Annotated in this window: 175 protein-coding genes, 1 tRNA gene, 1 pseudogene and 1 other annotated feature (2 of these 178 running past the window's edge); of the genes and pseudogenes, 38 read left to right on the forward strand and 139 right to left on the reverse strand. The window is 53.5% G+C overall.

What is annotated here, in order from left to right:
* Positions 1–606, forward strand: the 3' portion of a protein-coding gene (locus LOS79_RS15295; RefSeq protein ID WP_315421308.1) for an ArsR/SmtB family transcription factor. The gene continues 336 nt to the left of window position 1, outside the view; the window shows 606 of its 942 coding nt (coding positions 337–942); its start codon lies off the left edge, out of view; its stop codon occupies positions 604–606.
* A gap of 108 nt (positions 607–714) precedes the next feature.
* On the opposite strand, the gene LOS79_RS15300 is transcribed toward LOS79_RS15295, so the two are convergent.
* Together LOS79_RS15300 and LOS79_RS15305 are read right to left on the reverse strand one after the other, a co-directional pair.
* Positions 715–990 (reverse strand): DUF6171 family protein, encoded by a 276-nt coding sequence (locus LOS79_RS15300; RefSeq protein WP_315421310.1) that lies wholly within the window; start codon positions 988–990, stop codon positions 715–717.
* A gap of 19 nt (positions 991–1,009) precedes the next feature.
* Positions 1,010–2,506: an alpha-N-arabinofuranosidase gene (locus tag LOS79_RS15305; RefSeq protein ID WP_315421312.1), complete on the reverse strand. Its 1,497-nt coding sequence runs from the start codon at positions 2,504–2,506 to the stop codon at positions 1,010–1,012.
* Positions 2,507–2,837: 331 nt separating this feature from the next.
* Here LOS79_RS15305 and LOS79_RS15310 point away from each other — a divergent pair, with 331 nt between their 5' ends.
* Positions 2,838–3,248: a hypothetical protein gene (locus LOS79_RS15310; RefSeq protein ID WP_315421314.1), complete on the forward strand. Its 411-nt coding sequence runs from the start codon at positions 2,838–2,840 to the stop codon at positions 3,246–3,248.
* Positions 3,249–3,384: 136 nt separating this feature from the next.
* On the forward strand, positions 3,385–3,795 hold the full coding sequence (locus LOS79_RS15315) for a peptide deformylase (RefSeq protein WP_315421316.1): 411 nt from the start codon (positions 3,385–3,387) through the stop codon (positions 3,793–3,795).
* Positions 3,796–3,883: 88 nt separating this feature from the next.
* Here the strand turns inward: LOS79_RS15315 and LOS79_RS15320 are convergent, their stop codons facing one another.
* The 8 genes from LOS79_RS15320 to LOS79_RS15355 all read right to left on the reverse strand — a co-directional run bounded on the left by LOS79_RS15320 (position 3,884) and on the right by LOS79_RS15355 (position 11,725).
* Positions 3,884–4,825, reverse strand: coding sequence for a 5'-3' exonuclease (locus LOS79_RS15320; protein ID WP_315421318.1), 942 nt, complete (start codon positions 4,823–4,825; stop codon positions 3,884–3,886).
* 27 nt (positions 4,826–4,852) lie between these two features.
* Positions 4,853–5,218: an arsenate reductase family protein gene (locus tag LOS79_RS15325; protein WP_315421320.1), complete on the reverse strand. Its 366-nt coding sequence runs from the start codon at positions 5,216–5,218 to the stop codon at positions 4,853–4,855.
* An 80-nt stretch (positions 5,219–5,298) separates the two neighbouring features.
* Positions 5,299–6,267 (reverse strand): RluA family pseudouridine synthase, encoded by a 969-nt coding sequence (locus tag LOS79_RS15330; protein ID WP_315421323.1) that lies wholly within the window; start codon positions 6,265–6,267, stop codon positions 5,299–5,301.
* Entirely contained in the window at positions 6,264–6,830 is a 567-nt protein-coding gene (locus LOS79_RS15335; protein ID WP_315421324.1) for a cob(I)yrinic acid a,c-diamide adenosyltransferase, read from the reverse strand. The genes LOS79_RS15330 and LOS79_RS15335 overlap by 4 nt, the downstream gene beginning before the upstream one ends.
* A 103-nt stretch (positions 6,831–6,933) precedes the next feature.
* On the reverse strand, positions 6,934–7,698 hold the full coding sequence (locus tag LOS79_RS15340) for a class I SAM-dependent methyltransferase (protein WP_315421326.1): 765 nt from the start codon (positions 7,696–7,698) through the stop codon (positions 6,934–6,936).
* Between the two features lie 185 nt (positions 7,699–7,883).
* A complete protein-coding gene (locus LOS79_RS15345) occupies positions 7,884–9,905 on the reverse strand; it encodes a methyl-accepting chemotaxis protein (protein WP_315421329.1) in 2,022 nt (673 codons plus the stop codon).
* A gap of 259 nt (positions 9,906–10,164) precedes the next feature.
* Positions 10,165–11,061: an alpha/beta fold hydrolase gene (locus LOS79_RS15350; RefSeq protein ID WP_315421333.1), complete on the reverse strand. Its 897-nt coding sequence runs from the start codon at positions 11,059–11,061 to the stop codon at positions 10,165–10,167.
* A gap of 37 nt (positions 11,062–11,098) precedes the next feature.
* A complete protein-coding gene (locus LOS79_RS15355; RefSeq protein WP_315422251.1) occupies positions 11,099–11,725 on the reverse strand; it encodes a TetR/AcrR family transcriptional regulator in 627 nt (208 codons plus the stop codon).
* 346 nt (positions 11,726–12,071) lie between these two features.
* Here LOS79_RS15355 and LOS79_RS15360 point away from each other — a divergent pair, with 346 nt between their 5' ends.
* Positions 12,072–12,389 (forward strand): transposase, encoded by a 318-nt coding sequence (locus LOS79_RS15360; protein ID WP_315416277.1) that lies wholly within the window; start codon positions 12,072–12,074, stop codon positions 12,387–12,389.
* 11 nt (positions 12,390–12,400) lie between these two features.
* Positions 12,401–13,264 (forward strand): IS3 family transposase, encoded by an 864-nt coding sequence (locus tag LOS79_RS15365; RefSeq protein ID WP_315416278.1) that lies wholly within the window; start codon positions 12,401–12,403, stop codon positions 13,262–13,264.
* Between the two features lie 203 nt (positions 13,265–13,467).
* Here LOS79_RS15365 and LOS79_RS33065 read toward each other — a convergent pair whose 3' ends face one another.
* The 5 genes from LOS79_RS33065 to LOS79_RS15390 form a co-directional block, all read right to left on the reverse strand.
* Positions 13,468–13,722, reverse strand: a complete 255-nt coding sequence (locus LOS79_RS33065) for an aspartyl-phosphate phosphatase Spo0E family protein (RefSeq protein ID WP_397386761.1) — start codon at positions 13,720–13,722, stop codon at positions 13,468–13,470.
* A 196-nt stretch (positions 13,723–13,918) separates the two neighbouring features.
* On the reverse strand, positions 13,919–15,106 hold the full coding sequence (locus tag LOS79_RS15375; protein WP_315421336.1) for an aminotransferase class I/II-fold pyridoxal phosphate-dependent enzyme: 1,188 nt from the start codon (positions 15,104–15,106) through the stop codon (positions 13,919–13,921).
* Between the two features lie 13 nt (positions 15,107–15,119).
* On the reverse strand, positions 15,120–15,620 hold the full coding sequence (locus LOS79_RS15380) for an Lrp/AsnC family transcriptional regulator (protein WP_039308379.1): 501 nt from the start codon (positions 15,618–15,620) through the stop codon (positions 15,120–15,122).
* 212 nt (positions 15,621–15,832) lie between these two features.
* Complete coding sequence (locus LOS79_RS15385) at positions 15,833–16,240, reverse strand: spore coat protein (protein WP_315421345.1); 408 nt, start codon at positions 16,238–16,240, stop codon at positions 15,833–15,835.
* A gap of 85 nt (positions 16,241–16,325) precedes the next feature.
* Positions 16,326–16,559: a hypothetical protein gene (locus LOS79_RS15390; RefSeq protein WP_315421348.1), complete on the reverse strand. Its 234-nt coding sequence runs from the start codon at positions 16,557–16,559 to the stop codon at positions 16,326–16,328.
* 189 nt (positions 16,560–16,748) lie between these two features.
* On the opposite strand from LOS79_RS15390, the gene LOS79_RS15395 reads away from it, so the two are divergent.
* Complete coding sequence (locus LOS79_RS15395) at positions 16,749–17,987, forward strand: NAD(P)/FAD-dependent oxidoreductase (protein WP_315421350.1); 1,239 nt, start codon at positions 16,749–16,751, stop codon at positions 17,985–17,987.
* Between the two features lie 88 nt (positions 17,988–18,075).
* On the opposite strand, the gene LOS79_RS15400 is transcribed toward LOS79_RS15395, so the two are convergent.
* From LOS79_RS15400 to LOS79_RS15410, 3 genes are all read right to left on the reverse strand, one after another.
* Complete coding sequence (locus tag LOS79_RS15400) at positions 18,076–19,635, reverse strand: flavocytochrome c (RefSeq protein WP_315421353.1); 1,560 nt, start codon at positions 19,633–19,635, stop codon at positions 18,076–18,078.
* Positions 19,636–19,748: 113 nt separating this feature from the next.
* Positions 19,749–20,876 (reverse strand): DUF4367 domain-containing protein, encoded by a 1,128-nt coding sequence (locus tag LOS79_RS15405; RefSeq protein ID WP_315421354.1) that lies wholly within the window; start codon positions 20,874–20,876, stop codon positions 19,749–19,751.
* Complete coding sequence (locus LOS79_RS15410) at positions 20,858–21,415, reverse strand: RNA polymerase sigma factor (RefSeq protein ID WP_315421356.1); 558 nt, start codon at positions 21,413–21,415, stop codon at positions 20,858–20,860. The genes LOS79_RS15405 and LOS79_RS15410 overlap by 19 nt, the downstream gene beginning before the upstream one ends.
* 310 nt (positions 21,416–21,725) lie before the next feature.
* On the opposite strand from LOS79_RS15410, the gene LOS79_RS15415 reads away from it, so the two are divergent.
* The gene (locus LOS79_RS15415; RefSeq protein ID WP_315421358.1) at positions 21,726–22,184 is read left to right on the forward strand and encodes a hypothetical protein; all 459 of its coding nucleotides are present in this window, start codon (positions 21,726–21,728) and stop codon (positions 22,182–22,184) included.
* A gap of 72 nt (positions 22,185–22,256) precedes the next feature.
* Here LOS79_RS15415 and LOS79_RS15420 read toward each other — a convergent pair whose 3' ends face one another.
* The 4 genes from LOS79_RS15420 to LOS79_RS15435 all read right to left on the reverse strand — a co-directional run bounded on the left by LOS79_RS15420 (position 22,257) and on the right by LOS79_RS15435 (position 26,530).
* Entirely contained in the window at positions 22,257–23,051 is a 795-nt protein-coding gene (locus tag LOS79_RS15420; RefSeq protein WP_315421360.1) for a PHP domain-containing protein, read from the reverse strand.
* Positions 23,052–23,168: 117 nt separating this feature from the next.
* Positions 23,169–23,924: an energy-coupling factor transporter transmembrane component T family protein gene (locus LOS79_RS15425; RefSeq protein WP_315421362.1), complete on the reverse strand. Its 756-nt coding sequence runs from the start codon at positions 23,922–23,924 to the stop codon at positions 23,169–23,171.
* Positions 23,911–25,659 carry an ABC transporter ATP-binding protein gene (locus LOS79_RS15430; protein WP_315421363.1) on the reverse strand — a complete coding sequence of 583 codons (1,749 nt, stop codon included), beginning with the start codon at positions 25,657–25,659 and terminating at the stop codon, positions 23,911–23,913. Before LOS79_RS15430 ends, LOS79_RS15425 begins: the two co-directional genes overlap by 14 nt.
* Positions 25,652–26,530 (reverse strand): DUF8171 family membrane protein, encoded by an 879-nt coding sequence (locus tag LOS79_RS15435; protein WP_315421365.1) that lies wholly within the window; start codon positions 26,528–26,530, stop codon positions 25,652–25,654. Before LOS79_RS15435 ends, LOS79_RS15430 begins: the two co-directional genes overlap by 8 nt.
* Positions 26,531–26,708: 178 nt before the next feature.
* Between LOS79_RS15435 and LOS79_RS15440 the strand changes: the two genes are divergently transcribed.
* Positions 26,709–27,542 carry a MurR/RpiR family transcriptional regulator gene (locus tag LOS79_RS15440; protein WP_315421368.1) on the forward strand — a complete coding sequence of 278 codons (834 nt, stop codon included), beginning with the start codon at positions 26,709–26,711 and terminating at the stop codon, positions 27,540–27,542.
* A gap of 60 nt (positions 27,543–27,602) precedes the next feature.
* Here LOS79_RS15440 and LOS79_RS15445 read toward each other — a convergent pair whose 3' ends face one another.
* The 7 genes from LOS79_RS15445 to LOS79_RS15475 form a co-directional block, all read right to left on the reverse strand.
* Complete coding sequence (locus LOS79_RS15445; RefSeq protein WP_315421370.1) at positions 27,603–27,857, reverse strand: DUF7660 family protein; 255 nt, start codon at positions 27,855–27,857, stop codon at positions 27,603–27,605.
* A gap of 341 nt (positions 27,858–28,198) precedes the next feature.
* Positions 28,199–28,921 carry a response regulator gene (locus tag LOS79_RS15450; protein WP_315421373.1) on the reverse strand — a complete coding sequence of 241 codons (723 nt, stop codon included), beginning with the start codon at positions 28,919–28,921 and terminating at the stop codon, positions 28,199–28,201.
* A complete protein-coding gene (gene dcuS / locus LOS79_RS15455; protein WP_315421375.1) occupies positions 28,918–30,549 on the reverse strand; it encodes a DcuS/MalK family sensor histidine kinase in 1,632 nt (543 codons plus the stop codon). The genes LOS79_RS15450 and dcuS overlap by 4 nt, the downstream gene beginning before the upstream one ends.
* A 26-nt stretch (positions 30,550–30,575) precedes the next feature.
* Complete coding sequence (locus LOS79_RS15460; protein ID WP_315421376.1) at positions 30,576–31,784, reverse strand: MFS transporter; 1,209 nt, start codon at positions 31,782–31,784, stop codon at positions 30,576–30,578.
* Between the two features lie 75 nt (positions 31,785–31,859).
* On the reverse strand, positions 31,860–32,411 hold the full coding sequence (locus tag LOS79_RS15465; RefSeq protein ID WP_315421378.1) for a hypothetical protein: 552 nt from the start codon (positions 32,409–32,411) through the stop codon (positions 31,860–31,862).
* 131 nt (positions 32,412–32,542) lie between these two features.
* The gene (locus LOS79_RS15470) at positions 32,543–32,962 is read right to left on the reverse strand and encodes a DUF350 domain-containing protein (protein ID WP_315421380.1); all 420 of its coding nucleotides are present in this window, start codon (positions 32,960–32,962) and stop codon (positions 32,543–32,545) included.
* A 24-nt stretch (positions 32,963–32,986) separates the two neighbouring features.
* A complete protein-coding gene (locus tag LOS79_RS15475; RefSeq protein ID WP_315421383.1) occupies positions 32,987–35,353 on the reverse strand; it encodes an endonuclease MutS2 in 2,367 nt (788 codons plus the stop codon).
* A gap of 152 nt (positions 35,354–35,505) precedes the next feature.
* On the opposite strand from LOS79_RS15475, the gene LOS79_RS15480 reads away from it, so the two are divergent.
* On the forward strand, positions 35,506–35,853 hold the full coding sequence (locus LOS79_RS15480) for a phage holin family protein (protein ID WP_315421385.1): 348 nt from the start codon (positions 35,506–35,508) through the stop codon (positions 35,851–35,853).
* An 86-nt stretch (positions 35,854–35,939) separates the two neighbouring features.
* On the opposite strand, the gene LOS79_RS15485 is transcribed toward LOS79_RS15480, so the two are convergent.
* Complete coding sequence (locus LOS79_RS15485; protein WP_315421387.1) at positions 35,940–36,995, reverse strand: GGDEF domain-containing protein; 1,056 nt, start codon at positions 36,993–36,995, stop codon at positions 35,940–35,942.
* Between the two features lie 324 nt (positions 36,996–37,319).
* Between LOS79_RS15485 and LOS79_RS15490 the strand changes: the two genes are divergently transcribed.
* On the forward strand, positions 37,320–37,712 hold the full coding sequence (locus LOS79_RS15490; protein ID WP_315421389.1) for a cupredoxin domain-containing protein: 393 nt from the start codon (positions 37,320–37,322) through the stop codon (positions 37,710–37,712).
* Positions 37,713–38,320: 608 nt separating this feature from the next.
* Here LOS79_RS15490 and LOS79_RS15495 read toward each other — a convergent pair.
* From LOS79_RS15495 to pheS, 3 genes are all read right to left on the reverse strand, one after another.
* The gene (locus tag LOS79_RS15495; protein ID WP_315421392.1) at positions 38,321–40,441 is read right to left on the reverse strand and encodes a cell division protein ZapA; all 2,121 of its coding nucleotides are present in this window, start codon (positions 40,439–40,441) and stop codon (positions 38,321–38,323) included.
* Positions 40,442–40,636: 195 nt separating this feature from the next.
* Entirely contained in the window at positions 40,637–43,081 is a 2,445-nt protein-coding gene (gene pheT / locus LOS79_RS15500) for a phenylalanine--tRNA ligase subunit beta (RefSeq protein ID WP_315421395.1), read from the reverse strand.
* Positions 43,082–43,329: 248 nt separating this feature from the next.
* On the reverse strand, positions 43,330–44,364 hold the full coding sequence (gene pheS, locus LOS79_RS15505; protein WP_315421398.1) for a phenylalanine--tRNA ligase subunit alpha: 1,035 nt from the start codon (positions 44,362–44,364) through the stop codon (positions 43,330–43,332).
* 60 nt (positions 44,365–44,424) lie between these two features.
* Positions 44,425–44,713 (reverse strand) — a binding site (T-box leader).
* A gap of 271 nt (positions 44,714–44,984) precedes the next feature.
* On the opposite strand from pheS, the gene LOS79_RS15510 reads away from it, so the two are divergent.
* From LOS79_RS15510 to LOS79_RS15535, 6 genes are all read left to right on the forward strand, one after another.
* Entirely contained in the window at positions 44,985–47,597 is a 2,613-nt protein-coding gene (locus LOS79_RS15510) for a hypothetical protein (protein ID WP_315421401.1), read from the forward strand.
* A gap of 59 nt (positions 47,598–47,656) precedes the next feature.
* Entirely contained in the window at positions 47,657–49,108 is a 1,452-nt protein-coding gene (locus tag LOS79_RS15515; protein ID WP_315421403.1) for an efflux RND transporter periplasmic adaptor subunit, read from the forward strand.
* On the forward strand, positions 49,105–49,806 hold the full coding sequence (locus LOS79_RS15520) for an ABC transporter ATP-binding protein (protein WP_315421405.1): 702 nt from the start codon (positions 49,105–49,107) through the stop codon (positions 49,804–49,806). Before LOS79_RS15515 ends, LOS79_RS15520 begins: the two co-directional genes overlap by 4 nt.
* Positions 49,803–50,975: an ABC transporter permease gene (locus LOS79_RS15525; protein WP_315421407.1), complete on the forward strand. Its 1,173-nt coding sequence runs from the start codon at positions 49,803–49,805 to the stop codon at positions 50,973–50,975. Before LOS79_RS15520 ends, LOS79_RS15525 begins: the two co-directional genes overlap by 4 nt.
* 26 nt (positions 50,976–51,001) lie before the next feature.
* Complete coding sequence (locus tag LOS79_RS15530; protein WP_315421410.1) at positions 51,002–51,133, forward strand: hypothetical protein; 132 nt, start codon at positions 51,002–51,004, stop codon at positions 51,131–51,133.
* 333 nt (positions 51,134–51,466) lie between these two features.
* Positions 51,467–53,074, forward strand: coding sequence for a diguanylate cyclase domain-containing protein (locus LOS79_RS15535; protein WP_315421412.1), 1,608 nt, complete (start codon positions 51,467–51,469; stop codon positions 53,072–53,074).
* Positions 53,075–53,216: 142 nt separating this feature from the next.
* Here LOS79_RS15535 and pulA read toward each other — a convergent pair whose 3' ends face one another.
* The 14 genes and pseudogenes from pulA to LOS79_RS15605 all read right to left on the reverse strand — a co-directional run bounded on the left by pulA (position 53,217) and on the right by LOS79_RS15605 (position 72,808).
* Positions 53,217–55,613: a type I pullulanase gene (pulA, locus tag LOS79_RS15540; RefSeq protein ID WP_315421414.1), complete on the reverse strand. Its 2,397-nt coding sequence runs from the start codon at positions 55,611–55,613 to the stop codon at positions 53,217–53,219.
* A 276-nt stretch (positions 55,614–55,889) separates the two neighbouring features.
* The gene (locus tag LOS79_RS15545) at positions 55,890–57,131 is read right to left on the reverse strand and encodes an MFS transporter (protein ID WP_315421416.1); all 1,242 of its coding nucleotides are present in this window, start codon (positions 57,129–57,131) and stop codon (positions 55,890–55,892) included.
* 377 nt (positions 57,132–57,508) lie between these two features.
* A pseudogene (gene ptsP / locus LOS79_RS15550) lies at positions 57,509–59,221 on the reverse strand (phosphoenolpyruvate--protein phosphotransferase).
* Positions 59,214–59,489 carry an HPr family phosphocarrier protein gene (locus LOS79_RS15555; RefSeq protein ID WP_315421418.1) on the reverse strand — a complete coding sequence of 92 codons (276 nt, stop codon included), beginning with the start codon at positions 59,487–59,489 and terminating at the stop codon, positions 59,214–59,216. Before LOS79_RS15555 ends, ptsP begins: the two are co-directional and overlap by 8 nt.
* Positions 59,490–59,589: 100 nt before the next feature.
* Positions 59,590–61,644: a glucose-specific PTS transporter subunit IIBC gene (ptsG, locus tag LOS79_RS15560; protein WP_315421420.1), complete on the reverse strand. Its 2,055-nt coding sequence runs from the start codon at positions 61,642–61,644 to the stop codon at positions 59,590–59,592.
* A 238-nt stretch (positions 61,645–61,882) separates the two neighbouring features.
* Positions 61,883–62,758: a glucose PTS transporter transcription antiterminator GlcT gene (gene glcT / locus LOS79_RS15565; RefSeq protein ID WP_315421422.1), complete on the reverse strand. Its 876-nt coding sequence runs from the start codon at positions 62,756–62,758 to the stop codon at positions 61,883–61,885.
* Between the two features lie 138 nt (positions 62,759–62,896).
* Positions 62,897–64,516 (reverse strand): hypothetical protein, encoded by a 1,620-nt coding sequence (locus LOS79_RS15570; RefSeq protein WP_315421425.1) that lies wholly within the window; start codon positions 64,514–64,516, stop codon positions 62,897–62,899.
* Complete coding sequence (locus tag LOS79_RS15575) at positions 64,500–65,207, reverse strand: ABC transporter ATP-binding protein (protein ID WP_315421427.1); 708 nt, start codon at positions 65,205–65,207, stop codon at positions 64,500–64,502. The genes LOS79_RS15570 and LOS79_RS15575 overlap by 17 nt, the downstream gene beginning before the upstream one ends.
* Positions 65,208–65,312: 105 nt before the next feature.
* Entirely contained in the window at positions 65,313–66,872 is a 1,560-nt protein-coding gene (locus tag LOS79_RS15580; RefSeq protein ID WP_315421430.1) for a flotillin lipid rafts scaffold protein FloT, read from the reverse strand.
* On the reverse strand, positions 66,872–67,408 hold the full coding sequence (locus LOS79_RS15585; RefSeq protein ID WP_315421432.1) for an NfeD family membrane protein: 537 nt from the start codon (positions 67,406–67,408) through the stop codon (positions 66,872–66,874). The genes LOS79_RS15580 and LOS79_RS15585 overlap by 1 nt, the downstream gene beginning before the upstream one ends.
* A 179-nt stretch (positions 67,409–67,587) precedes the next feature.
* Positions 67,588–68,751: an iron-containing alcohol dehydrogenase gene (locus tag LOS79_RS15590; RefSeq protein WP_315421434.1), complete on the reverse strand. Its 1,164-nt coding sequence runs from the start codon at positions 68,749–68,751 to the stop codon at positions 67,588–67,590.
* A 201-nt stretch (positions 68,752–68,952) separates the two neighbouring features.
* On the reverse strand, positions 68,953–70,536 hold the full coding sequence (locus LOS79_RS15595) for a UDP-glucose--hexose-1-phosphate uridylyltransferase (RefSeq protein ID WP_315421436.1): 1,584 nt from the start codon (positions 70,534–70,536) through the stop codon (positions 68,953–68,955).
* 105 nt (positions 70,537–70,641) lie between these two features.
* Positions 70,642–71,628, reverse strand: coding sequence for a UDP-glucose 4-epimerase GalE (galE, locus tag LOS79_RS15600; RefSeq protein WP_315421437.1), 987 nt, complete (start codon positions 71,626–71,628; stop codon positions 70,642–70,644).
* A 1-nt stretch (position 71,629) separates the two neighbouring features.
* Entirely contained in the window at positions 71,630–72,808 is a 1,179-nt protein-coding gene (locus LOS79_RS15605; RefSeq protein WP_315421439.1) for a galactokinase, read from the reverse strand.
* Between the two features lie 235 nt (positions 72,809–73,043).
* Here LOS79_RS15605 and LOS79_RS15610 point away from each other — a divergent pair, with 235 nt between their 5' ends.
* Positions 73,044–73,901: an AraC family transcriptional regulator gene (locus LOS79_RS15610; protein ID WP_315422253.1), complete on the forward strand. Its 858-nt coding sequence runs from the start codon at positions 73,044–73,046 to the stop codon at positions 73,899–73,901.
* Positions 73,902–73,995: 94 nt separating this feature from the next.
* Here the strand turns inward: LOS79_RS15610 and mgrA are convergent, their stop codons facing one another.
* The 4 genes from mgrA to LOS79_RS15630 all read right to left on the reverse strand — a co-directional run bounded on the left by mgrA (position 73,996) and on the right by LOS79_RS15630 (position 77,464).
* A complete protein-coding gene (gene mgrA / locus LOS79_RS15615) occupies positions 73,996–75,000 on the reverse strand; it encodes an L-glyceraldehyde 3-phosphate reductase (RefSeq protein WP_315421442.1) in 1,005 nt (334 codons plus the stop codon).
* 97 nt (positions 75,001–75,097) lie between these two features.
* Entirely contained in the window at positions 75,098–75,841 is a 744-nt protein-coding gene (locus LOS79_RS15620) for an NAD-dependent protein deacylase (RefSeq protein WP_315421445.1), read from the reverse strand.
* 35 nt (positions 75,842–75,876) lie between these two features.
* Positions 75,877–76,647 carry an HAD family hydrolase gene (locus LOS79_RS15625; RefSeq protein ID WP_315421447.1) on the reverse strand — a complete coding sequence of 257 codons (771 nt, stop codon included), beginning with the start codon at positions 76,645–76,647 and terminating at the stop codon, positions 75,877–75,879.
* A 67-nt stretch (positions 76,648–76,714) separates the two neighbouring features.
* Positions 76,715–77,464, reverse strand: a complete 750-nt coding sequence (locus tag LOS79_RS15630; RefSeq protein WP_315421449.1) for an alpha/beta hydrolase — start codon at positions 77,462–77,464, stop codon at positions 76,715–76,717.
* A gap of 210 nt (positions 77,465–77,674) precedes the next feature.
* On the opposite strand from LOS79_RS15630, the gene LOS79_RS15635 reads away from it, so the two are divergent.
* Together LOS79_RS15635 and ilvD are read left to right on the forward strand one after the other, a co-directional pair.
* Complete coding sequence (locus LOS79_RS15635; protein WP_315421451.1) at positions 77,675–78,715, forward strand: acyltransferase family protein; 1,041 nt, start codon at positions 77,675–77,677, stop codon at positions 78,713–78,715.
* Positions 78,716–79,183: 468 nt separating this feature from the next.
* Positions 79,184–80,869, forward strand: a complete 1,686-nt coding sequence (gene ilvD, locus LOS79_RS15640; RefSeq protein WP_315421453.1) for a dihydroxy-acid dehydratase — start codon at positions 79,184–79,186, stop codon at positions 80,867–80,869.
* 209 nt (positions 80,870–81,078) lie between these two features.
* Here ilvD and LOS79_RS15645 read toward each other — a convergent pair whose 3' ends face one another.
* Positions 81,079–82,461, reverse strand: a complete 1,383-nt coding sequence (locus LOS79_RS15645) for a polysaccharide deacetylase family protein (protein ID WP_315421455.1) — start codon at positions 82,459–82,461, stop codon at positions 81,079–81,081.
* Positions 82,462–82,718: 257 nt separating this feature from the next.
* Here LOS79_RS15645 and LOS79_RS15650 point away from each other — a divergent pair, with 257 nt between their 5' ends.
* The gene (locus LOS79_RS15650) at positions 82,719–83,924 is read left to right on the forward strand and encodes an AI-2E family transporter (RefSeq protein WP_315421458.1); all 1,206 of its coding nucleotides are present in this window, start codon (positions 82,719–82,721) and stop codon (positions 83,922–83,924) included.
* Here LOS79_RS15650 and LOS79_RS15655 read toward each other — a convergent pair.
* From LOS79_RS15655 to LOS79_RS15685, 7 genes are all read right to left on the reverse strand, one after another.
* The gene (locus LOS79_RS15655) at positions 83,882–85,693 is read right to left on the reverse strand and encodes a peptidoglycan D,D-transpeptidase FtsI family protein (RefSeq protein WP_315421461.1); all 1,812 of its coding nucleotides are present in this window, start codon (positions 85,691–85,693) and stop codon (positions 83,882–83,884) included. The two genes, LOS79_RS15650 and LOS79_RS15655, sit on opposite strands and share 43 nt — an antisense overlap.
* Positions 85,694–85,803: 110 nt before the next feature.
* Positions 85,804–86,763: an acetylxylan esterase gene (locus tag LOS79_RS15660; protein WP_315421464.1), complete on the reverse strand. Its 960-nt coding sequence runs from the start codon at positions 86,761–86,763 to the stop codon at positions 85,804–85,806.
* A 29-nt stretch (positions 86,764–86,792) separates the two neighbouring features.
* A complete protein-coding gene (locus tag LOS79_RS15665; RefSeq protein WP_315421467.1) occupies positions 86,793–87,815 on the reverse strand; it encodes a glycoside hydrolase family 130 protein in 1,023 nt (340 codons plus the stop codon).
* Between the two features lie 64 nt (positions 87,816–87,879).
* Positions 87,880–88,713, reverse strand: a complete 834-nt coding sequence (locus LOS79_RS15670; protein ID WP_315421469.1) for a carbohydrate ABC transporter permease — start codon at positions 88,711–88,713, stop codon at positions 87,880–87,882.
* A 3-nt stretch (positions 88,714–88,716) separates the two neighbouring features.
* Positions 88,717–89,598 carry a carbohydrate ABC transporter permease gene (locus tag LOS79_RS15675; protein WP_315422255.1) on the reverse strand — a complete coding sequence of 294 codons (882 nt, stop codon included), beginning with the start codon at positions 89,596–89,598 and terminating at the stop codon, positions 88,717–88,719.
* Between the two features lie 122 nt (positions 89,599–89,720).
* The gene (locus tag LOS79_RS15680) at positions 89,721–91,091 is read right to left on the reverse strand and encodes an ABC transporter substrate-binding protein (RefSeq protein ID WP_315421471.1); all 1,371 of its coding nucleotides are present in this window, start codon (positions 91,089–91,091) and stop codon (positions 89,721–89,723) included.
* Between the two features lie 337 nt (positions 91,092–91,428).
* Positions 91,429–92,196, reverse strand: a complete 768-nt coding sequence (locus LOS79_RS15685; protein WP_315421474.1) for a response regulator transcription factor — start codon at positions 92,194–92,196, stop codon at positions 91,429–91,431.
* Between the two features lie 255 nt (positions 92,197–92,451).
* Here LOS79_RS15685 and LOS79_RS15690 point away from each other — a divergent pair, with 255 nt between their 5' ends.
* Positions 92,452–93,408, forward strand: a complete 957-nt coding sequence (locus LOS79_RS15690; protein WP_315421476.1) for a glycoside hydrolase family 113 — start codon at positions 92,452–92,454, stop codon at positions 93,406–93,408.
* 145 nt (positions 93,409–93,553) lie between these two features.
* Here the strand turns inward: LOS79_RS15690 and LOS79_RS15695 are convergent, their stop codons facing one another.
* From LOS79_RS15695 to LOS79_RS15715, 5 genes are all read right to left on the reverse strand, one after another.
* Positions 93,554–94,846: an ABC transporter substrate-binding protein gene (locus tag LOS79_RS15695; RefSeq protein ID WP_315422257.1), complete on the reverse strand. Its 1,293-nt coding sequence runs from the start codon at positions 94,844–94,846 to the stop codon at positions 93,554–93,556.
* 28 nt (positions 94,847–94,874) lie between these two features.
* Entirely contained in the window at positions 94,875–96,752 is a 1,878-nt protein-coding gene (locus tag LOS79_RS15700; RefSeq protein ID WP_315421479.1) for a sensor histidine kinase, read from the reverse strand.
* 234 nt (positions 96,753–96,986) lie between these two features.
* A complete protein-coding gene (locus tag LOS79_RS15705) occupies positions 96,987–100,790 on the reverse strand; it encodes a glycosyl hydrolase (protein ID WP_315421482.1) in 3,804 nt (1,267 codons plus the stop codon).
* 285 nt (positions 100,791–101,075) lie between these two features.
* The gene (locus LOS79_RS15710; protein WP_315421484.1) at positions 101,076–103,046 is read right to left on the reverse strand and encodes a methyl-accepting chemotaxis protein; all 1,971 of its coding nucleotides are present in this window, start codon (positions 103,044–103,046) and stop codon (positions 101,076–101,078) included.
* A gap of 320 nt (positions 103,047–103,366) precedes the next feature.
* Entirely contained in the window at positions 103,367–104,389 is a 1,023-nt protein-coding gene (locus tag LOS79_RS15715; protein ID WP_315421486.1) for a glycoside hydrolase family 130 protein, read from the reverse strand.
* Between the two features lie 291 nt (positions 104,390–104,680).
* On the opposite strand from LOS79_RS15715, the gene LOS79_RS15720 reads away from it, so the two are divergent.
* Together LOS79_RS15720 and LOS79_RS15725 are read left to right on the forward strand one after the other, a co-directional pair.
* Positions 104,681–105,898 carry an AGE family epimerase/isomerase gene (locus tag LOS79_RS15720; protein ID WP_315421489.1) on the forward strand — a complete coding sequence of 406 codons (1,218 nt, stop codon included), beginning with the start codon at positions 104,681–104,683 and terminating at the stop codon, positions 105,896–105,898.
* Complete coding sequence (locus LOS79_RS15725; RefSeq protein WP_315421492.1) at positions 105,895–107,067, forward strand: glycoside hydrolase family 130 protein; 1,173 nt, start codon at positions 105,895–105,897, stop codon at positions 107,065–107,067. Before LOS79_RS15720 ends, LOS79_RS15725 begins: the two co-directional genes overlap by 4 nt.
* 80 nt (positions 107,068–107,147) lie before the next feature.
* On the opposite strand, the gene LOS79_RS15730 is transcribed toward LOS79_RS15725, so the two are convergent.
* From LOS79_RS15730 to alaS, 10 genes are all read right to left on the reverse strand, one after another.
* On the reverse strand, positions 107,148–108,221 hold the full coding sequence (locus LOS79_RS15730) for a LacI family DNA-binding transcriptional regulator (RefSeq protein ID WP_315421494.1): 1,074 nt from the start codon (positions 108,219–108,221) through the stop codon (positions 107,148–107,150).
* 205 nt (positions 108,222–108,426) lie between these two features.
* The gene (locus tag LOS79_RS15735; protein WP_315421497.1) at positions 108,427–110,625 is read right to left on the reverse strand and encodes a methyl-accepting chemotaxis protein; all 2,199 of its coding nucleotides are present in this window, start codon (positions 110,623–110,625) and stop codon (positions 108,427–108,429) included.
* 261 nt (positions 110,626–110,886) lie between these two features.
* Positions 110,887–112,209: a peptidase U32 family protein gene (locus LOS79_RS15740; RefSeq protein ID WP_315421500.1), complete on the reverse strand. Its 1,323-nt coding sequence runs from the start codon at positions 112,207–112,209 to the stop codon at positions 110,887–110,889.
* Between the two features lie 267 nt (positions 112,210–112,476).
* Positions 112,477–113,409, reverse strand: coding sequence for a peptidase U32 family protein (locus tag LOS79_RS15745; RefSeq protein ID WP_315421502.1), 933 nt, complete (start codon positions 113,407–113,409; stop codon positions 112,477–112,479).
* A 50-nt stretch (positions 113,410–113,459) separates the two neighbouring features.
* Positions 113,460–114,506 (reverse strand): endolytic transglycosylase MltG, encoded by a 1,047-nt coding sequence (gene mltG / locus LOS79_RS15750; protein WP_315421506.1) that lies wholly within the window; start codon positions 114,504–114,506, stop codon positions 113,460–113,462.
* 128 nt (positions 114,507–114,634) lie between these two features.
* The gene (locus LOS79_RS15755; RefSeq protein WP_315421509.1) at positions 114,635–114,943 is read right to left on the reverse strand and encodes a DUF1292 domain-containing protein; all 309 of its coding nucleotides are present in this window, start codon (positions 114,941–114,943) and stop codon (positions 114,635–114,637) included.
* A complete protein-coding gene (locus LOS79_RS15760) occupies positions 114,936–115,241 on the reverse strand; it encodes a DUF1292 domain-containing protein (RefSeq protein WP_315421512.1) in 306 nt (101 codons plus the stop codon). Before LOS79_RS15760 ends, LOS79_RS15755 begins: the two co-directional genes overlap by 8 nt.
* Positions 115,242–115,254: 13 nt before the next feature.
* Positions 115,255–115,671, reverse strand: a complete 417-nt coding sequence (ruvX, locus tag LOS79_RS15765; protein WP_315422259.1) for a Holliday junction resolvase RuvX — start codon at positions 115,669–115,671, stop codon at positions 115,255–115,257.
* On the reverse strand, positions 115,671–115,946 hold the full coding sequence (locus LOS79_RS15770) for an IreB family regulatory phosphoprotein (protein WP_315422261.1): 276 nt from the start codon (positions 115,944–115,946) through the stop codon (positions 115,671–115,673). The genes ruvX and LOS79_RS15770 overlap by 1 nt, the downstream gene beginning before the upstream one ends.
* A gap of 349 nt (positions 115,947–116,295) precedes the next feature.
* On the reverse strand, positions 116,296–118,929 hold the full coding sequence (gene alaS / locus LOS79_RS15775; protein WP_315421517.1) for an alanine--tRNA ligase: 2,634 nt from the start codon (positions 118,927–118,929) through the stop codon (positions 116,296–116,298).
* A 962-nt stretch (positions 118,930–119,891) separates the two neighbouring features.
* Here alaS and LOS79_RS15780 point away from each other — a divergent pair.
* Positions 119,892–119,955, forward strand: a tRNA-Pro gene (locus LOS79_RS15780).
* Between the two features lie 178 nt (positions 119,956–120,133).
* On the opposite strand, the gene LOS79_RS15785 is transcribed toward LOS79_RS15780, so the two are convergent.
* The 5 genes from LOS79_RS15785 to LOS79_RS15805 form a co-directional block, all read right to left on the reverse strand.
* Complete coding sequence (locus LOS79_RS15785; protein WP_315421519.1) at positions 120,134–120,367, reverse strand: hypothetical protein; 234 nt, start codon at positions 120,365–120,367, stop codon at positions 120,134–120,136.
* Positions 120,368–120,681: 314 nt separating this feature from the next.
* Entirely contained in the window at positions 120,682–121,113 is a 432-nt protein-coding gene (locus tag LOS79_RS15790; protein ID WP_315421522.1) for a GNAT family N-acetyltransferase, read from the reverse strand.
* A 42-nt stretch (positions 121,114–121,155) separates the two neighbouring features.
* A complete protein-coding gene (locus LOS79_RS15795; RefSeq protein ID WP_315421525.1) occupies positions 121,156–121,578 on the reverse strand; it encodes a VOC family protein in 423 nt (140 codons plus the stop codon).
* Between the two features lie 23 nt (positions 121,579–121,601).
* Positions 121,602–121,961 (reverse strand): MerR family transcriptional regulator, encoded by a 360-nt coding sequence (locus LOS79_RS15800; RefSeq protein WP_315421527.1) that lies wholly within the window; start codon positions 121,959–121,961, stop codon positions 121,602–121,604.
* 30 nt (positions 121,962–121,991) lie between these two features.
* Positions 121,992–122,405 (reverse strand): MerR family transcriptional regulator, encoded by a 414-nt coding sequence (locus LOS79_RS15805; protein WP_315421530.1) that lies wholly within the window; start codon positions 122,403–122,405, stop codon positions 121,992–121,994.
* Positions 122,406–122,499: 94 nt separating this feature from the next.
* Here LOS79_RS15805 and LOS79_RS15810 point away from each other — a divergent pair, with 94 nt between their 5' ends.
* The 4 genes from LOS79_RS15810 (at position 122,500) to LOS79_RS15825 (ending at position 125,778) form a co-directional block, all read left to right on the forward strand.
* Positions 122,500–123,345 carry an SDR family oxidoreductase gene (locus LOS79_RS15810; RefSeq protein ID WP_315422263.1) on the forward strand — a complete coding sequence of 282 codons (846 nt, stop codon included), beginning with the start codon at positions 122,500–122,502 and terminating at the stop codon, positions 123,343–123,345.
* Positions 123,346–123,419: 74 nt separating this feature from the next.
* On the forward strand, positions 123,420–124,397 hold the full coding sequence (locus LOS79_RS15815; RefSeq protein ID WP_315421534.1) for a Gfo/Idh/MocA family protein: 978 nt from the start codon (positions 123,420–123,422) through the stop codon (positions 124,395–124,397).
* Positions 124,398–124,524: 127 nt separating this feature from the next.
* The gene (locus tag LOS79_RS15820; protein ID WP_315421536.1) at positions 124,525–125,109 is read left to right on the forward strand and encodes a TetR/AcrR family transcriptional regulator; all 585 of its coding nucleotides are present in this window, start codon (positions 124,525–124,527) and stop codon (positions 125,107–125,109) included.
* A gap of 27 nt (positions 125,110–125,136) precedes the next feature.
* Complete coding sequence (locus LOS79_RS15825) at positions 125,137–125,778, forward strand: peroxiredoxin-like family protein (protein ID WP_315421539.1); 642 nt, start codon at positions 125,137–125,139, stop codon at positions 125,776–125,778.
* A gap of 102 nt (positions 125,779–125,880) precedes the next feature.
* Here the strand turns inward: LOS79_RS15825 and LOS79_RS15830 are convergent, their stop codons facing one another.
* The 13 genes from LOS79_RS15830 to LOS79_RS15890 form a co-directional block, all read right to left on the reverse strand.
* Positions 125,881–129,885 carry a glycoside hydrolase family 10 protein gene (locus tag LOS79_RS15830; RefSeq protein WP_315421542.1) on the reverse strand — a complete coding sequence of 1,335 codons (4,005 nt, stop codon included), beginning with the start codon at positions 129,883–129,885 and terminating at the stop codon, positions 125,881–125,883.
* 740 nt (positions 129,886–130,625) lie between these two features.
* Complete coding sequence (locus tag LOS79_RS15835; protein ID WP_315421544.1) at positions 130,626–132,011, reverse strand: MATE family efflux transporter; 1,386 nt, start codon at positions 132,009–132,011, stop codon at positions 130,626–130,628.
* A 237-nt stretch (positions 132,012–132,248) separates the two neighbouring features.
* Positions 132,249–133,046, reverse strand: coding sequence for a beta-keto acid cleavage family enzyme (locus LOS79_RS15840; protein WP_315421547.1), 798 nt, complete (start codon positions 133,044–133,046; stop codon positions 132,249–132,251).
* Positions 133,034–134,488, reverse strand: coding sequence for a four-carbon acid sugar kinase family protein (locus LOS79_RS15845; protein WP_315421549.1), 1,455 nt, complete (start codon positions 134,486–134,488; stop codon positions 133,034–133,036). The genes LOS79_RS15840 and LOS79_RS15845 overlap by 13 nt, the downstream gene beginning before the upstream one ends.
* Before the next feature lie 32 nt (positions 134,489–134,520).
* Entirely contained in the window at positions 134,521–135,186 is a 666-nt protein-coding gene (locus LOS79_RS15850; protein WP_315421551.1) for an aspartate/glutamate racemase family protein, read from the reverse strand.
* Between the two features lie 134 nt (positions 135,187–135,320).
* Complete coding sequence (locus tag LOS79_RS15855; protein WP_315421553.1) at positions 135,321–137,045, reverse strand: glycoside hydrolase family protein; 1,725 nt, start codon at positions 137,043–137,045, stop codon at positions 135,321–135,323.
* Positions 137,030–138,652: a response regulator transcription factor gene (locus tag LOS79_RS15860; protein ID WP_315421555.1), complete on the reverse strand. Its 1,623-nt coding sequence runs from the start codon at positions 138,650–138,652 to the stop codon at positions 137,030–137,032. Before LOS79_RS15860 ends, LOS79_RS15855 begins: the two co-directional genes overlap by 16 nt.
* 69 nt (positions 138,653–138,721) lie before the next feature.
* A complete protein-coding gene (locus LOS79_RS15865; protein ID WP_315421557.1) occupies positions 138,722–139,546 on the reverse strand; it encodes a carbohydrate ABC transporter permease in 825 nt (274 codons plus the stop codon).
* Entirely contained in the window at positions 139,546–140,415 is an 870-nt protein-coding gene (locus tag LOS79_RS15870; RefSeq protein WP_315421559.1) for a carbohydrate ABC transporter permease, read from the reverse strand. Before LOS79_RS15870 ends, LOS79_RS15865 begins: the two co-directional genes overlap by 1 nt.
* Before the next feature lie 130 nt (positions 140,416–140,545).
* On the reverse strand, positions 140,546–141,886 hold the full coding sequence (locus tag LOS79_RS15875; protein WP_315422266.1) for an ABC transporter substrate-binding protein: 1,341 nt from the start codon (positions 141,884–141,886) through the stop codon (positions 140,546–140,548).
* 109 nt (positions 141,887–141,995) lie between these two features.
* Positions 141,996–143,819 carry a sensor histidine kinase gene (locus LOS79_RS15880; RefSeq protein ID WP_315421561.1) on the reverse strand — a complete coding sequence of 608 codons (1,824 nt, stop codon included), beginning with the start codon at positions 143,817–143,819 and terminating at the stop codon, positions 141,996–141,998.
* A gap of 177 nt (positions 143,820–143,996) precedes the next feature.
* On the reverse strand, positions 143,997–146,663 hold the full coding sequence (locus LOS79_RS15885; RefSeq protein WP_315421563.1) for a family 78 glycoside hydrolase catalytic domain: 2,667 nt from the start codon (positions 146,661–146,663) through the stop codon (positions 143,997–143,999).
* An 18-nt stretch (positions 146,664–146,681) separates the two neighbouring features.
* Positions 146,682–149,876 carry a glycoside hydrolase family 2 TIM barrel-domain containing protein gene (locus LOS79_RS15890; RefSeq protein ID WP_315421566.1) on the reverse strand — a complete coding sequence of 1,065 codons (3,195 nt, stop codon included), beginning with the start codon at positions 149,874–149,876 and terminating at the stop codon, positions 146,682–146,684.
* A 59-nt stretch (positions 149,877–149,935) separates the two neighbouring features.
* On the opposite strand from LOS79_RS15890, the gene LOS79_RS15895 reads away from it, so the two are divergent.
* On the forward strand, positions 149,936–150,076 hold the full coding sequence (locus tag LOS79_RS15895; protein WP_315421568.1) for a hypothetical protein: 141 nt from the start codon (positions 149,936–149,938) through the stop codon (positions 150,074–150,076).
* 31 nt (positions 150,077–150,107) lie between these two features.
* On the opposite strand, the gene pgmB is transcribed toward LOS79_RS15895, so the two are convergent.
* From pgmB to LOS79_RS15930, 7 genes are read right to left on the reverse strand one after another with little or no spacing between them, the layout of a single operon-like run.
* Positions 150,108–150,839 (reverse strand): beta-phosphoglucomutase, encoded by a 732-nt coding sequence (gene pgmB, locus LOS79_RS15900; protein WP_315421571.1) that lies wholly within the window; start codon positions 150,837–150,839, stop codon positions 150,108–150,110.
* Positions 150,788–151,669: an alpha/beta hydrolase gene (locus tag LOS79_RS15905; RefSeq protein WP_315421574.1), complete on the reverse strand. Its 882-nt coding sequence runs from the start codon at positions 151,667–151,669 to the stop codon at positions 150,788–150,790. The genes pgmB and LOS79_RS15905 overlap by 52 nt, the downstream gene beginning before the upstream one ends.
* A 14-nt stretch (positions 151,670–151,683) precedes the next feature.
* A complete protein-coding gene (locus tag LOS79_RS15910; protein WP_315421576.1) occupies positions 151,684–153,387 on the reverse strand; it encodes a glycoside hydrolase family 3 protein in 1,704 nt (567 codons plus the stop codon).
* 34 nt (positions 153,388–153,421) lie between these two features.
* Positions 153,422–154,408, reverse strand: coding sequence for an ABC transporter permease subunit (locus LOS79_RS15915; protein ID WP_315421578.1), 987 nt, complete (start codon positions 154,406–154,408; stop codon positions 153,422–153,424).
* Between the two features lie 39 nt (positions 154,409–154,447).
* A complete protein-coding gene (locus LOS79_RS15920) occupies positions 154,448–155,578 on the reverse strand; it encodes a sugar ABC transporter substrate-binding protein (RefSeq protein WP_315421581.1) in 1,131 nt (376 codons plus the stop codon).
* A 32-nt stretch (positions 155,579–155,610) separates the two neighbouring features.
* The gene (locus LOS79_RS15925; RefSeq protein WP_315421584.1) at positions 155,611–156,624 is read right to left on the reverse strand and encodes an ABC transporter permease; all 1,014 of its coding nucleotides are present in this window, start codon (positions 156,622–156,624) and stop codon (positions 155,611–155,613) included.
* 18 nt (positions 156,625–156,642) lie between these two features.
* On the reverse strand, positions 156,643–158,166 hold the full coding sequence (locus LOS79_RS15930) for a sugar ABC transporter ATP-binding protein (protein ID WP_315421586.1): 1,524 nt from the start codon (positions 158,164–158,166) through the stop codon (positions 156,643–156,645).
* A 228-nt stretch (positions 158,167–158,394) separates the two neighbouring features.
* On the opposite strand from LOS79_RS15930, the gene LOS79_RS15935 reads away from it, so the two are divergent.
* Together LOS79_RS15935 and LOS79_RS15940 are read left to right on the forward strand one after the other, a co-directional pair.
* Positions 158,395–160,887: a GH39 family glycosyl hydrolase gene (locus tag LOS79_RS15935; protein ID WP_315421588.1), complete on the forward strand. Its 2,493-nt coding sequence runs from the start codon at positions 158,395–158,397 to the stop codon at positions 160,885–160,887.
* Positions 160,888–161,014: 127 nt separating this feature from the next.
* Complete coding sequence (locus LOS79_RS15940) at positions 161,015–161,194, forward strand: hypothetical protein (protein ID WP_315421590.1); 180 nt, start codon at positions 161,015–161,017, stop codon at positions 161,192–161,194.
* A 101-nt stretch (positions 161,195–161,295) separates the two neighbouring features.
* On the opposite strand, the gene LOS79_RS15945 is transcribed toward LOS79_RS15940, so the two are convergent.
* The 4 genes from LOS79_RS15945 to LOS79_RS15960 are packed head-to-tail and all read right to left on the reverse strand — an operon-like array spanning position 161,296 to position 165,976.
* Complete coding sequence (locus LOS79_RS15945; protein ID WP_315421591.1) at positions 161,296–161,982, reverse strand: metallophosphoesterase; 687 nt, start codon at positions 161,980–161,982, stop codon at positions 161,296–161,298.
* A 53-nt stretch (positions 161,983–162,035) separates the two neighbouring features.
* The gene (locus tag LOS79_RS15950; RefSeq protein WP_315421593.1) at positions 162,036–163,169 is read right to left on the reverse strand and encodes an ABC transporter ATP-binding protein; all 1,134 of its coding nucleotides are present in this window, start codon (positions 163,167–163,169) and stop codon (positions 162,036–162,038) included.
* Positions 163,166–164,851: an ABC transporter permease gene (locus LOS79_RS15955; protein ID WP_315421596.1), complete on the reverse strand. Its 1,686-nt coding sequence runs from the start codon at positions 164,849–164,851 to the stop codon at positions 163,166–163,168. The genes LOS79_RS15950 and LOS79_RS15955 overlap by 4 nt, the downstream gene beginning before the upstream one ends.
* 6 nt (positions 164,852–164,857) lie before the next feature.
* Positions 164,858–165,976, reverse strand: a complete 1,119-nt coding sequence (locus LOS79_RS15960; RefSeq protein ID WP_315421598.1) for an extracellular solute-binding protein — start codon at positions 165,974–165,976, stop codon at positions 164,858–164,860.
* A 171-nt stretch (positions 165,977–166,147) separates the two neighbouring features.
* Here LOS79_RS15960 and LOS79_RS15965 point away from each other — a divergent pair, with 171 nt between their 5' ends.
* Positions 166,148–167,062 carry a LysR family transcriptional regulator gene (locus LOS79_RS15965; RefSeq protein WP_315421600.1) on the forward strand — a complete coding sequence of 305 codons (915 nt, stop codon included), beginning with the start codon at positions 166,148–166,150 and terminating at the stop codon, positions 167,060–167,062.
* 881 nt (positions 167,063–167,943) lie between these two features.
* On the opposite strand, the gene LOS79_RS15970 is transcribed toward LOS79_RS15965, so the two are convergent.
* Together LOS79_RS15970 and LOS79_RS15975 are read right to left on the reverse strand one after the other, a co-directional pair.
* A complete protein-coding gene (locus LOS79_RS15970; protein WP_315421603.1) occupies positions 167,944–169,053 on the reverse strand; it encodes a methyl-accepting chemotaxis protein in 1,110 nt (369 codons plus the stop codon).
* 35 nt (positions 169,054–169,088) lie between these two features.
* A complete protein-coding gene (locus LOS79_RS15975; protein ID WP_315421604.1) occupies positions 169,089–170,120 on the reverse strand; it encodes an FIST signal transduction protein in 1,032 nt (343 codons plus the stop codon).
* Positions 170,121–170,404: 284 nt separating this feature from the next.
* Between LOS79_RS15975 and LOS79_RS15980 the strand changes: the two genes are divergently transcribed.
* Entirely contained in the window at positions 170,405–170,590 is a 186-nt protein-coding gene (locus LOS79_RS15980) for a hypothetical protein (protein WP_315421607.1), read from the forward strand.
* Positions 170,591–170,846: 256 nt separating this feature from the next.
* Here the strand turns inward: LOS79_RS15980 and tyrS are convergent, their stop codons facing one another.
* The 4 genes from tyrS to licT all read right to left on the reverse strand — a co-directional run bounded on the left by tyrS (position 170,847) and on the right by licT (position 177,269).
* Positions 170,847–172,106, reverse strand: a complete 1,260-nt coding sequence (tyrS, locus tag LOS79_RS15985) for a tyrosine--tRNA ligase (RefSeq protein ID WP_315422268.1) — start codon at positions 172,104–172,106, stop codon at positions 170,847–170,849.
* 468 nt (positions 172,107–172,574) lie between these two features.
* Positions 172,575–174,029 (reverse strand): glycoside hydrolase family 1 protein, encoded by a 1,455-nt coding sequence (locus tag LOS79_RS15990; protein WP_315421609.1) that lies wholly within the window; start codon positions 174,027–174,029, stop codon positions 172,575–172,577.
* Between the two features lie 386 nt (positions 174,030–174,415).
* Positions 174,416–176,317 (reverse strand): beta-glucoside-specific PTS transporter subunit IIABC, encoded by a 1,902-nt coding sequence (locus LOS79_RS15995; protein ID WP_315421612.1) that lies wholly within the window; start codon positions 176,315–176,317, stop codon positions 174,416–174,418.
* A gap of 118 nt (positions 176,318–176,435) precedes the next feature.
* Entirely contained in the window at positions 176,436–177,269 is an 834-nt protein-coding gene (gene licT / locus LOS79_RS16000; RefSeq protein ID WP_315421614.1) for a BglG family transcription antiterminator LicT, read from the reverse strand.
* A gap of 355 nt (positions 177,270–177,624) precedes the next feature.
* Between licT and LOS79_RS16005 the strand changes: the two genes are divergently transcribed.
* Complete coding sequence (locus LOS79_RS16005; protein ID WP_315421616.1) at positions 177,625–178,479, forward strand: CPBP family intramembrane glutamic endopeptidase; 855 nt, start codon at positions 177,625–177,627, stop codon at positions 178,477–178,479.
* Positions 178,480–178,545: 66 nt separating this feature from the next.
* On the opposite strand, the gene LOS79_RS16010 is transcribed toward LOS79_RS16005, so the two are convergent.
* The 7 genes from LOS79_RS16010 to LOS79_RS16040 form a co-directional block, all read right to left on the reverse strand.
* Positions 178,546–179,979, reverse strand: coding sequence for a M14 family zinc carboxypeptidase (locus LOS79_RS16010; RefSeq protein WP_315421619.1), 1,434 nt, complete (start codon positions 179,977–179,979; stop codon positions 178,546–178,548).
* A gap of 76 nt (positions 179,980–180,055) precedes the next feature.
* On the reverse strand, positions 180,056–180,724 hold the full coding sequence (locus tag LOS79_RS16015; protein ID WP_315421622.1) for a DUF2278 family protein: 669 nt from the start codon (positions 180,722–180,724) through the stop codon (positions 180,056–180,058).
* 14 nt (positions 180,725–180,738) lie between these two features.
* Positions 180,739–181,470 carry a hypothetical protein gene (locus LOS79_RS16020; protein WP_315421625.1) on the reverse strand — a complete coding sequence of 244 codons (732 nt, stop codon included), beginning with the start codon at positions 181,468–181,470 and terminating at the stop codon, positions 180,739–180,741.
* Between the two features lie 27 nt (positions 181,471–181,497).
* Positions 181,498–182,496, reverse strand: coding sequence for a S8 family peptidase (locus tag LOS79_RS16025; protein WP_315421628.1), 999 nt, complete (start codon positions 182,494–182,496; stop codon positions 181,498–181,500).
* Positions 182,497–182,515: 19 nt separating this feature from the next.
* Positions 182,516–183,406 carry an endonuclease I family protein gene (locus tag LOS79_RS16030; protein ID WP_315421631.1) on the reverse strand — a complete coding sequence of 297 codons (891 nt, stop codon included), beginning with the start codon at positions 183,404–183,406 and terminating at the stop codon, positions 182,516–182,518.
* A gap of 20 nt (positions 183,407–183,426) precedes the next feature.
* A complete protein-coding gene (locus LOS79_RS16035) occupies positions 183,427–183,939 on the reverse strand; it encodes a histidine phosphatase family protein (protein WP_315421635.1) in 513 nt (170 codons plus the stop codon).
* Positions 183,940–183,966: 27 nt separating this feature from the next.
* On the reverse strand, positions 183,967–186,684 hold the full coding sequence (locus LOS79_RS16040; protein WP_315421639.1) for an endonuclease: 2,718 nt from the start codon (positions 186,682–186,684) through the stop codon (positions 183,967–183,969).
* 302 nt (positions 186,685–186,986) lie between these two features.
* On the opposite strand from LOS79_RS16040, the gene LOS79_RS16045 reads away from it, so the two are divergent.
* The 3 genes from LOS79_RS16045 (at position 186,987) to LOS79_RS16055 (ending at position 191,351) form a co-directional block, all read left to right on the forward strand.
* Positions 186,987–188,855, forward strand: a complete 1,869-nt coding sequence (locus tag LOS79_RS16045) for a S8 family peptidase (protein ID WP_315421641.1) — start codon at positions 186,987–186,989, stop codon at positions 188,853–188,855.
* A 201-nt stretch (positions 188,856–189,056) separates the two neighbouring features.
* Entirely contained in the window at positions 189,057–189,641 is a 585-nt protein-coding gene (locus tag LOS79_RS16050) for an LOG family protein (protein WP_315421643.1), read from the forward strand.
* Between the two features lie 183 nt (positions 189,642–189,824).
* Entirely contained in the window at positions 189,825–191,351 is a 1,527-nt protein-coding gene (locus tag LOS79_RS16055; RefSeq protein ID WP_315421646.1) for an amidase, read from the forward strand.
* A gap of 656 nt (positions 191,352–192,007) precedes the next feature.
* Here LOS79_RS16055 and LOS79_RS16060 read toward each other — a convergent pair.
* The 7 genes from LOS79_RS16060 to LOS79_RS16090 all read right to left on the reverse strand — a co-directional run bounded on the left by LOS79_RS16060 (position 192,008) and on the right by LOS79_RS16090 (position 198,623).
* Complete coding sequence (locus tag LOS79_RS16060) at positions 192,008–192,994, reverse strand: hypothetical protein (protein WP_315421649.1); 987 nt, start codon at positions 192,992–192,994, stop codon at positions 192,008–192,010.
* Positions 192,995–193,031: 37 nt separating this feature from the next.
* Positions 193,032–193,394 carry a hypothetical protein gene (locus LOS79_RS16065; protein WP_315421652.1) on the reverse strand — a complete coding sequence of 121 codons (363 nt, stop codon included), beginning with the start codon at positions 193,392–193,394 and terminating at the stop codon, positions 193,032–193,034.
* Positions 193,394–193,858, reverse strand: coding sequence for a GNAT family N-acetyltransferase (locus LOS79_RS16070; protein ID WP_315421654.1), 465 nt, complete (start codon positions 193,856–193,858; stop codon positions 193,394–193,396). Before LOS79_RS16070 ends, LOS79_RS16065 begins: the two co-directional genes overlap by 1 nt.
* A gap of 229 nt (positions 193,859–194,087) precedes the next feature.
* The gene (locus LOS79_RS16075; protein WP_315422270.1) at positions 194,088–194,816 is read right to left on the reverse strand and encodes a DsbA family protein; all 729 of its coding nucleotides are present in this window, start codon (positions 194,814–194,816) and stop codon (positions 194,088–194,090) included.
* Between the two features lie 202 nt (positions 194,817–195,018).
* Positions 195,019–196,650, reverse strand: coding sequence for an extracellular solute-binding protein (locus tag LOS79_RS16080; protein ID WP_315422272.1), 1,632 nt, complete (start codon positions 196,648–196,650; stop codon positions 195,019–195,021).
* Between the two features lie 98 nt (positions 196,651–196,748).
* Entirely contained in the window at positions 196,749–197,639 is an 891-nt protein-coding gene (locus LOS79_RS16085; RefSeq protein WP_315421656.1) for a carbohydrate ABC transporter permease, read from the reverse strand.
* A 27-nt stretch (positions 197,640–197,666) separates the two neighbouring features.
* Positions 197,667–198,623, reverse strand: coding sequence for an ABC transporter permease (locus LOS79_RS16090; protein ID WP_315421658.1), 957 nt, complete (start codon positions 198,621–198,623; stop codon positions 197,667–197,669).
* 218 nt (positions 198,624–198,841) lie between these two features.
* Between LOS79_RS16090 and LOS79_RS16095 the strand changes: the two genes are divergently transcribed.
* Positions 198,842–200,599, forward strand: a complete 1,758-nt coding sequence (locus tag LOS79_RS16095) for a cache domain-containing sensor histidine kinase (protein ID WP_315421661.1) — start codon at positions 198,842–198,844, stop codon at positions 200,597–200,599.
* A gap of 434 nt (positions 200,600–201,033) precedes the next feature.
* On the opposite strand, the gene LOS79_RS16100 is transcribed toward LOS79_RS16095, so the two are convergent.
* The 16 genes from LOS79_RS16100 to LOS79_RS16175 form a co-directional block, all read right to left on the reverse strand.
* Positions 201,034–201,501 (reverse strand): nucleoside deaminase, encoded by a 468-nt coding sequence (locus tag LOS79_RS16100; protein ID WP_315421663.1) that lies wholly within the window; start codon positions 201,499–201,501, stop codon positions 201,034–201,036.
* Between the two features lie 79 nt (positions 201,502–201,580).
* Complete coding sequence (locus tag LOS79_RS16105) at positions 201,581–202,384, reverse strand: methyltransferase domain-containing protein (protein ID WP_315421666.1); 804 nt, start codon at positions 202,382–202,384, stop codon at positions 201,581–201,583.
* Positions 202,385–202,620: 236 nt separating this feature from the next.
* Positions 202,621–207,261, reverse strand: a complete 4,641-nt coding sequence (locus LOS79_RS16110) for an S-layer homology domain-containing protein (protein ID WP_315421668.1) — start codon at positions 207,259–207,261, stop codon at positions 202,621–202,623.
* 145 nt (positions 207,262–207,406) lie between these two features.
* The gene (locus tag LOS79_RS16115; RefSeq protein WP_315421670.1) at positions 207,407–208,945 is read right to left on the reverse strand and encodes a response regulator; all 1,539 of its coding nucleotides are present in this window, start codon (positions 208,943–208,945) and stop codon (positions 207,407–207,409) included.
* Between the two features lie 483 nt (positions 208,946–209,428).
* On the reverse strand, positions 209,429–211,774 hold the full coding sequence (locus LOS79_RS16120) for a glycoside hydrolase family 95 protein (protein WP_315421673.1): 2,346 nt from the start codon (positions 211,772–211,774) through the stop codon (positions 209,429–209,431).
* Positions 211,775–211,791: 17 nt separating this feature from the next.
* A complete protein-coding gene (locus tag LOS79_RS16125; RefSeq protein WP_315421676.1) occupies positions 211,792–213,849 on the reverse strand; it encodes an alpha-galactosidase in 2,058 nt (685 codons plus the stop codon).
* Positions 213,850–214,016: 167 nt separating this feature from the next.
* A complete protein-coding gene (locus LOS79_RS16130) occupies positions 214,017–215,732 on the reverse strand; it encodes an alpha-1,3-galactosidase-related protein (RefSeq protein WP_315421677.1) in 1,716 nt (571 codons plus the stop codon).
* Between the two features lie 127 nt (positions 215,733–215,859).
* Positions 215,860–217,008, reverse strand: coding sequence for an SGNH/GDSL hydrolase family protein (locus LOS79_RS16135; RefSeq protein WP_315421679.1), 1,149 nt, complete (start codon positions 217,006–217,008; stop codon positions 215,860–215,862).
* Positions 217,009–217,166: 158 nt separating this feature from the next.
* The gene (locus LOS79_RS16140) at positions 217,167–218,852 is read right to left on the reverse strand and encodes a type 2 periplasmic-binding domain-containing protein (protein WP_397386762.1); all 1,686 of its coding nucleotides are present in this window, start codon (positions 218,850–218,852) and stop codon (positions 217,167–217,169) included.
* A gap of 97 nt (positions 218,853–218,949) precedes the next feature.
* Positions 218,950–219,855: a carbohydrate ABC transporter permease gene (locus LOS79_RS16145; protein WP_315421685.1), complete on the reverse strand. Its 906-nt coding sequence runs from the start codon at positions 219,853–219,855 to the stop codon at positions 218,950–218,952.
* Between the two features lie 15 nt (positions 219,856–219,870).
* Complete coding sequence (locus LOS79_RS16150; RefSeq protein ID WP_315421687.1) at positions 219,871–220,755, reverse strand: ABC transporter permease; 885 nt, start codon at positions 220,753–220,755, stop codon at positions 219,871–219,873.
* Positions 220,756–221,786: 1,031 nt separating this feature from the next.
* Positions 221,787–224,075, reverse strand: a complete 2,289-nt coding sequence (locus LOS79_RS16155; protein WP_315421690.1) for a helix-turn-helix domain-containing protein — start codon at positions 224,073–224,075, stop codon at positions 221,787–221,789.
* A gap of 843 nt (positions 224,076–224,918) precedes the next feature.
* Positions 224,919–228,845 (reverse strand): X2-like carbohydrate binding domain-containing protein, encoded by a 3,927-nt coding sequence (locus tag LOS79_RS16160; RefSeq protein WP_315421693.1) that lies wholly within the window; start codon positions 228,843–228,845, stop codon positions 224,919–224,921.
* A 555-nt stretch (positions 228,846–229,400) separates the two neighbouring features.
* The gene (locus LOS79_RS16165) at positions 229,401–229,925 is read right to left on the reverse strand and encodes a MarR family winged helix-turn-helix transcriptional regulator (protein ID WP_315421696.1); all 525 of its coding nucleotides are present in this window, start codon (positions 229,923–229,925) and stop codon (positions 229,401–229,403) included.
* Positions 229,926–229,979: 54 nt separating this feature from the next.
* Entirely contained in the window at positions 229,980–230,447 is a 468-nt protein-coding gene (locus LOS79_RS16170; RefSeq protein WP_315421699.1) for a MarR family winged helix-turn-helix transcriptional regulator, read from the reverse strand.
* A gap of 186 nt (positions 230,448–230,633) precedes the next feature.
* Positions 230,634–230,686, reverse strand: the final stretch of a protein-coding gene (locus LOS79_RS16175) for a MarR family winged helix-turn-helix transcriptional regulator (RefSeq protein WP_397386763.1). Its footprint extends 418 nt past the window's final position; the window shows 53 of its 471 coding nt (coding positions 419–471); the start codon falls outside the window, past its right edge; it ends in the stop codon at positions 230,634–230,636.

Raw genomic sequence — 230,686 nt, forward strand, 5'->3', positions numbered from 1 at the left:
ATTGAACCTACCTGCGGCCTGTCCACCACAGAGAAGGTGATCGGCAATTTCGATGATCCGCGGTATTTCTGGGACCAGGAACGCGTGAATGCAGGCATCCTCTGGTTCGGCAAAGGCTTCGTGGAATATAAAATCCCCAACTTCCTGCTCTCCAGCCAGCAGCCGGAAGAGCTGGTCATCACAATGGAGATCGCCTCAGAAGCTCCGTCTATCAATAACAACTGGCCTTCAGATATCTCCTTCACCCTGAACGGCCGGCGGCTCGGCTTCTGGACAAGCCCGGGCGACTACGGCGACAGCCACGGCAAATATACCCCGGCTTGGTGGCCTGCGCTCACCAACCAGTACGGTCTGCTCAAGCAGCTGCGGATTACACCGGCCGGCACCTTCATGGACGGGCAGAAGCTCTCAGAGATCACGCTGGACCAGGTAGGCATCCGCGAGAAACAGTGGACCTTCAGGGTGGCCGTTGAAGAGGATGCAGAGCATATTGGAGGTCTTACCCTGTTTGGCAAAGGCTTCGGCAATTATAACGAGGATCTGGTCTTTGAGCTCTTTTATAATGATGCTGCCGATTCCCCGGGAAATGCCGGCCAGCCGGAATAAATTGCAAACACGCCAAACAGCGGCAGCGGGAGAACTTACCCTCAGGTAGGTTCCCCGCTGCCGCTGTTTCATTTACGGGCAGTATTAAGTTGTATTATCCGACGGCCTTTATTCCGCCACCGGCTGCCACAGGCCGCCGCCCGGAAGCGGACAGCCGCGCGCCTTCAGCCGGGCCACAACCGGAATGATGCAGCCGCAGGCGGTGCAGGTCACCCCGTCCTGCAGCTTGGGGCAAGTTCCGCACAGGGCAATCCGGCCCGCATAAACCTCATCCGAAGCCGTATTATCCGGATTGAACATGGAGGAAGCCAGAATACGGGCAATCTGCGCTTCCGTTACCTTGTATTCCTCCCGGCATCCTTTGCAGGCTGAAGCTGCTGTCATGCTGTTCACCTTCTTCTTATTAGGCTTCCGGTGTAATTTCCAGTACAGTTACCGACATTGGCGGCAATTCTACGGTAAGCGCAGTGCCCTCCAGCTTGAAGGCAGTGAACGGCTGCGGCACTACCGCTTCCGGCTGCTCGAAGGTATTATGGGCATCAATGGATGATCCGGCAAGCACAGTCCCGCTGACGGAAGCCGCCGCTACGGCCAGTCCGCGCAGCTCAAGCGGCAATGTGGCGGAGGTCTCGTGATTCAGATTGCACAGGCTGACATGAATTATACCTTCAGCCGTAATGGAAGCCGAAGCGGATACCTCAGGAATCTCACGGCCTTCATAACTGTACACCGGGCTGTCGATCGTCAGATCCAGGAGCTCGGCATCCTGATGCACCTTATACATGTTGAACACATGATAGGTTGGCGTCAGCACCATTTTCTCCCCTTCGGTCAGAATGACAGCCTGCAGCACGTTGATGGTCTGGGCGATGTTCGCCATCCGGACACGTTCGCTGTGCTTGTGGAAAATATTCAGGGTCAGGCCGGCAACCAGCGCATCCCGGATTGAATTCTGCTGGTAGAGGAAGCCCGGGTTCGTTCCCGGCTCTACATCATACCAGGTGCCCCACTCATCGACGATCAGGCCCACTCTTTTCTCCGGATCATATTTGTCCATAATGGTGCTGTGGCGGGTAACCAGCTCATCCATCCGCAGAGCCTTCTCCAGCGTGCTGAACCATTCATCCGCCGCAAACCCTGTAGCCGCCCCTTTGTTATGCCATTCACCAGTCGGAATCGTGTAGTAATGCAGGGTAATGGAGTCCATGAAGCGGGCAGCCTCGCGCATCAGTACTTCCGTCCAGTTGTAATCATCCACATTCGCCCCGCAGGCAATCCGGTGAATCTTGTTATCCCCGTAGTTGCGAACGTAAGTCTGGTAACGGCGGTACAGATCGGCATAATACTCAGGACGCATATTGCCGCCGCAGCCCCAGTTCTCATTCCCCACGCCGAAATAAGTTACGCTCCAAGGCTCTTCCCGGCCGTTCTTCTGGCGCAGCTCAGCCATCGGCGATACGCCGTTAAAGGTCAGATATTCAACCCACTCAGACATCTCCTGAACCGTTCCGCTGCCCACATTGCCGTTGATGTAAGGCTCACATTGCAGCATGTCACAGAGCATCATAAATTCATGCGTACCGAAGTGATTGTTCTCTACCGTACCGCCCCAGTGGGTGTTGATCATCCGCTTGCGCTCTTCGCTCGGGCCGATACCGTCTTTCCAGTGATATTCATCAGCGAAACAGCCGCCCGGCCAGCGCAGCACCGGAATCTTCATTTCCTTAAGCGCTTCCACTACATCGTTACGGATACCGTTGGTATTCGGGATCGGAGAATCCGCTCCAACCCAGATGCCTTCATAGATGCAGCGGCCCAGATGCTCGGCGAAATGCCCGTAAATGTTGCGGTTAATCGTTCCTTTGCGGATATCCGTGTTCAGTACAATACGTTCAGCCATGAATGTAACGCTCCTCTTTAAGTTAATATATTTATTAATCATTTAATACTTATATTAATATTATAGTCAGGCAGCTTCCCATTCGTCAATCTTTATATTAAGCGCCTTTGCCTGCAGTCCGTTAACCGCTATAATTTTGCAGAAATATCGTTCAAAAATACCATTTACGAATGGAATTTATTGGTATATATTGTAGGAGATATAAGAAATAAGGCACGGGAGGAGGCCGAATTGCGGTTCTGTTGGTTCAGGTTCTGCTTGGTTGAAGTTTTTTTGGCATGCATCCGGTTAAACTCTAAAAATACTTTATTTTTGAGAGGATGGATCATCTGTGAAAAAACTGAGTACTCTGTTATTTATTATGGTTATGGGCCTCACTCTGACGTTCGGCTTGACCGCATCGGCTAATCCCGCCATCGTAAGCTATGGGGGCAGTTATTCCAACACGTTTAATACGCCTGAGAGCAACTACGCCTACATTCTTCCTAATGCCAGTACAAAGGGGACCAGCGTTCACATTACGGCATCTTCAGCAAATACGCTTCGCCTGCACTATTACTGGAGCTACAATAATACTACGCTTGATCTGGGCACTATGACTGTTAACAGCACCAATTACTATGGAGGCTCCGGCTACTATGCGCCAGGCACACTGATTACAGTTGTAGAAAGAGTGCCCGGGGCCACTACAACACTAATTCCGTCTGTTACCTACACCATTTCTTTTAACGCAGCACCATAAGTACGCCAGATCCGCGAAGAGCCGCAAGATGACCTCTAAGTCCGGTCATCCTGCGGCTTATTTATTGTGCTATGTAAAAGCACGCCGGAATGATATTATGACAAGGGTACACAAATAAAGCATATTGGAGAGTAATATGATCAGACCTATTTGTAAAGATACGATGCTGCTGAGCCAGCGCTCCGCTCCGGCAACGAAGGATGATATTCCGGTGTTAGACGACCTGCTGGAGACGCTGCGGGCCAATAGTGACCGGTGTGTCGGGATGGCGGCTGATATGATCGGCGTTAATAAGCGCATCATTGCCTTCAGCATCGGACCGGCGAACATTGCCATGATCAATCCGGTAATCACGGGACGTGATACCCCCTACGAAGCCGAAGAAGGCTGCCTGTCTCTCGAAGGTGTACGGCGGACCGTCCGGTATCAAACCATTGAGGTAGAGTTCCTTGACCGCAACTTCAAGCAGCATAAGCAGAGCTTCACCGGCTTTACCGCGCAGATCATTCAGCACGAAATCGATCATTGCGACGGAATTGTAATCTGAATCTTATTTATGCCAAAAAAGCGCCCTCCGGCCGCAACGGTCCGAAAGGCGCTTTCCTTATGTGGCAGCTGTGGCGGCGGTTTGCGGCTTAGCCCAGATCCCCCAGCTCAATCTGCACAATTCCCCGCTCATCCCGTTCCTCGGCGATCCCGCCGATCAGATGCATCAGACTGCCGAACTCCAGCTCCTGGAACTTGCGTGCCGCCGTATCCCGCTGCAGCGCCCAGAGGCATTCCGTAAGCGTGCAGACCACCGGCACATCGCAGCGGATCTCCGCCAGCTCCCGGGAGAGATGCAGCATGTCGAGATCGGCTTCAATTTTACCCCGCACCCCTTTGGGCAGCAGATGCAGGTTCTCAATTACACCCTCCACCGTGCCGTATTCGATCAGAAGTTTGGTAGCCGTTTTCTCGCCAATACCCTTCACGCCGGGATAATTATCGCTCGTATCGCCCATGAAGCCCTTCAGGTCAATCACCTGCGCTGGCGTGAGGCCTCTTTCCGTAAGGAGTTCCGCCGGATCATACACTTTATAGTTGGACCGGCCTTTTTTCATAATCACGACCTTGACACTGTCATTCACCAGCTGCAGCATATCGTGATCCCCCGTAAGAATGTAGACCTCAGACTCCCCGCTATAGCATGAAGCCAGGGTTCCGATGCAATCATCCGCTTCATAGCCCGCGAGGCCGATATTCGGTACGCCCAGCTCAGCTACTACTTCCTTGACCAGATCGAATTGCGGGATCAGCTCCAGCGGCGCATCAATCCGGTTCGATTTGTACCCGTCATACTTCTCCGTACGGAACGTTCCCTTCCCCATATCCCAGCAGCAGACTACATGCGAAGGCTCAAACGTGCTCACCGCATCGAAAAAATACTGCAAAAACCCGTACACCGCATTCGTAGGCAATCCGGCTTTGGTCTTGCGGATATATCCTCCATAAGAGGTAGCATAAAAAGCCCTGAACAGCAGAGCCATTCCATCGATTATCATTACCCGGCCCTTCATTTCTGTTTCTGTGCTCATGTGTAACCTCTCCTTGTTAGCTGTAATTTAAGATTTGCTCCAGGCTTCCGCATATTGCTCCTCTTTGAAGCCGACCGTCACCTGCTTGCCGTCAGACACGACCGGACGCTTAATCAGCATCCCGTGAGCGGACAGCAGCGCCAGCTGCTCATCTTCGCTGAGGCCGGCCAGCTTATCCTTGAGATTAAGCTCCTTATAGACCTCACCGCTCGTATTAAAAAACTTCTTCAGCGGCAGCCCGCTGTGCTTCACCAGTACACGCAGTTCATCCACGGTTGGCGGCTGCTCGGCAATATGCTGCAGATCCAGCTCATGCCCCTGCTCCTTCAGCCATTTCACCGCTGCGCGGCAGGTGCTGCATTTCGGATATTGATAGACTTTCAATTGACTCATCGGCTTCTCCTTCTATTAAGAGCACAGCCTTGCGGCTGTACCGGGGGCTTGGTGATTATAGTAAGTGGATTTATTTAGATTCAATCAGCTATGGACCGCAGCTTCTCCTGCAGCAGCGCCATATCCGGCGGCAGCGGCGCGTCGAAGACCAGTCCGGCATGCGTGACCGGATGCCGGAAGGACAGCCGCACCGCATGCAGCGCCTGACGCGGGATGGCGGCGTCCAGCTCCGCGACAGCCGCGAGCTGCGCCGCTTCCCCGCGCGCATACAGCGGGTGACGGTACATGCCGTCACCGATCAGCGGACAGCCGATCGAGCTCATATGCACCCGGATCTGATGGGTGCGCCCGCTCTCCAGCTTCAGCTCCACCAGCGAAGCCGCGCTGGCGGTGTAAGCCTCCTTGACCTCGTAGCGGGTCAAGGAGGGATAGCCCTCCGGCGTCACAATCCGCCGGTGCGGCTCCAGCGGGTCACGGTCGATCGGCCCGTCGATATCCCCGCTGGGCACTGCTGGAACGCCGTGCACAAACGCTGCGTACCGCTTGTCCACTGTTCCGGCAATCATCTGCTCGGAGATATGCTGATGGCTGTAAGGATTCTTGGCAATGACCAGCACACCCGAGGTGTCCTGGTCCAGCCGGTGGACCGGGCGGAAGCGGACCCGCTCCCCCCGCGAAGCCCAGTAATGGACCACTCCGTTGGCGAGTGTGTCCGTGTAATGTCCATGCGTCGGATGGACAATAATGCCCGCCGCCTTATTCACCACAAGCAGGTGCTCATCCTCGAACAGAATATCAAAGGGAATCGCCTGCGGCATTATATCATCCGAAGTCTCCTGCTCCATGCGGATATCGACCTGATCCCCGCTGCTTACCTTAACACTGATATAGACACGCTCTCCGTTCAGCATAATGCCCTGCTCAGTCATCTTGAGCCGGGACAGCAGCTTGCGGGAGACATCCATCCGCTTCTGCAGGATGGTTTTGAGCAGCCAGCCGTCTTCATGCGGCGGCACAATATAGGTAATCGGCGGATAATAGCTGCTCATTTGTTCCGGAACACCTTTTTGCTGCGCAGATACTCTACCTCAGCAACCTCCAGGCGTGTATTGGCTGCGCGGGCCAGTGCGAAGAAATAATCGGACAGCCGGTTCAGATAGATTACCGCCTCCGGGTTAATCTCTGCACTCCGTCCCAGGGTAACCGCCCGGCGTTCCGCACGGCGGCACACGGTCCGGCAGACATGCAGCACCGAAGACAGCTGGCTTCCGCCGGGCAGAATGAACCGCTCCAGCACGGGATTCTCCGCCTGCAGCGCATCGATCCAGCCCTCCAGCCGGACGGCCATTTCGCTTTTCACCTTATACTTCTGCTCGCTCAGCTTCACAAATGCCAGATCTGAGCCGCAGTCAAACAGCTCATGCTGAATCTCCAGCAGCTGCTCCCGCACATCAGCAAACCGTTCATCCTCCATCAGGCTCCGGGCCTGGCCAACGAAGCAGTTCAGCTCATCTATGGTGCCATAAGCCTCGACGCGGACATCATCCTTGCCCACACGGCCCCCGATAACCGAGGTTTCCCCTTTATCCCCCGTACGCGTATAGATCGCCATAGTATTTATCCCCCTAAAGTTACAAATCACATAGTAATAGTGTAATCGTTCTTAGGTATGTAGGCAAACAAAGATAAGCATTTCTGACATGTAAATAACTCCCTTACGGCTTCCGGAAAGTTATGCAGTACATCAGGCCCTTGCATACTTCCTTATATTCCAGCTCCAGCATCTCCTGCGGAATGAGTCCGGCAATCCCCGGCAACTGCTCCTTCTGCTGAAAATATCCTTTAACCACAGGCACCTTCCCGTAGGTCCCCTTGACCAATTGCTCCGTCTCATCAGCTATCATCAGCTTCGTGCCCGGCTTTGCCACCCTGATCATCTCCAGCACCGCGGCAGCCGGATCGCTGAAATAATTAATCCCGCCGACATGATAGACGCAGTCAAAGACATTATCTGCAAAAGGCAGCTGCTCCGCCTGTCCCTGGAACAGCCGGGCCTCCAGCTTCCAGCGCCGCAGATTACGTACTGCCTGCTTCAGCATTCCGCTGGAGATATCCAGCCCGTACAGCTCTGCCTTAACGCCCAGATAGGGGAAATTATCCGCGCTGCCCGCCGAAGTCTCCAGTATGGAATCACCATCCTGCAGTGCAAGTGATGACAGAAACTGCTCCCTGTAGCGGCGTTCCCCGCCAAACTTCAGCGCAAAATACAGTGTATTGGACAGCCGGTAGAAACGGGCAATCCGGTTGTACAGCTCAAGATATTTTTTGTTGCTGCCTTCGGCAGCCGATTCTGCCAGAAATACAAAATATCCGTGCTGCCACGGATATTGTTGTCCATTCTGTATATTGACGGCCCCGGCAGGCGTAAGCTGAAGCTTGTCCTTAGTGTACGGGTCCATGAGCATTTCGTCTTGCAGCATCGGTAACATCTCCTTGTGGGGCAACACGTTCAGCACCGCCCGCAAATATCGTATGTACCCATTATATGCCTGCAGCGGAAACCAGCCATCCGGCTACGGGCCGTTCTCTCCTTCCGCCCGGAGGCGGATACAGGAAATACAGCAGCGGCCGTATGCCGTAAGTATGGTTATGTTCCTTCTCCAGCTCAGCTCACCCTGAACAAAACCACCGCCTGCTGCAGCCCGTCAGCCATTGTCGCCAGCTCCGTTGAGGCGGCGGCTACCTCCTCCATGGAAGCAAGCTGCTCCTCGGAGGACTCGGCTACAGTCTGCGAACGCTCCACGGCCTGCCTGGCAATTTCAGCCATCTGCTCCACCGATGAGGTTAATTCCTCGGTTCCGGCCAGCAGCTGTTCTGATGAGGAGGACATCTCATGCACCTGGGTGTTAATCTCACTGATGCCGCTGAGAATATCCGTGAACAGCTTACCTGCCTCACCGACCATCCGCGACCCTTCCTGCACAGCACCGGCACTCGCCGTAACTGCATCTGCTGCAGCCACATTCCCCTGCTGAATTTCATGAATCAGCAGGCTGATATGACCGGCTGCCTCCGCTGTCTGCTCCGATAACTTCTTCACCTCGCCGGCAACTACCGAGAAGCCGCGGCCGGCTTCACCCGCTCTTGCCGCCTCGATGGCAGCATTCAAGGCCAATAGGCCGGTCTGGTCGCTGATGCCCTTGATCAGACCGACGATATCACCGATCTGCCCGGACCGGGAGCCCAGAGAATGAATCAGCCCGGAGGTTTCTGCAGCCGCCCGCTCCACCTCCTTCATCTTATCAACCGCCTGGATAATAATCGCATGCCCGCTCTGCGCCTGGCCTGCAGTGCGCCCCGCTGCTTCTGCCGTATCTATTGAAGCTTCGGCAACCCGCTGCACACCGGCAGCCATCTCCTCCATCGCCCTTGCCGACTCCCTGGTAGACTGAAGCTGTGTATCCGCTCCGGCAGCCAGATCCTGAATAGCCTGTACAACAGCTTCTGTTGTAAGATTTGTCTGATTGGCGCTCGACATCAGCTGCTCTGAGGTAGAGGCTACCTGCAGCGAATGATCGCCGACCGTTCCCAGCAGTCCGCCTAAATTATTAATCATCATGTTCATATGCCCGGCCATTTTACCGAATTCATCCTGGCTGTCCTCTTCCAGCTTCCCTGTAAAGTCTCCCGCCGCCATCCGCCGGGACAGCACATTGACACCGGCCAGCTTGCGGGTAATATACCTGCTGTACAGGTACACAGCAACGAATGTGAATGCCAGTCCGGATAGACCGACCAGCAGAACGGATCTCAGCAGGCCCTGCAGCGGCGCATACAGCTCCTTCTCCGGCACAGCAAGCCCGATCGTCCAGCCGGTATCCGGCAGCTTTTCATAATACATCTGAATAGGGGCACCGGAAGCGGAATACCTGATCATCCCCCGGTCCTGCCGGAGCATCTCTGCACCTGCCGCAGCCAGACTTGCATTGTCTTCTTCAGCGATGCTCAGCTGCATAATCTTCTCTGGATCAGGCCCGGCGATGTAATTGCCCTGCTTATCCAGCAGAATGGCCCAGCCCGTCCGGCCAACCTTGGTCTGCCCAATCTTGTTCTGCAGTGTCTTGAGATCGATATCACCGGTCATTACACCCAGCAGCGTACCTGCTTCAGCAAAAAAGGGCACGGCAAATGTAGTCATCGTCGTATCCGTACCTTGATCATAATACGGATCAGTAATGCCTCTATGCTCCTTGCCGATGGCGTACCAGTCCTGCTGAGGGTAATTATAGGACGGGTCACTGTACTGCTCAGTAGTCACAATATCCGCACCGTCCCTGTAAGCATATGTAGAGAAAAATTCCGTGTTATTGTCATATCTTCCCGGTTCGAAGTAGATTCCGGCACCAAACGTATCCTCGTTTGCTTTCAAGGCGCTGCTTAGCATGGTTCTGTACTCATCCAGTGTAAACGCGGAGGCCTGGCTCTCCACAGTCCGGGCTAATACCTCCGGCACCTTGCTGTGCGCGCCAAGATTGGCGTTAATTTCGTTTGAAATATCCGATATCTGCAAATTCATTTTCTGCTTAACCTCATCAGTGATAATGTTCCTGGCGTACATGTAAGACAATGAAGCAACCAGCAGCAGCGTAAGCAGGAAGACGGGCAGGATGAATGCAAATGTTCGCATGCGTATGCTTTTGAACCGGAGCCTATTAATTCCCTTGTGAACAGCATTAGCCATATGAATCCCCCCATTGTTAGTAAAGCTGCTACAAGCATATTGAAAAATCCCGGCGGGAGATACGACTGGTTTGTTAACTTTTTGTCGAATCATAGAATAATTTGTTGTGAAATTGTGAAAAATCTGCCGCAAACGCCTGTTACATTTTCACCAGTTAAAAGAGCAAAAAAAGCCACCCTCTGCAGGATGACCTTTGGCCTATCTGTTAATTTGCAATATGATCCTTCAGAAAACCGATCAGCTCGCGGTTAATCCGTTCCGGCTGCTCATGATTAATGCCGTGTCCGGCATCGGGTATAACCGTATAGTGAAAACCGCCATCCTCCAGAATGGCTGTGAATTCCCGCTTGTGCTCCAGCTTATAATCCCCCAGCAAAAAATAGAGCTTATCCCGGACAGCAACCGCCTGCGCTTTATCATACAGCTGAAGCTTGTGCACGAACATCGCCTGCTGGTTATGGTTCTTCATCAGTAACACCAGATGCTCGCCAACCTCGGGGTGATGATCAAACAGTCCGGAGGCAGGCGAGCTGAGTTTCCGGGCAACTTTCAGCAGATTGCGGTGTGTCGGTACAAGAATTTCCGGGAACATCATCATCAGGGTGCGGACCATGGCTTTTAACGGCGAGCTGACCATTCCCCCCTCCATGCACACCGTATTAATCACTCTTCCGCTCTCGTTTATAGTATAGTTATAGGCCATATAAGCCCCGTTGGAGACCCCGGCCAGATAGAACCTGCCCAGCCGCAGCTGATCGGCAATTTCATTGATCCAGTCCACCTGATTGAAGCTTTGCTTCGTATAATTCCCGTTAGGAATGCTTTTCCCCGGCCCGCCCAGTGTATCGACTGCGATACAGTAGTAATACTGTGCAAGCTCCCGGATATTCAGCATCCACATTACGGCAGAGTTATCCCCTACCCCATGGAGCAGCATCAGCGGAGGATTAGCCGGATTGCCCGCTGTAATACAATGAGTAATCCCGTATTTCGTGGCAAGCTTCAGCTCCTGCATTTCAGCCGGCCAATACTCCAGCAGCAGTTTATTATAAGAGCGCAATACCCGTTCTTTACCGGCCTCACTTTTATACACCTTCACCATTGCCGTCAGCTCCTAATAAGTTAATGACCAGATTTACCTACGACCTCTTCATGAAACGCAGCACCAGCTCTGCCGAGGGAAATGGAGCCGCAGCCGTAGTCTGAAGCCTGGCAATCCCCAGTCCTTGTATAAAAGAAAAGTACGCGACCGCAATTTCCGCCGGATCACCCGCCACAATCTCACCTGCCTGCTGTCCGGCAATAATCAGGGGAATAAGATGCTCGAACGGCTTCATAATCTTCGCTTTCGCAACAAGTCCGGCTTCCTCCGGAATAGCTTCGGGCGTAGCGGTCTGGAGCAGAATGAGCCGCCAGTGCTGCATAGCGATGCTGTCCGGGGATATGAAGGCTTCCGTAAGCCAGGTAATCCGCTCCAGCGGGCTGCCTTCCAGCTCTGCAGCATACTGCACTGACATTCCTGCACCCTCGGAAGCAAGCTCAACAACTTTGGTGAAGATTTCATCCTTTGATTTGAAATACATATAGACATATCCCTGGCTGAAGCCTGCACTGGCGGCAATATCCTTAATTTTGGTTCCGGCATAGCCCTTCCTTGAAAAAATCAGGGCCGCGTGCTCAATAATCTGCCGGGTCGCCTTATCCGGAGCCAGCAGCTCAAAGCCCTCATTGAATTTATGTACCAGCAGCTTGCCGTTATCGCTCATATCCAAGACCCGCATGCCTCCTTAAAATGAATGACTGTTCATTCATAATACATTTAATTGATTATTTTGTAAATAAATATAAATTAACTGCGGCTGGGGACTGCAGTGACTGGGGGAGACTCAGGTAACTTCCGTCAAGAAAGTAGTCCGCCATTCAGCTGTGTTCAGGTTAGTAGCTTAGCGTTACGGACAGGAGAGACGTTAAGCGGCGGCAAAGCCTGAGTGCAGATTCTTAACGGACACCAGCGCCGTTATTCCATTGAAAAAGTGAGTTTTGGGATTAGAATGGAAAGTGGACGACTGTTAACGGACGGAGGGATAATAAGAGCAACGGAGGTGCGTCCCTATGGGAGAAAAACGACAACGGTACAACGAAGAATATAAGAAGCAAACGGTGAAGTTCATTCAAGAACAGACGAAGAGCTTAGGGGACATCGCGCAAGAGCTGGACATTCCGAAAAGTACGCTGCACCAGTGGATGGGGCAATACCGGGAGCTAAAGAATGAACCGGTCGCAAGTATGGATCGGGTACGGGAACTCGAAGCCGAGCTCCAAGAGATGCGCCGTCAGCTTCAGGAGAAAGACACTCAACTTGCTGACACGGAGGAAGAACTAGCGATCGTAAAAAAAGCAGTGCACATCTTCAGCAAACCAAGGAACTAAGATTCCAGTTCATGAAGGACCATCGCTCCGAGTTTCGCTTGGAGAAGATGTGCAATACCCTACAGGTATCCAGGAGCGGATATTACAAGTGGCTCAATGCCAAAGCCAGTTTGCAGGCACTCCGCAAGGCAGCCGTTATGGAGCGAATCCGGTACCATTTTGACGATCATAAAAAACGGTATGGAAGTCCGAAGATCACCCGCCTGCTGCATCAGGAAGGCTATACGGTCACGAAACGCACAGTGAGTGTGTACATGCGAGAAATGAAGCTCCGCTCTATTGTATCTAAGCCATACCGTGTGCAGACGACCGATTCCAAGCATAGCAATCCCGTTGCACCAAACACACTGAACCAAGAGTTTAAGGTGCTTAAGCCCAATACCGTATGGGTCACGGACATCACGTATATCCCTTGTCGTGGAGGTCGCTTATACCTAGCTAGCGTCATGGATCTATGCACGCGAGAAATCGTAGGGTGGCGGCTGTATAACCATATGGAGACGAGCCTGGTCTTAGACGCACTGCAGGCGGCTTACACGGCGAAGCGGCCCGGCGAGGGCCTACTGCATCACTCTGACCGAGGGTCTCAATATACCTCAAAAGAATATGTCGACCAACTAAAGACATACCACATGAAATCCAGCATGAGCCGTAAAGGAAACTGCTACGATAACGCCTGCATTGAGTCTTGGCACAGTATTTTAAAGAAAGAGCTCATCTACTGTAATCCGCGCTTCAAAAACCCGGAACAGGCATATGATGCTATTTTCCAATACATTGAGTTCTATTACAATCGCAAGCGAATGCACAGCTCGCTGGGGTATCTTTCCCCCGCCCGCTTTGCTAAGCAATTCACTAAAAAATCCGTTGCGTGACAGTCTACTTTCTTGACAGAAGTCCATGATGTCCGCAAGGCCAGGTCGGACCCGTTCCGGACCCGGGATATAGCTACAATAACCGTACAAAGCAGGGCATTAACTTAGGGAGATTACTCAGGTACATGCGGAGACCGAAACATAAAAAGACGCCGCCCGCTAACGGACGGCATCTCTTCAGCATTGCTTATAAATTACAGCGTTCATTCAAATTTCCGGCGGCGGCCTTTCATATATTCATTAATCTTCAGATCAAGCAAGCTGCTTATTTCAATCACATTATCCGAGGTAAAGGACTTCTCCTGCATAAAAAGCTGTTCCATTCTGCTGCGGAGATCCTGAATTTCATCTTCAAGTGAGAGCCTGCGTGCATTTGCATCACCCTTGGGAGGACGTAACCCGCTTCCGGAAGAACATTCCCCGCCATAGGAAGGTAAGTAATAATCTGCGCTTAGCACAATCATCCCTCCTAATGTAGTATTGCGCTTTATCCGGCACTGCTGCTGATTCATAACAGGCCCGGAGTCTGCGCCCGATTCCAGCTAAAGAGGTCCGTGTCAGTCTATCACAGGTGTTTCTTGTCCCTAGAGTAAAATAATACCATATAGGAAGGTGATCGGCTATAGTTCGATTTACTTCATTCTGCTTACATGACTATGCCCGTTCGCGGGCCAGCTGTGAGACGAATGCCCCAATTCGTTCAATGGCTTCGTTCAGCTGGGATACTGAGGTTGCATAAGAGCAGCGGAGATACCCTTCCCCGCCCAGACCAAACACGCTTCCCGGAACGGCAGCAACTTTGTATTCCAGCAGCAGGCGCTGGGCGAACTGGTCAGAGGTGAGTCCGGTAGCCTGGATGCTCGGGAACGCATAAAATGCTCCTTGTGGCTCATGGCATTCAAGACCCGCATCGCGCAGTCCCTTGACAATCAGTCTGCGCCGCTGGTTGTAGGAATCGGTCATCCGGTCCTTCTCCTCCATGCCGTTGGTCAAAGCCTCCAGCGCAGCCACCTGCCCCATGGACGGGGCGCACATTACGGTGTACTGATGGATCTTCAGCATCGCGGCAATCAGATCCGGGTGCCCGCAGGCATATCCCATCCGCCAGCCGGTCATGGCGAAGGCTTTGGAGAAGCCGCTGACCAGAATGGTCCGGTCAATCATTCCCGGAAGGGAAGCGAAGCTGACATGATTGCTTCCGTAAGTCAGTTCAGCATAAATCTCATCTGAAATGACGATCAGATCATGCTTCTCTACCACCTTGGCAATCGGCTCCCAATCCTCACGGCTCATAATGGCCCCGGTCGGATTGCTCGGATAGCAGAGAATAAGTATTTTGGACCGCGGAGTGATCTTCGCTTCCAGATCTTCTGCCGTAAGCTTGAAGTTATTCTCGCCGAAGGTTTCAATCCCGACCGGAATTCCGCCGCCGATGGCGGTGATCGGTGAATATGAGATATAACACGGCTCGGGGATAAGAATCTCATCCCCCGGGGCAATTAAGGCCCGGAGCGCCAGATCGATAGCTTCACTGCCGCCAACGGTGGCAATAATCTGATTAGCCGGATCATATTGCACTGCGAACCGGGTCTGCAGGTATTCGGCAATGCCCTCCCGGAGCTCAGGCATCCCTGCATTGGAGGTGTAGCCGGTAAACCCGCGTTCGAGCGAGTAGACACAGGCTTCCCTGACATGCCACGGTGTCTTGAAATCCGGTTCACCTACACCGAGTGATATGATATCTTTGCTGCCTGCCGCAAGATCGAAAAACCTGCGGATACCCGAAGGCTGAATCTGCTGGACCAGCGGAGCCAAATAGGAGTTCATCGATTTCGTAATCATGGCATTACATCCTTCACGGAGATATCATCAGACGGTTGTCTTCTTCATGCTCTTCAAAGATGATACCGTCCTGTTTGTATTTTTTGAGCGTAAAGTTTGTTTTGGTAGAGAGCACCGCATCAATCGGCGACAGCTTCTCGGAGACGAAATTGGCCACCTCGCGCAGATTACGTCCTTCCACTTCGACCAGTAAATCATAGGCACCGGACATCAGATAGACGGATTTGACCTGCGGGTAGAGGTAAATCCGCTCGGCAATGCCTTCAAAGCCGCGGCCGCGTTCCGGTGTAATCTGCACCTCGATCAGCGCAGTTACCCGCTCGTCATCCACCTTATCCCAGTTGACAACCGTCGCATATTTTACAATGACATGATCCTGCTCCATTTGGGCAATTACTGTTTTGACGTCTTCTTCTTCCGCTCCAAGCAGGGTAGCCATTAGCGCTGTCGAGCTTCGCGCGTCCTCCTTAAGCAGTTCCAGCACTTTCCTCTTCAAGTCATTCATTTCCTTCATGCCTTCCCTCCGGATCGTTCGCCAGCCGGGTGCCTTCCTGGTTCCAGGGACAACCTTCTGCGAAAAGAGTTTAGTATTAATATGACATGAAAATGACAGTTCTGCAAACAAAATAACCCCGCCGGAGCGGGGCTACAGGACTTCCTTTCACTTGACTGCCGCCTGTAACCGGAAGGGAAGCGCACTCATGCTTCATCTCTCCCGCATCAGGGTTACATATAGTAAGATCCGTTGCTATGCTGATTGCCATGCTGCACATTGGCCTGATGCAGCGGAACATTAGAGGCGTGATTGTAGGCCGCCGCTCCGCCTGTTTTCTCGCGTACAAACTGCTGGCACTTCTGCTGGGTCTGCTGGGCGCACTGGATCTGCTTGTCCACATCCTGACGCAGCGCCTTGCCCGGAGGCGTGTACATATTCATCTGCGACATCTGCGTGTACAGCTCTCCCTGAATTCTGAGAGTGTCCATCGTCAAATCATTGAATACCCGGCGTACCGTCTGACAGTTCGATTCGGTGGCTGCAGTTGTATATTCGCGGACAGTCCGCTTCAAATCAGCCAAAATCGTGTTCAGCAAATCCTCGTCCGCCATAAATGACGTTCCGTTTTGTGCGTACACAATAAAACCTCCTTATAAGTTGAGTTTCTTCTTACAGATTAGCTTCGGAAGCACCGGCCTAAGCTGCCGGCATTCACAGCTCAGCTTATTGCGGCTGGGTTGGCGCATACTGCTGATGCTGATGCAGCAGCTGTACCAGCATATCCATATGGTGGGTATGGCTCTGAATCTGCTGGATACAAATTCCCTGCACCGCCTGATTCTGGGTTGTTCCGGCTGTAGCAGCCAGCTGTTTGATCAGCAAATCCTCGTTGGAGATCGAATCGGCGATGTATTCCAATTCTTTTCCGCTAAGCGCCTGCATTTGGTTAGATTGCATGTTCGGTATTCCCTCCTTCTGGATGTTCAAGCGTTCTTTAGTATGCCGCCGGGGCAAGCTCTTTATGTGCCTGCGGGCACAAGAGAGGCTTACACAAATCTGGATAAAAGCCTGCACGGCTGCGCATGAGCACCCGGCAGGCTGCAAATAATACCTTATCAGGAATCATACAAAGGAGAGACTTAACTCATGAAACTCATCAGCGGACAATTGCCCTGGGCGAATACACTGCCTCATCCTCCTGTCTATCCGGTACTGGAAGGGGACACAGCCTGCGATTGCCTGATTGTCGGCGGCGGTATGGGCGGAGCGATGATGTCCTACCGTATGTCACTCACCGGAGCAGATACTGTTATCATCGATAAAAGATCTGTAGCAGGCGGAAGCTCACATGCCAATACAGGATTACTGCAGATTGCCAATGACAAATCGCTGACCTCCTGCATGAATACCTTCGGCGAAGAGAACGGTGTGCTCTTCTATAAGCTGTGCCAGCGGGGCCTTCAAGCAATTCTTGATTTGCCGGAGAAGCTTGAAATCGATCCGCAGATCATTCCCCGCAGCAGCCTGCTCTATGCCAGCTCCCTGGAGGATGTGCCTGCACTGAAGCTGGAGCAGGAGAATCTCGCCTCGCACGGCTTTGATTCGGAACTGTGGAATGAGGAAAAAATCCGCTCCCATTATTCCTTTTCGCGGCCCGCGGCCCTGTATTCCAGAGGGGATGCAGAAACGAATCCGTTCCGCACCGTGCACAGCCTGATTCATAAGGCGCACTCCGGCGGAGTCCGTGTCTACGCACATACGGAAGCGCTGAGCTATGAATATAGAACTGACGGTGTAATCTGCCATACAAGGCATGGCCGGATTTTTGCGAAGAATGTTGTTTTTGCCATGGGCTACGAAACCCAGGAAATGAAGAAGGACCGCGGTGCAGAGCTGATTAATACCTATGCCGTTATGACCAAACCTCTGCGCAGCATGCCGAAATGGCATGAACAAAGCCTCATCTGGGAGACTGCCCGGCCTTATCTGTACTTCCGGACGACTCCGGACGGCCGGATCATCGCCGGCGGCAAGGACGAGCAGCTCACTGATCCTGACCGCCGGGAGGTGCGGGTGCTCTCGCAAAGCCAGCGGCTGCTGGAGGAGCTAGTGGCTTTGTTTCCGGAGCTTCAGGGAATTGAAGCTGAATATTCCTGGGGAGCCGTCTTCGGCTCAACACGGGACGGCTTGCCGTACATGGGCCCTCATCCGGAATACCCTCACTGTTATTTCATTGAGGGCTACGGCGGCAACGGCACCGTCTACAGCATGATTGCTGCCGAGCTCCTGTCCGATACACTGGCCGGCAGGCACCGGCCGGAGCTGGAGCTGTTCTCCTTAACCCGGACAGCCAAGCCCTCCCCGTCTCCGGCCATTCAGGGGTAGGCGCCGGAGACACACAAGAAGGGATGCCCTGTAAGCCTGCGGCTTAGGGGCATCCCTTTTTTCCATCATAATCATATGCAATGATTGCTTATTGCGCTTTTACAAACTCAGCTGACTTGATTCCGGCCTGGCGTCCGAAAATAATAATCTCCGCCACCGAGTTGCCGCCGATACGGTTCTGGCCGTGTAATCCGCCGACAACCTCACCTGCTGCGAACAATCCGGTAATCGGGCTGCCTTCCTTGTTCAGGACTTCAGTATTCGTATTGATCACTACGCCGCCCATCGTATAGTGAATCCCGGGGCCAATCAGGATGGCATAATAAGGGGCGCCGGACAGGTCATTGTCCATCCCGGTAGTTCTGCCGAATTCCGCATCCGTCTTACTCTTGACTGCACCGTTCCATGTGTCCACTGTCGCCTTGAGTTCAGCTGCCGGAACATTGATTTGTTCAGCCAGTGCTTCAATCGTGTCCGCTGTTTTGACAACGCCCATCTTGATATATTGGTCAACTGCCTTGACCCGGGATTTCACGCCGGAATCAAATACCAGATAGGCTGATTTGTCAGGCAGGGTATTGATCGAAGCCGTTACTTTATCACGGGTATCCATTTCGTTGCCGAAGCGTTTACCTTCGTTTGAGACGAGAATAGCGCCTTCGCCGCGGACCGCTTCACCGATCAGGTAGGATTTCTCCTGCTGCACTGTCGGGTGAACCTGAATCTGATCCAGATCTACCGTAGTCCCGCCAACCTGTTCAATCATCCGGATCCCGTCACCTGTGCTGCCGATCTGATTCGTAGTTACATAGCCTGCAAGGTCGGGCCGGACGGATGTAATCATCTCCATATTGGAGCCGAAACCGCCGGTAGTCACGATAACTGCCGAGCCGGTGATAATTTTCTCATCTGCCTGGTTGAACAGCACCTTAACGCCGTTCACTTTACCATCCTGTACAGTAAGCTCCTTCACATCTGCATTAACGAACAAGGGAATACCCTTCTCTTGAACATTCCGCACTAGACCTGCTACCAGATATTGGCCTACTGCAGAGCCGTCCTCCGGACGGTGGGTACGTTTCTCTTTCATTCCGCCGGTAATGGTGATGTTGTTCAGACGGATGCCGATTGAATCCAGCCAGTCAACCGCACTTGCCGAGTTGTCCACGAAGAACCGGAGCAATTCCTTATTGTTCGTATCATGACCGCCGGCCAGAGTCTCTTCGTAGAACAGGTCGTTGCTGTCTTCAATTCCCTGCTCCTTCTGGAACTTCGTCTGCGATGCGTTCATCCCGGAGGAGGACTTGGTAGTGTTACCGCCGGCTACCGGCATTTTCTCCAGGATCACCGGATTCATGCCGTTAGCTTTGGCTTCCAGTGCCGCCGACATTCCCGCACCGCCTGCACCGACGATGATAATATCATATTTATCTTTTAACTGGTCATAGGGTGTATAATTTGCTTCAGATGCCCCAGATACGGCTTCGGCTGTCTCTTTAGGCTCTGCAGTCGCTGCCGGCTCTGTAGTCGCGGTATTCTTACCCGTGCTCTCATTGGTACTGCTGCCCGCATTGTTGTTACCGCAGCCAGCGATAACCAGCATAACGGAGAGAACGAGAATAAGTGCAGCTGCTAATCTCTTGTTCATTGTTGTGTTGCCCCCTTGTGCATATTTTCACAATTATCATAGCTGCAAGAGGGCTGCCTTGGAAGCTTACGTAACTAAAGAAAACGTTTAGTAATTAAAGTAACCGGATTATGTTAATTCATCATACCGGCCGCAATGCGGATGACCTCATCCTTGGTTAACTCCGGTTCCTCCTCACGGACCGACATATTATAGATGATCTGTGCTTCCGGATCTGACCAGACCAGTCTGTACTTATACCCCAGATCAATCTTTTCATCGCTGGAGGGTTCGAGATAAATAAGCTCCTTGCCGCCAATATCAATATTTTCAACCTTTGTCGTTTCGGTCCACAGCAGGCTTTCTGCCGGTTCAGCCTTCTCATCCACACGCGAAGCGCTGATTCTCACCTGACTCTTCCCCTTCTTGTACACCAGCGCAGAAGAATCATAAGCGATGTTCTCCGCCTTCTCCCTTTTCCAGGTCATCCGGAAGTTGTCTCCCAGGTCAATCTCGCTTTCGCCTTTAAACTGCTTCTCATCTTCAACCTTTATCAAGGAGGGCTTGATTAACGCCTCATCCAGGATATACCCCTCCGGCATATTCCCCGGCTGCTTCACTTCCGGAGCGTGGTACTTCTCTGCACTGGTCTTATAGGCGGAGTAGTCCTTGAATATGATCGGCGGGCTGTACAAGCCAAGATGACCTTCTTCTTCCCTGTCTGCACGTTTGATCACATATGTGGCATACTCTCCGGGATTCAGCAGTGTCTCTATAACATTGTAGCCCTTTGAATATTTCAGCTTGTAGAGTTCATCCTCTTCACTCGGCTGCGCCTGGGCCGGCCAGGGAATCAAGGGTTCATCCGGCTTCATAATCATACCGCCTGAGTTCGTCGCCGGAAGCGGCTTATAAGGCAGCACCTTGTACTGGGACTCAGCTCCCTGCCGGAGTTCACCGGAATACCGGGTATAGCCGCCGCCCAGCAAGACTATTACAAGGAGTGCCGCCGCCCAGCCCTGCACCGGAATCCGCGGGATTCGCTTGCGTCTCCGACTCGTTCCGGCTTCTGCCTCCAGCCTGCGCATAATGTTAGGAGTCTCTCCGCTTGGCGGAGAGGTCAGCTCTCCTGCAGCCGATAGCGTTCCGCCAAGCCCGAGCGCTTTCATTACGGGTTCATGTACATCAACCGGGGTGAAACCGGCAGACCGGTCACCGTCCTTCAGAAACCGCTCCTCCTGGGTCAATTCACGCTTGTCCATAGTTGTATCTCCTTTCTTTCGAGCACCTTTTTGAGCTTGCTTCTGGTCCGTTCATATCTTTTGCGTGCAGCAGCCGTGCTGACGCCCAGGATTTCGCCGATTTCCGCAAACGATTTATCTTCATAAATACGCAGAATCAGCAAATTCCGGTCTTCCGCATTCAGCTTCCCCAGGGCGGCTGAGACCGGCTCGCTGAATAGACGGTTCTCGACCGTTTGTTCAGCGCTGTTCACCGTGACCTCCTGCCGGAGAAGCCTTCGCAGCTGAAGCTGAAATTTCTGCCGCCTCAACTGGTTCAGACAATGATGGTAAGCGATCTTGTAAAGCCAGGATACGAAACCCGCCTGCGGCTTGTATTGCCCGATATTCTGGTAAGCCTTAATCAGGATATCCTGCACCGCATCCTCTGCCTCTACCCTGCTGTTCAGCAGCCGGAAGCAGTAGAGGTAGATCTGCTGCTGGTACAGCCTGATTACATCTGAGAACAGGCTGGCATCTCCGGCCTGTATCCTCCTGATCTTCTCTTCTATGGAATCCACGCTGGTCTCCCTTCTTTTAATTTTTTCTATTTCTTCTGTTTCTATAGATATAACACTTGAGCAGCCTCGGGCGTGACAATTATTTTATGGGTGTCTGGGAGGCGGTCCTTCAGCATTTGGAGCAGGAGCTGAGACCGGCGCTCTTTCAGGAGGGGCGCTGGGTGATGGACTACCGCAGAATTCGGGTGGTTGCTTACAAGCGTTAAAGAGAATAAGCGAAATATAAGTAAAAGAAGCGGATTTGCTTGGAGGAATAGATAGATTTATAATTGTGACTTATACAACCATACTGCAAGGAGGAACAGAATCAATGAAAAAAAGCGACAAGTATATGCTGACCGGCGCCATTCTGGCGGCTGCAGGTGTTTCTCTCATGGCTTATACCGCAAGCCGCTACACTTCACTCAAAAAAATAGTTGCCCGGATGATAACATTGGAGGATATCGCTTCCCTGGAAATTACGCGCCTGTCTTCTGTTCCCGGTGAACAAAAGGATATCGTGGTTACTGAACCAAAGGCTATTCAACAAATATTTGCCGGTTTCTCTGACGTCCGTTTATTAAAATCCGCCCGGAATGTAACTTCCGGTAATGCACACAGCTATTATATTACGATCGTACAGGCTGACCGGAAACAGCGTTTTGATATCATTCTGAAGGGAAACAGCCATCTGATTATTTATGATAATGATCTGAATAACCCGCATTTGAATGCTTACAAAATTGTAGGTCCGTTTAATCCGCAGGCACTGCTGCAGGCTTTTGAATAATAGCCTAAACTGAAACAAGCCGGCACCATTGCCGGCTTGTTTACAGTTTAATCAGCCCCAACCAGCGGGAGCCTACGCCTGATACTCTATCTCCGCCTCATCCCTCGAAGGCGCTTCACCCGCCAGCTGCTTCAGCAGCTTTTTCATCATCACCGAAGCCTTTACTTTAACAGGCAGGCATGGCGACAGCTCGATCTCATATCTGCCCTGCTTCACCGCCTCCTTAAGCTCTTCAACCGTAGAACAGGGCTCATGCAGCTTATTCACCACACTGCCATACTGCAGGCACTGGTGGCTGTCGCTGCCGGCAATAACCGGGACCCCCAGCTGCGCTGCGAACGGTGTGATCAGATTCTTGTAAGCCTCCGCCCCCTGCATATAAATATCCTTGGCATTGTAGTCAAAGGCATCCAGCCGCTTCAGCAGCTCAGGATCAAGCTGATGCAGCGGAGTAGAGGTCCGGAACGGATGCGCGCCGATCTTCCACAGCCGGTATTCATCCGCATAATCAAGCAGCTGTCTGAACGGAATGAAGCTGCCCTCAAGGGTATGAGCCTCCAGCAGGGCACGAACGGCAAGAACGTTCTCCTTAAGCCCGATCAGCAGAATATGGCCTGTTTCTGCAATATCAACCTCCATGCCAGGAAACAGCTTCAGGCCGTTCACATCATAATAATGCCCGTTATAAGGGTAGAGCCGGTCCAGCGCTTCGTACATTGCATAGAAATTGGAAGTGTTAAAATGCTCGGTTAACGCGACCGCCTGCAGCCCGTTTTCCTTAGCCTCCGCCATCATTTCAGCGAAATACTCCGGGGAAAATGCAGATTTCTTCGACAGCTTGCCGTGTGTGTGCAGATCAATATTCATTATAGCTGTGCTCCTTCAAGTAGGTTGTTTAGCTGCAGGTTAATATACCAGCCCGGGATACAGCGTCCCCAGCCAGAACAGGATGATAATATAAACGGCTGAGCCCGATGCAAAAGCTCAGTCCGTACGCTTCATTCGCAAATAAGACAGCTTGATCTTCTTCACCTTCGGGTTACCCAGGCCATAGCTGAACCCGCGTGTCTCCAGCGCTTCAATCGTGGTCCGTGAGCGCTTCGCCGTATTGAGCATCAGCGGATAGAAGACCAGCACCACAATCCGCAGATAATAAGCGGCTGTTCTCCAGTAGAGCAGCCCGTGCCGGGAAGGGCGCTGGCCACGGAGCCTGAAGGATAACAGAATCTGGTGGAACTCCTCCAGCAGGGCCGGCAGAATGCGGTAGCCGTACGACAAGCTGAAAGCAAAGGTATCCGGAACACCCAATGCGGACAGCCCGTCACTGAGCCGTTCAGGGTCGAGGCTGGAGAACACCGTGATGCTCGCCAGGGAAATGACGGACAGCTTCAGCGTCAAGGTCAGCATTGGCAGCAGAGATTCCGTCCCTCCGCCGAAAAAGAGCGTCAGCAGGAACATCCAGCCGATCTGGCCGGTTAAGCCGAGACAGAGGATGAAGATAATGAGCGGGCTGACGCGCGACAGAACGGTGGTTATAACCATCAGCACGAACATGCCTAACAGGATTGTACGGTTATGGACAAACCAAGGCACGATGGCAAAAAACAAATACCATATCAGCAGAGTACGCGGGTCAAGCCGCCCGAGAAACGTAGCACTGCTGTTATAGGCGGTTCCAAGCAGCTGCAGCTTAATCTGTTCGACCGATATCCGGTCCAGCGCCTTCTTAACAGCCTCCATAGGTTCCTGCAGCCTCCCTCTGTAATTCTGCCCGGCTGACGAACTGCTCCAGACTGCTGCAAATGCCCGGCAGCCCCAGATTCCGGCCCAGCTCCATCAGCTGCGTCTCTGCCAGCCCGGCTCGCCTTAAGAGCAGGCTGTCAGCGAAGATCTCATCCTTCGTTCCGTCAGCGATGATCTGTCCCTGATGCAGAACGATAATTCTGCTGGCCCATTCGGACACCAGCTGCATGTCGTGGGTGGCAATGACCACTGTCTTCACATGACTGCGCAGCGTCTTCAGCACACTGACCATCTCCTGCCTGGTGGAAATATCGAGATTGGCTGTAGGCTCATCCAGCAGCATAATTGCCGGACGGACAGCGGCGCCAACCGCCAGCGAGACCCGCCGCTGCTGGCCCCCGCTCAGCAGGCGGGCATCCCGACCGGCAAGCTCACTTAACCGGAACGATGCCAGCATCTCTGCTGTTCTGGCCTCCGCATCCGCCAGCTTCCGTGCCTTCAGATAATAGGCAATTTCCTTCTCCACGGAGTCCTCGATGAACATCTCCTCCGGATTCTGGAATACATAGGCCACAGTCCCGGACAGCCGCTCGGGCGGCAGCCCGTTCACGGTCATTCCGTTGACCTGCACAGTGCCGGATGACGGCCTGGCAATCCCGGCAATCAGCTTCATTAGGGAGGATTTACCTGCCCCGTTATTTCCGATGAGCGCGACAGACTCGCCCTGCCCCAGCTTCAGCTCTATACCGTTCAGCACGGGATGGAGCGTCTTGTGAATCGTACGGTACGACAGCTGGACACTGTTAAGCTCCACGATCGTTTCTCCCTGCCGGATGTCCGTGACAGCCTGCCCGTAAGGAAGCTCTGCGCGAGCAGACTCCTCCGGCAGGTCGGCCCGGCGGACCATCAGCAGCCTGCCCTCCTCCACACTCAGCGGAAGCAGCCTCTCCTGTGATCCGCCTGGCTGCAGCATCCAGGCTGCTCTGGTGACATCCGGCGGATAGATCCCCAGTGCGAGCAGCTCTTGTACAGAAGACAGGGCTTCCCGTACAGGCTTATGCCAGCGGACTGAACCATTATCCATTAAAACCACCTTCCGGCAGTATTCGGCGATAAATTCCGCGTGATGCTCAATAACCACAATCGTTTTGCCGTGCTGCTCATTCAGCCTGCGCAGAATATCATAGATGTGGCGGGCATGCTGCGGATCGAGCTGGGCGACCGGTTCATCAATAACGAGAATCTCCGGATCCATCGCGAGTGCCCCTGCAAGCGCTAGCAGATGCTTCTGCCCGCCGCTCAGCTGCCAGACAAATTCATGCCGCAGCTCACTCAGCCCGGTCAGTGCCAGCGCCCGTTCCCCCCGCTCTTTGTAATCTGCGAAGCCGTAATTGAGCGGCGTGAAGGACACATCATCCAGGACGGTCGGCCGGACCAGCTGATTCTCGAAATCCTGATAGACATATCCGATATGCCTGGATAGCTCAGCCACACTCCGCCCCGCCGCCGGCTTCCCGCAGATTACCGCTTCTCCGCTGAACTCACCCGTGTAATAATGCGGAATCAGTCCATTAAAGCATTTGCACAGCGTAGATTTGCCCGACCCGTTGCTGCCGATCACGGCAGTGAAGTCTCCCTTCATAAGCCGCAGCGATACATCCTGCAGCACAGCTTGTTCAGCTCCCGGATAGGTGAAGGATATTCCGCTCAGCTCTATGACCGGTTTACGCATCGGCCCCGCCCGCTTCCTGCCGCCTGCGCGCAGCCCGCCGGAGCAGCGACAGAACTGTTATAACCGCCACGATGAGCGCTGCCAGCATACTCAGCCAAATCAGACTGCTCTCATTAGATTCTGCCCAGGCCAGCTCGAAATCGCCAAAGTTCCAGCCGGATTCCGAGAGCAGTTCTGCACCCAGCGCAATCATCACCAGCACCGTACCGCCAATGACCAGCTTCGGGGACAGCCAGGCGCCGGTGGCATATTTCATGTTCCGCTCCCGCGGCTTCATGCCGAGCAGCGGTTCGATTTTACCGTATAAACGGGGAACCAGATACATCGTAGGCAGCAGCGCGAACAGAATACCCGAGAACAGCACATCATTCAGGAACCCGACACCCTCGATAATTACAATACTTTCCGCCAGACCCTTGACCGCTTCCAGCTCCTCCACACCGACCCACACCTTCACAATATCCACCGCTGAGCTGAAGAACTGGTGAATAATAACTCCGGTAATAGCGGCAACCCCAACCTGCCTGCGGTTCTTCGGATCGGATACCATCAGGCCTGCCGTATACATCGCAAGAGAGAAGGTAATGAATTTCTCCAGTTCACCCAGCCCGCCGAATTGTCCCAGCATCAGCTCACCGAAGATCACTTCCCCCACAGCCGCACCGATTGCCGCATACAGGGGATGGAACAGCATACACAGCGTCAAAGGAATGAACGCGAAGTATTCAATAGACAATTCAACAGGCCCCAGCTGAATGCTCGGCACAAGCTCCGTGAACATATTCGACAAGCCGTAAAGCGACATCGACAGCACAAAAATCATCATTTTCTGGGAATCAGTCAGCATGTAACGGGTCTTTAACGTACTCATTGCAATTTTCCTCCCTACAAGAATTTATCTTTATTATAGGAAGGGCATGTCAGCACAGGTTTTTTCAATTGTTAAGCCGGGGTAATGTTTTTTTCATTATATTTAACGCTGTAAAAATATTTACAACATCTTCAGGCGGTATAGTGTGGGGAAAAGAGCAGCCGGGAGGAATCAGCACATGTACAAGGATTGGAACCAGCGGCCGTTCTCGCCCAATCAGCGCATCATTGCCGACTTTATACAGAAAAATGAACAACGGGTGTTATATATGACCGAACAGGAAGTGGCTGACGAGCTGCATTTGAGCATCGCCTCCGTCTCCCGCTTCTGGAAAGCGGCGGGCTATAAGCATGTCAAGGATTTCAAGAACCGGCTCCGCTTCCGCTTTGAGTCAACGCCCTCGGTGAAAATGCGTGATGCGATGGAACGGTCCAGTGATAATTCCCTTCCCCAGGTACTGCTGGATAATTGCTCTCATCATCTGCAGGAGACGCGGCGTTATCTGAAGGATGAGGTGCTGCAGCTTGCGGTCGGCACATTATCCGCTGCCCGGATTATCTATGTATACAGCCCCGGACCCTGCGGGGGACTGGCGGAGCTGATGATGTACCGGATGGCCCGCTTCGGCCTTCAGCTGCGCAAAATGGCTTCCAGCGGCCACGAGCTGCTTGAAGCCTTAATGCATGCCAGTGAGCAGGATGTTGTATTAGTCTTCGGATTCGTGCAAATTCTGCCGGAGATCGAGGTGATTCTGGATCATGCGCGGGAGGCAGCCTACAAGGTAATTCTGATTACCGACAGGCTGGTCTTCCCGCGGTCGCAGGATGCAGATATTGTGCTGTATGCGGGGCGTGGGGAGGTATGGGAGTTCCATTCGATGGTCGGTCCCACTTACATCATTGAGAATCTGATTCTCGGAGTGGGACTCCTCAACCGGGAGCACAGCCTGAACAAGCTGGACCGGCTGCAGCAGCTGCGGGCGCAATATGGAGGCAAGCTGCCGCGGAGCTAGAGCTTTATTGTATCATCAGCAGCAGCGTGAGCAGGGAAGGTATGTGAGAAGGCTTTGCGCTTATTCATAAAGCTTCCCGGCATAAAATAGAGTCGCAATAAAGTTCCAATTGATATTTTGAGGCAGAGGCAGCTTGTTATTGTCATAATACCCGTCCATGTCCTCTACCCAGGATTTAATGGCTTCAAGAAAAGCCTCAACGCTGTTATTCTCCCATTCACCGGAATTGATGGAATGATCTTTGGCCAACAAACCGATAAACTCGGTAAACTGCTCTCTGTCCCTGACCTTGTTTAATGCTTCGTGAAGTTCCATATTACGCTCCCTTTGTTTGTATTGCCGCTCTCACACCGGTCACCTCTCCTCTCCGCCATCTCTCAGTTAGTTAGGGAGGAGGCCTGAGCGGACACCATGGCCCTTATCAGCTCATTATCGGCCTATTTGACGGGTTTGCGGACACCACGGCCCTTATCTGCCGTTTTTCTCTGTCTAGCTACACTTTTCTGGCGAAATAACGGCGCTGGTGTCCGGAAGAACTGGCACTCAGGTGCTTTTACATAACTTAACGTCTCTCATGTCCGTAACGCTTGTAATGCTAAACTACAAACAAAAAACTATTGCTTGTGGAGCTAGAATAGTCTCTTGGAGCCTGTTACTCAGATATATTTACTAATAAGTTCATGCCCTTCCGGCCTCACCTTATACATATACACCGGCCTGCCCACCGCTCCGTAGCTGAGCTCCATTTCCAGAACACCTGCTTCAGTGAGAAAAGCCAGATATTTGCGGACAGAGATCCGCGAAATCGGCGCCTGGCTGCTGATCTCCTCCGTGGAGAACACCGGGCTCTGCAGCTGCTTAATGATACTCCAGATGCTCTCCAGGGTGCCTTCGGTTAGACCCTTCGGCAAGACCAGCGCCGCGGCCGCCTCCCCCTCTGCATCCTGCGCGGTATGACGCAGCAGCTTATCCAGCTGCTCCTGGCTCAGATGCTCCCGGTGCATTAGCTGGTGGTCCTCCCGGTATGAGGTTAGCGCCGCCTGGAACCGGGCAAATTCAAAGGGCTTGATCAGATAATCCACGGCCCCGTTCTGCAGCGCCTTGCGGATGCTGGTATTATCACTGGCAGCCGAGATTACAATGATATCCACCCTGCTTCCCTGCTCCCGCAGTGAGGATAACAGCTCCAGCCCGCTCATCTGCGGCATATAAATGTCGAGCAGCATAAGATCGATATCCTGCTCAGCCAGCAGCTTCACTGCCTCAGCGCCTGTTGCGGCCCAGCCGGCAACTTCAAAGCCCGGCACTTGCTCGACATAATGACGGTTGAACTTTGCCACCATCGGGTCATCTTCAACGATCAGTACTTTAAGGTTCACAGGCTCTCTCCCTCCTTAGCTGCATAGGGCACATCCACGGTAAACCGCGTTCCCGCCCCGCTCCCGGGAGCAAGCTCAAGCCGGCCCTGCAGCTTGTCCACACTCTTCCTGACCAGATACAGCCCGATTCCGCGCTGCTCGCCCTTGGTGGAGAAGCCCTGGGCGAAGATCTGCTCCTGCAGCGCCGCAGGAATCCCCGGACCCTTGTCGCTTACTTCGCAGAGCAGCCGGCCCGCTTCATAGCGGAAAGCCAGCATGACCTGCCTGCTGCCGGCGCCTGCCGCTCTCCCGGGCTTATTAGAAGCGCTGAGCGCCTCCATGGCATTGTCCAGCAGGTTGCCGGCAATGGTAATCAGCTCATGGCTTACCTGCGGATCAGCCGGTTCAGGTAAATAGCTGTCCCCGGCCAGCAGCAGCTCAATGCCCGCTTCACGCGCCCGGCTCAGCTTGCCGAGGAGGAAACCGGCCATTACCGGGTCCTTGATCGCCCGCGTTATCGCGCCGATCTCCTTCTGGTAATCACCGGCAGTACCCAGAATGTACTGCTGCAGCTCATCATAGAGGCCCATATGTGTCATGCCCATAATCACATGCAGCTTGTTCATGAACTCATGGGCACCAGCCCGCAGCGCATCGGCGTAGACAGAGATGCCTGACAGCCGCTCGGCCAGTACAGCCAGCTCCGTCTTATCCCGGAACGTGGTGATGGCTCCGGCAATTTCACCGTCCACGAGCACCGGCAGGCTGCTTACAAGCAGGGAAATCCCGCCCAGCTCCAGCTCCTGATCCTGCCGCGCTTCCCCGCTGACCAGCACCTCTGCAAGGTCCAGCTCCGGCCAGTAATCGGCCAGCTGCCGGTTCACCGCAGCTCCGCTGATTCCGGCTGCCTTCAGCAGCCGGTGTGCCTCTTTATTAATAATCGTAATCCGGGCTTCCTGGTCAATGGTGATAATCCCTTCGCGTGTCGACTCCAGCATCGCGCTGCGCTCCTGCAGCAGCCTCAGGATATCTGCGGGCTCCATGCCGAAGATCATCTGCTTGATTCTCCGCGCCAGAACATACGCGCCTCCGGCACCAAGCAGCGCGCCTGAGATCAGTATAAGTATAATCGTCCATTCATTCTGCCGGACGAGCCGCTCCACCCGCTCCATCGATAACCCGGCCACTACAACGCCAAGCTGATGGCCCCGGCCGTCATACACCGGCACGAACGCCCGCAGCGAGTTGCCCAGTGTCCCGGTACCCTCGGAGATGCTCTCCCGGCCGCGCAGCGCAGTTTCCTGCCCCCCGCCTACGAAGGGCTGGCCGACCTTGGCAGGATCCGGATGGGAATACCGGATGCTGTTCATATCCAGCACCACGACGAACAATATATCATTACGCCTGGTGATCTTGGACGTGTAGGCCTGAATCTCCTTGCTCCGCCCTTCACTTAAGCCTTCAGACAGCAGCGGCATCAGCGCAATCGTCCGGGCAATCGTAATCGCCTTATCCTCCAGTGCATGCCGGGTCTGCGGAATGATCTGATTACGGAAGATAAAATATAAGACCAGCAGCACCAGTATCACCACGGCAGAGACCATCACCGCTACTGTTGTTCTGAGGCTGTAGCTTTTTTTCTTGGCCAAGGGAGCCTCTCCCTTCATGTTTGATATTAACTTATTTTGTAATCCCTGTGCTTAAGCAACCGGTGCAGCACCAGCCAGCTTCCGAGCGGAGCTGCGCCGAGCACCAGCATAAGTCCGGTAATGACCTGCGGGGATTCGTTCACCGAGAGCACAGCAATGAACACCAAGACACCCAGCAGGCGCCCGCTCATCAGGCTAAGCTCCCTGAGCACTACCAGCTCTACGCGCTTTCCGGCACTTTCTTCAGACAGGCCCATCAGGTCAAAGCTGGTCGAGGTCATCGGGAGCATATACAGCGGGAGGCACAGCGAGGTGCCGATCCCCATAATCAGCAGGGTGGTATAATTCACCCGCCACAGCAGCGGGAGGATCACTGCTGCCAGCAGCAGGCTGCCGGCCAGCATCCCCCCGGAGCGGCGGCCGGGCTTGAACCATTTCCCTGCGGCATAATAGCTGATCAGCGCTACGGCGGAGGTAATCAGGGCGAACTGCCCCAGCCTGCTCTCCTCCTGAACGGCTATGTATACGAGCAGGCCGATCAGGAATGAGAAGACCCCTTCGCGGATACCCTGGAACAATAGTGCCGCTGCTGCCGGCTTCCACGGGCTTTTATGGCGGCGAAGCTCGTGCCAGGGTTCCAGCCACAGATAGGCCGTGCCGCGCGGCCGCTTCTCCAGCCCGAAGCTAAGCAGAGCAGCTATTCCGTATATGCAAAGCGAGAGGATGAATACAACACGATAGCCCCGCTCCCCTTGAAAATAGGATATCAGCACACCGGACACCCATGGTCCGGCGATTCCCGTAAGTGAACCAAGCAGCCCCATCCAGCCGTTATACCGGTCACGGTTCCCGGCCTCAGTAATTTCAAAGAAGACAATATTAAAGGCCAGCCAGTAGAAGCCGATGGATATTCCCAGCGTCAGCCCAAGCGGCCAGATATAATGCACCGCTTCCCCGCGCAGCCACAGCACCAGCAAATAAAAAAAGCCCGAAACGGCAATTCCCAGCCGCAGGGCATTCATCTTGTTATGCTCCTTCACCCATTTGCCGCCCAGCCAGAAGCTTAAGCCAAGGGCTATTTGCTGCGCAGCCGTAAACCAGCCGATCATGGCGAAATTCTGCCGGCTTTTCCACAGATATACGTTCAGAAAAGTCCCTGCCAGCACAGTAGCCAGCAAATAAAGCCCGCCTACGGCGAGCAGCAGCACCGCCTGATTCCGTAATAAACCTCGCATCGCTGTACCTCCCTGCTAATCTGGACACTCCTGTATAACATGTCCAGATTGCAGGCAAAGCATGAATCTTAAGGCTTACTCGGCAGCTGTGCTGAGATTGCGCACCAGCTGGATGCGGTCTTCCTGGGCCAGACTGTGCTGTACATGGAAGCAAGACGGACATACGAACATATTCAGCGAGAATGGCGGCTTCAGCACCGCTCCGCCGTTCAGCCCCTCAGGTGTAGCCGGAATGAATCCGCTCACCTGCTGAGTACCGGAGTGCAGCATCAGCTCATGGCATTGCGGGCATTCCGGCGCTTCCAGCTGTGCAGCCAGCAGGCTTGCCACACTCTGCTCATAATGCGTCAGATCATAATCGTCGCCGAACTGGACAAGTGTGTTCCAGATCGGCACAACGCTATCCTTATCGTCGTCATCCCACAAATTGTCGTCGCTTGCCTCATCCTGGGCGGAATCCTCTTCAACCTTAGCCTCCAGCTCTTCATCTTCAAGATCCTCCGCTCCGATTGTAACGGTGCGGTAGCCTTTAAGCTCATTGTTGCAGTGGGGACAGGTATCCTCCGGACCAAACTCCTCATCCCATACAATCTCTGTATGGCACCAAGGGCATACTGTTGTTTCCATCTGTATAATCTCCTTCTATCCTCACATTTAGGTTCAGTTCATCGTTATATAAATAATGCCGGCCGCTACAAATGCCAGGGCGGACAAAAACAAAATCCGGATCAGCAGCTTCATAGGCCCTACTCCCCTACTCAGAATATAGCAGCACCAATAACATAGGACAAGGAAACGGAGATCAGCATCGCTGTCAGTCCCACGGCCCGGTTGTCCGCGGCAATCTCGTCATCAATAGAAAAAACAGGGGTCAGAAATTCAAACAGGAAGTAGGCCAGCAGCAGCAGCAGGAAGCCTACAACCGACCACTTCATCGTCTCGTAGATGGAAGCTCCCGCCTCAATGCTGAAGCGCAGAATATTGCAGATGCCAAAAATTTTGCCGCCGGTAGCCATCGCTACAGAAATATTCCCCTTGCGGATTTCTTCCCAGCAGTTGTATTTGGTCACCATTTCAAAGAAGGACAGGAATACTACCAGTCCCAGGATGGCCACGGTGAAGTAGCCGAGCAGCGCTCCCAGCGGATGATCCAGCAAAAGATCAATATTATCTTGCATGCTTCTCCCTCTTTCTGCCGGACGCTACTGCAGTTCAGCTACGGTTACGCCCGCGCCGCCTTCATTGTAATTCCCGAGCCGGTAGCTCTTGATATGCTTATGCTTACGCAGATACTCCTGGATTCCTGTCCGCAGCACCCCTGTGCCTTTGCCGTGAATAATGGATATCTGCCCAAGATTGCCAAGGAAAGCTTCATCGATGAACCGGTCGGTCTCCATGATCGCCTCTTCCAGATTGGCCCCGCGCAGATCCAGCTCTGTGCGGATGTTCTCGTCACGCGTACGCTTCACTGTCGTAGCCCGGCGGAGAGCAGGAGGAGGAGCATCCGGCGCAGAAGCCAGGAACTCCAGATCACTCAGATTAACCTTCATCTTCATAATGCCGAACTGTACGACCGCTTCCTTAGTGCCGCTAAGCTCCACAACATAACCCTTCTGGTTTACGTTAGCTACCTTGACTTCATCCCCGGGCTGGATCTTCCGCGGTGCCTTGACGGTGCTGCGGGTGACCGTCTTCTTGCGCGGTGCCGGCTCCGCTTCATCCAGTCTCCGGCGCGCTTCGATCAGCTTATGCTCCTTGACAGAAGCCCCTTCCTCCATTGCGAGACGCCGGAGGTCGCTGATAATCTCCTCAGCTTCCTTGCGCGCTTTGGCGAGAATATTGCTGGCGTCATTCTCCGCCTTCTCCAGGCGCTTGTCACGCTGGCTCTCCAGCTTCTCCAGCTCCTGCTGCTGCCGCTTGCGGAATTCCTCCGCTTCACGGCGCAGGCCTTCAGCCCGCTCGCGCTCATGCTCCGCGCTGAGCCGGTTCTCTTCGAGCGAGGCAATCATGTGCTCGACGCGCATATCTTCTTCCTTGACCTCACCGCGCGCATGCTCAAGGATGACATTCGGCAGCCCGAGGCGTTCAGCAATCGCGAAGGCGTTGCTTCGTCCCGGCACGCCGATCAGCAGCCGGTACGTAGGGCTAAGGCTCTGCACATCGAATTCCATGCTGGCATTGATCACGCCTTTGCGTTCGTAAGCGTAAGCCTTCAGCTCGCTGTAATGCGTAGTAGCGACCATCCGGCATTCGGTACGGTGGATATGCTCCAGAATCGCAATCGCCAGCGCCGAGCCTTCCGCCGGGTCTGTCCCTGCTCCTACTTCATCGAGCAGAATCAGGCTCTTCGGTGTCATATTCTTCAGAATGGAGATAATATTGGTCATATGGCTGGAGAAGGTACTGAGACTCTGCTCGATACTCTGCTCATCGCCGATATCAGCATAGATGGCATCGAAGACACACATCTGGCTGCCTTCCTCTGCCGGAATGAACAGGCCAGACATCGACATCAGGCTTAAGAGGCCGATGGTCTTCAGGGTAACCGTCTTACCGCCCGTATTCGGGCCGGTAACGATGATCGAGCTGTACTGGTTGCCCAGCTCTACATCAAGCGGGACTACCTGCTCTGCAGGAATCAGAGGGTGGCGTCCCTTACGCAGACGCAGATACCCCCGGTCATTCATGCGGGGCTGGGTAGCCTTCATATCACGCGCCAGACGCGCTTTGGCAAAGATGAAGTCCAGTTCACCCAGGATGTCGATATCGTAAGCCATCTCCTCGGCAATATCGCCCACAAGCGCCGTCAGCCGGTGCAGGATGATCTCAATCTCCCGCTCCTCGCGCAGCCGGGTCTCACGCAGCTTGTTGTTCATCGCCACAATAGATTCCGGCTCAATGAAAAGCGTCGCCCCGGAGCCGGACTGGTCATGGACTATCCCGCCGAAGTGAGCGCGGTACTCCGCCTTGACCGGAATTACAAACCGGTCGCTGCGGATGGTCACAAGCTGGTCCTGCAGCATCTTGGATACCGAAGAGGACCGGATCATCGAATCCAGCTTCTCGCGGATCCGCGTCTCACCGCCGCGCAGCTCCCGGCGGATGGAGGCCAGCTCCGGGCTTGCCGAATCCATCACATCGGCATTCTCGTCGATGCACTGGCGGATATCATCCTCCACATGCTTCTGCTCAGACAGCAGATCACTCTGCGCGAACAGCATGGGAATTGCCTCATCATCATGCATCGCGGCAAGGAACCGCTTCACCCGGCGCGCTCCGCCGATTGTATTGCCGACAGAGAGCAGCTCTACGGTGCCAAGCATCCCGCCGATTAAAGCGCGTTTCAGCGCAGGCTTGATATCGGTCACGCCGCCGAAGGAAGGAATCCCCTTCAGCCGGTCCACATTGGCCGCCTCATCCGTTGCCTGCAGCAGCAGCTTCACACCCTCGAAATCGCCGGAAGGCTTCAAGCCTTCCGCAATCAGCCGCCCCATCGGCGTCTGTGTGTACTGCATCAATTTATTTAAAATCTTGCGATATTCAAGCGTATGCAAAATTTTGTCGTCCAATTACCGTCACAGCTCCCTTCATAGATGGTTACATTATACCTAATTTAGCCTGATTTCGCTATTTGGGTATGATTTCTGGGCATAGTAAACCGCCCTCCCGGCCACAATAACAACGCACAAATCCTTAAGCAAGGCCAAAGGAGGTTAGCTTAATGAGATTCTTAGGTCATGTGGTCCGTTTTATCGTGGCAGCGATCATGCTAATGGTGGTCAGCTGGATTGTTCCGCAGTTCACCGTCGGGGGCTTCTGGAGCGCATTGGTGCTTGCGCTTGTGATTGCTCTGCTCGGCTGGGTTGTTGAAGGGATCTTCGGCAAAAAAGCAACACCTTTCGGCCGCGGCATCGTCGGCTTCCTGGTCAGCGCGCTGGTAATCTGGATTGCCCAGTTTATCGTGAGCGGCGTCAGTGTCACCGTTCTTGGAGCCCTGCTTGCAGCCCTGGTCATCGGTATTATTGACCTGTTTCTCCCGGTATCCACTCCGTTTGAAGCAGGCAAATAACAGCGGCCTCACCGCCTCAGGCGGTGCAGACAACGAAACCCCCAATTCCCGGATTATAACGGAAGCTGGGGGTTTTGTGTATTAACTTACGCATAGGACAGGGCAGAATCGTCCTTACGGCTCACTGCAGCAGTAACGACAGCATTCTTGCCGCCCCGTTTCGCCGAGTACAGCGCATGGTCTGTTTTGCGGAACAGCGTTTCCTTACCGTCTCCGAGCTGATAATCACAGAATCCGATACTGACCGTAATCGGCTTCCCTCCGGCATATGGATGCTGCATCGCAGCAATAGCCAGCCGGATCTCTTCAATTGCAGCGTAGGCTTCCTGAAAGCTTTTATCCGTGAAAATCACTGCAAACTCTTCCCCGCCGTATCTCGCCGCGAAATCATTCAGCCCAATCAGGCTGCGGACCTCCGCCGCCACCTCTTTGAGCACAAGATCCCCGACCCAATGGCCGTACGTATCATTTACACGCTTGAAATTGTCAATATCAAACAGCGCCAGCTGCAGCCGCAGGCCATTGCTCTCACACTGCTCCAGCAGCGAGTCGAGATATTCGTGGAATGATTTGTGGTTGTACAGGCCGGTCAAGGCATCCATCTTCAGCAGCTTGTCGGAAATCGCCCGCTCGACCATCAGCTCCTGCTCCGACCGGGTCAGCTGTTCCAGATACTCACGGGTTTCCCGGGCCCGGATAATCACCGCCTGTGCCATCACGGCAAACACAATGAATACACATTCCACCATCAGAAATTCCAGCAGCGGTTTGTCCAGCAGCGGGCGTTCAAGCCCGAAATAAATCACACTGTAAAAGACGATGCTGAACAGCCCGAGATAATGCAGCAGACGCTTGTCAAAATAAATCAGTGCAATCATGATCGGCATCATCAGGGTCATCTGGGCACCGTCAACAAACGGCTCCAGCACGAAATACATCAGATAAGAAACAATGAATCCGCAGATCACTACAGCCTGCTTATGATAGTGAAGAGCCGTGCGCAGCCAGATTTCGGCAATGGCCATGGCGGCAACAATCATCAGATTACAGGCAACGAACAGATGTCCCTTGCTGGGAATAAGGATTGATTTCGTCTCAGAGGAGTGGGAGGACAGCATGAACAGGATTTGAGCGGCCAGCATACAGAACACAATGATCCAGTATCCGGTTAAAATTTTGCGGTGCCATTTCTCGGCACTCAGTGATTCATGGGCTATAATAATGGTGATCCCCTACTTCTAACCGTAAAATATAAAAACTTAAAATTATAATTGTTTCAATTATAATGAATTTTAATTGTTTTTGCATCATTTTTTTGCAATTTTCGACAAACTTTGGAGTCGCGCTCCAGTCAATAATCTGCTAGCAGATTATCCGGGACAACGCCGCGGAATTGAGCTATGCTAGTGTCACTTATTCTATAGCTGTTTAAAGCCTTTGCACACTCTACTCTGAGGAGGATATACATGTTCAGAAAGACGGCTATTCTTTGTTCGATCGTCTGCGCCCTTATGCTCTCAGCCTGCGGAAGCAGCACCAGCAGCAATACTTCCGGAAGCGCTAACAACAGTGCAGCAGCAACGAATCTCACAGCTGAAGAGGAACTTGTCATTACCGCAACCAATTACAGCTTTGACCAGAAGGAATATCATCTGAAGAAAGGCGTGCCTGTCAAAATCACCTTCAAAAACGAGAGCGGCAATCACGGCATCCTTGTTCCCGAGATGAAGTTGAGGCTGGATGCCAAGAATTCCTCGCAAGTCATTGTTCCCGGGGAGGCCGGTACCTTCGAGGTTACCTGTGCGATTATGTGCGGCTCCGGCCATAGTGCGATGAGCGCCACTATTATTGTGGAGTAAAATAAGAGGACTTTGATTGACTCGCTCCGGTAAAGTGACCTCGCGGAATTGTTCCTATTCCAGTATTTAATTGGATTTTTAACTGCACTGGTCCCTATTCCAGCAAATTTATTCATGATGATGTCCTTTCTTACGATCGCAACTTTGGTGGCCAGTGCAGCAGACCAGATGCCTGCGCAGCATTAATCAAGAGGTTTGACAGCCACTTTTGGTCAAGCACCGCTCTTTAGGAGCAGCGTGAAGCCAACAGCGGCTTTTAATTGTATTTTGTGCAATTAAAAGCCGGCGAAAACCCGCATATCTAGGGATAACTGTATTCTGTACTATTAAAAATAGGGAAATTGTTCTTTTACTGCAAAGAAGCCATTTATAGGTGTACAAAGTGCAATTATAAATATTCCTGCGCAGGAATGAAGCGTTATAGTTGTACAAATTACAGTTATAACATAGGATTTTCAAATAAGAAAACGTACAGCCGCTGCTTGTAAGTCTACATGTTCACAGGTAATCAAAGTCTTTGCCGGACAGGCTTGGCCTGAAGCCATAGAAAAGGAGCCGCCTCAGACAAACCTCTGCCTGAAACTGCTCCTTCTGTAACGCGTCCGCATTCAACTGTCCTGTTCGATCAGTTGAATCCATTCATTATATTCACTTTGCAGCTTGGCATATTCCGCCTGCAGGCTGCGGTGCTCCTGCGAGAGCTGCTCCAGCTCGCTCTCCCGCAGCTGGAACTGCGCCTGCACCAGCCGCAGCTGTCCTTGGACCAGCTCATAGCTCTCGCCGATCTCTCCAAGCTGTCTCTCCGTTTCACTGCGCGACTGGCTCACCGCTTCCGCCTGCGCCTCTGCTTCACCGGCCTCCTGCTGCCAGATCTCGATCTCTTCCCGCAGCTTCGCTTCCTGCCGGCTCCACTCCTGCTCGCGCTCCTGCAGCACTTCATACTTCTGCTTCCAGGAGGCTTCCTGCTCCCTGGTCTCCCGGAGTGCTTCCTGCTGCTCTTCAGCAGCCACAGCAGCTTCACGGCCCGCCTCGTACAGCTCCTCCAGGCGCCGCGCCGCCTCTTCCCGTTCGGCTTCCAGCAGCTCATAACGCTCTTTCAGCTGTTCGCCTTCCTGCAGAATATCGTCAGACTGGACAATCAGCTCTTCATAACGCTGGCGCAGCGCCGACAGCTCCTTGCGGGCTGCCTCCGCAGCTTCGCGCTGAAGCGCGGCCTCCTGCTCCGCCTCGGCCCGCTTCTCAGCTTCATGATCCAGCTGCTGCACCATTCCGTCCGCTTGTCCGCGCAGAGTATCGGCTTCACGCTGCAAGGCTGCGGACTTCTCTTCAGCTTCCAGGAGATTCATCTCCAGCTCGCTGATGTCCTCCATGTGCTTGCCTGCCAGCTCCTGCCACGAACCTGCTTCAAGTGCCGTACGGTCAAACTCCGCCTGGGTACGGCTGAGGTTATCCGCTGTCTCCCGCAGCGATTTGCGGAGGGCAGCCGCTTCTTCCTGCGTCAGCTCAAAGCGCTGGCGCAGCCCTTCCAGCTCATCGCTCAGCAAAGTGCCCAGCTCTGTTGCTGACTGCAGCTCTTCTAGTGCTGCAGTCAGCTTGTCTGCTGTCTCCTGCAGCGCCGTACGCAGCTCTGCCGCCTCACGCTGGGACTGCCCGTAACGCTGGCGCAGCTCTTCAAGCTCCACGCCATGCTGCTGCCCCTGCTCTGCTGCAAGGCGCAGCTCTTCGCCCAGCTGCTCTTCCCGCTTCAGCACAGCTTCGTACTGCGCAAGCAGCCTCGCCTGCAGCTGCCCGGTTCCGCCGCGCAGCTCGCCGAGCTGCTTCTCCAGCTCCTGCAGCTGCTGCTTATGCCTGTGCTCCTGCGTCCCCTGGGACTGCCGCAGCTCCTTATTCTTGGCCAGCTCCTTCTCAAGCAGCTCGCGCTCTCCGGTGAGTTCAGCGGTGAGCACTTCCTTCGTATCTGCAAGCTCCTTGCTTAAGCCGGAGCGGATCGCCACAATCTCGCCGTTTAAAGCCTCCCTGGTTCCGGCCAGCTCCTGCTCCAGAGCAGACTGCGCTTCCGCCTTCTCACGGGTCAGCGTCTCCCGCAGCTGCTCCAGCTCCTGCAGATGGGCAGCAGTCAGCTCTTCAAGCTGCGCAAGGCGCGCGGCTTCCGCCGACTCCAGCTCCTGCCTTGCAGCTTCACGGCTTGCGGCCTGCTCCGCTTCGTGCGCTTCCCGCAGTGCCTTCAGCTCCGCGTCGCGGGCCTGAAGCTCCTGCTCCAGCCGCTCACGGCCGGAGGCCGCAGCTTCCTTCTCTGCCTGCAGCTGCTCGGTATGCAGCTGGCGCTCCTGCTCCGCCAGCCCCAGATAGCGCAGCCGTTCTTCTTCAGCCGTGGCAATCAGCCGCGCTGCTTCTTCCTTCGCTGCTGCCTCAAGCCGCTCATATTCCTCCTGCCGCTCGCGCTGCACCTCAAGCAGGCGTGACACCTCCACCCGCAGCTCGGTACGTTCACCAGTCAGCATATTCAGTTCATTCTTGAAATCCTGAACCTGAATAGCCTGCTCTGCCATATGTACAGCTGCAAGCACCGCGATCCGCGGTGTATCCAGTCTGGAATGGGATTTGGAGATTGCATGCATATGCTCGTCAACATAACGGGCAACCTGCTTCATGTATTCAGTGCTGCTTCCGACAAGTTTATAGGAAGTTCCGTATATCTCCACGGCGACACGAGTCCGGTCCATAGCCACAGTTGTGCCCTCCTTTGTATGTGTGCGGATTCTAAGCTGGTATACCTGCTACTATTGTAGCGTTATTCCTTAATCTTTGGCAAAAAAACGTCTTCATTTCATCGTATAAGCCAGCCCCGCCGCCTGGAACAGAACAGAAAGCCGCAGCGAATCTGGGTTTCTAAATGGATTCGCTGCGGCTTTACACAATTCCTGCTATTTTCTTAATTCTGCGCCAAAAGTTTGCTCAAGTGCAGCAACAACTCTGTCATGCACCTCTACAACCTCTTCATCGGTAAGCGTATGCTCGGTATGGCGGTACAGCAGCGAAAGCGCAACGCTCTTCTTCCCGGACTCCATCTTGCCCCCGGTATAGATATCGAACACTTGCACATTCTGCAGCAGTGTTCCGCCATGCTCGCGGATCGAAGCTACCAGCTGGCCGGCAGGAACCTCTGCATCCACTACAACGGCAATATCCCGTTCCATTCCCGGGAAGCGGTGAAGCTCACTGTACTGCAGCTGCGCACGCGCAGCATCATACAGCGGCTGTAGCAGCACTTCGGATACATAAGTATCCTCAAGATCCAGCTGACGCTGCAGCTCCGGATGCAGCTGGCCGATCGTGCCGATCTTCACGCGCCCTTCACCCTGGAGCAGGTAGATGGTAGCGGAGCGGCCCGGATGATAGCCTTCCGGAGCATTGCCTTCATAGATGATCCGGTCCGTAAGGCCGAGATGGGCAAATACAGTTTCTGCCGCACCCTTAAGGTCGAAGAAATCCACAGGCTCAGCCGGCACATTCCACTGCTTGGCGGCACGGGTACCGCTGAGCAATAGTCCCAGCACCGGCAGCTCGCTCGGCTGGCGGGTGAGGGTCTCTTCTTCGGTGAAGAAGACATTGCCGATCTCGAACAGTGCCAGATCGCCTTGGCGGCGGTTGGTATTATAGAGGGCAATGTCCAGCAGCTGCGGCAGCAGGCTGGTGCGCAGCACGCTGCGCTCCTCGCTCATCGGCATAGCCAGCTTCACGGACAGCTTACCTTCCGCAAGGGACGGGAAGAGCCTGCTCTGCTCCGGCTGGATGAAGGAGTATCCCATCACCTCCTGATAGCCTCCAAGCGCCAGCAGACGGCGCAGCTCACGGCGGAGGAACTGCTGCCGCGTGAGCGCTCCCGGAGTCGTTGTCCCTTCAATCAGTGTTGTCGGGATATTATCATACCCGTACAGCCGGGCGATTTCTTCGATCAGGTCGACATCATAGCTGATGTCGCCGCGGCGCGTCGGCACCTGTACTTCCACAATTCCCTGGGCAGCATCGCCGCATTTGAAATGCAGGCGGCCGAACAGGGTTTTGACTTCGAGCAGCGACAGCTCTGTGCCGAGGTACTGATTCAGCTTCTCGAGCGACAGGGTCAGTACTTTCTCTTCAGCAGAGCCCTTGCCTGCCTGCACAATTCCTTCCCGCACAGAACCGCCGGCATAACGGGCAATCAGGGCAGCAGCACGGTTCAGTGCCGGAATTACAGCGTTCGGATCGACTTCCTTCTCGAACCGCTGGGAGGCTTCGGAACGCAGGCCCAGCTGGCGTGAAGTCTTGCGGACCGTCCCGCCGTCGAATTTGGCGGATTCCAGTACGATATTAACGGTGTCTGCCGTAACCTCTGTTGACAGGCCGCCCATCACACCGGCCAGGCCGATTGCCCCTGCATTGTCGGCAATCACAAGCATTTGCGGCTCCAGCTTGCGCTCCTGCCCGTCAAGGGTAGTCAGCAGCTCGCCTTCCCGGGCGAAACGCACACCGATGGTGCCGCCTTCCAGCCGGTCACCGTCGAAGGCATGCAGCGGCTGTCCGTATTCCAGCATCACATAGTTGGTGATGTCCACGATGTTGTTGATCGGCCGTACCCCGGCCGCCATCAGGCGGTTCTGTATCCAAAGCGGGGACGGTGCAGTCTTCACTCCGGCAATATAGCGCACAGCATAATGGCTGCAGTATTGCTCATCTTCAATAGTTGCCGAGATGGAATCAGCGGCTTTGCCGCCAGTCTCTACCAGCTCCGCCGCCGGATCCGCAAGCTGCAGCTCCCGGCCGAGGATGGCACTCACTTCATAGGCAGCGCCGATCATGCTCAGACAGTCGGAACGGTTCGGGGTCAGATCGAAATCGAGAATCTCATCATTCAGCCCCAGCACCTTCAGAATATCCTGGCCGACCTCAGTATTCTCAGGCAGGACAAGAATGCCCTCCTGCAGCTCCTTCGGCAGCAGCTTGTCGTTCAGTCCCAGCTCCTTGGCCGAGCAGATCATCCCTTGGGATAATACGCCGCGCAGCTTGGCTTTCTTGATCTCCAGACCAGGCAGCTTGGCGCCGACCAGCGCTACAGGAACCTTCTGTCCGGCTGCAACATTCTTGGCTCCGCAGACGATCTGCAGATCCTCGCCCTGTCCCGCATCTACGATACACACGTTCAGCTTGTCGGCGTCCGGATGTTTTTCTTTGGATTTCACATAGCCGGTAACGATACCGGACAGCCCTTTATTGCGGCGTTCTACGCCATCAATCTCGATGCCGGCGGTCGTGATTAGATCCGCCAGCTCCTCCGCGGTCACTCCCTCCAGCGATATATAATCAGCCAGCCAGGCGGTTGATACTTTCATTTTGGCACCCTTCCTTTTTGTTTCAGATGGTTTTATCTCCATGCCGGGTGTGCTTGGCGTGCTTAGAGCAGATATATAAAAAGCCACAGTGCCAAACCGTTCTATAAAAGATTCCTGTAAAGCAGTGTTCCTGCAGAGAATATTTGGACTTCCGGCCCTCCTATTACAGTCATCTCTATAGTCCGTCGGCTTCCTCCGACTTCTTAATATCCAAGCTCAATACGCTCAGGCGCACCCCCGCCAAATCCCTAAATCCCCTTGAACTGCTTCACAAAGCCCATATCATTCGTGTAGAAGTAGCGGATGTCGTCAATGCCATACTTCAGCATCGCGATCCGTTCAGCGCCAACGCCGAAGGCGAAGCCGCTGTACACTTCAGGGTCATAGCCGCCCATGCGCAGCACGTTCGGATGCACCATGCCGGCGCCGAGAATTTCCAGCCAGCCGCTCTGCTTGCACAGCCGGCAGCCTTCGCCGCCGCATTTGAAGCAGCTGACATCGACTTCAACGCTTGGCTCGGTGAACGGAAAGAAGCTTGGGCGCAGGCGGATGCCTGCACTGGGTCCGAACATCTCCTTCATGAACTGCTGCAGGGTGCCCTTCAGGTCACTCATGCGGATATTGCGGCCGACTACAAGGCCCTCGATCTGATGGAACTGGAAGGAGTGCGTCGCATCATCATCATCACGGCGGAATACTTTGCCCGGACAGATGACTTTAACCGGAGTTTCGCCATTCATAGCCTGCATGGTGCGGATCTGCACAGGGGAAGTCTGCGTGCGCATCAGAATGTCTTCTGTAAGATAGAAGGAATCCTGCATGTCACGGGCCGGATGGTTCTTTGGCAGATTAAGTGCCTCGAAGTTATAATAGTCCGTCTCCACCTCCGGGCCTTCCGCAATCTGATAGCCCATGCCGATGAAGATATCCTCGATCTCCTGGACCACCCGGGTCAGCGGATGAATTCCGCCCTGCGGCAGGCCGCGGCCCGGCAGGGTTACATCCACCTTCTCCGCATTCAGGCGGTTCTGCGTCTCCTGCTGCTGGAATATTTCCTGCTTTCCGCCGATAACCTCTTCAATCGCGCTGCGCACCAGATTGGCCACCTGGCCGATAACCGGACGCTCTTCGGCGCTAAGTCCGCCCATTCCGCGCAGAACCTCGGTCAGCTCACCCTTTTTCCCCAGATACTTGACGCGCAAATCATTCAGAACCTGCGGATCTGTTACTTCCTGCAGCTTAGCCAATGCCTCAGCCTTTAGTGCCTCCAATTTCTCTTTCATGCCTCGTACTGCCCCCTCGAAATAGCGTATTGTTCAACAAAAAAAGGCCTTTCCTCCCGGTAAAGGGACGAAAAGACCGTGGTACCACCCTAATTAGACAGCTGCACCGCTTGCCCTTAGGAGTAATATTCCCTCTTCCGGTGCGGCCAAAACCTGTCTCACTTTCACAGAAATAACGGTCTGCGGCCGGTTTCCCCTACTGTCTCCCCCAAGAAATGCTTGAACGGAATTCAGGGAACTGCTCCGGAGTGAACTTCGGCAGCTCTGCTCTCTTAGAAACGCTCTCAATCTGCGGCGCTTCCTCCCTGTAAGCCAGGCACTGCGTACTTTTCTCCATCAATGCATTTATGATGATTTAGTGTATGAGCTTCAATCTTCACGAACTGAAGATATGCCTTTTTATTATATGCAAAAACTACAGCTTTGACAAGTTGCATAAATTTAGGCTATTTTTTATCTTCCTTTAAGCTTCCTTTAAGCTTCAGGGCGGTTTGAGGAAGCTTTTTTCAGCGAACATTCAGCCAGATTTGATAATTTTCCTAAATAGAAAAGCCTGGCTGTCCGCATTTCAGGTGCGGCAGCTTCCGGAAGTGCCGGCTTTTATACAGGGAGGGAATTTCATGCACAAACGAAGAAAGGCATTTGTCCTGCTGCTACTCAGTACATTTGCTGCAAGTCAACTCGCGGGGATAACCGGGACAACGGCATATGCCGCCACAGCCAGCACCTCTGCAGCCGCAGTAACAGAAATCTCTACATTAAACAGCCTAAGCTCCATTAAGCTCGGAACTGCACTAAGCGTCAAGCTTGGCGAGGTTGGGATTTTCAGCCAGACGGGCGGAAATATTCTCACTTATACACTCACTTACACCAACAATTCCAGCAGCAGCGTCAATCTGGTGAACTATTTCTCCAAGGTTGCAACGGCCAGCGGCAGCCTCATTAAGGGAACCGCAATCAGCGCAGACAGCAGTGTCAAGAAGATCGCTGCGAAGCAAAGCACCAGCATTACATATTATGTAAATATCGGAAGCGTCAGCTCAGCCAAAGGGTTAAAAATTAATATGTACGGCTGGAATTTCAGCGCCGCGAATTACGAACAGCGCATCGGCACCTTCACGGTTCCTGCTAATTATTCTCTCTCGGCACTGACTGGCGAGACCAAAAAAGTTCAGCTCAGCGGCATCCCTGTCAACACGAAGGCCGAATCCGTGCAGATCTACAAATATAACGGCAAAGCCTACGCCAAAGTAGGGGTGAGCCTGACGAATCTGGGTACCAAAGTGCTTACTGACCCCGGATACAGCTTATATCTCAAATCCTCAGGCGGTTCTACCTTCACACTAACGCTCGACGACAGCAGCTCGGAGTACAAGGTTCAGCCTCAGGAGAAGAAAACTCTCTATTATATGACCGAGATTCCCGTTTACATGAACGTAACCAAGATGACTCTGCAGGTAGCCAAGCTGGATGAAGGGCTTAAGCTCTATCTCCCGGTGGCCATGTATGCCCTGCCTGCTGCAGGCACAGCTAACTTCACAGTGGCAGCGGGTTACACCAAGAAGGTGTCCATCGACAGCAATATTATTGACATGCAGCTGATGAAAGCAGGTGTGCATGCGGATAACGGAAACGGCGTCTGGAGCTATCAGTTCCGCGTGAAAAATACCGGCAGCAAAGCAGTTACTTTGCCTGCCTATGAGCTTGCCGTCAAATCAGCGGAAGGCTACACCTTCCCGGTTACAACTACGGCGTTTAACAGCCTGACCCTGAAGCCGCTGGAGGAGAAGCTGATTGAGCTGACTGCCAGTGTTCCGCTGGAGCTGAATCAGGATACGCTGGAGCTGCAAATGGTTGCTCCTGCGGCCAGCAGCAGCAACGGCAGCGGTGATAGTAACAGCAGCAGTACCACGAAAGTTATTTTACCTGTCGCCTATTTCAAGATCCCTTATTCACTGGAGAGCAATACCCATATTGCCACCGAGAACAGCATCACCAACAGCTACGGCACCTTCGGAGTCACGCTGAATTCCCTGCAGCGGCTGCCATGGGGCAGCGAAGATCTTGTACAGGCTAAGGTCAGCATCAGTAACCATTCTTCCAAAACTATTACTTTGCCGGCACTCACCGGTGTTATTAAAGTCGATCAGAGCGATCTGAGCGCTTCCTCGCAGCTGTATAACGAGAATACCAGTACTGTGCTTGCACCTGGAGGCAGTACCCAGCTTACGGTTCTTGCCCGTGTGCCTTATTCGCTTAATTTCAGCCAGGCCCAGATCATCCTGCAGGAAGCCTCAGGCACCGGCACTGTCCAGTTCCTCTCCCTTGGTACAACCGACGGGTTCAGCAGCGGGATTACGCCTCTGGCCGCAGGTGAATCATTCAAGATTACCTCAACCGGCAAACAAGCCAGCGTGAAGGAGCGCTCGACCACTGTTTACAGCGGAACCAGCAATAATCTTATTTACAGTGAAGTGGAAATGAGCAGTGAAGAGACCCGGCAGAGCGATCTTTCCCGTCTTGACGGGCAATTCAAAACAGCAGACGGGCAGTATTTCGAGGCTACTACAGTCCAGTCGGATGCATCGACCAGTCCGGCAGGCAAGACTCTGGTCACCTTCTGGGCGAATATCCCGGCAGGCGTTGATACCAGCGGCCTTCAGCTGTATGTCAGCCAGGAGATTGCAGGCGGCAAGCTGACAACAGCCGGAACTGCTGCTACAGCTTATGTGAATACTTCAGCGTTGACTCTGACACCAGCGATACCTGAACCAGCTTCTAATCTGACCTCGGTGTCCCTGTATCCTTATACGCTGGCGGTTTCCAATTCTACAGGCACCATAACAGCGGGAACTACCAGTCTGGCGATAGCCTTTAACTACAATCTTACGCGGGACACAACTTACCAGATGGGAGCATTTGACCATAAACTGGTTCTGCACATCACGGATCCTTATGGACAATATTTCGAGAAAACCCTGTCGCTCGGGACAGATCTGATGGTAGGCAATTACAGCTCCTACACCACAACCATTACGAATACTCTCTTCAAAAACCTGAGCGGCGGTACTTACAAGCTCACCTTGTACGACGAATTCCAGGGCCAGCGGACAGAACTTGGCGGACAGGTGTACTCCATTGACGTTGTAACCAAAGCAACCTCCACTACTGACACTGCAGCATCTGCAGGCACGGGTACAGGTACAGGCAGCACCAGTGAGAGCGGCTCTTAAGCATTGGAGATACTGGCAAGGCACACCCTTATCATATTTGAGCAAGATGGAGGATCGGAATGAAAAAGAAGAAGAAAATTATTATCTCCTCAGCTGTTGTTGTCATTGCTATTGCAGGTGTTTTGAGCTATGTATTCTGGCCGGATTCGGGCAAGCAGGTGAATGCCGCTCCGCTGAATACCTCTGCTGTAACTAAAGGGGATATTCTCGTCGGAGTCTCGGGCTCCGGTTCAGTCTCGGCGATCAACAGTGAGAGCATCCGCACCAAGGAAGCCGGTGAAGTGGATACGGTAATGGTTAAGAAAGGTGATGTTGTCAAGAAAGGCGATGTGCTGATCACCTTCGTAGCGGCGGATATGGAGGATAAGCTGAAGACAGCCGAGAAGTCCCTGGCTAATCTCAAGACAGAGCTTGCGAACAAGCAGGAAAATTACAAGACACTGGCGATGAATAACGGCTCGGATGAAGAGCTGGAGTCGGCCAAAACGGCCATCGACAAGGCTAACAGTGACATTGCCGAGCAGCAGGAATCCATTGCCGATATTCATGAGGACATGGTTCCGCCGGACCCGCTCACTGCGCCTATTGACGGAACAATTACCGCAGTTAACATTACAGACGGCGAGCAGGCCCAGAACGGTTCTGAGCTGTTCACTATGACTGACTATGTGAACTTAAGTGTAACCGTGCAGGTAGACGAGCTGGATATCCCCCAGATTAAGCTCGATCAGGCGTCAACAATTACCCTTGATGCTCTTGAGGATAAGGAGTTCGCCGGCAAGGTTATTGATATCGCCAAAGAAGGAACCTCTTCTAACGGTGTCTCCTTATTCAATGTTACAGTCGGGCTGAATGACTCGGAGGGTGTGCTTGTCGGCATGTCCGCAGAAGTGGCAATTACGATTGAAGAGAAAACGGATATTCTGACCGTTCCGATTGAAGCGGTATCTGAAGTGGGCGGCAAATATTTCGTAAATGTGCCTGTGAGCGAAGGCGACACAGGTGCAGCAGCAGGCAGCAGCGATGCTGCTGGCGGCCAGGCCCCTAGCGGGGATGAATCCGGCGGCCAGTTCCCAAGCGGAGATGCAGCAGGCGGTCCTCCAAGCGGCGATATGGCTGGCAGTCAGGCTGCCGGCGGGGAATGGCAGGGCGGCGAAGGCCAAAGCGGCGGCAGAGGCGCACGCGGTGGCGGTTACGGCGGCGGGTTCACAGGCGGCACAGCCGGCGGCAGAACCGGTACCAGCACAGCATCCGGCCAGAAGCGGGTTGCCGTTGAAGTGGGCATTCACAATGAGAGCAGCATCGAAATTGTCAGCGGCTTAAATGAAGGGGATGAGGTTATTATCCCAACTGTCATCTCGACAGGCAGCTCTTCCAGCCAGCAGACCCAGATGCAGGGCGGCATGGGCGGCGGCTTCGGCGGCGGTATGACCGGCGGCTTCAGCGGCGGCGGCGGAATGCCTTCCGGCGGTGGCGGCGGCGGGTTCAGCGGAGGTGGTGGTGGACGATGAGTTCCTCACAACCGTTAATCCGGGTTATAAATCTGCAGCACAGCTATACAATGGCCGGAGAATCGATGACGATCCTCAAGGGCCTCACCTTCAACATTGATTACGGTGAATTCGTTGCCATCATCGGACCCTCGGGCTCAGGGAAGTCCACTCTGATGAACATGCTGGGCTGCCTTGATGTGGCAAATGAAGGGGATTATTTCCTGGACGGCCAGGAGATCCGCAAATTGTCAGATAACAGACTGGCGCAAATCCGCAATGAGAAGATCGGTTTCATCTTCCAGAACTTCAATCTGCTGCCGAAATTATCGGCAGTAGAGAATGTGGAGCTGCCTCTGATCTACCGGGGAATGTCGCATCGCGAGCGCCGGGAAATCGCCACAAGTGCCCTCGTCAGAGTGGGCCTGGAGAGCAGAATTGATCACCGTCCGTCCGAGCTGTCCGGAGGTCAGCAGCAGCGTGTGGCTATCGCCCGCGCTCTTGCCGGCGCTCCCCCGATTCTCCTTGCCGATGAACCTACCGGTGCGCTCGATTCCAAGACAGGCAAGGAAGTTCTGGAGATGATCAAGGAGCTTAATCAGCAAGGACACACTATTATACTGATCACGCATGACCTTGAAATCGCCGAGCAGGCTAAACGGATTATCCGGATTCAGGATGGTGATCTTGTAGAGGATCGGAGAGTGTCCCAATCATGATGCTGTATCAGAGTATGAAAATGGCCTTCAAGAGCATCCTCAGCAGTAAAATAAGAGCATTCCTCACGATGCTGGGCATAATTATCGGGGTCTCCTCTGTTATTGCCCTTGTCTCTGTCGGGCAGGGGACAACTTCGCAAATCACAGAGTCCTTGAGCTCCCTCGGGACCAACCAGCTGACAGTCAACATTATGGGACGCGGCGCTACCACTTCCCTAACCTATGAGGAGGCCTTAGCTCTCAAAGAGATTGAAGGAGTCGAGAATGTGTCTCCTGTAATCAGCGGCAATGTTACTGCCAAGAACGGAACAGAGAACGTCTCTGTATCCGTAGAGGGAATTACACCTGCCTATGAGGATGTTCAGGATTTCCATGTCCAATCCGGAAGGTTCCTGCTGGAGATTGATACAGAATACCGCCAGAAGGTCGCTTTAATCGGATCAGATACGGCAGAGGATCTGTTTGGTACGGATGATCCTGTCGGCCAGAAGGTCCAGCTTAACGGCAGCAGCTTCAAAATCGTCGGCCTGCTCGAGAGCAAAGGCTCCACCAGCGGCGGCTCCAGCGATGAGAAAATCCTGATTCCGATATCTACGGCAGAACGTTTTCTCCAGAGCAAGGGGGTCCGCTCCATTACAATCACCACAACCTCAAATGACAATGTGGAGGATGTAAAAACCAAGCTGGAGTCCACCCTGGATGCCAAGTTCAGCGGTGCCGAGAACTCCTACTCGGTATTCGATTCGCAGGAAATGCTGGAAACAGTGAATGAGACCAGTGCTACACTCTCTCTGGCACTCGGCGGCATCGCCGGGATCTCATTATTTGTCGGCGGCATAGGTATAATGAACATAATGATTGTCTCCGTAAATGAGCGGACGCGTGAGATTGGTATCCGTAAAGCAATTGGGGCTAAGAAAATGAACATTATGATGCAGTTCATGATAGAGTCGGTAGTCCTGAGCGGAACAGGAGGTCTGATAGGAGTCGGCCTGGGACTTGGCGCAAGCTGGGCTGTCGGGAAATATTCCACTTTAAATGTGGCGACATCCTGGAATATGGTACTGATCTCCTTCTGCTTCTCCTTGATCATCGGAGTAGTCTTCGGGATGATTCCCGCCAATAAGGCAGCAAGAATGCGGCCGATTTACGCGCTCAGAAGCGAATAACAAACCGCTTTATAACCGTTAGGCCTATGGGCTTTGCCAAAAATCCGCCAGTCTCAGATCTTTTTTTGAGGCTGGCGGATTTTTATGTTCCGGCAGAAAAAAATAAAAATGATGCTAAATTGATTACAGGGGGTATCGTTTGCAGTAAATGTGGGTAATAGGACTCAAAGAACAGAATATCTTAGGTAGTGGCAGGTTATACATAATTGTTAAATTGAAAGTTGGCAGTATGTCTCAGGCGGACTCCTTCCCGGTGGCAGGGTTTATTTCATGAACCGGCCTTCCGGCAGCAGGATATGCTGAGGCTTATTATTTATTTCAGCAATACTCCGGATGAGGAACAGCTCATACTCCCCAAGCTCCAAGACACGCCTGTACATACTCTCTTTATCATGCCTGCAAAGGCTATTTTCCGCATAAGGACAAGTTCCGCATGCATCAAGGATACAGCAGTACATTTCGCAAAAGTTCTATGCGGGGAGAGGATAACAATGGCATTTTTTTCCGAAAACTCGAGTACACGCAGATTGATCCTTCTATTCACCTCCATCTCCGTTCTTCTGGTCGGCGCAAGCATCGCCTCCCTGCTGTACCTGAACTATACGATGAACAAATTATCGGACTCCTTATATAGCGATGTTTACCAGAATTCCGAGCTGATTCTTAATGCCGACCGTGATCTGTATCAGGCTGCCATCGCACTGCAGACTTCGGTAAGCAGTAATATTACAGCGGAGCAGCGGAGTGTGCTGTCCCAGGAATTCGAGGATAATAATGCCCAGGCCCAGCAGCGGATCAGCACTGCCAGCTACAATCTGGATGCGGTAACCATCCCTTATAATGGCATGAAGCAAAGTGAGCAGCTGCTCAATGCGCTGAGGGCTGAGCTGAAACAATTCGGGATTTCACTGGAGCAATGGAAGGAGGGCGGCCGGGAAGTGATCTCAGAGCGGGCTCAGAGCGGCTGGAATCCTGACTCATTCTCCCTCCTGGCGCTTCATACGGAGCTGAACGAAGTCCGCTCTACGCTGGATAATGCCGAAGAGCTGATTGACAGCTATGCCCGGCAGGTCCTGCTTGAGTTCAAGAACCTCAAAAGCTCCATGTTCGGTGTCTATTCATTATTCCTGTTCCTTCTGGTGCTGGTTATCATTTATCTCTGCCGCAGGCTGATCTCACTGCAGAACGAAATGCTGGAGGAGAAATCACTCTATCAGCTGATCGGTGAAACGATGTCCGATTTCATTATCCTTACCGACCCTAACGGGCTGATCCTGTATGCCTCGCCCTCCCATACCAGTGTACTGGGCTATGTGCCAAGCAAGGGGGCACCGCTCTCCAACTATATCCGTGAAGCCGAGATTTCCTGGGCCAAGCTGAAGAGCGTTGTCCAGTCTACTCCACGGATGTCCGAGCTGCGGATGCGTTCTTCGGAAGGACACTGGGTGTGGCTGGAGACCAAAGTAACCCCGATTTCCGGCAGCCGGGCTTTTCCGGCACAGTTCATGCTTGTCTCACGGGAGATTACGCAGCGTAAGCAATACGAGGAACGGCTGCATAAGCTGGCCTTTTATGATCATCTGACAGCCATTCCCAACCGTGCCCATTTCAAAATGTATATGGAGAATCTGATCAGCCAGCCGGAGGAACGCAGACAGGAGATTGCCCTGGCCCTGCTGGATTGCGACAGATTCAAACAGCTCAATGATACCCTTGGCCATCTGGCGGGGGATGAGTTCCTCCAATTGCTCTCACGGGAGCTGCAGCAGACGGTCAAAGGCTCCGGCCAGGCTTTCCGGATCGGCGGCGACGAATTTGCAGTTGTCCTGCACCGTTTTACTAACCCGGAAATGCTGGATGAAATGCTGCAGCGCCTGCTGCAGCTGTTCAATAAATCGTGGTCAGTCAACAAAGGCTCCAGCTTTCACACCTCTGCCAGCATTGGCGTAGCCCTCTACCCGCAGCATGGCAGCAGCATCAATGAATTGCTCCGTGCCGCTGACCTGGCGATGTACCGCTCCAAGAATCATGGCGGCAATGAAGCTAACTTATACAGCCTGACCGTCGATGAACCGTATACCAATCAGCCCAAGGGTTAAAATCTCACCCTAAAGTGAGACACAGCTGCGGATGTATATCCAAGTGATTTCCTGGGTCCGAAGACAAATTCAAACAGGGTTGTTCCGGAGAATTACCATCAAGCGGCAATCCGGGAACAACCCTGTTTATGGTTGCTTCTATCTAGCTGATCATCGGCAGCGTTTCGTCCGCACTGCCTGCAAGCGCCTGCTGGCGTTCACTGACCATCACCTTCACCGGCTCTTCAATGCCGGAGCAGTCGATGAAGCGGTCACCGCTTCCGTCCTTCTCTTCCCAGTCATTAAGCCGCAGAATATATCCGATTGAAGCAGTACCGGGGAGCACTTCAATCCGCGCTACTGCATGACCATCCTCCATGTGCCGGAAGTCCTGCTGGCCATCCTGAATGCCTGTGCCCCAGACCCAGAGGTTCCAGCCGCGGTAATCCCCGTCCGGCCGTTCATAATGAACCTCTACTATCTTCGACCGCGGACCGGCCTCACCGTATTTATCGTACAGAACCATCATCGACAAGCCGGCAACCTCTACGCTGCCGCCCTCGGCTTGCCGGAATGCCTCAGACCCGGCATGGGTATGATCGACTACAATATTCCAGCAGCCTGATGTTTCAGGAAGACTCTGCATTACAGATCCCATATTGGCATTGAAGATCACAACGATATTGCTCCAGACATCTCCGCCGGCATGATTCTTCAGCATATAGGCTACCACACCGTCCTCACAGCGGAGAAATTCCAGCGAGCGCTCAATTGCCTGCCGTCCATGCAGACGGAATGCCGGATGGCTCCGCCGCAGCCCGATCAGACCCTTATAATATTGATACACCGGAAGGAACCTCTTCTTGTTCTCCCAGCGGATTGCATTAATGCAGTCAGGGCTGCGGTAGCTGTTATGGTCACCGAATTTGCTGCGCAGCAGCTCATCGCCAGCCTGCAGGAACGGCACTCCCTGCGAAGTAAGGATAATACCGTTGGCCAGCAGAGAGCGGCGTACCGTCTCATTGTCCAGCACATCCAGCGGATCCACACCGAAATAGGGATCGGCCTGCTCCAGTGCGGCTTCCAGATCGCCGCCGCCCCGCAGTCTTCCGTTCTCCAGCTCCGGCAGTCGGGCTTCATGGCGCAGACCCTGGGTGGCGATAATTTTATCCCACAAATTCAGATTATCATGCGCAGTTACATAGTTCACAGTCTCCACAGGCGAATCGGTAAATTCATGGATGGCCCCTTTAATTCCGGAGGCTACCGCCCCTTCCTTGCCGTATTCACCCGTCACGAAGCCCTTGCCCCAGCCGTCACTGTCACCCTTAATGGCCGAGCGGAAATGATCATTGAAGACGGCATATCCTTTGCCGCGCTGTACGCCCTTCAGGGTCTTGGAAGCCAGCGGAGATTCTCCGCCGGTCCAAGGCTCCCCGTAGAGCAGCAGGCTCGGATTAATCTCCAGACGCAGCTGCTCAGTGAGCTCACGCATTGTTACACTGTCCATCAGCCCCATGAGGTCAAAACGGAACCCGTCAATATGGTACTCCGCAGCCCAGTAGGCTAAGGAGTCCTTAATATATTTGCGGACCATCGGCAGCTCTGTCGCCAGCTCATTCCCGACTCCAGAACCGTCCGAGAGCCGTCCGCTGTAATCATGGCGGTAGAAATAATCCGGCACCAGCGGCTGGAACGGGCCTTGTTCAATTGAATACGTATGATTATAGACCACATCCATAATGACCGAAATTCCGCGGCTGTGCAGCGCCTGCACCATCTCCTTAAATTCACGGATGCGGGTTAACGGATCCGCCGGATCGGTGCTGTAAGAGCCTTCAGGCACATTGTAGTGCTGGGGGTCATAACCCCAGTTATAATCTGTGAACAGCGGCGACCGCGGGGCTTCACCCGGCACGCTAAGCTCATCCACCGTCTGATAATCAAATACCGGCAGCAGATGCACATGAGTAATCCCCAGCTCAGCCAGGTGGTCAATGCCCAGTGCCAGCCCGGCGGAATCCTTCAATCCGGTCTCCGTAAATGCCTTGAACTTCCCTTTGTGCTTCAGGCCGGAGCTCTCATGCGCCGAGAAATCACGGACATGCAGCTCGTAGATTACGGCATCAGCCGGATGCGGAAGTACCGGAGAACGGTCAAGTTCCCAGCCTTCCGGATTACTGTCCTGCAGATCTACAATGGCAGTCCGCACGCCGTTAGCCGACACGGCCGTGGCATACGGGTCTGCGGCCTCATTGATCGTCCCGTCCGCAAATACCGCACGGTACATGTAGTACTTGCCCTTGAGATCCCCGGAGACTGTAATCTCCCAGACTCCACCGTCGCTGCGGCGCATATTGATAATCCGGCCGCCGTCCCTGTAATCCCCGCTGCGGGACACTATTCCGTTGCCGCCAGTGGCATACAAGACAAGCGAGACGGCAAATGCTGTCGGTGCCCATACTTTGAATATGCTGCACTGCGGAGTATACGATAACCCTAAGTCTTTACCTTCATATGTTTCAATCACTGATTCTGCACTTATATAATTACTGCTCATTCAAGATCACCATCCTAGTACCCTCCGCGCCTGTAGCGAAGAACTGATCATTCTATAACATCCAGTTATTACCACATATTATAAAAGGAATACTTGCACGGCTCTGCAAGCGGTAGTTGCTGAGAGTTCCTTCTTCCGGTTTATCTTATAATATGTAACATTATGTTCACAGGTTTGGGTTACGGGGTAGATTTATATCGGCTTGCTACCCTCTATATATCGGCAATAAGTCCCGGGTATTTAAGCTTATGAACAGATCGTTTCAGCGTTGTCATTCTAGCGTTTGCGTGTTACTTTACCGTACAACGCTATAACCGGAAGGAGGAGAACACCTGCCGTAAGCAGTGATGCTCTGACAGACACGCGGCTGCCGATGTAGCCTACAACCGGTCCTCCGGCACTTTGCCCAAGAGCATCTGACTGGCTGATCATCGACAGCAGGGTAGCCCGGTTCTTACCCGGAAGCTTAGCATTCAGCCAGGTGGTATAGACCGGATCACTGATGGACTGGATTACGCCCAGAGCCAGCACCACAGCGACTGCCGCCCAGAAGTCCGGTGCAAGCGCCAGCAGCACGATACAGCACATACGGACAGTGGCCAGAATGAACAGCAGTGCTGAAACCTTTCGTTCATGTTGCAGTTCATTAGTTTTTTCGGCAAAATAAACAGCGGCCAGCCCCAGCAGTACACCTGCTGCGCTGATCAGCCCAAACCAGGCCGCCATGGATAAGGCGGTATCCGGAAAGCCTACTCCTTCGATGAGATGAATTTGCCACAGCCGGTCATATCCTTCAGACGCAGCCCCGTTAAACAATGTTACAACGGTAAGCAGCAGAAGCAGCGGATGCTGCCGGAGTACAGAGGCACCGCTTACCCAGGTTCTGCCCATCTCACGCAAGGGCGAGGAGTGAGGCTCGCGCTCCCGGCGGGTGAACCCTGTCTCCTGCATGTACCGGATCAGTAGCAGACCCAGCAGAAGATAGACGACCCCGCCCGTCAGAAATGGCAGGTTCGGTGAGATTACAGAGAGTCCAGTGCTGGCTGCAATGCCAAGCAGAGAGGCACTGAGTGCAAATCTTTTGGACCGCATAAACAGCTTTCCGGTCTCTTCTCCCTCCAGCTCGTCTACAATCCAGGCCGTATCGGCTCCGCTGACAAAGGTCCAGCCAAGGCCGAACAGTATTTGTGACATCAGCAGCCAGCCAAAGGCAGGCAGCAATTCCGGAAGCTTCATAATCCAGATGATGCTCCCCTCCAATATAAAAGCGCAGCCCAGCACGAGCATCCCGATGATGACAGACAGCTTGCGGCTGTAGGTATCAGCGACAACACCAGTGATTCCTTCGAATACTAACACTGTAATTTCCAGAACCGTGCCGACCAGCACAAGCTGGAACGGGCTTAAGCCTAGCTCGGTTACATAATAAATGCTGTAGGTTGTGAATATGGTGCTGCTGGCCAGTGACATCATGAACACCATAAACAAATAAATCTGTGATGCACTATATTTGTTCAAGTACTGTTCCACCCTCCGGAAGTAATAGATTCATTATAAATAACACTGCCGGGGAAAACTGTTCCGGCCTTGCGGAATCTTCCGGGCCGTCCGCAGATTCTATCGTGCATGCTATATAAATGTCCCTCGGATCATTATTTGGCCTGCTCGGGAGGGGGGAAATTTAGGGGCATTTGTGCCCCTCTTCCCGCCAATTTGGACCGTACGAAGTGAGGTGGTGCCTCTATTGTGTGAGATTTATTAAAGGAGGGAAACTTAGTAAGGGAAAGTCGCATATTACGAGGATCAGCGGTACTTCTCATCATCCAAAAAAACCGGCCCCCTAAATCGGAGGCCGGCAAAAGTAGTTGGAAAAGTGTCAAACAAGAGTAAACGGATTACTTCACGCGGCTGTTCACAAGCGCAGCTACTTCTTCGGCGGTGCCAAGCTGCAGCGCCTGGGCAGCCATTTCCTTCATCTCCGCTGCAGACAGCTTAGAGATCTGGCTGCGTGCCGGCAGGATGGAGGTTGCACTCATGCTGAACTCATCGAGGCCAAGGCCCAGCAGCAGAGGAATCGCTGTAGAATCGCCGGCCATTTCACCGCACATGCCGGTCCATTTGCCCTCGGCGTGTGCAGCATCGATAACGATTTTGACCAGACGGAGAATTGCCGGGTTGTATGGCTGATACAGGTAAGATACCTACTCATTCATACGGTCCGCAGCCATCGTATATTGAATAAGGTCATTGGTGCCGATACTGAAGAAATCAACTTCCTTGGCGAACTGGTCTGCCAGAACAGCAGTCGAAGGAATCTCAACCATAATACCCAGCTGGATATGATCAGAGACTTCCTTGCCTTCTTCACGCAGCTTGGCTTTCTCTTCCAGCAGCAGATCGCGTGCGGCACGGAACTCGCCAAGTGTGGCAATCATCGGGAACATGATCCGCAGATCACCATGGGCACTTGCCCGGAGCAGGGCACGCAGCTGTGTGCGGAAGATGTCCTGACGGTCCAGACACAGACGGATCGCACGGAAACCGAGGAACGGGTTCATTTCCTTAGGCAATTCCAGGTAAGGCAGTTCTTTGTCGCCGCCGATATCCAGCGTACGGACAACAACCGGCTTGCCCTGCATGTTCTCAAGCACAGTGCGGTAAGCATTGTACTGGATCTCTTCAGAAGGCAGCTTGTCGCGGCCCATGTACAGGAATTCGGTACGGTACAGGCCAACGCCTTCTCCGCCGTTCTCCACTACACCTGTTACATCATTTGGAGTTCCGATGTTGGCAGCCAGCTCGACATGCTTGCCGTCAGCGGATACAGTCGGCTCATCGCGGAGCTTTTTCCACTCAGCAATTTGCAGGTCATATGCAGCTTGTTTGGCCTTGTAATCTGCCACTTCAGCTTCACTCGGATTGATCAGCACATCGCCGTTCAGTCCGTCCACGATAACCAGATCACCGGCCTTAACCAGAGACAATACGTTCTTGGTTCCTACAACCGCAGGAATTTCCAGTGAACGGGCCATAATCGCCGAGTGTGACGTACGGCCGCCGATATTAGTGGTGAAGCCTTTAACGAAATTACGGTTAAGCTGAGCTGTATCCGACGGCGTCAGATCCAGCGCGATGACTATAACCTCTTCACTGATTTCAGCCGGGCTGACATAGTGAATGCCCAGCAGGTGATTCAGGACCCGTTTGGTTACGTCACGCATATCGGCAGCACGTTCCTGCAGGTACGCGCTTTTCATATTCTGGAACATCTCCACGAATTGTCCGGCAACTTCATTCAGGGCATAGTCCGCATTAACCGATTCCTCGCGGATTTTATCCATAACAGGCGTAATCAGCTCCGGATCATCAAGAATCAGCAGATGGGATTCAAAGATCTCCGCTTTCTTCTCGCCAAGCTCAGCCAGTGTACGCTCTTTGATGCTCTGCAGCTCGGCTCTGGATTTATCCAGAGCCTCATTCAGCTTCGCCAGCTCAGCGTCCGCATCAGCTACTGCTGTTTTGGTAATCGTGTAATCCGGATGTTCCAGGATAAAGGCACGGGCTACTGCAATCCCTGCGGAAGCCGCGATTCCTGAAATTTTACTCATGAACTTCTCCCAGCCCTTCTTTAACCATAATCTCTGTCAGTGCGCTCAAAGCTTCTGCTTCTTCGCTGCCTTCAGTAATCAGGGTCAGGGTGTCTCCGGCTTCAAGGCCCAGGGACAGAACGCCCAGGATAGATTTAAGGGTTACTTTTTTACCTTTGGCTTCTGCGAATGCTTCAGTGCCTTTGAATTTTGTAGCTGTATTTACCAGGGCTGTTGCCGGGCGTGCGTGAATTCCGTCTTCGTCAATAATTCTGAAAGTTGTTTGCATAATAATATCCAACTCGCTTTCTATTAATTTAGGATAGTTACTTTATGGTGAAGGCCGCGCTCCCTTTAATTATAATGGAAGCGCTTCGCCTTTGCACATTTTACTGGATGGTGATGATGTCCTTATCACCGGTGGATACTTTGCCCGGCTTCTTCAGTGTTACTGAAGATCCTTCAGGCAGATTGGAGAAGATCACCGGAGAGATGATGGAAGGAGCATTCGCCTTCACATACTCCAGGTCCACTTCCATAATCGGCTGTCCGGCCGCAACCAGATCGCCTTCTGCTACCAGAACATTGAAGCCCTGGCCTTTTAGCTTAACTGTATTCACACCGATATGCACGAGTACTTCCTTGCCGCCGTCAGACATAATGCCGATCGCATGCTTGCTCGGAAAGACGTTAAAGACCTTACCGTAGACCGGCGAAGCAATCTTGCCGTCATGGGACAGGAAGGCGAATCCGTCTCCGGTCATCTTCTGTGAGAAGACCGCATCCGGTACCTCGGTAATATCCAGCAGCTCACCGTTTACAGGCGACACAATATCCTCAGGGACAATTGCTGCCCCCTCTTCGCCAGTCTGCTGCTCAAGCTCCGGCTGAGGGGCCGGGGCAGCGGCTGGTGTTCTGCCGTTCATAACATCCTGGATCTGTGATTTGATCGTGTCGGAACGGGTTCCGAAGATCGCCTGCACATTGTTACCCACTTCCAGGACTCCGGAAGCACCCAGCTTCTTCAAACGGTTCTTATCAACACCCGTCTTGTCCTTCACCTCAACGCGAAGGCGTGTAATGCAGGCATCCAGATGCGTAATATTCTCTTTGCCGCCCAGGGCGGACAGAATATTGCGCGGCAGGTCGTCGCCGGCCCGCGATACATCAGCCGTATTACTTTCTTCAGCATCATCCGAAGCATCTTCACGGCCCGGAGTTTTGAGGTTGAACTTGCGGATGACAAAGCGGAACCCGAAGTAGTAGATCACTGCCAGCACCAGACCTACCGGAATTACCAGCCACCAGGCGGTACGGTTCGGGATAACACCGAACAGCACATAGTCAATGAAGCCGCCGGAGAAGGTCATACCGATCTTGACATTAAGAATGTGCATGGTCATGAAGGACAGACCGGCAAACACAGCATGTACAGCGAACAGCAGCGGAGCTACGAACAGGAAGGAGAATTCCAGCGGCTCCGTAATACCAGTCAGGAAGGAAGTCAGAGCTGCCGAGATCATTAAGCTGCCGACAACCCGTCTGTTCTCAGGTTTAGATTCATGATAAATCGCCAGCGCCGCTGCCGGAAGCCCGAACATCATGAACGGATATTTACCCGTCGTAAACGTACCCGCCGTGAAGTCTACACCGTCGCGAAGCTGCTGCATGAAGATCCGCTGATCCCCGCGGACCAGATCTCCGGCCTTGTCGATATAACTGCCGAATTCATACCAGAACGGTGAATAGAAGATATGATGCAGGCCGAAAGGAATCAGGGACCGCTCGATTACCCCGAAGATAAAGGCCGACAGCGTCAGGTTCGTGTTGATCATACTTTGCGACACATAGTTCAGGCCGTGCTGGATCGGAGGCCACACCAGTGTGAGCACAAGACCAAGTATCAGGGACGTCACCGCAGTCATGATCGGTACGAAACGTTTACCCGCGAAGAAGCCGAGATAAGACGGCAGCTCGATACGGAAGAACCTTTTGTACATGGAAGCGGCCAATATCCCAACTAGGATACCACCGAACACTCCGGTCTGCAACGTGGGGATCCCCAGGACACGCGAATACGCAAAGTCCTTCAGGCTCAGCACGTAGTCGTTAACGCCGACAACCGTACCCATGGTTACATTCATAACCAGGAAGCCGATAATCGCCGCCAGTCCGGCTACACCTTCACCTCCGGCCAGCCCGATGGCTACGCCGACTGCGAACAGCAGGGAGAGATTATCAAATACAATTTGCCCGGAATTCATCAGGACTGTGGCAATTGCCTGAACCACATGATTTTCCAGTGCCGGCACATATTGCAGGAAATCCGGATTGACCAGCATGTTCCCGATTCCGAGCAGCAGACCTGCTGCAGGCAGTATGGCAACAGGCAGCATAAGCGCTTTACCGACTCTCTGCAAAACGCCAAATAGTTTCTTGAACATTAAAGTCACTTCCTAATCATAAGTTTCATCCAAACAGAAGCCAAAAAAGGCATGAGCAATACAGCACACAGATTGTCATCTAACACTAAAGTTAGAATACCCCGAGTTGGGGCTGGACAACCGTAATACTGTAAATCACTCATGCCTGATCGTATCAGTTACACGTTTGTATTCTGTTAGGTAATAACAGGGATCATTGTAGCACCGATAATTCCAACTTGCAAGCCTAAATTATCGCTTACATATTCTCCTCCGGCTCCATCCCCGCTTCATCTTCCTTCTTCTGGGCAAGACGCTGCAGATGAATCGTCAAATAGCTTACTTCGGCAGGATATACAGGAATACGCACACGCTGCTCAATCACCTTGGTAAGCTTCCAGGCAAGCATATACATCTCCGGATACTCCCGCTTCATCAGCCCGTCAAGCGACGAGGTCTCCCGTACAGTCTCCCCCCGGCGCAGCCGCTCCAGCACAAACCGCAAATGGGTTACCATCCGCGAATAATCCAGGGAGTCGCGCGGAATACGGTATTCCAGATTATCCTCCACCAGCCCGACCAGATCCCCGATCAGCTGCGAATGCTGCTTAACTTCAGAGATGTGCCGGTTGCTGAGCGCACTGACGATATGCAGTGCAACGAAACCGATCTCATCCGGAGGCAGCGTAACCTTCATCGCATCATTAATCCGCCCCACCGCATACTCTGCCAGACTGTACTCCTCCGGATACATCTCACGTGTCTCATACAGAAACGGGTTATGTATAGGGATATGCTGCTCATTTCTGCGGATGGCAAAGGCGATATGATCCGTAAGCGCAATATGGATATGCTCATTAAGCGCCTGGCGGCTGCTCTGCATAATATGCAGCACAATCTCCTGGACCACTTCAATCAGCTTCTCATCCACCTGCGGTACAAGCTGCTTGTATTGCTCCTGCTCCTCCTGGCTCCGCAGGATGAACATCTTCTCCACGGACGAAAGATTGATCCGGTCCCGGGATTTGCGGTTGAAGCCTATACCTTTGCCAATCACCACTACCTCGGCATATTGGGGATGCTGGGCAATGATCACATTGTTATTGAGTACCTTGCCCACTGTTATGCTGCTCACTTACACACCTCTTTTACTTCTGAATACCCGATCTATTCTTACGCACGATACACGTATCAGCATGTGAAAATTATACTTGAGCTACTATCATAACATCAAGATTCTGATAATAGAAGTGTGCAGGAGCAGTGCTGGCGGTCATTTCACGCGGAACGTTCTGCTGGAGAACTTATAGACCAGAATCAGGGCAACCAGCATATAGAGGGCGGCAGACAACACAACGATCAGGGCGAAATTCCCCAGGCTGCTCTCAAACTGCATGCCCACAATGGTGGCAGCCACTACAATGCTGTTCACAATCGTGAAGAACGGATTCTTGACATTGAGCTCAGTGCTGTAAGGCTGGAAGATATAGTACATGAACAAATGGTGAACAGAGAAGAACAGGGATAACGCGAGTATAGTCACGCAAAAGAAAGCAGCATCCGCCGCGCCCCAGCGTTCCCCCGACAGCAGTATCAGCACATTCACTGCAGCACAGATCGCTGCTGCCGGAATCAGATTCAGCAGGCTGATCCGAAGCAGCCGTATCCGGAAATTGCTTAAGACCGCAGAGCGTTCACGGTAAAAGCTGTAACGCAGCAGGCTGAGATCGCAGTTGTAGAACATGGCTTTACAGACACGCTCCCCGATCGAGGTGTAATTCATGATCAGCAGGAAAGTAGGCAATGCACTGATCAGATAATGCGCAAGCTTGGTAAAAGCGGGTTCCGACAGCAGCAGCGTCAGCAGGCCAGCGGCAAACAGCACACCGATGATACCCAGCCGCAGCCGCACCGGCTTGGTCAGAAACCGCCGGTGGCGTTTGAAGAAGATTGCATTAAGGTAAGCATAGCCGCTCTTCGCCGCAAACTGCCCGTGATTCCCCGGCTCTGAAGCAGCATCTTCGCGGATTGCCACCTCCTTCTCGCGCGCCTCCTTCATCATCCTGCCCATATCCAGCAGCGGATCATCAATCTTCGTAACGGCATCCACTGCATTCCGGTACCCCTGATAACGGGCAAGATAGAGTGCACAGGCCGCTCCCGGCAAGATTACCGCAAGGACTACAGGGAGATTAAAAAGCATCCGGCTGTCCACTACCGCAAATCCCGCAATCAGCGGCACAAAGGCCAGGAGATAGCCGGCTCCGGCCGCACTCAGGACCCAGCTGTTTTTTTTGACCACCACAATGCCGTACTTGTCGAATATCACCAAATGCAGCGCTTCACAGCCGATACGCCAGAAGGTCAGCAGCAGCGCCAGCAGGACTCCATGCCAGGGCGGAGCGCCAAGCAGGCCCCCGAACACCAGCATCGCCGGGATAAAAGTAACCGGAAAGCTAATGCCGCGAAGCGCCAGCGTAGCACGCATATATCTGTCGGCCGGCAGCCGCATCAGCTTCACGAATATGTATTTATCACGTTTAGGCTCCAGAATAATCGCACTGGAAACCGCTGCAACCAGAAAGCTCAAACAGATTATAATTTGTAAATATAGCTTGTACTGCACCGGCTCAGCCAGATCTTCACCAAGCAGTTTGACAGGCAAATAGACGACAATGCCCAAATACAGAAATTTGGTTAAGAATGCCCAGATTACCTTCAGGATATAGACAAATACGGATAGTGTCTTCTTAAGTGCAGTCTCAGCATAAATTGAAGCCGGCATCAGCTTGCCGAGACCGGGAATGGCCCTGAAATAGAACATCAGCCGGTTCGCGCCAGACATCCCGCGGATTTCCAGAATCCCCTTCAGCGTGCTAATCATGATGCTCATCCTTCAGCAGTGCAATAATCTGCTCCTCGAATTCCGGACTATGGAGCGTTTCTGCCGGGATCTCCTGGAGTGTGCCGTTATTCAGCACAACCAGCTCATCGCAGAGATCAGCGGCCAGCTGCAGAATATGGGTGGAGAAAATAATAATATGATTCTGCTTCATCTCCCGCAGCAGCTTCTTGATCTCCAGTGCCACCACCACATCAAAGGAGGTGAGCGGCTCATCCAGGAGAATCAGCGGCGGACGGGAAATGATGAAGCAGAGCATTTGAATTTTGTTCTTCATCCCGTGGGAATAGCCTTTGATCAGGCGGTGCCGGTCTTCTTCCTGGAAGCGGATAATATTGAAATAATCCTCGATGCTCCGGCCGGAATCAATCTTATCCTTGTTGATGTCCATGTAGAACTTCACAAATTCATACCCTGTCAGGAAATCCGGCAGGATCGGCAAGGAGAACACGTAGCCGATCTCCTCCTCCAGCAGGGGCAGGCTCACTTCTTTACGCCGCAGGAATGCCCCGCCGCTGTCCATACGGATCTCACCGCTCAGGCAATTGAACAAAGAGGTTTTGCCGGCGCCGTTGCGGCCCAGTAGCCCGTAAATCTTGCCCTGCTCAAAGGTGAAATCAATTCCCTTCAGTACTTCCTTGCCGTCAAAGCTCTTGCGTATATTATCCAGAATAAGCTCCATAACGCACCTCCGTTTCGACTATCATAACTAGAATATATACTTTATGAAAATAAAAAAGGTATGACAGGCGGTGAATGCTGCCAGCCATACCTCTTTGCACGGTGCTTATTCCTCTGGATGTTTAAGCGGTGCTGCCGGTACTACAGCCGGACCGGGTTTAACGGAAAGCGGGGTTACAGGGGCCGGCGTTTGCTCAGCCGTTGCCGTCTTCCCTTTGGTCAGACCTTTGATCAGCGCCTCCACATCGATGCCGGACACACTCTTCAGCATTTCAGGCGCTGTTGCCATCAGCTGGGTCACATAGTTGCTGACCCGGGCCGCACCTTCACCATTACCGGTGTCCACTACCGTCAGCTTATCGATAGATGCCAGCGGCTCGGCGATTTTACCGGCCAGCTCAGGCAGCATTTTGACAATAATATCGAGTACCGCCGCTTCGCCGAATTTCTGGAATGCTTCCGCCAGCTTCTCTTTGGCTTCCGCTTCTGCCAGACCGCGCAGCCGGATGACCTCGGCCTCCGCTTTACCTTTAGCCAGCTCGGCATCCGCGACCGCCTGGCCTTCCAGGCGTTTCTGCTCGGAGGTTGCCTTCGCCTGAGTCTCGATGCTGTACTGCAGCGCATCAGCTTCACGCATCCGCTTGGCCTTGTCGGCTTCCGCCGCCTGCTCCACTGCGTAGCGGTCCGCTTCTGCCTTCTTCTTCACTTCCGCATCATACTGCTTCTCGCGTACCTGGATTTCCTTGGCCTGCAGATCAATTTCGCGCTCCTTGCGGACCAGCTCTACCTTCATCTGCTCTTCAACCACCGTCTGCTTGGCACGCGCCTCCTGGATGTGATACGCCTGATCCGCTTCCGCTTTGGCTGTATCCTGATCGCGCTTGAAGGCAGCAACCTTGAGCTGGTTCTCCTTGGAGGCTTCCGCAATATTCGTATCGCGCAACAGCTCTGCCTTCTGCCCCTGCTCTTCGGCATTAGCCTTCTGAATCCGCGCATCCCGGACAGCTTCGGCTTCGGCAATCTCTGCGTCCCGCTTCACCGCAGCAATCCGCGGCTTACCAAGCGCATCCAGATAACCGTGCTTGTCACGGACATCCTTGATGGTGAAGGACACAATCTGCAGCCCCATCTTCTTCAAATCACGGGCTGCAACACCCTGCACCTCCTGGGCGAAACGGTCACGGTTACGGTAGACCTCTTCTACCGTCATCGAGCCGAGAATGGCCCGCAGATGGCCTTCCAGTACCTCCTGCGCTTCACTCTTCAGCGCATCAATCGGCTTGCCCATGAACTGCTCGGCGGCCGTTGCCACATCCTCAGTAGAGCTGCCCACCTTGATGATGGCTACACCGTCGGCGATGACCGGCACGCCCTGCTCCGTGTATACCTCCGGTGTCGTCACGTCGAGCTTATGGGAAAGCAGCGACATGAACTCCGCTTTCTGAAAGATCGGCAGAATGAAAGCACCGCCGCCGCGGACAATTTTGATTTTGCGGCCGGAGCCGTCGTCGGAGATATGATTGTTGCCCAGGAACGAGCCGGTGACAATCATCCCCTCGTCAGGCCCTACCGTTTTGTAGCGCGCCCAGAATGCAATCCCGAGTACAAATAATACAGCAATAACCACTGCGGGAATTAACAGGGCTTCAGGAATAATATCGAACATTAAGAATCCACTCCTCTTCTCTCTTCGAATTCGGACACCAAAGCTACACCTTCGCGTACCTCCACAACGACAACCTTAATTCCTGCCGGAAGCGGATGCTGTTCAAAGCTGGCCGCTGTATGCAGGCTGTTGCCTGCACCAAACTTCACCATAATCTCCCCGTAACCCGCGGCGGGAACCGGAATCGTAACCTCACCGATTCTCCCCGGCAGCTCGTTCATGGAGAACCCGTTCGACATTTCGCTGTTCTTCATCGGCTTGACGACTGCCAGATACATTACCATTCCCGTAAAAGCCGCAATCAGCAGGGACAAGGCAAGAATTGCTCCATCTTCCAGCCCGCTATAGCGGCTAAGCAGCACTCCGGCTCCGCCGAACACCGTGACGCCTCCCGCCAGGATGGCCGGGTTGACGAAATCAAAGGATACGAAGTCAAAGACCCCGTGCAGAGCACCTCCGATCAGATCACCTACAAGTACGCTGACTACAGCAAAAAGGACGCCCAGCACCAAACAGCCCAAATACAGCGTTTGCATGTTTGTCTCCTCCCGTCTTTACTTCCGGACTGTCATACTAGTATAAACGCAAAAACCATGTCCTTGGTTTCACAAACTTGGAGATTAATCTCAATATTGTATGTCAGGCGGAGCGTTTAAATACAAAAGCCGCTCCCGTGATGCAGGAGCGGCTAAGTCTATTGCGGATCAGGCCTGAATTACAAGGCCATTATATAGATCTCAACTACATCTTCACGCTGCAGCTTGCGGAAGTTGCCGAACGGGCCGAAGCGGACCGCCTTGTCAGCCATGCTGCCGATCTCACTGCCGTCGATGTCGTAGTCGCCAAGGGTTTTAGGCGCACCGATGGAATCCCAGAAGCTGCGGAGCGCTTCAATGCCTTCGAGGCCGACTTCTTCATCGCTTCTTCCGGCAGGATCAATACCGAAGACATTCACTGCCAGCTGGCGGAAACGGGCAGGATTCGTGCTGAGGTTGTACTTCATCCATTGCGGGAACAGAATCGCCAGGCCTCCGCCATGGGGAATATCATACACGGCTGATACAGCATGCTCAATATTATGCGTAGCCCAGTCGCCGGCAAAGCCCATGCTGACCATGCCGTTCAGAGCCATCGTTCCGCAATACATAATCGTCTCACGCAGCTCATAGTTGTTCAGGTCCTCAATCAGCTTCGGCGCCGTCTCGATCACGGTGCGCAGCAGCGTTTCACAGAAGCCGTCCTGTACCGGAGTATTACCGTCGGTATGGAAATAGTGCTCCAGGGTATGGGACATGATGTCCACCATACCGTAGACCGTCTGGTCCCGCGGCAGGGAGAAGGTGTTCTCCGGATCAAGGATCGAGAAGGCCGGATAGGCATATACGCTGCCCCAGCCCATTTTTTCCTTCGTCACTTCATTGGTGATAACCGAGCCGCTGTTCATTTCTGAGCCGGTAGCCGCCATAGTCAGCACTGTTCCGAGCGGAAGAGCACCTTGAGGCGCTGCCTTGCGCTCTACGAAATCCCACATATCCCCGTCATATTTCGCTCCGACAGCTACAGCCTTTGCACAATCCAGCACGCTGCCGCCGCCGACCGCAAGAATCAGCTCAATGCCGTGTTCGCGGCACAGCTCTACGCCTTTATGTACGGTAGACAGGCGCGGGTTAGGCTCTACTCCGGCTAATTCTGTAACGGTTGCTCCGATGGCGTTCAGCTCGGCCAAGACATTGTCGTACAGGCCGCTGCGCTTGATGCTGCCGCCGCCGTACATCAGCAGGACGCTCCTGCCGTACTTCGGCACTTCAGTCCGCAGTGCCTGCAGGGTGCCTTGTCCAAAGATCAGCTTGGTCGGATTATAAAATTCAAACTTGCGCATATGGGTAAACCTCCATGAGTATATGAATGTGAAGCACCTGTCTATTATAGACCTCCGGTCATCTGCATTCAAATCCGGGAATATGCCCTATTCTCCGGCAGGTGAATTGCGCGTTAGTGTTATCCATAAAAAATGCCCCCGCCGTCACTCCGGCAAGGGCATTTCATTTTTTCATATTGCAAAGGTGAAGTCAGCGCATGCTCAGTTGAACCCACAGCTGTTCACGAACCGGCGGAAGGCCGCCTGGCCTTCCGGCGTACGCTTGTAGACTCCGGCATGCTCCAGAATCTCCGCGAACTTGAGGCCTACCTCGTTCTGCACGGTCTTCACCGCTTCCTCGCGGGTGAGAGCTGTGCCGAACCGGCCGGCCAGCTCGGTGATCCAGGATGAATGCTGTGCAAGCGCATGGCCTGCACCTTCGGTCTGCACCGCCTCCAGCAGCGCAGTGTCTCCGGCGAGCACTCCGGCAACTGCATCCAGCTCTTCCTTGAGGCGTCCCGGCAGAATCGCCAGACCCATCACCTCAATCAGACCGATGTTCTCCTTCTTGATATGGTGCATTTCCCGGTGCGGATGGAAAATCCCTTCGGGATACTCTTCGCTGGTCCGGTTGTTGCGCAGCACCAGATCCATCTCATAGCCGCCGTCTTCAGCCCGGCGCACGATCGGCGTAACCGTATTATGCGGTACGCTCTCTCCGGCTTCGTTGCTGAAAGCCAGTACATCCGCATCCGGATCGCTGTAGGCTTTCCAGGACTCATAAATGTTGTTGCCGGCCTCCAGCAGTACCGCTGAATCTGCTGCATGCATCCGCAGCACCGACATCGGCCATTTCACGATGCTTAAAGAGACGCCGGGATACGAAGCATGTGTGAAGGTATCCTCCTTCGGCGCTTTCTGGATCGGGAACGTATGGCGTCCGCCCTGGAAGTGGTCATGCGTCAGAATGGACCCGCCGACAATCGGCAGATCGGCATTGGAGCCGATGAAATAATGCGGGAAGGCTTCCACAAAGCTGAGCAGGCGCTTCAGCGTATCCTTCGTCAGCTTCATCGGCACATGATCGTGGTGGAACACGATGCAATGCTCGTTATAGTACACATACGGCGAGTATTGGAAGAACCACTTCTCCCCGTTCATCGCCAGCGGAATAACACGCAGGTTCTGGCGCGGCGGGTGGTTGACCCGGCCGGCATAGCCCACATTCTCACGGCAGAGCTGGCATTTCGGATAGACCGGCGGCGGGAGCAGCCGGGCCATGGCGATTTCCTTCGGACTCTTCTCCGGCTTGGAGAGATTGATCGTCATTTCGATATCCCCGTACGGCGAATTCTGCAGCCAGTATACATTCTTGGCCACCCGGTCCATACGGATGTAGTTGGAATCAATGCTCAGCTTGTAAAAACGGTCCGTAGCCGCCTGAATCCCCTGCTCCGCCTGAACTGCGGCAAACGCTGCATTCACCTCGGACGGACGGGCCATCAGCAGGCCCATAATCTTGGCGTCCAGCAGATCGCGGTACGTATCGGTATTCTCGGGGATCAGCCCGGTCTCATACCCGTAGTCGATCAGCTGGTCCAGCGGGGCCTGCGGGCTCTCAAGCGGAGCCTCGGCAAACTCGCCGGCATACGGCTCACTGAAGCCGAACTGGTCCAGCAGCTCATTGCGGCTGTAGTCAACATCTGCAGGCTGTATCAGATCTTTATGCTGAGCGAACAGGACCAGCTGCTCAATCGCATACAATGCCTTCTCCCCGGCAGCCGCGGTAATCTTCTCGTTCTGCATTTCAATTCTCCTTATGTGGTGAAGCTTAATTTACTTCATGTTTAGGTTGTCCAGAAGCCCTTCAGCGCAGCTTGCATCCGGTGAAACCGCCGAAGCCGCTTTGGCTTATTCGCCGTATCCCTGCGGATTCGCTGAATGCCAGTTCCAGGCGCTTTGAATAATCCCTTCCAGATCGGCATGCTGCGGATCCCAGCCCAGAACCGTGCGGGCCTTGGCGGAGGAAGCAATCAGTACCGCCGGATCGCCGGCGCGGCGCTCCTGAACCACAACCGGAATGTCGAGCCCGGTAACCTTCTTCGCTGTCTCAATGACCTGCTTCACCGAGAAGCCCAGGCCGTTGCCCAGGTTGAACACATTGCTCGCGCTGCCGCTGCGCAGGTAATTAACCGCGCGGATATGCGCATCTGCCAGATCGCTGACGTGGATATAGTCGCGTACGCAGGTGCCGTCTTCTGTCGGATAGTCTTCACCGAAGACCGCGATGTTCTCCCGCTGCTTCAGTGCAGCCTGCAGTACCAGCGGAATCAGGTGGCTTTCCGGACGGTGGTCTTCGCCGATTTTGCCGCTGGCATGGGCGCCAGCAGCATTGAAGTAGCGCAGTGCCACATATTTGATGCCAAGCACCTTGTCGAACCAGGCCATCATGCGCTCCATGGTCAGCTTGGTTTCCCCGTACACATTCGCCGGCTCGGTGCGGTCGGTTTCTTCAATCGGCACCTTCTCCGGTTCGCCGTAGGTTGCGGCTGTCGAGGAGAAGACGATTTTATCCACTCCCGCATGCTGCATAGCCTCAAGTAAACACTGGGTACCGTATACGTTATTATCGTAATATTTCACCGGGTCCTTCATGCTCTCGCCTACCAGGGAGCTGGCAGCGAAATGGATTACCGCTTCAATGCTGTTCTCGGAGAACAGCTTCGCCAGCAGCTCCTTGTCGCGCAGATCACCTTCATACAGCTTGCCGCCCAGCAGCGCCTCACGGTGCCCGGTCAGCAGATTGTCGATAACAACAACCTCTTCGCCGCGCTCCAGCAGTTCAGCTACTGTGTGGGAACCGATATACCCTGCTCCGCCTGTTACAAGTATCGCCATCTTACTTCACTCCTTTCAGTTCTTCCACGCCGTTACCGATGCCGCATACATAGAATTCGCCGGTCAGGCCGGTTCTGTTCTTGTAGGCTTCGCCCACTTCAGCAATGAACCGCTGTACATCATCCTTGTGCACCAGCGATACCGTACATCCGCCGAATCCCGCACCGGTCATCCGCGAGCCGAGTGTTCCCGGAATACGCTGTGCTTCCTCAACCATGACATCCAGCTCTTCGCAGCTGACTTCATACAGGTCGCGGAGCGAGACGTGGGAGTCATTCATATAGAGTCCGAATTGCTTCAGGTCGTTATTCTTAAGTACTTCAACCGAGTCGAGCACACGCTGGTTCTCTTCCACCACATGACGGGCCCGCGCTCTGACGGTTTCGTTCGTGATTTTATCCTGATGCAGCGCGAACTCATCCGGTTTGATCTCCGCCAGGAAGGACAGGGAAGGAAGCTCCTTCTGCAAAATAGCCAGAGCCTCGTCGCATTCACTGCGGCGCTCATTGTACTTGGAGTCCACCAGGCCGCGCTTCTTGTTCGTATTGCTGATAATCAGCTTATAATCACCTGTTACAAAAGGAACCAGGCTGTATTCCAGCGTGTCGCACATCAGCAGGATTGCCTGGTCGCGCTTGCCGTTGGCTACGGCGAACTGGTCCATAATCCCGGAGTTAACGCCGACATACTGGTTCTCGGCACGCTGGGACAGAAGAGCAATCTCTACAGTATCTGTATCTCCGCCAAGCAGCGTCAGGAAGGCGAAGCCGGTCACTACTTCGATCGAAGCGGACGAGGACAAGCCGGAGCCGTTCGGGATTTCACCGTGGAACAACAGGTCGTAACCGCCGGATACCGGAAGATCCTTCTTGGCCAGCTCAACCATTACGCCAACCGGATAATCAACCCATTCGCCGGTTTTGGCTTTGCCGATATCAGCGAAGTCAATGGATGCCTCATAAGGGAAATTCGTTGATGCGAATTGAACTTTACCGTCGCCCCGCGGGCGTACAATCAGTGTGGTCCCGAAATCCAGTGCTGCCGGGAAAACATAACCGCCGTTATAGTCCAGATGCTCTCCGATGAGATTCACGCGGCCTGGTGCGTAGAAGACCCGTGCTTCTTCTGTGCTCTCCCCGTATTTCTCGATAAATGTACTGTTAAGTTCCTGTATGCTCATTATTGCCACTCCATCCTTTCGCTGCTTGCGCCGCGGCTTTGGTATTCATCTTGCGTCCTTCATGCTTACATTATAATAAAATCAGACTTGCCCTGATAATGCAATCATGTGTGTAATGCATGGACAAATGTGACTTCTGCTCACTCTGAGGTTATACTGGAAAGGAAAGGTATTCCCGACGCTCCCCCGTCCGCAGGGCAATGGCAGCGTTATACTCAGGAAAGGCGGGCTTACACTGGAACATACCTATTCCGTAGGATCAAATCCTGTCTATTACGAGCAGCAGCCGCTGCATGTGCTGTTCGCCGGCGAGAGCCAGACGCTTCCGGTGCATCAGGCGGGCCCCAAAATCTACGATTACTATCTGCTTCATTATATCGAATCCGGCTGCGGGGTCTTCCGGACCGAGCAGCGTAAATATGAGCTGGGAGCCGGCGACTGCTTCCTGATTCACCCGGGGCAGCTGGTCAGCTATGTATCAGACAAGCACCGGCCCTGGCGGTACCGCTGGGCCGCCTTCACCGGCGCCGATGCCGGGCGGCTTGCGCAGCAGGCCGGATTCTCTCCCGGGGAGCCCGTGCTGTCTACGGCGGAAGGCAGTGTGATTCCCGGTGCACTCGCGGGAATGATGTCCGCCTTCTATGCGAACAAGGAGAGCGGGCACCTGACCTCGCTTGGGCAGCTCTACCTGATCGCCGGTGAAGCAGCTGACCTGCTCATGGCTTCCGCCCCGCTTCCCGGCGCCGGGTCGCAGGTGAAGCGTACCGTGAAGCAGATGATCAGCTACATGGCCTCACAGTATGCCCATCCGGTCTCCATTGAACAAATGTGTGCGACGCTCGGTTATAACCGCGCCTATCTGTCGCGTATCTTCAAGCAGGAGACCGGCATTTCGCCGGTAACGTATCTGCTGAAGCTGCGGATCGAGAAGTCACGCCAGCTGCTGCGTGAACGCCCGGAGCTGTCGGTGGAGCAGGTTGCGGCCTCGGTCGGCCTGACCGATGCGCTGTACTTCTCCCGCCAGTTCAAGCGCTTTTGCACCCAGTCACCCAGCGCCTACCGCCTCGCGAATGCCAATCGCGGGAAAAAGTAGGCCCAAGACGAACAGCCCGTCTCCGGAACCGGATGCGGGCTGTTCGCTTTTGAAATACAGCTGTAAAGGCTTATCAATAGAATACTCCAGCGTCTCAGACATCACTGCCCGTTCCAAGGATCGTTTCGATCCGCTCCAGCTCTTCGCTGGTGAAATCACTGTGAGTCAGTGCGGCTATATTCTCCTCAATCTGGCTTACTTTGCTTGCACCAATCAGAGCTGAAGTCACCTTACCGGCGCGCAGTGTCCAGAGCAGCGCAAACTGGGCCAGACTCTGGCCGCGCGCGACAGCCATCTGGTTGAGCGCATGGATTTTGCGCAGCACCTCCGGTGTAATCCCGTTCTCGTTAAGGAAGACGGAAGGTCCGGCCGCCCGGGAATCCCCGGGAATGCCGTTCAGGTATTTATTGGTCAAGAGCCCCTGGGCCAGCGGAGTGAAGGCAATACTGCCGACGCCATGCTCCTCCAGCACATCCTGAAGCCCGCCTTCTATCCAGCGGTCCAGCATGGAGTAGCGCGGCTGATGAATCAGAAGCGGTGTGCCAAGCTCCTTAAGTATAGCTATAGCCTGCTGTGTCTGCTCTGCCGTGTAGTTGGACAAACCGATATAAAGGGCTTTGCCTGAGCGTACAGCATAGTCCAGCGCACCCATAGTTTCCTCCAGCGGCGTTTCCGGGTCAGGGCGGTGGGAATAGAAGATATCCACATAATCCAGTCCCAGCCGCTTCAAGCTCTGATCCAGGCTGGAGAGCATATATTTTCGTGAACCCCATTCCCCGTAAGGGCCGGGCCACATATAATATCCCGCCTTGGTCGAGATCACCATCTCGTCGCGGTAAGGCGACAAGTCACGGGCAAGCACCTGGCCGAACAGCTCTTCCGCCGAACCTGCCGGAGGGCCGTAATTATTCGCCAGATCGAAATGGGTAATGCCAAGATCGAAAGCACGGGTAATCATCTCGCGGCCGTTCTCATACTTGTCATTGCCGCCAAAATTATGCCAAAGCCCCAGTGAGATAGCCGGAAGCTTCAGGCCGGATCTGCCGGTCCGGTTGTAACGCATGACTTCATACCGTTCATCGCTGGCCACATATACCACTATTCATCCCTGCCTCTCGTTTCCTTGGTTGCTGCAATACCCTATTTATAAACGCCGGACAGACTTTGTAATCGTACCTGCCCCAGACAATTTATGACTACCGGCCAAGCAGCTCCTGTATTCTGCCCAGCACATCGCCGATCCGGTCTGTAATAATCAGATCGGCCTGATGATCGTAGGGCGTCGGATCACCGTTCAGCAGTACCGTATGCCGCCCCTGGAAATAGGTAATCAGGCTTGCGGCCGGCTGGACGGTAAGCGAAGTCCCTCCGATAATAAGCAGATCTGCCGCAGCAATCGCTGCTACCGCCTCCACCAGTACATCATGATCCAGCGCTTCCTCATAGAGCACCACATCCGGCTTGATGATACCGCCGCATTCCGGGCAGCGGGGTACAGCATCCGCCTGCTCCAGCACCTGCTCGAGCCCGTAGTATCTCCGGCAGCTCATACAGTGATTGCGGTGGACCGAGCCGTGCAGCTCCAGCACACGGCGGCTGCCGGCCAGCTGGTGCAGGCCGTCGATATTTTGCGTAATCACAGCCTGCAGTTTGCCTTGCGCCTCCAGTTCAGCCAGCAGCAGGTGGGCTCCGTTCGGTTTAGCCTCCGGATGGATCATCTTGCTGCGGTAGAAATCAAAAAAAATGTCCGGTGTGGACATAAAAAAGCTGCGGCTAAGCATCACTTCCGGCGGATAAGGCGAATTATGCTGCGTCTGATACAGCCCGGCTGCCGAACGGAAATCCGGTATACCGCTCTCCGTAGACGTTCCTGCGCCGCCGAAAAAAACAATATTCCCGCTGTCTTCAATCCAGGCAGCCAGCTGCTCCAATTGATTCATAGTCATCACAAGTTTCCCTTCTGCATGGAATGTCTTCAGCATGTAAGGCGGAGCTGGCCGTAGCCGGTAATCACAATATCCGCATCCAGCAGGTGAGCGGTATCCCCGTCTGCAGCAATGCCTACGGCCAGCCTCAGGCCGGCGCCTTTGCCAAGCTGCATATCCGCATTGCTGTCGCCGATAATCACTGTCTCCTCCGGCAGCAGGCCGAGCTCCCGGCAGGCCAGCTCAGCCATTTCAGGCGCCGGCTTGCCGTGCTTAACCCTGTCTCTGGTAACAACGGTGCCGAATAACCCGGCGAGCCCAAGCCATTCCAGCTGCTCCAGGGTAGTAACAGACTGGTCGGAGGTTACTACGCCAAGCTTCACAGAGGCTGCAGTGCACTGCGCAAGAAACGGCAGCAGGCCCTGCACCGCTACTGCAGTCCGCCGGCGGCGGAGCTCCGCCATCGCCTCCTTGGCTAGAGCGGTTACCCTCATGACCGCTTCGTTCCAGGGAACGCCGGCAGTGTACAGCTGCCAGGCCAGAATTCCGGTTGTTTCTTCGGCGGTTGCCATCGGCAGCGGCCCGGCAGGATCGTACCCGGTAACGCGCCCGGCGGAATCATGGGCCGTTCCCAGTACATGAGCAAGGTGTGCTGCTGAAGCGGGCCTGCCGTCAATCAGCGTCAGCATGCTGCCGAGACCTTCCAGCATAAGGTCCGCCCACCTTCCCCAGGTGGCAAGCAGATCCAGCAGCGTTCCATCCTTGTCAAACAGAATGCCGCTGCAGGGAACAGACAGCCCGTTAATATGCAATACAGCCATTTATACACCCCTAACCAGCTCTTACAGCTGCTGCAGTCATTCTGGAGCCGCTGTGAAAGCCGCCTGTTCATTTGGACTGGCGCAAATTCCCGATCCAGTCCAGCATCGCCCGCGCGGTACGGCTCTGCTGCTCTTCCTCGGATATAGTGGCCGTTCCGTCCCCCTTTTGCGGGCCATAGCTGCCATACTGGGCATGATTGCCGCCCGGAATAGACACATAGACCGTGTTGCCCGGAATGTAGGCGCGCCCTTTGTTATAGCTGTCCTGGTCAACCACTTCATCCTCAGTGCCGAGCACCGACAGTACTGACAGCGTTGTATCCTTCAGGCTGCCCTTCTCATCCGGGTACGAAGCCAGAAAAAAAACGCCTTCCAGCTGGTCGGCATGTTCTGCGGCAAAGCGTGAAGCCATCACGCCGCCAAGCGAGTGGCCGCCAAGCACAAAGGATTGTGACGGATGAACACGGATAATCTCTTCCGCAGCATCACCCTTGATGACCGCCAGATTCAGCGGCATTCTGGCGATATAGAACGGGTGGCCGGCTGCGGCAATCTTCTTGGCCAGCGGAGCATAAGCCTCTGCCTCTACCAGTGCGCCAGGATAAAAAATCACAGCGGTACCCAGGGTAACCGCAGGCTCAAACGAGATCCAGTTGTCATTCTGTTCCACGGAGACCCCTCCGGCGGATACAAGTGCCGACTCGGCTCTTTCCGCCGGCTGATACGGAGTCAGATATCTCCATATAAACACTCCGGCAATCATCAGAATCAATACAATTCCCGTGAAAACACGGCGTTTGGTAAGGACTTTTCTCATAGTGTTCACTCCCGAATACTGCATACAGAAAATTATAGAGGAATCAATGAATTCTAACAACCTTCAAGACATCGCCACAATTAAGCGCTCTGATAGCGCTTACTATTGTGATGTATTTCACAATTTATTTATCGAAAATCGTGTATTTTAAAATTAAAGTATTAATCAGTAGACAACACGCATTTACCGCAATCAGATGGAGGTAACGCCATGACCCGGGATAGCCTGCTTGCCACGCGCGGGGAAACTTTTTTCCTCAATTTGCGCTTCATGCTTATTGTTACTGTATTTGTGGCCAATGCGGTCGAACCCCTGATTGGTGACATGAGCGGGCTTCACGCCCTTTACCAGTGGATCTTCAGCTTTCATATGCCGCTGTTTGTGCTTGTGACCGGGTACTTTGCCCGTCAGAGCCTGTACGGAACAGCCGGCCGCAGAGTGCTGCTGCAGATCGGACTGCAATACGTTATTTTTCAGAGTCTCTATTCGCTGCTTGATGTTTCCTTCTTCCATGTAACTAACATTCATCACTCCTTCTTCGCTCCTTATCTGCTGCTGTGGTTCCTGGCTAGCCACGCCTTCTGGCGCCTGCTGATGCTCGGGATGAGCCGCTGGTCACGGGGGGCACAGTTTACCTTTGCCTTAATCGCAGGTGTAGCCGTGGGATATCTGCAGCTCGACGGCGTCTGGTTCAGCATCAGCCGCACCTTTGTGTATCTGCCGTTTTTTATTCTAGGATACCATTTCTCGTTCGCAGCTTTTGTCAAGATGTATCAGCGTTATGTTAAAATTACGGCCGCGGCCGTTTCCGTTGCACTGCTAGTATTAGCCGGCCTGATCGGCCATATTCTTCCGCTCGGCTGGATGTATGGCAGCATGACTTATATGCAGCTCGGTGCCGGTGAATGGTATGCCGGCGTGTTCCGGCTCGCGATGTATGTCCTGCAATTTGCCTCATCACTGGCATTTCTCGGCCTGGTGCCCTTTGCAGCGAGCCGCATGACCGAGCTTGGCCGCCGCACACTGTACGTCTTCCTCCTTCACGGGCTCGTTGTCCGCGCAGCTGCCGCTTCCGGCGTGTATGCTTATATCGGCAATGCTGCCGATGCCGCTGTCCTGCTGGCCTGCGCCTTATCCTGCACCGTGCTGCTGGCCCACCCAGCCGTCAAACGCCTGCTCAATCCGCTGGTTGAGCCGCCGGTGGAATGGATGCTCTCTCTGCGCAGAGCCGCTGTCCGGCGTTCGCTTTAGGAATGGATTTGCTCAAGCTTACTTATATTAATGAGGTATAGGAGCCTGTTCCGTCCGTGGCAGGCTTTTTTGACATTCCAGCATGAAGCCGTTTACAGCTGTCCGCCGGATGAAGACTGCGACAAACTTCACATTGGGCGGTAGAAAAAAGAGGATTTTTGTGATAGACTCTCTATTAACATTCGTGTAACAATCCGCTTGTTTTTTATAGAAACGGCTCCGCCCTCCTTCTGATTTCTGCAAGAAGCTGGACCCTGATCCTTCTATAAACCGCAGACCCGCAACTCCCAGGATTGCAATGCGTTAATGCGGCAATATATTTGTTTCGCAAAATACAGCTGAGACTTCCGAACGGATTCTGTGCAAAATAGGTTCCGGCAGCTATGCCAACAAACATGCTTCGGTGCCAGTTTTGCGAATTATCCAAGGAAGACTATGCTAACAAAACTTTTAGGAGGAAATGTCATCATGGCAAACAAGAAAATGCGTTCAGACATGATCAAAAAAGGCTTCGACCGGGCTCCGCACCGCAGTCTTCTGCGGGCAGCAGGCGTTAAAGAAGAGGATTTCGGCAAACCGTTCATCGCGGTCTGCAACTCCTATATCGATATTGTACCGGGCCACGTGCATCTGCAGGAATTCGGTAAAATTGTTAAGGAAGCTATCCGCGAAGCCGGCGGAGTACCGTTTGAATTCAATACAATCGGCGTAGATGACGGTATTGCTATGGGACATATCGGCATGCGCTACTCGCTGCCAAGCCGCGAGATCATCGCTGATTCCCTGGAAACTGTCGTTTCTGCACACTGGTTCGACGGCATGGTCTGCATCCCTAACTGTGATAAGATCACCCCGGGCATGATGATGGGCGCCCTGCGCGTCAACATCCCGACCATCTTCGTAAGCGGCGGACCGATGAAGGCCGGCGTAGACAGCAAAGGCAACAAGCTCTCCCTTACTTCCGTGTTCGAGGGCGTAGGCGCCCATCAGGTCGGCAAGATCAATGATGCTGAGCTGCTTGAACTGGAACAATACGGCTGTCCGACCTGCGGATCATGTTCCGGGATGTTCACTGCCAACTCCATGAACTGTCTGGCCGAAGCCATGGGCCTTGCGCTTCCGGGTAACGGAACCATCCTGGCTGTCGCTGAAGAGCGCCGTGAGTTCGTCCGCAGATCAGCTACCCAGCTGATGGAGCTGATCAAGCTGGATCTGAAGCCGCGCGATATCGTAACCAAGGAATCGCTGGACAACGCTTTTGCACTGGATATGGCTATGGGCGGTTCCACCAATACCGTGCTGCATACGCTGGCACTGGCTCAGGAAGCTGAAGTGGACTATCCGCTGGAGCGCATCAATGAAGTGGCGAACCGCGTACCTTACCTGGCCAAGCTGGCTCCGGCTTCCGACATCTTCATCGAGGATGTGGACCGGGCGGGCGGCGTCAGCGCTGTGCTGAATGAGCTGCTGAAGAAACCGGGCGCCATCTTCGGCGACTGCATGACCGTTACAGGCAAGACCATCGCCGAGAATGTAACCGGACATGAAATCAAGGATACCTCGGTCATCCATACTATAGACAACCCTTACTCCCAAGTAGGCGGATTGTCTGTGCTCTATGGTAACCTGGCTCCGGAAGGCTCGATCATAAAGGTAGGTGCCGTGGATGCTTCCGTTGGCGGCTACCACAAGGGACCAGCTATCTGTTTCGATTCCCAGGAGCAGGCGCTGGAAGGCATTGCAAACGGCAAAGTTAAAGAAGGCCATGTCGTTGTCATCCGCTATGAAGGTCCAAAAGGCGGACCGGGCATGCCGGAAATGCTGGCTCCGACCTCCCAGATCGTCGGTATGGGCCTTGGCGCCAAAGTCGGCTTGATCACAGACGGCCGTTTCTCCGGTGCCTCCCGCGGGATCAGCATCGGCCATATCTCGCCGGAAGCAGCTGAAGGCGGCCCGATCGCCTTCGTAGAGGATGGCGACATCATTGAGCTGGATCTGAACAACCGCAAGATTGAGCTGCTGGTTGAAGAAGAAGTGCTGGCGGTCCGCCGCAACGGCTGGAAGGGCTTTGAACCGAAGGTGAAGACCGGTTATCTCGCCCGTTACTCCAAGCTGGTTACCAACGCAAGCAATGGCGGCGTACTGAAGATCTGATCAGTCAGCCGCTGCAGCCCGGCATACATGCACCATCCATTAAGCAGTTCCTGCCGTATTCTGCGGCGGAGCTGCTTTTTGCTGTGCAGAGCTTTAGTAGCCTGCCGTTTACACGCTGATCTGATATTACATATAAAGTCTTATCCTATAAAAAAAGCCCCGCCGGCCATCAGGCCAGCGGAGCATTTGAAATAAAGAATAAGTGCATTTTAATGAACTACGGTTGCACCTTGAAGCTCGGCTTCAAGAGACACGCCTTCTTCTTCCCGTACCCGCTCACGCTGCTTCACAGGCTTCTGCGGCCGCTGCTGGTTCATCTGGTCAAGCAGCTGCGATACCGGCATCAGCATCATTTTGGGTACCAGCACCTCGCTGCGGACCTTCAGCCTCGCTCCGCCGGAAGGGTGGATGACGCTCAGCAGAATGCTGAGATAGAATTTGGTTGAGCTTGCGAATAAACCGCTCGGCAGATCCAGCACCATGAACCCGAATTTCTCCGGTCCCCGGTTGAGCAGGCTGACACCGTAAAGCGCCTTCGCTTCCGCCAGCTCCACATCACCGGCAATCCGCTCGGCGAGCACCGGCAGATCCTTCTCCATCTTACGGATCATCCGGATCGCCAGCTGCGCGGAGGAGCGGGCATGAACGCCCAGCTCGAACAGCTGCCGGTTGTCAATATGCAGCTCAATGATCTTGTCGCCTTTGGATAACAGCTCGCCGTTATCCATCTGAACCGTATTGCCCTGATATTTGCGTAAGCGGTAATGCAGGAACGGATCAGCCGGGGAGATCGTCTTGATCTGGAACAAGAGCTGGAACAGCTGCTCCCAGGCCAGCCACAAGCCTACGATCAGCCGTTTGCCGAAGGACAGGCGCTGAATTGGCGAGCTCTGCACAGCCTTGATCATCTCATCGATCCGGATGCTGCGCAGCCCGCGGCGTTCAGCCTCCTGCAGCATCCGCTCCAGCGCAATCAGCATATGCTCGGGGGCATCCGGATCCGCGCCAAGCGTTGTGCCGCAGTCATGAAGCAGCATGACTTCGCCCGGATTCAGCTTGGCGATCAGCTTGTCAGTCAGGCGCTGCGCACCCAGCTTCGCCTTCCAGTCGCCGAACATAGCCGACCAGAGCACTATCTGCACCTGCCGGCGCTTCGAGAAATCGAACAGGTTCACAATTCCCCAGGGCGGGCGGTAATAGGTGCTGCGCTCGCCGGTAATCCCGTAAATGATGTCGTCGGTGCGCTGAATCTGCCTTCTCACCGTTGCCGGTCGCATCAGCCAGTTCGTCTTATGCACATAATTGTGGATTCCGATCAGATGTCCCTCATCATGCATGCGCTTGATGATCTCCGGATGCTTCTCAGCGTGGGAGCCGACTACAAAGAAAGTGGCTTTGGCCCCGTAACGCTTAAGCAGATCCAGCAGCAGCGGTGTATAATGCGGATCGGGCCCGTCATCAAAGGTCAGGCCGTAATCGGTCCGCCCGATCCCTTTGCGGAAGACACGGTAACCGAATATCCTGCTGATCATTCCGGGAATGAAAGCATAAAAGGTAGAAATGTAAAATAACCAGAGCAGCAAAGTCTGCATGTAAATTCCCCGCTTTTCCAGAGTTGACTTTGGCTCGCCTTACGTCTGTAAGATATAGATGTGATACGGCCAAGTAGAGTAAGTAGAAGCGCCTGTGCTATCCCTCCTGGGGGACAATATACATTGTACGGCAAGAGCATCCTCAAAAAACGTTACCCCCTATTTTAACACAGCTGTCAAAGAAATAGACGCTTTTTTGGTAAAATCGTGTACAATGAATTAAAGTGAATATTGTAAAAAAGGAGTCGTTTATCTCTATGCTGCCACTGTACAAGAAGTATTGGCGCACTTTTTTCGACATTGGACTGGTTCTGCTCACGCTGTATCTCGTGATGCTGGCATTCAGCACCTTGTATAAGCTGGCTGCCCCGGTATTTCTGTCGTTTTTCGTGTTCCTGCTCATTGAGCCGCTTGCCCGGTTCCTGAACCGCAAGGGCATGGCCAAACCATTTGCCTCAGCAATCTCCGTACTGCTCTTCCTGATCATTCTGCTGGGCGCCCTGTTTGCAGCCGGACTGCTGATTGCCACCCAGGCCCTGCAGTTTCAGGACAGCCTGCCCAAATATACATACATCGTCCAGGAGCAGTTCAAGCAGACTACAGATTATCTTCAGCACAAGGTCGATGCGCTGCCGCCTGATCTGACTGCCAAGCTTAACGGTTATTTCACAGATGCCACCAATATTCTATCATCCTGGCTGGTAACCTTCTTCAAATATATGATCGGCGTGCTCGGTTCCTTCTCTTCGTTTATGGCTAATTTCGGGATTGCGATCATTCTGGCCTTCTTCCTCAGCATGGAGATTAAGGACTGGCGTAAAATCGCCCATGACAAGATGCCTAAGACCTTCAAGACGGCTTATGCTTTTCTTCAGGGGAATGTATTCAAGGCGATCGGCTCTTATCTGAAAGCACAGCTGATACTGATCGGCATTACCTTTGGTATCGTGCTGGTCGGCCTTCTGGTCTTACGCACCGGCAATGTGCTGACCATGGCTCTGGTCTGCGCCATCTTCGATGTGCTGCCGCTGCTCGGAGTCTCAACGATTCTGATTCCCTGGATTATTTACCTCTTCATAGTTGGCAATGTGCCGCTCGCCATCGGACTGCTTGTTCTGCTCGCGGTAGTGCTGATTGTACGGCAGCTGCTGGAGCCTAAGATTACCGGCAACTCCATCGGCGTCTCGTCTGCTTTTCTGATGCTGTCGTTCGTCATTCTGTCGACCTCAGCCTTTGGCATCGCCGGCCTGATCCTGTCCCCTATCCTGCTTATTCTGCTCAAGGAGCTGATCCAGCAAGGGTATCTGCAGCGCTGGATCTACCTGCCGCAGGAGGAGTTCATCGTCTCTCCTTTCGCCGCTTCCCAGCCTTCTACTGCAGGCGGACCTGTCAGCGGTGATCCGGGCGGGACTGCGGCTGCTCAGGCACCCGGAGAAGCTTCAGACAACAATTCAAATACCTGACCGAACAGCTTCGTGGCCGCCTGCGGGCTGCCCGGGGATACGTTCTCAACAGCAACAGACACGGCATACCGCGGATTCTCCACCGGGCCGTAGCCGATGAACCACTGATTGTTGCGGGCAACGCCGTTGACCAGAATCTGTGCCGTACCGGATTTGCCGGCCAGCGGCCAGCCGGATTGCTTCAGCAGGCTGCCCGTACCTTCCGTTACTACTTTGCGCATCATTGTCAGCAGAATACGGGCTGTAGCTTTGGATATTCTGCCCTGCGGCGCGGGTGCCAGATGTCCCGGCAGCTCCTGAAGCGTCTGTCCGCTCGCAAAAGCAACCCGCTGCAGAATACGCGGTGCCCGGACCTCTCCGCCATGCAGCAGCGTCACGACCAGATTCGCCGCCTGCAGCGGTGTAATCTGTACATCGCGCTGGCCGATGGCCGTCTGGACTCTGGCCCCGCCATCATCGGGCAGCAGCGTGGAGAAGATCGTTCCGGCCTGCTCCCCGGCAAGCGGCCGGAGCAGGGGCTGGCCAAGCGTGTTCTCCGCCTGCCAGCCGACATTCCTGCCAAGGCCCAGGGCCAGCGCTGCAGCTTGAAGCTGCGCCCCGCTCAGCCGCTCGGCAAGAGCAGCAAATACCGTATTACAGGACACGGCGAACCCTTCGGCCATCGTAAGGGCGCCGTGTCCTTTGCCGTCCCGGCAGGTTAATCCGTATTTGCCGTACTCGCCTGTGCAGTAGAAGGCTTCCTCAGGCGAGGTTACTCCGGCCTCCAGAGCAGCAGCAGCGGTAACTATCTTGAAGATGGAGCCGGGCACAGCCGCCTGCAGCGCCCGGTTGTTCCACTCTCCGCCTTGCGGTGAGATCTGCTCCGGGTTATAGAACGGCAAAGACACCATTGCCGCAATATCACCGTTGCGGCTGTCCAGTACTACGACGGCTCCTTGCTTAATCCCTGCTTCAGCGGCCAGCTGCTCGATGCTATCTTGAAGCTTGCCGTCAACCGTTGTATATAATGCCAGCGGGTAATAGGGATTCCCCGGCGCCTTCACTGTAATAGGACTGCCCGGAACCCGGTTGCCGCGGGCATCTACCTGGACTGCCGCTTCGGTATGCCCCACACCCTGCAGCAGCGGCTCAAGCGTCTTCTCCAGCCCGTCTGTACCCGTGCGCGGGATTCTCAGCCCTGTCGGCGATTGCTTGAGGGCTTCACCGGTGGCCTCCGACAAATACCCGAGCCATTGCCGCCCGCCGGCAGCGCCGCTGTACCGCCGGGCAAACGGCAGCACTCTGATTCCGTCCAGCTTCAGCTCCTCGACCTCCCGGGCCTGCCGGGGAGTCAGTGCAAGCGGCGCCGGACCCTGACCGGAGGGCCAGAGCAGCGGCTCCTTGAGTCCGTTGCGGGCGGACTGCAGCTTACTGTAGCTGACACCGAGAATTTCGGCCAGCCTGTGCAGCCGGAGCTCCTCTTCCGGCACATCCTCATCCTTGTGCGTGCCAAGGATGGATTCCTCCTGCGGAAACAGCGCGGCCGTCCAGATCGTTTCTCCCGCCAGCGGCTGCCCGTTCCTGTCGTACAGCCGGCCTCTCCCGCTGTCCAGCACCGTCTCCCGTTCACTCTGAATTTCGGCCATGGCGGCCATGGAATATTTCGTCCCGCCTACAGGCTGATTCTTCAGCACCAGCTGGACATAAGCCAGCCGGACAATTAACCCGGCAACCATGGCTGCCAAGATCAGCAGACCCCAAAATATACGTTTGTTAACCAGCTTATGCACTGCAATTCCTCCATTAAGTGGGCTGTCCGGACCTTGGGTTCTATTATGCCCACCCCAAACGGCAAAATAACCGCATTTCCTAAAGAGGAAATGCGGTTATTCTATGCCCGTTACAAGTTCAAAAACATCTGCAGGGACCGGTCCGCCAGATAAGGCAGATACTCATGCCCATATTCATGATACACCAGCAGCTCTTTCGGCGCCGTAATTTTATTGTACGCGGCAAATTGGGTCGAAGGGGGACAGACCGGATCAACGAGTCCTGTAACCCATAACACTCTGGCTTCTATCCGCTCTGCCAGATTCTGAATATCAATATAGCCTAACCGGTTAAAGATTTCTTCCTCGCGCAGATGATGCGGATCGAAGAAGCGGAAATAATAGTTAAGCTCCTCATAGGCAGAGACGGTAATGTTCGTCTCCCAGGCCCGCTTATAATCAGACAGGAACGGGTATACGGGCACTGCCGCCTTAATACGCGGCTCCAGCGAGGCACAGGCCACAGTAAGCCCGCCGCCTTGAGACAGCCCGAACGCGCCTACGCGCTCCGGATCAACCTCCGGCATAGCCATGAGGATGCGGGCTGTCTGGACCGTATCCAGATACACATTGCGGTAGTAGAGCTTATCCGGGTCGGGATCATCAATCCCCCGGATCACATGCCCGCGGATGGTTGTCCCCGTAACATTAAGGGTATCCCGGGACGGTCCGCCCTGGCCGCGGCAGTCCATGGCCAGCACACTGATTCCATGCGCCGCATAAGCTACCTTCTCCAGCCAGTCCCCGCTGTCGCAGGAGTAGCCATGAAACATAACAACTCCCGGGCCCTGCTCACCGGCCGGCTTCTTAGATCTTACATATTTGCAGTGTATTCTGGCTCCGCCTACACCGGTGAAATACAGATGAAAGCAGTCTGCCAGCCCGCTTGTAAAATCTGCCGGAACCAGCTCATACTCAAGCGGCTGGGCATCCAGTTCTTGCATTGCACGTTCCCAATACTGCCCGAAATCATCAGGCTTCGGGCTGCTGCCTTCATAGGCTAATAATTGAGGCAAAGACCGTTCGTTCATAGAGATTCTCCTTCTGGCCGGTGCCTGTCTTATATCAGGCCAAGCCCAGCATCGTCGCCAACCTCTTCATGAGTCTGGATGACATAGTTAACAATCTCCTGGACGGTGGTGTACGCCACGCCTACATAAGTATCTGCAGCACCGTAGTAGATTGCAATGCGGCCGGTTTCGGCATCAGTCAATGCTGCACAAGGGAACAGCACATTATTAACGAAACCTCTTTCCTCATACCATTCCTCCGGTGTAAGCACAAAGTTCCGGGAGCGGTATTTGACTCTGGACGGCTCATCCTTGTCCAGAATAACCGCACCCATGCTGTATACAAGCCCGTTGCAGGTTGTAGTTACACCGTGATAGAACATTAGCCAGCCTTCACTGGTTTCTATCGGTGCAGGACCGCCGCCGATCTTGGTGCTCTGCCACCAGCCTTGACCGCCCTTGCTCATAACATGACGGTGTTTGCCCCAATAGACGAAGTCCGGGCTTTCGCTCAGGAAGACATCCCCGAACGGGGTATGGCCGCTGTCGCTCGGACGGGACAGCATCACGAAGTTGCCATTCAGCTTCTTAGGGAACAGCACACCGTTGCGGTTGAACGGCAGGAACGGATTTTCCAGGCTGATGAACGTTTTGAAATCCGTGGTTTTGGCAACCCCGATGGCTGCGCCATAGAAATCGGTACACCAGATGATATAGTAGGTATCTTCAACTTTTACAAGACGGGGATCATAGGCATAACGGGGTGCATACGGGTTGCCCGCTTCATCTTTAAACTGAATCGGTTCGTCAGCAATTTTCCAATCCAGACCGTCTGCGCTATACCCCATCCGCAGGTGAGGGCGGGTCGTATTGTCCTCTACACGGAACACGCCAAGGAAGCTGCCTTCATAAGCAATTACGGCACTGTTGAAGATCCGCGCAACGCCTTTGGCCGGATTACGCTTAATTACCGGGTTATCATTATGTCTCCACACCGGATTGTCATTGTCTGCCGGTCTGTCCTGCCAGGGAATATTCGGCAGGCTATTACCGATGATCTGTACTTCTTTCATTGTTATGCTCCTCCTAATGTGACAGCCTCTGCTGCAATATTTGCTTATGAATCAAAGCTGCGGATTATTTCACGGAACCCTGTGCGAATCCGTTATAGATATACTTTTGCAAGGAAACAAATACTACCAGTGTCGGGATAATTGCAATCATAATCGCAGCACAGATAACCTCCCACTGCGATCCGTAAGGCCCTTTAAATTTGAACAGCGCAGTAGACACGACCTGCAGGCTGCTCTTGGGCATATACAGGAAAGGGGTATAAAAGTCATTGTAGATGTTAACGCCCTTCACGATAATCACCGTAACAATTGCCGGACTCAGCAGGGGCAGAATGATTCTTGAGTAAATCGTCCAGTAGGAAGCCCCGTCAAGCATAGCGGACTCATCGAGCGATTCCGAGATTGAATCCAGGAACTGCATGAAAATATACACAGCAATAATGTCAGTACCCAGGTACATCAGAATCGGTGCCCAGCGTGTATTAAACAATCCCATAGCATTGATGATCTGGAAGGTGGCAACCTGGGTGGTTACGCCGGGAATCAGGGTAGCCAGCAGAAAAGCGCCGATCAGCAGCTTGCTGCCTTTAAATTTAAAGCGGGCCAGGATATATGCCATCATCGATCCGGTCAATGTAGCGCCGGCAATCGAAATGATCACGATGATGATCGTGTTCATGAATCCCAGCAGCATTTTACCGTCGACAAAAGCCTTGGTGTAGTTGCTGAAATTCAGCCAGTTCTCCGGCATTGTAAGCGGGCCTGTGCTCGCATACTCCGTATTGGTTTTGAGCGAAGCAAACAGCACGACAATAATGGGAACCAGTGCCGCAAGCGCACCGATAACCAGCGTAAGATACTTGAAGAAGGAGGCTGCGCTGTATTTTATCGTATGCATCTCTTACTTCTCCTCCTTAATCAGAACACGCTGCAGAATAGTAACAATGACAACAATGCCAAGCAGCACTACAGCCATTGCCGAGGCAAGACCCAGCTTACTGTATTTGAAGGCCACATCGACGGTCTGGATGACAAAGGTTCCGCTGCCGTTGGAACCGCCGGTCATGACATACGGAATTTCGAATACACCGATCGCTCCGCTTACCGCGAGGATCAGATTGAGCTGCAGAATTCGCTTGATGCTTGGAATAATAATATGCTTGAACTGGTGCCAGCGGTTAGCCCCGTCAATCTCTGAAGCTTCATAAATATCGCCGCCGATGGAAGAAATGGCTCCAAGGAAAATAATGAAGTTCATCCCCATGTATCTCCAGACGGAAGCAAACGCGAGGGATATATTGATAAGATGCGGATTCAGCAGCCATTTCTGCTGCCATGCTCCCAGTCCGAACAGATCAAGCAGTGTGTTCAATGTTCCTTCCGGTTTGAAGAAGAACAGGAAGATGAAGCCGATAGCTACACCGTTAAGCAGCGTCGGGAAGAACAGAATGCCTTTGAACCAGTTCTTCAGGCGGACATTAAAGCTCAGAATCGTTGCGAAATAAAGAGCCAGTCCCATTTGTACAAAGGTTGCACCGAAGTAATACAAGCTGACCTTAAATACCGCAAAATACTCCGGTTTGGTGAAAATCGTCTTGTAGTTCTCAAACCCTACATACTCCATATTTTTGCTGAAGCCATTCCAGCTTGTGAAGCTGTACTGGAACATTTTGAACACGGGTAAATAAGAGAAGGTCAGCAGCAGCGCTACCGGAACTAATGAGAACAAAAGAATGATGAATATCCGCTGATTTTTATAGCTTAAATTGGACAATTTCTCCACACCTCCTAAGAACACATTGCTAATACTCCTAATCCTGCCCTGCTCCCGCAAGAGTGAAGGGGAACATGCCGCGGCATCTCCCCGTTCTCTTCATTCTGTCTTCACCCTGCGTTATTAAAAGCTTACTTGGCGGCCATTACCTTAGCTCTGGCTTCTTTCCATTTGTCGTTCAGGTCCTTCATGATGTCATCATAGGACTCTTTGCGGTTGCCGATTGCAGCTTCGATAATCACTTTCTTAAAGTCAGGCTGCCAGAGTCCGATTTCCGCCTCTTTATCAATCGCGTCCACCAGGCCCTCTTCACCGGCTTTGGCAGGTGCCAGAGTATCGAAGGTAACATCCGTACCGTCGAATTGCTTCAGAATTTCCGGAAGCTCAGCGCCTTTAACCGGGCTCATACCGCCGCCTTCAGTGGTCGGATAGCCGGATTCGTTGATGAACCAGTCCACCCATGCTCTTGCCGCTTCTTTGTTTTTGCTGTGCAGGCTGATGCCCAGGTTATAATCATCGGACAAAGGCACGAGGATTGTGCTCGCATTGGTAGGGAAAGGCATGAAGCCGACATCATCAGGATTAGTTGCCAGGCCCTTGATCTGGCCGATCGCCCAGGAGCCGAGCATCATCGTACCGATTTTGCCGTTAGCAAGGTCAGCTTTGGAAGATTCCCAGTCGGTGGTTGTAGGATCTTCTTCAATCAAGCCGTTCTTCGCTGCATCGTACATTACTTTGTACAAGTCATAATGCGGCTGTCCCTGGACAAAGTTATCGTCCGAAGCAATCTGCGCAATATTCACATAATCACGGTCGCCGGCAACCGTTGCCAGATCAGCTTCCCATTGCGTCAGCGTCCAGCCTGCTGCATAGTTGGTGTACAGCGGAACTGCATCAGTCTTGTCCTTAATATTCTGCAAGGCAGTCTGGAATTGCTCGAAGGTTCTTGGAACCTCTGTAATCCCTGCATCCTTGAATACCTGCTTGTTGTAGATCACACCGGAGAAGTTAACCGTGATTGGAATACCATAGGAAGTCCCGTCTACAGTGCGTTCCTCTAGACCGGTATACTGCTGCTCCAGATCGGACATTTTGCCCAGCGGCTCAAAAAAGTCCGGCAGATCCTTGATCGCAACACTTGTAGGAAGCAGCAATACGTCGCCGTAATCATTGGTGCCCATACGGATTTTAATCTGATCCTCATAGTTCGACAGGGCTTCAAAATTCACTTTGACATCAGGATACTTCTCATTGAACTTCGCTGCATAATCCTTGAATACGGTATCAACGATATCCGTGCGCTGTGTGATTACCGTGATTTCACCTTTGATATCCTTGGCAGCATCGCCCTCAGGAGCGGCTGTAGCCTCCGTACCTGTTCCTGTATTGCCTGCATTGGTTGCTGTTGCATTATCCGCGTTGTTATTGGATGAACAGCCCGCGAATAAGCCCGCCATCAGGGTCAGTGCTGCCAGCGTTGTAACTGCTTTGGTCTTTTTCATTTCTGTAATGCCCCTCTCTCCGATTCACATTTCATAATAACAACAAGCTAACAATCTGATTGAGAACACAAACTTAATTGGCTCATTTCAAACTTAACAATAGTTTATTTTCTCTAAAAAGAGTGTTGGCATCGCTTACAAGCCTATTATATAGCTCGAACGAGGCTAAAACGATGGTTTGAATTGCTTTTTCTGGTTCTGTATTTGTTATTTTTGTTTTTATTTTATTATGTTAATTTGCAAATAAAATTAATAACCTCTAACAACCTAACAAAAAAGGAGGGCTGTCCGCCCTCCTGAGTAGCTCTTATCCGATTGTTATGCCAGTGCCCCGCATTCAGCATTTAGGCGTTCTGCAGCCGCTTTTATATTCCTTCGGAGTCATACCGCATATTTTCTTAAACAGCTTATTAAAGTACACGGGGTCGCTGTAGCCGACTAGCTCGGCAATTTCATAATTTTTGAGATCAGGCTGTCCGGTCAGCAATTCCTTGGCCTTGGCAATCCGTATGCCGATCAGATAATCAGTAATGGTTTGCCCGGTCTTGTACTTGAACAGGCGGCTGATATAGCTGGCATTCATCCCGACCGTCTCCGCCAGGCGCTCCAGCTCAAAGTTATGCCCGTATTCCTTCTCCAGAATGGCTTTGGTCTGCTCAACCACATAATGCTCGCCGCCTTCGGGAGCTTGCACCGCAGGCTGCTCCGGTTCTGCAGGCTTTAGCTGCTTGTTATCGTTGACCCGCTTCAGCAGTTCATATAACTGGGATTTCTCAATCGGCTTGAGCAGATAATCCATAACACCGAAACGTATTGCCCGCCGGGCGTAATCGAAATCACTGAAACCGCTCAGCACAGCAATCGGCAGCTCCTTCAGCTTGCCTCTTGCTTCCTCTATCAGCTTGAAGCCGTCCATTCTCGGCATCTTGATATCCGTAATCAGCAGATCGATTTGATCTGCGGTTATTGCAGAAAGATGATTCCAGGCCTCAAGCCCGTTACCGTGCGAACCGATGACCTCTACCTCAAAACCCATTCTGGAGGTTATTTTCTCAAGCCCGCGGCGGATAACTTCCTCATCATCCGCTATCATTATTCTGATCAATCAGAAATTCGCCTCCAGTCTTACATCTCTCGTGATGATTGCGCTGTCATTACAATTATAGGCTGCAGGTCTTCATTATAAAATGTATTGTACCGCACTTTTATAGTCTTCTCTTTACTTTTCAGATTTCCCCTTGAATTCAAATACAAAAAGGGTTATAACTAAATTGAATTATTGTTATCATTAAATACTACTTTTTTAATAACAATATAACAAAATAGTTCAATTTATATTTTTGCAAAGGGAGGTTTCCAAATGTCACTGCTGAATGAATATGTCGGAGGCGTAACCTGGGGCTTCATGGGCAAGCGCGGAACATGGGCGGCCGCATCGGCCGGGACGTCAATGGAGCTTATGAAATCGGTTACCGGAGCGAACTGGACAGCAATCGCCTTCAGCGCCCTCCAGGCTACCCCTCAATCTGTTGAAATTCCATACTGGGAGCAGCCGACCGTTACTGATGAAGAAGTGCTCCTGGCCATCCGCAAGGCCAAGTCTCTTCAGATGAAGGTCTGCCTCAAGCCGATTGTCAATTGCGCTGACGGCACCTGGCGGGCCCACATCAATTTTTTCGACAAGGATGTTCCCTGTGAGCCCAAGTGGTCCCAGTGGTTCCGCTCTTATACAGCATTTATTCTGCATTATGCTGAAATCGCCGAGGCCAGCGGCTGCGAGATGTTCTGCATCGGCTGCGAGCTGGTTCAGGCAGACCGGCGTGAAGCAGAGTGGCGGACATTAATCGCCGAAGTACGCAAGGTGTACACCGGCGTTATTACCTACAATTGTGATAAATACCAGGAGGATAATGTCGGCTGGTGGGATGCGCTTGATGTGATTTCCTCCAGCGGCTACTACCCTGAACAGGACTGGGAGGCGCAGCTTGACCGGATTGAAGCAGTAGTGAAGGCATACGGCAAGCCCTTCTTCTTCATGGAGGCCGGATGTCCCAGCCGGACCGGAAGTGCAGCAATCCCCAATGACTGGACGCTGCAGGGTTCTCCTGATGAGGAAGAGCAAAGCCGCTTCTACCGGGCCATGTTCGGTGCATGTGAACGCCGGGACTGGGTACAGGGCTTCATGCTCTGGGACTGGCCGGCACAGCTCTATCCGCTCGAAGAAGCAGCAGCTAACGACGACTACTGCATGTACGGCAAGGCTTCAGCAGCAATCATCAAGGATTATTTCACCGCCAGAATCAGCAGCCCGGCATGAGTAATCCGCTATCTCTGGAATAAGCGCGGTATCACCGCCCGCACCATAAAGGCGTCCCCGGACAGATTACTCATTCTGTTCAGGGACGCCTTTATAGTAATATGCACATCCTCCATTCAACAAATCTGGTATGTGCTTCTGCCTGTTAATGCTGCTGCGAGGCCGGCTTGTCCCCGCGCGCTTCCTTCCACCTCTCATTCAACCCGTCAAAGGATTGCTTCAGATCCGGTGCGGCAATCAGTTCCTGGATATAATCCCCCGTGGCAAAGGAAAGCTTGGCGCGGTTAGCCATATCGATAAAGGCATCTGTCTGGACCGTCGCTTCAACCAGCTTCGGCTGATAGGACAGAAATTCAGTATATTGCTCCATCGCAGACTCTGAAGTGCCGGCAGCAGGCAGAAATCCCTCCGCTGTATATGAAGTTTCGCTCAGCAGAAAGCTCACCCAGGCCATCGACAGCTCCTTGTTCTTGCTGAATTTGCTGATGCCAATGAACCAGTCGGGATTCAGCGGCGCATAATGTGCCTCTCCATTGTCATACGGAAAAGGGAAAAACCCGATATCCTCCGGTGCCGCACCGGCATCCAGAACCTGACGGATCGTCCAGTTGCCGCTTAAGTACATACCCGCTTCACCTCTCGCCAGCATCGTTTTTGAAATTTCCCAATTGTTCGAGAACAGCTCGTCCTCCACATACCCCCGGGTAATCAGCGTACGGGCTATCCCGAGCGAACGCCCCCATGGATTTTCAAGCTGCCAAGGCGCATTGTCATGAACCATATCATTCATATAATCAGGATTGCCTGTCATATAATTGACCATATTATTGCCCCACTCGCGCAGCGGCCAGACGGCACCATAGTTCATATACAGCGGTATGACGCCTGCACGCTTCAGCTTGGCACAAACGGCATAGAAATCCTCCAGGGTCCGTGGAACCTCGGTAATCCCCGCCTGCTCGAATACCCTTTTATTATAGATAATCCCGCTTGTGGTTGTGCCTGTAGACAGCCCGTACCGTTTACCGTCAAAGCTTGCAAAGGTAGTGAACCTCTCTGCGGCAGACATTTCTGCACTCAGCGGTTCAAAAAAATAGCTCAGTTCCTTCGCCGGCAAATTGACCGGCAGCAGCAGTACATCCCCGGCATCCTTGGTCGATAAACGCACCATAATATCGGTAGCATAATTGGATAAGCCTTCAAATTCGACATTCGCTTCCGGATATTTCAGTTTAAACTGGTCGGCGTAGCCTTTCATTGTACCGTTCTCTATTAAATCAATCCGGTTCGTCAGCATAAGGATCGTACCCGACAGCCCTGCCTCATTGTCTGCAGAAGGCACTGCAGGTAGCACCTGCTGCCTGCCGGGAACATCACACCCTGCTGATATCAGAACCAGAAGTAAAAGCACTGTAGAAAATGTCAGGCGCACTCTCATTTTTCCCAATTCCGATCGCTCCCTTCTGTTACTGTGATACCGGCTGTACCGCCTGGGGGAGCGGCAGCGACAGAATGACATCCGTCCCCTTCCCCGGCTCACTGAACACCTCAATGCCATAAGCCGCCCCGTAGTGCAGCTGCACCCGCTGGTGTACATTCTTCATCCCGATCCCCCCGTTGATGCTCTTCTTCGGAGGAGCTTCCCGCTTCAAATCTTGATTCAGCTTATGCAGAGTAATCTGATCCATCCCGCAGCCGTCATCCCGGATATGAAACAGCAGTTTATGCTCGGTGATCTCACACCTGATGCTGAGATGCATATGCTCTTTGCTGTCGTCCAGCCCATGATAAGCGGCATTCTCAATAATCGGCTGGAACACCAGCTTAATAATCGAATAATTATCCAGCTCCTCGGGCACATCCATCTGCAGTACAAACCGCCCGGGATACCGGCAGCCGAGCAGCTCTACATAGTTGCGGACATATATAAGCTCCTGCTTCATCGTCGTTCTGCTCAGAAGATCACTTGTACTGTAGCGCAGCAGCTTGCCAAGAATAGAGATCATATCCGCTGCCTCAACATCATCGTTAATCTCCGCAGTCATTCTGATGGACTCCAGTGTGTTATAGATGAAGTGCGGATTAATCTGGCTCTGCAGCGCATGCAGCTCCGCCGCCTTCTTCTGCTCCTCGATCTGGTAGATATCATGAATCAGCTGCCTGATCCGGGCCAGCATCCGGTTAAACTGGTGGCCGAGCAGTCCGATCTCATCGCGGCGTTTCACACGGAATTTAACATCCAGATCCCCGTTCTGCACCTTTTTCATCAATTGGATCATTTGGGTAAGCGGTTTGGTCAGCGCGAAGGATAACACGATGGAGATAATGAACGCCAGCACAATAATAATGAGAGTGGCCAACAGGGTTGCATTGCGGGTCAGCTTCACATCACGCGTTAATTCATCCACCGGAATGGATATAATCACCTTCCAGTTCGTCTTGGCCGAGCTGGAGTAAATATTCAGCCGTTCCTTGCCCGCCATTGTATCATAAAAGCTTCCGGCCGCTCCCTGAGCGCTCCGGAACAGCGGAGTCTGTGAAATGTCCGTGGCCAGCAGCTTCTGTTCACTGTCATAGATAACCATTCCGTCCTGGTCCGCAATTACCGATTTACCGCGGGTTACCTTGTCCAGCTCGGCTACCTGGGTCTCCATATTGCTGATGTTAGCCTCTACTGCGATCAGCCCGATCGGATTCCAGAGACCGTCGACGATTTTGCGGACAACGGTATAGGCATACCTTGTGCTCTGCAGATTGGTGGTGTAGGCCTGAGTGCCGAACAGAAGGGCCTCACCGCTGGAATCCTTGGCCTGCTGGCTCCAGAATTTATAGCTTTGATCCAGATCAAGCCGTACACCGCCATCCTTAGCTGAATAATAACCGTTCCCGTAAGCATCAAAGATATAAACCGAGTTGGTTCCCCGCTTGATATTATTGATAAAGGATATATTGCCTTCAATGCCCCGCTGGATGGAGAGCAGCAGATCAAAGTCTCCCGGCGGAACCGCAGCGGAGTCTGCATCCTTGCCTATATTCCTCTTCTGTTCATAGTACCGGTTGGAAGACATCAGGTTCTGCTTGATATCGTTTACATAAGCCGGCATGGAGGAGATCCTTTTCATATCTTCTATGTAGTCATCTATCCCGTCCATCATTTGATCAATCAGCTTCTCGGAATAAGCAACGGTGTTGGCTTGAATCGATTCGGAATAGCTCTTAAAGCTGATTATGCTGATCATTGAGAGCGGCAGTGTAATAATGACCAGGAATACAAGCAGCAGCTTGCGTTCCATGCCCATATCCCCTATAAAGGACCACCAGTTGTATTTGCGTTGCGGCATCATGGAGTCTTCCCCTTCATCAGCTTTACCTAACTTTCCCTATTAAAAAATAACATTATCCTAACAAAATAATTATACTTGTCAGCTCCAGGTTACTCAAGACAAAATCAAAAGACGACAAAATACCCCGGACATTTAAATTCTTATCTTTGTAAAACAACAGGCTGCTTCTCCCCGGGGAAGAAACAGCCTGTCATTCATGATCCCGTAACTATTGAGCCGGACCCGTTCCAGCCGCTATTGATTTACAAGCCTTACCTCGTCCAAATAGGCCGAAGCGCTGCCTGTACCGGTGAAGCCTTCGAACTTGATGCCGATCGCCTTAACCTGGCTCAGGTCAGCAATACCTGATAACTGCAGGGACAGCGTTGTGAAGCCCGCAGAATCCACATCTGACAGCCCGCTGTCGGCCCATGCCCAGCCTGAGCCTGTCTTAATATAGATGCGGGCCTTTGCCGTTCCGGCAGAGAGCTTAACCTTCGCGCTCAGCAGATCTACGGCACTCAGGTCAAGCGACACGTACTTGGTCAGCTCGAAGTCGCTTCCTTCCAGTGAAAAGACTGTCCCGAGCGCCTTGCCGCCCTCCGCGAACTGTTCTGCCGTAACGGCTGCCGCCGCTGCATCCGCATGGTTCGACTCTACCGCCCAGCCTTCTTCGTCCTGCTCAAATCCGTACAGCAGACCTTCCTCCGCGGCTGAGCTGTCTGAACCGGAGCCGCCGTTAGGCACTCCGCCTGTTCCATCATTGAATGCTTCAATGTCATCAAAGTACAGCGTGCCGGAGCTGCCGGCCGTGCCTTCATTCTTGTTAACATAAATGGAGAAGGTCTGAACATCCTTCAGGAACTGCCTGGTAATCACGCGTCCTGCATTAGCGGTATCCCAAGGCGCAGGCTTAAACTCGCTGAACGGAAGTGAAATCTCACCTGCTGCTGTTCCGGCCAGAGACGGATAAGCCTCAAAAGAGATGCCGCTCATCTTGATCTGGATTACCAGCTTCTGTCCGCTGCCGTCCGGCTGATACCAGAACTTCAGCTGATTCGCTTCAGACCAGTCAGCATTGTCGATATTCTTCGATTGGCCTGTATAGCCTTGGGTATCCACATTGTAATCGAATTTCAGGCCATACTGGCCGCTGTTCTTGTGCTCCGCATCCAGGGAAATCCTGCTTAGGTCTCCCCCGGGGCTATAAGCATTGTCGAGCAGCTCATTGTTGCCTTTGTAATCCTCGAAAGTATCAACGACTAGTGTATTTACATTCGGCAGCGTGTCACTGACATACACCTGAACCGCATGGCTCAGGACGCTTCCGTCCTTCGCATATGATTTAACTGTAAGCGTAGTGCCTAGTCCGGACAGAGCTGCTTCAGGCTTCCAGGCTGCTGTGTAGTAGAAACCATTACTATCCAGAGTCAGCTCATGCTCGGCGGCATCCTCTCCGGCAAGATAGACGACTCTTTCAATATCCTGATCTGTCACCCGTGCCCGGATGATCGCGGTGCCTTCGGTAAGCACAACTTCATTGTTCACCGGCGTAGCGATATGCAGAAACGCATCTTTCTGAGCCGCTTCAACTTGGAGCGAATACGCGGCATCATCCTTGATCTCGCCAAGGAAAGAGGAATAAGGATCCTCATAATATTTTACAAAGTCGGGCAGCAGGGCGTGATCGCCAAGTCCGTTCTTACCATTCTTGTACGGGACGAAGAAGTTGTCCGTACCGAAGTTGGCCCAGGTCAGCATATAAGCCATTGTGGCAGAACCCGGATCGGATTTCAGCGCATCCAGGAGCTTAGTGAAAAACTCCAAATCTTTTGTACCCTCAGGACGCAGATTGGAGTAACCGAATTCTGTTACTGCTGCAACCTTACCCTTGGCATCAGCGAGCCTTGACACAAGTTTGGCATCCTGCATCGCACCGCTGAACCAGCCTTCCGCATTGCCGTCATAGTAGTCGTCAAAACCAAGAATATCAACATACTCATCACCCGGATAGGTCTCCAGGTAAGCGGCTTCCGAATTATTGAACGAGCTGTTCGGGGAATACGCATAAAGGAAGTTGTGGACACCCTTCACATCACGCAAATATTCCACCGTGTAGCGGTACAGCTCAATATATTGATCCTTGGTCCGGTAAGGCGCGCCCCACCAGAACCAGGCCCCATTCTGCTCATGGAACGGACGGAAGATAACCGGGATCGGCTTGCCGGAATCATCCTTCAGGTTATTCGCGAAATCTGCGATCATGTCCAGGAACTGATTGTATGCCGCATGCTTGTCACCGCCGGGAAGAATCTGCGGAACCACCTTGCCCTTGGTATCGTTGAAGCTGCCGCCGGTGACGAAGTTCGGCATATGCGCACTCAAGGCCAGCACGCCGCCCTGCTCATACGCTTTCTTCATGACTCCGATCAGATTGTCGCGGTTCTGCTTAATAGCCTCCAGGCTGACACCCGGCTTTTCCTTTCCCTCCAGGCTCAGTGTATCCCATCCAAACATGCCGGGCAGGTCGCCCACTGCATTCTTGACGTCGGATTCTGTACCATCCTTGGCTGTAATTGACAGCCCTTCCGTCGTATCATGCTGATGCCCGAAGATGATCTCCTCGCCCCGGATACTCTCCAGATAAGCGAACAGCGAGCGGGTAGCTGCTGTCGCCTGAGAATCCGCCAGCTTGATTTCCGCCGCCGCAGGCGTAGGAACAGGCGTAGGGGCAGCTGTCGGTGCGGCTGTGGCCGCCGGAGTCGCTGCGGGTCCGGTTGCGGCTGGTGCAGCCGTGGCTTCCGGGCCGCCGTACACCGGAGCCGGTGAAGCCGTTGCGGAAGCTGAAGGTGAAGGTGACGGAGCGGCTGTAGTACCGCTGCTTACCGTATAGGTGCCGGCCGCCAGCGTCTTGCCGTTTAATGTAACGCCCGTTGCCTTAACGATGAGAGTGCCGATATCACCGCTGCCGGTGATCTTTGTCCCTTTTGCGGCTTCGTTAATAACCAGATTCATGATCATCCCGCCTGCGGGGACATTCAACTCAGCCGGCATATTTAGTGATACGCTGTCAATCACAGCCCCGTCTGTCAGCTCCAGCTTGGTATCACTATTGATAATAATGGAGGAAATCCGGGTGGAGCCGGAAGCAAGCAGCCGGACCAGCCCTTCCTTCCGCGAAACTTCCACCTCATTCAGCGCCGCATCCCTCAGGGTAACGGAATGTTCTCCCCCGCCGGCAATGAATGTCTTCCCTTTGACGGTTACAGTATCCAGCGCCGCTTCACCGTCCCCGATCCCTGCGGTCAAATACAGATTGCCGCCGATCACAGTATTCTTCAGTACAGTCCCGGCATGGGGAATAACTGCATTGCCGCCTACGGTTCCGCCAGTCTGTTCACCCGAGCCCGAGAAATAAGCGCTTACAATCCGGTCAATTAATGTTACCGTCTCTGCACGCGTGATGCTGCCTTTCGGCTTAAAGCTTCCGTCGCTATAACCGGTGATGGCTCCGGAAAGTGCAGACACCGCTTCTGCGGCGTAGCTGCTGATCTCAGCTGAATCCGTGAAGGTAACAGCGGCCGCCGGAGCCTGATTGCCGCTGATTGCGAAAATCCGGGCCAGCAGTGTCGACGCATCCTCCCGGGTAACAGCCGTATCAGCGAGTGCACGGTTGCCCGGGAAGCCCAGATAATATCCGGCATGCCTGGCGATAGCCAGCTGGCCGCTGTACCAGGCTGAAGCCGGAACATCAGTGAAGTTGCTGTCCGCCTGGACAGACAGGCCGAGCAGCTTATTGATGACGGTTACGAATTCTGCCCGGGTAATACTCTGATCCGGAAGGAAGCTCCCGTCCCCGTAACCGCTGATAACACCGTTTGCCGTCCATTTGGCTATGCCGGAAGCTGCCCAGTGGCCGGCGGCATCCGTAAAGGACAATTTCACCTCATGTGCCTGCTCCCCTGGCGGTGCTGCTGTCTCCGCGAGTGCCGGATTGACGGCCGACAGCAGCATAACTGCAGTCAGGGCTGAAACCATGAATTTTCGGATCTTTTTCATGTAGTCCTCCTAATTTTGAATAGAATTACGAGCGCCGCAGCCACAACATCATTTGCCTCCCAATCATTTTGTTAGCAGATTGTTATTGCAAATGTTCGTTATGTAAGCGGTTTAGTTATTATTTTAGCAGCTCATTTTTCAATCAAACAGGAGGCTGTGTTGACATTTATATAACTCAGTTTGGTTTTTACAATAAAATAACCCCACAAGGTGAGGCTTTAGCTCACTTGATATTTACGCGCAACAGAAAAAGAGATGCCTGCGAATGAGGCATCTCTATATTGATTACACGCTGAATTTCGACAGTCTCTCTTTCAGCTTGATCGAGGAATTCTCCAGGTTGCCTGAAAGCTCAACCAGATAGTCACTCACGCTCTGCTGCTCCCCGGTCAGGGATGCCACCTCCTCGGAGGCGGCGGAGGATTCTTCAGCGAAGGAGCTGACATTACCTATAGTCTGTGACAGCACCCGCTGAGACTGGTTCAATCCTTCAATGGACGAGGATACCGAATCGAGCCGGTCAATGAACTGGTTCATTTGCCCCTGCACACTCAAGAAGATATCGCTGGTGCTCTGCACATCCTGTATCTGTTCGCTGAACAGCGGCGCTACTTCGGATAAGGCATCCACCGTCTCATGCATATCACTCATGATTCTGTCCGTAATTTCGGCTACCATCGCAATCGAACGTTTGGATTGATCAGCCAGCTGGCGGATTTCATCGGCGACTACCATGAAGCCTTTACCTGCTTCTCCGGCACGGGCTGCTTCAATTGTAGCATTGAATGAGAGAATATTGGTCTGCTGGGTAATGCTCTGCATCACCTCAAGCACCTGAATGACTGAAGATGCCGTATCCTTCAGCTCATTAACCTTGACTACCAGCTTGCCTGTCATGTCGCCGGTCTCCCGGGTTCTGCCCAGCAGCTCCTGCAGCTTCACAACCCCTTCTCTGCTGGCCTGCTCTGCCTGATGGGCACTTCCGCCCATTCCCTCAGCCGCAGCAATAACAGCATCCATCCGCTCGTTAATCAGCGCGGTCATTTCGTGTCCGCGGTCTGCTTCCAGTGCCAGATTCCCGGCACCGCCGGCAATCTCTTCTGTTGCAGCGGCTATATCCTTCGCAGAGGCAGCCGTCTTGCGCGAGGCATTTCCAAGGGCATCCGCCGTCTCCAGTACTTCACGGGCAGTTTCATTGGTATGCACAACCAGCTCTGTGATGCGCTCCATCATCATATTGAAGGAGCCGGACAGCTGGCCGATTTCATCCCGCGAGACTACAGCAGTACGGACTCGCAGATCCCCTTCAGCTCCTCTAAACATCAGATCCCGCAGCCTTGACAGCGGATGTGAGACCATACGGACCATCCAGAGGCCAATGAGAACAGCTATGAGGGCAGCGGCGGCGACAGCTATGTAAGTAGTGTTAAGAATCCGCCCTGCATCCTGAAGCAGATTCTCGGCAGGCACCACACCCAGCACCCGCCAGCCTGAGCTTTGCAGCGTACCGTACACAGCCAGTATAGATTTGCCCAGCTCATCCTTCGTCGGCAGGGAGCCCGAAGTATCGCTGAGCCCGTTGAATAACGTTCCTCCGAGCCGCAGATAGGTATCTGCCTCCTGATGCTGGGAGGAGGCGATCAGCTCGTCGCCTGTAGTCAGCAGCTGGACATAGGAATCCATTCCCAGATCGACCTTACTGAGCAGGCCGTCCAGCTCAGTAGTCTTAATGTCGCACACGGCGATGTATCCGGCATCCCCGGCTTCACCTGCCATTGACTTGGCGAAATGGAATACACCCTCAGCCTCTCCCTGCTTCAGCGCCTCAGTTAACCATAAGCTTTGCGGCTTCTCCTTCAGCTGCTTGTACCAGGCTGACCCGCGGATGCCGGACAGGAAATCACTGTTCACGGCACCGGCTGATACAACAGGCAGCTCATCTTCCAGCGAAATCAAATAAACCGCTTCCACATTTGTTATCCAGGCTAACCAATGATTCAGCTCACCGCTGATGATATCCGCCTGCTCCTGGCGCTCCGTTGACCCTGCTGCGGTCAAGCTCTGCTGGGAGACTGCCTGCTGGATATCCTTGTTATAGAACAGCTGGCTCAAGTTGTCCTCGAAGCGCAGCAGGGTTACATCAAGCTTCTCTGCAGTCTGCTCAACAGTCTGCTGATTTGCTGACAGCGCATTGCTCTCAACAGTCTGCTTCGCCACAGAATAAGAGGTGTAGCCCAATGACAGTACAATTCCCATCGTCGCAATAAAAAACACAAGAAAAAGCCGCATCCCGAGCGACTTGGAGGGATGCAGCCGAGTAAGAAGGCTCTTACTTTGAACTGTTGATTTACTCAAATAATCACCGCCAGATCTACTGTATTCTTATACGGAATGCATCCGCACAAGGTCATGAACGTCTGATACGTCCGCTCAGTCAGATATGGAAGAGACTCATGACAGTATTAATAATATACTAGTATATTTATTTCTGCTGTGATTTTGTTCTATGCGGGAGGCGGTTGATGTCGAATCTGGACATAAAGTGTCACCACACCGGCTTCACTCTCTGCTCCAGGCTAGATTTTGCCTAAATCCGCATCATCCCCGACCTCTTCATGGGTGTCGATTACATAGTTGACAATTTCCTGCACAGTCGTATAGGCAACGCCTACATAGGTATCAGCTGCACCGTAGTAGATAGCGATGCGGCCGGTTCCCGCATCAGTCAATGCTGCACAAGGGAACAGCACATTGTTAACGAAGCCCCATTCTTCATACCATTCTTCCGGTGTCAGCACAAAGTTTCTGGACCGGTATTTGACTCTCGACGGCTCATCCTTATCCAGAATAACCGCCCCCATGCTGTACACGAGTCCGTTGCAGGTTCCGGTTACACCATGATAGAACATCAGCCAGCCTTCAGAGGTCTCAATCGGGGCAGGGCCGCCGCCGATCTTGGTGCTCTGCCACCAGCCCTGGCCGCCTCTGGTCATGACATGCCGGTGTTTGCCCCAGTAGACGAAGTCCGGGCTCTCGCTCAGGAAGACATCACCGAACGGTGTATGCCCGCTGTCACTGGGACGGGAGAGCATTACGAAGTTGCCGTTGATCTTCTTCGGGAACAGCACTCCATTGCGGTTGAACGGGAGGAAAGGGTTCTCCAGACTGATGAACGTTTTGAAGTCCTGTGTCCGGGCTACTCCGATGGCGGCACCATAGAAATCTGTACACCAGATAATATAGTAGGTATCCTCTACCTTGACCAGCCGGGGATCATACGCGTAACGCGGCATATAAGGCTTGCCTGACTCATCAGTGAACGGAATGGGAGCGTCTTCAATTGTCCAGTCCAGACCATCGGGGCTGTGGCCCATCCGCAGATGCGGGCGGGTTGAATTATCCTCTACCCGGAATACGCCGAGGAAGCTGCCCTCATAAGCAATTACCGCACTATTGAAAATACGGGCAACCCCTTTGGCCGGATTGCGCTTAATCACCGGGTTGTCGCTGTGTCTCCACACCGGATTCCCGCTTCCGGCAGGTCTGTCCTGCCAAGGCATGTTCGGAATGTTATTGCCGATCAGCTGAACTTCTTTCATGGATAAGTCTCCCTTCAGGTTTGGGCAGCGGAAGCTGCAGTTTTGGATGATTTCATCCATCCCGCGGAACGGACATACATCCTGGCCAATTTCACGCTTCAGGGACATTTCCACTTGAAAACATCCGTAAAAAGCGTTATAACTTAATTGTATTCTTGTTATTAATAAATAACAATATAATAATAACAAAATGCAAATAAATTATTATTTCAGTTTTTAGCCTTTATTCTTGTTCATTCCACATTACAGAAACCAATCTTTATCAATTATGTTTAGGAGTGATCCGAACTCATGACAAAATCCGCTTTGACCTGGCGCAATGAGCTGGAAACCGAGCTGAAGGACAATATCCTCAGCTTCTGGATGGAACATACCCTCGATGAGGAGCACGGCGGCTTCGTCGGCGAAATCGACAACCGGATGAACATTATTGAAGGCGCCGGAAAAAGCCTGGTGCTGAACGCACGGATTCTGTGGACCTTTGCGAGCGCTTACCGGATGTACGGCAATGCTGAATATCTGGCAATGGCTGGACGGGCCCATACCTACCTGCTGCAGCATTTTGCCGATGCGGAGCATGGAGGCTACTACTGGATGGTCGATGCCCTGGGGGCTCCTGCCGAGCGCAAGAAACAGATCTACGGCCAGGCTTTTGCCATCTACGCATTGTCTGAATATCATCATGCCACCGGACGCCAGGATGCGCTTGATCAGGCCGTGGCTCTGTTCCGCCTGGTTGAGCAGTACGGCTATGACCGCCAGTACAAAGGTTATATTGAAGCCCTCTCTGAGGAGTGGCAGATGACCGACAACCTTAGTCTCAGCAGCAAGGATATGAATGAGAAGAAATCGATGAATACCCATCTGCATGTACTCGAAGGCTATACCGGCCTGTACCGGGTGTGGAGAACAGAGGAGCTGCGGGCCCGGCTGGCTGAGCTGATTGAGGTTATGCTGCTTCATATCATCGACAAGGAAGATAAGCATTTCCATCTGTTCCTGGATGAGCAGTGGGAGGTCAAATCCGACCATATCTCCTATGGTCATGATATCGAAGGCAGCTGGCTGCTCGTTGAAGCAGCTGAAGTGCTCGGGGATGAAGAACTGCTGTACCGGGTGCGCAAGGTAGCACTGTCCATGGCCGAGGCTGCACTGGCTGAAGGCATTGATGCTGACGGCGGAATCTGGAATGAAGCGGACCATAACGGGCTGCTGGATAAGAATAAGGACTGGTGGCCGCAGGCAGAAGCGATTGTCGGCTTCTACAATGCATATCAGCTGTCCGGTGATCCGCGCTTCCGTGATGCTGCCGAAGCCGCATGGGCTTTTACCGACCGTTATATGGTTGACCACAGTCTGGGCGAATGGTTCTGGGCGGTGGATGAATCCCTCCAGCCGCTTGCGCATGCCCCCAAGGTCAGTGCCTGGAAATGCCCTTATCATAACAGCCGGGCCTGCTTTGAAATGATTGCCCGTCTGAACTCAAATTCAAAGGAGAACTTATCATGACTACATTATTCGAGGAACGCAAAGCACGGTTGACTGAACGGTATGAATCGCTGCTTGCCCGTAAAAATGAGAAAATGCCTTACGGCAACGGTACCTACGACCGTTACCAGTATCCGCTGCTCACCGCAGAGCACGCGCCGCTGATCTGGCGTTATGACTTTAGTCCGGCGACTAACCCTTACTTCGCTGAGCGGATCGGTGTCAACGGCATCTTCAATCCCGGAGCGATTGAGCTGGACGGCAAGTTCTATATTGTTGCCCGGGTCGAGGGCAACGACCGCAAGTCCTTCTTCGCTGTAGCCGAGAGCGACAGTCCGGTGGACGGCTTCCGCTTCTGGGATCATCCGGTGGTGCTGCCGGAAACGGCCGACCCGGATATTAACGTCTATGATATGCGTCTTACGAAGCATGCCGACGGCTGGATCTACGGCTTGTTCTGCACCGAGCGCAAAGACCCTGATGCGCCGCATGGTGATCTCTCCAGCGCCGTCGCCCAGTGCGGAATTACCCGCACCAAGGATCTGAAGAGCTGGGAACGGCTGGCGGATCTCAAGACAGGCTCCGCCCAGCAGCGCAATGTCGTGCTGCATCCTGAATTCGTAGACGGCAAGTATGCCTTCTATACCCGCCCGCAGGACGGCTTCATTGATGCCGGCTCCGGCGGCGGCATCGGCTGGGGATTATCGGAGACGATCGAGAACGCCGTCATTACGAGTGAATCCATCATGGATCAGCGCTATTACCATACGATCAAGGAAGTAAAGAACGGACAGGGCCCGGCACCAATTAAAACTCCGCGCGGCTGGCTGCACATCGCCCATGGCGTACGCAACACGGCTGCCGGACTGCGTTATGTGCTGTATGCCTTCCTGTCTGATCTGAATCAGCCGGATAAGGTTACCCATGCACCCGGCGGACATTTCCTCGCTCCGGACGGTGAAGAGCGTGTCGGCGATGTATCGAACGTGGTCTTCTGCAACGGTGTGATTGCCCGGGACAACGGTGAAATCTACATCTACTACGCCTCCTCCGACACCCGGATTCATGTGGCATCCACAACCGTAGACCAGATGCTTGATTATGTGCTGAATACACCGGAGGATCCGCTCCGCTCTTACGCCTGTGTCCAGCAGCGTATTGCCCTGATTGACCGGAATCTCCAGCTCTAGATCCCGAAACATATTCTTTTGATAAAAGGCAGCATCCGCAGGTGACCCTGTGAATGCTGCCTTTTATATTATAAGCATAATCAGTTGTTCTGCCCGCGCGGGACGGTTACTGATTCCCGGTGAACAATATCCGCAGCGATCAGAATCTTCTCCAGCGGCGCGGAAGGGTTCTGAATACGGTTCAGCAGCTTCTCTACCGCCGCCCGGCCCATCGCTTCCTTCGGAACATGCACCGTGGTGAGCGGCGGAATCCCCCGAATGGCATCTTCTATATTATCGAACCCGGTGACCGAAATATCACCCGGTATCGTGAGCCCTTCGGCTCTCAGCAGTTCACTGATCGTGAGGGCGATGAAATCATTCGCACAGACCAGTGCAGTCGGCAGGCTCTCCGCTCCTCTGCGCTTAACTACCCATTGCTTAAATACCCCGTCAAACGTCCCGTCTTCCATCCCCTCCAGCAGCAGCATCTCATCATCTCCGGCCGGGGGAATCATTCCGTTCTCTTCCAGAGCGCTGCGGAAGCCGATCCAGCGGTCACGGAAGCTGCGGGAGTAACGGATATTCCCGATAAAATGCAGCAGCTTATGCCCTGAACCCATCAGATGGTTGCTGAGCCGGGTCATGGAATCCGTATTATTGGCAAATACGGTGTCGCTCGGAATCAGCGGATCTTCATGATCAATCAGCACCATCGGCAGGCCGATGCGGTGTACCTCCAGCAGCAGCGATGTAGAAATCTGGCCTACTCCCACCAGGCCAAGCAGCCCGTTCGGATTCAGAATGTTCACGAAATTATCTGTCCGGTGCTCCGAGACAATAACCATGCCAAGCCCTTCCTGGTCCAGCGCCAGAGCGATACCGTCCACGATCTTCCCCCAATATAATGAATCCTGGGTTTGCGAGCGGATATTCGGCATCAGCACCAGTACAGACTGCTTGTTCCGGTCGCTGTCCGCCGGCTGCGGCGAGCGTTTAATACTTTGAACATATGCGTTCTTCTGGGTGAAATATCCGAGCTGGGAAGCGGCCTGAATCACCCGCTCCCGGGTCGTTTCATTAACACCGTCTTTACCGGACAGCGACTTTGAAACGACAAACTTGGATACGCCGAGATGATCGGCAATTTTCTGCATTGTAACCTTTTTAGCCATAAATGAGACCTCCAGCTCCTCTTCGCATCTATCTTTAGCTTTCCTAACTTTTTATAGAATCATAACATTTACCTAACAAAATAATTATACGGGCTGCTCAAGGGTTGTACAAGCATAAAGAAACCGCTTCTTTCCAGTGGAAGGAAGCGGCTGTTCCAATTCATCGTATACTAAATTATCATAATTTGTTATTGTCTCTATCCGGCTAGATCTTGAACAGCGACAGCTTGCTCTCCAGCTGCGTAGAGGCACCCTGCAGCTTGCCGGACAGGGAGACCAGCTGATCACTGACATTCTGCTGCTCATTGCTGAGTGAAGCCACCTCTTCCGAGGTAGCGGACGACTGCTGGGCCACTGCACTTACATTGCTCATGGCATCCGACAATACGCCCTGTGAATGATTCAGCGTGTCGATCGCACCGGTCACGGATTCGAGGCTGGTGATGAAGTCTTCCATCTGCCCCTTCACCGATACGAAGATATCCGTGGTGTTCTTCACGGAACCCATCTGTTCTTTGAAGAGCGGAGCCACTTCAGACAGCACGGCTACCGTCTCATTCATTTCAATCATGATTTTATCGGTAATTCCGGCAACCAGGGCAATGGACTGCTTCGACTGGTCTGCCAGCTGCCGGACTTCACCAGCCACCACCATAAAGCCGCGGCCGGCTTCACCTGCTCTTGCTGCTTCAATCGTTGCATTCAGCGACAGGATGTTGGTCTGCTGGGTAATATTCTTCATCACTTCCAGGACCTTAATAACTGAAGACACTGTATCCTTGAGATTATTGACCCGCTCAACAAGTGCGCTTGTCATCTCACCGGTGCGTCCGGTCTGCTCCAGCAGCTCTTCGAGCTGTCTCGCTCCCTCACCACTGGCTTCACCTACCCCGCGTGCAGCCTGATCCATCTCGGCATTCGCAGCAATTACACTCTGCATCTGCATTGCAATCAGGTCTGTCAGGCCGTTGCCCCGTTCTGCTTCCTGGGCCAGACTGCCTGCACCCCCGGCAATCTCTTCCGTTGCGGCAGCAATCTCCTTCGCGGATATCGCCGTCTTGCGGGAAGCATCCCCCAGTTCGTTCGCAGTTTCAAGCACTTCACGCGCAGTATCCGTTGTCTGGGCTACCAGCTCTGTAATGCGCCCCATCATCATATTGAAGGAGGCCGACAGCTGGCCGATCTCATCCTTAGAGGCATACTCCGTGCGCACACTCAGGTCACCCTTGGCACCTTCTACCATAAGGTCCTTGAGACGCGCCAGCGGTTTGGCAATCATCTGTACCATCCAGAAGCCGATCAGAATGGCAAGCAGCGCTGCCGCCCCCGCTGCGATAAAGGTTGTGAACAGAATAGGTGTAGCCGCCTCAACCAGCCGTCCGGTAGGAATAATACCGGTCAGCTTCCAGTCCGCTTTGGACATCGGATTGTAGACAGCCAGCACATCCTTGCCCGCGTTATCCTTAGCCTCCTGGCTGACACTGTTCCGCTTGCTCTCCATAATGAAATTGAACTCGGAAGCTTTGCCGTCATCCTCCGGTGTAGTCGAAGCCACTACCGTCCCGTCCGGAGCCACGAGCTGGATCCGTGAGCCTTCACCCAGCCTTACGCTCTTGAAGGCTTCCTCCAGCAGGGTATTCTTAAGCTCAAGCAAGACTACATATCCCGCATTAGAGCCCAGGTTCTTAAGAGATCTGACCATAGCGATATTCTTGCCCCCGTCACCTTCAATTGAAGTCGGGAACCAGAAATTCTGTGAGGATTTCAGCTCATCCGAATAATATGACTCGTAGGAAGAAGAGTTGTTCACCACTGTCTTGAACCATTCCTGATCCCTGATCCCGTCTATCTTAAGACCGGAGCTTCCGCTCTGAATCACCGACATCTCCGGGTCCATCGGAACCAGTGAGATCGCAACGATATTCGAGTCTGTCGTAGTCTGGCTGGACAGCTTCTTGCTGATGGCATCCGTAGCCACAAATTTATCATAACTGCTCTCCGCCGAGCCCAGCTCGGTCAGATTCGTCTGCATTTGTGTATCGAAATACAGCTGCAGCGCCAGATTCTCATACTGCTTCAAGGTAATGTCCAGCTTCTCCGAGGTCTGGATAACCGTCTGCCGGTTAGCTTCGGACACATTATCCTTAATCGTATTCTTTGCTTTGTTGTAAGACAGAAAACCAAGGAACAGTACGACAACTACTATAGAGGATAAGAATATCAGAAAAAGCTTGACGCCAACCGACTTCAGCGGATTGACCCTCTTCACCTGACGTACTGAACCGTTCAGCACACTCTTTAAAGTAAGTTTTTGAACTGCCGCCTTGCTGGTTGTCTGCAGGTTACCCGGTTGGCCTGAATCAGCCTTCTGTACATTCGCCGGCCTTTTGCTGTTCTTTCCCACTTTAATCCTTCTCTCTTTCGGTTTGTCTCGCTTGCTCTCCGGATTTGGAGCCCCCATTACAATCACCCGCCAATTAGATTAGAAGACGTATGTAAGCGTTGCCTCTGATATATATCGGTACAAAGACTCATTTTTCTTAGGTTTTTTAAGAATTTGCTTCAGAATTATTATATTTTTGTAAAATTGCATCGATTTTTCTGTCAAAAAAAAGATGCCCCTCTTTTAGAAGGACATCTCTTAAATCCGGACTACCCTGTGTTCCTATTTTCTCTTCCGCATCATATCGAAATAAGCAACAGGCTGATCCACCTTCATCCGTACACGCTGCAGCGGATGCCGGGCGACATCAAGCGGATTGCCCGCCTCATCCCACAGCTCCCCTACGGTCTGCTTGAAGAAGGTATCATCCGGACCGAAGAATTCCACTTCCTGCCCGGGCTTGAAGTTATTCCGCTGCTGAACAAGCGCCGTGCCGCTCTCCGCATCATATTCCAGCACCAGACCGGCGAAATCATACGGTGCCGCCTTCTCTTCCGGCTCATAAATATGATCCTCGTGATCAGGCGTATCATAGAAGAAGCCTGTGTTCAGCGGACGGTTGGCCGCCTTCTGCAGCTCTTCCAGCCATTCCGGCTTCAACACATAATTCTCGGGGTCGGCCATGTAGGCATCAATGGCTTTGCGGTAAGCGTTGACCACCGTTGCCACGTAATGAATGGACTTCATCCGGCCTTCGATCTTGAAGCTGTCGATCCCGGCTTCGATCAGATCCGGAATGCTCTCCAGCATGCACAGATCCTTCGAGCCCATGGAGAAGGGGTTATCCTCCGGCTGATGCAGCGGCAGTTGGGTTACGCCCGGCTGCAGCGGCTGTGGCGCTTCAGCCTGGTCTTCTTCCGAGACCCAGGTTCCTTCCGGACGGCCATCCTCGAACAGGTCATATTTCCAGCGGCAGGACTGGCAGCAGCCCCCGCGGTTGGAGTCGCGGTCTGTGAAATGATTGGACAGCACGCAGCGGCCCGAATACGAGGAACACATCGCACCGTGGATGAAGCTCTCAATTTCGATATCCACATGCTGTTTGATCTCGGCAATCTCTTCAAGGCTGGTCTCCCGGCCGAGCACCACCCGCGGCAGCCCTTCCTGCTTCCAGAAGGAGACGGCCTGCCAGTTGAGTGTGGACTGCTGGGTGCTGAGATGCACCTCGAGCCCCGGCACCAGGCGGAGCGCGGTATCGACGATTACCGGGTCAGCCACGATAATCGCGGCAATGCCGGCTTCATATAGGTTACGCAGGTATTCTTCAATCCCGGCGATATCTTCATTGTGAGCATAGATATTGGTAGCAACAAATACTTTGGCACCGTATTTCTTCGCGAATTCTACACCCTCGCGCATTTCCTCAAAGGTGAAGTTATCCGCCCCTGAGCGCAGGCCGTATTTCTGTCCTCCGATGTAGACTGCATCCGCGCCATAGTGCACGGCAAATTTCAATTTTTCCAGGTTTCCCGCCGGAGCCAGGAGCTCCGGTTTGTCCAGACGGTAACGTTTGCCGTGAAATTGCGGCTTGGTCATGGTTCCCATCCTGTTCTCCTCCTTGTTGTATTGTCTCAGCAAGTTAAAAAGCTTGAAAACTTACATTTTGGTGTTCAACGCTGCTGCGGTGAACATTTGGACTTCCGGCCGCTGTTATGTTTGGATTTCCTCAATTTACTCTGCTGGTAGCGGTTGAAATCCAAACATAAAGGCGGACGCTATCGCTCCTACAGTTCCAAATTTCCCCTCCGCTGCTGCCACCTTGATGCTAAATTGCCAAGCTATTTTAAAAATCTGAGCCAATAATTTTTTATATTAATATACCTGCTCTTTGTAGAAAAAGCCGAATGACAGCTCACGCTCAGGGTCTTGCAGCACCCGGATGGCATCCATCCAGGCCTCATCAAAGGCATATTCTGCCGGATCAGCGGCGTAGAGGTCGATGGCATGACGGTAAGCTTTTACAACAGCTATATTGTAAGCTGCCGGCTTCAGCAGGCCTTCAATCTTCAGGCTGTGCACTCCTGCCTTCAGCAGGAAATGCAGATCCTCCAGAATACAGATATCATCAGAGCTCATAATATGTGTTCCGTTCTCATCCTCGTAGACCGGAAATTTCTCGTTCGGGCGCTCGGCTTCAATCAGGAACAGCCCGCGCTCCTTGCCCAGGCTTCCGCCATCGCTTGGCCGTCCCTGATGGGACATGTAGCTGGCGACCAGCCTCCGCTTGGAGTGATAGATATTCGTCATGCCATGCACCTGCACCTGGGCTTCCACCTGCAGGTGAGGGACCATCTCCGTCAGTTCATCCATATTCAGCTCACGGGCCAGCACCACCCGCGAAGCCCCTTTGCTGCCCCAGTAGTTGGCCGTAGCATAGTTGGTTGAAGTCATCTCTGCGTTCCAGTGCAGCTTCATTCCCGGCGCTTCCGCCTTAACTGCAGCCAGCACGGCAGGATCGCCAAAGTCTGCCCCGTCTACTCCAAGAGCGCCGACGGCCTTCACATACGCCGGAAGCTCTGCCAGCATTTTATTAGAGATCAGCCCGTTCAGGCTTACATATAGTTTGGCCCCTCTGTCATGGGCAAGCTTTACAGCCGCTGCCGTATCCTCAAGCGAGAAATGTCCGGCCAGCCGCATGCCGAAGCGGTCATCCCCGATCAGCAGCGCAGTTGCACCCGCATCCAGCAGGGCAGCCGCTTCTTCCAGAGAAGCCGCTGTCGCCAGCAGCTCCGGTTTGTTATTCATTTGTGTGTCCTCCTGTATCCAAACGCATCAATACTATTGTAACTCTGTTGCTACTGATTTTGTTTGCTTTTTTCGATATTGGCTAAATGTTCCTTGTAGGTCTTCGCGAATAAATGCCCCTGGGTGCCATCCTTCTTCGTGACATAAAAGAAATATTCAGACACTTCAGGCGTCAACGCCGCTTCGATGGAAGCCAGCCCCGGGCTGCTGATCGGTCCGGGAGGAAGACCCTCGGTCTTGTACGTATTGTACGGGTTCTCCACCTGCAGATCCTTTTCGTACAGCCGTTCCTTCTGCTTGTCCAGCAAATATTGCACCGTAGCATCTATCTCCAGCTTCTGCCCTTTATCCAGCCTGTTATAGATGACTCCGGCAACCAGCGGGCGCTCTGTATCTACCACAACTTCCCGCTCCACCAGCGAGGCAACCGTCAGCAGCTCATGCAGGGACAGCCCCCGGTTCGCCAGCTTCGCCTTCCATTCAGGCAGGGTATCCAGCTTCTTCACCAGCTGCTCAAGCATGGCCTCAATGACCTCCTGCGGGGTGCTGTCCTTAGCCAGCTCATACGTTTCCGGGAAAAGATAACCTTCCAGGCGGTGCCGCAGCTCCTTATTCTCCGGAATTCCCAGTGTAGTCACAGCCTCAAGCCCTGTACCTGAATCAATAATCCCGAGGAAGGTTTCGGGCTTCTGATTCCAGGCCGCAGCAAGCCGCTCCGCCACCTGCACCGCTGTATACCCTTCCGGGATCGTGAATACTACCGTTTCTTCCTTCACCACATCCCCGGCATTCATCCGGCTGATCAGTGTATCATACGACTCACCGGGACTCACGTTATAGGTCCCTGCCTTGAAGCTCGAGCCTTCATTCACCCATTTCAGATAGCCCTTGAAAAACAGCCCGTTCCTGATAATTCCCTCTTGTTCGAGCAGGTCAGCGATTTGTGAGCTTCCCATGCCCTTCTCTATGGTAACCGTTACGGCCGGCCCTGCAGGCTCCACCGGCTGCATTCCATTCCAAATGTACCATGCTCCTCCCCCTGCAGCAGCTGCCAGGACCAGTATGATGATGAGCACAGTGCGGATTACGGCTTTCAAATAGTACGCCTCACTTTCCGACTATAAAGTATAAAATTAATTCCTCTTAAATTCAACATATTTATTTGTATTCCAAGCAAAAAGAGCGCGGAAAAATTCCGCCCTCTTCCGTGCTGATGCTATTTGTTTCAATCGGTATCTTCCGCAGGGAAGGTAAGCTCGTCGTAAAGCTCCGAAACATCTTCCCACTCTTCGTCATCCATTATGCTCTCCAGTTCAGGAAGCCCGTCAGGTGAAACTACGATCCGCAGAATCTCCTGCTCTGCTCCTCTTCCCGAACCGGCCAGAACGGCATAAGCGCGGTCACCGACTGCAAATTCTGCAATAATATCGTAAACGGAAGATTTCCCCTGTTCATCTTCCAGTTCTACCGTTTCTCCGTATGCTTCTTTGAGCTTCGATGTCCATACCGCCTGATCAGCGGACAGCTCAGTCATCTGCTCCTCCATCCAGCTCGTCAACCAGGGTATTGAAGGTCTCTTCGACAATCGCCCATTCTTCATCATTCTCAATCATGAAGAGCTGCAGATCGTCCCCGTCTTCTTCATAGCGGAAGGCATATACCTCATCGGTCTCTTCATCCTCGGAATCCAGCGGAACCACCATCATATACTTCGCGTCCGATCCGTCGACTTCGAACTTCATGATGACCTCAAATTCCTCTTCATTACCTTCCTCATCTGGGATATAGATAATTTCCGGTTCTTCCTCTTGGCCGATTTGTTCATTTGTCATATCCGCACACCCCTCACCTTTTACTGTTAGCATCCAAAAAATTTTGCAAAATCAGGGCTGCGGCCATTTTGTCCACAATTCCCTTGCGTTTCTTCCGGCTGACGTCCCCGTCAATCAGCACCCGCTCAGCAGATACCGTCGTCAGACGCTCATCCCAAAGGTGTACGGGCAAACCAAGTTGCTCCCGCAGCTGATCGGCAAATTGGGTGCATATTTCACCACGGGGTCCTACTGAGCCGTTCATATTCTTCGGCAGCCCAACCACAATCTCACCGATTTCATGCTCTTTGACCAGATCGCGGATACGTTCAAATTCATTGCCGTTCCCGCGCCGTTCAATCGTCTCCAGTGCCTGTGCCGTCCAGCCGAAAATATCGCTTGTGGCAACGCCGATCCGGCGGTCGCCGTAATCCAGTCCCAGCTTCTTCATCATTTCGGCTGTTCCACCCGGTGATTAGCCAGATAGAATCGGACCAGTTCCTCAATCAGCTCATCACGTTCTTTTCTCCGGACCAAACTTCTCGCATTGTTATGGCGCGGAATGTAAGCCGGATCTCCGGAAAGAAGGTACCCTACGATCTGATTGATCGGATGATATTCTTTCTCCACCAGCGCATCGTAGACTGCGAGCAGTATTTCCTGGGGAGAAGCTTCCTTTTCGTCGCCCTTCACATTGAATTTGACCGTTTTGTCCATGGAGTCCATTTGTGACACCTTCCTTCTGCAAAATCACCCTGTCCGGGCGGCTTCGCAAAGTTGCTGCTGTACAGCTTACTTGCTGCCTTCATCATAACATATTCATGGCCCAACGAGGAAATCCTGCCTCTGTAATAGCGCTTTTTTTGGCATTTTATCTACAAAAATAGATATTTTTTTGGTTTTTAAGCCATTGCAAGTATGCAGTCAATGATGAATACTCCATAAAAATATACATTTTGTGAATAAAGCAACGGTACTGAGATGTTGCCCTCAGTACCGCTGCAGCCCTGCTCTTCAAAAATCTGTACGTTTTTGTGCCTTTACAGTCGGTATTACCCGGCTTCCTGAGCAGCCGTTACGCCTGGGCAGCCACAAGCTCCTCGGCCTTTTTCAGCGCTTCGCCGAGCCTCGAAGCATCCTTGCCCCCGGCCTGTGCCATATCCGGACGTCCGCCGCCGCCGCCGCCGCACACTGCAGCGATCTCCTTGACCAGCTTACCGGCGTGGAAGCCCTTCTTCACCAGCTCCTGCGGCACGGCAACAACAAAGTTCACTTTGTCATCCATAACCGCGCCAAGCACGAGGATGGCATCCGGCAGCTTGGATTTCAGCTCATCCGCTGTGGAGCGCAGGGCATCGATATTGCCGGCCTGAACGGATACTGCCAGCAGCTGCGTGCCTCCGCCTACAGTAACCACACTGCTTGTCAGCTCCGCAGCAAAGGTTGCGCTCAGCTTGGACTGCAGCGATTCGTTCTCGCGGCCCAGCTCACGCACCTGCGCATGCAGGGCTTCGATCCGCTTAGGCACATCCGTCAGCGAGGACTTCAGCAGGGCCGCCGATTGCTTCAGCAGATCCAGCTGGCTCTCAGTGAACTGGTAAGCATAGCGGCCGGTAACAGCTTCAATCCGGCGCACACCGGAACCGATGCCGCTCTCGCTGAGCAGCTTGAAGATTCCGATCTGCGATGTATTCGCTACATGGCATCCGCCGCACAGCTCAAGGCTGTAGTCGCCAACCTGCACGACGCGGACGATATTGCCGTATTTTTCTCCGAAGAGGGCCATCGCTCCCATAGCTTTGGCTTCGTCAATCGGCTTGTTCTCGATGACAACATCAAGACCGCGCCAGATCTGAGCGTTAACGCGTTGTTCAATATCGCTCAGCTCTTCCGGTGTAATGGCACCGAAATGCGAGAAGTCAAAGCGCAGGCGCGAGCCTTCAACCAGCGAGCCGGCCTGGTTCACATGGCCGCCAAGCACTTCCTTGAGCGCCTTGTGCAGCAAGTGGGTGGCCGTATGGTTCTTCACGATATCTTCACGCTGGGCACGGTTCACTTCCGCACGGACGCTGTCGCCCACCTTCAGATCACCTGCTTCAACGGTTACCAGGTGTACATGCTGGCCGTGCGGTGCTTTGAAGAGTCCGGTTACCTTGGCCGTCACAGAACCTCCGGTCAGTACGCCGGTATCGCTGACCTGGCCGCCGCTTTCGGCATAGAAAGGAGTCGTTTCAAGGATCACCTGGCATTCAGCGCCTTCGCTGACGAGTTCAACCAGTGCACCGTCTACTACAATTGCCAGCACCTTTGACTCGGTTACCGTGTCATTATATCCAACAAATTCACTTTTAACCGTCAGGTCAGCAAGAGCACCGCCTTGAATCTTCATGCTGGCATTGTCCTGGCGGGCTGCTCTGGCACGTTCCCGCTGCTCCTGCATGGCAGCATCGAAGCCTTCGCGGTCAACCGTAAGCCCCTGCTCGGAAGCGAAGTCCTCGGTCAGGTCGAACGGGAAGCCGTAAGTATCATATAACTTGAATGCATCCGAGCCGGCAATGGCGCTCAGGCCGTCAGCCTTGGCTTTGGCGCTGATCTCACCCAGGATAGCCAGACCGTCGGACAAGGTTTCGTGGAAGCGTTCCTCTTCCAGACGGATGATTTTGGCAATATATTCACGGTTCTCCACTACAGAAGGATAATACACACCCATTACGTCACCGACAGTCTCAGTCAGCTCATAAAGGAATGGACGGTCAAGGCCCAGGGTCTTGCCGTAACGGACCGCACGGCGGAGCAGCCGGCGGATGATGTAACCGCGTCCTTCATTGGAAGGAAGCACACCGTCACCTACCGCAAATGTAACGGTACGCACATGGTCAGCGATTACTTTTAGCGCAATATCCTGGTCCAGGTTATCCTTATAAGTTACGCCGGCAAGTGCAGCAGTCTTCTGGATCATCGGCTGGAACAGATCGGTATCGAAGTTCGAATCCACATCCTGCAGAATGGAAGCCAGACGCTCAAGACCTGCACCGGTATCAATATTCTTGTTCGGAAGCGGCGTATAGCTGCCGTCCTTATTGTGGTTGAACTGGGAGAACACGAGGTTCCATACTTCCAGCCAGCGTTCGTTCTCGCCGCCCGGGTACATCTCAGGATCACTCATGTCGCTGCCGTAGGCTTCGCCGCGGTCATAGAAGATCTCCGAGCAAGGGCCGCAAGGACCTTCGCCGATATCCCAGAAGTTCTCATCGCCCAGTTTAATGATGCGTTCAGCAGGCAGGCCCACTTTTTCATTCCACAGCTTGAAGGCCTCTTCGTCTTCAGCGTATACCGTAACGGAAATCCGGTCTCCGTCGAAGCCGATCCACTCCTTGCCGGTCAGGAATTCCCAGGCCCAGGTAATCGCTTCTTCCTTGAAATAATCGCCGATGGAGAAGTTACCCAGCATCTCAAAGAACGTGTGGTGGCGGCGCGTCTTGCCCACGTTCTCAATATCGTTCGTGCGGATACATTTCTGCGAGTTGGTCAGGCGCGGATTCTCCGGAATCTCACGGCCGTCGAAGTAAGCCTTCAGCGGCGCCATGCCTGCGTTAATCCACAGCAGCGATGGGTCATTATGCGGCACGAGCGAGGCGCTCGGCTCAATGCGGTGCCCTTTACTCTCAAAAAACTGCAGCCATTTGGAACGGATTTCACTTGCTTTCATCTTGTACAGCTCCCGTCTCTTTGATTTGATCTTTACCTAAGGAATCATGATCTCTGCATTAAGGTATAACCGTAACTGCGGTGAATATTTGAACTTCCAGTCGCTGTTGTCTTCCGATTTCCTGATTGATCACCCGCCTTCAGCGGTTGAAATCGGAAGACAAAGGCGGTCGCTTTCGCTCCTCCAGTTTCAAAATTCCCCTCCGTTACTCTCCCTTTATGGATTTCAAATCACCTTAACGTAATTTGCTCTGCGTTACCCCAAAAATCAAAAACAAAAAACGCCCCTGAATTAAATTCAGGGACGATGATTATCGCGGTACCACCCTGGTTACCGCCTGGTTCCGCTTCATTCACGGACTACAGCAGACGATCGCCTTGTGCGGCTGTTAACGGTTGCCACCGGCGGGATTGTCCCCGCACTCCGAAATTAGCGTTCAGCCGGCACGTCTTCAAGGTTCTCACAGCCAGTTGCGGTGTCATCCGCAAAGGAACCTGTTCTCTGTTGGAGTCATTCTCCGGCATACTGGATTTCATCAACGTTTTATCCGTGTTGATTTTTAACATTTTCAGTATATCCAGCGGCTTTGGTTCTGTCAATCTCGAGTAGGAAAATCAACAGAAACGGAGCTGATACTTGACTTAAAATAGTATATACAGCGCTTACACGCAGACGTATAAAATGGGTGATAAGAGAATGCTCAAAGAATTAGTGCAATTGTATTTTATGCATTAGATTCCTTGCTAAACGGCTGAAAAATCCATTCTATTGTATTTCATACAATTGTTTTCAGGGAAATGAAGCTAAAATGCCTAAATTCTAAGAAACTAATGTACAAAATACAATAGATTCTACTTTCAGGCGGATTTAACCGTGATCTGTTGTACAAAGTACATTAGAGCTCTCCACTCTCCACTTATCTGAAGCCCGGGAGCAAAGGTTTACCTATCCATTTCAAATGTCGAGACGTAGCTCATCTTGGTAGAGCGCTTGCTTTGGGAGTAAGAGATCCTGTCGTCCCGACCATATATCTTATGGGTTCGCGGCTTTTGGGCTGTGATTTTTTATGTTTATAAGGGCAAAATGTAGTAACGGGAGGAAATAAGCTTATTCTTCACTAGATCAATATTCACTTCGAAGCAAATGATCGAGATGATAAGAAACAGAGAACTGTGATGCAGGTAGTCTGGACTAAAAGTGCAGCTCAGAGCTTACCTTGTACAATATCCCGTTTCGATTGCTGGATCATTTCTGAAATTTCAGGATCAGCATCAAGCTCGGCAATTTGTGCAGTTGAAAGAGCATCTGAGTTGTCCTGAGACTGGATTAATTTGAACACTTCATATTCTGTGTTATTGATGACAATTACAGATTTCTGACGGTCATTTATAAAAGAACGATACACTTTACCGCTCTTATCCTTTAATTCCAGATACATGCTCCCCCACTCCTTTGTTCAATATTATACCCTGAATTCAGATAAACGGATACAACGTCATGGTATAGCAAAAGACAGATAATTCTCTTGTAGCAACATGTAGCAACCCTGATAATACTGAACAACCCACCTTACTACTCTACAGCAATACCAACTTTATTTTTATACTGTATAACACCATTCAAGACCCCGTAACACGCCAAAAAAACCCCCGCCCCATACTTCGGGAGTAAGAGATCCTGTCGTCCCGACCATACAGAAACTTTGGAACCCTTAAATTTGGAGGTTTTTTTTGCTTTATCTTCGCTTGCGTTTTATAGCTTCTTCTTCATACTCTTAGTCATAACTGTTTCGTTAGTGATCGTGTATCCGGCTTTGAGGTAGGCTTGCTTGGCCTGCTCGTTGCTTGCATTCGTCAGGATTATAACAGATCCCGCTCCCCGTTTAGCAAGCTCTGCTTCCAGACAGCCGATTAACCCAAGCGCATAACCGTTTCTGCGCGCATCTTCCCGTACATACAGCTCAGTTATCTCACCGTGCGCCTCCGGATAACAAAAGGAATGGAAATACTGGGCGCATGCAAAGCCGACAACCGCATCCCCATTAACAGCCACAGCCACGAGTTCAGCGGAACGCTGCAGGCTGTCCTTAACGCTCTGTTCATCCCGCCAAACGCCGTTAAATAGAACATTTAATCGGATTAATGCGGCCGCATCTTCTTCCATCGCCATCCGGACCGTTGTCATCGTTTCCCGTCCTTTCAAAATGAGAATTTATGCCGTGTTCGATTACAGGGTACGCCGCATCAGAGGATGATCCTCATTCAGCTGCAGTAAGTCCCACTGGTTTCCGTAAAGGTCCTTAAAGACGGCGACCATGCCGTAAGGCTGCTCTTTGGGTTCTCTTACAAACTCGATGCCGCGTGAGACCATTTCGTGATAATCCCGCCAGAAATCATCGGTGTTCAGGAACAGGAAGACACGTCCGCCGGATTGGTTGCCGATAAATGCTTCCTGCTCCGGTTGTGAAGCTCTGGCCAGTAAAATTGTCGTTCCAGCCGAACCCGGCGGGGCAACGACGACCCACCGTTTATCCTGTTCCGGCTGATAGGTATCCTCAACCAGCGTAAAGTGAAGCTTTTTCGTGTAAAAATCAATCGCTTCATCATAATCCTTAACGACCAGTGCAATATGTACGATGGATTGAATCATGTCGCTCGCCTCCTCTTTATACGTTACTTCGTATATTCCTTCCGCTGCTGGGTGTTTTCTTTAATCCACTCGTCTAGTTCATCCCTGCCGACCAGAAACTCGTTGTTGATTTTGATATACGGAAACATCCTGCCGGTATAAGAATGCGCGAGATCGAGAGTATAGTTTTCAAACTCGATAATTGTCTTTACCTGCTCTTCCGTCAGATTCATGTATTCGGCCGCTTCCTGCAATGTCATCAGCGGATTAGCTGTACTGCCGGCCGCACTCACGGCGGCGGGCTCCCTGTCCCCTTGACCGTGTGCAAGCAGGTAGCAGCCTGTTACAAAAGAAGCCCCCAAAACAACCGAGCTTAGCAAAAGGCTGATATTGAATGGTTTCATCTTATTTCCCTCCCTGGAGCTTCAAGCCCCTCAATGTGCTGAGCCCTCATGCCATTTCCTGAACATCTTCTCTGCCTGCTCCGGGTCGCTGATAAGCAGTCTCCGGTACTCCAGCATCCAGTTCAGGGTATTCAACATGTGGTCATATTCTTCCTTCTTGCGTTCGATTTCCCCCTTCTTGCTGAGAATCCACTCTATAATCTGCTGGTTCGTTTGCGCATTGGTATCATGGTCCTGCAGAACCTCCTTCAGCTCAGCCAGGGAGCAGCCGATGGACTGGAACTTCTTAATGAGCTTCAGCCGCTCGACAGCTTCATCCCCATAATTACGGTAGTTGTTGCTCTCCCGCCGGACATGCCGGTCATCCAGCAGACCTTGCTTTTCATAGAAACGGATTGTATGAATCGTGAGTCCCATCTTCTCCGCCAGTTCCTGAATTTTCATGATGCCTTCTCCTTTGCGGCGCTTGCCCTAGAGTTCACTTCATAGTTTATGCTTAACATGTTCAGGCAGTCAACTTATGAAGGAGGATATGAATATGCATGTTTTCGTTACAGGAGCAACAGGATATATCGGTTCCGCAGTCGTCCGGGAGCTGACCCGCGCAGGACATTCAGTGACGGGGCTATACCGGTCTGAAGACAAGGCGGCGGGATTAAAAGCGGCGGGGGCCGAAGCGCTATACGGAACACTGGAAGATCTTGAAATACTGCGCAGCGCGGCAGCAGCGGCTGACGGTGTGATTCATCTGGCGTTCACGAATGATTTCTCAGACTTTGCAGGTGCGCTGGCCCTGGATTTGCAGGCTGTTCAGGCCATGGGCGCAGCGCTTGTGGGCTCCGGGAAGCCGTTCATTACGACAGCTCACGCCAACGGGGATACCGTGAATCAGGCAGTGCTCGATCTGGCAGAGCGGGGCGTCCGGGCATCCGTCGTTTCGCTCGCACCGTCTGTGCATGGTGAAGGGGACAGGGGGTTTGTTCCGTTGATGATCAATACCGCCCGTGAAAAGGGCTTTGCCGCGTATATCGGCGACGGAAGCAACCGCTGGCCTGCGGTTCACCGCCTGGATGCAGCCGTGCTGTACCGTCTGGCGCTGGAATCCGCCCCCGCAGGCTCAAGGCTGCTTGGGGCAGGCGATGAAGGGATTACGCTCCGCGAGATCGCAGAGGTGATCGGGCGGAAGCTGAATGTACCTGCAGCCAGCATAACTTCTGAAGAAGCTGCAGCCCATTTCGGCTTCCTCGGACCTATTGCGGCGCTTGATCTCGCGGGTCTGTATAATACTGCTCAGGCAGGACCGGCAACGCGGGAGCTTTTGGGCTGGACACCGGTGCAGTCCGGGCTGATCGCCGATCTTGAGGAAGGAGATTATTTTGCCTAAGGGATGGGGCAGATTGTTATAATGAGGAGAATGCTGTAAATTAAGCTGGGCCAGAACCGGAGGAGGAAGCTGAATTGGACAATAACATTCAATGGGGGATTATCGGCTGCGGAAATGTAACCGAGGTCAAGAGCGGGCCTGCCTTACAGAAGGCTGAGGGCTCACAGCTTACAGCCGTTATGAGACGTAACGGGGAGCTCGCAGCGGACTATGCACGGCGGCACGGGGTCTCCCGCTGGTACAATGAGGCTGCTGCTCTCATCGCTGATCCCGGCGTAAATGCCGTATATGTAGCTACACCGCCTTCCACCCATATGGAGTACACCCTGGCTGCGGCGCAGGTCGGAAAGCCCGTCTATGTGGAGAAGCCGATGGCCCGCAATACGGCGGAATGTGAAGCCATGCTGGATGCCTGTGCGCAGGCGGGTGTTCCGCTGTACGTCGCTTATTACCGCAGAGGCCTTCCGCGCTTCCGCAAGATTAAGGAGTGGCTGGATGCCGGAGCCATCGGCGAACCCCGGTTTGTCCGCACGCTGCATATGAGCAAGCCGCTTACAGAGGTACGCGGGGATAACTGGCGGGTGGACCCGAATATCTCCGGCGGCGGCCTGTTCCTGGATCTGGGCAGCCACACGCTGGATTTGCTCGATTTCCTACTTGGCCCGGTTAAGGACGTCAGCGGGCATGCCTCCAATATGGGCAGTCCCTATGACCCTGAAGATACGGTTTCCGGGCGTTACCAGTTTGCATCCGGGGTTCATGGAACAGGCATCTGGTGCTTTAACGCCTACGCCAACGAAGATGTGACTGAAATTACCGGCAGCTGGGGCAGCATCACCTTCTCTACCTTTGCCGAGCGGCCAATCGTTCTCCGCACGGAGGAAGGCGAACACGCCGAACACATTGCCCATCCGGCTCATATTCAGCAGCCGCTGATTCAATCTATTGTAGACGAGCTGCTGGGCCGCGGCACTGCCTTCAGTACCGGTAAGACTGCCATCCGCACCAGCCGTGTAATGGATGAACTCGTGCGGAACTATCGCGGGGATTGATATATTGCCAGTATTGATAATCTGCCGGATGAGAATGTTTCATTCTGCAGACAAGCCAGTGGATCTCCTGCACTGGCTTTTTCTTTATCCATTTGACATTCTACCTACTAGTAGGTAGAATTAACCTATGAAGAATATAACAAATACCTCGGATGATATCCTGAACTGTGCCCGTTCATTGATTATTACCGGCGGATACAACGGTTTCAGCTACGCTGATATTGCAGCTGTGGTCGGGATTCGTAAGGCGAGCATTCATCATCATTTTCCAAGTAAAGCCGAACTGGTCCGGACACTGGTTGCCCGGTACCGGGAAGAAGCTGAAGCGGGGATGCAGGCGCTCGAACTGCAGGTGCCTGATCCGCTCGGACTGCTGCGGCTCTATACGGGCTACTGGGAAGCATGCATCGCGGATGCCAGCGCTCCGCTGTGTGTCTGCGCGCTGCTGGCAAGCCAGCTCCCCGCCCTGCCTGAGGAGGTTGCCCTGGAGGTTCAGGCGCATTTCCGCTGGCTGTCGGCCTGGCTGACTTCCGTAATGGAGCGCGGCTCGCAAAATGGTCAGCTGCACCTTACCGGTTCCCCTCATGCCGAAGCCGAAGCGTTCATGGCGACAGTACACGGTGCGATGCTGTCGGCCCGGGCGTACGGCGAAGCGCAAATATTCGGCCTCGTGACAGGCCCGCTCGTGGAGCGGCTGGCGCTTCCCTTGTGATTACTGGTTCATAATTAGTGAAGGAGGATGTCATTAACTCAAGCTTTAGCCGCAGCCAAACAGGAATTTGTTGCACATACCCCGCTGGAGATTCAACGGGAGATGTTCCGCCAGATTCAGGAGCAGCAGGAGTCAGGCATCGCTTACGGCCGGCAGGAAGGACAGAAGGCCAAGGATTTCACCCTTAAGAATGCTTTGGGAGAAACGGTTAACCTGTATGACGAGCTGTCCAAAGGACCCGTTGTTCTGACCTTCTACCGGGGCGGATGGTGCCCGTTCTGTAATACCCAGCTGAAGAGCTACCAGAGGCTGCTTCCGGAGATCGAAGCCCTTGGGGGCCAGCTGATTGCCGTCAGTCCGCAAAGTCCGGACAACACGCTGTCCCAGCAGGAGAAGGAAGAGCTTATTTTCCAGGTGCTCAGCGACACTAACGGGCTGGTGGCAGCATTCTATAATATTCTTTATGACGTTCCGGACTATATCCAGAACATTATGAAACAAGCAGGCATGGATCTGGCAGAGTATAACGCAATGGACCGCTGGGTGCTGCCGATTCCTTCCACCTTTATGATCGATGAATCCGGATTCATCCGTTCTTCCTATGTGAACCCCGACTTTATGCAGCGGCCCGATCCCGAAGATATTCTGCAGGAGTTGCGTAAGCTGTAGGAACTGGATTCATAGTCTAGATCAAACGGAAACAGCCAGCCGCCGGTTTAACCGGAGGGCTGGCTGTTTCCGTTCTTCAAACAAGACGCTTAGAAAATGTCATTACAGCTTCCAGATCCGGTACAGAATAACCGCTGCTTCCGCGCGGGTAAGTGTGTCACCCGGCGAAAGCCTGCCGTTCTTGCCGTTCACTACTCCGTATTTCAGCAGAGCTGCCAGGCTGTCTCTGGCGTAAGCGGAGATTTGTCCTGCATCCGTATAATCCTCCAGGGCTCCGCTGCCGCGGGCCTCTATTCCGGCTGCCCGGAGCGCACGGGCAGCCAGTACCATCATCTCCTGGCGCGACACCGGGCTGTCCGGCCGGAAGCTGTTATCCCCGTAGCCGGAGGCGATTCCCAGCTGCTTCGCAGCTGCAAGCTCCTTACTGTATTCAGCGTTACTCCGGATATCGCCGAATGCCGTGCCTGCTTCAGCAGCAGGGCTCTTCAGCTCAAGCACCCGCACAAGTGCTGCGGTGAAATCCGCCCTGCTTATGGATTCCGCAGGAGAGAAGCTGCCTGCGGTGCTCTCCGGGATGATGCCCCGGGCAGTCATCGCAGCAGCAGCCTGCCCGGCCCAGGACAGCCCGCCGAGATCACTGAATGCTAACGGAGCATACACTGCTGCAAAGGTGCCGAGCTGCGGTGTCCGGAACACAAGTGATCCGTCCGCCGCATCATAGCGGCTGTTCACGACAGCTGCCGCAGGACCGCCGTCAATCAGATCCAGGATTACCAGTGAATCTAAGTAGGCGAGCTCCTCTACTGCCGGCTTGTAAGGAATGGATACCTTAACAGGCGCATCCGGGCTGTTCAAGCCAAGCTTTTGTCCTCCAGCTGATACACTCAGCTCTACCACCGGCCGGCCGCCGATATGCCTGCGGACTGCTGCATCCGTGTTTGCGGCCGGAGATTCTTTTATAAGAATGGATACGTACTCTGTATTCGCCTGGATACCAGCCAGCAGCTGTCCGGGAATGGTGAGTATTGCACTTCCGGTCTGAACCGTCAGCACGAAATTATCCTGTCCCTTCAAGCTTTGCAGCGGCAGTTCAAATTCATAGGAGGTTGTACCTGTCTGCTTCGGAAGGCTGATCACGAGCTGTTGTGGCGTATCGTCTGCCGGGGCGGCCTGCCTGAATGCCTGCCTCATAAGTTCAGCAGTCAGGGTTGCCTTGGATGCTCCGCCTTCCGTCTTCACCTCCGGCCTGATTGTAACCATGCCAGCCTTGCTCTCTACGCTCACAGCAGGCTTCGGGGTAGCTGCACTGCTGCTGATAATGTCTGTAACAGCTGGTGCAGGAGTCGGGGTGGGCGCAGGAGTCGGTTCTGCTGTCGGTTCCGGGGCCGTCGTCGGTGCAGCAGTCGGTGTTGAACCGCCGTCTTGCGCTTTGAGCGTCAGCACACCATACACGGAGGTGTCCTGATAGCCGTTCCCGCTCGTATCATTCCATGCGGCAACACTTTGCCGGGCGCCGTCCTTCGCATCATTAATCTGGGTATCGAAGCCGATTTTCGTTCCGCCGGCCGGTGTGATTTTTTTGAACGGAATCTTCATTTCGACAGTGTAGCTTGTTCCGGTTACCTTGGTTGCCGACTCGAACCCTGCAGCCATCAGGGCCGGACTGAAGCTGGTTTCGTTATCATAATTGACCCGGAATTGCCCGTCGTCGTCCTGATAGAAGGAGGTCTTGCCGTTATTCTCATCCAGGAAAACCTCAACGGAATCCTGCTCCCAGGCATTCGGATTGCTCTTGTCGAGCTGTGCGTCACTGACCTGGATCAGCACATACAGATTCTGTTCATCCCATAGGGTTTTGGCGGTTCCGCCCGCACCCTGCCATGCCAGCTGATAGCGGTTAACCTCCAGCCCCGGCGCCGTATTCCAGACTGCATCCACTGTCCCGTCAATGACTGGAGTGCCATATACCGCCTCTGACACATTCGCGTCTGTGGTATCCGGCTGATGCTCTGCCATATATTTAGCAGGCTCAATGACGCCGTAATATGCCGGTTTGGCCTGCAGATTCTTATCGAACAACAGCGGACTGGACGCGGCTCTCCAGCTGGTATGGTCATCCAGACCCCAGAAGGTAACACGCTTAATATGGGCCGAGTTAGCCTTGAACAGATCCATTAGCTGCGCATACAAGTAACCTTGTGCTTCTGCGAGCTTATCTGACAGCTGATTGTTGCTGCCCGCCTGGATATCCAGCTCGGTGATGCTGACCTCCACCCCCAGGGAGATAAATTTCTCCAGGGACAATCTGACGTTCTCGGGATTCGTATTAATGCTGTAATGACCCTGCATGCCGACACCGTCAATCAGCAGCCTGCCTGGATGTGTAAGCGCATACGAATCATTGATGCTCCGGACCATACTGTAGATGGCCTGCGCTTTATTCTGGTTATCTTCGTTGTAATCATTGTAATACAGCTTGATATTCCACTCCGGATGCTCATCCAGCACCTCCCTTGCCGCCAGGAACGCCTGCTCTACGTAGTCCGTTCCGATGGCATTATACCAGGGAGATTGCCGCAAGGCACCAGCCCAGTCCGCCGGATTCGCCGGATTATCATTCATCGCTTCATTAACAACATCCCAGGAGATCACCTTGTCACCAAAATGCTCCATGACCGTCCGGATGTGGGTCTGCAGATTCGCAAGGGCTTCAGCACGGCTGAGAGCGGTAGTATTCCCCGCATTGTCAGCGGCTGTGTTCATCCACGCCGGAGACTGCTGATGCCATACCAGCACATGCCCGTGCATCTGCATGCCCGCAGCCCGGACCTTGTCCACCATCGTATCCGCTGCGCCAAAAGTGAAATTGCCCTTCGCAGGCTGCAGCGCATCCGGTTTCATCGCATTGCCTGCCGTAGCGACATTATGATGCATGGCCAGCAGCTCCTGCCGTACACCGTCGAGATCCTCTGCCGTGATGGCGTTGCCGATCAGAAAGTCATTCTGATAAGCCGCTTTTACCGGAACCAGATCCTTCTGGATTTCAACCGGACCGTTGCCTGTCTGCTCAAAGCGGATATCGTCGATATAAAAGGAGGCTGCCGCGTTATTCGAGCTCTCCACGTACAGGGTCAGATATTCCCCGCCCGCGCTGTTATACCGGTAGCTGCCCGTATATTCCACCCAGCCGTCAGCGGTGCTGATCGTCTTGGCAGACAGGGCCACATAATTCGCGCTGCTTCCGCTGCCCACCTGTGTAGACAGCTGAAGCTGCGAGCTTGCAGGATCAATCAGCTTGATCCAGGCAGAAATATTATATTCACTGCCTTTATCGACGTATTTCTCCACACGCAGGGAAGGGCCGTGCCAGGCAGAGGTTCTGCCCTCCACTTTCAGCGCATAGGAACCGTCCGCCGTATGATTCGCTTCATCCGTTACGTCAAGCTGCTCCGTTCCGGCTCTGCCGGTGAATCCGCCTGCCGTCCCGTCTTCAAATGTAACCGTATGGAATGGCAGCGCGGGATCGCGGGGAGGCTCCTCTCCGTCATCCGGGGCTGCCTGTTCGGTGAAGAGAATGTCTCCGATATAAAAGGGTACCGCCGCTCCGGCTTCGTTGGAATTAATCCGCAAGGCCTGATCCTTGCTGATATCCGCGGTGAATTCTTTGCTCAGCACAACAGACTTGCCGGATTGATAAGGCACATCTGCATAATTGCCATAGCTGCTAACCGTTTGCAGGGCAGCCGATGCCCCGGCGGGCAGACTCACTGAAGCGTCAACATAGACGACTGCAGTCACCGTGTACTTCTTCCCGTCCTCCAGGCCGATATCAGCGAATTTGAAATCAGCCGCATCCCAATTTTTCACTCTGTTACTTACATATAACGCCGCTCCGTCCGTATTGCCGTCAAAAACAATCCCCGCAGCAGCACTCAGACTGGCGCCTCCGGATTGGCTGGCTTTACCCGCGCCTCCTGCAAATGTTTCGTGGTATACCGTTTTGGTCACCTCTGCTGCAGCCTGCACAGCCGGAGCATACCAGCCTGCCGGAATAAGCAGGACTGCCGCAAGTAATCCCAGAAAGGCTTGCTTGATTAATCGACTCATGCATTGCACTCCTCTGTATGAATTTGGGTTTAATGAATTTAAGCGCTTACAAAAATGTGAAGGCGCCTCCTTTCTTCACCTAAATCGTAGCATAGGGCTAAGAATGCGTCTTACCTGAAACTAAAGATTGTACCGTGCTTTTTATAGTTTATTTGGATTGGAAGGCGGAAGGAGGGGTGGAATGCGGAACGGCGGAATGCGAGTGACGGTAAGTGTGAAGCGGAAAACGGGTAACAAACAGGAATGGGCAACCTCGCCTGAGGGGGCTAGTCAGCTCCTTTCTAAGCTAAGGATAGATTAAGCCACCGTATCGGGCTATATTCACCTTTAACTTAGCAGTTGCCTTGAAACGGGAGCATAGGGAGCATCCTCTCAGTATTTTAATTGGAAAAACGTATCTTAATTTCGCTCATTCGGCTACTTTTAGGATTTTAATTGGATAAACGTATCTTATTTTCGCTCCCTCCCCCTACTTTGGCCTAAACACAGTATATTAAGTGCCTTTTTTCCAACTATTAACTGACAAAGGCTCCTCCGCTCACCAGCAAGTGGAGAAAATCCACCTAATTCCAGCCGCAGCCGCAACCAAGCAGCCAAACCAGGAGGCCTGCCCATGCTAACCAAGAATCAGCGGTTTCAGTGAAAACTAGAAGGATAAGTAATAGTGCGCAGCATATACATTCCGCCCTTCCCAGAAAAAGATCCCTGTTTCCAGGGACCTGTTTTCTTTCCGGCAGCCTCTATATCAGCTTATGAGCAAACCATTTCTCGCCGCGGAAGCGCCACATGAATATAATCCCGCGCACCGCCCATTCACTGTTCATCGCCAGCCAGACCCCCATAACGCCGAAGCCGAGAACAACACCGAGAACGTAGCCGAAGACAACCCGGAACAGCCACATAGTCAGCATTGAGGTAATGGAGGTGAACCGGGAATCACCCGCTGCCCGCAGTGCGGAAGGCAGAATGAAGCTGGCTGCCCACAGCGGAACCTGGGCAATTGCATTAATGAGCAGCACCACAAACAGATCGTCAATGATCTCCGGCGGCGGGGAAAACAGGGACACCAGCGGGTGGAACAGCGGCATCAGTATCAGAGCGATTAACAGCAGGGAGCCGGAGCCGAGCCAAAGGAAGGACTTGATGAACTTCCGGGCGTCCGCTACACTCCCCCGCCCGATGCATTGGCCGACCACCGTTACAATCGTCAGCGACAGTGCGCTGGCCGGAATCTGAAACACCATAGCCAGTGAACCGGCAATCGCATTAGTCGCAATGGCATAGGTACCCATACTGACAATAAAAATCTGTGTCAGCAGCTTGCCGCCGTTGAAGAACATCTGCTCCGCCGCAAACGGTACGCCGATAAACATAATTTTACGCAGCATGGAGAGCGGAATATGGAACAGATCGCGCACGCGCACCCGCAGCACCGTATCCACCTTGAAAAGGTACACCAGGGCGCAGATCATGCCTGTATAACGCGCAATATTAACCGCAAGGGTCATCCCCAGCACACCCATGTCCAGCAGGGTTATGAAAACAATATTCAGGAGCACGTACAAAAGGTTCATGATCAGCGACAGCATCAGCGAAGCCCGCGTCCGGCCGACACCCCGCAGTGCACCGCAAACAGCCTGAACCACGGCAATCCCCAGATAGGAGATGCTGCTGCCGATCATATAGACCCGGGCATTGTCCAGCACCTCTGCAGAGGCGGTTCCGAACAGCAGATTCAGGACCGGCGTATGAAAGCCCATAAGCAGCAGGCCAATGCCTACGGCAATCAGGGAAACGGAAGTTACTGAACCCGCCGTAGCCTGGGACACCATCCGGTCATTGCCGCTGCCTTTATATTGCGCAACCACCACTGTCCCGCCGGTCGCAACCGCCACGAATACGTTGATCAGAAAAATATTCAGCGAATCCACCATATTCACCGCACTGACCGCCGCCATCCCGGACGAGCTGATCATCGCCGTGTTGACCAGATTAAGCCCGATAATAAACGCCTGGTCAATCAGGATCGGAATAAATAAAGCAATAATCTGCCGGTAATCCATCCCTTCCCCGGAAAGATGCTTTTCCAGCCATTTTTTGTTCGGTAGCTTAGCTTGAAGCTGCATAACGTGATCACATTCTTTTCTGTAGGATTAAGTAAGCGCATACGATAAATTCCTTCAAGTTTACTACAGAACCGGGCTTAAGTCTGTAACCTGAAATAAATAGCCCCACAAAGTGGGGCTCGGCTTCGAGGATTACCCCGGTACTTTGCGGGGACCCCAGGACAAATTAATACTTTTGTATAAAAAGAGAAAGAGCACATCCCCGGAATACCCGGAGATGTGCTCCTCTCTATCCAATCACCCGATGTGCAGCATCTCCCTGACCTCATCCGGACTGGCAACCTTAAGCTCCATCGCCTCAATAAGGCCCGCTATCTTCGCTACAAGCTGATCATTGCTGCTTGCGCGGGTATGCGCAGTAAGATAGTCACTGTCCTCGAAGCCGATCCGTACCAGACTGGCCCCCATGGCGACCGCTGCGGCAATAATCGTATAATCACTCCGCCGGGCATGGGTAATTCCCCACAGCGCGCCGGGCGGAACACAGCTCCGCAGCGCGATCAGGGCCTCAACCGTAGCAGGGGCGCCGCCCTGATGGCCCAGAACCAGATCGAAGAGCAGCGGCTTCGGCAGATGATATTCCTTGTCCAGCTCCAGCACCGTCTGGATCATCCCCAGTTCAAAAATTTCAATCTCCGGAATTTTACCGTGCGCCAGGATCTGTTCTACACAATACCTGACCTCGCCCAGCGGGTTACGGTAAATGGCCCCGCCCAGATTCACAGAGCCTACATTAAGGGAGACCGTCTCCACCTTGGCATACGTTACAGGTGCGCAGCGCTGTTCAATCGTCAGCTCCGAGAGTCCACCGGTCGAGGCCTGAATCACAATGTCACTCTCACGGGTAATCCGCTCCACTGTCTCCTGATACAGGCCCATATCCGCCGTAAGCTGCCCCTTGCTGTCCCTTACATGCATGTGGACCATCGCTGCTCCGGCTCTCCTAGCCGCCAGCACCTCACGGGCCAGTTCAGCCGGATCGATCGCCGTGACCCCGGCCGGGGTGGGTGCAACGGAGATGATTACTTTCCGCATGGGTTTAGCTCCTCTACAATTTCTCTAAGTGTGGTCTCTTCCCCGACATTGCCCGGAAAAATCACATAAGGCAGCTGCGGGAACCGGCTCTCCTCGCCGCAGATCCACACGGGAATTCCCGGCTTGATCTGCCCCGCCACCACCGCCTGCCGCACCATAAGCGCTTTGGTGCCGATATCGCTGGAGGTGATCCCGCCCTTGGCGATGATGAAGCGCGGACTGACCGGGAGGCTGGCAACAATACCTGTTAACGCGTCGGAGATCCTGACCGCAATCCGCAGCTCATCCTCCTTGTTGCCGCTGTTCAAGTCGAGCCGCTCCCGCCTTGTACACAGGGCCACCGTCTTGTTCTGCTCCAGCAGCCGCGTACATTCCTGAATTACCCGCTGAATCTCCCGCTCTGCTATTTCCTCCGGTTCTATCAGCAGATGCTGATTGAACTCCAGCATGACCGCCGCACCGGACAGCCCCAGCTGCTCCAGCTGGGCTGTAGTCTTCGCGGTATGCGAGCCGGCGACAATCAGTCCGCCGCGCCCGCCGGGCGGTCCGGGCAGCTGCGCTGCGGTCAGCAGCGGGGCTGCACTGACTCCGCCGAGCACCCGCACGAAGCTGGCGGCAGTCCGGTAGAGGTACCGCTTGCCTTCCGCCAGCGCTGCATACAGAGCAGTGCAGAACACCGTCAAATCACAGTAGTCCAGCGCATTGACGACCACTTTGTTGAAGCCGGTCACGGCCTTTAGCTTACCGGCAATTGCCGCAGTCCCGCCGCTTCTCAGCTCCTCCAGGGAAATCATCGTCACACTGTCCCTCGGGAATGCACCGGCAGTCTGTTCCTCAACCCATTGCCCAAGCTCGGAGGCCTTATAGCCGAAGGTTCTGTCTCTCGCGAACTCTGTCTCCCCGCAGGGCGTAAGCCCTCCCTGATCTGATACATAGTGGATGTTATCCGCCGTGAACCGGCCGCCCTCCTTGAAGAACGGGCAGAGGATTTCGCCGTCAAAGCTATCTTCACCGCTGCCCTCTAGGGTATGCCTCAGTACCTCCGTCTCCAGCGGATAATGCCCGCGGAGCGTGGAATCCCCTCGGCTGACCAGAATATAATCCCGGTTCAGCTCGCGGGAGACGGCTATAATATTACTGGCGATTTCCCGGTGGACGGCTTCCGTCTCCGCCCGGGTGAAGCTCCTTGAATTCGTCAGGATAAAAAATATCTTCTCCGGCGTCAGGAAGCCTTGGCGGATGCTCCCGATTTCCCAGTCGGTAATTACCGTTACGCCATGTACTGTCTGTACGCCTGTGGGATCATCGTCAAGGACGATGATTTTGCCGGGGTTCTGCTGAAGCGCCCCGGATAATGCTGCTTCAAGCTGCTCCAAATCCGGCGGCTCTGCGTACCGCTGCTGCAGCTCACTCAGCTGCAGCTTCTCCATCCCTGTCTCCATAAATCTACCCACCTCTCCCGGCGTTGCCGCCGTCAGTCCTGCAGCTGCTCCAGCAGCTCTTTCACCTGACGGATACCGAAGCGCGGTGAGGAGAGCACCGGGATACCCGTTGCCGCCTGCAGCGCCTGCTCCATCCGGGCCATTGAGCCTTGAGCCAGCACAACAACCTCTGCCTGACCGGCGGCTTCAACTGCTGTCCGCAGCAGGATGGCATCATGCTCCACCGGATCGCCGGAGACCAGGGCCTCGAACGCTCCAGCTGCCAGCCCGTTTACCACGCTGATCTCCTTGCCGGCTTCCTCGGCCTTCTGCCGGATCAGCCGGATCGTTGGCGCAAGCGTCGACGGCAGCGTGGCCAGCACAGCGATCCGGCTGTAGCCTGCGACCGCCTGTTCTGCCATCAGCTCATCGATCTTAACGATCGGCACGCCGATCATTCCCCGCGCAGCCCCGGCAACCTCGCCGACTGAAGAGCAGGTATTCAGAATGACATCCGCCCCAAGCTCTTCGCCGTGGTGGAAATATTGCACCAGACGTCTCGCCACCCCCGGCGGCACCTCACCGGCCTGCACCACATCGCCAATCAGGCTGTCATCGATAATATTCACCAGTCTGACCTCAGGCAGCAGCTCCTTGAATAACGCCTTTAGCGGATCAGCCAGCCCTTGTCCCGTATAGACAGCTACTACAGTCTTCATCTCTGTCCACTCCTTTTTTGGTTGTTTTGTATATGAAAAACCGAATACATTGCGCCACCGCGAGGGTTAACCGGCCAATTGTATGCGGAAAACCGAACACATTACGCCGCCGCGAGGTCCTGCCGCCCTTTTACCTACCAGATGAACTCCTGCTCCGGACGGCGCAGAATGCCTTCCTTCAGCGGGGCCTTGTCCAGCACCACGCGCGAGGTGTAGAGCGGCTTGGTCTTGCCCTGCGGCGTAATGCTGACTACATCATCCCCGAGCCACTCCGTCACGAAGCTCTGATCGACCGCGGTCTCCAGCGTGGTCCGGCTGCTCAGCGGGAAGGTGATCGTGATGGTCTCGCCCGCAGCAGCCGCATCCAGCAGCAGGAAGCAGCGGTTCACCCAGCGGCTGGCCTCCCTGCCATGTCCTTCCGTTACTGCGCCGCCCAGCCGGCGGGTATACCGGATTTTGGTAAAGCCGGCCCATTCGGGTATCCGTACCAGCAGGCGCGGCAGATCAGCATGGATGTTCAGCACCAGCTTGCCTTCATGCGGCAGATAGCTGTGCACATCGAGCCACTTGGAGCCGCGGTTCAGCAGGAAATTGACGCTGACCGTCCCGTTATGCTCTGTGACCGTGTTGCTCCAGCCCATGAACAAGCCGCGTGTTCCCGAGCCGAGGCAGCAAATCTGCAGATCATTCGTATGGCCGCGGCCTTCAATGACATCGCAGACGAAATCATTCGGGGCCGAATACCCGGCGAATGCGCCTCTGGTCCGGTCTGCAACCTGGTAAAAGGAGATGTCACCGTGAATGTCATGCGAGTGGTTCTCACACTGCTGCACCCAGCTCAGATCCAGCAGCTGTGATTCGGTCAGATGATTGCGCAGGAAGCGTTCGACCGTGCCCCAGTACTCCACATAACCGCTTTGGGCCAGCGTAATCCCGGTGGAGATCAGGTCGACCAGCGAGCAGGTCTCATGCTCATAGGCCTGCTCGTGCATGTCGCCGGGGGTCCAGCCGAAGCTGGTGCCAACAGTCAGGGCCCAGTCGTAGCTCTTCTTCACCCAGGCGATCATCGCCGCATTGCCCGTAAATGCCCCGAAGCGGGCAATCGCATCCAGCGTGCCGATCCGGGTGTGGAAATGCCCGCTGCGGTAGGCAAGCGCGGTGTTGAAGCTGCCGTCCTCATTGAACACGCCGCTGCGCTCGATGATCAGGGCGGTGAAGAACTGGCACAGCTCGAAGGCATCCTGATTGCCGGTCACCTCATGATATTTCAGCAGCGGCATCACCAGCCGGCCGCAGAAGGAGGCCGGGTCCGGGGCCAGGCGCAGCATAATGCCGTTCGCGGACGGCCAGCCGCCTTCTTTGTATTCCGAAGCGGGGTAGAACCAGAGATCCCGCTCTTTCACGGCAATCCGCTTGAGCGCAGCCACATGGCGGTCCGCCGCTTCCCTGACCTTGGGATCACCGCTCTCCATGTACCAGGAGGTCAGCGACAGAATCACCGCCCGCTGGTCGATCAGATTGGCATTCGGCTCCCAGTCATGCACCGGGCTCTGCTTGCGGTAGCTGAGTCCGTCTTCCTTGAAGAACGACAGCAGATTGGCCCGGTACTTCGCTTCGGTCTCCTTGCCCTCATCGGAGCCGGTCATCACGCGGGCCAGCACCAGCGCATCGATCATCCGCCCGTGGGAGGAGCCGTAGTCCCAATCCCCGTGGGTCATACAGGCAGGCTCCTGCATCAGATCGGCCGCGAAAAAAGGAATGCCGTCATGATCAGGATCGGCCATACCTACAATGGCGTTAATGGCATGCAAGGCCCGTTCTTCAAGCATCAGTGTATCTGGAATCAGTGATTTCGACATGGTTCTTCTCTCCCCTGAAGATCAGCCTGGCAGGTGAAGGCATTCCGGTACTCCCCGATCGTCATTCCAAGCTTTTTTTTGAAAATCTGGCTGAAATACCGGTAATCCTCATAGCCGACCATTTGCGCGATCTCGTAATTTTTATAGTTGGATAACTTCAGCAGTTCCTTGGCTTTGCCGATGCGTACATCCGTTAAGTAATCAATGAAATTCTTGCCGGTTGCCTTCTTGAACATGCGGCTCAGATAATCCGGGTTCATGTAGTAGCTTTGGGCAATTCCCTGCAGGGATAAGGCCTGGTTATAATAAGCCTCCACCTGCTGCTTCATTTCCTCCACCACCTTGCCCGCCTGCTTCTCGGAGAGCCGGTTATAGAAGCCGGAGACCGCCGGAATCAGCTCTGCCGTGAAGATCCGGGCGACAGAAGCGGCGTCATTTCGGGCACCCAGAATCTCTGTATAGGCTGCCGGGCTTTTGCCGCAGATCACGGTGAAGTCGGCGCCCTTAGCCTGAAGCTGCTTCTCCACCGCATACAAGAGCAGCAGTGAGCTGCGCTGCAGCTGCCCGGCACTCACCGTTTCCAGCGAGATTCTGGAGTGAAACTCCGTATATTCCTGCTGCGCCGCTGTACTGCTGCCCGACTGCAGGGCCAGCAGGAACATCCGCTCCTGCCCGCTCGGGTAGGTAAATCCCGGCGCTGCCGGACTGCCCCCGGCCTCCAGAATTACAGCCTGCTGCCCCAGCAGCCGGCCCTTCAGCGCCTGCACGGCTTCCTGCACAGCTTCGCACAGCTTTCCGCCCTGCTCCTTCACCTGGCTGATTCCGGCACTGGCCGCAGGACAGCCGGAACCCTTGAGCACCTGCTGCAGGATGCCGCAGACCCGCAGCACATCATCCCGCTCCATCCGCCTTGCCGAGACGGCAAGCACCACGGTCCGCGCGCTTCCCCCGAGAACAGCGGCTTCATAGTCCCAGCCGCCGTTCCCGAACAGAAACGGCCGGACCCGGTTCAGCTGCTCCCGGAGGCCCGCCAGCAGGCCGGCCGCATCCCAGTCCGCAGGCTCAGTGAACGTATCGGATTGTCCGGCGCAGGCAATAAGCTCCCTGCCTGCCCAGTCCGGCGGCATCCGCCCGGCTGCCCCGGCTTCCTCTTCCGCCGCCGGTCCGTCCAGCAGCGCTTCGAACCAGCCCCTGCCGCTCCCCTGCGCCGCCATGCGCTGCTGCTCCTCCCGCTGCTCCAGCTCCCCGCAGGCCTTATGCAGCACGGCATTCAGCTCTTCCTTCCTTACCGGCTTCAGCAGATAATCGAATACCTTATGGCGGATCGCTTCCTTCGTATATTCGAAATCCGAATATCCGCTGATTACGATCACCAGCAGCTCCGGCAGCTCCGCGCTCAGCAGAGCGAGCAGCTGCTTGCCGTCCATCCCCGGCATACGCATATCCAGGAACAGCACATCCGGCCGTTCGGCCAGCGCCAGCGTGTAGGCATCGTCGCCGTTCTCCGCTTCTCCCGCCAGCTCCAGCCCGTATTCGCTCCAGCCAATCGATTGGATGAGTCCTCTGCGGACCCATTTTTCATCGTCAACAATCAGTACTCTGCGCATGCTTATAACCTCCGAAGTCAGGATGAAGCCCGCTTAAATAGAGCCGGACGGAATGAGAGAAAGCGGCGGTCAGCCTTTGAGCGAGCCTGCGGTCAGCCCGTCAATAATGTAACGCTGCAGGAACAGGTAGATAATTAGCACCGGGGCAACCACCATCACCATGAAGGCGAACACAATACCCCAGTTGGTGCTGTAGAGGGTGACGAAATTGAATACCTGCAGCACCAGCGTCCATTTGGTACTGTCCGTCATCAGATAGAACGGCCCGAAAAAGTCATTCCACACCGACACCAGCACCACGATGGTCACCGTGACCAGGACGGTCATCAGGAGCGGCAGAATCATCTGGAAATACAGCCGGAAATAGCTGCTGCCCTCAAGCAAAGCGGCTTCATCCAGCTCACGCGGCACGGATTTCATGAAGCCCACCAGCATGAAGATCGCGAAGGGGAGCAGCACCGCCGTATAGTACATCACGAGACTGAAGTAAGTGCCTTTGATGTGCAGGTCACCCATCAGCTTGATCGTCGGAACGATGGACACCGGAACGATCAGGCCCATAATGAACATGTAGAAGGAGCCGCGCATGAATTTGTCATCCCGCCGCTGAATGACAAAGGCTGCCATGGAGGCAAACAGGTTGACGCTCACCACTACCGAAGCGGAGATCAGCAGGCTGTTCTTGAAGCCGCGCAGAATATTGGCCTGGGCGAATACATCCGCATAATTGGAGAACTTCCATTCCGAGGGCAGGTTCAGGCCGAATAAGGCCGACTCCCGGATGTCCTTGAAGGAGTTGATCAGGATCATCAGGAAAGGGATCAGAATCAGAATAGCCAGCGCAAAGGCGATGACCTCCAGCAGAATCAGTCTGCCGCGTTGCTGCGTTTGCATCAGTACTCCATCTCCCTTTTCTTCAGGCCCATTAGTACAGGCACCCCGACTATAGTAACCAGCACGAACAGCATCAGATTGACTGCGGTCGCATATCCGAATTGTCCGGTACTGAACATGTTCCTTATATAAGTAAAGAATACTTCCGTGGTATAGCCCGGGCCGCCGTCCGTCAGCACCATCACCATTTCAAAAATCTTCATCGAATTAATCATCGCCAGCAGCACATTCACCGTTAAGGAGGAGGCCAGCAGCGGGAACACAATGTAGCGGAAACGCTGCCAGTAATGCGCCCCGTCAATCGACGAGCTTTCGATCAGATCCCTGGAGATGAACTGCAGGCCGGCCAGATAGACCACCATGGAGAAGCCTGTAACCCGCCACAGATCCGTAATAATGACCGAGAACAGGGCGAACTTCGGATCATTCAGCCAATCCTGGGCCATCCCGCCAAGCCCTACCGTATGCAGCAGCTGATTAATGATACCGTTCGAGGGATGGTAGATTGCCCGGAAAATGTAACCGATTACGATGGGCGAGATGACATAGGGCATAAAAAAGATCATCCGCAGAAAATTTCTCGCTTTGAGCGCTTCGTTAAGGATGAGCGCCAGCCCGAGCCCAAGCACATTCTGAAATACCGTAACGGCCGCTGCAAAAATAAGCGTATTCTTAAAAGCGGTCAGCAGCCGGGGCTCCTGAAACAGCGTCCGGTAATTATCAAGGCCGGTAAACGTGATCACATCCGCGTTGATATTCCAGTCAGTGAAGCTATAATAAAAGCCGATAACCGTCGGCGTAATAAAGAACACCAGAAACACCGCAAGTGCGGGAAATGCGAAATACAGCGGGTATTTGCGTCCTCCCATGAATCTCTCTCCTTTTCTCTATTGGCTCTGCCGAAAGGACTTTCACAACCCGGCCTGCCGCGCTGCCTGCCGGAACCGCTGAAGGGTCCGGGAGGCAGCAGACAGTCCAAGACTAAGCTTAAGCTGCGGCTTATTTGAAGCCTTCAAGCAGCTTCGATTTGCCGTCCTTTTCATAATTGGCCGAGAAATCATTGAATGCCTTATCCACATCGCCGTTGATAAAGAAGATCTGCAGCAGCTTCTGGAAGTCCGCGAACACCGGAGTCAGCCGGTTCTGGATATTGATCCGTGATTTGCCGGCGTCAATCAGCTCCTTGACGGTCTGCTGTACCGGAACCAGCTCCACTGCGGCATTCTCAAAGATCGGAATTCCCGGCGCCGCCTTATAATACAAGTCTGTCATTTCCTGCGTGAGCATGAATTTCACCAGCTCTGCCGCAGCATCCGCATGCTTGGCCTGGACCGGAATCATCAGCTGGTTCGGAGGCGTGACCAGGGCTACGCCTTCGTCGGTATCGGTTGGGAACGGGAAGAAGCCCAGCTTATCGTTAACGAATTCCTTGCCGAATTTCTTCTCCAGCTGCGGGATAATGCCGTCCAGATTGAAGGCCATGGCCGCCTTGCCCTCACCCAGCATGGTCTGCATCTCATCGTACGTGCCGGCCAGCACATTATCCTGGTACAGCCCGAGGTCGATCAGCTCCTTCTGCTTCACGAACAGCTCCTTGAGCTGCGGAATCTCATTCATCTTCAGGGCATTATTCTGCAGCTTCGCCACGCCTTCATCCCCGATGGCCGGATCCACATTCGATACCCAGCCGGTCAGATAAAAGATTTGCGCCGGCCAGCCATCCTTCACGCCTTCATAGAAGGGGGTGACTCCTGCTGCCTTGATTGTCTGCGCGATCTCAATCAGACCGGCATAATTCTTAGGCGGCTCTACGCCGGCTTTGGCGAAAACATCCTTGTTGTAGAACACGCCGTACATCCCGGTAGCCCCGTACGGCACGCCGTAGATTTTACCGTCCAGCGTCTGGGCTTCCTTCATGGAAGGGATAATCCGGGCCCATACATCACTGTCCCCGGACCACTCGCGCAGCATTTCATCCGCCCGCAGCTTCACATATTGCTTGGTCCCCGGCTGCATCAGGAACAGGTCCGGGAAGTCGCCGGTAGAGAACCGGGTCTTCATCATGTTGTCGAATTCACCGCCCGGCAGCGCCTGAAGCTCGACCTTATTGCCTGTCTGCTGCTCATATTCACTGAACAGCTGGCTGAACGGCGCGGTATCGACTGTATTCGGAATAACAAAGCTGATCGTAACCGGGTCCTTCGCTTTGGTCTCTGCGGCACCGCTATTACTGCCGGCTGTATTGCCGCCTGCTGCTCCGCCGCCGTTGTTATTCCCCCCGCAGCCTGCCAGACCAAGCAAAGCCAAAGATACTGCGAGCACCATTGATACCGTTTTCATTTTTCTCACTTGCTGCAACCTCCCCATTATTCTAGCTATCTGTGCTACACCTTTATCTTAATGCAAGCGCTTTCCATGACACATTCACGATCTCGACCATTAATGTTGATTATTTCGACTTCCCGGTGCCGGCCTCGCGTAGAATCAGTGTAACTACCGTTCCCTGTCCTTGCGTGCTTGCAATTTCGAAGTCCATTCCCGCTCCGTAGCGGATCGCATACCGGGCGTACACGTTGCGGATACCGATGCCCGTGCCGCTGGCCAGGCTCAAGGCTTGCTCCTGGTATACCGGACGCACTAGCGCGGCGCGGATGGTCTCCAGCCGTTCCCCGCCGATGCCGACCCCGGTATCGCTGACGCTCAGCTGCACACCTCCCGGGCATCTGGTTGCGGTGATTGTAATGCTGGCTTGCTCGCGCATCGGCTCAATACCGTGGAAGACCGCATTTTCGACGAGCGGCTGCAGGGTCATTTTTAACAAAGGATAAGTATACAGCTCCTCTTCCACCTCAACCTTATATTGAAACTTCCCCTCAAACCGGAAGCTCTGAATGCGGATGTACGCCTCAATCTGCTCCAGCTCCTCGCGCAGGGTCACGATCTCATCGCTGTTCTTAATGTTGTAACGGAACATATCCGCCAGAGACTGCGCCATCTCGCTGATCTCCCCCACGGAATAATAGTCGGCCATAGCCTTGATGCTGTCGAGCGTATTGTAGAGAAAATGGGGGTTGATCTGGGAGTAGAGCATCGCCAGCTCCGCTTCCTGCAGTTTGATCTGGTATATGTATTTATTCTCAATCAGCAGCTGCAGCTCATTGCGCATGGCATTGAAATTCATCGCAATCCGGCCGATCTCATCGTTCCGGTTCACATCGAGGCCGGCCGAGAAATCGCCGCGCTTGATCCGGTTGACGCTTTTGTGCAAATCCAGAATCGGTTTCGTTATCTTCCGCCCGAGCAGAATGGACAGCAGGAAGGTGATCAGAAAAGCGAACGCGCCGATATACATGACCGCAGTCTTAATCGGGTTCAGCGGGCTTATAATCTCCTTCTTCGGCGTCAGCAGTACGGTCTTCCAGCCGGAATAGTCCGAGCGTGTATAGGAGATGAAATACTTTCTGCCATCCTCGCTGAACCAAAAGGTCCCTTGCTCCCCCTGCATCCGGGGCAGAATTGCCTCCATCCGCCCTCCCTCCCGGGCAGTCTCTCCGCCAGAGACATACACCGGGCTATTGCTCTCATTCAGGACAAGGAATTTGCTGCCCGCGGTCAGCTCGGCATTCCGGGCAATGCTGCGGAACAGGCCGTCGCTGTAATCTGCACGAACCACAATGAACTGGTCACGGTTGGCGAAGTCGCGGATCAGAATCGCAGTCGAATAGGCAACGGGAGGCGCTGCTGCGTTTAATTCCTGTCCGGGAGTGCTGATGAAATTGACCCGCCCGTCTTTGCTGACCGTCTCGCGGAACCAGGGCTCCTTCTGCACATCGGCAGGCTTCCCGGGAAGACTGTTATCCGAGGAGCTGAGCAGCTCTCCTGTGCTGAAATAGATCCGGAATCGGACGAAATCGGTAATCGGCGTGGTGTTAAACGTTTTCAAATACAGATCCTCGAAGCTTTGGTTGATGACAAACCGGCTCTCGCTGCCCAGTGAGGCATAAGCGTTGATATCGTCGATATATTGCTGATTGTAATAAGGCGACAGCAGCAGGTTGCGTTTGTTGTGCATATCATTGTCCATATTGTTCTCGATTTGCCGTACGATCTGGAAGCTGGCCGTTTCGACCTTCTCCAGCATGGAAGTATAGGAAATATAGTAGGATGCGACCCCGACCATAGCGATACAGCTAAAAATAATGACCAGATAACTAAGCAGCAGCGTCGTGCGGATCCCGGATAGCCGGTAGCGGAATTGATTCCATAACTGCATAAGCAGTTCCCCCCCTCTTCTGTTTGAGATCATTTTACTACATCGTGCTGTCTCCGGCTTTTTGGATAATCATGCACTATGATTCAGGTATGCCGCTGGGAAACCGATTTAATGAAAATAGGCAAGACAACCCTGTGACCGGCTGCCTTGCCTTTTTAATTCCTGTATACTGTCAGTTTAGAGAATGGAGGTGAAGCTGTACGTGCCTGAGCCGATGTAAAAGACGGCTTCGCCTTGCCCCCCGGCCTCCGCAGGGCGGCGGACAGGTGCCGGCATTTGCCCCGCGGACTCCGCCTGCGCCCCGCTGCCCGGAAGATATACGGTTGCCGTGGTATTGGCCGGAATCTCCACGGTCAGCCGGAACACGCCGTCAGCGGACCGCTGCCAGCGCGTCTCTATTCTGCCGTAGAGGCTCTCGTACCCGGCCTTGACGCTCGTCAGCTTCCCGCCCGGCTGCGGGCGGATGACCGTATGCTTGAAGCCCGGCTGCTGCGGATCAGCTTCAATCCCCGCCATGTAGCGGAACATCCACTCTCCCACAGAGCCGAGGGAATAGTGATTGAAGGAGTTCATCTCCGGTGTCTGGAAGCCGTTCTCCTCCGTCCAGCCGTCCCAGCGTTCCCAGATGGTTGTCGCTCCGGCTTTAACGGAGTACATCCAGGAAGGGAATTCCTCCTGCGTCAGCAGGGAATAGGCCAGGTCCAGCTGGCCGTGATCGGCCAGTACCGGCAGCAGATAACCTACGCCGAGGAAGCCGGTCGACAGCCGGTTGCCGCGGGCCTGAATATCCGCAGCCAGATGCCGCACCGCCATAGTCTGCTGCTCAGCGGTCAGCAGACCGAATTGCAGCGCGAGCACGTACACGGTTTGTGTACCGCCTTGAATCCGGCCATTCTCTGCCACAAAAGCATTGCGGAATGCTCCGGCAACCGCTGTGAACAGCTCGGTGAAGCGCTCCTGATCCCCCGGCTTGCCGAGCACCCCGGCAATATCCGCCAGCAGCTTCGTGCTGTAGGCGAAATAAGCGGTAGCCAGCACATCATTGGGCGTGTCCGCCCCGATGGACAGCCAGTCGCCGTAGTTGGCATAATCCGGCCGCACCAGCCCGTCCGTCATCGACTCCAGATATTCGACCCAGCGGACCATCGCCGCATAATGGGTCTCCAGAATCCGGGTATCCCCGTACATCAGGTACAATGTCCAGGGAATCACCACGCCGGCGTCGCCCCAGCCGGCGTTATCGGGAGCGAACCAGTCAAGGCGTGTGCTCCACATTTTGTAGCGGATCCAGCCGGCATCCGGCGCCACATCGGTGAACGCGCCGGACGGCTGCTGGGCATCAATCATATCCCACATGAATTTGTTGAAGAACCGGGACACATCCATATTGTAGGAAGCCGTGCGGGCAAAGATCTGCGCATCCCCTGTCCAGCCCAGCCGTTCATCACGCTGCGGACAGTCGGTAGGCACTGACAGGAAGTTGCCTCGCTGGCCCCAGGTAATGTTGGAGTACAGCTGATTGACCATAGGGTCTGAGGTCACCAGGCTGCCCGTAACAGGCGTATCCGAATGAATGACTTTACCGGTAATTGTACCGAGGTCAGGTTCGCCCGGGTAGCCGGCCAGCTCTACATAACGGAAGCCATGGAAGGTGAAATGCGGCTCGTACCGCTCCTCAACGCCGCCTTTCAAGATATAGTGCTCCTGCTGCACCGCCACCCGCAAATTATCAAGGTACAGGCTGCCGTCCGGATTCAGCATTTCGGCATGGCTGACGGTAACCTGCGTCCCGCGTTCTCCCGTCACCTTAAGCTCACTCCAGCCAACCATATTCTGGCCCATATCATATATATAAGTTCCCGCTTCCGTCCTGCGCAGGCTAAGCGGCGTCATGCTCTTCGTAATCCGCACCGGCGGTTCCATTGATGCAGTCAGCAGCCCGTTGTACCCCGGGCGGATATCCGGCTGCTCCCAGCCGGAATCATCGTAGCCCGTACGGTCCCAGCCCGTAAGCTCCCGGGTGGCATCATAACGCTCGCCCAAGATCATATCGGAGTAATCAATCGGCCCTCTCCTGGTCCGCCAGCTGCCGTCGGTAACGATCCGCTCCCTGCTGCCGTCTTCATATTCGACCGACAGCTGCAGAGAAAGGAACGGGCGCTCGCCGTAGATTTTATCCGAGATGAAGCCTACGGTTCCTGCATACCAGCCTTCACCCAGAATCACCGCCAAAGTATTAGCACCCGTTGCCACCCTGTCCGTAACATCATAGGCCTGCACCTGAACCCTCGTATCATAATCCGTCCAGCCTGGACAGAACAGCTCACCGGTCTTAACACCGTTCACCCGCAAATGATAGAGCCCCAGTGCCGTAGCATAAATTACCGCCCGTTTCACCGGAGCTGCTAATTTAAACTCCTTTCGGAAAAACGGACTCGGCTGCAGCTTCAGCCCCTGTTCCGCCTTGCGGCCGATCCACTTCGCCTTCCAGTCCCTGCGGGCCAGAATGCCCATACTCCACAGGGCCGGTCCGCTCCAGGGAGATACCCGGTCCTGCCTGTCCCACACCCGAACCTTCCAATAATAAACAGCTTCAGCCTGAAGCGGCGCCCCCTGGTAAACAATATGCGCGGATTCGCTGCTCTCTGTCCTGCCGCTGTCCCACATCTCACCCCGATCCTGCTCCAGCTCTGCGGGGCTGGCGGATACCAGGATCTGGTACGCCGTCTGCACCGCAGCAGGCGCCTCCGTTTCCAGCTTCCAGAACAAGCGCGGCTGTAACACGTCCAGCCCCAGCGGATTAACCAGATATTCCGTCCTGCAGTCAACAACTGACATGGTCATTGCATTTACCCCCATTAGTTAATTCTGCTCTGATTGATTCTGCGCAGTTGAATAGATATGCGTGCCTTCAAGATCAGCCCTGCCGGCAAGCAATGGCTGCAGCAGCACAGCGAATGAACGTTTGACAGGCTCCAGCAGATACGGGGCAAGCGTCGGCGCATAGCCGCAGCTGTGGTTGCCGATTCCGCTCTGGGCGGCGTCCAGCTTCACCATCATCCGGTCCAGCCGTTTCAGCTTATGGACATGGGCGGCGGTGGACATGTCCCGGACTGAATACGGGTGAACGCTGTAATTGAATAATTCATTACTTGTAAACCGCAGCCCGTTGCCCTGCTCATCCGTCAGCTTCCCCCAGCGGATATCGGCCTTGTTCCCGTTCTCCTGGGGCTTAATGTAAGGAACAAACTGCTCCTCGGCCAGCCCCCTGTAGATGCCCAGCTTCCCGCTCTCCTTACGGTCCGCATAGCATTCATGCGGCCCGCGCCCGAACCATGACATCACGTTATACTTCTCCGGCATGGACAGCTCCACCCCGAAACGGGGCAGCGGCGGCAGCTCCTTCAGCGGTTCGAAATCCGTCATCAGATGGAGGCAGCCGCTTGCAGTTACGGTATAGGTCTGGGTAGAACAGCAGACCGGGGCGCCTCCCCTTGGTCCTATGACCTGCCGGACGGTAACCCGGCAGCCCAGTGTACCCGGACTCTCTACCGTTACCCCCCTTACCTCTGCATACAGCCGGTCATAGCCGGCTTTGATCCACTCTTTGGCCAGATGGACATCATTATCTATGGGAGCACGCCACAGATTCATTGCCGGACCGGAGGCCAGAAGACTGTTCCCCCTGTGCACCCACTCCGTGAGCAGCCCTGATTCTTTGTTCCACAGCAGCCGGAAGCCGCTGCCGGTTACGGTAATGGCTGACGGGGATTCCGTAATATGCAGGCCGGGACCTGCGGGTGCAGCACCTGCAGGCAGCGGGCATGACCGGGCCGCGGAAGCGGCAGTGCCGGTGCCTGCAATTGGCAGCGGCAGATCGGCCCAGGCCACTTCATGCCCGGCTTCTGCCCAGGCGGCGGCACTGCGCAGCGTGAAGGAGACATGCAGCCACTGCTCGCCTCCACCGTACAGATCTACCGCGTTCAATGGGAGCTGTACCGCTCCGGCTGCACCGGCAGGGATGTCCGGTACAGGCAGCTCTCCTTCAGTAATTACTGCACCGTTCCTGAACAGCTGCCACTTCCCGCGCAAATGGGCAAGATTCAGGAAATCATAGCGGTTATGAAGCTCCAGCAAGGCAGCCGCCGGGTCTATCCAGTTCATCGCCAGCGGCTCAATGGCTTTCTTATATTCCAGCAGCGCTGCCTTCGGCGTATGGTCGGGGAACAGCAGCCCGTCGAGGCAGAAGCTTCCGCCATGCGGCTCCTCGCCGAAATCCCCGCCATACGCATAGCTCTCCGTCCCGTCTGCTTCAGTCCGCAGAATTGCCAGATCACGCCATTCCCAGATCAGGCCGCCCAGCAGCCGGGGATACGCATAAATGGTCTCCCAATACTCCTTAAGATTGCCGGCCGAATTGCCCATTGCATGACCGAACTCGCACATCAGATAGGGGCGGTGATCCGCTTTCCGGCCTTCGGCAGCCAGCATTTCTACCGACGGGTACATCGTGCTGACAATGTCAACAATATCCGCATCATACGCCCGCTCATAATGAATAGGCCGGGTCCGGTCAGACTCCCGGACCCACTCCGCCATCGCCTCATGATTTCGCCCGTAGCCGGATTCATTCCCGAGCGACCAGACAATGACGCTCGGATGGTTCTTATCCCGCTCCACCATCCGCCGCGCCCGGTCGATGTAAGCTTCGCGCCAGTCCGGGTGCTCTGACAGGATGCTCTCCGCCGCCCCGCGCGCAAAGCCGGGAATCTCCTGGTTCACCCGCTCACCGGTCAGTGCGAAGCCGTGCGTCTCTAAGTCCGCCTCGTCAATCACATACAACCCGTAGCGGTCGCAAAGGTCCAGCCAGCGGCTGTCATTCGGGTAATGGGACAGCCTTACAGTATTGATGTTATGCCGCTTCATCAGCAGAATGTCCATTTCCATATCCGTCACCGCCGTTACGAAGCCCGTCCGGGCATCGAACTCGTTCCGGTTCACCCCTTTGATAATTACAGGCTGGCCGTTAATAAGCATACGCCCTTCCTTGATAGCAACCTCACGGAAGCCTACGGCGAGCCTGTAAACCTCCAGCACCTTCTTGTCCGCGTCAAGCAGCGTCAAGAGCAGGCTGTAGAGGTACGGGGTCTCTGCTGTCCAGAGCCGGGGAGCGGATATCTTCTCCCGGAACCGGATTTCAAGCTCAGTCTGCGGCTCCGGCTGCACCGCCTGTTCAGGCTCCCACACGGCCACCGTGCATCCTTCTGCATCCAGTAAGGCGGCCTTAAGATAACTGGGCTGCCCTGACAAGAGTCCCCGGTTCACCACACAGATAGACGTATCCAGCACAGCGGCGGTGTAATTCTCCTGCAGAACGGTCTTTACCGCAATATCCCTTATCCCCGTGACAGGCCGCGCCAGCAGATATACATCACGGAAGATACCGCTCAGCCGCCACTTATCCTGACTCTCCAGGTAGCTTCCCGTGCACCATTGATACACTTCGACGGCCAGCAGATTGCTTCCCGGCTGCAGCAGACCCGTGACGCTGAATTCGGCGGTATAGTGGCTTCCTTCGCTGTAGCCCGCAGACCGCCCGTTCACCCACACCCGGCAGGCGGAGTCTACACCTTCAAAGACAAGGGTAATTTCCTTGTCTGCCCAGTCCTCCCTGAGCTGAAACTCCGTCCGGTAGCAGCCTGTAGGGTTCAGAGCCGGGACATGCGGCGGATCTACGGGAAACGGATACGGGCAGCTGCTGTAATGCGGCTGTCCATATCCGTGCAGCTGCCAGTTCGCAGGAACCGGCAGCCGGTCCCAGTGCTCCGCTGCGTACTCCGGCTGCCGGAAGCCCTCCGGCACACCTCCGGGTGACGGCGCATAATAAAACTGCCATTCCCCGTTAAGCAGCTGATAGAAGGGCGACTGCTCTCTTGCCCCGATGATAGCGCTCTCTAAACTTTCAAACGGAATCATATCCGCACGCGGCTGCTCACGGTTGATCCCCAGGATGCTTAAATCCTCCCATACAGGAAGCGGTCTAGTCTCCGGTACCATCTCACTGCTCCTCCTGCAAAATGCAACAGACATACACTTTGCCTCATTTCTCACTATCCATGATAAGAAAGAAGCCGCGCGGAGGACATCAGGCAAAACCGACTTCTTATGTTGAAATAGCCGGGACATCAGGCTTCCCTTATGCCGTATCCGGTACGAAATGCCCTGGACGCACAACAGCCAGCCTGCCGGACATGTGACCGGCAGGCTGGCTGTTTGTTCTGATATGATTTAACTCCTTCTGATCCACCTGCTGTAAGCTCCCAGGATATCGTCCCGGTTGAGATACTGTGTTGACGGTACCAGATAGTCCGCCTGCATCAGCGTATGCGTTGAACCGATGCCTACAGCGAACATGCCCGCCCTTTGGATAGCCTCAATGCCTGCTGCCGAATCCTCTATCCCGATGCACTCCCTGCCGGAGACCTTCAAATAATCCGCAGCATCCAAGAATGTCTCCGGGTCCGGCTTGCCGCGCTTGATCCTGCCGGCATCCACTACATAATCGAAGGCTCCGGCCAGCTCCAGACGCTCCAGGACAAACGGGGCATTCCGGCTCGCCGAGCCGATCGCCAGCTTTAGCCCTGCAGCACGTAAGTCGTCAAGGAGTGAACAGATGCCCGGTAAAATATCCTTCGGGGTAATGGAGGAAATCAAAGAGGTATAGCGGGCATTTTTCCGGGCAGCCAGCTGCTCCAGCACCGCCTCCGGCACAATCACCGGCTCCGGGGCTGCTGCAAGGATCAGCTCCAATGATTGCAGGCGGCTGACTCCCTTCAATTGCTCATTCAGCATGCGGTCGACTTCGATCCCCAGCTCCGCGCCTAATTGCCGCCAGGCCAGAAAGTGGAATTCTGCCGTATCTGTAATCACCCCGTCCAGATCAAAGATTACCGCCTGAGGAATTGTAATCAATCCGCTCTCACTCCCTGCCGCAGCCAGTTCAGGCTCAGGTTGAACCATTCGGACAGATGCAGATGCTGCACCTGCTCCGGAGCTTTTACAGTATCATCGGCCAAGGACATGCCATGCTGCCCTTTCTCGAACATATGCAGCTCACAAGGCACCTCGTGGCGGAACAGCGCTCCGGCCAGACCGAACAAATCAGTCGGCAGAATAACCGTATCCTCATAAGTACCCCAGATGAAGGTTCGCGGAAGACCGGAATGAATCCGGGGCAGCAGGTTCAATGAAGCCTTCTCCTCAGCCGATAAATTCTCTTTGCCCAGCAGAATTTCCCTTATGCTTGGACCCCTCATATCAGGCATCAGGCCTTTTTCCATCAGCTCAATAACGAAATCCGGGGTCTTCTCAGAGCGCGGCTCCAGGGTAACCGCCGGATAGCCGAGCAGCAGCTGGTTCGGCTTGATCTCGGCAGAAGTCAAGCCGGTACTGCCGGCAAGCAGCGGCTGATTATAGTAAATCCCCAGGCTCAGCGCCAGATTACCGCCGGCTGAGAAGCCGATTACAGAAATATTGTCTTCGTCGACACGCCATTCTTCCGCATGCCGGCGGATATAAGCCATCGCGTGGGCCAGCTCAAGCAGGGCAACAGGAAAAGGATGATCAATTTTGACCGAATAGGCCAAAACAAATGCCTGATAACCCATTCGGGCGTAAGCCAGCGCAACAGGCTCGCCTTCATTGCGGGAGATTACGGTATACCCTCCGCCGGGGCAGATTACAATAGCCGGACGCACAATGTCCTTCTGGTCGAATTCCCCGTTGTCGAGAATATAAGTAGTAAGTGTTGCCGCTGAGTCATCCAGCAGCCGGATCGTTTGATGTATCACGGGTAATCCCCCTTCTATAATCGGGTGTCCCATTTTCCGCAAAACGGATCAACAGGACTGCTGCCTTTGAACTGTGAAGTTCCCATCAGCTTTTCTATTAACAACGGCAGCGTATAATCGTTAATTCCATAAGTATTAATATAGGTTTTGACCCGTGGAACATCGAGCAGATGATACGGATTCTCCGTTGAAATAAACAGTGTCGGAATGGAATGAATATAATTCGGAACATTAACCCCCATCGGATTAAGCCATTCAATCCTTACCGCCGTCTGGTTGGACTTGGTCGCCAGATTGCATAAATAGATAATAAGATCATAGCTGTCCTTCATTTCCGTGAAGGAGCTCTGCAGCCCTTCGTAGACCCCGGCCGGTTCAAAGCGAGCCACCTTAAAGCCGGCCTGCTCCAGCAGCGGTATAAAGGCTGCCGCCAGGCCGCTGGTCTTGTTGTACCCCAGCGCGTTAGCCTCACTTTCAATATCGTAGAGCAGTACACGCGGATAACGGGCAGGGGTTACCGGAAGCACTCCCGCCTCTTCTTTGACAAGGGTTATGGATTGATCCGCCACGGCCCTGGCCGTATCCAGATGGCTCTCCTGCCTCAGCAGGCCTGCGGCCCCGGCAAGAACCGGAACATTGTCCTGTTCATGCAGCTTAAGCGAAGCTTTCAGTCCCAGGATACGGAGAACCGCCTCATCCAGCCGGCTGTCAGTGAGCAGGCCGTTCTCCAGTCCTTCCCGCATAAACCTTACATCTTCCTCCAGATTTTTGGTGAACAGAAACATATCACAGCCGTGCTCAATAGCCCGGGGTACAAGCTCATTTCTTGGCATAGCAATATTCATCCCGGCCATTGTAGTGGCATCCGTTATAATCAGCCCGTTGAAGCCGAGCCGTTCCCGCAGTAACCCGTTAAGCAGTTCGCTGGCCAGGGACGCCGGCAGAATATCCTCATCGCGCAGTGCCGGATTCAACAGCTTGGAGTACTCGGGAAGAGCAATGTGTCCGACCATGACGGTCTTTGCTCCTTCTTCTATTAAATGGCGGTATACCATGCCATAGGAATGATCCCACGCATCCGGAGACAGCGGGTTGACTGAGGTTACAAGATGCTGATCCCGCTCATCCATGCCGTCACCCGGGAAATGCTTGATGGAAACAGCCATGCCCTGCTCTTGACAGCCCCGCACATAAGCAGAGCCCATCTCCAGCACACGCTGCGGATCATTCCCAAAGGTCCGGGTGTTGGTAATCGGATTGCGGAAATTATAATCGATGTCAATGACCGGAGCAAACGCATAATTGGCGCCTACACTCCTGCCTTCAACCGCACAAATTCTCCCCAGCTGGTACGCCAGCTCTGTATTCCCGGTTGCCGCAACTGCCATATTAGAACCAACCTTGGTCCCATCCTTAGTAATCCCCTGACCGCCAGCCTCAAGGTTGGCCGCAATCAGCAGCGGAATCCGTGCTGACTGCTGCAGTGTAGTGACCGCTGCAGTCACCTCCCCCGCAGCCATGGCACGGCACATTAAGCCGCCAATGCCAACATCCTGGGCAATTTTTTTCAGGAACTGCTCATCCTGCTTATAACCGACCATGAAGAATAATTGTCCGATTTTCTCCTGCACCGTCATTTTCCCGAATGTTGACCGCACCCAGTCCATGTCCTGGTCATTCAGGTTAAACGGCTTCTCTCTCAAGCCATTAATCTCCACTTCTCCCACTCCTCTTCTTACTGCAGCTCAATCCTTACGCCCCGGTACGGGTTCTGAAATTTCTGAAGAATCTGCTAATCCTCTCCGAGTTGGAGGTATACCCCATGAAGGCAACAATGAATACTCCGAGATTCACAGTCTGAATAGAGCTGTCAATCCCCAGAATCACCATTCCGTAGGACAAAGCATTCATTCCTAATGCTCCGGCAAAAATTCCGAGCGGTATATTCGAGAACCGGGCCAGATAGAGCCCTACCAGTACCGGTCCCATGGAGGAAAACATGAGCGAGGTAGAGCTCAAATTGTTAGCCGGTGATACCAGAACTGTAGAAGCATTGATTACAGCCGCCACCCCAAGCAATGCGCCGACAGTCAAATACGTAAGCATAATATTACGTTTCTCTCTTACGCCCATATTCACTGCCAGGCGGGGATTAGCTGCAAGGGAACGCGTGTCATACCCGAAGCGGGTCCGTTCCAGCAGGAAATAGAACAGCACCATGACGACTGCCAGCACCACGTACACCCAAGGAGTCCGGGCAAATACCGTCAAGCCGGAATGCATATACAGCTGCGTTCCGCCTCCGCCGTACACCACCCCGGAAAGCGCCTCATATACCATCACAACACCAAGTGAGACAATAATCGTAGGTACCCGGACTGTAAGATACAGCACACCTTCCAGCAGGCTGAGAACCACTGCAACGGCTACTGTCAGCACCAGCAGCAGCAGCGGTCCTGCCCCCAGCTGGATAGTCAGATTGCTGCCGATAATTCCCGACAGAATAATGATGATCCCCGGCGCGAAATCCCAGCGCGCTCCCGATAAGGGCAAGGCGATAGCATAGGCAATCATTGTAGACAATACGCTGCTTCGGATGATCCGGTCAAAGGCTCCGGAGGCCGCATAACCTGAACGGTCCATCAGCAGGGTAATCAGCAAAATAATGGCGTATACCGCTACAGGAAACAAGAACGTTTTCAGCAACCCCGGAACCCTTTTGATGATAAGCTTCTTCATTCACTCACTCCGTTACATAAGGGCAGGATCTGCCCGGTTCTATTCTTGTCTGGCCGCTTCAATTTCAGTTAATGTACGGCTGGTCAGCTGCTGGAGCGATTCCCAGGTAGCCTGCTCGTTGAAGGAAATCATTACTTGTCTCAGCTCATCCGCAGTGACAGAACCGTTCCCCTTATCACTGGGAATAACATAGGTATTGAAACGTTCCGCCTCTTCCGCAGAACCCAGTGTTACATAGTTAACTCTTCCGTTGAGCTGCCAGTCGGGGTACTTATGCCCGTTGATCCGGTCATACAGCTGTGCAAAAGCATTAGCCATAATTTGTGTATAGTTGTTCGTTCCCGCCATCAGAATATTTCCGTTGGTAAGGCCTGCCGCTGTAGAATTGTTGTATCCCAGCGCCAGCAGACGGGTGCCCGGACTGGAGCTGTTTAGAATAGCCGGGTAAACGAAGTCCATTCCCGAGCCCAGGCCGAAGATTGTATCCACCTCCGGATGCTCAGAGATAATCTTAGTCACCGCATCACTTGCATTATCCGGAGCAAAGGAATGATATTCTGTCGGATAAATCTCGGCTTCCTGCTTGGTGTCCAGTTCTTGCATTTTTGCGGTAAATCCGGAAATAATGGCAGGTGCGTCTGTGAAGGCAAACTCAGGGAATGAGGTAACCCCTACTTTTCTGGCCCCGGCAGTATAAGCCTGTTCAGCATACAATGCGCCGAGATCCGCCGGATTGTCGCCAAATTGCTTCACTCCGCCGACCAGATAATCGCTGGTCACGCTTCCATCCACAGTTCCGAGAACAACCGCGTAATACACTCCGGCTTCCTCAGCCAGGCTTACACTTTGTTCCAGTGCAGTATCATAGCCGCTGATTACGCCATCCACACCGGAAGCCAGCAGATTCTCCAGCCCTTTAATGTGATCCTCCTCGCTTGACCCGACAGTCGCATAATTGAACTTTACATTGAAATTGCTTTCCAGATAAGAACCATACGATTTAATCTCCTGGCCTTGAATATCCGTATAGTTATAGAGCATAACTCCAAGGTTGATGAGATCCTTGTCTTTAGCAGCCTCATTCGCAGACTTGTTACCGCAGCCTGTAAGAATCATCCCGGCCAGCAGCATCAGTACACTCAGAACAACCGTAATTCTCTGTTTTCTCATGATTCATCCCTCTTCTATATAAGTTGTGTGCATTATCGCGGCATTACCTCAGAGTGTGGCCTTCTCAACAGCAGAAATACCACCAGGAGGAACACGGTTCCCTTAACCAGGGACACAACCTCTGTAGGCACGCCTACCATGACCAGCCCGTTATTCAGCAAAATATAAGTAATACTGCCGACAATGGCCGAACTCATCTTCGCCTTGCTGCCGCCATTCAGCGACAACCCGCCCAGGATCAGGGCCACAATGACGTCCATCTCCAGACCTGATCCCGTATTCTCACTGATGACCGTAGAGCGGGCCAAGGACAACACGGAGGCGAAGCCAACGAGCAGGCCGGCGATGGCGTAGCCGGTAATTCTGACTTTTCTGACCTGTACTCCGCTCTGCGCTGCAGCCTGAGGGTTATCTCCGACCGCGCGGCTGTACTTGCCAATCTTCGTGTAATGAAACAGTATAATTCCCGTCACGCCCACAACGGTTAGTAAAACCAGCATAAACGGAATATTCCTGCCCAGCAGCTTAAGCTGCTCCGTATCCGTAACTCCAAGCTTCTCAGTAGCCGTTGATACCTTGTAGGTTACCAGCCCCCTGGCAATGAACATGACGGACAGTGAGGAAATGACCGGCATCAGGCCAAACTGTATCGCCATGACAATATTCAGCAGATAACACAGGACGGATACGGCAACCGCTGCCAGGATTCCGGCGGCCAGAGGCGCACCTGCATTCAGTGTATATATAGCTGTCATTGAACTTAGTGCCATAACTGCCCCGACAGAGATGTCCATGCCCCCGTGAGAGAAAATAAAGACCATCCCTACCGAAATGGTGAACAATACCGCAAGCTGCTTAATGACAGTGCGGAGATTGAAGCTAGAGAGCAGATCTCCTCCGGTTAGCACCGCAAAGATTATAATGACAAGCGCCAAGCCTGCATACTGGATAAATGTATGTTTATTTCTCTTCAAAAAGCCAAGTACAGCAGCGGTAGTTCCCTTGCGGCCGCGGCCGGTTGCTGCAGCTGAATTGCCCTGTTCCATTGTGCTCCCGCCTTTGCTCTAAATCATGTGCCCAATCAGCATCGCTTCAGTAGGATTATCCATCCGGGAGAATTCCTTACGGATTCTTCCATCCCTCATCATCAGAATCCGGTCACTCATGCCGATCAGCTCCGGCAGCTCCTCGGATATCATCAGTATGGAGTACCCCTCAAGCTTCAGCGCATAGAGCAGCTGATACATCGTAGTCTTCACACCTACGTCCACCCCCCGGGTAGGGCTGTCCAATATCAGAATTCTCGAATGATTCCCGATCCATTTACCAAAGGACACCTTCTGTTTATTGCCTCCCGACAACTCCCCCACGCTCTGGTTCATGCTGCTGGCCTTGATCTGCAGCTCCGCCATCTGTTTCCCGGCAAAACGCTTTTCTGCGCCGGGCATAATCAAGCCAAAGCGGGCAAGCTGGTCTAGCGCCGACAGCACAAGATTATCTTTAATCGAGGCCTCCATAATCAATGTCTCTTTATCCCTGTCCTTGGATACATATCCAATCCCGCTGTCCATTGCTGTCTTAATGCTGTTCAGTATCCGCGGAACCGGCAGGGAGCCGTCCTCCGGCCGGTTGTAGACCATGACTTGCCCGGACTCGGGTTTCAGCCCTCCGTACATTAATTGGCCCAGCTCATGCATACCGCTGCCCGACAGTCCGCCAATGCCCAGAATTTCCCCCTCGTGCAGTTCCAGCTCTATTTCCTTCAGAATAGAAGTACTGGCATTCCGGACGGAAATGACTGCCTGAGCGCCATGTGAACCGTCATGATCCGTCCGGTAATAATTCCCCTCAATGATCCGACCAACCATAGACTGCTTGATATGCTCTTCATCAAACTCAGGCTTGTCAATCGCAGTAATCAGACTGCCATCCCGCATTACCGTCAGTACATCGCATACCTCCATCAGCTCAGGCAGATCATGGGAGATGAATAATACTGCTTTGTTCGAGTCTCTAAGCCTGCGCATAATCTGATGAATCAGCATCCGGCCTTCATGGGATAGCGCTGTCGTTGTCTCATCTACAATGAATAATGAGGGGTCATAATATAATGCTCTGGCAATTTCGGTCAGCTTCCTCTGTTCAAACCCTAACGTGTGCATCGGCCGGGTTACATCTATTTCCTGCAGCCCAATCGCGGCCAGTGCCTGTTCCGCTTCCTGATTCATCCGTCTATGATCAATCATGCCCCGCTTTGCAAACCGCTTTTCTTCGCCAAGAAACATATTCTCTGCAACCGAGAGCTCGGGAATCGTACCGGTCTCCTGCACAATCATTGAAATGTTATGCTCTCTGGCATCCAGCATACTCTTCGGCCGGTAAGCGACACCGTCAATAAGCATCTCGCCTCCGGAAGGCATCAGCATACCGCTGATCATCGCCGAAATTGTTGATTTGCCCGAACCATTCTCACCGATAAGTCCGCGGATTTCACCCAGCCTGATATTCAGGCTGACCTGATGAACAGCAGTAATATCATTAAACCGTTTACTTAACTGCCTGGTCTCCAGAAACACTTGCTTATCCATGTCCAACATTCCTTTTACCATATGACATCGCTTACCTCCCACGGATATATCGTAACATGTACCACAACCAATATTAACTATCCCTTTTAATTAGATTTGAGCGTATTTTTAACCTATAATAAGAATAATACCGTTTTCAATTTTATTATCTTAGGATTTTGATTAAATATTTGTATATAATAATTATGTCATAGAATAAAAAATAACCTACTGCAAGGAGAGCTTCAAATGGAATACCGTCATGAAGTAATCACCTTTCCCAAGCATTTGCCGATTAAATTCTTTCTGCACCGCATCGGACATGTCAACCGCCACTGGCACCAGTCCCTTGAGCTCATCATTAACATCAAAGGCAATGTGCAGATTACCGTCAATAATCAGACTTATGAGCTTGGCGCCGGTGACATTATTCTGATTAATTCAAATGCGGTGCATGAGCTGCATGCGGATAATGCGACCATGATTGCCCTGCAAATCAAACTGGAGCTGTTAAAAGAAGTCACCATGGATATCCAAAAAATATACTACGACTGCAATTCGGCCTCCTCGGGCCAGCCGGACCGCTTCAAAAACATTAAACGGATCGTGGCTCAGATTCTGAAATATAATATTCATTCCAATGAGTATATCGATCTGAAAAATGTTTCGCTCGTCTATGAGCTGATTTTTGAGCTATGCTCCAATTTCAGCAGCGATGAGAAGGATGTGCACAGCCATTCCCAGGAGAATCTGGACCGGATCAGCCGGATTCTCGATTATGTCAACAGCAAATACGGCGACCCGATCTCGCTGCAGAGCATTGCCAAAGCCGAGTATTTATCCGTCCCTTACTTCTCCAAATACTTCAAACACAGTATGGGTATGTCCTTCAGTGACTATCTGAAGGACATCCGGCTGCATCACGCAGTCAACGACCTTTTGAATGAAGCACTGACCATAGACAAGGTGGCCGCCCAGAACGGCTTTCCCAATGTCCGGTCCTTTGTGGTGGCCTTCACAGAAAAGTACGGGGAGCTGCCCAGTGCCTGGAGAAAGAAGAATGCCGGTGCCATTCTGGGGAGCATTGAAGCTACCAAGGAGAAATCCGTAAATTATTATCAGGATGAGCCCTTGTCTTATTATGAAGACATTACTGCTTTTATAGAGAGTAATCTGGATGCTGCGCCGGTTCATCTGCCGGAGCATCTGGGCAGCAGCAGAACTGCCTTAATTGAAGTTCCGGCAGAGGCGCCCGGTGCAGCCTTACGCCACACCTTCAAGAATTTCATCGGGGTAAGCCGGGCCAAGGAGGTTCTGCTTGCCGGAGTGCAGCAGGCCCTGCGCACGGCACAGGAGGAGATCGGATTTAAATATATCAAGATGCACAGCCTGCTGGATGATGACATGATGGTATACAGCGAGGATGCCGGGGGAAGGGCAAGCTATAATTTCCAGTTCATTGACATGGTATTCGACTTCCTTCTCTCCATCCGTTTGAAGCCGCTGGTGCAGTTCTCCTTCATGCCGAAGCAGCTGGCAAGCAATCTGGAGAAAACCGTATTCTATAATCAGATTAATACCAGCCCCCCGAAAAGCATGGATAAATGGAAGCAGCTGATCCGCGCGCTTACTCTTCATCTAATTCAGCGGTATAGTCTGGAGGAGGTCCGGAGCTGGCTGTTCTGTGTATGGAATGAGCCCAGTTCCTCCAATCTGTTGTTTGGTTTCAGCAATGACCAGATCTTCAACAAGTTATACCAGGAAACCTATGAGACTGTGAAGCAGATTGATCCCTCCCTGCCATTCGGGGGGCCGGCCGCCTTCTCCACCTACAACAAAAATGAGGACTGGCTGTTTCAGTTTCTCACCTTCAGCAAGGAGCAGCACTGCACGCCGGATTTCATAACAATTCATTATTATGATATCGACCTGTGGAACTATAATGGTCAGGATAATCAGCTGAATCTCAGTCCGGTCAGCCACTCCTTCACTGAATTCGTTGACCGGCTGAAACAGCGGCTGCTGGCGTCCGGGCTCGATTCGCTGCCGGTATACCTGACGGAGTGGAATTCCACAGTCTCCCATAAAGATCTGATGAGCGATACCTGCTTCAAATCAGCCTATATCATCAAGAATCTCACAGAGAACTATGACCGGCTGGACGCCTTCGGTTACTGGCTGCTGACCGATCTGCATGAAGAGAACCTGCTGCCGCAGCAGTTGTTCCACGGGGGCCTCGGGCTGTTCACCTACAACAATATCAAGAAGCCGTCCTACCATGCCTTCTCTTTCCTTAACAGGCTGGGCAATGAGCTGATTGCCAGCGGTGACGGATATTTCATTACCAGATCCCATACCGGCTTTCAGCTTCTGCTGCATAATTATCATCATTATGATGAGGTGTACGCGCAAGGGGTCTCCATAAGCATTTCCTATCAGGAGCGTTATTCCCATTTCCCGGCAAAAGCGCGCAAGGAGTTCAATTTCGAATTGTCGCCGGCCCAAGGGACGTATGAGCTGGTGGAGCATCTGGTAAACCAGCAATTCGGGAGCGCCTTTGACAATGAGATCAGCTTCAGCGGCGCAATGGGAAATTCCGCGGAAGAAATGAATTATCTCCGCAGCATTTCCATACCTAAGCTGGGCAGACAGCAGGTACATGCTTCCGGGAAGCTCCCGGTACAGGCCATCCTTGAGCCGTTCGAGATCCGGCTGATAGAGCTTGTGAAACCGCTTGGATGAGTAGCCTTGAAAATGCTGAATCAGCGGGGGAGGCACAGGTACTGCGGTAAAACGGTTATTCCTAAGTAAAACACCGGGTTCAACCGAAATAGATGTTGTAGCTATTCATTGAAGAGGAGGGTTAAAATTGAATAATGAAATCGTCAAAAGCCTGATCAGCGAGGTCACGAAAGAAGTTTTTGCGGAGAATAAAGCAGCGCTCGGGCAATCTGAATTTCAACCGGAAACTGTACAATTAGCTGTCCACCTGTCTGCCCTAACCACCATTAAGATTCTTGAAAAGCTGGAACTGATCGACAAGGATTAAGCCTACTTTTTTCTGCACTACATACCTGTGGTACCGTCCACGCAAATAACCCGCAGCATGGAATATTTCCAGCGGCGGGTTATCATCATGCCATTTTGTCCTTAATCCAGCGCATCAGCACGGAAATCTTCATACCGCTGCCTGCTAGGCTCGGCTATGCAAGAATAGGCTATCGCATTATGAACATCGAGGAGCGTCAGCCGGAAGCCGTGCTTCGCTCCGGTATCAATACCAATCCTGCCGCTCTGGCGCCAGACCCGGCCTGCCGTCCCGCCCAGCTTGAAGGTTGGAGTGTGCCCGAACACAATGCCATTGTCTATAAAAGTCGGCAGCGCCCCGGCCCAGAAATCCTGACGGATCTCAGTCATATCCAGCAGCGTCTGCCGGTTGAGCGGCACTCCGGGCCGGAACCCGGCGTGAACGAATAAATATCCGTCCGCCTCAGCATATGGGGGCAGCTGTTCAAGCCATTCCTCCAGCAGCGCTGCCTCAAGCCTTAGCTCCTCCGGCAGTACAGCCTCCATCGTCTCAGCTTCTTTAAGCTCTTTCAGCAGCCGTGTCTCCATGTTCCCCGGAAGAGCTACCGCCCCCTCCAGCGTTAAGTCCCTGATCAGCTTAAGTGTCATACGGCTTTGCGGGTCCTCATCTATGTAATCCCCCAGCAGCATTAGGCGGTCTGTAAGGGGATCATATCCGGCGGCATCAAGCAGCTGCTCTAATCCTGCGGCATGTCCATGAATATCAGAAACAGCCAGCAGCCTGTTAGTTTTCTGTGGTGTGTGCGGCACAATATCAACGGCCTTTCCGGTAAAATCCTGTCCCGTTCGTTACACGGTGTACGTTACAGTCCATAAAGATATGCGGCATGGTCCGGGAGCTGCATACGGATGACTCTCCCGGCCTCCAAGCCGTCTTCGCTGAACAGATAAATCCGCTCATGTGCGGGGGTCTCCGCCAGTATGCGCCATTTGGTTCCTTCAAAGGTGCAGTGGATTACACTCGCCTCCAGAACGTTTAGCTTCTTATCTGCCGATTCTTCAGAAGCAGCAGGAGTCTCCGCCGGCAAAAGTGTCACTGCCTCGGGCCGGAACCGCAGCTCGGCGCGTCCGCCGGCACTCCATTGGCTGCCAGGCCCGCATAACGTTCCGGACAGCAGCCCTGCAGAGCAGCGGATCACCGGATCTGCGGCGGTTCCGGCAGGCTCTCCCTGCAGGACATTAATGGCTCCCAGCAGGGAAGCCGCTTGCCGGCTTGCCGGCTTATGGTAGCAGGCATACGGCGTATCGAACTGGTCAATCGCCCCGCTGCGCATCAGCAGCAGCTTATCGGCCATCGCGAACGCCTCTTCGGGATCATGGGTGACGTGAAATACACTCATCTTCAGCCGGCGGAAAAGCACGGACATCTCCGTGCGCATCTCGACCCGCAGGCGCATGTCCAGATTGGAGAGCGGCTCATCCAGCAGCATCAGCCGCGGCTCGGTCACGAGCGCGCGGGCAATCGCCACACGCTGCTGCTGTCCTCCAGACAGCTGCGGCGGCAGGCGCCGTTCGAAGCCTTCCAGCTGCAGCAGCGCCAGCGCCCCGGCTACCTTGTCTTTAATCTGCTGCGCAGGCAGCCGCTTCTCCTTCAGGCCGTACGCCACATTGTCAAACACATTCATATGCGGCCATAACGCATAATCCTGGAATACCATATTAATGCCGCGTTTCTCCGGCGGCAGCATTTTCGAAGCCGTAGCAATACTCTTCCCGTGCAGCCGGATCTCGCCCCCGTCCGGACGGCTTAATCCGGCCACAAGCTGCAGCAAGGTTGATTTGCCGCAGCCGGACGGACCCAGCACGCTAATAATTTCGCCTTCCTGCATGGCAAGATTAAGGCTGCTTAAAGCCTGATAATCGCCATAGCTTTTCTGCAGATTACTGATCTCAAGCAGCGGAGTAACTCCCCCGGCCACAGCCTGTGACTCCCTCATGACTTGGCCCCCTTCCTCTTAAACAACGATTCGATCAGGATTAGAATTAAGACGATGATCCCCCCGCCGGTAACGGTTGCCGCGGACGCGTAGCCAAACCTCATATCCTCAAATGCATCATCAATGACAATCGGCAGCGTCACGAAATTCGGCGGAAACAGAATGGAATTAACCGCCAGATCAAACACACAGGAGCCGAACGCCGCCAGTGCGCCCGACACCAGCGCCCCGCGGATCAGCGGAAGCAGAATCCGTCTCATCCGGCTGATCAGGGAGGCCCCCTGCATCTGGGCGGCATCCAGCAGCTGCTCCGGAACCTTGGCCATCGAGCCGGTAATGACCCGGGTGATGACCGGAATCGCTCCGGCTATCGCTGCCAGCACAAGGATTGACGGCTTGCCGTAAAGTCTTAGTCCCAGCACTTCAAGCCATTTCTGATTCCAGACAAAAATATAGCCGATCCCCAGCACAACGCCGGGTACTGCAAACGAGATCAGCGTTGCGGCTTCAATCGCTTTTTTGAACCGGAAGCGGGAGTAGGACAGGATGAATGCGGCGCCCAGCCCGATGATCAGCCCGATTAATGAAGCAGCGGCGGCAATCGCCAGCGATCTGCCGATGCCCGGGAACAAATCTGCCCCGTGCCGGAACAGCTCGGCATAATGCTGCAGTGTCAGATTACCTCTGACCAGCCCGTCCGACTGCACCTGCAGGAGGGACATCACGATGCTTGAGCCGATCGGAATCCCGATTACAATAATGAGCAGCAGTGCAACTGCGCCGCTGAGCAACCAGTGATAGGAGCCTGCCGCAGCCGGAACCATCCGCTCAGCCCGCCCGGTCAAAATATCATAGCGGGATCTGCGCAGAATGTAGAACTGGGCCGCAATCGCCAGCAGGATAAGGAGAACCAGATACAGTGACAGCACCCCGGCCATGTCAAAGCGGATCGGTGAAGTATAAATTGCCGAATAAATCGAATACGGCAGTGTCGGAAAACGGTAGACGACCGCGATTGCTGAAGGCAAACCGAAGTCCCCGATGGTATCCATGAAGACCAGCAGTGCCCCTGAGCAGATGGATGGCAGCAGCAGCGGGGCTTCAATGCTCAGCCATACCCGTAAGGGGCGTGCCCCGCATAACCGCGCTGCCTGCGACAGCATCTCCATCTTCCATTCCATAGCTGCTCTTACCGTCAGATAAGCGAGGGGAAACTTGCTGAACGTCATGACAGCAATCAGCCCTGCCGGGGAGAAGACGGCGCCGCTGACCCATTTCCAGCCCAGCAGGGAAGCAACCAGGCCATTCCCGGCCGAGAACATGATCCAGCCCTGGGCCAGGATGAAGGAAGGCATAATGAACAAGATCCAGGCAGCCGCATCAAGTGCAGTAGCCCCTGCAAACTTCCAGCGTGAGCGGGCCACTGCCAGCACCGTCCCCAGGACGGTGCCCAGCAGTGTGGTTCCAAGGCCCAGCAGCAGTGAATTTTCTAATGATTTGCGCCAGAGCGGGCGGTTAAATACATCCAGCAGCAGCGACAAATCCCCGAAGTTCAGATTCCCGAAGAAAACTCCCGGCAGCAGCACCTGAATGATGACCGCCGCGAGCGGGCACAAGACGAGAACGGCAAGCAGGATGCTGACCATCCAGCCCAGCCGGTTAACATTCAGCGCTCTAAGCATGGCCGGTTATTGCACAGCCTGATCAGCGAACCACTGCTTGATCTCAGCCTCATGCCCGCTGGCCCAGGCGGCATCCGTAAAGTTCAGCTTGGCATCAGCAGCCCGGTCAGCCTTGGGATTGGCCCCTTCTGCCGAAGGCTCGAAGTAGCTCTCATCACCGCTGTCGATCAGCTCCTGCTGGACTTCAGGCTCCAGCAGGAAGCTCACGAACTGCTTGGCTGCATCCGCATGCTCCGTATCCTTTTGAATCGCTGCCACCCGGACAGATGCCGGTGCGCCATCTTCCGGCCAGACCAGCTCAACCGGCTCCCCGGCGTCCAGCATGGAATAAGCATTGGATTCCTGCAGTGCGGCAATCTCAATCTCACCGGAGGTCAGAGCCTGTACAACCTGGGGATTCTTCGGATAGACCCGCAGTCCCTGCTCCATCAGGCTGTTGAAATATTCCTTCCCGCCGTCAATCCCCTTGTCCTCGAAAAAGCTCGCCACAAACGGGTAGGCCGGTGCGGCAATGGCCGGGTCAGCCATACCCAGTCTGCCTTTGTAGGCAGCGTTCTTCAGATCTTCCCAGGAAGCCGGGATGTCTGTTCCGCTGATTTTGTCTTTATTGTAGACGATGATCCCTGCGGCATGCGCTCCTGTCGGATAATACGCCCCGTCTGCAGGAATCAGTGATTCATAGTTGTCTTTCAGCCCCGCCACATTGTCCGGGGTCCAGCCGGTCAGCAGCTGCTCCTTGGCATCCAGCCCGTAAATCGAAGGCATGGCATCAATCCACACAACATCCCACTGCGGATTGCCCTGCTCGGCTTCAATGCGCGACATAATCTCTGCACCGTTCCCGGAGACAATGTTCAGCTTAATTCCCGTCTTCTTCTCAAACATGTCACCGATGACAGCGTCGAAGTCATTCAGATACACCGTAAGGGTCTCAGTGCCAGCGCCAGTACCTGTGCCGGAGTTCGTACCTGCGTCTGCCGCTGCACTTGCAGTTGCCGCCGCCTGATTGCTCCCGTTCGCAGCAGCGTCCGCAGCGTTCTGATTTTGCCCCCCGCAGGCTGTCACTGCCAGTAAAGATAGTACACCTGCTGCAGCACCCGCTGTTTTGCGCCAATTCCGTTTCACGTTGATGAATCCCCCTTGAAATGTTTTTTTCGCCTTCGCGTTACTTCAAACTTTAACAATGTAATGTAAGAGCAACGTCAAACCGGGTGGTTACTTTTATTAAATATATCTATGTATATTGAATATTTAATAGATAACATCTATATTTTAGGCATAAGGGGAGTGAGTGTAATGAATCTGCAGCAGCTCAAAGTGTTCTTGGAGGTCATGCGCAGGGATACCCTGCAGGAGGCCGCTGACCAGTTGGAGCTTACCCAGCCTACGGTCAGCTTTCATCTGCGGAAGCTGGAGGAGAGTCTCGGCGTGCAATTGTTCCGCAAGCAGTCACGGAAGCTGATCCGCACAGAGGCAGCCGAGGAGCTGCTGCCCTATGCGCGCCGGGTTGCCTCCATGATGGAGGAGGCCGCTGAGCGGATGCGGGCCAGAAGCGGCGACGCCCACAGCCGGTTGAAGCTGGGAGCCAGCTACACCCCGGCCACCTATTTCCTGCCGCCGTTCCTGGCGGACTATAAGCGGGGGCATCCGGATACCGATTTATTACTGACTGTGAAAAAAGCCGACACCATCCTCTCCCTCCTGCGCCACCATGAAATTGATGTAGCCATTGTCTCGCTGCCGAACGAGCCGGAGAAGGGACTGCAGATCGTACCGCTGATCGAAGACGAGCTGCAGCTGGTGATGAATCCGCAGCATCCGCTGGCATCCGCCGAGCCGCTCAGCGCCGGGCAGCTGGAGGGCGAGGTCTTCCTGCTCCATGAGCAAGGCTCCACCTCCCGGCAGCTGGCCGAGGAGTGGGCTGCCTACATCGGGCTGCAGTTCCAGTCGGTGATGGAGCTTGGCGCAATCGAGACAATCAAGGAGACGCTGAAGTTCAATCCCGGCATCGGGGTGCTGCCGCTGCGCAGCGTGCTCAAGGAGACTGCCGCCGGAGAGCTAATCCGGCGCCCTCTTCCGGGTGAAGGCTACGCCAACCGCAGGCATATTTGCCTGGCTTACCGGGACGAGCCTATCTACGCTGCACACATCCGCAGCTTCATCGAGTTCATCCGCGGCTCGGGCGCGCCGCGCGCCGGGGAAGCGGAGTAGCGGCGGGCGCGAGGCGGGCGCGATTCAGGGGCACTTCTGCCCCTGTTTTCCTCTTATCGCCTGCTTTTGGCGATATTAGGGGCACTTCTGCCCCTGTTTTCCTCTTATCGCCTGCTTTTGGCGATATCAGGGGCACTTGTGCACCATATGAGGGAAAAGTCACTCTAATGTTACCCAATTGCGGCTTCCGAGCAGCATATAGGGGAAAAGTCACTCTAACGTTACCCAATTGCGGCTTTCGAGCAGCATATAGAGGGAAAAGTCCCTCTAACGTTACCCAATTGCGGCTTTCGAGCAGCATATAGAGGGAAAAGTCCCTCTAACGTTACCCAATTGCGGCTTTCGAGCAGCATATAGAGGGAAAAGTCAGTCTATTTTCAGCCAAATGTAAGCTCAATCTGGTTACTTACGGACATCACAGACCTTATTCGCCACTTTCAAGCTCCGAATGTCACTTTTTCGGCAAAATAACGGCGCTGGTGTCCGCAAGGATAAGTCTCAGGTGCTTTTCCGCTGGTTAAGGTCTCTCATGTCCGTAACGTTAGCCTAGCTAGCTGGAATAACCGTTGCAGGACTGTCTACTCCCAATCCGCTACACCCTGCTGACCGCATACTCACCTGATTCAGCACATCGTCAGCACGCCAACACATAAGCAACAAACACTCAAACACGCAGGAACACACATACACCAGCACACTAGCAATCTGTAACTCGTCTTCGCAAACCTTTGAACTGCAATAAAAAAAGCACACCAGACAGCAGTCCGCTGCCCGGTGTACTTGTTCATCTCCTATCCCCACTCTGCTTATACGCGCCGATTCCTGCTTCCGCTACGTGTCCGATCCCGCTTCCGCTTACACGCATCCGACAGCGCTTCTCCTTACACGCTGCTCTTCAGTGACGCTTCCAGCTGCTGCAGCTGCTCGATCTGATGCAGATGATTCAGCAGCTGCTGGTAGTGGTCGGCTTTCTTCTGGACGGTGAGGACCAGTTTCTGGAACTGTCCATCATCCTGTCCCGATTTCTCCAGAATACGCAGCAGGTCATCATTGATCTGCTCCACATCCTCCAGGCTGCTCTCCTGGGACTCCTGGATTTTCTCCAGATGCTGGAATACCTCTTCCTCTGCTTCGACAATCTCGTTCATATATACAGTCGACTGGCTGATCTTCGCATTGGTCTCCGTCATGGCCTGTGTCCCGTCACCGGATTTGCGGTGCAGCCGCTCCATCACTTCGGTCATTCCCGTAAGGGAGCCCATGATATCCTTCACATGGATGCGGGTGCTGTCGGCCAGCTTGCGGATTTCCGTAGCCACGACGCCGAAGCCAAGTCCATGCTCACCTGCACGCGCCGCCTCAATCGCCGCATTCAGCGACAAGAGATTGGTCTGCTGGGCAATATCTGTAATGATCTTCGTCAGCTGCTCAATACTCCGGAAATGCTGCCGCAGCTCATCATTTAGACTGACGAATTCCGTAAATACCGCAGAGGCCTTCTGCATTTCAGCAGAAATCTGGATATTGGCTTCCTTGGCAAATTCGATTTTGTTGGAGGAGAAGGAGAGACTGCCGTACATTTCATTAATAAGCTCTTCAGTCTGCTCACTGTTAGCCTTCAGATGCTCCAGCCGCAGCTGGGTTCCGCCTACCTGGCTGATCAGTTCGCCGCCGCCTGCACGCAAGGCTGCAAACTCCTCAACCATACGTCCCTCTTCCTTCAGAATCTCAGCAGTCTCACGGCGGATCTCAGCGGACAGAGTATATGCATGAGTGCCATAGGATACCTGGACTGATGCACCAGCAGGTGCAGAGGCTGCGCCGGAACCTGCCTGACCCTGGGAGGCTGCAGCACCGGAATCAGAACCGCCCGCTCCATCCGCCGCTGCTGCGGTTACCGGCCCGGGAGCACCGGAGCCTTCAGTATGAGTGTATGTATTGTGAGCCGCCGCATTGTCTGCGGCAGTTTTTTTTGCCCATGTAGTGCGCAATCTGGTTATCCATTGCATAATCCTTCTTCTCTCCCTTATTCAACCAGCAGCAGAATCATGGTCTGGTTGGCATGCTTTTTATAATATTGTTCTCCGAAGCTGATGAAGCCGGTAATATTACTGCAGAATCCAAGCATCTGATCATCAAATGCAGGCCAAAGATTATCCCGCTTAAACAGCTGGTCGCGCAGAGTGCAGTTAATATTAAGCACAAAGGAAGGCTTGTACGGACTGCTGCCAAGTGTCTCCTCCAGCACAGCCAGCGGATCTGCAGAGCTTAGCACCTCCACATAAGTACTAGACATAACCTGACTGTAAAATGTGACAGAGCCATCCGCATTGATAACCATCGGAGAGGCGATAATCAGATCGTCCTCGTATCTTTTGCCGAGCGGGCTGCTCAGGAAATGGTCTGCCAGCTCCTCCACCGGGACACCAATCACACGCGCATATTCTTCGGCGGCCGGACGTCCGTTAAAGGAATATACCCTTCTGCCAAAAAGATCCGCTTCTGTCACGAGCATTGTCTTCCCGGTAGGAACATAAATGTTCTCCTTCACCAGTACCGTACGTGCAGACATGTCGAAGAAAATCCCCAGGTTACGCACCCTCCGGCTTCCTATATAAATATAGGTTTCTCCTTGCCCGTCGTCCGCCGCACTCCCGCCGATAATCTTGAACTCCGGGGCAATGAAGAAAAGTGACGAGAGTATAGATTCCTCCATTGCCCCCTGCCCGTCGCACAACAGCAGCATGAAGGCATTGACGTTGTCTTTGACCTTGTTATACGCCGCGCTTAGCTCACTGCCGCTGAGAACGGGCGGATGCAGAATTTCTACAACCCGGGTCCGGCCTGACTCATATTCGAATCCTGTGACCGCACCGCTCCGGTAGCCCTGCGGGGTATATTCGCCTTTAGTCGAGCAGAGAACGGCTTGTGGAGGTGCATACTGCGACAGTTCTCTGACAACTGCAGCGGAAGCAAATAATACCAGCCCCCGGCTGCTGTCCAGCGCCTCCAGATGGTGCCGCGCTGCGTCAAGTGTGGTGAAAGATAAAGCTTTCATTAAATATAACAACCTTCCTTCACGGGATCTCCCCTAGTAAACTAACTGTTACTGAAAAATTAAGCTTTAATTTTCAATTCTTCTTATGGTAAATCCAGAACCAGGCTTATTGTCTGTGAACAATGTCGCAATCCCTCGGCTAAAGCCGGAATTCCTCGAATAAATACCTTGTTGCGGAGCAGCGGAGGTTGAGTATGTCCCGTAGAGGCTGTATCATAACAGCATGAACATACGGGATTTCATCCATTGTCTACTTATAGCAGAAGAGTGAGGAGGTGCAGATAATGACTTATTCACAACGCTCCAGCCACCCCGCTGCTGCATCAGACTATACCTATCTGGAATATCAAATCGGGATGGCTGCGGATGAGCTGTCAGAGGCGGAACAGGAGAATGACGAAGCCCGGGCTGAGGCCATCCGCGTTAAGCTGGCTGGTCTGGAAGAAGAGCTGGCGAAGCTTGAGGATTAAGGCACATACAGTAACAATAGTGTATATGATAATGATTATCAATGATAAAAAGCGCACTATTCGGCTAATTAGCTCAACCCGGCGATACTGCCCGGCGGGTCCTGATCGCAGGCTATGCCCGGCAGGCTCTCTCCAGCAGGCTCTGCACAGCTGGGCATAGCGAACGATCCCCGCAGCCGGGGCTCTGCACTTCAACAAAAGAGGCGATCCCGGTCACTGCCTCCCGGGATCGCCTCTTTTTGTCTTACCCTGAACGTCAGCCCAATTTCACCAGGCTGTAGTTCTTCTTGCCTTTGCGGACAATGATGAATCTTCCGCCGATGGCCTGCTCTGCAGTAATCTCTGTCTCCAGCTCGTTCACACGCTCGCCGTTAATGGAGATGGCCCCTTTGGTGATATCCTCGCGCGCCTGGCGTTTGGATGGCTCAATGCCCAGATCCACCAGCCAGTCCACGATGTTCTTCGTTTCCTTATCCGCAGTGAAGGTCGGCATTTCCTTGAAGCCTTCCTCGATCTCGTCAGCAGTCAGCGAGCGGATATCGCCGCTGAACAGCGCTGCGGTGATGCGCTTAGCCTGCTCCAGCAGCTCTTCACCATGCACGAACCGGGTCATTTCTTCGGCCAGTGTTTTTTGCGCCTCGCGTTTATGCGGCTCGGTCGCTACCTTCTCCGCCAGCGCCTCGATCTCCTCTTTGCTCAGGAAGGTGAAGTATTTCAGGTATTTCACCACATCGCGGTCATCGCTGTTCGCCCAGAACTGGTAGAACTCGTAAGGCGTAGTCTGCTTCGGATCGAGCCAGATTGCACCGCCGGCGGATTTGCCGAACTTGGTGCCGTCTGCCTTAAGCATCAGCGGGATGGTCAGGCCGAAGGCTTTGGCTTCGGCGCCTTCTTTTTTACGGATCAGGTCGAGGCCGCTGGTGATATTGCCCCACTGGTCGGAACCGCCGACCTGCAGCTGCACATCCTCATTCTGGAACAGATGCAGGTAATCGATGGACTGCAGGATCTGGTAGGAGAACTCGGTGAACGAGATCCCGCTGTCCAGACGGCTTGCGACAACATCCTTGGCCAGCATCGTGTTGATGCTGAAGTTTTTGCCGAAATCACGCAGGAACTCAATAACATTGATGTTCTTGGTCCAGTCGTAATTGTTAACCATCCGCACCTGATTGTCGTTCTCGGTAACGAACAGCTTCTTCATCTGCGCCGTAAGCGCATCAACATTCTCCTGCACCTGCTCCAGCGTCTGCAGGGAACGTTCGCTCTGGCGTCCGCTCGGATCGCCGATCGTTCCGGTAGCCCCGCCGATCAGAATAACCGGACGGTGGCCCGCCAGCTGGAAGCGTCTAAGCACCATAAAAGGAATCAGATGGCCGATATGCATGCTGTTGCCTGTCGGGTCCACGCCGCAATACAGCGACACAGCCTTACCTTCTGTCAGTTCGCGCAGTCCGTCTGCGTCTGTCTGCTGGTTAATGGCGTCGCGCCACAATAGCTCGTCGATAATGTTCAACATATACAGCCCCTTTGTTTGTTTGGTTTGGTTATCCCGTGATATTCATTGAAAATCAAACAGCCAGCTCACCGGACCCGGCAGCTATTCTCCGCAGAGCAGTAACGGTCTCGCCGTCCTGAAAGGGACGGAACAACAAAAAATCGCCCCTTGTCTGTTCAGACACAGGGACGATTGTAATTAACCGTGTTACCACCCAAATTGCACGGACCGCCTACTAAAGCTATTATCCGTACCACTCTTAGCGAGTTATCGTTCGCTTAGCTCCGCTTGGCATTACCCAAGATACTCCCGAGATGTAATTCGCAGTCCAATGTGTGTACCGGGTTCCATCAACCCCCGGCTTTCTGTGAACAGGGACAAGTCTGCTACTGGCTCGTTCAATGTATACCAACTATAAGATTACAGAAAGTATAGCCGCTTCTAAAATAGATGTCAATGCAGGAATGACACTCCCCGGAATCCAGCCTATTCCAGATCTGCGCCATTGGAGGCAATGACCTTCTTGTACCAGTGGAAGCTCATCTTCTTCTTCCGGTCCAGCGTACCGTTGCCTTCGTCATCCTGATCGACGTAGATGACCCCGTAGCGTTTGGACATCTCGGAGGTCGAGGCGCTGATAATGTCTATCGCTCCCCAGGCGGTGTAGCCCATGACCTCTACCCCGTCCAGCACGGCTTCCTTGACCGCTGTTATATGCTTCCGCAAGTAATCAATCCGGTAATCGTCCCGGATGGTGCCGTCCTCTTCCACCTTATCCTTAGCCCCCAGCCCGTTCTCCACCACAAACAGCGGCAGCTGGTAACGGTCATACAGCTCTTTCAGGACAATCCGTAAGCCGGTCGGATCAAGCTGCCAGCCCCACTCGGTAATCTTCAGGTTCGGGTTCTTCACTGTGCTGAACAGATTGCCGCCGGTCACGCCGTATTTCTCCGGATTCACAGTAGAGATCAGGGAAGTGTAATAGCTGAAGGAAATGAAGTCTACCGTGTTCTCACGCAGCAGCTGCTCATCGCCCGGCTCTGTCACAAGCACAATATTATTGTCGGCAAAATAACGCTGCATGAACGGAGGATAGCTTCCCCGCGCCTGCACATCCGTATGCATCAGGTTAAGCTGGTTGTCTACTTGGGCCTGCAGCACATCCTCGGGATCACTGGTTGCCGGGTAATGGATCATCCGCGCCAGCATGCAGCCGATGCGGAATTCCGGGTTAATCTCCCGCCCTCTGCGGGTCGCCAGGCTGCTGGCTACGAACTGGTGATGCAGCGCCTGATAGGACGCCTCGCGGATGTTATCGACCTTATCCTCCACCACACCGCCGCCGGTAAACGGCTCGATGACGGTAGTGTTGATCTCATTGAAGGTCAGCCAGTATTTGACTTTATCCTTGTATCTGGTCATGACCGTCTCGGCATATTTCTCGTAAAAAGCAATCACCTTACGGTTCTTCCAGCCCCCGTAATTCAGCACCAGCGACATCGGCATTTCGTAGTGGGAGAGGGTTACGAGCGGCTCGATACCATACTTGTGCATCTCATCGAACATATCGTCGTAGAACTGCAGCCCCTTCTCATTCGGCCCCGCATCATCGCCATTCGGGAAAATCCGCGACCAGTTGATGGACATGCGGAACACCTTGAAGCCAAGCTCCCCGAACAGGGCGATATCCTCCTTGAACCGGTGATAGAAATCAATGCCGTACCGCTTCGGATACCCCTCCGCCGAGCCATGCTGCATCGCCCGCTCGATCGATTCACTGGTGACATGCATCAGCTCTTTGAGGTTGGTGTAGTCTTTTTTCTTGAAATACGGGACCATATCGGCTGTGGACAAGCCTTTGCCGTCTGCGTCATATGCGCCTTCCGCCTGGTTGGCGGCGATAGCGCCGCCCCATAGGAAGCCATCCGGGAATGTGGTCATTTCGTCATCTCCTACGGTGAATTTAGTTTATTAAAAATGAAACATGAACATTCAAAAAGGCAGGCGTAACTGCGGGATGTTTGGGCTTCCGGCCGCTGTTATGTTTGGATTTCCTGAATTTATTCCGCTGGCAGCGGTAGTAATCCAAACATAAAGGCGGGCGCTATCGCTCCTACAGCTCCAAACCTCCCTCCGTTACTGATAGCCTTTTATTTAGTTTGAGTAAATCAGAGCTGCCAAAATTTAAAGCCTAACCTGGTCGCTTGGTTCCGGTGTCACCAAGCTCAAACTCAGGCTAAGACCGGAGCTGGCGCCTGGAAATAACTCAGGCTAAGCTCCAAATTAAAGATCAAAAAAACTGGAATCAAAAGCTACTCCCGCAAATATTACAGCTCCGCCGCAAGCACCGGCTCGCCAATGCTGACAGCGCCAAGCTTAAGCGGCAAAATCTGCTTGTAATCGGCGGTGTTGGTAACGACCATGGCGGTCGTAATATCGTAGCTCTTCGCAATCTGCGCCAGATCGAAGGTTAACAGCTTATCGCCAGCCTGGATTACATCGCCGGCCTGTACATGAGCCTCGAAGAACTGGCCGCGCAGCTTCACGGTATTGATGCCGACATGAATCAGCAGCTCCATGCCCTCAGTGTTGCGGATAACCATCGCATGCTTGGTTTTGAAGACATTCATCACAGTGCCGCTGACTGGCGATACGAGTTCACCTGCAGTTGGCACAAATGCAATCCCTTTGCCCATCAGCTCATCGCCGAAGGTAGGGTCATTGACCTCTTTTAACGGAATCGCCTTACCTGTCATTGGGGCATAAGCGGTGCTGTCTGCTGTAGCGAGAGCAGGTTCTGCTTCAACCTCTATCGGAGCGGCCGGAGCTTGTTCAGCTGGCTTAGCCGCAATACTGCCGGAAATCTGCTCGGCGTCATCAGCCTCTTCTTCAATACCTAGCATTACAGTGACAACAGCCGCAACTGCAAAGGCAATGACCATCCCGCCAAAAGCATACCAGAACGTCTGTCCAACCAGTCCCGGCAGACCCGGGATACCGCCGTTACCAGCCAGGGCGTAAGCCTTGGCACCGAATGCGAGAGCAAAACCGCCGCCCGCTGCACTCCCGATCATTGCCGCGATGAACGGCTTTTTGTATTTCATATTTACGCCGTACATGGCTGGCTCTGTTACGCCCATAAGGGCGGTGAAGCTGGTGGATAAAGCGACGGATTTCAGCTTTTTGTTCTTGGCCCGGAAGAATACACCCAGTGTTGCCCCTGCCTGTCCCATGTTGGAGATGTAAGTCAGCGGCAGGAATTTGTCGAAGCCGAGTGTTGCCAGGTTGCTGATAATGACCGGAACGAGCGCATAGTGCATACCAGTCATAATAATCAGCGCCATTGCTCCGCCAAGCACGATCCCGGCGAACAAGCCGCCTTCATTCAGCAGCCAGTTAATGCCGCCGGACAAGCCGTCACCGATGAACGTACCCAGCGGTCCAATGGCAATCAGTGTCACTGGAACCATGACAAGAAGCGAGATCAGCGGAACAAGCAGCAGCTTAAGGGACGCGGGAATGAAGCGGTCTACCGTCTTTTCCACATAGGAGAGCAGCCAGATTGCCAGCAGAGCCGGAATAACGGACGAACCGTAAGATACCGCCGTTACGGGAATATGAAGGAAGGACACCGGGTTGCCGCTGGAGAGCAGCGCCCCCATATCCGGGTACATCAGCGCTGCGCCGACACCGACCGCGATAAACGGATTACTGCCGAACTTCCGCGCTGCGCTGAACGAGATCAGGATCGGCAGGAAGTAGAATACGCCATCGCCGATTGCCGACAGAATACGGTACGTATCGGTTCCGGCCGTCAGCCATCCCAGAGTGACGAACAGGGCGAGCAGCCCCTTGAGGATACCGGCCGCTGTAATTGCCGGAAGCATTGGTGCGAAGACGCCGGCAATCGTTTCAAAGATTTTCAGAATAACATTCTGCTTCTTCCCGTCTTCCTTCTTGCCGCCTTCTGAGGACTGCTTAAGGGCCGGATATGCCTTCACCATCTCATCGAACACCTTCGGCACATCATTGCCGATGATGACCTGGAACTGCTCGCCGGAGATGTTGGTGCCCATGACCATATCCAGCTTTTTAAGCGCGGCCTGATCGGCCTTGTTGTTATCCTTCAGCTCGAAGCGCAGCCGAGTTACGCAGTGGTATACCGACTTTACGTTCGATACTCCGCCTACCTTCTCGACGATTTGCTGCGCGGTTTCCTGATGTTTCATGAATGTTCCCCCTAAATTATTCTAATAAAAAAACCCGAATGAACGCCTGCAGCTGCGCCAAATACGCCTGCCGGTCTTCATCCGGGTTTTGCCTGATTGAACAGTAACAAGCCCCTTGTTATTTGGTTTTCATCAGCCGTTCCAGATGCAGGGTCAGATACAGCTGCTCGGAATGGGTCATGATGTACTCGTAGTTCTTCAGGATAAACGATTCAATCTTGCGGATGCATTTGAAGGTGTCGGGATAATTCTTCTTGACCACCTTGTACAAATACTCCTCGGTATCATCATGGCTGGAATGGGTAATTGCACGCTGGCAAAAATATTTAAGATGCGTAATGAATCTGAAATAGTTGACACTGTCCTCGTCCAAATCCACGCCGAAATGATATTTGATAATGTTCATAATCTCCTGCAGCAGCTGCATCATATGCGTCACATCATTCATCGAATCATTGACTTCCGCATTGATGAAATGAAGCGCGATATTGCAGATCTCCTCCTTGGGAAAATCAATCCCCAGCCGCTCCCGCAGGATCGTCAGCGCTTCCCTCGCCACATCATACTCGGCTTTGTAGAAATGCTGCACCTCCCAGGATAACGGGTTACGGATAATCTGCTCCCGCTCCATACGCTGCACCGCAAAATGGATATGATCCGAAAGCGATACATAAATCCCGTCGCTGATTCCCTTATTAAGCTGCATCCGCGCCAGGCTTACAATATCGTCAGTCACCTGCAGAATCTCAACCGGCATCTCCGTTACAATCGCCTTGAAGCGTTCGTAAATGGATGAATCCTGCAGACGGAACACCTTCTCCACCCGTGATTCATCGATAGGATCACCAGCCCGGAACTGGAAACCGATACCCCGGCCGAGGATAAGCAGCTCCTGATCCTTATCATCCACAGTGCTGACGATATTATTGTTAAAGATTTGTTTAATTATCACTTTCAACCCACCTGTTTTTGAGGAATAAAAAAGGGCAAAACAACAACGGAAACGAATCATCATTCCCATTGTGGTTTTGCCCGCATTACCGGTAACAAGCCTCGGAAACAATTTATCATATGCTGAAAACGGTGTCAACCGTTTGTTTGAAAATCTGCTTTTGCTAATTATGCCCACGGCAGTACTCTTTTTATGAGCGGCTCGATGGTGGAAGCATTGAGTGTAAGGATACATGGACTGCAGCGGCTTCGTGGACTCCGGTGACTTTTGCAACAGTGCTTCCTTTTTTCAGCGGCTATAGTTAGGTCATACGATTCAGTGGAAAATTATGTATTACGGAAAGGGAGTCAGTCCCATGCAGGCAGACGCAAACGGAAATGAAGGACTATTCGCAGTTAGGCGGGTTCCTGCCGGATTCATACTTGGCCTGATTGGCCTGGAAATGTTTTTTGCGCTGGCAGTGAACCTTGTGTTCTTTGAGCGCGGTACGTTTAACGGTATCAAAACGCTGACAAACGGGTGGATAAACCCCACTCTATGTGCGGGTCTGCTGGGCCTCGCGGTCATCGTTGTTATTTATTTGCTCGTAATTGCCAGGATTCCGCTGCGGGAGCTGGGGCTGAAACGGGAAAATCTGCTTACCGGAGTCTTAGGGACTGTCCTCTTCTGGATTGCCATTAACATTATGGCTGCCGTGATGTCGCTCCTTGCCGGAGACGGTCTTGAATGGAACAGTAAACTGGCTGAATTCCCGAATCTGTATCTGGGTGCTTTACTTGCACAATTGTTCGGCAATGCCCTGCTGGAGGAGATTATCTTCCGGGGGTTCCTGTTCGTGCAGCTGTATGACTGGTTGTCCAGAGTGCGGAAGCCGTCAGCCCGCATACTCTGGGCGATGCTGCTTACACATGTTCTCTTTGCCCTCATGCATATTCCCAACCGGATCTATAGCGGCTACAGCGGACCCGAATTTGTGTTTGATTTTGTCCAGCTTGTGCTGCTGGGTATGTTATTTGCACTTTTCTACGTTTTGACCGAGAATCTGTTTATTGTTGTGGGTATCCATTCCCTAATGAATGTGAATCTCTCCATCTGGAACAGCAGTTATGTTACTGCCGCTACACTTACCGCTGCGGGACTGGCCGCCGTTCTTCTGCTGCTCTTGCGGAGAAAGAAATTACAACAGGCAGATTCCGTGATACATTATTGACTGTTTAACTGTAAAAAAAGCAAGACCCTCTCGCGGACGGAGCCGCAGAGTCTTGCTTAATAGGTGCTAATTACCCGTGCGGACAGGCTCTAGTGCGTTTATCTGGGATACCGCGTAAGTCAGCTCCGTCAACGCAGAACTCAAATCAGCAATGATAAGCCGCATCTCCTCATAAGGGGGCACAAACGCTTGGCCGAATTCAAAGGTATAGCTGTAAATTTTCGGTTTGGAAGGGTCTGTTAAATGACGGCTATAGGCATAATCCTGTGTCGTCCCGCTGGTATAATACAACCGGGCTGACTCTTCAACCTTGTAGGATTTACCCCGTACGGCTTGTAACGCTGCGTTCATCCGGTTTCCCAGTTCACGCTCCAGTTTCTCATCCTGCGGCGTAATGTATTCTTTGTAGCTGTCTTTTATAGTCTGAGGACTTTTGCCGGAAGCTCCACGTATTCCGTTGAACTGCTGATTCTTGAAATTCTGATTGGGGTCAGTGGTTTGGTTATTGTCATCCCCCCAGTTGTACATGATTTTCTCGCCAAAGCTATGAATATCTACATAGAAGCGGATTTGCGGATACGTATCCAGAAGATACTTGATATTTTGTGATTCCGGCTCGGAGAATGGGGCTGGTCCAAGGTAAATCAGACTGTTTTTATCTGCTGAGGTACCGATTGTACTTCCCCACAAGAAATCAAAATTCCGGTTCAAATCAACGCCCATCGGGTTCCCGTTCTCATCCGGCCGGCGGTTCTTCCGCCACCAGAAGCCATTGCCCGCCTCTTCATCACGAAATGAGTGGTGCTTCTGATGATTCTCCTGGCTATAAATCTTGCCATCCGGATTAACCTCCGGAAAGATAATCAGGTCCACAGAATCCAGCGCCTGCTTGATTTGTTCATAAGCAAAGCTTTTATTCCCATACTGAATAGGCTGCCTGCTTGTATAGGCCTGGACGAGCTTGGTTAACAAGTTAATGCAAATGTCAGAACCACCCCACTCGCGAGCATGGACATTGCCTGTAATCAGAATGGCCGGTTTAATTCTGGCTTGCTGCGGAGCGGCACTGAGCTTAACCGCACGGCATGTCCGTCCCTCCCACGTCCGGTTGGGAAGCGTGATCAGCGAGACCAGTCCCGGATTGTTCCGGCTAAGCTGCAGCAATGTATTATCGATCTCGTCCACGGTCATATAACCGCCCCGAATCGAATCAGCAGTAAAATCTGCAGAAGCAGTACCCTGGTCTGACTCCATACGGTTTCCGTGATATATCTCCTGTAGCCGCTCAGCAGGAATATCCGTAGCGTCCAGTTCAATCTCCAGAGTGTAGCCTTCTTTCTTCAACAGCTCCAGCTGCTCTTCGGATAGAATTCCCGAGACGGAATAATCTGCCTCTGTAATTTGCTTGGCACTGCTTCTTACCAGATCCAGACTGTAATTCTCCAGCTCATGCAGCTTCTGCAGCGATGAAGCATGAATAAGCGCTTGTAATATTTTCACTTGTATCATCCTTTCTTCTGTTTTTAAATTGGCAAATTAAATGAAGGACCAGCTTGATAACTGGTCCTTCCTACGGCTATCTCGACAGCTGTGCAGACTTGTGAGTCTTGTGGCTACACTCGCTGACCGGACGTTCCATATGGCCCTGATCGTCTGTGCACCACGACTGCGACTGGAAGGCGAGGAACAGCCCCAGCCATTTGTCCTCCTGCTCGAAATGAATCACAATTCCGCCATCCTGCCAGATGCCGTCGTCTCCAACAAAAGGCTCAACGTTCCCTTGATTCATATGGATATTGTGAATCCCCCCCGGAAACGGCTCGCCGTATACATATATTTTGGCGGTATCATCCTCAATAGCACGTTGCAGATAGGCGTCGACTTTCTCATTCAGGTCATTGTCCGGACCATCAGCATTGTATGGGAGGGCAATCATCTTGGACGGGTCAAACAATCCGCCGCGGATGTAGTCTAAGGCAATTTCATCACGGTTTGATTTATCAATTTTAGTAAAACCATCTTTTAGTTCCTGCAGATGGGTAATTTGCTCAGAATTGAATTGATCACCGACCAGGTAGAGCAGCTCTGAGGGGGTAATTTTCGATTGAACGTTGATGGCCAATTTATATTTTTTATTAGCAGCCTTAACTACAGCATGATAATGCGGGGTGCTGTCCCTTGTAGTTGGTGCAGGTGTTCCTTGAATGATCTTTCCTTTTAACACTCCGTATGGATTCAGTGGCATAATAATCGTCTCCTTTAATGTGTTGTTTGTCGTGTATATGCTTGCTTCAATCGCTCAAGTGCCCATTTCGTTTTGGACATATCCTGCTCGAGCAGCAGATTAGCCTCTTTAAACAGAGTAATGAATTGTTGGTGCTTGTCCGCCGCTTCGGCTTCGGTGGCATTCTTAATTTTCATTGTTGCTTCAGCCATACGCTCTGAGCCGATGGTCCAGATTTCCAGATGCACTCTCTCCTGCTCCCATTCGGTTCGATATTTCCCGGACTTGATCGGACCCATTACCCGGGTATCTGCCGCAGACTTGAAGACACTGCTGTCTTTAAAAGGCTGCGGGGCCTTCTCGAGGATCACCTCCTTCCACTGTCCCTCAGGCTTGTCTTCCAGAGCAACATCAAAGTCTTTGGCCAGAGATAACGCCTGCTTCTTGTACCCCCACTCGACTTCAGTCTCATATTTACCGGGTGTGAATCCTTCAGCAACCGCCTGCTTCATAGCACTATTCAAATCCTTATAATCTCTGATGCGTCTCTTGTAGGTCAGCTCCCATTTCTCCTCTTTGAAGCGGCTGCGGACAATCCAGCCTGTCTCATAAAGCCTCAATTCAGGTGTATCGAGCAGGTGAATTTGCATTTTGTCCTTGAGCTTAAAGCTTAGTCCGGCTATCTTCGAAAGCAGTTGTCCATCTCCCGCCAGCACCTGCTTAGGGTCAAGGAAAAGCTTGAACTCAAAAGACATTCCTTCGGGCATGATTGAACCTCCTTGTCAGGTTATTGATTATGAATAAGGGGTCAGATCCGGTTTATTGTGTCTCCAATACTCGGCCAGCAGCTCCGGCGCGGTTAGAAAGAGCAACCCGTTGCCTTCTTCTGCCTTGAGGCTGCCCAGCGGCAAAGTGCATCTGACAATCTGCGCATATAACTCAGCTTCCGTTAACTTGCGGTTAAATTGCGATTCACTCTGGTAATAGTTGATCACAAGGGCTAATGCCCCGGCTACATGCGGAGAAGACATCGAGGTACCTGAAATCACTTTATAGGGTTCGTTGGGGTCAGGTACCAGATCAAGGGGGTAACAGGACAGCACATCGACACCGGGGGCAGTCAGGTCAACCTCATTATTCTTCGTCAGGAGCTCGGCATGCTCTCCGCTAAAATCAACCGCGCCTACAGAGGTGCATTCGTTGTATGCTGCCGGGTAACGTTTCTCATTCCGGTCGCTGTTCCCAGCTGCGCAGACTACGATGATGCCTGCATCTACTGCCCGCTTGATAGCTTCATGCATTTCATCATGACCAGCTCCGGCAGAGAAGGACATATTGATGATCTGTACCTGCATTTTAATAGCGTAATCAATCGCTTCTGCAATCCATTCTGGACGGCCGCTCCCTTTGCGGTTCAGCACCTTCAGAATCAGCAGCTCTGCTTCCGGTGCCACTCCGACAACTCCCTTGCCGTTCTTGGTTGCTGCAATGGTTCCGGCCACATGGGTGCCGTGCCCATTGTAATCCTTGTAGCTCTCCTTGGCGCCTCCGTCATCATCGGTGAAATTCTGCCCACCGGTAATCCGGTCCTTCAGATCCGGGTGGTCTTGGTCGCACCCCGTATCCAGAACAGCAATGGTTACACCTTTGCCGTATTTCCCTTTCTCCCAAAAGGCCGGAGCCTGGATCATCTGCACCCCCTTGGGGATTTCCTGAATATGGCGCGTGACATCATCGGCTTGATAAGGCTGAAGCTCTACGGCATCACTTGTGAGTGTACTTATTGCTGACATTGCATAGCCTCCACTCCGTTTATTGATTGTGAGACGGCTTGTACACACTGAAATCAATCCGGTCAGCCAATTCAGGGAGATCAATAAACGGATTCCGGTTGCCCTGGATGGCAAAGATCTCCTGATTTCTGTGCTTCTCATATTTCAGGTTGGGCGGGAAGTCCTTATGCCACTTCAGGAGTACGTTTATGTCCTGTTGCTCAGCATATTCTTTGATAATTTTATCCGGATAGCGGAGGATGAAATAGAGCATTGCTCTGGCTACCACACCTTTGGCATATTCGGGTTCAAACTCGCCGTCAGCCGCACCGCCACCGCCTACGCCCTTGCCACATTCCCCCCGCACTGTATCTGTTCTGAACTCCTCGGGTTTGTAGTCAGCAAAATCGACATATCGTTTATTTCCTCTGAATGAGTTGCATTTTTCTTCACAATAAAACAAATGATGCATATCACCACGCATCGGTTCGGCCTTTTTAAACCAGGATTGAGGTACGACATGTTCAACATTCACGGCATGTCCTGAATCGCTTGTCTCACTTTCTGCAGCAGCCATAGCAGCATCTTCCTCAATAACCTTATGCGGTTCGGCTTCTTTGCCGGAATAAATACTTCGCAGCATTTTGTCGTCGTGCAGATCAACGGAGCCTTTCAGATAGTCGTCACTTTTTTTGTAACGGACTTCCTCTGTGTGTGTGTCCTTTAACAACTTGTTTAATGCTTTGAACAATACCTTGCCATCCTGCTCATTCCGGTTAAGCCCGGCATAATACTGCTCCACATCGGCCTTGTCCCTTGCAGCGTCATAATACGCATTGGCATCGGCGCTGAATCTCTCCAGATTGGCATCCAGCGTTTGCAGCCTGCTTGCTGTGCTTGTATTTTCATTGGAAGTAATTGATGTACCCATCTTTGACATCTCCTTATCAATTAGAAATTAAATGCATCGACGATCTCATAGCCCTGTCCTTTGCCCCTCGGTTTCAGCAGAATTAACCCCAGATACGGTCTGGCTTCAATCTGATTATTAAAAGAAAAGCTGTGAGCCACCAGAACTGTGTTACTGCCCTCTGAAGGAAGGGACTCCAGCAGGCTCACCAGCCGTGCCTTCATCTTCAGTTCGGCATCGTCCGGATTCTCTGTAAACAATGTATCCATATAAGCCAGTGCCTCTTCAACACGGATACTCTGAAAAGCTGCCTTCCCCGTCTCCTGTGTCCGTTGTGTTGGACTGGTTAACACAGGCAGATTAATCTTAATCTTCTGCTCCCTCAGCCAGTTGCCGAGTAATACCGCTTTCTCTTGCCCCTCCGCACTCAAGCCAGGATCACCAAAGTTCTCAGCCGGCTGGGCATGGCGGAAATACAGCACATATCCGCCTTGCTGAAGCCGGTTTACCATTTCTGCAGGCGGTTGCTTAATTCCGGTAACCGTCATATTCATTCTCTAACGCCTCCTTATTCCGCTTCGTTAGAACTCGATTTGCTCTGCAATCTCAGGCAGATCAATGAACGGATTGCGGTTACCCTGCAGCTCATAGATCAGCTGATTTCGGTGCTTCTCATGCAGGCTCACCGGATGCTCTTTATGCCAGCCCAGCAGCAGCTTAACGTCAACGCGCTTGTTCTGATGCTCTATTTTGCCGGGATACCGCATCAGGAAGTACAGTACCGCTCTCGCCGCCTCGCCTTTGCCGCTCTCCGGCTCGAAGCGGTCCATCCCGCTGCGTTTGCCGCAGGCATCGCGGATGGTTTCCTGATCTGCTTCCGGACGATAGTCCGCAAAATCATAATAGGGGATACTGCTTCTGTAGCTGTTGCATTCCTGCTCACAGATGAACAAATGGTGCAGGTCTCCCCGCATGGGAGAGGTGCCGCCAAACCAGGATTGGGGCACAACATGCTCGACATTGAACCCGAATTTCTCATCGATCAGCTCCTGAAACCCGGCTTCCTCGGCCTGGCCGTGAAGGGCAAGGCTCTCCTTGAAATCCTTCCGCAGCTGCTCCGTACGGTAATCCTCCCGGATGAGTTCTTCCGCAGCCAGCTGCTTTCCGGAATACAGGCTGTGCAGACTGCCATCCTCGCGGATATCAACTCCGGAATACAGCTGCGTCCGGCTTGCCGGGTAGGAGAATATACGGTTATGCGTTTGCAGCAGCAGCTGATGCAGCTGGCGGAACACCTGACTTCCCCCGGACTGGAGATCCACACCGCGATAGTAGTTCACGATATCGAATTTATCCTTTTCGGCATCGTAATATCCCCGCTCCTCTTCGAGCCTGAAGCGGTTCAGCTGAAGCTTGAGCAGTGCATGCTCCATCGTGTTTTCCTGCGCCCACACTACCGTTGGAATAGATGGACTCAGACGGTTATCCACTTCAGGACTGCTGTCTTTGTAGATAATCCGCAGCACAAGTGGAACATGGTCTGAGATTCTAGAAGCATAATCAGGCATGCTTTTGTCAAATCTAACGATTCCCGCATCATCCTGCTTCCCGTCAAAGGTGATAACGCCTGCCTTCGTATCCTTGGTAATAATGATGTGGTCGATTAGCGACTTAGGATCCACAATGTAGGAAATATGACCGGCCAGTGCATCGTCAAGGGTTAGCGTAACGACTGAGGGCATGTTCATCACCGGGCTCAGTGACACACTGCCCGCATCATCATTCAGGTCTCCACCCAGCAGAATAGGCAGTTCCTTGAACTCTTCCGTACGCTTCAGATCCTCAATGATCACTGACAATGCCTGAGCAGCAAGCTTGCGCCGCTCGGTGCTTACCGTATCCCGCATGGCTTTCAGATGCACCACGATCATCAGGAACTGAACATCCCGCCCTTCTTCCCTGACCGTACACTTGGCGAATAAAGGCTCCCTCGGAAAAGCAGTTTTCCCGTTGATTTCAGAACGCAGCAACCGGTCATACTTCCGGTTAATATCTTCTCTGAGTTCAACACTAGTTGTTGTCGTATCATACAAGATGGCTAGATCCTGTGCGTCATTCGCATCAAGGTATACGTAGTCCATAGCTGCACCGCGATTCTTCAGCTCTTGTCTCAGCCGGTCCAGCGCGCCGCTCTCCACTTCAACCAGACCAATGGCATCCATGGACATGTCTGCCACCAGATGGGCAACATCCTTAATCCGCTGCTCACTGACGCCGTTGTTGAAGTGCTCAATATTCCAGAATCCGATATCCGCAAACCTTTTATCTCCCTTAAACGAAGGAATTTCAATCTCGGTAAGATCTTTGCCGCTATCCACCAGACCCTCAACATCGAAGAACCCCAGATAGGGTGAAGTGCCTTCAAGCTTCTGCGTTAGCTGCAGGGCAGCGGAATCACCGGTTTGAGCAAGCGCTACAAGTTTGGCAACGATTGCTGAGATCCTTATGCCTTCATTCACTGCCTGCTGCTGATCATCATCTGTATACCAGCCCGCATGGTGCAGAGCGACGAGCTGCCACTGGTTGTTAAACACCGCAGCACCGGAGGAGCCAGGCTCCGTATCGGTCGTATAGTGAATCACTTTTTCATAGACATAGCTGACGGTGTTGTCCTGCAGCGCAATTTCTTTCTGCCTGCCTTTAGGGTGCTGGATAATATTCGCATATTCCCCGCGCGTAATCGTGGTCGGACTCCGTAACAGCTTCACCGGAAGCACATCCTCAATCCCGGCAGTCTCACAGCCCACAATAGTAAAGTCCAAATCCTCAAAGGGGGAAGTGATGAACAATTCGTCAGGCTTTAAATTAAGCCTTATGATCTCCCCATTCTCTTCGTATCCGAATTCCGCCTGGCTGTTGCCCGCTTCCTCCGCACTTGCCAGCACATGATGGTTGGTCATCACCAGTCCGCGCCCGATCAAAAACCCGGTCCCAAGGCCACCGGGTGTTACAATCCTGCAGACAGCCTTGGCGCGTTCTACTCCCTTGCTCAAGAAATCAATCGGCAGCAGATTGCTGTCACGATGGATTTTCTCCATGATCAGCTGTTCGGTCTGTCTTCGGAGCTCTTCGTTTCCCTGCCACTCCTGCTCATCAGGTGTAATGTGCAGAATAGAAATCGCGCGGCGCTTCACCAGATCGCGATAGTCATCCGGCGACAATGGAGTCTTGCCTGTGGCTGCATACCGTTTCCCGACCAGGGCATACGTCTTGCTTCCTGATTCGTTGGATATGAACATATGTTGTTCACCTCTACCGTTTATATTTTCTTTAGTACCCTTACAGCAAAGAACGGAGCTATTATGTGAAACGGTTCACTTGATGATACTTACTTTATTTTATATATTTGTTTATATGAATCATGTACATATGTATTTAATAAGAATGATCATGCATAAAAAACCATAACTTTCCAGATAAAATCTTCACATCCCTTGTAATATAACTATTTGAATAAAATGGATTTTATAAAAATTCAGATTAGTGAAAGTATATGGACGTTGTATTTTCCAGCACTCTATCCAGCTAAAGGAGATAAGTCATGAAACTCAAAGAAACAACGAATGAGATTTCCCCTAACCTCGATCCGCGGCTGCAACGGGTTATTGCCTTCAATCAAAGTGAACACAAAGAGGCTCACCCTCATTTGTTCAGCGCAGAATCAGCGGAGACAGCGGATACCCGTGAAATCGCGGTTATCGCCAAGGTAAAGGATATTGAGGCGTGGAAAAATCTGTCTGGAGTCCGGCAAATAGCCGACCTGGGCAGCGTGCCTGAGGAGCAGGAGAATGTACGGCTTGTCACCGCCCGGATCGCCGCCGACCAGATTGAGCAGATCCGCAAATCACCTGCGGTAATGAGCTTGAAGGCATCACAATTGTTAAAGCCCCAGCTTTTTAAGACCATTGAAGAAACCAAGGCCCGTGCGAATTTGCTGAATCAAAATACCAAAAGCAACGGCGGGAAAGGCGTCGTCATCGGGATTGTAGATGATGGATGTGACTTTACCCATAAGAACTTCATCAATGCGGACGGGACAAGCCGTATTCTCAGCTACTGGGATCAGACGGCTATTGCCTCCAGCGACACTGAGTTTGGATATGGCAAGGTGTACTCGCAAGAGCATTTGAACGGTGCTCTAACAACACAAAACCCGTTCGCGGCTTTAAATCTCCGTGATCCCAGGAATGAAGATGAACCCTGGCACGGAACCCATGTTATGGATACTGCGGCTGGCAACGGTAACGGAAGCAAAATCCCCGGTACTGCTCCGCAAGCAGATATTGTATTCGTGCAATTGAATGCCAATGATGTTCCCTGGGCGGGACCCGAAACCGTGGAAGGGAACTTCGGAGGTTCTGCCCATCTGCTGGAGGCTCTGCAATACATCTATAAGCTCGCCGGAGACCGGCCCTGTGTCACAAATATTAGCTTGGGAACAAACGGCGGGCCCCATGACGGTACTTCTCTAGTTGAGGTTGGGTTCGATACGCTCGTCAGTGCCGCTAATAACCGCGCTATTGTGTTGGCAGCAAGTAACTCTTATGTGGACGGCATACATGCCAGCGGTACGGTTAGACAGAATGAAGTGAAGGATCTTCGCTGGAGCATTGAACGGTCAGATATTACCTCTAACGAATTAGAGCTTTGGTACGATAAGGCAGATGAGTTCACCTGTCAATTAATTGCACCGGATAAGACAAACTTCGGGGAGATTAGGCTGGGCACGAACCACCAGGTATTCGGGGATCAGAATCAGATCGTGATCTTCATCTCCCACCGCAAACAGGATCCGAACAACGGAGACAACGTCATCAATATCTTCATGGAGAGCGGTTTGCCGGCAGGTACATGGACACTTAAACTGCGCGGAGTGAAGATCCGGTCAGGGAAATATCACGCCTGGATTGAACGGGATGATTCGGGCCAATCCCATTTCGAGGAACCGCTGGATAATACCCATACCCTCGGCTCCATCTGCTGCGGCAAAAAAACGGTCGTTGTCGGTTCCTACAGCGCCAAAGAAGCAGGCACACCTATTTCATACTTCTCCAGTGCCGGCCCTACACGGGACGGAAGACAGAAGCCGGAGATTAGTGCTCCTGGAGGAAATAAAACCGATGATGAACCAGTTAAGTTTAGGGTAATGGCCGCTAAATCGGGATCATTAGATGGTGTTACACCTATGATGGGCACCAGCATGGCGGCCCCGGCAGTAACCGGCATTATTGCCCTGATGCTCGCTGAAGCGTTGGCCCATGGCATTTCCTTATCCAGTGAGGAAATTCACGAGATTCTCCGCAAATCTGCAAGACCTATGCCGGGTGGCTGGCATGACCGGTATGGCTTCGGACGTATCGATGCTGCCAGGGCAGTACAATTCGTCGCCGAATTAACACCCGTCCATTAAGATCATCTGCAAGGGGCCAACAACTCTGTTGGCTCCTGTTGTACATAGGACTTTTATGTAAAATGAATCTAATCCAGAGTGTGAACATTAAGCATTTCCTTCTACCGCACGTCATCGTGTGGTATCTTTGATGTAGATACAAGCACAACATCATACATGAAACTATCTTTAGATACTTAGGCAAAGGAGATTCAGCATAATATGAAGAGTATCGCGGTATTTTGCGGATCGAATGAGGGAGCTTCACCACTGTACAAGGAATGTGCCGTTGCCTTAGGCAAGGAGCTTGCCGCACGTAACCTCACATTGATCTATGGCGGAGCCACTGTCGGCCTCATGGGCGCGGTTGCCGACAGCGTTATGCAGGCGGGAGGACGAGTGATCGGGGTTCTGCCCCATTTTCTCAAAAAAAGGGAAATCGAGCACACCCGGCTGACAGAGCTGATTATGGTCGACTCTATGCACGAGCGCAAACTGAAGATGTCTGAGCTGGCCGATGGCTTCATCGCTATGCCGGGCGGACCGGGTACAATGGAGGAGTACTTCGAGATCTTCACCTGGGCTCAGCTGGGGCTGCATCAGAAGCCTTGCGGGCTGCTGAATGTGAACGGTTATTATGATCCGCTGATTGCCCTGTTTAACAATATGGTCCAGGAAAAGTTCATGCAGGAGCAGCAGCGCTCCATCATGCTGAACGATACAACGCCTGCAGGCATTCTGCAGCAGATTGCGGCCTATTCCCCGCCTCCGGTGAAGCAGTATTTGACGGACGAGCGGCGTACCTGACGCAGGCTGCGTCCCCGGCGGCAGGTGCTGGAGAGAAGCTATCGCAGCCTCACGGTATACATTTGCTTAATTACAGTTGAATATGCATAAGAATTACTATAGTTGCTGTATCCATTGATTACATCCGCAGACGGCAGCTATAGCGATATAGCCTGCATTTCCTGCCAGAAAGAGGTTACTCACATGACGTTGTCTTCTTATTCCACTTATGATGCCTTGGGGCTGGCCGCCCTCGTCCGGGCACGGGAAGTCTCTCCGCGTGAGCTTGTGGAAACAGCTTTCGCCCGGCTCGATGAAATGAATCCGCTGCTGAATGCAGTGGTGCATACCCGCCGGGAGGCGGCGCTGAAGGAAGCCGATGAGATATTGGGCGGTAATGGCGGCAGCGGCATTGATTCCGGTGACTCTGCACGGCCCTTCGCCGGTGTCCCCTTCCTGCTGAAGGATATCTCACAGGCGCTCGGCGGCGAGCCGCTGACCTCCGGCGCACTGCTGATGAAGAGCAACATCGCTAAGCGGGACTCCAATTATGTCGCCCGCATCCGCCGCGGCGGCTTCATTCCGCTCGGGCATACGAATACGCCGGAATTCGGCCTCAAAAATATTACCGAGCCGCTGCTCCACGGCCCGGCCCGCAACCCCTGGAACCCGGCCCATTCCCCGGGCGGGTCCAGCGGCGGCGCGGCGGCGGCAGTAGCCGCCGGGATCGTTCCGGCCGCCGGAGCCAGTGACGGCGGCGGCTCCATCCGCATACCGGCCTCGTTCACCGGCCTGTTCGGACTGAAGCCGACGCGCGGGCGCACGCCGGTCGGCCCCGGGGCCGGCCGGCAGTGGCAGGGCGCGTCGATTGATTTTGCCCTGACGCGTACCGTGCGCGACAGTGCGGCGATGCTTGACCTGCTGCAGGTCGTGCAGCCGGAAGCTGCTTTTCAGACCCCGCTCTATCCGGGGGTCTATCTGGATGATCTGCTGCTGCCAAGGCAGCGGAAGCTGCGGATTGCCTACACTACGGCTTCGCCGGTCGGGACACCGGTATCCGAAGAAGCTGTACAAGCTGTGCTTAAGACGGTAAAGTGGCTGGAATCTGAAGGCTACGCAGTCGAGGAGAAGCTGAGCCCGGTGAACGGAGTGCGGCTGATGGAGAACTATTACACGATGAATGCCGGCGAGGTATCGGCGATGTTCCTGTCGCTGGAGAGCGGAATGGGCCGCAAGATTGCGGCCAGTGAAGTGGATATTGTCACCTGGGTGCTGGCTGAAGCGGGCAAGCAGGTGTCCGCAGCTGAATTCGTGCACAGCCTGCACGAATGGGATGTCGCCGCCGCCCAGATGGCGGCGCTGATGGAGCGGTTCGATCTGTATATCACACCGGCGAATGCGGATTCCGCGCCGAAGGTCGGGGAGCTGACTCAGACACCGGATGAGATTAAGCAGCTGCTGGAGGTCAGCAGCCTGTCCAAGGAAGGGCAGCGGCGGATGATCTACGAGATGTTCGAGCCGAGCCTGACCTACACACCGTTCACCCAGCTGGCCAATCTGACCGGTCAACCCGCCATGAGCGTTCCGGTCCATCTGACAGCGGAAGGCTTGCCAATCGGCGTTCAGGTCATGGCCTCCAAAGGCCGCGAGGATCTGCTGCTCCAGCTCGCTGCCTGCCTGGAACAATCACCGCTGTGGGTAGGCATGCAGGGTAATCCGCTGTTTGCTTAACAGACTTCACATTGGCTGAAATGTGTATTAATTCAGTACTGTACGATCCGCTGTCTGCCGGGTGCGAGGCTCGTTTTGTAAAATGCGCACGGCAGCCGGCTGCTGACTAATAAGTGGAAAAATGACACTTAATCGCTGCAAATGTCAGAGAATGAAGATATTAGTTGGATAAATTACACTTAATTCCATACATATCGGATAAAACAGGCAACTTGGGCGAAATTAAGTGTCATAAATCCATTTATTTCCGGATCAGCTGCTGGAGCAGATAAATTAGGTGTCATTAATCCACTTAACCCAGGCTCCGCAGCAGGTACGGATCAGCTGTGTGTGCGATCTAGCTGCAGATGCACCTTTTTTCAGCGTATACACTGATTAGCTTAACCGCTGCTTTAGTACACATGATTACTATGAATTATATATGCTGAACTTAAGAATGATGGCCAGCCGATGAACGCCCCCTTACAGGGCAAGGAATTCGTTCATGCAGCAGGTTATTATCAATAATGGAGCTGTCCCGGCAGAATTACTGTACCCGCTACACTACCAGCATCAGACAATAATCTACTGTAAGCGCCAATGCACACAGCAAGCCTCATCAACAGTCTCTCTGCCGGTACACCTGCTCCTATAAAGTAAATACCGCCGCCGCACCATCATCTGGCGTCGATTTTCCCCAGCACATATCTGCTTTTCCCGTTCTCCGTAATCTTGTTAACCGTAGCTATAACCCATCCATACCCTGCTTCATCACTGCTATCCGGATTATACATGCTCCCTTGCACTTTATACTGATTGGCTGCGGTCTGATAGACACTATGCACTTTGACATATACCGGGGCTTCGCCGTCTGCTCCAGTGAATACATAACCTTTACCGTTATACTGATATTCACCAACCGTTGCATGCTTCGTGAACGGAAGATTGAAATATTTCCGGATCGAGGCTGACACCGTTTCCCGGGAAATAAACAGCTTGCCTCCCTTGGTGTCAGAGACAGCAGACTTATAATTATTAATATAATTATGCCAAATGCCGAACCGGATCAGGTCTGCGGGCTTCAGCGCAGCGCTGTCGAGTTTGTACAATCCGAGCTCAGTAAAATTACTGAGGAACAAACCGAGCTTTGCCCGCTCTGCTTCGCTTAGATTTACTTTTTTGTATAATGTGTAGCTTCCCGGCAGGAATGAATATTCACCGATTTCTTCACCTGTCCAGCTTAGGCTAATCCTTCCCTTGTTCAGCACAATCTTCAGAACACCATTGTTATACTCATCCTTGTACTTCAGCGTGGCTACACCCGATGCATTAAACGTAACTGTGCCCTCAACCAGACTGCTGCGAAGTCTGCCGATTGTGGCATCAAAGTTCTCTTTCGTGGACATCAGAGCATGGAAATAGGTGCTAGAAGCTTCAACATAGGCTGTCTGCCCTTTAACCTGACTGATGCTTAAGTCAATATTGCGGGTTGCATAATCACTGGTATACCCGGAGTCCTCCCAGACTCCAGCGTAAGTAGCACTCAGCGGACTCGCGGCCTGCGCGGGTGTTAATAAGAATAAGCATACAACAACTGCAAGTAACGCTGCGCACAATCCTGCTGACCGCGGACCCTGCAATGTATTTTTCATAAACTGGTTCATATCCCGCTTCCTCTCCTCAATATTTAGCTACAGGTCATCAAAAAAATGGCGGCGCAGGCGGATCCTTAAACGGATTCTCAATGATTACATTTAGAATGATCTGCACTAATATTCCGCTGGCCAGATAGACAAGAAAATGTCTGATAACACGCTTCCCGTCCTGTCCGCCATTCTTCGCCAGCCAGTACTTCTCCGCGAAAAAGAAACCCATTAACAAATTAATGATCATGATTACCAGGCAGATAAAGAATTGCGGCAGACCAGTCAAGAATCCGTTTGAATAAAAGTCAGCAAAAATAATATAAAACAATTGCGAAACTCCGGCAGGCAAAGCCGCAGCTCCGAGAATCACCGGAAGACTAATCAGGTATTTCTCCAGTCCTATCCCGCTGGTCCCCATCACTTCACCACCAGCCGCAGGCATCTCATATTGGAATAACCATAGCCCGCAGCCTCATAAAAGTGCAGCGCCCGCGCATTATCCGCATCCGCCAGCAGAGTGATCCGCAGAAATCCCTGCTCCTTGGCGTAAGCTACAATACTGTCCATGAAAAAGCGCCCGCTGCCCTGTCCCCGTTCCTCTGCAGCGATAATGAAATCCTCCAGCATGATTACCGGCCCGCCTTCGAAGGTGCTGAACGTAAATATCAGGTTCACCATACCAACTACCTTCACGCCGCGTTTAAGCAGCAGAAGCTGCCCGCGCTCCGGATGCTTCAGAATCAGCCGCAGTCCCGCCTCTTGCTTAGCCGTAGTATCCGCATTATCTGTCCCGGCAAAATCCCGCTCCAGCCCGAACAGCTCCTGCAGCAGCAGGCACATCGCTTCCAGCTCTTCTTCCCCCGCCTTGGTTATGGTCAGCATAGTCTCATCTCCGTTCTTATGTGGATGGGCTAAAGACCTTTGTTGATGCAGCCCGCGCCTTGCTGATTGCCCTCTTGCCTCATCATAAATGATTCTTGACGGTTTCTACTGTGACTTTTCCCTGTGCACTGGCAGGCACTGGCAGCTTGCTTCTCTATACCATAAGCCCCCGTCCAGAGCGGGCGGAGGCCGTTAATACTCTATAAATGCTAATGAATTCCGCAGCGCGTTACTTCATCCCGCCCGAACCCTGCGCAGCCTCAATAGCGGCAGCCAGCTCCTCATACGAGGCGCTTGGCAGCAGCTTACCGTTCACCATAAACTTCGGAGTTCCGTTCACCCCGTAATTTCCCGCCGTCTTGAAATCCTCTTTGACTGGAAGCATATACGTATGCTCCTGCAAATCCTGCGCGAAGCGTTCGTAATCAATGCCGCTGATGTTGTCCTTCACGAATTCAAGCATAAACTGCGGGGTAGCCCAAATCTTCGTCTCATCCCCCTGATGGTCATACAGCTTACTCATGAATTCCCAGAATTTATCGTTATCCTGGGCGAATACCGCTTCACCTGCACTGGCCGCCATAATCGAATCCCGGTCAATGAAGGCGAAGTTGATGAAGAACAGCTCCGCTTTACCCGTATCAATGAAGTCCTGTTTGAATTGCTCGAAGTAGGTTTCCTTCCATTTCTTGCAGGCCGGACACTTGAAATCTGCGAATTCAATCACCTTGGCTTTGGCTGTGCTGCTGCCCAGATGGGGCTGCTTCTCATACTTCAAGCCGTTAGCATCGAAGTCCCCGCGGATTTCCGTATAATTGGGCAGTCCGTCCAGTCCCCCTGCCGCCTGGGTCCGGGTCAGAAATGCGACGGATACGGCAAGTATTAGCATAATGAATATAATGACCGGGACTGCAAAACTGTAGCTTTTCTTAGCCTGATTAACCTTCATTTTAACCATCACTCTATTTCCCCCTAGATAAGATAGATACCGCTTGTTGATAGCGCTTTCCACTTTCCAGTCTGAATATAAGCTGCTCTGTGCCTCACCGTAAAGGTACACTTACGGCCGCTGCGTACCTTTCCCCTGTTCTGGCCGGCTGCAGGTGCACAGCAAAGAGGCTTCCTCTCATGAATGAGAGAGGAAGCCCCGAAAGTTACGATTAATTAGAAGCCCAAAGCTCCATACGTTCCTTGTACTTCTGGTTGATGATTGTCTCCACTTCCTCATCCCCGGCCTTCTTCATGTCGGCCAGCATCTTGTCGAAGGTGGTGTTCGCGGCTTCTTCAGAGCCCGCAATAATGACTCTGGTGATGCTCTGGTCCATGATATCCTTAACCTTCTGGGCAGTCAGCGCTTCCGGTGTCCCGCCGTCCGGATTGAGGTTATCGAACTCCGCTGTATCCCAGACGGAATCCCCGAGGCTCTTGATCGCCAGCTCATCGCCTTCGCTGCGCTGGTATTTCACCGCCATATCATATGGCTGGCCGTTAGGGTCCAGGCCGTTCTTGATGAACCAGAGCCATTTGCGGACGCCGCTCTTTTTCACTGTATCATCCCAGTTATCCTTGAAGCTCTGCAGGAACGCCGGATCCGGCTGTCTCTTGCCTTCTGCCATAGTATATTGCTGGCCTTCCAGACCCCACAGCAGCAGGTGCTGTCCTTCGTCGCTGGCGAGGAAATTGAACAGCTTCATCGTTTCTTCCGGATGCTTGTTGTTCTTGGTAATCCCGATCGCATCCCAGCCAAGGGAGCTGCGCGGTCCGAATGTGGTCTGTGCCGGATCAACTCCAGGGGCAACTACCTTGTAGGCGAACAGCTGGTTTTTCACGCCGCCGTCTTTCTTAAGTGCCGCATTGCCGTTGCCCGGGTCCCAATATGCAGCCGGTGTAGCGAATACAGCTCCTGTAGCCAGCTTCTGAATCCAGGTCTGGGTTTTGCTGATGGCGAATTCCTTCTCGATCAGACCTTCGCGGTACAGGCGGTTCACATACAGAATCATTTCGCGGTACTTCGGATCCTTCACATCATATTGCAGGGTTCCGTTATTGTCGTAGTAGGTTTTGAGGCCCCACATTCCTTTGAACGTTCCCAGAATAGCGCCCATGTTCTCACCGTTCATAGCCATAGGAACTGATTCCTTGCCGTCAATGGTCGGGTATTTCGCTTTGAAGCTCTTAAGCAGCTCTTCGAACTCATCCGTAGTGAACGGAGCAGAACCGTCCGCCTTATCCGGAGCCAGCTCCTCCAGCAGGTTCTGCCTGATATTCATTCCGAACACCGGGTCGCTGTCCAGTCCGTACCAGTTCGCGAAGTAGTAGTTTTTGCCGTCTTTATAACGGGTTTTCTGCAAAGTGTCGCCGTACATGGCTTTCAGGTCCGGGCCGTACTGTTCAATTAGATCATCGAGCGGAATGAATGCGCCGCTGGTAATATATTTATCGAGGGAGGCATCGCCGCGGCTCATCAGCACCACATCCGGGTAATCGCCGCTGGCCAGCATCAGGCTGAGCTTCTCGGTCGGATTCCCGGTCGGCTGCTGAATCGACACCTGGATACCGGTACGTTTCGTAACTTCCTGGGCCACCGCATCCGTGAACGGTTCCCCCTTCGTATTTCCGTCAAACCAGGTTAAGGTGATCGGTTCCTGCTTCGTCTCTTCTCCGGCTGCTGCATTTGTATTTGTATTTGGTTCAGCATTTTCTTTCCCGCCGTTAGAAGCGCAGCCAACCAGCAGTCCGGCAGTGAGTGCGGCAGAGATCCCCATGTTCATCCATTTGTTTGTGTTTATCATTGACACCCTGATTCCTCCTATGAAATAAGACTTCATCCGTCCGTCAAGCAGCCCGTCCCAAGCCTCCGCTCACCTCCCTTCAGAACCTTTTAATCATATTAACTTTTCACAGCCCCCAGTGTCATACCTTTGACAAAATACTTCTGCAGGAAGGGATATACGAGAATGATCGGCAGGGTCGCCACCATGGTCGCCGCCATCCGGATCGTATCGCTGGAGACGGCATTGCGCTTGGCCGAGTTGGCCAGCATCTGCGTCTGGGACACCATGCCGCCGGTCTGGAACTGGCTTAAGATTTTGACAAGTACGGCCTGAAGGGTCTTCAGATCCGAGCTGTAGGTAAACGCATAGGAATCAAACCACGAATTCCAGTGTCCAATGGCCTGAAACAACCCTACGGTTGCCAGTACAGGCGTAGTCAGCGGCAGCACGATCCGGAAAAAAATCGTCAGGTCATTCGCCCCGTCCACCCGCGCCGACTCTTCAATCTCACCGGGCAGCTGCTCCATAAACGTGCGGACAATGATCATATAGAACACATTCATCAGGCCCGGCAGAATAAATACGGAGAAGGTATCTATCATGTTCAGCGCCTTGAGCACCATGTAATAGGGGATCAGGCCGCCGCCGAAATACATGGTGAAGACAAAATAGAGATTCCAGCCCTTACGGCCCACCAGATTCCGCCGGCTCAGCGGATATGCCAGCATGGTGATGACGAGCACCGACAGCGGTGCGCCAATGACTGTCCGTTTGACCGTGACCCAAATTCCGCTCATAATCTCGCTGTCCTTCAGGATCTGATTATAGCTGTCCAGCGTGAGCACTCTGGGCCAGAAGTAGACACCGCCCCGCACCGTATCCTCCGCACTGTTCAAGGACAGCACGAGAATATTCCAAAAGGGCAGAAAGGTTACCAGCAGTACAAGAATAAGGATGAGATACACGAAGAATCTGAAAATATGATCACCAAACCGGTCTAAAATCATAACAAGCGCTCCTCTCTATTATTTAAGCTAGAACAACGCCTGGTCGTTCACTTTCCGGGAGATCCGGTTCACAATTACCACTAGAATGAAAGCTACAACTGATTTGAACATGCCCACGGCAGCCCCGTAAGAGAACATGCTGTTCTGCAGCCCGTATTTGTAGGCATAAATATCGATAACCTCTGAATATTCGAGTACGGTGTTATTTTGCAGCAGGTATTGCTGTTCAAAGCCCGCATTCAGAATGCCTCCGACCGCCAGGATGCCCAGAATTACAATCGTCGGCCGCAGCGCAGGCAGCGTAATATGCCACATCTGCCGGAACCGGCTGGCCCCGTCGACTCTGGCCGCTTCATACAATTCCGGATTGACCGCAGAGATTGCCGCAAGGTACATAATCGCGCTGAAGCCCATTTCCTTCCACATGTTGGAGAGGGCGATAATCCACCAGAATAACGGCCCATTTTGCAAAAAAGCAACCGGCTCCTTAACGATCCCCAGCAGCACCAGAATATTGTTGAACATCCCGTCCGAAGCAAGCATGGTAATAACAATGTTGGCCGCGATAACCCAGGAGATGAAATGCGGCAGGTAGGAGACCGTCTGCACAAATCGTTTGAAGAAGCCCTGCCTGGCCTCGTTCAGCATCAGCGCCAGAATGATCGGAGCCGGGAAGCCGAACAGCAGGGTCAGCAGGCTCGTCGCCAGCGTATTGCGCATAATCCGGTAGAAATCACCGGTGGTGAAGAAGTATTCAAACCATTTGAAGCCCACGAATTCGGCCCCGAAAAACTGGTGCAGAAATGTACCCCCGCCCGGCTGGTAATTCGTAAATGCCATGTACATTCCGAACATCGGACCGTACGAGAACAGCAATGTCGCAATAAAGGCCGGCAGCATAAGCAGGAATAACCACTTTTGCTCCCTGAGTCTGATCCATAGGCTGCTGCCCCTGACCGGTTTGATAGCGCTTGCTTTATACATCAAATTCCCTCCCTTTTCCTCCACAGCAGCTTATACGGCTGCCTCTCTGCTCATCTTCTATGTACTTATCTTAAATCCGCCGCCGGGTGCTTTCTATACTCCAATCCTCCGAATGATAGCGCTTTTTAAAGATGTTTCGGCGTATCCGGTTATTGGATTCCGGTATCCGGTCTGCTATGATGAACTAGTCATTAACCGCTGAAAAAGGGGCTCTGCTTATGCGTCAGCTGTACAGAAAGTATATTTATCTGCCGTTTGTCGACCTGAGCTTCCGCTCCAAATTGTTTCTGGTATTCGTCCTGGTAACCATTATTCCAATGATGCTTCTCGTCTATTTCTCGTATGAACTTACAAAATCTAAACTTACCGAGCAGATCTACATCAATATGATGAGCTCAACCGCGCAGATTAATAAGAACCTGGAGAATAAGCTGGACAGCTATGAGCATATCTCTGCTTCTATCTATCTCGATGACCGGCTGGCCAGCTATCTGACCGCTGAATACATCGATGATCCGTCTTATCTCGACGTCTATAAGTACATTGGCAACCGTATTGATACGGTGATGGCGGCTTACCCTGATTTTGACAGCGCATTCATCTATACCGACAATCCTACACTGCCTAAGGATAATTACTATATCAAGCCCGTCACCCCTGAGGTTCAGGATACCGAGCTGTACAAGCAGCTCCAGCAGTCGCACGGCAATATCATCTATCTGACCTCTCCCCAGAGCGCAGACAGCCCCGCCATGTTCACACTCGCCAGACAGCTGAACAATAACCGGAACCAGTACCCTTACGGGACGCTGGTCTTCCGTATCTCTGAATCCGTAATCTATTCCCTTATGGAGAAGGAAGCCGGCGGCAAGGATATCTTCATCATTAATGACCAGGGCATTATTCTGTCGTCCGCCGATAAGCAGCTGCTGGATACCAGCCTGCCGGAGCTGCTTCAGCACCAGTTTGCCGGGGAAGCCTCCGGCCGGTTCGACACCAGCTACAACGGGGTTAAGGCTTTTGCGGTCTACAACACGCTCGCCAACGGCTGGAAGACGGTGTCGATTGTCCCGTACGAGAGCATCATCCAGGATGCCAAGTCCCTGTCCCAGCTTATTATCAAAATCTCGCTCGCCTTCATCGGCGTAGCCCTGCTGCTGATCTATATTACCGCTTCGCTGTTCAGCAACCGCATCCGGACCTTAATGCGGATGGTCCGGCGCATCGAGCGCGGCGATTTCAACCCGGCGAAGGAGGAGCAGCTCGGCAACGATGAGATCGGCCAGCTGCACTTCGCCTTCAACCAGATGACCGGCCGCCTGAGCGGCCTGATCAGCGAGGTGTCGCGCAAGGAGCTGCTCGGCAAGGAGGCGGAGCTTGACCTGCTGCAGGCCCAGATCAATCCGCATTTCCTGTATAACACGCTTGGCTCCATCTCCTCCCTGGCTGTTAAGCATCAGGACAGCCAGATCCAGGATATGGTGCAGAACCTGGCCAAGTTCTACCGGATCTCGCTCAACAAAGGCAAGAGCATTCTGACGATCAATGAGGAGATCCGGCTGACCCGGAGCTATAATGCGATCCAGCTGATCCGCTTCAAGGGGCAGCTGAACATTACCTATACAATAGATGAAACGATTCTGCCTTACTCTACCGTCAAGCTGACGCTGCAGCCCTTTATCGAGAACTCGGTGATTCATGCAGCCTGGAGCCAGGATAATCCGCTCAATATCCATATCAGGGGCGTTATTCAGGACAATGATATTATCCTGTCCGTGATTGATGACGGGATGGGCATGAGCCGGGAGACGCTGCAGCAGCTGCTTGGGGAGAAGCCCGGGCGCGGGTATGGCATTATGAACGTGGACCGGCGGATCAAGCTGAAGTTCGGCGAGTATTACGGGGTAAAAGTGTACAGCCGGCTGGGCATCGGCACCGTCGTGCAGATCCGGCTTCCGCAGAAGGCTGTCTGGTGAATTAGCTAAAGAGGGGAACAGCTACACGCGAAAACTGAGTGATAGTTGTATTTCGTACAACTAAAAATGATCAAATGGGGCATGCCCAACTTTTAACTGCACTCTGTACAACTAAATCTGCACAAATAGGCTAAACCGCCCTATATCCGGCAGTTTAATTGCACGAAATACAATTAAAGCGATAATCGCGGGAAAATGAGGTGTTTTAGTTGTACGAAGTGCAGTTAAGCCCGATTAGGGTGGGCGGCTGTGCGGAGCGGCTTGTATGATAGCGGGCTGTACGGTGGAGAATTTACCGGAGTCGGAGGTCACGTTAGCTTAATGCCCTTGCCTAGTCTGGAACATTATGCTCATAAAGGTTTGAGCCGAAATTCCAACAAAAAGCCGCCGGATTCCAATCCGGCAGCTTTGAGGATCAGTGTCCTATATCCCATTTACCCTTTTAGATTGTGCGGAAAATAATCGGATAATATCTTTAGGCTTTCTTCCCGCAATATGCCGCCTGTAACTTTAGGTTTATGATAAGATTTTTCAAATACAATTTGAGAAGCATGACTGCCCTGCTCGTCTAAAAGCTTACACAGATCGATATCACTGGCAGCATAAACGAGTCGCCCAAGCTTAGTCCAAACCATCGCCCCGGAGCACATAAAACAGGGTTCACAGCTTGAATATAACGTGTATTCCTGTAAATCGGTAATGTGTGTTTCTGCACAGAATCTCCGCAGCAAGCCTGCTTCAGCATGGAACGTTGGATCAGTCGCAGAATAGATCTGGTTCTCGTTACTATAAACAATTTCACCATTTTTAACCAATACTGCGCCAAAAGGTTCGTTACCATGCTCAACAGCAAGCTGAGAAAGCCTAATTGCTTCTTTCATGAACAATTCGTCTTGATTCATTATTCTTTTCCCTTCCTTCTACCCTCTATGATAGTTTTATTGAAATAGATGGTTATTTTCCCCAGCTGTCTTAAGTCAATTATGCTCTTCCAATCATCAAAGCATGGTAGTTCACAACGCGCAGACCTCTTGACGTGGCATGCTGATTAAATATTTCCTCTACATCTTCTAAGCATTCCTGCCACACGGTTTTCTTCAGCGATTCCTTCTGGCCAAAACATTTCTTAATCAGCACATCCTCGGGAGTCGACAGATATTCAACCTCATCAAATATCTGCAGTTCAATCCGCTCCAGATTACTGTCGGACATTTGACGTTCATACTTCGCTGTAAGATCCCCCAGGTAACTGTCTGGAAGTGGTGAATACAACCCCGGAAATAAACTTCTAAGGCCTCCATCCGTCCCGCAGTGGTATAGCCCCAGCGCAATGCCGCCAGGCTTTAAGATCCGATGCCCCTCCGTCATTCCCTTGTGAAACAGCCAGGGGCCTTTCTTGGTGTAGATTACATCAAAAGAATCATTGGAAAACGGCAATGGTTTATTGGCATCCACTACAAGAAATTTCACGGATGCACTGGCGCCTTCATTCGCTAATGCTATGTATCCTTCATCGGCGTCGATTCCCATGACTTCTTTTGCTGTATGGGCAAACGTCTTCGTGAACTCACCGTGGCCGCAGCCAACGTCCAAAACCTTCGCGTTCTCATGAAGAACAGACGAAATTTTCTCCGTAAAAATCACTTCCGCACACGGCTCGTCAAACACAGATTTCCAAGGGTATTTGTAGCCTCCGCTTTCTAAGGCCAAATTCGCATGCCACTCAGGCGTTTGCGGGGTGACCCAATCGGGATGCTTCATTGGATCAAACAGTAATATAGTCACACTAACAGCTCCTCTCTGAAAATACCCACTACTTTGAAAGCACGAAGCAACATAGAGATTGGGCTTATTATATCAAGCTGAAATAGAAATCGTTGTATGAAATGCTATAATCTCCTCTAAAAAAAGTGATTAGCTCGAAAATTCGTGTATTTGGGCTGTTTGGCTGGACATACAAACAGGAGTATCCCGCAAGCCATTGATGGCCGGCAGGACACTCCTGTTTCACTGTTGTACGCTTAAGGGGCAGCGTTCAGCAAATTATAGATCAGCTGGGCTGCTTCAGCCCGGGTAGCGTTCCCTTTGGGAGCGAACTGGCCCGGGGCTTGACCCTGAACCAGCCTCAGCCCAGCCGCCTTCAATACAGCGGATTCCGCCCACGGTGACACGAGGTTCAGGTCGTCAAAAGCAGAAGCAAGAGAACTCTCCGGCTTCACGCCGTTGTTCAACTCGTAAGCCTGCATCAGCATCACTGCAGCCTCCTCGCGGGTAACCCGCGCATCCGGCTCGAACCGCTCCGCAGCTCTGCCGCTGATGATCCCCGCCTTGTAGGCTATTGAGACAGCATCCGCATACCACGCATCCGGCGCTACATCCTTGAAGTCTGCTTCACCAGCCGCAGAAAGTCCCAGGGAATGAACGAGCATAGCCGTGAATTCAGCCCGCGTCACCGTCCGTCCCGGCTCGAACTTGTCTGCGCCGGTGCCTTGAATAAGCAGCTTCGCCGCCAGCTCCTGTATAACCGCGCTCGCCCAATGAGCCTCCGGCACATCGGCGAAGCTCCGGTTCAGTTCCAGAACGGCATAGGTGCTGAAGTGGCTGACCTTGGCCGTTAATACTCCATTACGGTACTCCGCCTTAATATATTCCAGCTTCCCGTTATCGGCAATATAATAGAGGCCGCCCCGCTTAACATCGAAGCCACCTGCAGCTGCCAGGCTCAGCGTGACCGGCGGATTGAATGCGGAGAGCGTCTCCGCCGCCCCGGATGTAGCGGCAGCCGACAAGCTGAAGGTATAGATATCCCCTTTCAAGGCAATCTCCGCATGAAGGCTTCCCGCAGCAGCGGCAATGCTGTCAGCCCCCTTGCTGCCCGGCGGTACGAGATTCAGTGAGATTACACTGTCTTCACGTTGGTTCTCCGGCAGCTTGTTCAGCAGCTGGCGGAGCAGCTCCGCCGGAATCTGCAGCGCCAGCTTGCCGGATTTCACTTCCAGTGTATGGTCCGCCAGCTTGCGGATTACAGCAGAAGACAGCTGAATTTCCTGCACCTCCGCCTTGAGCTCCACAACAACGCGTCCTGCCGCCTGATCAAGCGCCAGCATATCCGGCGTGAGAGTCAGCGTTCCGTCAGCAGGGGTTTGGGTTACAGTACTGCCGGAGGCGCTACTGCTGCTGACGATATCAATGCTGTTGCTATTGTTACCGCCGTTATTGCTCCCGTTATTTCCATTATTTCCGTTATTCCCGTTTCCGTCCGGATTACCGGGATTCTCAGGCTCGGGATTCCCCGGGTGCTCAGGATTTCCGGGTTCCTCAGCAACTTTCGTCAGCTTCACCAGCTTCGATTCGGCAGGCTGCAGGGTCAGCGCCCACGAGCCTGTAATGGACGTTGTTTGACCTGTCCACAGGTCCTTCATCGTGTAGAATTCCGCGGCATCCAGTCCGGCGCGTGCGAGATTCACATTCTTCTCCGCCGGAGCTGTGGCGCTGTAGTTGAATACAGCCAGATAATAATCGCTGCCGTCCTGCAGCACGAAGGTATCTGCGGCATTCGCATTCGTGTTGCCTTCCAGCGGCTTGAAGGCCTGCCCCTTCAGGGCTACCCCAAGAATATCCGTATTGTTATACAAGGCCGTCATATATTCCTGCGCTTTGGCATCGTTCACATCATCCGAATCCAGCAGCACCGTTCCGGCAATAACACCGGAGTTCATCCGGCTGCGCGCTTCCGTCAGGCTGGCAGCACGGCTGAGCGCCAGATGATCGGGATCGGTGTAGGAATAGATCGTTCCATTTTGCCAGAAGCCGTAAGTTAATGAATTCAGCATATATTCCGTCTCATTAATCCGGCCGAAGCTGTCGCAGGAGATGCGTCTGCTGTGCGCGTACTGGCTCGGGAAGATCGGTGCGATGGATTCACTGATGAACATGCTTCCGTCCAGCCGGTCCCGCACATAACCCATACCTTCATTATATGCCTGGATTCCTGTCGTCACTTCCGGGTTGTAATGCTGCCCCTCCAGTGAGCCGTGAGTCAGGAAATCAAGCTTGATATAGGTGAAGCCAAGGCTCTTGAATTTGTCCAGGAAGTAATTCATCCGCAGTTGCGCTCCCGGATGTGTTACATCCAGCGGATAAGCTCCGTCCAGCGTCGGCAGGGGCTGGCCCGCAGCATCCTTCAGGACAATGTCGCCATACGTATACTGATTATTGGTACCTTCTACCGGCTGGTTCATATTGTTGCCCCAGTATACAAACGGTCCCCAGTAAATTCCCGCATGCTGGCCGTTGCCCTTGATCACTGCTACGGCATCGGCAAGCTGCCGGTCATTCAGATTATCCCAGTAAGAGTCCATATTAATGAATACATTGCCGTTGTTGCTGAACTTCTGCAGGTTCTCTTTGAAGTAGTTCGAGACGTCGACAACATCCTGGTAGGATAACGAGCTTTCATAAGCGCCCCAGCTGTTCCAGCCGACCGGCACACCTTGTGGCAGCGCCGGATTCAGCGCCAGCGGCGGGGCAATGACAGCATTGGCCCGGCCGTATTCCTCAAGACCGGTCCGGTAATCGCTGAACCCGCCGACCATAATCAGCGGCGAGGATACTTCCGTGCCGGTCAGGCTGCCGTGAGGCTGGGTATCACGGGTCACCTCACTTGCGGCACCGCCATAGACTGCCAGCTCATTGAGCTGATTAGCGGAGCCCTTCCAGTCAATGCCGGTTTTCCATGTGTCATGGGTTACCGAGCCAAGCACCAGCCCGCTGCGGGTAGCGTTATTGAATATAGCCGTCAGCTCGTAGCTGGTATCCGCCCGGTTCATGGTTTGGGATTTATAGCGGATCCAGGCATCGTTGTCAAAAGGCACTGTCAGCACCCGGTTATCCGCACTCGTGCCAACCGATACGCCACCCGCACGCTTCACGGTAACCGGTGACATATAATGGGTCTCTATCCCGGTGTCGCTGACGGCATCCAGCCGGGTCAGGAAATAATCCTTATCTTCATAAAATTTATAGACCTGCTTCAGCACCGGCTTGCCCGGCGAGGTATGAACCATAGCCAGCTCGATCCCTTTGCCGAAGCCGTCCTGAATTTCCACAGGTGCACCGGCACTGGCATGGCTCTCATAGCCTTTGCTGTCTATCAGGCTGCCGCCGGTCTTCATACTGCTGTAGACGCCCTCCAGCTTCTGTCCGTCCGCCCAGCTGTAGCCGGCCAGTCCGGTCTTGGAGTTCAGGGACACTTCATAGGCTGAGCCCGTTACCAGCAGGCCATAGGTATAGTCGGTAACCGTAATCGCCCCGTAGGTCTGCGTGCTGCCCGGTGTACCGAGATCCCACTCTTCTTCCCCGGGATTCTCCGGTCCGGTATTCACCGCCGGCTCTACGATAATCCGGTCCAGATCCGGCGCATACCAGTTGCCGTCTGTGAAGGTGATCGTATTCACACCTTCGTTCAGCGCAAGCGTAAGCTCATAGGTCCCTACTGTGTCCCAGTCAGCCGTCTTCGGCACCTCATAGTATTGCTCCGCGCCCCCGTTGCTACTTACATAGAAACTGCGCGGATCACCGGAAATATAGGCTACCGTAATCTTGTAATCTCCAGCCACCGGGGCGGTAACCCCATTGAACGTCAAGGAGCTGCCGCCATTCAGATATCCGACCTTCTGGCCGCCGGAAGCCTTCGGACTGTCCGATACCCTGGCTTCTCCGGACAGTGTGTTGGCCGGCGCTTCCGCTTCATAGCTGAGCGTGAACGGAATCACTTCAATCTTGTCCATATCAGGCGAATACCAGTTATGATCGGAGAAAGTGATTGTATTCAGCCCGGCCTGCAGAACCGCTTCTGCATCATACGTACCGACCGTATTCCAGCTGGCTGTCCGCGGCAGATCAAGCATTTCGTCCGGCCCCTGGTTCACCTGCATATATACAGGCCGGGGATCTCCGGATATATAAGAGATGCGGATCAGATACGTTCCGGCTGCCGGAACGGTAACATCCGTGAACTGCAGGGAGCTGTTCTGGTACAGATCGGTTACCTTCTGGCCGCCTGAGCTGACACTGCTGTCCGCAATCCTGGCCTTGCCGGTTACGAGATTCCCGGGTGCTTCAGCCTCAATTATGGTACCGCGCAGGTTCTTCACCCAATCGTCTCCGCCGCCTCCTTCACCAGGACCGCTGGTGACAAGGCCGCCAATCACGATCTTATCGATATCTGGTGAATACCAGTTGTTGTCATCGATCAGGATAGTGTTCGCCCCGGCATTCAAGGTCAGCGTCAGCTCATAGGCACCCGCCGTGTCCCAGTCGGCCGTTCCCGGCGGTTCTTCGAACTGCACTGCCCCGCCGTTCGCACTGATATTGAACGGGCGGGGATCACCGGAGAAATAATACACGGTAACTTTATAATCCCCTGCCGTGCTGACCGTCACCTGATTGAACAGCAGCGAGCTTCCCTGATACATGCCTCCGACCTTCCGGCCACCGGAAGCAGCCGGACTGTCCGACACTGAAGCGTTCCCGCTCAGCACATTCCCGTCAGCCTCAGCTTCATAAGTGTTCGAATCCTCCGCATGTACCGTCCGGGTGAACTGGCTTCCGCCAGCCCCTGCCAGGCAGATGACCATAAACAGCAGCATACATTTTTTCATTAACCGTCCAAGCATAACATCCCTCCGTTTAGTTATCTGATCAGCTCTTGTAATCGCTTTCCAAGCTAATTGTAAAAACCCGGAGGGCAATGTTCCATATCGCAATCTTATGATTCATAAGGGAAATCATCTTTCTTGGCTGCACTCAAATATTTTTGCGGAACTCATTCGGAGTAACCCCCTGATTCTTCAAGAACAGGGAGATGAAATAAGACGTGCTCTCGTAGCCGACGCGCTGGGCGATATCCTGGATTTTGAGCGAGCCGTCCGCGAGCAGCTCCTTCGCCTTGCCGAGCCGGATGCGGGTCAGATAATCATGAATCGTCATGCCGGTCTTGTCCTTGAAGATCGAGCGCAAATAATTCGGCGACAGATACACCTGCTCCGACAGGCTGTTGATCGTAATCGGCGTATCATAATGCTGGTCGATCACGGTGCGGACCTTGTGGACGAGCTTCGCATTTTTGTCCATAAACCGCTCACCGAGCATGCTCACCGCAGCCTCCGCCGTGCCCAGAATCAGACCCTCGATCTCATGCAGCGTCAGCGCATTATAGATAGAATGATACAGCTCTGCCCGCTTGAAGCCTTCAGGCGCCGGCTCGTGCAGCTCCAGCAGCTCGCCGGCCAGCTCAATGGCCCGGTCACAGATGATTTTGGGCTTAATCCGCAGTGCGGCCAGTCCGGCGAAATACCGGTGAAGCAGCTGTGCTGCCTGTTCGAAGTCCAGCTGGTGGATCGCCTCGAACCATTCCTTCCGCTCAAACGGCGGCAGCTGTTCGCTGTAGAACCGGTCACGAACCTTGGCGCCATGTATGACTTTACCTGCACCTTCATAGAAACGTTCAGCCAGAATTACACGCGTCTCTTCGTACAGCTTATGGAGATCAGGGAGTAAAGCTTCCTGCCCGCCGACCGCAGCGGTTACCGTGAAATCCAGCGCCCGGCTCATCGCTCCGGCAAGATCCTCCCAGGCATAATGGCCCGGCTGCTTCGCAGCTTCCATATAGACGCCTGTCTCCCCTTCTTTATAGGGGACAAAGACAGTATTCAGGTTCTTCAGCTTGAAGTAATGCTCCAGATAAACCGTCAGCCTGCCCATCCACTCCTCCAGACTCTGCTGCTCTGCTTCCGCCTCTTTGGGGTCAACACTGAACAAGGCCAGGGCATACCGGGTCGTCTCCGGCTGGCGGGCCAGCAGGCTGAAGCTGTTCGCAAGTCCGGCGGCATGCTGCGGATTTTTTTCACCGGACAGCTCCTTCAGAATCTTGGCTTTGGCTGCTTCTACCGACTTAAGCTTTAACCGGGATTCCTCGCAGAGCTGCTTCACTTTTGTGATAACGCTCTCAATTTCCTGCAGATCCAGCGGCTTCAGCAGATATCCGACAGCTCCGGCATGCAGCGCAGACTTCACGTAATGGAATTCATCATGCCCGGTCAGAAACATCACCTGAATCCAGTCATAACGTTCGTGCAGGGCCGCCGCAAGATCTATGCCATTCATAATGGGCATCTGCACATCGGTAAGCACAATGTCCGGCCGGATCGCATCTATTTTCTCCAGGGCATCCCTGCCGTTGCCGGCGGTGCCGGCGACATAGAGTCCCATCTCTTCCCAGCGTATATAGTCTCTCAGCGTCTCAAGCTCAAGTGCTTCATCATCTACCAGAAAAATACTGTACACCGGAGTTCCCCCTCTTTGCTGCTGTCATCTAACCTGATTATATTTTGTTTCCGGCCCCCCTGGCGATGCTTCTGGCCAATGAAAGTCATTTTCCGGCATCGATCGTTAATTAGGAGTATACCGCTCAGCAGCAGTTCTCGTCGATGGAAGGGATTAACTGGGGTATCTGGGTATCTAGCAGTTGGAAAAACGTACCTTAATTTAGCTGCTTTGGCCCGTTTGCGGCAATTAGATGGATAAACGTCATTTAATTTCATCTGTTTCAGCTATTCCGGGTAGTATAGCTTAAATTAAGTGCTGTTTTTCCACCTGTTGTTTGAGAATGACCCATCCGTTCACTAGCAAGTGGAGGAAATCCAACTAATTCCAGGCAGAACTGCAGTCAACCCTAGCCGGTGCAGTTCCTGGTGTATTTATCCGCCTCCACGGAGTAATCCTTCCTAATACATTACAAAAACGGGGGCAAACTGCGCCCCCGTCCCCTTATGATAACAGCTCAAGTGTGCTGTCCAATGTATAGCTTCCGCCTTCTTCCGCCAGGAAGGAAGCCCTAACCCCGCCCCAGCGTACCGTCACTGTTCCTGGAGAGAACGTACGCACTTCAGCTGACTTCAGCCGGCCGTTCTCCCAGGTAATGTCCACTTCCGCGTTGCCCCTGGCCCGCAGCCCGGATACCGCTCCGGTGCTCCAGGCGGCCGGAAGGGCAGGCAGCAGATGAATCTCGTCGGCATGGCTCTGCAGCAGCATCTCGGCAATGACTGCTGTACCGCCGAAATTCCCGTCGATGACGAAGATATTGCTCTCTGCCCCGGCTATTCCCGATTTGGAATAGGTGAACAGATTATCGAAGCAGAGGCCGCCGATCAGGTGCGAGATATGCTTATAGGCCTTCTCCCCGTCATGCAGCCTGGCAAAGCCGAGGCCGAACAGAGCCGCCGTGAACTCCACATCCTCCAGCTCATTCTGGAGCATCCGGTTCTCAAGCATCACTCGGGCTGCCCGGCTAAGCTCCGGTGTCCGGCCGGGAGTAATCTGGCTGGCCGGATACAGGGCGAACAGATGAGAGAGATGCCGGTGCTCCGGCTGGGCCTCCTCGTAATCCTCCAGCCATTCCTGCAGCTGGCCCTTCTTGCCGATTCTAAGCGGCGGCAGCTTGGCTATGGCCTCCTGCAGCGTCCGCTGGAACTCTTCGTCCTGCTCCAGTGTCTCTGCTGACATCAGGCAGAATTCGAACAGCTCCCGGACCAGAATCTGATCCAGTGTCGTTCCCATTGACAGCTGCTGTGCCCCCTCTCCGGAATCACCGGGGTAGAAGCTGTTCTCCGGTGAATTGGACGGGCCGGTCACCAGCCAGCCGTACTTGGGATGGACACACATATAGTCCAGGAAGAACGCTGCCGCTTCCTTGAGCACGGGATAAGCCTGCTGCTCCAGGAAACCACGGTCCCGGCTGAATTCATAATGCTGCATCAGATGTGCAGCCAGCCATAGTCCGCCGGTGACATTAAGCCCCCATGAAGTCTCCCAGCCCGGAAGCGTGAATCCCCAGACATTCGAGAAGACATGGGCGACCCAGCCTCTGCTGCCATACAGCCCGCTTGCAGTCGATTTTCCGGCCTGCGCCAGCTCTTCAATATACCGCATCAGCGGAAGATGGCTGTCCCCCAGATTGATTACCTCTGTAGGGTAATAGTTCATCTGCGTGTTGACATCTAGGTGATAGTCACAGCTCCAGCCCATCCGGCAGGCTTCACCGTCATTCCAGATGCCCTGCAGATGCAGCGGCAGCGGCGAGTCCGCCCGGGAGCCGGCGATCGTCAGATATCGCCCGTACTGCAGGAACAGCGCGAACAGCTGCGGATCACCCCCGCCGCCCTGAGCCAGAGACTGAATCCGCTGATCGGTAGGAAGCTCCGCACTGTCCGTACAGCCCAGGTCAAGCTTTACCTTGTCATATTCCCGGCGGTAATCGGCAATATGCCCTGCTCTCAGCAGCTCATAGCCCTTCTCTTCCGCCTCTGCAAGGATGCTGCGGCTCCCGGCCTCCCAGTCCCGGCCGGTACGGCGGTAATCTGTACTTACGGCGAAGTAGATCTTGGCTTCATCCGCTCCGGCAACTGTCAGCCGGCCGTCCCGGCTATGAATAGCACCGCCGGTTATTATCACTTTGACCAGGCCTTTGGCAAGCACGCCGCAAGTCCCGTTACTGTGTATGGCTTCGGTTGCCTGACTGCTGAATTCCAGCGTATCGCCATTTACGGGCAGCACCGTGAACGATTCCGTCCCATTCACCAGACTCAGCGTAAAGGATACTGCACCCGGCCTGCTGCTCCAGATTCTTGACGCCACCAGATCGCCTGCATGCGAAGCGAAGACCTCACGGTGCAGCGCTGCATCCCGGCCCTGATACACGGCTCCGGCCACCGCATGACTCAGATCGAGCTCCCGCCGGAAGGAGCCGGCGCCTTCTGAATCCTCCGCCGCCGGCTGCACCCGCTCCGTTCCCGCGAATTCAATTACCACCTCGCATAATCCGAGGTTCGTGCCGAAATTCTGTTTCTCCGGCTGCAGATGCTGCTTGGCGAGGCGGTCGCCTGCCTCGTAATCTCCGCTGAAGAAATGCTGGCGCATTGCTTCAAGCGCATCCTTGCCGCCTCCGGAAGCAGGTACCGGGTCGGTCTGTCCCGACCAGTAGGTGACCTCGCTCATGCTCCACACTTCTCGGTGCGGGGCAGCCATCACAACGGCTCCCAATCTGCCGTTGCCCAGCGGCAGTCCCTGCGCCCAGTTAACCGCAGGCGTGGAGTACCACAATCTATAGTCGTTCATCCCGCATTCTCCTTCTGTCATGTCTTTGCAATCAGCTTGTAAATCTTCGACTCGGCCGGTTCCAGTGCTACTGCCAGCACGCCTTCAGACACTTCTCCCTGCCGGCCTTCCCACAGATCATGAATCAGGTAGGTGGCCTTGGCATTCAGCCCGGCACGCGCAAGAGAAACGGATTTATGCGCCGCCTGTGCCGCATCGAAGTTGAAGACGGCCAGATAGAAAGCCTCTTCTTCGGCAGCTTCCAGCACGAACACATCGGAAGCCCCTTCCCCCAGATCGCCTTCCACCGGCCGGAATGTCTTACCAAGCCGGGCTACATTCATAATTTCCTTATTGCCCAGCCACGCCTTGGCCCGGGCCGCCGCTTCCTCCTTGCGGAAATCATCGCCCAGCAGCAGAACCGTGCCTGCAATGACTGAGGCGGTCAGCCGGCTTCTTCCCTCATGCCAGCCCGTAGGCTCCTGGTTGAAGCTCTTGTAGATGACCGAATGATCGGGGTCATTATAGCGGTACAGCGTATGATTCATCCACCAGCCATGCGTCAGCGAGTTGAGCAGATACTCGGTATCCTGTAGCGTACCGAAGACATCGCAGGATACGCGGCGGCTGTGTGCAAAAGCATACGGAAACAGCGGAGCAATCGACAGATTAATAAAGAACGGGCGGCCGGCAGCTTCCGGTGAGAGCTTGTTCTGCAAGTACGACATTCCGTAATGATAAGCGGCAATTCCGGTGGTGATCTCCGGATTGTAGTGCTGCCCCTCCAGTGCCCCATGAGCCAGGAAGTCCAGCTTAATATACTCAAACCCTTCGTTGATGAACTTGTCCGTGAACCAGTCCATTCTCAGCAGATTGCCCGGATGCGTCGGATCGATGGCCAGACCGCCATCCACATCCGGCAGCACCTCACCTTCGCTGTCCCGCAGCAGAATATCGCTGTACGTATATTTGCCGCCTGTCCCTTCAACCTCCTTGCTGAACTGGGCCGGGCTGCCCCAGAAGGCAAACGGTGTCCAGTATGTTCCCGGCTTATGGCCGTTTTGCCGCACCCGGTTCAGTGCATCCTCCATTTCAGCAGGGGTCAGCTGATCCCAGAAAGCGTCGAAGTTAATATACAGCGTGTCCTCATTATGGAATCCGAGCGGCTGCACTTCCTTGCCCAGGAAATCGCTGGTGGAGGTGTACAGATCATAGTCCAGATTAGTCATTGCGGCAGACCAGCTGTTCCAGCCGAACGGCACACCGCCGCTCCAGGGAAGCGGGGCTTCGATCCAGGTATTCGCCTGCCCGTAGGCTTCCAGCCCTTCTCTGTAATCCTCGTAGAATCCGAGCCAGACCAGCGGTGATTCCACGCGGGTCCCTTTGACATATCCGTGCGGCTGGAAGTCACGGGTCAGCTCGCCTGCGGCACCGCCGTACAGCTCCAGTTCCCCGATTCCCCCATCAGCTCCGCTCTTCACCTTAATTCCCGTCTTCCATACCTTATGGCTGAGGGAGCCGAGAATAATTCCCCGGCGGCTGTCCTGCCGGAACAATGCCGTTACTTCATAGCTCTCCGTCTGCAGCGGCGGCTTGAGCACCGTATATCTGACCCATTTGTCATTGTCAAAAGGTACCCGGAGCACACGGACATCCGCCGGCCCGGTTTCCCCTTCCAGAGCGATGCCGGCGGATTGAATGACTGCCAGACGGTTCGTCCGCAGCCCTGTATCACTGAGAATCACAGCCTGAAGCAGGATGAACGGGGATTGCTCATAAATATAGAAATGCTGCTCCAGCTGCGGAAGCTCTGCCGATTCATGCAGCACCGTCAGATGCACCCCTCTGCCGAATCCGTCCCGGACAATTTCGCTCTTCTCCTTCAGCTGATGATGCTCGTAGCTTCCGGTATGCACTTCCCGGCCGTTCCAGCGGTAGGCGCTGCGCATCCCCTTCACTGCGGAAGCAGTGCTGCCTGTGCAGGCTGCCTCCCCTGTGGCCAGATCAAGTTCCAGCTCCAGCAGGCCATTATTTATACGGACCAGAGCCCCCTCTGTAAGTTCCACTTGTACGGCATATTCGCTGTCAGTTCGCATGATTTGCCTCCCTATTATGCGTTATGAACCCTGCAGCGGCAGATCACCCGGACCGCCTGCGCAAAGTCTGATCTCATTATAGAAACAGATTCCCGCGGTTGCCATGCAGCGATCTTCCGATCCATAACGCGATCTGACGCATTTATCCCTCATCCCCTTTTGTATCCTTACGGTTCCAGTTCCAGCATATGATATGAATTCTCCGCTACTTCTGCATCGGTACAGGCGGTCAGCGTAAATGTCCTCCCCGGACTGGGGAAATCCCCCTTCATCCCCGTCTTCCGGCCATCTTCCGGCGTTACCGCCACACTGTTATGCTTAAACTTTAGTCCATGCGTACTCCCGCCACTGAGAATAGGGAAATCCCCTGTCTGAAAAAAATTCCGTTCAATGCGGATATTCCGGTGAACCGGAGCACTCCCGTCCGCTTCCTTAATCTCCGGGGCAATGTGAATTACGGGAGCTTCTCTGCTGCCGCAGGAGATGAACCGGTTCCCGGTAATGGCCATATCCCTCACAGCCCCGGACTCATACCAGGACCCTGCATCAGCTGCAACCAGAACCGCACTCATCTGCATCCGCTCGAATACATTGTCCAGGATCACTGTTCTGCGCCTTGTAGTCACCAGAATCCCCCTTGTCGGAATCCGCGAAAAATGATTCCCACGGATCTCCACCTCCGGAGTCCAGGTAATATTCTCAATGACATCCTCTGCGCCAATGCCCGGCGGGAGTGGACCTTCCAGCATCAGCACCTGCTCACGCGGATTCAGCTGTTCCGCAGTGATTACCCGGCTGCGCGCATAAGCCGCCAGGGAATCCGCACGGATGAATTCAAGCTCATCACCCGGCCGGAATGCCATGAATCCGTATGTCTGCGGATGCATAAACCGGACCTTCAGCGCATCCTCAGCCGCCTGCCCGGTAATCCGCAGATAGGTACCGTGAATATTAACCGCATCGTCATGGGCACCGCTGAAGCGGCACTCTTCAATCTGAACCCGTCCCCTGCAGCCGGACAGATGAATGAAATCAGCGAATCCGGCAACGGTCCGGCCGGTTTCTCGGCGCGGTGACAGGTCCAGCTGCCGGAAACTGAGATCTGTGCTGAACTGGCAGGCAATTCCCAGCCCGTGCATGAAATGTATCCCTGTATTCTGAATCATCACACCGGTGCTCTCCGTGATGAAGACTCCCGCCTGATCACGGATGCCGTCGCGCACCTGCAGGATATTCCCGGGGGCGGCCTCCGGCCGGAAACCGAAGCTGAACCGCAGCCTGTGCGGGCTAATCTCTTCAACCTGCCGCGCCTCTGCCAGCCAGTTATCCGTGCGCCAGGTTATATTCTGCACAGGATCACAGATCTGCATCGGACCATCACGGAAGCGCCAGCCTGTGCCAATCCACTCCAGCCTGCCGCCGCTCAGCTCGTACTGCGAATCAGGGTGTACGCTTACTTCGCAGAAGCCGGCGCCGCAGCGGTCCACAGTCATCTCAGCTACGGTGGGCTGGCTGTAATCCAGATGCAGGTTACGGATCTCAATGTCCGTACAGCCGTCCAGAATCAGCATCGTCTGCTTGCCGTGGAACAGGAACAATGAGCCGTTCCCCTCCAGTGTCAGCTGCTGCTGCCCCTTCAGCAGCAGGCCGGCGGTCTTGCTCACATCCGGGTTCTCTTCCTCGCTGGCTGTGTTGGTGATGTAATAAGGTACCCGGAGTGCATGGTCCGGGTAGAAGCGGTAGCAGCCCTGCGGGCAATCCAGCAGCACCGGACCTTCTATCCGGCCTGCGGCTGCAATTGCCCGCAGCATCGCAGGCTGGGTATCATGCTCCGAATCCGGAATGGCATCGAAATCGGTCAAGCGCAGTACCGTCTGCTCCAAGCATGCCCGTGGGCCAGATTTGTCTTGCTGAATATCAAACACCTCCCGGAGGGATCGTTAGGCTGCAGGCTGCACATTAATCACACAGCTGCTCTAATTCCACAGTTGCTTCAATTCCACAAGAGCTTCAATTCCACAAGAGCTTTAGTACACGCAGGCCGTTGCCCGTGCTCCGGCTGTCTTTGCGTTCTGTATTGCGGACGGTAACCTGCAGAATCTCCCGTTCCGTCCGTACCGGGAATAATACTGGAATCGGCCGGTAGGCATTCAGGCACCAGTCGTCGAACAGATTGATTTCCGCAAACGGCCCGCCGTTCAGTGAATACTCGATAATACCGGAATCCGGCCCGTACAGCAGCACCAGCCCGGCACATTGGCCGGTCACCGTGAAGGTGAATTCTGCCTGCGGATCAGCTGTACAGGCATGCTCTGCCGGGAACCGCCAGTTCATCAGCGGCTCCTCCGGCTTCAGCTTCTGGAACCGGAAGGCTGCGGAATACCGGGCAGCGCTGTAATCCAGCATCCCGCCGTATTCATAATTTCCGCTGTCCAGCGGAGACGGCAGCCCTGTTATATGCTGCGCCGCTTCCCCGCTGGCCTGAACACTGCCCCGCGTAATGGCCTGCTCCAGATACTCCTGCACCAGCGCGGCATACAGCGCATGCCCGGCATCCAGCGGATGGTATCCGTCCGGAGCGAATCGCGTCCAGTCCAGCTCCCCGGTGTGGATCATCGTATACACTTTGGCTGCGCAGTCAATCGAAGGGATGCCGTAGTAATCCGCCACTTCCTCATGCACAGCGATATTGAACGGTTTGTAACCGGTCAGGTTTTTGTCAGCCGCTGTATAGACGAAGACCAGCTCCGTCTCCGGTGACAGCCGCCGGCACTGGCGGACAATCCCCTCCATGCCGCGGATCGACTCCGCCCGGTCCTCCCCGTCATTGACGCTGAATTCGGCGAAGAGCAGATCAATACGGCCCTCCGCCAGCACATGCTCCTGCAGCCGGTGGGCACCGAAAGCTGATGTGGTTCCGCCGACTCCGGCATTGATGCAGCGTACGGGATGGCCCGCATACAATTCCTGCAGATATGCTCCGGTCAACGCACGCCAGCTCATAGCCTCCGCCTCCGAAGCACCTGCCCCTTCAGTAATCGATCCGCCCAGAAAAGCGGCCGTAACCGGCCCGTTTCCCGCAAGCCTCCTCCTCATCCCGGGCAGCCCCCGGCGGGGAATAAGGCTTGGGTGGCCCCTGCTGTTCAGCTCACCCGCCATACATCCACCTCCATAAACAATACTAAAGATCAACCGCTGTACCTGCTGCATAGCGGCTAGCGGCCAGCAAACCGCCCGCCCGCAAACAGCAATGCCGGCCAGCCAGGCCGGCATCATTACAGCTGCTTTGTGCTGCCTGCGCTTTCGCGCCGGCTCACTTATTTTGCCGACACATCATAAGCCTTCTGCAGAATCTCCAGATAACGGTCCAGTTTCAGGTCCTTCAGGCCCTTCACATAAGCATCCCAGTCCTTATTCAGGTCCTTGTTGCCGGTGATGAACTGCAGCTCATTCTGCTCAATATAATTTCTCAGGTTCGTCTGCAGCATGCTGGCTTCGTCGATGTCGCTTGGATCAATCCAGATTGACCAGAGCGGGAACAGATCTTTAGGCTCATGGCCCTGATACAGCAGCGAAGCATCATACAGTCTGCGTTCGTAACCGTTAGAAGCATAGATATCAGTACCTTGGACAAAGGTATCGCGGTATTCCTTCGGCATATAGAAGTGGCCCATGCCGCTCCAGCCCGCATTGCGCGGCGCTTCACCTTCCGCCATCGGAATGGACTTGATCACCGGTGTGGAATCCTGGCCGAGCGCTACATCACCTTCACCCGGATCAGTCCAGTCAATTCCCTTCATGCCGCTGGCCGCATTGGTCTGGCCTTCTGGAGTGAACATATAGTCGACCATCTGGATCAGGGCGATCTTCGCTTCTTCACTGGCTTTGTTGGTAATAACAAACTTGGCTCCCGGAGATACCCCGCCCGCATCATGGGTAGCAAACGATACGCCGGAAGGGCCAGTCAGCGGAGCAAGCGGATTGTAATGCGCCGAACGGGTATTGCCCGGGTCAATATTCACGAAGATGGCAGGGTGCATCCCCGCACCGGCGCCGAGAATTTCGGCATCGGCATTTTCACCGATTTTTTTGAATGCCTCCGCATTCTGGGTGAACGCCCCCGGATCGATCAGCCCGGCATCAAACAGGGATTTGATATAGGTCAGGCCCTCTTTCCATTCCGGCTTGATTGCTGCCGATTCGACCTTGCCGTCCGCTGTCATATTGAGATAATTGCGGTCATCATCATAGACGAAGCTGTTCATCAGATAAGGAATGATCCGTACGCCGAAATCTTCAGTGGAGCCGCTCAGCGGCACTTCATCGGCTTTACCGTTGCCGTTCGGGTCCCGGGTCTTAAAGGCTTCAAGCATCTGCTTAAATTCCTCGGTCGTCTTCGGCATCTCCAGATTCAGCTTTTTCAGCCATTCGGTGTTGATCCACATTTTATTCGGATAGGAGCAGTGGAAGCATTCCGTGTAAGCGCCCAGCCCGTAAATATTACCGTCCGGTGCTGTATTCAGCGTCTTGAGCGCAGGTGTTTCTTCCATCGCCGCCTTAATGTTCGGGGCATACTTGTCGATCAGATCATTCAGCGGCACAAGCACGCCCTGCTGGCCGTATTTCAGCACATCGCCCTGCGAGAATTCATCAATGTAGGCAGTAAGCAGATAAGCATCGGGATAGTCACCGCTGGCCAGGGAGATTTGGCGTTTCTCTTTTGCCCCGTCAGAGGGGTTGATCTGCCAGTCGAACTTGATATTGAATTTATCCTGCAGGAAAGCTGTGAACTTATTAGTCGGAATATCGATGCCTGATTCCTGGACGGAGAAGACACTGATCTCCACGGGTGCCGCGGCAGCAGGCGCATTCGTGCTTGTATTACTATTACTGTTAGTGGCCTGGGCACCCGAAGGGCTGTTTGTATTTTTACCCGAGCATCCGCTGATCACGATCGTAAATACCGTAACCAGCATTAACAAATTCATGAGGCTTTTCTTCAAAATCAATCACTCCCTTTTGTATGAGTTGAACAGGGTGGAGCTTATACGGGCTGACGGCGGATGGTCTCACCCCCTTTGCAGATGCACATGCCGGGACTCAGCCTTTGACGGAGCCGACCAGCATGCCTTGAACGAAGTAACGCTGCACAAACGGATAAATCACCAGCACAGGCAGCGTTGCAACCACAATCAGCGCATACTTCAGTAATTCTGCCATCTGCTGCCGCTCCACCATCGCCATCGCATCCATTGTGCCGGAGCTGTTGTTCTGGATAATGATACTGCGCAGCACCAGCTGCAGCGGGAACAGATTGGCTGACTTCAGATAGATCAGTGCGTCGAAATAGGAGTTCCACTGGCCGACGGCATACATCAGCACCAGCACCGCAAGAATCGGCTTCGATAACGGAAGCACCACACTGCGGATGAACCGCATATCGCTGCAGCCGTCAATTTCGCTCGCTTCCAGCAGCTCCTCCGGAATCGAGGACTGGAAGAAGGAACGGGCGATAATCACCTGCCACACCCAGATCGCATTCGGGATCAGGAGCGCCCAGCGGGTATCAATGAGATGCATCTGGCGGACCACCATGTAGGTAGGAATCAGCCCGCCGCTGAAGATCATCGTGAACGTAATTACCATCATTAACGCATTGCGGCCGAAAAAAGATTTGCGCGACAGCGGATAAGCAATCATTACCGTCAGCGCTACACTGATCACCGTACCAGCCGCCGTATAAAAAATCGAGTTGGCATAGCCGGAAACAATCTCATGTGTGCTGAACAGCACCCGGAACGCCTTGAACGAAATGTCTACGGGCCAGAGCCACACCTTGCCGGAGGTTACAGCCGCCGGACTGCTGATCGAGCTGCTGATAATGAAAATAAGCGGATACAATACGGCTATCACCACAAGGATGAGCACCGTATAGACCACCGTGAGAAAAATCCGGTCACCGGTGGATTCTTTGATTTTCTGGGAAACTGCTGGTGAAGCGGCCATACGAGCACTCCTTTCCTACCAGATACTGTTGTTCGTGATCCGCTTCGCCAAGCCGTTAACGGTGAGCAGCAGGACCAGATTGATGACAGAGTTGAATAAGCCGACCGCGGTTGCGAAGCTGTAATTGGCATTCAGCAGCCCGATCCGGTACACATAGGTGGCGATGATTTCCGAACTCGCGATGTTCAGCGGATTCTGCAGCAGATATACTTTTTCAAAACCGATCGCCATCACATTGCCCACATTCAGAATCAGGATAATTACAATCGTCGGCACAATGCCGGGAAGGTCGATGTGGCGGATCTTTTGGAACCGTGAAGCTCCGTCCACCTTGGCGGCCTCATACAGCGTAGGGTCAATGCCGGCCAGGGCGGCCAGATAGATTACAGCGCTATAGCCTGCGGTCTGCCAAATATCGGACCAGACATAGATCGAGCGGAACATGCCCGGCTCCCCGAGGAAATTCACCGACTGCAGCCCGAAGAAATTAAGCGCAATATTGGCGAACCCGAGGCGCGGAGCAAGGAACAGCATAATGATCGACACCATAACCACGGTTGAGATAAAGTAGGGGGCAAAAGAAACCAGCTGGACAAACCTTTTGAACCGGCCGCCGCGGATTTCGTTGATCATCAGTGCCAGCAGGATGGGAATCGGGAACCCCGCGAGCAGCAGGAAGCCGCTCAGCAGCAAAGTATTCTTCACCAGCGTCCAGAACATCGGATTCTCGAAAAAGAGTTCAAAGTTCCTGAAACCTACCCACGGACTGCCCCAAATGCCTTTGATCACGTTATAATCCTTGAACGCCAGAACTGCATTCGCCATCGGATAATATTTGAATATCAGGAAAAACAGCAGAGGTGGAATGACCAGCAGATGGAGCTGCCAGTGCTTCAGCATGCTTTTCCCGGCACTTGCGAGCCAGCTTTGTCCTTTGCTGCGGGGCGCCGGCTTGTCGTTTAATATCAGATTGTTCTCCAGAATAATCCCCCCTATAAGTTGTGCCAGCGTTTACTTCACGGTTGGTGATGAGTTGCTTCGTGCATAGTTGCTTTGAGAAAAACTACTTCAGAAGCGTGGAGCTTGGTTGGTACGGTTGTTGATGGTGAGCTGCTTTGTGTACAGTTGCTTCAGGAGCTTAGAGCTTATTGGGCTCGGTTGCTGATGGTGAGTTAATACGTGATTGTGCTTTTGCCAGCTTGCCATGAAACTGTTGGTCCGGTTTGCCGGCCGGGTGTGTGATAGCGCTTTCTCCACGACTCGATCATAAGGTCCGGCAGCCGGAGTTGAATAGGTACATTTCCGTATTTTGCGTACAATTCATCCGTTTTCCGGGGTCCATTGCATGCGCTTACATCCCGATTTCCGCCTGCTTACCGCCTCCAACTTGTCCATTTCCCGCCTGTACAGGCTGTTTAGCATTACTCAGGAGAGCCGCCCCCCGTTCCCGGGACAGTATCGCCTGGAGTATGGGCCAGCTAACTTTCTATTAACTTTCCCCGCCCACCATTCCCTCCGCCCGCCCACTTTGGCCGGAAATAGGGGCACTTGTGCTCCTACTTTCCCTGGTCCGTCCACTTTTTCCAGCCTATCACTCTATTTCCTGCATACAGCCCGCCTCCAGCCAACTTTAAAGGGATTTTTCACTCTATTTCCTCCAAACAGCCCGCCTCCAGCCAACTTTAAAGGGATTTTTCACTCTATTTCCTCCAAACAGCCCGCCTCCAGCCAACTTTAAAGGGATTTTTCACTCTATCTCCTCCAAACAGCCCGTCTCCAGCCATCATTAAAGGGATTTTTCACTCTATTTCCTTCATCCAGCCCACGCCCCGCTAATCCACAAACTTGTTCCCCTCATCATCCCCGCAAATGAAAAAAGCCGCGCTATCCGGCATTGGACAGCTGCGGCTGCTTGGGTATAGAAGCACATTCTATTCGTCAGGCGACTGCCTGTAGGTGCTGGGTGAGATGCCCGTCAGGCGTTTGAACGCCCGCCGGAAGGAATGCGAGCTGTTGTAGCCCACTCTCGCCGCGATTTCGTCCACGGTGTACCGGCTTTCTTTCAGCAGGATTGCAGCTGCATCCATCCGCACCTTGATCAGGTGATCGGAATAATTCACTCCGGTCACTTCCTTGAACAGCTGCGAGATATACTTCTCTGGACGCTCCACATGCTCGGCGACGCGGTACAGGGTGAGCTCGGTATCGGCGTACATTTCAGCGGTATACTGATACATCTGCTTGATGATCTGGGTATGCGCATCCTTCTTTTTGTTGGTGATGAAGCCGCAGAGCTCCTCCGTCAGCACGAGGAATTCCGCCTGGATGCTCTCCAGCGGCTCCGAGATGTCTAAATCGATAATCTGCCGTTTTACACTTTCGCCGAGGGGGGATTCCATGAATATTTTCTGATCCAGCAGCTTGAGGAAGGTAGCCTTTATCTCGCCGGTCAGCTGATGCTTCATCTCCATCGACAGCTCGCGGGGACCCAGGTTCTGTGCAAAAGTGGCATCGATGATCCGCACCGCCTCAGCCAGCTCACCGGCGCGGATAGTACTGATCAGTCGCTGCTCTGTCTCCAGCGGATAATAGTAGGTCGTATTCTCAATCTGCACCTCCTGATGGCGTATGACTCCTTTCCGGTTCGTATATACCGCATATTCCAGCGCTTGCCGGGCCTGCTCAAACGACTCGCTGACCCCGGTAACCGAAGGGAAATACTCCCCGAAGCCGCCCTGCACCGTAATCCGGTACTCCTCAAATACCTGCTGGACCCACTGCTCCATGAGCAGCTCCATTCCTGTCTCACTGCCGGCAAGCCGGCCGTCCTCCGGTAAGAAGAAGAGAATGACGATTGTATCCGAGCCTATGTCGGTCATCGGGAGCGGGCCCGCAAGTTCAGTAAATGTCTGCTTCAAGAGGAGCCGGGCCGCATTCAGCTCATTCAGGATTTCCACACTGTCCATGCCGGAATACCCCTTAATCTGCAGAATTCCCGCGTACCCGGTTCCTTCACCCAGCCCGATATCCGCCTGTTCAGCCGCGGAGACAATCTCTTCTCGTGATTTGAATTCCCCGGCAATCAGCCGCTTCAGAAAAGCATCCCGCACCAGCGGCAGCTGGCGGTTCAGCTCACTCTCCAGCAGCTTGTTCTTCGTCAGCATATCGGCGATATTCCCGCTCAGGAAGTCAAATTCATTGCGCTCCGGGTGGTCTTCCTTACCGAATTGCTCCTTCATGACGGCCAGCAGCCGGTTAATCGGCATACTGTTTCTGTAAGCAAGCACAAGCCCGGCCAGCAGGCCGAGGAACAGGGCACCTGCGGTAATGAGCCAGGTCATATACTTGATTTTGTTCGCGTTCTCCATCAGCACACTGCGGGGAATCCCCGCCTGATACACCCAGCCGTTCGTGCCGGAGCGGGTCGTAATTACAAGATCATCCCTGTAGAACTGGCTTACTTTACCTCCGTCAAAATGGCGGTCAGCTGCCAGCTTTTGCACATAGTCTGTATTTTGCCCCTGCAACACTATGGTATTGCCGTCGGCATCACTGATATGGACCCATCCGCCGTACCGCTCGGTCAGTCCGGACAGCAGACTGGCAATCACCTTCTCGTCAATCATCACCACAACGACTGCGGGAGAAGAATTGTTGAAGCTGTCCAGCGGCAGCGACTGCATATAAGTAATCACTGAGCTGGATAATCCCTTACTTGAATAAGCGCTCAGCGGCTTAATCTCACTGCGGTGTGTCCGGTCCAGAATCTCCTGCTTCCACTCATAGAGCGACAGATCGGCATAATGGTAAATTTCATAATAATGATCAGGACGGTAAGAGGAGCCGGCGGTCAACACCAGGTCATAGTTAGCCAGATAAATATAATAGTCCTGCAGAAAATCATTCGTCTGTCCAAAGGTCAGCACATTGCGCATCGTTCTCCAGATTCCGAACACATTTTTGTTGCTGCCTCTTTCATTCATCAGCACATTCAGTTCCTGATTAATGGCCAGCTGCCGGGTAAGCCCCTCGACTTCAGCCATCCGGCGCTCCAGAATTTCCTGGCTTTTCTCCAGTTGGGTCACACTGTTCTCAATGGAGATGGACTCCGTTACGGAGATCGAAGTGTGGTAGGACATGTATCCCCCGATGCTCGGAATAATTAAGATAACCATGTAGGAGATCAGGAATCTGCGGAACACCTTGGAGTATTTGGGCATGGAAAGATTCTCCCCTCATTTGGTAGCGCTATCATAACATTAGCTTAAAACAATTTGCCGTTCCGTCAAGCCTTTAGTCCGGCACTTTGTCCGGCAAGAGTCGGAAATTTAATAAAAAGCAGCGATGCAAACCGGGCATCACTGCTTTTTATTAGGACTTCCGATTGAATCGAATCGTACACCACGTATGCGTGCGTGAACAGGCCGGGCTCTCCGCGAAATGGTTGGCTCTGTCCAAAGCTGAAGCTAGCTGCAGACAATTACGCAAGAAATTTATTGTACTTCACCAAGTGTTACGGACTGAGAAGACGTTAAATCGCGAAAAAGCGCCTTAGTATGTTGCTTACGGACTACAGAGCCGTTATTGCGCCGGAAAAGCGGGACTGGCCGCCCGGAAATAGCAAATAAGGGCCGTGATGTCCGCAAATAGGTCAAATAAGCCAAAAATGGAACGATAAGGTCCCTGATGTCCGTTAAGTTACTAGATTGGACTCGTGCTGGGTTCGTGCTGCGTTCGTGTTGGGTTCGTGCTGGGTTCGTGCTGGGTTCGTGCTGGGTTCGTGCTGGGTTCGTGCTGGGTTCGTGCTGGGTTCGTGCTGGGATCGTGCTGCGCTCCAGTAGCGATCACATTGTGGCTCAGATCGGATTCGTATTGTTACACCTATTATGCCTATAGCTCCACAATTCGGCCCGGTCTGGCGGAATAAGGTCCGCTTCATTCGTACGGCCGTAGTCCAGCGCGCAGCAGCACAGCGCAATAGGGACAGGCTGCTTCTCCGCAGACAGCTGCCGCCCGGTACGAATCCTCATGCGGGCGGCAGTGCTGGCGGAAGAAGAATTCAGTTATGATTCGCTGAGCTGCTCGCCGCTTCCGTCAGCGGGCTTCCAGACATGGTCAACCGATGCTTCCATAATGTCGGCATAAGCCCAGTGGGTGAGCGGCACATCACGCCATGGGGAAGCCGTTATGCCATGCAGCGGCCCCCTGCCGGTAAGCCGGTTAATCACCGTCACCACCTCGGCGCGGGTGAGCGGATTACGCGGCTTAAAGCTGCCGTCGCTGTAGCCGCTCAGCACTCCGGCGCCCTGCGCCTTCAGGATGGCCGCCGCTGCCCAGTGCCCGGCTACATCAGTGAATCCGCGGCCTGCAGCGGAGTCTGCCGGAAGGAACGCGGCTGCGAGACTAGCCAGCTCGGCACGGGTAATCAGCTGCCCGGGCCGGAAGGTCCCGTCACTGTAGCCGGTCATCAGTCCGGCTCCGGCCACCCCGGAGACCGCCGCCGCTGCCCAGTGATCCTTGTTCACATCGGTGAACGAAGGAGCCGCGCCGGTTGTCTGCGGCGGCAAGGCTGCGAAGAGCAGCGCCGCCATCTCGGCGCGCGTAATCTTCTGATCCGGCTTGAACAAGCCGCCGGGATACCCTTTGGCATATGCGGTATGCGGCATATGCCCATCCACAGCCGTGCCCGGCGCTCCGGACGGAGCCGGGGTCACGGCAGGTGTCACCGTCGCTGCCGGTGACACTGTTACTGCAGGGGCCGGGTTCCCTCCCGGCTGCACGGTTGCTGTCGGCGCCGGTGTAGCCGCCGGCTCTGGTGTAGCAGCCGGAGTCGGTGCCGGCGTTTCACCCGGCTCCTCTCCGGAGCCGTCATCCTCAGCAGCCAGCGTAATTCTCAGCTGGTCAACCAGCATGTATCCGCCGGATTTCTTGACCACCTTCAGCACATGCCGCCCCTCATCCAGGCCGGAGATCACCGCAAGGCTCTGCAGAATCTGCCGGTTCTCACTATGGGCACTGACCGTCTGCAGCAGTTCTCCGTCCACATAGAGTTCGATATCTCCCAGTGCAGGGCCGGTTGGGCCTGCCAGTGCAATCCCGCTGCCGGTAAAAGCATATTCAAAGAAATCTCCGTCCTGCTCCGAGTAATGCACATCGTTCTGATAATCGCCGCCAAATTCAAAGGTAAGACTAAGCGTTCCCGCCGGCCGGGCAGACAGATAATCCTGCGAAAGAGTAACTGTGCTGCCGGTGATTGTGTAATCCTTGCCCTTCTCCAGCTGATAAGCTCCCTGGCGGATCCCGCCGAACAATTCAGGCCGCCGGAGCAGGGTGATTTCAATGTCGGTCCCGGCCCCTGCCGCCTTGTCAAAATCCGCCTCTACCGGATTAATCAGATCAGGAATCTCCACCTTCAGCATATCCAGCAGCATGAAACTGCCCGACTTCTTCACTGCCTTGAGGGTATGGATGCCTTCCGGCAGGCCGGAGACACTGAACAGATTCTGCTGGGCCTGCCGACCATTATGATATGCGCTTACCGTTTCTTTGAATTCCCCGTCGATATAGATATCCATGTCCCCCTGCGAGCTGTCTGTCTCTGTATACAGACTGATCCCCGTCCCGCTGAAGTCATATTCGAAGGAGTCCCCGTTCATCTCGGTGTACTGCACATCATCCTTGTAGTCACCCATTCCTCTTCCTGTACTGCGAGACCAGGAGCCATTATAGGTAATGGCTGCATCATCATTGTTAACCAGCTCATAGCGGACCGTAGACGATCCGGTAATCTGGACGGTAAACTTTTCACTGCTTCCTCCGTCGAAGCTGAACAGCAGCTCCGCCCCGGCGGACGGCTGGTTGACCAGATATTCTTTTTTCACTGTGACCTTATTGCCGTCTGCATTATAATCTGCTCCCGGCTGCAGAGGAGTCCCGCCGTTCGTGATCTCCAGCAGCGAGTCAGTGCCTGCAGCCAGTGTAATCTCCAGGTCCGCCTGCTTGCCGCTTCCCTTGTCGAAGTTACCGGCAAGCGGATTCATCAGCTGTCCTGCTGTAATCCGGAGCGCATCCAGCAGCATATACTGGCCGGAATCCTTGACCACCTTCAAGGTATGCTCTCCCTCCGCCAGCCCGGAAGCACTGTAGACGATCTGCTGAGCTTCCTTATTCCCTGGCGTATATGTGCTCACCCGGTCCGGAATGACGGCATCATCCAGATAGACCAGCATATCGCCCTGGGAAGAATCCTTCTCCGTTAACAGCTCAATGCCTGTTCCAGTAAAAGTGTACCGGAAATAATCCCCGTTCTGTTCCGTATAGTGTACATCTCCCCGGTGATCTCCGGCGGATCTGCCGGTAGAGGCTGACCATGAGCCGCTGTAGATAATGCCCGGATTGCTGTCATTGACATAGACTGAGCGGCTAACTGTAGCACCGCCCCCGGCACCCGGCTCTCCTTCCGCTCCGCCTCCCGGCTGCCCGCCGTCACCCGGTACTTCTGTCCCGGGGTCTGGTGTAGAATCCGTAATGGTAAGCTGCAGATCCTGGCTGCCCGGCATCTGCTCCTGCCCGCCGTTACGCTGCCAGTCCCCGGTATAGCGCAGCCCGGTATCATCATCATTCACCACCGATACGCCTTCCTTGGCTGTCACCTTGAACATCCGCGAGGCATGCGGTTCAAGCAGGCCTGCACTGTATCCGTCATTGAAGGTGCCAAGCTCGCTGTGGCTCCACAGATCGCGGACGGAAGCCGGGCCTTCCAGCCCGATATCATTCCACTTCACATTCACCGCAGCACTGCGGCTGCCGAGGTTGAACAAGGCAACATTGTAGGTTCCGTCACCGTTATTGGCATACCAGACCTGCTGCTTCGTGTCGGTCGATACCGGATGGGCCGGGCGTCCGGCCTGATTGACGGCAATGACCTCATCATTGGTCAGCAGCTGCAGGCCGTAATCGTCCAGCCTGGTCATATCGTTGCCGATATAGAGCTGGGCCGCAGAGACCGCCCAGAAGGTCATCGCGGTCTGCCGTTCGTCCCGGGTCAGGCCGTCCATCGCTGCGTTCCCGACATTCAGGGAATCGAAGTCATTCCAGCCGCCGGGCCCGGCATCCCTCCACCATACGGCAGCATCCGGGAAGAGGCGGGCGATATTCGCCCACTGGGTCAGCCCCACATTGCTGTCATAAGCCTCCACATCCCACTGGATCCGCCAGCCGTTGGCGTATTTCTTCCAAAAGTCAACATAATTATGGTCAAGTGCCCAGGAGAGCTCGAACCAGATATCATGGCGGGCTAGCGCCTTCGACCAGGCCTCCACATCACCGCGCGAGTCCAGGCTCAGATTGTTGATCCCGGAACCCGGAGTCACGCTGTCGAATTTGACAAAATCAATGCCCCATTCGCCCAGCATATCAGCAATGGACTCCACGTATTTCTGTGCGCAAGGATTGCTGAAATCAATCTTGTAGCTGTAGGCATTCCAGGCGTCCACAATCTTCAGCGGCTGCGCGGCAATATCGCGTACCCGGCATTCTCCGCCTGTACCGTAAATCTCCAGATCCTGGTTATAGGCATCAATAGACAAGCCCGGGATCAGATAGATTCCAATCTTCTGGCCGTTGTTATGGACATAATCGATCACATCCTGGAAACCGTCCGGATACCGCTCTGTACTCGGAAGCGGTCTGCCGTATTCGTCCATACTCCCGTTCCAGCCGGCGTCAATATTGATATATTCATAGCCGTGCGGCTGCAGCTTCTCGTGCATGGCATCGGACTGCTTCTTGATGCTGTCCGCCGAGATCCAGTTTCCTGACGGTTCATACACCTGCATGCTGAAGCTGCTCCAGCCCATATAAGGCTTTTGCGCCAGCTCTTTATCCGCCGCCTCCGCTACATTCTGCCTGGTTCCCGCAAGTCCGGTCTGCCCCGCTGTCATGATCAGCAGCAGCAGGACGAGTCTGATTTTCTTACCCAAAGACTTCAATATTCCCAGCTCCCCTCGGCAATTTATAAAGCGCTTTCTTTTTGTGCCGTGATCTGCTCTCTGCTGTTCATTACTGCTTCTATCCTGCTCCTGATGAAACGGCAATTAATGGTAGCGCTTTCCATACGAGATGATCATAGGGGGTCCAGGCTCTCCTTGGATAGGTACATCTGCGGTGTTTGGCGTACAGCTGCCCCTGTCCGCAGGGGACAAAACGCTGGCTTGCATCCAGAATTCCAGAAGTCCTGAAGTTTCACCATCCTAAGGCGGGGGAGATGAATTTCCACCTTTCCTCCACGGCAAAAAAACCGCACAGACCCTCTAAGGCTTGGTCTTCACGGCTGAGCGGCAATCATCTAAATAGATTGAACTGGAAACCTTAGAGGTTTGTTGGCGATAAGGGAACGCCTAAAGAAAAGGCCCCATTGTATTTTATACACTAGAATGCTTGCTGAACGACCTTAAAATCCATTCTATTTTTAGGCGGATTTAGCCGTGATCTGTTGTACAAAGTACAATAGCACTCTCCGCTTCCTCGCACTCGGAAGCCCAAGATCACAGGTTCAACCTGTGATGCTGCTCCATCGGCGGATTAGACACTACCCTTGGCCGCACTTCATTCACCGCTTCCATGAGGCGGCCGCAGGTGGCGATCAGCTGATCAATTTCCTCCCGGCCCACCTTCTCAATAATCTCAGCCAGCACATCCGAGTATAGCTCCATCCGGCTGCCGAACGCTGCTTTGCCGCTGTCCGTAAGGCAGATATAGATGACTCTCCGGTCTGTTTCGGACATTACACGTTCAATAAACCCTTTGTCTTCCAATGTGCCGACCATCTGTGAGGCAGTGGGCCTGCTGACCTGCATCAGCTCGCTTAATTTGGAGACCATCAGTCCGGGGTACGGTCCTTCCTCCCCTTGCCCTCCCGCTTCCTGCTGCTTCATCGCCGTATGAATAACAAACATCGTAACAAACTCCCCGTGCGGCATAATGTCGCTGCTCTGCGAACGGGGAGTAAGGCGTTTAAGATTTTCCAGCGTAATCAGCAGCTTGTTCTCCTGGCAGTCATGCATACTCATAAGGCACCTCCGGCTGAAATTAAACAGCAGCTATCAAAAAAGTAGTTTGAACGCTCAGAAATCATTTTCCCGGCTGTTCAGGCTGTCGAAATACCCGTACACCTCGTTCAGCAGCTCCCGCAAGGCTTCGCTCCGTTCTTTACCGAGATGATCAATCATCCCCTGGAAGGTCTCGCGTGCTTTGGCTACGGCCATGCCGGCAAGCTCAGACCCCTTATCGGTTAAGGTAATATCACTGATTCTGCGGTCCTGGCTATCCGGTGTACGAACAGCATACCCCTGGGCAATCAGGCTGTTAACCATCTGTGTTACTGTCGGTGAGGTCACCTTAAGCTGCTTACTGAGATCGGAGACCGTCCGCCCTTTGCCGCCATCCTTCTTCATTCCCTTTTGAATCGAGACCAGCACACGGATTTCACTCGGCTTGAGACCCCAAAGCGTCGTCTTGCGCCAGCTCATCCGGGCAAACTGCTGAAAAGCCTCCATTAATTCATCTATATGTTTATCGTTATCTACATTCATAGGTGCACCTCATACGCTTATTTTGAATATAAGGATTTAGATGCCCCGCATCCCGCATCCCGCATCATCAATCATCCTTTTATCCCTGCTGTATCCGTTACTGCTGTTCATGTCAAGCCAGCAGAGCTGCCTCTGCCTGGGATAAGTATAGCCTATACGGACTGGAGAAGAAACGGCGGCCCCTTTTCAGCCCTCCTCCTGAAACGCCGCATTGAATTTCTTCAGCAGCCCTCCGAAGG

The sequence above is a fragment of the Paenibacillus sp. MMS20-IR301 genome (assembly GCF_032302195.1).
In the GTDB taxonomy this organism is placed as follows: Bacteria; Bacillota; Bacilli; order Paenibacillales; family Paenibacillaceae; genus Paenibacillus_AQ.

Bases quoted from the DNA above. Each gene is read 5' to 3' on its own strand.
- LOS79_RS15300 (WP_315421310.1), bottom strand. From the start codon at position 990: ATGACAGCAGCTTCAGCCTGCAAAGGATGCCGGGAGGAATACAAGGTA.
- LOS79_RS15305 (WP_315421312.1), bottom strand. From the start codon at position 2,506: ATGGCTGAACGTATTGTACTGAACACGGATATCCGCAAAGGAACGATT.
- LOS79_RS15315 (WP_315421316.1), top strand. From the start codon at position 3,385: ATGATCAGACCTATTTGTAAAGATACGATGCTGCTGAGCCAGCGCTCC.
- LOS79_RS15320 (WP_315421318.1), bottom strand. From the start codon at position 4,825: ATGAGCACAGAAACAGAAATGAAGGGCCGGGTAATGATAATCGATGGA.
- LOS79_RS15325 (WP_315421320.1), bottom strand. From the start codon at position 5,218: ATGAGTCAATTGAAAGTCTATCAATATCCGAAATGCAGCACCTGCCGC.
- LOS79_RS15330 (WP_315421323.1), bottom strand. From the start codon at position 6,267: ATGAGCAGCTATTATCCGCCGATTACCTATATTGTGCCGCCGCATGAA.
- LOS79_RS15335 (WP_315421324.1), bottom strand. From the start codon at position 6,830: ATGGCGATCTATACGCGTACGGGGGATAAAGGGGAAACCTCGGTTATC.
- LOS79_RS15340 (WP_315421326.1), bottom strand. From the start codon at position 7,698: ATGCTGCAAGACGAAATGCTCATGGACCCGTACACTAAGGACAAGCTT.
- LOS79_RS15345 (WP_315421329.1), bottom strand. From the start codon at position 9,905: ATGCGAACATTTGCATTCATCCTGCCCGTCTTCCTGCTTACGCTGCTG.
- LOS79_RS15350 (WP_315421333.1), bottom strand. From the start codon at position 11,061: ATGGTGAAGGTGTATAAAAGTGAGGCCGGTAAAGAACGGGTATTGCGC.
- LOS79_RS15355 (WP_315422251.1), bottom strand. From the start codon at position 11,725: ATGAGCGATAACGGCAAGCTGCTGGTACATAAATTCAATGAGGGCTTT.
- LOS79_RS15360 (WP_315416277.1), top strand. From the start codon at position 12,072: ATGGGAGAAAAACGACAACGGTACAACGAAGAATATAAGAAGCAAACG.
- LOS79_RS15365 (WP_315416278.1), top strand. From the start codon at position 12,401: ATGAAGGACCATCGCTCCGAGTTTCGCTTGGAGAAGATGTGCAATACC.
- LOS79_RS15375 (WP_315421336.1), bottom strand. From the start codon at position 15,106: ATGATTACGAAATCGATGAACTCCTATTTGGCTCCGCTGGTCCAGCAG.
- LOS79_RS15380 (WP_039308379.1), bottom strand. From the start codon at position 15,620: ATGAAGGAAATGAATGACTTGAAGAGGAAAGTGCTGGAACTGCTTAAG.
- LOS79_RS15390 (WP_315421348.1), bottom strand. From the start codon at position 16,559: ATGCAATCTAACCAAATGCAGGCGCTTAGCGGAAAAGAATTGGAATAC.
- LOS79_RS15395 (WP_315421350.1), top strand. From the start codon at position 16,749: ATGAAACTCATCAGCGGACAATTGCCCTGGGCGAATACACTGCCTCAT.
- LOS79_RS15400 (WP_315421353.1), bottom strand. From the start codon at position 19,635: ATGAACAAGAGATTAGCAGCTGCACTTATTCTCGTTCTCTCCGTTATG.
- LOS79_RS15405 (WP_315421354.1), bottom strand. From the start codon at position 20,876: ATGGACAAGCGTGAATTGACCCAGGAGGAGCGGTTTCTGAAGGACGGT.
- LOS79_RS15415 (WP_315421358.1), top strand. From the start codon at position 21,726: ATGAAAAAAAGCGACAAGTATATGCTGACCGGCGCCATTCTGGCGGCT.
- LOS79_RS15420 (WP_315421360.1), bottom strand. From the start codon at position 23,051: ATGAATATTGATCTGCACACACACGGCAAGCTGTCGAAGAAATCTGCA.
- LOS79_RS15425 (WP_315421362.1), bottom strand. From the start codon at position 23,924: ATGGAGGCTGTTAAGAAGGCGCTGGACCGGATATCGGTCGAACAGATT.
- LOS79_RS15430 (WP_315421363.1), bottom strand. From the start codon at position 25,659: ATGCGTAAACCGGTCATAGAGCTGAGCGGAATATCCTTCACCTATCCG.
- LOS79_RS15435 (WP_315421365.1), bottom strand. From the start codon at position 26,530: ATGAGTACGTTAAAGACCCGTTACATGCTGACTGATTCCCAGAAAATG.
- LOS79_RS15440 (WP_315421368.1), top strand. From the start codon at position 26,709: ATGTACAAGGATTGGAACCAGCGGCCGTTCTCGCCCAATCAGCGCATC.
- LOS79_RS15445 (WP_315421370.1), bottom strand. From the start codon at position 27,857: ATGGAACTTCACGAAGCATTAAACAAGGTCAGGGACAGAGAGCAGTTT.
- LOS79_RS15460 (WP_315421376.1), bottom strand. From the start codon at position 31,784: ATGCGAGGTTTATTACGGAATCAGGCGGTGCTGCTGCTCGCCGTAGGC.
- LOS79_RS15465 (WP_315421378.1), bottom strand. From the start codon at position 32,411: ATGGAAACAACAGTATGCCCTTGGTGCCATACAGAGATTGTATGGGAT.
- LOS79_RS15470 (WP_315421380.1), bottom strand. From the start codon at position 32,962: ATGCAAGATAATATTGATCTTTTGCTGGATCATCCGCTGGGAGCGCTG.
- LOS79_RS15480 (WP_315421385.1), top strand. From the start codon at position 35,506: ATGAGATTCTTAGGTCATGTGGTCCGTTTTATCGTGGCAGCGATCATG.
- LOS79_RS15485 (WP_315421387.1), bottom strand. From the start codon at position 36,995: ATGCTGGCCGCTCAAATCCTGTTCATGCTGTCCTCCCACTCCTCTGAG.
- LOS79_RS15490 (WP_315421389.1), top strand. From the start codon at position 37,320: ATGTTCAGAAAGACGGCTATTCTTTGTTCGATCGTCTGCGCCCTTATG.
- pheT (WP_315421395.1), bottom strand. From the start codon at position 43,081: ATGAAAGTATCAACCGCCTGGCTGGCTGATTATATATCGCTGGAGGGA.
- pheS (WP_315421398.1), bottom strand. From the start codon at position 44,364: ATGAAAGAGAAATTGGAGGCACTAAAGGCTGAGGCATTGGCTAAGCTG.
- LOS79_RS15510 (WP_315421401.1), top strand. From the start codon at position 44,985: ATGCACAAACGAAGAAAGGCATTTGTCCTGCTGCTACTCAGTACATTT.
- LOS79_RS15515 (WP_315421403.1), top strand. From the start codon at position 47,657: ATGAAAAAGAAGAAGAAAATTATTATCTCCTCAGCTGTTGTTGTCATT.
- LOS79_RS15520 (WP_315421405.1), top strand. From the start codon at position 49,105: ATGAGTTCCTCACAACCGTTAATCCGGGTTATAAATCTGCAGCACAGC.
- LOS79_RS15525 (WP_315421407.1), top strand. From the start codon at position 49,803: ATGATGCTGTATCAGAGTATGAAAATGGCCTTCAAGAGCATCCTCAGC.
- LOS79_RS15530 (WP_315421410.1), top strand. From the start codon at position 51,002: ATGGGCTTTGCCAAAAATCCGCCAGTCTCAGATCTTTTTTTGAGGCTG.
- LOS79_RS15535 (WP_315421412.1), top strand. From the start codon at position 51,467: ATGGCATTTTTTTCCGAAAACTCGAGTACACGCAGATTGATCCTTCTA.
- pulA (WP_315421414.1), bottom strand. From the start codon at position 55,613: ATGAGCAGTAATTATATAAGTGCAGAATCAGTGATTGAAACATATGAA.
- LOS79_RS15555 (WP_315421418.1), bottom strand. From the start codon at position 59,489: ATGCAAACAACTTTCAGAATTATTGACGAAGACGGAATTCACGCACGC.
- ptsG (WP_315421420.1), bottom strand. From the start codon at position 61,644: ATGTTCAAGAAACTATTTGGCGTTTTGCAGAGAGTCGGTAAAGCGCTT.
- LOS79_RS15570 (WP_315421425.1), bottom strand. From the start codon at position 64,516: ATGAGCATCATGATTAGCACGCTGAAGGGGATTCTGGAAATCCGCGGG.
- LOS79_RS15575 (WP_315421427.1), bottom strand. From the start codon at position 65,207: ATGGAGCTTATTCTGGATAATATACGCAAGAGCTTTGACGGCAAGGAA.
- LOS79_RS15580 (WP_315421430.1), bottom strand. From the start codon at position 66,872: ATGTTCGATATTATTCCTGAAGCCCTGTTAATTCCCGCAGTGGTTATT.
- LOS79_RS15585 (WP_315421432.1), bottom strand. From the start codon at position 67,408: ATGCAAACGCTGTATTTGGGCTGTTTGGTGCTGGGCGTCCTTTTTGCT.
- LOS79_RS15590 (WP_315421434.1), bottom strand. From the start codon at position 68,751: ATGCGCAAGTTTGAATTTTATAATCCGACCAAGCTGATCTTTGGACAA.
- LOS79_RS15595 (WP_315421436.1), bottom strand. From the start codon at position 70,536: ATGCAGAACGAGAAGATTACCGCGGCTGCCGGGGAGAAGGCATTGTAT.
- galE (WP_315421437.1), bottom strand. From the start codon at position 71,628: ATGGCGATACTTGTAACAGGCGGAGCAGGGTATATCGGTTCCCACACA.
- LOS79_RS15605 (WP_315421439.1), bottom strand. From the start codon at position 72,808: ATGAGCATACAGGAACTTAACAGTACATTTATCGAGAAATACGGGGAG.
- LOS79_RS15620 (WP_315421445.1), bottom strand. From the start codon at position 75,841: ATGAATCAATTGGAGCAGCTGGCTGCCTGGATTGAAGACAGCGGGAAT.
- LOS79_RS15625 (WP_315421447.1), bottom strand. From the start codon at position 76,647: ATGGCTGTATTGCATATTAACGGGCTGTCTGTTCCCTGCAGCGGCATT.
- LOS79_RS15630 (WP_315421449.1), bottom strand. From the start codon at position 77,464: ATGAGAAAAGTCCTTACCAAACGCCGTGTTTTCACGGGAATTGTATTG.
- LOS79_RS15635 (WP_315421451.1), top strand. From the start codon at position 77,675: ATGACCCGGGATAGCCTGCTTGCCACGCGCGGGGAAACTTTTTTCCTC.
- ilvD (WP_315421453.1), top strand. From the start codon at position 79,184: ATGGCAAACAAGAAAATGCGTTCAGACATGATCAAAAAAGGCTTCGAC.
- LOS79_RS15645 (WP_315421455.1), bottom strand. From the start codon at position 82,461: ATGCAGACTTTGCTGCTCTGGTTATTTTACATTTCTACCTTTTATGCT.
- LOS79_RS15650 (WP_315421458.1), top strand. From the start codon at position 82,719: ATGCTGCCACTGTACAAGAAGTATTGGCGCACTTTTTTCGACATTGGA.
- LOS79_RS15660 (WP_315421464.1), bottom strand. From the start codon at position 86,763: ATGAACGAACGGTCTTTGCCTCAATTATTAGCCTATGAAGGCAGCAGC.
- LOS79_RS15665 (WP_315421467.1), bottom strand. From the start codon at position 87,815: ATGAAAGAAGTACAGATCATCGGTAATAGCCTGCCGAATATTCCCTGG.
- LOS79_RS15670 (WP_315421469.1), bottom strand. From the start codon at position 88,713: ATGCATACGATAAAATACAGCGCAGCCTCCTTCTTCAAGTATCTTACG.
- LOS79_RS15680 (WP_315421471.1), bottom strand. From the start codon at position 91,091: ATGAAAAAGACCAAAGCAGTTACAACGCTGGCAGCACTGACCCTGATG.
- LOS79_RS15690 (WP_315421476.1), top strand. From the start codon at position 92,452: ATGTCACTGCTGAATGAATATGTCGGAGGCGTAACCTGGGGCTTCATG.
- LOS79_RS15695 (WP_315422257.1), bottom strand. From the start codon at position 94,846: ATGAGAGTGCGCCTGACATTTTCTACAGTGCTTTTACTTCTGGTTCTG.
- LOS79_RS15700 (WP_315421479.1), bottom strand. From the start codon at position 96,752: ATGATGCCGCAACGCAAATACAACTGGTGGTCCTTTATAGGGGATATG.
- LOS79_RS15705 (WP_315421482.1), bottom strand. From the start codon at position 100,790: ATGAAAAAGATCCGAAAATTCATGGTTTCAGCCCTGACTGCAGTTATG.
- LOS79_RS15710 (WP_315421484.1), bottom strand. From the start codon at position 103,046: ATGGGAATTGTACTGTCATTGGGCTACACCTCTTATTCTGTGGCGAAG.
- LOS79_RS15715 (WP_315421486.1), bottom strand. From the start codon at position 104,389: ATGAAAGAAGTTCAGCTGATCGGCAATAACATTCCGAACATGCCTTGG.
- LOS79_RS15720 (WP_315421489.1), top strand. From the start codon at position 104,681: ATGACAAAATCCGCTTTGACCTGGCGCAATGAGCTGGAAACCGAGCTG.
- LOS79_RS15725 (WP_315421492.1), top strand. From the start codon at position 105,895: ATGACTACATTATTCGAGGAACGCAAAGCACGGTTGACTGAACGGTAT.
- LOS79_RS15730 (WP_315421494.1), bottom strand. From the start codon at position 108,221: ATGGCTAAAAAGGTTACAATGCAGAAAATTGCCGATCATCTCGGCGTA.
- LOS79_RS15740 (WP_315421500.1), bottom strand. From the start codon at position 112,209: ATGGGAACCATGACCAAGCCGCAATTTCACGGCAAACGTTACCGTCTG.
- LOS79_RS15745 (WP_315421502.1), bottom strand. From the start codon at position 113,409: ATGAATAACAAACCGGAGCTGCTGGCGACAGCGGCTTCTCTGGAAGAA.
- LOS79_RS15755 (WP_315421509.1), bottom strand. From the start codon at position 114,943: ATGACTGAGCTGTCCGCTGATCAGGCGGTATGGACATCGAAGCTCAAA.
- LOS79_RS15760 (WP_315421512.1), bottom strand. From the start codon at position 115,241: ATGACAAATGAACAAATCGGCCAAGAGGAAGAACCGGAAATTATCTAT.
- ruvX (WP_315422259.1), bottom strand. From the start codon at position 115,671: ATGAAGAAGCTGGGACTGGATTACGGCGACCGCCGGATCGGCGTTGCC.
- LOS79_RS15770 (WP_315422261.1), bottom strand. From the start codon at position 115,946: ATGGACTCCATGGACAAAACGGTCAAATTCAATGTGAAGGGCGACGAA.
- alaS (WP_315421517.1), bottom strand. From the start codon at position 118,929: ATGAAAGCAAGTGAAATCCGTTCCAAATGGCTGCAGTTTTTTGAGAGT.
- LOS79_RS15785 (WP_315421519.1), bottom strand. From the start codon at position 120,367: ATGTATCTGGAATTAAAGGATAAGAGCGGTAAAGTGTATCGTTCTTTT.
- LOS79_RS15790 (WP_315421522.1), bottom strand. From the start codon at position 121,113: ATGACAACGGTCCGGATGGCGATGGAAGAAGATGCGGCCGCATTAATC.
- LOS79_RS15795 (WP_315421525.1), bottom strand. From the start codon at position 121,578: ATGATTCAATCCATCGTACATATTGCACTGGTCGTTAAGGATTATGAT.
- LOS79_RS15800 (WP_315421527.1), bottom strand. From the start codon at position 121,961: ATGAAACCATTCAATATCAGCCTTTTGCTAAGCTCGGTTGTTTTGGGG.
- LOS79_RS15805 (WP_315421530.1), bottom strand. From the start codon at position 122,405: ATGAAAATTCAGGAACTGGCGGAGAAGATGGGACTCACGATTCATACA.
- LOS79_RS15810 (WP_315422263.1), top strand. From the start codon at position 122,500: ATGCATGTTTTCGTTACAGGAGCAACAGGATATATCGGTTCCGCAGTC.
- LOS79_RS15820 (WP_315421536.1), top strand. From the start codon at position 124,525: ATGAAGAATATAACAAATACCTCGGATGATATCCTGAACTGTGCCCGT.
- LOS79_RS15825 (WP_315421539.1), top strand. From the start codon at position 125,137: ATGTCATTAACTCAAGCTTTAGCCGCAGCCAAACAGGAATTTGTTGCA.
- LOS79_RS15830 (WP_315421542.1), bottom strand. From the start codon at position 129,885: ATGAGTCGATTAATCAAGCAAGCCTTTCTGGGATTACTTGCGGCAGTC.
- LOS79_RS15835 (WP_315421544.1), bottom strand. From the start codon at position 132,011: ATGCAGCTTCAAGCTAAGCTACCGAACAAAAAATGGCTGGAAAAGCAT.
- LOS79_RS15840 (WP_315421547.1), bottom strand. From the start codon at position 133,046: ATGCGGAAAGTAATCATCTCCGTTGCACCCACCCCGGCCGGGGTCACG.
- LOS79_RS15845 (WP_315421549.1), bottom strand. From the start codon at position 134,488: ATGGAGACAGGGATGGAGAAGCTGCAGCTGAGTGAGCTGCAGCAGCGG.
- LOS79_RS15850 (WP_315421551.1), bottom strand. From the start codon at position 135,186: ATGAAGACTGTAGTAGCTGTCTATACGGGACAAGGGCTGGCTGATCCG.
- LOS79_RS15855 (WP_315421553.1), bottom strand. From the start codon at position 137,045: ATGTCGAAATCACTGATTCCAGATACACTGATGCTTGAAGAACGGGCC.
- LOS79_RS15860 (WP_315421555.1), bottom strand. From the start codon at position 138,652: ATGCGCAGAGTACTGATTGTTGACGATGAAAAATGGGTCCGCAGAGGA.
- LOS79_RS15865 (WP_315421557.1), bottom strand. From the start codon at position 139,546: ATGCAAACGCAGCAACGCGGCAGACTGATTCTGCTGGAGGTCATCGCC.
- LOS79_RS15870 (WP_315421559.1), bottom strand. From the start codon at position 140,415: ATGGGAGGACGCAAATACCCGCTGTATTTCGCATTTCCCGCACTTGCG.
- LOS79_RS15875 (WP_315422266.1), bottom strand. From the start codon at position 141,886: ATGAAAACGGTATCAATGGTGCTCGCAGTATCTTTGGCTTTGCTTGGT.
- LOS79_RS15880 (WP_315421561.1), bottom strand. From the start codon at position 143,819: ATGCAGTTATGGAATCAATTCCGCTACCGGCTATCCGGGATCCGCACG.
- LOS79_RS15885 (WP_315421563.1), bottom strand. From the start codon at position 146,663: ATGACCATGTCAGTTGTTGACTGCAGGACGGAATATCTGGTTAATCCG.
- LOS79_RS15890 (WP_315421566.1), bottom strand. From the start codon at position 149,876: ATGGTACCGGAGACTAGACCGCTTCCTGTATGGGAGGATTTAAGCATC.
- LOS79_RS15895 (WP_315421568.1), top strand. From the start codon at position 149,936: ATGATAAGAAAGAAGCCGCGCGGAGGACATCAGGCAAAACCGACTTCT.
- pgmB (WP_315421571.1), bottom strand. From the start codon at position 150,839: ATGGTTCAACCTGAGCCTGAACTGGCTGCGGCAGGGAGTGAGAGCGGA.
- LOS79_RS15915 (WP_315421578.1), bottom strand. From the start codon at position 154,408: ATGAAGAAGCTTATCATCAAAAGGGTTCCGGGGTTGCTGAAAACGTTC.
- LOS79_RS15920 (WP_315421581.1), bottom strand. From the start codon at position 155,578: ATGAGAAAACAGAGAATTACGGTTGTTCTGAGTGTACTGATGCTGCTG.
- LOS79_RS15925 (WP_315421584.1), bottom strand. From the start codon at position 156,624: ATGGAACAGGGCAATTCAGCTGCAGCAACCGGCCGCGGCCGCAAGGGA.
- LOS79_RS15930 (WP_315421586.1), bottom strand. From the start codon at position 158,166: ATGGATAAGCAAGTGTTTCTGGAGACCAGGCAGTTAAGTAAACGGTTT.
- LOS79_RS15935 (WP_315421588.1), top strand. From the start codon at position 158,395: ATGGAATACCGTCATGAAGTAATCACCTTTCCCAAGCATTTGCCGATT.
- LOS79_RS15950 (WP_315421593.1), bottom strand. From the start codon at position 163,169: ATGAGGGAGTCACAGGCTGTGGCCGGGGGAGTTACTCCGCTGCTTGAG.
- LOS79_RS15955 (WP_315421596.1), bottom strand. From the start codon at position 164,851: ATGCTTAGAGCGCTGAATGTTAACCGGCTGGGCTGGATGGTCAGCATC.
- LOS79_RS15965 (WP_315421600.1), top strand. From the start codon at position 166,148: ATGAATCTGCAGCAGCTCAAAGTGTTCTTGGAGGTCATGCGCAGGGAT.
- LOS79_RS15975 (WP_315421604.1), bottom strand. From the start codon at position 170,120: ATGAAAGCTTTATCTTTCACCACACTTGACGCAGCGCGGCACCATCTG.
- LOS79_RS15980 (WP_315421607.1), top strand. From the start codon at position 170,405: ATGACTTATTCACAACGCTCCAGCCACCCCGCTGCTGCATCAGACTAT.
- LOS79_RS15990 (WP_315421609.1), bottom strand. From the start codon at position 174,029: ATGACCACATTCCCGGATGGCTTCCTATGGGGCGGCGCTATCGCCGCC.
- LOS79_RS15995 (WP_315421612.1), bottom strand. From the start codon at position 176,317: ATGAAACATCAGGAAACCGCGCAGCAAATCGTCGAGAAGGTAGGCGGA.
- LOS79_RS16005 (WP_315421616.1), top strand. From the start codon at position 177,625: ATGCAGGCAGACGCAAACGGAAATGAAGGACTATTCGCAGTTAGGCGG.
- LOS79_RS16015 (WP_315421622.1), bottom strand. From the start codon at position 180,724: ATGCCACTGAATCCATACGGAGTGTTAAAAGGAAAGATCATTCAAGGA.
- LOS79_RS16020 (WP_315421625.1), bottom strand. From the start codon at position 181,470: ATGCCCGAAGGAATGTCTTTTGAGTTCAAGCTTTTCCTTGACCCTAAG.
- LOS79_RS16025 (WP_315421628.1), bottom strand. From the start codon at position 182,496: ATGTCAGCAATAAGTACACTCACAAGTGATGCCGTAGAGCTTCAGCCT.
- LOS79_RS16030 (WP_315421631.1), bottom strand. From the start codon at position 183,406: ATGGGTACATCAATTACTTCCAATGAAAATACAAGCACAGCAAGCAGG.
- LOS79_RS16035 (WP_315421635.1), bottom strand. From the start codon at position 183,939: ATGAATATGACGGTTACCGGAATTAAGCAACCGCCTGCAGAAATGGTA.
- LOS79_RS16040 (WP_315421639.1), bottom strand. From the start codon at position 186,684: ATGTTCATATCCAACGAATCAGGAAGCAAGACGTATGCCCTGGTCGGG.
- LOS79_RS16045 (WP_315421641.1), top strand. From the start codon at position 186,987: ATGAAACTCAAAGAAACAACGAATGAGATTTCCCCTAACCTCGATCCG.
- LOS79_RS16050 (WP_315421643.1), top strand. From the start codon at position 189,057: ATGAAGAGTATCGCGGTATTTTGCGGATCGAATGAGGGAGCTTCACCA.
- LOS79_RS16055 (WP_315421646.1), top strand. From the start codon at position 189,825: ATGACGTTGTCTTCTTATTCCACTTATGATGCCTTGGGGCTGGCCGCC.
- LOS79_RS16060 (WP_315421649.1), bottom strand. From the start codon at position 192,994: ATGAACCAGTTTATGAAAAATACATTGCAGGGTCCGCGGTCAGCAGGA.
- LOS79_RS16065 (WP_315421652.1), bottom strand. From the start codon at position 193,394: ATGGGGACCAGCGGGATAGGACTGGAGAAATACCTGATTAGTCTTCCG.
- LOS79_RS16070 (WP_315421654.1), bottom strand. From the start codon at position 193,858: ATGCTGACCATAACCAAGGCGGGGGAAGAAGAGCTGGAAGCGATGTGC.
- LOS79_RS16075 (WP_315422270.1), bottom strand. From the start codon at position 194,816: ATGGTTAAAATGAAGGTTAATCAGGCTAAGAAAAGCTACAGTTTTGCA.
- LOS79_RS16080 (WP_315422272.1), bottom strand. From the start codon at position 196,650: ATGATAAACACAAACAAATGGATGAACATGGGGATCTCTGCCGCACTC.
- LOS79_RS16085 (WP_315421656.1), bottom strand. From the start codon at position 197,639: ATGATTTTAGACCGGTTTGGTGATCATATTTTCAGATTCTTCGTGTAT.
- LOS79_RS16090 (WP_315421658.1), bottom strand. From the start codon at position 198,623: ATGTATAAAGCAAGCGCTATCAAACCGGTCAGGGGCAGCAGCCTATGG.
- LOS79_RS16095 (WP_315421661.1), top strand. From the start codon at position 198,842: ATGCGTCAGCTGTACAGAAAGTATATTTATCTGCCGTTTGTCGACCTG.
- LOS79_RS16100 (WP_315421663.1), bottom strand. From the start codon at position 201,501: ATGAATCAAGACGAATTGTTCATGAAAGAAGCAATTAGGCTTTCTCAG.
- LOS79_RS16110 (WP_315421668.1), bottom strand. From the start codon at position 207,261: ATGAAAAAATGTATGCTGCTGTTTATGGTCATCTGCCTGGCAGGGGCT.
- LOS79_RS16120 (WP_315421673.1), bottom strand. From the start codon at position 211,774: ATGAACGACTATAGATTGTGGTACTCCACGCCTGCGGTTAACTGGGCG.
- LOS79_RS16125 (WP_315421676.1), bottom strand. From the start codon at position 213,849: ATGCGAACTGACAGCGAATATGCCGTACAAGTGGAACTTACAGAGGGG.
- LOS79_RS16135 (WP_315421679.1), bottom strand. From the start codon at position 217,008: ATGGCGGGTGAGCTGAACAGCAGGGGCCACCCAAGCCTTATTCCCCGC.
- LOS79_RS16145 (WP_315421685.1), bottom strand. From the start codon at position 219,855: ATGGCCGCTTCACCAGCAGTTTCCCAGAAAATCAAAGAATCCACCGGT.
- LOS79_RS16150 (WP_315421687.1), bottom strand. From the start codon at position 220,755: ATGCTGAAGCACTGGCAGCTCCATCTGCTGGTCATTCCACCTCTGCTG.
- LOS79_RS16155 (WP_315421690.1), bottom strand. From the start codon at position 224,075: ATGCCCAAATACTCCAAGGTGTTCCGCAGATTCCTGATCTCCTACATG.
- LOS79_RS16165 (WP_315421696.1), bottom strand. From the start codon at position 229,925: ATGAGTATGCATGACTGCCAGGAGAACAAGCTGCTGATTACGCTGGAA.
- LOS79_RS16170 (WP_315421699.1), bottom strand. From the start codon at position 230,447: ATGAATGTAGATAACGATAAACATATAGATGAATTAATGGAGGCTTTT.